156 protein-coding genes, 1 tRNA gene, 1 rRNA gene and 1 pseudogene are annotated in these 165,414 nt (G+C 60.9%); 80 read left to right on the top strand and 79 right to left on the bottom strand.

The genetic code is table 11. The features are described from left to right. Nucleotides 1-271 precede the first annotated feature (271 nt). The 5 genes from rrf to CO660_RS23590 all read left to right on the top strand — a co-directional run bounded on the left by rrf (nucleotide 272) and on the right by CO660_RS23590 (nucleotide 3,304). Nucleotides 272-386, top strand: a 5S ribosomal RNA gene (gene rrf, locus CO660_RS23610). 225 nt (nucleotides 387-611) lie between these two features. After that, a tRNA-Met gene (locus CO660_RS23605) sits at nucleotides 612-688 on the top strand. 553 nt (nucleotides 689-1,241) lie between these two features. After that, complete coding sequence (gene nuoH / locus CO660_RS23600) at nucleotides 1,242-2,243, top strand: NADH-quinone oxidoreductase subunit NuoH (protein ID WP_097600740.1); 1,002 nt, start codon at nucleotides 1,242-1,244, stop codon at nucleotides 2,241-2,243. Between the two features lie 10 nt (nucleotides 2,244-2,253). After that, on the top strand, nucleotides 2,254-2,820 hold the full coding sequence (locus CO660_RS23595) for an NADH-quinone oxidoreductase subunit I (RefSeq protein ID WP_097600739.1): 567 nt from the start codon (nucleotides 2,254-2,256) through the stop codon (nucleotides 2,818-2,820). Between the two features lie 43 nt (nucleotides 2,821-2,863). Next, nucleotides 2,864-3,304: a CBS domain-containing protein gene (locus CO660_RS23590; protein WP_085779269.1), complete on the top strand. Its 441-nt coding sequence runs from the start codon at nucleotides 2,864-2,866 to the stop codon at nucleotides 3,302-3,304. A 76-nt stretch (nucleotides 3,305-3,380) separates the two neighbouring features. On the opposite strand, the gene nuoG is transcribed toward CO660_RS23590, so the two are convergent. The 16 genes from nuoG to CO660_RS23510 all read right to left on the bottom strand — a co-directional run bounded on the left by nuoG (nucleotide 3,381) and on the right by CO660_RS23510 (nucleotide 21,266). Next, on the bottom strand, nucleotides 3,381-5,960 hold the full coding sequence (nuoG, locus tag CO660_RS23585) for an NADH-quinone oxidoreductase subunit NuoG (protein ID WP_097600738.1): 2,580 nt from the start codon (nucleotides 5,958-5,960) through the stop codon (nucleotides 3,381-3,383). 32 nt (nucleotides 5,961-5,992) lie between these two features. Then, entirely contained in the window at nucleotides 5,993-7,258 is a 1,266-nt protein-coding gene (nuoF, locus tag CO660_RS23580) for an NADH-quinone oxidoreductase subunit NuoF (protein ID WP_097600737.1), read from the bottom strand. Nucleotides 7,259-7,262: 4 nt separating this feature from the next. Continuing rightward, nucleotides 7,263-7,772, bottom strand: coding sequence for an NADH-quinone oxidoreductase subunit NuoE (gene nuoE / locus CO660_RS23575; RefSeq protein ID WP_097600736.1), 510 nt, complete (start codon nucleotides 7,770-7,772; stop codon nucleotides 7,263-7,265). A 16-nt stretch (nucleotides 7,773-7,788) separates the two neighbouring features. Next, complete coding sequence (gene nuoD, locus CO660_RS23570) at nucleotides 7,789-9,003, bottom strand: NADH dehydrogenase (quinone) subunit D (RefSeq protein WP_097600735.1); 1,215 nt, start codon at nucleotides 9,001-9,003, stop codon at nucleotides 7,789-7,791. A gap of 28 nt (nucleotides 9,004-9,031) precedes the next feature. Further along, a complete protein-coding gene (locus CO660_RS23565; RefSeq protein ID WP_097600734.1) occupies nucleotides 9,032-9,568 on the bottom strand; it encodes an NADH-quinone oxidoreductase subunit C in 537 nt (178 codons plus the stop codon). Next, the gene (locus CO660_RS23560) at nucleotides 9,565-10,068 is read right to left on the bottom strand and encodes an NADH-quinone oxidoreductase subunit B (RefSeq protein ID WP_097600733.1); all 504 of its coding nucleotides are present in this window, start codon (nucleotides 10,066-10,068) and stop codon (nucleotides 9,565-9,567) included. Before CO660_RS23560 ends, CO660_RS23565 begins: the two co-directional genes overlap by 4 nt. Then, a complete protein-coding gene (locus CO660_RS23555; protein ID WP_097600732.1) occupies nucleotides 10,056-10,421 on the bottom strand; it encodes an NADH-quinone oxidoreductase subunit A in 366 nt (121 codons plus the stop codon). Before CO660_RS23555 ends, CO660_RS23560 begins: the two co-directional genes overlap by 13 nt. Before the next feature lie 128 nt (nucleotides 10,422-10,549). Beyond that, the gene (locus CO660_RS23550; protein ID WP_097600731.1) at nucleotides 10,550-11,989 is read right to left on the bottom strand and encodes an NADH-quinone oxidoreductase subunit N; all 1,440 of its coding nucleotides are present in this window, start codon (nucleotides 11,987-11,989) and stop codon (nucleotides 10,550-10,552) included. Beyond that, entirely contained in the window at nucleotides 11,986-13,461 is a 1,476-nt protein-coding gene (locus CO660_RS23545; protein WP_097600730.1) for an NADH-quinone oxidoreductase subunit M, read from the bottom strand. The genes CO660_RS23550 and CO660_RS23545 overlap by 4 nt, the downstream gene beginning before the upstream one ends. Before the next feature lie 8 nt (nucleotides 13,462-13,469). Then, a complete protein-coding gene (locus CO660_RS23540; RefSeq protein WP_097600729.1) occupies nucleotides 13,470-15,245 on the bottom strand; it encodes a Na(+)/H(+) antiporter subunit D in 1,776 nt (591 codons plus the stop codon). Then, complete coding sequence (locus CO660_RS23535) at nucleotides 15,238-15,492, bottom strand: hypothetical protein (protein WP_097600728.1); 255 nt, start codon at nucleotides 15,490-15,492, stop codon at nucleotides 15,238-15,240. The genes CO660_RS23540 and CO660_RS23535 overlap by 8 nt, the downstream gene beginning before the upstream one ends. Further along, nucleotides 15,489-16,952 (bottom strand): monovalent cation/H+ antiporter subunit D family protein, encoded by a 1,464-nt coding sequence (locus CO660_RS23530; RefSeq protein WP_097600727.1) that lies wholly within the window; start codon nucleotides 16,950-16,952, stop codon nucleotides 15,489-15,491. The genes CO660_RS23535 and CO660_RS23530 overlap by 4 nt, the downstream gene beginning before the upstream one ends. Before the next feature lie 5 nt (nucleotides 16,953-16,957). Beyond that, nucleotides 16,958-17,260 carry an NADH-quinone oxidoreductase subunit NuoK gene (nuoK, locus tag CO660_RS23525; protein WP_097600726.1) on the bottom strand — a complete coding sequence of 101 codons (303 nt, stop codon included), beginning with the start codon at nucleotides 17,258-17,260 and terminating at the stop codon, nucleotides 16,958-16,960. Then, nucleotides 17,260-17,760, bottom strand: a complete 501-nt coding sequence (locus CO660_RS23520; RefSeq protein WP_085779254.1) for an NADH-quinone oxidoreductase subunit J — start codon at nucleotides 17,758-17,760, stop codon at nucleotides 17,260-17,262. Before CO660_RS23520 ends, nuoK begins: the two co-directional genes overlap by 1 nt. Nucleotides 17,761-18,161: 401 nt before the next feature. After that, entirely contained in the window at nucleotides 18,162-18,656 is a 495-nt protein-coding gene (locus CO660_RS23515; RefSeq protein ID WP_097600725.1) for a DUF305 domain-containing protein, read from the bottom strand. 291 nt (nucleotides 18,657-18,947) lie between these two features. Beyond that, nucleotides 18,948-21,266 (bottom strand): membrane-bound PQQ-dependent dehydrogenase, glucose/quinate/shikimate family, encoded by a 2,319-nt coding sequence (locus CO660_RS23510; protein WP_097600748.1) that lies wholly within the window; start codon nucleotides 21,264-21,266, stop codon nucleotides 18,948-18,950. 218 nt (nucleotides 21,267-21,484) lie between these two features. On the opposite strand from CO660_RS23510, the gene CO660_RS23505 reads away from it, so the two are divergent. Further along, complete coding sequence (locus CO660_RS23505) at nucleotides 21,485-22,594, top strand: acyltransferase (protein WP_097600747.1); 1,110 nt, start codon at nucleotides 21,485-21,487, stop codon at nucleotides 22,592-22,594. A gap of 243 nt (nucleotides 22,595-22,837) precedes the next feature. Here the strand turns inward: CO660_RS23505 and CO660_RS23500 are convergent, their stop codons facing one another. Continuing rightward, nucleotides 22,838-23,956 carry a glycosyltransferase family 2 protein gene (locus tag CO660_RS23500; protein ID WP_097600724.1) on the bottom strand — a complete coding sequence of 373 codons (1,119 nt, stop codon included), beginning with the start codon at nucleotides 23,954-23,956 and terminating at the stop codon, nucleotides 22,838-22,840. Between the two features lie 59 nt (nucleotides 23,957-24,015). Then, a complete protein-coding gene (locus CO660_RS23495; protein ID WP_097600723.1) occupies nucleotides 24,016-24,927 on the bottom strand; it encodes a glycosyltransferase in 912 nt (303 codons plus the stop codon). A gap of 302 nt (nucleotides 24,928-25,229) precedes the next feature. Between CO660_RS23495 and CO660_RS23485 the strand changes: the two genes are divergently transcribed. After that, nucleotides 25,230-25,529, top strand: a complete 300-nt coding sequence (locus tag CO660_RS23485) for a hypothetical protein (protein WP_085779249.1) — start codon at nucleotides 25,230-25,232, stop codon at nucleotides 25,527-25,529. A gap of 134 nt (nucleotides 25,530-25,663) precedes the next feature. Here CO660_RS23485 and CO660_RS23480 read toward each other — a convergent pair whose 3' ends face one another. The 5 genes from CO660_RS23480 to CO660_RS23460 form a co-directional block, all read right to left on the bottom strand. Next, entirely contained in the window at nucleotides 25,664-27,130 is a 1,467-nt protein-coding gene (locus tag CO660_RS23480) for a hypothetical protein (RefSeq protein WP_097600722.1), read from the bottom strand. 61 nt (nucleotides 27,131-27,191) lie between these two features. Continuing rightward, on the bottom strand, nucleotides 27,192-28,568 hold the full coding sequence (locus CO660_RS23475) for a polysaccharide biosynthesis/export family protein (protein WP_097600721.1): 1,377 nt from the start codon (nucleotides 28,566-28,568) through the stop codon (nucleotides 27,192-27,194). A 4-nt stretch (nucleotides 28,569-28,572) separates the two neighbouring features. Then, nucleotides 28,573-29,595 carry a glycosyltransferase gene (locus CO660_RS23470; protein WP_097600720.1) on the bottom strand — a complete coding sequence of 341 codons (1,023 nt, stop codon included), beginning with the start codon at nucleotides 29,593-29,595 and terminating at the stop codon, nucleotides 28,573-28,575. Then, nucleotides 29,592-31,349 carry a tyrosine-protein kinase domain-containing protein gene (locus tag CO660_RS23465; protein ID WP_097600719.1) on the bottom strand — a complete coding sequence of 586 codons (1,758 nt, stop codon included), beginning with the start codon at nucleotides 31,347-31,349 and terminating at the stop codon, nucleotides 29,592-29,594. The genes CO660_RS23470 and CO660_RS23465 overlap by 4 nt, the downstream gene beginning before the upstream one ends. Nucleotides 31,350-31,461: 112 nt before the next feature. Continuing rightward, entirely contained in the window at nucleotides 31,462-32,163 is a 702-nt protein-coding gene (locus CO660_RS23460; RefSeq protein WP_097600718.1) for a sugar transferase, read from the bottom strand. A gap of 455 nt (nucleotides 32,164-32,618) precedes the next feature. Between CO660_RS23460 and CO660_RS23455 the strand changes: the two genes are divergently transcribed. The 5 genes from CO660_RS23455 (at nucleotide 32,619) to CO660_RS23435 (ending at nucleotide 38,385) form a co-directional block, all read left to right on the top strand. Beyond that, nucleotides 32,619-33,356, top strand: coding sequence for a Crp/Fnr family transcriptional regulator (locus CO660_RS23455; protein ID WP_085779244.1), 738 nt, complete (start codon nucleotides 32,619-32,621; stop codon nucleotides 33,354-33,356). Then, complete coding sequence (locus CO660_RS23450; protein WP_176536355.1) at nucleotides 33,353-34,702, top strand: glycosyltransferase; 1,350 nt, start codon at nucleotides 33,353-33,355, stop codon at nucleotides 34,700-34,702. Before CO660_RS23455 ends, CO660_RS23450 begins: the two co-directional genes overlap by 4 nt. Beyond that, nucleotides 34,699-35,943 (top strand): glycosyltransferase family 4 protein, encoded by a 1,245-nt coding sequence (locus CO660_RS23445; protein WP_097600716.1) that lies wholly within the window; start codon nucleotides 34,699-34,701, stop codon nucleotides 35,941-35,943. Before CO660_RS23450 ends, CO660_RS23445 begins: the two co-directional genes overlap by 4 nt. Before the next feature lie 80 nt (nucleotides 35,944-36,023). After that, entirely contained in the window at nucleotides 36,024-37,505 is a 1,482-nt protein-coding gene (locus tag CO660_RS23440) for a lipopolysaccharide biosynthesis protein (protein WP_097600715.1), read from the top strand. Between the two features lie 52 nt (nucleotides 37,506-37,557). Beyond that, nucleotides 37,558-38,385, top strand: a complete 828-nt coding sequence (locus CO660_RS23435; protein ID WP_097600714.1) for a glycoside hydrolase family 16 protein — start codon at nucleotides 37,558-37,560, stop codon at nucleotides 38,383-38,385. Nucleotides 38,386-38,404: 19 nt separating this feature from the next. On the opposite strand, the gene ugpC is transcribed toward CO660_RS23435, so the two are convergent. The 6 genes from ugpC to CO660_RS23405 form a co-directional block, all read right to left on the bottom strand. Next, the gene (gene ugpC / locus CO660_RS23430; RefSeq protein ID WP_097600713.1) at nucleotides 38,405-39,484 is read right to left on the bottom strand and encodes a sn-glycerol-3-phosphate ABC transporter ATP-binding protein UgpC; all 1,080 of its coding nucleotides are present in this window, start codon (nucleotides 39,482-39,484) and stop codon (nucleotides 38,405-38,407) included. Further along, complete coding sequence (locus CO660_RS23425) at nucleotides 39,481-40,410, bottom strand: PfkB family carbohydrate kinase (protein WP_097600712.1); 930 nt, start codon at nucleotides 40,408-40,410, stop codon at nucleotides 39,481-39,483. Before CO660_RS23425 ends, ugpC begins: the two co-directional genes overlap by 4 nt. Next, a complete protein-coding gene (locus tag CO660_RS23420) occupies nucleotides 40,411-41,433 on the bottom strand; it encodes an SIS domain-containing protein (protein WP_097600711.1) in 1,023 nt (340 codons plus the stop codon). Next, complete coding sequence (locus CO660_RS23415; protein ID WP_097600710.1) at nucleotides 41,430-42,275, bottom strand: carbohydrate ABC transporter permease; 846 nt, start codon at nucleotides 42,273-42,275, stop codon at nucleotides 41,430-41,432. The genes CO660_RS23420 and CO660_RS23415 overlap by 4 nt, the downstream gene beginning before the upstream one ends. Then, a complete protein-coding gene (locus tag CO660_RS23410; RefSeq protein WP_097600709.1) occupies nucleotides 42,275-43,159 on the bottom strand; it encodes a sugar ABC transporter permease in 885 nt (294 codons plus the stop codon). The genes CO660_RS23415 and CO660_RS23410 overlap by 1 nt, the downstream gene beginning before the upstream one ends. Before the next feature lie 74 nt (nucleotides 43,160-43,233). Next, complete coding sequence (locus tag CO660_RS23405) at nucleotides 43,234-44,472, bottom strand: extracellular solute-binding protein (protein WP_097600745.1); 1,239 nt, start codon at nucleotides 44,470-44,472, stop codon at nucleotides 43,234-43,236. Between the two features lie 226 nt (nucleotides 44,473-44,698). On the opposite strand from CO660_RS23405, the gene CO660_RS23395 reads away from it, so the two are divergent. The 5 genes from CO660_RS23395 (at nucleotide 44,699) to CO660_RS23375 (ending at nucleotide 50,682) form a co-directional block, all read left to right on the top strand. Beyond that, nucleotides 44,699-45,904 (top strand): ROK family transcriptional regulator, encoded by a 1,206-nt coding sequence (locus tag CO660_RS23395; RefSeq protein WP_097600707.1) that lies wholly within the window; start codon nucleotides 44,699-44,701, stop codon nucleotides 45,902-45,904. A gap of 364 nt (nucleotides 45,905-46,268) precedes the next feature. After that, the gene (locus CO660_RS23390) at nucleotides 46,269-47,624 is read left to right on the top strand and encodes an extracellular solute-binding protein (protein ID WP_097600706.1); all 1,356 of its coding nucleotides are present in this window, start codon (nucleotides 46,269-46,271) and stop codon (nucleotides 47,622-47,624) included. Nucleotides 47,625-47,750: 126 nt separating this feature from the next. Further along, complete coding sequence (locus CO660_RS23385) at nucleotides 47,751-48,635, top strand: sugar ABC transporter permease (protein WP_097600705.1); 885 nt, start codon at nucleotides 47,751-47,753, stop codon at nucleotides 48,633-48,635. 10 nt (nucleotides 48,636-48,645) lie between these two features. Then, on the top strand, nucleotides 48,646-49,560 hold the full coding sequence (locus tag CO660_RS23380) for an ABC transporter permease subunit (protein ID WP_097600704.1): 915 nt from the start codon (nucleotides 48,646-48,648) through the stop codon (nucleotides 49,558-49,560). Between the two features lie 12 nt (nucleotides 49,561-49,572). Then, the gene (locus tag CO660_RS23375) at nucleotides 49,573-50,682 is read left to right on the top strand and encodes a sn-glycerol-3-phosphate import ATP-binding protein UgpC (RefSeq protein ID WP_097600703.1); all 1,110 of its coding nucleotides are present in this window, start codon (nucleotides 49,573-49,575) and stop codon (nucleotides 50,680-50,682) included. A 6-nt stretch (nucleotides 50,683-50,688) separates the two neighbouring features. On the opposite strand, the gene CO660_RS23370 is transcribed toward CO660_RS23375, so the two are convergent. Continuing rightward, nucleotides 50,689-51,162 carry a cupin domain-containing protein gene (locus CO660_RS23370; protein WP_085779228.1) on the bottom strand — a complete coding sequence of 158 codons (474 nt, stop codon included), beginning with the start codon at nucleotides 51,160-51,162 and terminating at the stop codon, nucleotides 50,689-50,691. A gap of 91 nt (nucleotides 51,163-51,253) precedes the next feature. Between CO660_RS23370 and CO660_RS23365 the strand changes: the two genes are divergently transcribed. After that, complete coding sequence (locus tag CO660_RS23365; protein ID WP_097600702.1) at nucleotides 51,254-51,787, top strand: hypothetical protein; 534 nt, start codon at nucleotides 51,254-51,256, stop codon at nucleotides 51,785-51,787. Here CO660_RS23365 and CO660_RS23360 read toward each other — a convergent pair. Then, nucleotides 51,784-52,554, bottom strand: coding sequence for a TIM barrel protein (locus tag CO660_RS23360; RefSeq protein WP_097600701.1), 771 nt, complete (start codon nucleotides 52,552-52,554; stop codon nucleotides 51,784-51,786). The genes CO660_RS23365 and CO660_RS23360 overlap by 4 nt on opposite strands. A gap of 145 nt (nucleotides 52,555-52,699) precedes the next feature. Here CO660_RS23360 and CO660_RS23355 point away from each other — a divergent pair, with 145 nt between their 5' ends. Continuing rightward, a complete protein-coding gene (locus tag CO660_RS23355; RefSeq protein ID WP_097600700.1) occupies nucleotides 52,700-53,488 on the top strand; it encodes an SDR family oxidoreductase in 789 nt (262 codons plus the stop codon). A gap of 142 nt (nucleotides 53,489-53,630) precedes the next feature. Then, entirely contained in the window at nucleotides 53,631-54,095 is a 465-nt protein-coding gene (locus CO660_RS23350) for an Rrf2 family transcriptional regulator (protein WP_085780172.1), read from the top strand. 60 nt (nucleotides 54,096-54,155) lie between these two features. Here the strand turns inward: CO660_RS23350 and CO660_RS23345 are convergent, their stop codons facing one another. Beyond that, on the bottom strand, nucleotides 54,156-55,268 hold the full coding sequence (locus CO660_RS23345; protein WP_097600699.1) for a monooxygenase: 1,113 nt from the start codon (nucleotides 55,266-55,268) through the stop codon (nucleotides 54,156-54,158). Between the two features lie 163 nt (nucleotides 55,269-55,431). On the opposite strand from CO660_RS23345, the gene CO660_RS23340 reads away from it, so the two are divergent. Continuing rightward, entirely contained in the window at nucleotides 55,432-56,208 is a 777-nt protein-coding gene (locus CO660_RS23340; RefSeq protein ID WP_176536354.1) for a metallophosphoesterase family protein, read from the top strand. 126 nt (nucleotides 56,209-56,334) lie between these two features. Here the strand turns inward: CO660_RS23340 and CO660_RS23335 are convergent, their stop codons facing one another. The 3 genes from CO660_RS23335 to CO660_RS23325 all read right to left on the bottom strand — a co-directional run bounded on the left by CO660_RS23335 (nucleotide 56,335) and on the right by CO660_RS23325 (nucleotide 62,496). Further along, nucleotides 56,335-59,520: a multidrug efflux RND transporter permease subunit gene (locus CO660_RS23335; RefSeq protein ID WP_097600697.1), complete on the bottom strand. Its 3,186-nt coding sequence runs from the start codon at nucleotides 59,518-59,520 to the stop codon at nucleotides 56,335-56,337. Further along, nucleotides 59,517-60,695, bottom strand: coding sequence for an efflux RND transporter periplasmic adaptor subunit (locus tag CO660_RS23330; RefSeq protein WP_097600696.1), 1,179 nt, complete (start codon nucleotides 60,693-60,695; stop codon nucleotides 59,517-59,519). Before CO660_RS23330 ends, CO660_RS23335 begins: the two co-directional genes overlap by 4 nt. A 259-nt stretch (nucleotides 60,696-60,954) precedes the next feature. Beyond that, nucleotides 60,955-62,496, bottom strand: a complete 1,542-nt coding sequence (locus CO660_RS23325; protein ID WP_097600695.1) for a cation:proton antiporter — start codon at nucleotides 62,494-62,496, stop codon at nucleotides 60,955-60,957. 230 nt (nucleotides 62,497-62,726) lie between these two features. Here CO660_RS23325 and CO660_RS23320 point away from each other — a divergent pair, with 230 nt between their 5' ends. From CO660_RS23320 to CO660_RS23310, 3 genes are read left to right on the top strand one after another with little or no spacing between them, the layout of a single operon-like run. Continuing rightward, nucleotides 62,727-63,191 carry a MarR family transcriptional regulator gene (locus tag CO660_RS23320; RefSeq protein WP_020922126.1) on the top strand — a complete coding sequence of 155 codons (465 nt, stop codon included), beginning with the start codon at nucleotides 62,727-62,729 and terminating at the stop codon, nucleotides 63,189-63,191. Then, nucleotides 63,184-64,407, top strand: coding sequence for an HlyD family secretion protein (locus CO660_RS23315; RefSeq protein ID WP_097600694.1), 1,224 nt, complete (start codon nucleotides 63,184-63,186; stop codon nucleotides 64,405-64,407). Before CO660_RS23320 ends, CO660_RS23315 begins: the two co-directional genes overlap by 8 nt. Continuing rightward, nucleotides 64,400-65,941 carry a DHA2 family efflux MFS transporter permease subunit gene (locus tag CO660_RS23310; protein WP_097600693.1) on the top strand — a complete coding sequence of 514 codons (1,542 nt, stop codon included), beginning with the start codon at nucleotides 64,400-64,402 and terminating at the stop codon, nucleotides 65,939-65,941. Before CO660_RS23315 ends, CO660_RS23310 begins: the two co-directional genes overlap by 8 nt. On the opposite strand, the gene CO660_RS23305 is transcribed toward CO660_RS23310, so the two are convergent. Genes CO660_RS23305 through CO660_RS23295 form a run of 3 tightly spaced genes read right to left on the bottom strand, consistent with a single transcriptional unit; the run spans nucleotide 65,942 to nucleotide 67,853 of the window. Beyond that, nucleotides 65,942-66,559 carry a DNA-3-methyladenine glycosylase gene (locus CO660_RS23305; RefSeq protein ID WP_097600692.1) on the bottom strand — a complete coding sequence of 206 codons (618 nt, stop codon included), beginning with the start codon at nucleotides 66,557-66,559 and terminating at the stop codon, nucleotides 65,942-65,944. It lies immediately after the preceding gene. Between the two features lie 47 nt (nucleotides 66,560-66,606). Continuing rightward, nucleotides 66,607-66,921 carry a hypothetical protein gene (locus tag CO660_RS23300; protein WP_097600691.1) on the bottom strand — a complete coding sequence of 105 codons (315 nt, stop codon included), beginning with the start codon at nucleotides 66,919-66,921 and terminating at the stop codon, nucleotides 66,607-66,609. Between the two features lie 23 nt (nucleotides 66,922-66,944). After that, a complete protein-coding gene (locus CO660_RS23295) occupies nucleotides 66,945-67,853 on the bottom strand; it encodes a LysR family transcriptional regulator (protein WP_097600690.1) in 909 nt (302 codons plus the stop codon). A 116-nt stretch (nucleotides 67,854-67,969) separates the two neighbouring features. Here CO660_RS23295 and CO660_RS23290 point away from each other — a divergent pair, with 116 nt between their 5' ends. Beyond that, nucleotides 67,970-68,713, top strand: coding sequence for an SDR family oxidoreductase (locus CO660_RS23290; RefSeq protein WP_097600689.1), 744 nt, complete (start codon nucleotides 67,970-67,972; stop codon nucleotides 68,711-68,713). Between the two features lie 243 nt (nucleotides 68,714-68,956). Here the strand turns inward: CO660_RS23290 and CO660_RS23285 are convergent, their stop codons facing one another. Then, on the bottom strand, nucleotides 68,957-69,868 hold the full coding sequence (locus CO660_RS23285) for a LysR family transcriptional regulator (protein ID WP_097600688.1): 912 nt from the start codon (nucleotides 69,866-69,868) through the stop codon (nucleotides 68,957-68,959). 165 nt (nucleotides 69,869-70,033) lie between these two features. Here CO660_RS23285 and CO660_RS23280 point away from each other — a divergent pair, with 165 nt between their 5' ends. The 5 genes from CO660_RS23280 to CO660_RS23260 all read left to right on the top strand — a co-directional run bounded on the left by CO660_RS23280 (nucleotide 70,034) and on the right by CO660_RS23260 (nucleotide 78,651). Next, entirely contained in the window at nucleotides 70,034-70,849 is an 816-nt protein-coding gene (locus CO660_RS23280; RefSeq protein ID WP_097600687.1) for an alpha/beta hydrolase fold domain-containing protein, read from the top strand. Between the two features lie 46 nt (nucleotides 70,850-70,895). Continuing rightward, a complete protein-coding gene (locus CO660_RS23275; RefSeq protein WP_097600686.1) occupies nucleotides 70,896-72,086 on the top strand; it encodes an efflux RND transporter periplasmic adaptor subunit in 1,191 nt (396 codons plus the stop codon). A gap of 118 nt (nucleotides 72,087-72,204) precedes the next feature. Further along, complete coding sequence (locus tag CO660_RS23270) at nucleotides 72,205-75,405, top strand: multidrug efflux RND transporter permease subunit (protein WP_097600685.1); 3,201 nt, start codon at nucleotides 72,205-72,207, stop codon at nucleotides 75,403-75,405. 285 nt (nucleotides 75,406-75,690) lie between these two features. Next, nucleotides 75,691-77,475, top strand: coding sequence for an IlvD/Edd family dehydratase (locus CO660_RS23265; RefSeq protein ID WP_097600684.1), 1,785 nt, complete (start codon nucleotides 75,691-75,693; stop codon nucleotides 77,473-77,475). 327 nt (nucleotides 77,476-77,802) lie between these two features. Further along, complete coding sequence (locus tag CO660_RS23260; protein ID WP_097600683.1) at nucleotides 77,803-78,651, top strand: GNAT family N-acetyltransferase; 849 nt, start codon at nucleotides 77,803-77,805, stop codon at nucleotides 78,649-78,651. Between the two features lie 2 nt (nucleotides 78,652-78,653). Here the strand turns inward: CO660_RS23260 and CO660_RS23255 are convergent, their stop codons facing one another. Further along, the gene (locus CO660_RS23255; RefSeq protein WP_097600682.1) at nucleotides 78,654-79,571 is read right to left on the bottom strand and encodes a DMT family transporter; all 918 of its coding nucleotides are present in this window, start codon (nucleotides 79,569-79,571) and stop codon (nucleotides 78,654-78,656) included. 192 nt (nucleotides 79,572-79,763) lie between these two features. Here CO660_RS23255 and CO660_RS23250 point away from each other — a divergent pair, with 192 nt between their 5' ends. Together CO660_RS23250 and CO660_RS23245 are read left to right on the top strand one after the other, a co-directional pair. Continuing rightward, entirely contained in the window at nucleotides 79,764-81,062 is a 1,299-nt protein-coding gene (locus tag CO660_RS23250) for an adenylosuccinate synthase (protein WP_085779207.1), read from the top strand. A 60-nt stretch (nucleotides 81,063-81,122) separates the two neighbouring features. Next, the gene (locus CO660_RS23245; protein ID WP_097600681.1) at nucleotides 81,123-83,609 is read left to right on the top strand and encodes a hypothetical protein; all 2,487 of its coding nucleotides are present in this window, start codon (nucleotides 81,123-81,125) and stop codon (nucleotides 83,607-83,609) included. Between the two features lie 297 nt (nucleotides 83,610-83,906). Here the strand turns inward: CO660_RS23245 and rpoH are convergent, their stop codons facing one another. After that, nucleotides 83,907-84,815, bottom strand: coding sequence for an RNA polymerase sigma factor RpoH (gene rpoH / locus CO660_RS23240; RefSeq protein WP_085779205.1), 909 nt, complete (start codon nucleotides 84,813-84,815; stop codon nucleotides 83,907-83,909). Nucleotides 84,816-85,004: 189 nt separating this feature from the next. Then, the gene (locus CO660_RS23235) at nucleotides 85,005-86,030 is read right to left on the bottom strand and encodes an RluA family pseudouridine synthase (protein ID WP_097600680.1); all 1,026 of its coding nucleotides are present in this window, start codon (nucleotides 86,028-86,030) and stop codon (nucleotides 85,005-85,007) included. A gap of 41 nt (nucleotides 86,031-86,071) precedes the next feature. Between CO660_RS23235 and CO660_RS23230 the strand changes: the two genes are divergently transcribed. Both CO660_RS23230 and CO660_RS23225 read left to right on the top strand, forming a co-directional pair. Beyond that, nucleotides 86,072-86,455 carry a hypothetical protein gene (locus CO660_RS23230; RefSeq protein WP_085779203.1) on the top strand — a complete coding sequence of 128 codons (384 nt, stop codon included), beginning with the start codon at nucleotides 86,072-86,074 and terminating at the stop codon, nucleotides 86,453-86,455. A gap of 6 nt (nucleotides 86,456-86,461) precedes the next feature. Next, nucleotides 86,462-87,283, top strand: coding sequence for an RNA methyltransferase (locus CO660_RS23225; RefSeq protein ID WP_097600679.1), 822 nt, complete (start codon nucleotides 86,462-86,464; stop codon nucleotides 87,281-87,283). Nucleotides 87,284-87,286: 3 nt separating this feature from the next. On the opposite strand, the gene CO660_RS23220 is transcribed toward CO660_RS23225, so the two are convergent. Then, the gene (locus tag CO660_RS23220; RefSeq protein WP_097600678.1) at nucleotides 87,287-88,447 is read right to left on the bottom strand and encodes a hypothetical protein; all 1,161 of its coding nucleotides are present in this window, start codon (nucleotides 88,445-88,447) and stop codon (nucleotides 87,287-87,289) included. 116 nt (nucleotides 88,448-88,563) lie between these two features. Beyond that, nucleotides 88,564-89,151 (bottom strand): EipA family protein, encoded by a 588-nt coding sequence (locus tag CO660_RS23215; protein ID WP_085779200.1) that lies wholly within the window; start codon nucleotides 89,149-89,151, stop codon nucleotides 88,564-88,566. Nucleotides 89,152-89,345: 194 nt separating this feature from the next. Between CO660_RS23215 and CO660_RS23210 the strand changes: the two genes are divergently transcribed. Together CO660_RS23210 and CO660_RS23205 are read left to right on the top strand one after the other, a co-directional pair. Next, nucleotides 89,346-89,993: a histidine phosphotransferase family protein gene (locus CO660_RS23210; RefSeq protein ID WP_085780171.1), complete on the top strand. Its 648-nt coding sequence runs from the start codon at nucleotides 89,346-89,348 to the stop codon at nucleotides 89,991-89,993. A gap of 119 nt (nucleotides 89,994-90,112) precedes the next feature. Then, a complete protein-coding gene (locus tag CO660_RS23205) occupies nucleotides 90,113-90,475 on the top strand; it encodes a response regulator (RefSeq protein WP_011426567.1) in 363 nt (120 codons plus the stop codon). A 217-nt stretch (nucleotides 90,476-90,692) separates the two neighbouring features. Here CO660_RS23205 and ctrA read toward each other — a convergent pair whose 3' ends face one another. Then, the gene (ctrA, locus tag CO660_RS23200) at nucleotides 90,693-91,394 is read right to left on the bottom strand and encodes a cell cycle two-component system response regulator CtrA (RefSeq protein WP_007533606.1); all 702 of its coding nucleotides are present in this window, start codon (nucleotides 91,392-91,394) and stop codon (nucleotides 90,693-90,695) included. Nucleotides 91,395-91,832: 438 nt separating this feature from the next. On the opposite strand from ctrA, the gene CO660_RS23195 reads away from it, so the two are divergent. Next, entirely contained in the window at nucleotides 91,833-92,186 is a 354-nt protein-coding gene (locus tag CO660_RS23195; protein WP_085779199.1) for a flagellar export protein FliJ, read from the top strand. Between the two features lie 156 nt (nucleotides 92,187-92,342). On the opposite strand, the gene CO660_RS23190 is transcribed toward CO660_RS23195, so the two are convergent. Further along, entirely contained in the window at nucleotides 92,343-92,621 is a 279-nt protein-coding gene (locus CO660_RS23190) for a GNAT family N-acetyltransferase (protein ID WP_097600677.1), read from the bottom strand. A gap of 135 nt (nucleotides 92,622-92,756) precedes the next feature. Between CO660_RS23190 and CO660_RS23185 the strand changes: the two genes are divergently transcribed. Then, complete coding sequence (locus tag CO660_RS23185) at nucleotides 92,757-93,224, top strand: paraquat-inducible protein A (protein ID WP_097600676.1); 468 nt, start codon at nucleotides 92,757-92,759, stop codon at nucleotides 93,222-93,224. Between the two features lie 21 nt (nucleotides 93,225-93,245). Here the strand turns inward: CO660_RS23185 and CO660_RS23180 are convergent, their stop codons facing one another. The 3 genes from CO660_RS23180 to cysQ form a co-directional block, all read right to left on the bottom strand. After that, entirely contained in the window at nucleotides 93,246-93,521 is a 276-nt protein-coding gene (locus CO660_RS23180; protein ID WP_007533628.1) for a DUF1153 domain-containing protein, read from the bottom strand. 666 nt (nucleotides 93,522-94,187) lie between these two features. Then, nucleotides 94,188-94,913, bottom strand: a complete 726-nt coding sequence (locus tag CO660_RS23170) for a sugar transferase (RefSeq protein ID WP_085779195.1) — start codon at nucleotides 94,911-94,913, stop codon at nucleotides 94,188-94,190. Nucleotides 94,914-95,500: 587 nt separating this feature from the next. Then, nucleotides 95,501-96,298 (bottom strand): 3'(2'),5'-bisphosphate nucleotidase CysQ, encoded by a 798-nt coding sequence (gene cysQ, locus CO660_RS23165; RefSeq protein WP_097600674.1) that lies wholly within the window; start codon nucleotides 96,296-96,298, stop codon nucleotides 95,501-95,503. 534 nt (nucleotides 96,299-96,832) lie between these two features. On the opposite strand from cysQ, the gene CO660_RS23155 reads away from it, so the two are divergent. The 6 genes from CO660_RS23155 to CO660_RS23130 all read left to right on the top strand — a co-directional run bounded on the left by CO660_RS23155 (nucleotide 96,833) and on the right by CO660_RS23130 (nucleotide 102,366). Then, nucleotides 96,833-97,735, top strand: a complete 903-nt coding sequence (locus CO660_RS23155; RefSeq protein WP_064811172.1) for a branched-chain amino acid ABC transporter permease LivH — start codon at nucleotides 96,833-96,835, stop codon at nucleotides 97,733-97,735. A 4-nt stretch (nucleotides 97,736-97,739) separates the two neighbouring features. Further along, entirely contained in the window at nucleotides 97,740-99,131 is a 1,392-nt protein-coding gene (gene livM / locus CO660_RS23150; protein ID WP_085779193.1) for a high-affinity branched-chain amino acid ABC transporter permease LivM, read from the top strand. Then, nucleotides 99,131-100,006, top strand: coding sequence for an ABC transporter ATP-binding protein (locus CO660_RS23145; RefSeq protein ID WP_097600673.1), 876 nt, complete (start codon nucleotides 99,131-99,133; stop codon nucleotides 100,004-100,006). Before livM ends, CO660_RS23145 begins: the two co-directional genes overlap by 1 nt. Beyond that, nucleotides 100,006-100,749 (top strand): ABC transporter ATP-binding protein, encoded by a 744-nt coding sequence (locus CO660_RS23140; RefSeq protein ID WP_176536353.1) that lies wholly within the window; start codon nucleotides 100,006-100,008, stop codon nucleotides 100,747-100,749. The genes CO660_RS23145 and CO660_RS23140 overlap by 1 nt, the downstream gene beginning before the upstream one ends. Before the next feature lie 18 nt (nucleotides 100,750-100,767). After that, on the top strand, nucleotides 100,768-101,121 hold the full coding sequence (locus CO660_RS23135) for a DUF6867 family protein (RefSeq protein ID WP_085779192.1): 354 nt from the start codon (nucleotides 100,768-100,770) through the stop codon (nucleotides 101,119-101,121). A 120-nt stretch (nucleotides 101,122-101,241) separates the two neighbouring features. Then, nucleotides 101,242-102,366, top strand: coding sequence for a branched-chain amino acid ABC transporter substrate-binding protein (locus CO660_RS23130; protein WP_085779191.1), 1,125 nt, complete (start codon nucleotides 101,242-101,244; stop codon nucleotides 102,364-102,366). Between the two features lie 193 nt (nucleotides 102,367-102,559). Here the strand turns inward: CO660_RS23130 and CO660_RS23125 are convergent, their stop codons facing one another. After that, nucleotides 102,560-103,477, bottom strand: a complete 918-nt coding sequence (locus tag CO660_RS23125) for a response regulator transcription factor (RefSeq protein ID WP_097600672.1) — start codon at nucleotides 103,475-103,477, stop codon at nucleotides 102,560-102,562. After that, on the bottom strand, nucleotides 103,470-106,853 hold the full coding sequence (locus CO660_RS23120) for an ATP-binding protein (RefSeq protein WP_097600671.1): 3,384 nt from the start codon (nucleotides 106,851-106,853) through the stop codon (nucleotides 103,470-103,472). Before CO660_RS23120 ends, CO660_RS23125 begins: the two co-directional genes overlap by 8 nt. Nucleotides 106,854-107,031: 178 nt before the next feature. Between CO660_RS23120 and CO660_RS23115 the strand changes: the two genes are divergently transcribed. From CO660_RS23115 to ureG, 19 genes and pseudogenes are all read left to right on the top strand, one after another. Beyond that, complete coding sequence (locus CO660_RS23115) at nucleotides 107,032-108,936, top strand: phosphatase PAP2 family protein (RefSeq protein ID WP_097600670.1); 1,905 nt, start codon at nucleotides 107,032-107,034, stop codon at nucleotides 108,934-108,936. Nucleotides 108,937-109,115: 179 nt separating this feature from the next. Continuing rightward, nucleotides 109,116-110,408: an urea ABC transporter substrate-binding protein gene (gene urtA / locus CO660_RS23110; protein WP_097600669.1), complete on the top strand. Its 1,293-nt coding sequence runs from the start codon at nucleotides 109,116-109,118 to the stop codon at nucleotides 110,406-110,408. A gap of 111 nt (nucleotides 110,409-110,519) precedes the next feature. Further along, nucleotides 110,520-112,145 (top strand): urea ABC transporter permease subunit UrtB, encoded by a 1,626-nt coding sequence (urtB, locus tag CO660_RS23105; protein WP_097600744.1) that lies wholly within the window; start codon nucleotides 110,520-110,522, stop codon nucleotides 112,143-112,145. Further along, the gene (gene urtC / locus CO660_RS23100; protein WP_097600668.1) at nucleotides 112,142-113,305 is read left to right on the top strand and encodes an urea ABC transporter permease subunit UrtC; all 1,164 of its coding nucleotides are present in this window, start codon (nucleotides 112,142-112,144) and stop codon (nucleotides 113,303-113,305) included. Before urtB ends, urtC begins: the two co-directional genes overlap by 4 nt. 6 nt (nucleotides 113,306-113,311) lie before the next feature. Further along, complete coding sequence (urtD, locus tag CO660_RS23095; protein ID WP_085779184.1) at nucleotides 113,312-114,067, top strand: urea ABC transporter ATP-binding protein UrtD; 756 nt, start codon at nucleotides 113,312-113,314, stop codon at nucleotides 114,065-114,067. A gap of 76 nt (nucleotides 114,068-114,143) precedes the next feature. After that, entirely contained in the window at nucleotides 114,144-114,662 is a 519-nt protein-coding gene (locus CO660_RS23090) for a hypothetical protein (protein WP_097600667.1), read from the top strand. Nucleotides 114,663-114,680: 18 nt separating this feature from the next. After that, nucleotides 114,681-115,376 carry an urea ABC transporter ATP-binding subunit UrtE gene (gene urtE, locus CO660_RS23085; RefSeq protein ID WP_097600743.1) on the top strand — a complete coding sequence of 232 codons (696 nt, stop codon included), beginning with the start codon at nucleotides 114,681-114,683 and terminating at the stop codon, nucleotides 115,374-115,376. A 151-nt stretch (nucleotides 115,377-115,527) separates the two neighbouring features. Continuing rightward, complete coding sequence (locus tag CO660_RS23080; protein ID WP_097600666.1) at nucleotides 115,528-116,349, top strand: urease accessory protein UreD; 822 nt, start codon at nucleotides 115,528-115,530, stop codon at nucleotides 116,347-116,349. Between the two features lie 28 nt (nucleotides 116,350-116,377). Further along, nucleotides 116,378-116,680, top strand: coding sequence for an urease subunit gamma (locus CO660_RS23075; RefSeq protein ID WP_064695492.1), 303 nt, complete (start codon nucleotides 116,378-116,380; stop codon nucleotides 116,678-116,680). A 9-nt stretch (nucleotides 116,681-116,689) separates the two neighbouring features. Further along, complete coding sequence (locus CO660_RS23070) at nucleotides 116,690-116,941, top strand: DUF1272 domain-containing protein (protein WP_097600665.1); 252 nt, start codon at nucleotides 116,690-116,692, stop codon at nucleotides 116,939-116,941. A gap of 10 nt (nucleotides 116,942-116,951) precedes the next feature. Beyond that, entirely contained in the window at nucleotides 116,952-117,257 is a 306-nt protein-coding gene (locus tag CO660_RS23065; RefSeq protein ID WP_064828288.1) for an urease subunit beta, read from the top strand. A 17-nt stretch (nucleotides 117,258-117,274) separates the two neighbouring features. Beyond that, nucleotides 117,275-117,682, top strand: coding sequence for a lysozyme inhibitor LprI family protein (locus CO660_RS23060; protein WP_097600664.1), 408 nt, complete (start codon nucleotides 117,275-117,277; stop codon nucleotides 117,680-117,682). A gap of 1 nt (nucleotide 117,683) precedes the next feature. Continuing rightward, nucleotides 117,684-118,322: a Urease operon accessory protein gene (locus tag CO660_RS23055; RefSeq protein WP_097600663.1), complete on the top strand. Its 639-nt coding sequence runs from the start codon at nucleotides 117,684-117,686 to the stop codon at nucleotides 118,320-118,322. 3 nt (nucleotides 118,323-118,325) lie between these two features. Next, nucleotides 118,326-120,038, top strand: coding sequence for an urease subunit alpha (gene ureC, locus CO660_RS23050; protein ID WP_097600662.1), 1,713 nt, complete (start codon nucleotides 118,326-118,328; stop codon nucleotides 120,036-120,038). Nucleotides 120,039-120,050: 12 nt separating this feature from the next. Then, nucleotides 120,051-120,720 (top strand): annotated as a pseudogene (locus tag CO660_RS23045) (TIGR02117 family protein). A gap of 330 nt (nucleotides 120,721-121,050) precedes the next feature. Then, nucleotides 121,051-121,914 (top strand): GGDEF domain-containing protein, encoded by an 864-nt coding sequence (locus CO660_RS23040; RefSeq protein WP_097600661.1) that lies wholly within the window; start codon nucleotides 121,051-121,053, stop codon nucleotides 121,912-121,914. A gap of 76 nt (nucleotides 121,915-121,990) precedes the next feature. Continuing rightward, nucleotides 121,991-122,593 carry an urease accessory protein UreE gene (gene ureE, locus CO660_RS23035; RefSeq protein WP_097600660.1) on the top strand — a complete coding sequence of 201 codons (603 nt, stop codon included), beginning with the start codon at nucleotides 121,991-121,993 and terminating at the stop codon, nucleotides 122,591-122,593. 6 nt (nucleotides 122,594-122,599) lie between these two features. Further along, a complete protein-coding gene (locus tag CO660_RS23030; protein ID WP_097600659.1) occupies nucleotides 122,600-123,271 on the top strand; it encodes an urease accessory protein UreF in 672 nt (223 codons plus the stop codon). An 87-nt stretch (nucleotides 123,272-123,358) separates the two neighbouring features. Further along, on the top strand, nucleotides 123,359-123,970 hold the full coding sequence (gene ureG / locus CO660_RS23025; protein WP_097600658.1) for an urease accessory protein UreG: 612 nt from the start codon (nucleotides 123,359-123,361) through the stop codon (nucleotides 123,968-123,970). A 299-nt stretch (nucleotides 123,971-124,269) separates the two neighbouring features. Here the strand turns inward: ureG and CO660_RS23020 are convergent, their stop codons facing one another. The 6 genes from CO660_RS23020 to CO660_RS22990 all read right to left on the bottom strand — a co-directional run bounded on the left by CO660_RS23020 (nucleotide 124,270) and on the right by CO660_RS22990 (nucleotide 133,295). Beyond that, nucleotides 124,270-127,590, bottom strand: a complete 3,321-nt coding sequence (locus tag CO660_RS23020) for an efflux RND transporter permease subunit (protein WP_097600657.1) — start codon at nucleotides 127,588-127,590, stop codon at nucleotides 124,270-124,272. A 12-nt stretch (nucleotides 127,591-127,602) separates the two neighbouring features. After that, complete coding sequence (locus tag CO660_RS23015) at nucleotides 127,603-128,793, bottom strand: efflux RND transporter periplasmic adaptor subunit (protein ID WP_097600656.1); 1,191 nt, start codon at nucleotides 128,791-128,793, stop codon at nucleotides 127,603-127,605. Between the two features lie 397 nt (nucleotides 128,794-129,190). Beyond that, nucleotides 129,191-130,162, bottom strand: a complete 972-nt coding sequence (locus tag CO660_RS23010) for an ABC transporter substrate-binding protein (protein WP_085779170.1) — start codon at nucleotides 130,160-130,162, stop codon at nucleotides 129,191-129,193. A 59-nt stretch (nucleotides 130,163-130,221) separates the two neighbouring features. After that, nucleotides 130,222-131,349 (bottom strand): ABC transporter permease, encoded by a 1,128-nt coding sequence (locus CO660_RS23005; RefSeq protein ID WP_097600655.1) that lies wholly within the window; start codon nucleotides 131,347-131,349, stop codon nucleotides 130,222-130,224. Next, complete coding sequence (locus tag CO660_RS23000) at nucleotides 131,346-132,275, bottom strand: ABC transporter permease (RefSeq protein ID WP_097600742.1); 930 nt, start codon at nucleotides 132,273-132,275, stop codon at nucleotides 131,346-131,348. Before CO660_RS23000 ends, CO660_RS23005 begins: the two co-directional genes overlap by 4 nt. A 234-nt stretch (nucleotides 132,276-132,509) precedes the next feature. Further along, nucleotides 132,510-133,295, bottom strand: a complete 786-nt coding sequence (locus tag CO660_RS22990) for an ABC transporter ATP-binding protein (protein WP_085779168.1) — start codon at nucleotides 133,293-133,295, stop codon at nucleotides 132,510-132,512. Between the two features lie 94 nt (nucleotides 133,296-133,389). Here CO660_RS22990 and CO660_RS22985 point away from each other — a divergent pair, with 94 nt between their 5' ends. After that, nucleotides 133,390-133,803, top strand: coding sequence for a cupin domain-containing protein (locus CO660_RS22985; RefSeq protein ID WP_011426527.1), 414 nt, complete (start codon nucleotides 133,390-133,392; stop codon nucleotides 133,801-133,803). A 58-nt stretch (nucleotides 133,804-133,861) separates the two neighbouring features. Here CO660_RS22985 and hydA read toward each other — a convergent pair whose 3' ends face one another. Genes hydA through CO660_RS22970 form a run of 3 tightly spaced genes read right to left on the bottom strand, consistent with a single transcriptional unit; the run spans nucleotide 133,862 to nucleotide 137,156 of the window. Further along, entirely contained in the window at nucleotides 133,862-135,316 is a 1,455-nt protein-coding gene (gene hydA, locus CO660_RS22980) for a dihydropyrimidinase (RefSeq protein WP_097600654.1), read from the bottom strand. After that, entirely contained in the window at nucleotides 135,313-135,903 is a 591-nt protein-coding gene (locus tag CO660_RS22975; protein ID WP_097600653.1) for an endonuclease domain-containing protein, read from the bottom strand. Before CO660_RS22975 ends, hydA begins: the two co-directional genes overlap by 4 nt. Continuing rightward, complete coding sequence (locus CO660_RS22970) at nucleotides 135,903-137,156, bottom strand: Zn-dependent hydrolase (protein WP_097600652.1); 1,254 nt, start codon at nucleotides 137,154-137,156, stop codon at nucleotides 135,903-135,905. The genes CO660_RS22975 and CO660_RS22970 overlap by 1 nt, the downstream gene beginning before the upstream one ends. A 299-nt stretch (nucleotides 137,157-137,455) precedes the next feature. Between CO660_RS22970 and CO660_RS22965 the strand changes: the two genes are divergently transcribed. Beyond that, on the top strand, nucleotides 137,456-138,100 hold the full coding sequence (locus CO660_RS22965; protein WP_085779165.1) for a TetR family transcriptional regulator C-terminal domain-containing protein: 645 nt from the start codon (nucleotides 137,456-137,458) through the stop codon (nucleotides 138,098-138,100). Nucleotides 138,101-138,129: 29 nt separating this feature from the next. Here CO660_RS22965 and CO660_RS22960 read toward each other — a convergent pair whose 3' ends face one another. Then, nucleotides 138,130-139,029, bottom strand: a complete 900-nt coding sequence (locus tag CO660_RS22960) for a LysR family transcriptional regulator (protein ID WP_097600651.1) — start codon at nucleotides 139,027-139,029, stop codon at nucleotides 138,130-138,132. 102 nt (nucleotides 139,030-139,131) lie between these two features. Between CO660_RS22960 and CO660_RS22955 the strand changes: the two genes are divergently transcribed. Next, nucleotides 139,132-140,154 (top strand): NAD(P)-dependent alcohol dehydrogenase, encoded by a 1,023-nt coding sequence (locus tag CO660_RS22955; RefSeq protein ID WP_097600650.1) that lies wholly within the window; start codon nucleotides 139,132-139,134, stop codon nucleotides 140,152-140,154. Nucleotides 140,155-140,194: 40 nt separating this feature from the next. Here CO660_RS22955 and CO660_RS22950 read toward each other — a convergent pair whose 3' ends face one another. Further along, nucleotides 140,195-140,605, bottom strand: a complete 411-nt coding sequence (locus tag CO660_RS22950; protein ID WP_097600649.1) for a rhodanese-like domain-containing protein — start codon at nucleotides 140,603-140,605, stop codon at nucleotides 140,195-140,197. A gap of 69 nt (nucleotides 140,606-140,674) precedes the next feature. On the opposite strand from CO660_RS22950, the gene ftrA reads away from it, so the two are divergent. After that, nucleotides 140,675-141,673, top strand: a complete 999-nt coding sequence (gene ftrA, locus CO660_RS22945; RefSeq protein WP_097600648.1) for a transcriptional regulator FtrA — start codon at nucleotides 140,675-140,677, stop codon at nucleotides 141,671-141,673. A 99-nt stretch (nucleotides 141,674-141,772) separates the two neighbouring features. On the opposite strand, the gene CO660_RS34520 is transcribed toward ftrA, so the two are convergent. Genes CO660_RS34520 through CO660_RS34510 form a run of 3 tightly spaced genes read right to left on the bottom strand, consistent with a single transcriptional unit; the run spans nucleotide 141,773 to nucleotide 142,921 of the window. After that, complete coding sequence (locus CO660_RS34520; protein ID WP_348627653.1) at nucleotides 141,773-142,330, bottom strand: alpha-glucosidase C-terminal domain-containing protein; 558 nt, start codon at nucleotides 142,328-142,330, stop codon at nucleotides 141,773-141,775. A 38-nt stretch (nucleotides 142,331-142,368) separates the two neighbouring features. Next, nucleotides 142,369-142,617 carry an alpha-amylase family glycosyl hydrolase gene (locus tag CO660_RS34515; protein WP_348627652.1) on the bottom strand — a complete coding sequence of 83 codons (249 nt, stop codon included), beginning with the start codon at nucleotides 142,615-142,617 and terminating at the stop codon, nucleotides 142,369-142,371. Between the two features lie 16 nt (nucleotides 142,618-142,633). Then, entirely contained in the window at nucleotides 142,634-142,921 is a 288-nt protein-coding gene (locus tag CO660_RS34510) for an alpha-amylase family glycosyl hydrolase (RefSeq protein WP_348627651.1), read from the bottom strand. A 507-nt stretch (nucleotides 142,922-143,428) separates the two neighbouring features. On the opposite strand from CO660_RS34510, the gene CO660_RS22930 reads away from it, so the two are divergent. The 3 genes from CO660_RS22930 to CO660_RS22920 all read left to right on the top strand — a co-directional run bounded on the left by CO660_RS22930 (nucleotide 143,429) and on the right by CO660_RS22920 (nucleotide 145,946). Then, nucleotides 143,429-144,466, top strand: a complete 1,038-nt coding sequence (locus CO660_RS22930; protein WP_097600647.1) for a TIGR03885 family FMN-dependent LLM class oxidoreductase — start codon at nucleotides 143,429-143,431, stop codon at nucleotides 144,464-144,466. A 69-nt stretch (nucleotides 144,467-144,535) separates the two neighbouring features. Next, the gene (locus tag CO660_RS22925) at nucleotides 144,536-144,970 is read left to right on the top strand and encodes a DUF6766 family protein (protein WP_097600646.1); all 435 of its coding nucleotides are present in this window, start codon (nucleotides 144,536-144,538) and stop codon (nucleotides 144,968-144,970) included. 160 nt (nucleotides 144,971-145,130) lie between these two features. Next, nucleotides 145,131-145,946 (top strand): SIR2 family protein, encoded by an 816-nt coding sequence (locus CO660_RS22920; RefSeq protein ID WP_176536357.1) that lies wholly within the window; start codon nucleotides 145,131-145,133, stop codon nucleotides 145,944-145,946. Here CO660_RS22920 and treZ read toward each other — a convergent pair whose 3' ends face one another. The 5 genes from treZ to CO660_RS22895 form a co-directional block, all read right to left on the bottom strand. Continuing rightward, a complete protein-coding gene (treZ, locus tag CO660_RS22915; protein ID WP_097600645.1) occupies nucleotides 145,947-147,941 on the bottom strand; it encodes a malto-oligosyltrehalose trehalohydrolase in 1,995 nt (664 codons plus the stop codon). 141 nt (nucleotides 147,942-148,082) lie between these two features. Further along, nucleotides 148,083-149,396, bottom strand: coding sequence for an NAD-dependent dihydropyrimidine dehydrogenase subunit PreA (gene preA, locus CO660_RS22910; protein ID WP_097600644.1), 1,314 nt, complete (start codon nucleotides 149,394-149,396; stop codon nucleotides 148,083-148,085). A 15-nt stretch (nucleotides 149,397-149,411) separates the two neighbouring features. Further along, the gene (locus tag CO660_RS22905; RefSeq protein WP_097600643.1) at nucleotides 149,412-150,773 is read right to left on the bottom strand and encodes an NAD(P)-dependent oxidoreductase; all 1,362 of its coding nucleotides are present in this window, start codon (nucleotides 150,771-150,773) and stop codon (nucleotides 149,412-149,414) included. 394 nt (nucleotides 150,774-151,167) lie between these two features. Beyond that, on the bottom strand, nucleotides 151,168-152,163 hold the full coding sequence (locus tag CO660_RS22900; protein WP_176536356.1) for a sensor histidine kinase: 996 nt from the start codon (nucleotides 152,161-152,163) through the stop codon (nucleotides 151,168-151,170). Nucleotides 152,164-152,356: 193 nt separating this feature from the next. Continuing rightward, a complete protein-coding gene (locus CO660_RS22895) occupies nucleotides 152,357-153,151 on the bottom strand; it encodes a response regulator (protein WP_020922074.1) in 795 nt (264 codons plus the stop codon). A 250-nt stretch (nucleotides 153,152-153,401) separates the two neighbouring features. On the opposite strand from CO660_RS22895, the gene CO660_RS22890 reads away from it, so the two are divergent. Both CO660_RS22890 and CO660_RS22885 read left to right on the top strand, forming a co-directional pair. Beyond that, the gene (locus CO660_RS22890; protein ID WP_011426508.1) at nucleotides 153,402-153,608 is read left to right on the top strand and encodes a NepR family anti-sigma factor; all 207 of its coding nucleotides are present in this window, start codon (nucleotides 153,402-153,404) and stop codon (nucleotides 153,606-153,608) included. Nucleotides 153,609-153,617: 9 nt separating this feature from the next. After that, nucleotides 153,618-154,175, top strand: coding sequence for an RNA polymerase sigma factor (locus CO660_RS22885; protein ID WP_011426507.1), 558 nt, complete (start codon nucleotides 153,618-153,620; stop codon nucleotides 154,173-154,175). A gap of 319 nt (nucleotides 154,176-154,494) precedes the next feature. On the opposite strand, the gene CO660_RS22880 is transcribed toward CO660_RS22885, so the two are convergent. From CO660_RS22880 to CO660_RS22850, 7 genes are all read right to left on the bottom strand, one after another. Beyond that, complete coding sequence (locus CO660_RS22880; RefSeq protein WP_097600642.1) at nucleotides 154,495-154,893, bottom strand: hypothetical protein; 399 nt, start codon at nucleotides 154,891-154,893, stop codon at nucleotides 154,495-154,497. 9 nt (nucleotides 154,894-154,902) lie between these two features. Further along, nucleotides 154,903-155,247 carry a DUF883 family protein gene (locus CO660_RS22875; protein ID WP_085779156.1) on the bottom strand — a complete coding sequence of 115 codons (345 nt, stop codon included), beginning with the start codon at nucleotides 155,245-155,247 and terminating at the stop codon, nucleotides 154,903-154,905. 99 nt (nucleotides 155,248-155,346) lie between these two features. Beyond that, nucleotides 155,347-156,186, bottom strand: coding sequence for a heme ABC transporter ATP-binding protein (locus CO660_RS22870; protein ID WP_097600641.1), 840 nt, complete (start codon nucleotides 156,184-156,186; stop codon nucleotides 155,347-155,349). A 23-nt stretch (nucleotides 156,187-156,209) separates the two neighbouring features. Continuing rightward, nucleotides 156,210-157,322, bottom strand: coding sequence for an iron ABC transporter permease (locus CO660_RS22865; protein WP_097600640.1), 1,113 nt, complete (start codon nucleotides 157,320-157,322; stop codon nucleotides 156,210-156,212). A gap of 2 nt (nucleotides 157,323-157,324) precedes the next feature. Then, on the bottom strand, nucleotides 157,325-158,254 hold the full coding sequence (locus CO660_RS22860) for an ABC transporter substrate-binding protein (RefSeq protein ID WP_097600639.1): 930 nt from the start codon (nucleotides 158,252-158,254) through the stop codon (nucleotides 157,325-157,327). Nucleotides 158,255-158,266: 12 nt separating this feature from the next. Further along, nucleotides 158,267-159,316 carry a ChuX/HutX family heme-like substrate-binding protein gene (locus tag CO660_RS22855; protein ID WP_097600638.1) on the bottom strand — a complete coding sequence of 350 codons (1,050 nt, stop codon included), beginning with the start codon at nucleotides 159,314-159,316 and terminating at the stop codon, nucleotides 158,267-158,269. 20 nt (nucleotides 159,317-159,336) lie between these two features. Beyond that, on the bottom strand, nucleotides 159,337-159,510 hold the full coding sequence (locus CO660_RS22850; RefSeq protein ID WP_097600637.1) for a hemin uptake protein HemP: 174 nt from the start codon (nucleotides 159,508-159,510) through the stop codon (nucleotides 159,337-159,339). 178 nt (nucleotides 159,511-159,688) lie between these two features. On the opposite strand from CO660_RS22850, the gene CO660_RS22845 reads away from it, so the two are divergent. The 5 genes from CO660_RS22845 (at nucleotide 159,689) to CO660_RS22825 (ending at nucleotide 162,685) form a co-directional block, all read left to right on the top strand. Then, complete coding sequence (locus CO660_RS22845) at nucleotides 159,689-160,114, top strand: hypothetical protein (protein ID WP_097600636.1); 426 nt, start codon at nucleotides 159,689-159,691, stop codon at nucleotides 160,112-160,114. Nucleotides 160,115-160,254: 140 nt separating this feature from the next. Further along, nucleotides 160,255-161,580, top strand: a complete 1,326-nt coding sequence (locus CO660_RS22840; protein ID WP_097600635.1) for a TonB family protein — start codon at nucleotides 160,255-160,257, stop codon at nucleotides 161,578-161,580. A gap of 107 nt (nucleotides 161,581-161,687) precedes the next feature. Further along, nucleotides 161,688-162,095: a DUF2325 domain-containing protein gene (locus tag CO660_RS22835; protein WP_085779150.1), complete on the top strand. Its 408-nt coding sequence runs from the start codon at nucleotides 161,688-161,690 to the stop codon at nucleotides 162,093-162,095. Further along, nucleotides 162,092-162,361 (top strand): hypothetical protein, encoded by a 270-nt coding sequence (locus CO660_RS22830; RefSeq protein ID WP_097600634.1) that lies wholly within the window; start codon nucleotides 162,092-162,094, stop codon nucleotides 162,359-162,361. The genes CO660_RS22835 and CO660_RS22830 overlap by 4 nt, the downstream gene beginning before the upstream one ends. A gap of 9 nt (nucleotides 162,362-162,370) precedes the next feature. Continuing rightward, nucleotides 162,371-162,685 carry an antibiotic biosynthesis monooxygenase gene (locus CO660_RS22825; RefSeq protein ID WP_097600633.1) on the top strand — a complete coding sequence of 105 codons (315 nt, stop codon included), beginning with the start codon at nucleotides 162,371-162,373 and terminating at the stop codon, nucleotides 162,683-162,685. Between the two features lie 264 nt (nucleotides 162,686-162,949). Here CO660_RS22825 and CO660_RS22820 read toward each other — a convergent pair whose 3' ends face one another. Together CO660_RS22820 and CO660_RS22815 are read right to left on the bottom strand one after the other, a co-directional pair. Beyond that, the gene (locus tag CO660_RS22820) at nucleotides 162,950-163,321 is read right to left on the bottom strand and encodes a DUF423 domain-containing protein (protein ID WP_097600632.1); all 372 of its coding nucleotides are present in this window, start codon (nucleotides 163,319-163,321) and stop codon (nucleotides 162,950-162,952) included. 2 nt (nucleotides 163,322-163,323) lie between these two features. Further along, nucleotides 163,324-163,713 carry a group II truncated hemoglobin gene (locus CO660_RS22815; protein WP_097600631.1) on the bottom strand — a complete coding sequence of 130 codons (390 nt, stop codon included), beginning with the start codon at nucleotides 163,711-163,713 and terminating at the stop codon, nucleotides 163,324-163,326. A 163-nt stretch (nucleotides 163,714-163,876) separates the two neighbouring features. Between CO660_RS22815 and CO660_RS22810 the strand changes: the two genes are divergently transcribed. The 3 genes from CO660_RS22810 to CO660_RS22800 form a co-directional block, all read left to right on the top strand. Next, a complete protein-coding gene (locus tag CO660_RS22810) occupies nucleotides 163,877-164,440 on the top strand; it encodes a TetR/AcrR family transcriptional regulator (protein ID WP_097600630.1) in 564 nt (187 codons plus the stop codon). An 18-nt stretch (nucleotides 164,441-164,458) separates the two neighbouring features. After that, a complete protein-coding gene (locus CO660_RS22805; protein ID WP_064804454.1) occupies nucleotides 164,459-164,800 on the top strand; it encodes an SMR family transporter in 342 nt (113 codons plus the stop codon). Between the two features lie 195 nt (nucleotides 164,801-164,995). Continuing rightward, on the top strand, nucleotides 164,996-165,414 hold a 419-nt coding region (locus CO660_RS22800; RefSeq protein WP_176536352.1), incomplete at its 3' end, for a ThuA domain-containing protein.

Here is a 165,414-nt window from a genome sequence, read left to right as displayed (position 1 = left end):
GGAAGTGCGGCAACGCATGAAGCTTACCGGTACTAATAGCTCGATCGGCTTGATCGTTCTCATTGTTCATGCTCATCAGCCAAAGGCTGATGATGCCTGACCTTGTCCTGACGCGCCAAGGGCGCTGCGGACGGCCCGCGCCACAAAGCGCGACGGCCTCTGGCCTGTATGGGTGCCACAAGCTCCCGCAGCCGGAAAGATCAAAGACGTGTTCAAAACAAAACAGGCTTACGCCTGCCAGCTTCTCAAACAACAAGTTGCGCTTTGCCGACCTGGTGGTTATGGCGGGGTGGCTGCACCCGTTCCCTTTCCGAACACGGCCGTGAAACGCCCCTGCGCCCATGGTACTTCGTCTTAAGACGCGGGAGAGTAGGTCGCTGCCAGGTCTGCAAATCGCAACTCAGTTGATAAAATCTTCTCAATCACAAGCCAACGGCCCAAAGCCGAAACAAAGGGCCGCTCAACGCGGCCTTTCGTGTTATAATCAGTCCGCGGGGTGGAGCAGCCCGTTCGGCCTAAGATCGATCCACCGGATCGATCTCTTAACGGCCTCACCTCGTCAGGCTACGCCTGACATCGCTCCCGGGCTCAGACAGTCCGGAATAAAATAACGCGGGGTGGAGCAGCCCGGTAGCTCGTCAGGCTCATAACCTGAAGGCCGCAGGTTCAAATCCTGCCCCCGCAACCAAACCTTCCATAAACACAACACGCAAAAAGCCCGCCTCATGGCGGGGTTTTGCGTTTCTGGCAGCGGGTCGAGGAGTTAACGCCTAGTCAGCGGTCTGCAAGCAGGCGAAGCCGACGCCGCGAGACTGAAAACCCAGATCCTTCGCCCGCAACCAATTCAACTTGCAAGTCGCTTGACAGAAAGCGCCTCGACATACCCTCGAGGAGCTTTGGCGTTTATGCTGGGCGCCCGGCTCCCAGGACGCCGGCTGACCTGCTAGGGAACTTTCATTCGGCAGCGATGAGAGCCTCGGCGGTTTCTGATACCCAGGACCGCGCGGTGCAACAGGCGGAAATGGGAAGCCTTCATCTCGCACAGCGAACTACTCTTCTTAAAACGTCCTGAGCCCGAAGGCATCATAGCCAGCGACGGCAAACGGCATAACGGCGACGGCATTGTGTGAGGTGCGTCGCCGTTGTACCATGTAGTCTGACAAGTGTGCGCAGTGCTCATTGTCGAGCCGGAGCCAAAGCGCGGTCGCGCGCTTCAACCCGATGAATAAGTAGTCCGGATCATGGAACTTATCGTCGCCCTTGGCCTAATCGTCTTGAAGGTCGCGTTCCTGATTGCGATCCTGCTGTTGCTACCATTGCCGCTCACCTGGCTGGAACGCAAGGTCGCCGGGCACATCCAGCAGCGGATGGGGCCGATGCGCGTGGGATGGCACGGGCTGTTGCAGCCGGTGGCGGACGGAATCAAGCTCCTGACGAAAGAGGATCACATCCCGGCCGAGGCCGACCGGTTCCTGTTCAAACTGGCACCAATCCTGGCGCTCGCTCCGCCCTTTGTGGTGTTCGTCGCGATCCCCTTCGGCGAAACTGTCTCGGTCCTCGGCCACGGGATCACGCTCTACGTCTCCAACCTGAATGTGGCGCTCCTTTTCGTTTTCTCGGTGATCGGGATCGAGGTCTATGGCGTCATCTTTGGCGGCTGGGCCTCCAACAGCAAATACGCTGTCCTGGGCAGCCTCAGAACCTGCGCCCAGATGATCAGCTACGAAATCCCGATGGGGTTCGCGGTCATCGGCGTGGTCATGCTGGCGCAGTCCATGAGCCTTCTCGAAATCGTGCGGGCGCAGGCCGATGTCTGGAACATCGTCTACCAACCGGTCGGGTTCTTGGTGTTCTTCGTCGCCGGATTGGCCGAAGCGCAGCGCATTCCCTTCGACCTGGCGGAAGCGGAAGGGGATCTAGGGGCCGGGTTCCATACCGAATACAGCGGTATCCGCTTTGCCTTCTTTATGGTCAGCGAATATGTCATCGTATTGCTTGTGTCGGTCTTGGTGGTGATCCTGTTCTTCGGCGGTTGGAACGGTGTTCTGATTCCCTTGCCACCGCTCCTGTGGTTTGCTCTCAAGGTCGCGTTCTTCGTCTATGTGTTTATTTGGTTCCGCTTCACTTTCCCCCGCTACCGCTACGATCAGTTGATGGCGATCGGATGGAAGGTCTTGCTTCCTCTGTCGATGGCGAACATAATTATAACCGGTGTACTTTTAGGGGTCGTAACGACCCCGTAGCGAGGCGGCGATGTCGCGCGCGCAGGACAGAGTTGGAACATGGGTTGGCTGGGCGTTCTTCGCCGATCTGGCGAATGCCTTGGCTCTGACCTTCGGATATCTGTTCTCCAAATCCGTGACCATGCAATATCCGGACAACGAAAAATGGCTACCCTACTCGCGTTACCGCGGACATCATTTTCTGAAGCGTGATGAAGAGGGCGAGATCAAGTGCGTAGCCTGCGAACTCTGCGCGCGGATCTGTCCCTGCGACTGTATCGAAGTCGTCCCGTACGAGGACGAGAAGGGCAGCCGGCACCCGGCGAAATTTGAAATCGACACAGCCCGCTGCCTGTTCTGCGGGTTGTGCGAGGACGCCTGCCCGGCGGATGCAATCGCGCTTGGGCAACAATACGAATTTTCCAGTTTTTCCTCTGCTGACCTGGTGATCGGGCGCGACGATCTGCTCGCCAAGCCGGGTAAGGCGGCAACCGGCGGTGGCGTGGTCGCCGCGCGCCTGAATACGAAGAAGGACGTACTCGTCGAGACGAAAGAGACGCACGGCTACAACTGGTGGCGGAATATCCGGCGAACATGAAAGCGCCAGCCATCAAACCGAAGCGCTCGAACAGGAGGCTCAGATGTTTGTCGGTGAAATCATGAAGAACAAGGGTGTCGGTGTCATCGCAGTCGCCCCCGATCAGACGATGGTGGAGGTACTGAGGTTGTTTCGAGACAACAATATCGGCTTCGTCGTCGTGAGCCGATCAAACAGCAAATACCTCGGTACAGTGTCGGAGCGGGATTGCTGCAATGCGGTGGCGGAATACGGGGCCGCGGCAGCGGCGATGCGGGTCGCGGACATCATGAACCGCAATGTCGCGACGTGTTCGACACAAGATCTGCTACCCGTCGCGATGGGGATCATGACCCAGCGGCGTACGCGCCATGTGTTGGTCACGGATGGAGGCAACGTTGTCGGCGTGGTCAGCATCGGAGATGTGGTTAAGCACAGGCTCGACGAAGCGCAGCGTACAGAGCAGGAGCTGCAGGATTACATATGCGGGACCAGGTATCACTGACGCCGCCCACTCGATGTAATGACGCTGGGGCGGGCAGCTTGCCACGGAGTCTTGCGGTGCCCCCGATCCCAAATCCTCAAACCCCGCGCCAGATCCGGCCTGGGGGGGCGACCTCAGGAGTGGCATGCGCCTTCTGGACTTCCACCACGCATGGATATTCGCCCCGCCGCAGCAGGCTGTTGAGACGCAAGGCTCTATAGTTTTCCGGAACGAAGACGAGGCCCTTGGGAAACCGCCTGTCGACCTTGAGCTGCGCCGACAGTTCGCCCTGGCCGGAACGCACGATTACCTGATCGCCATCCGAAAGGCCAAGCTCCGCAGTATCCTGCGCGCTCATCGCGACATAGGGATCGTTCGCGACTGTGTTCAGCGTGTCCGACCGTTCGGAAAGATATCCGTTGTGGAACAGGCAGTCGCCGGTGATCAGCATGAGCCGGTCGGCTGCTGTTGGAGCGGACGGCGGCGCAAGGAACACGCCAGCCGATAGTGTTGGCACCGCCTTGGTGAATGCGCCGTCGCCGCCAAGTCCGTCCTGCGTCAACCCCTGATAGGCCGGAATCAGCCGGGCAATCTCGTCGAAAATTTCGCCTCGCGTCGATGGCGGCAACGCCTGGCTGCGTAGCGCGGCGACGAAGTCGATAATCGCCAGATTGCCCCGCGCGTCGAAGACGGGCTCACGGAATTTGCGAACATTCTGGATCCGGCCCTCGTTGTTGGTGAACGTTCCGGATTCCTCGCCGTATCCCGCCGCGGGCAAGACGACCTCGGCCATGCCCGCCGTATCCGTGAGGAACGCGTCCTGCACGATCAGGAGATCAACTGCGCCAAGCGCCGACGTCACAAAGTTCCGGTCGGGATAGGCGATCAGGGGGTCGGTTCCGACGATGTAGAGCGCGCCCATCCGGCCACCGACGCAGAGCTCCAGCATGGCATCGAGATTCGCGCCGGGTTCAGACGGGATTTGGGCGCCCCAGTTTCGTGCAAGAGCTGCGCGCGCCGCGTCATCGGCGACTGCCCGCAGCCCCGGCAGAGCCGCCGGCAAGGCCCCCATGTCCCAGGCGCCCAGCTGGTTGGCACGGTCGAAGAGAAATTGCATCGCCGGGCCTTTGCCTAGCAGGCGGAGAACCTGCAGCAGGTTGTAGAGCTGCAGCAGCGTCGCGCGCGCTTCGGGTGATCTCAGGAGGTCGACGCTGACAAGCACGGTGACGCTACGGGCTTCCTTGAGCGCGGTGGCCAGACGATCCGGCCCGTCGCTGCCGGTGCCCGCTGCCGGCCTGCCGACCATCGCCCCGATGTCCGCAAATGCGTCGCCCGGCAAGGTCTGACGGGCCACCGCCATGAGCGCGGCTACCACCGCCGCAAGGCTTGCCTCTTCTCCGCCCGGCGGCACGCGTACCACCACCCTGGCATCGGCGTCCAGGCGCGAGGGCCGCGCCGAAAGCATCAGCAATCCGGCCTGGCGCCGCCGCGCGGCGTCTCGCAGCAGGTATTCGGTGACGGGATTCTCCTCGGTCACGTTGCCGCCGACGACGAGCACGCAGTCGTTGCCGATTACGTCGGCCAGCGGTGTGCGGCTGTAGAAAGTTCCCAATAGCGGGCCGAGCGTATCGAAGGGCGCGGCCCAGCGTGACGAACAATCAATGTTGTTGGTCCGGAATACTGTTCGCATCAGCTTCTGGAACTGATAAAGCACCTCGTTGGGCAGGCGAGGCGAGACCAGCCCGCCGGCCTCCTTGCTCTCGACAGCCAACAGTCGCCGGCGCAGATAATCCCCCGCTTCGTCCCAGGAAACCGGGACCAGGGCGCCATCCTGACGGATCATTGGCTGCTTGATCCGGTCCCGGCTTGCAACGAAATCGAGGCCGAAGCGTCCTCGCACGCAGAGAGTTTCGTGGTTGACACCTTCGTCCCACTTCGAGCGCACCCGCATGAACTCGCCCTTGCGCGTGCCCACTGTCAGCTGGCAACCGGTGCCACAATGCGGGCAGATCGTGTCCGTCTCTACGAGATCCCAGGGGCGCGCCTTGTAGCGGTAGGGGAAGCTCATCAGCGCGCCGACCGGGCAGACCTCGACGCAATTGCCGCACTGGTCGCAACTCGCCAGACTGCCCTCGAAGCCGGTGACGGCGGTATCCATGCCTTTCTCGACGGTGCCCAGCGCCACCGCGCCGACGACCTCCTCGCACATCCGGACGCAGCGCTGGCACTGGATGCAGCGGTTGACGTTCATGATGATAACCGGGCTGAGGCGAATGTCCTCGGAGTGGAACACACGTTTGTCATCGCGGAACTGGCTTTCGCGGGGCCCATAGGCCATTACCATGTTCTGAAGCTCGCATTCGCCGCCCTTGTCGCAGATCGGGCAGTCGAGGGGGTGATTGGCGAGCAGCATGTCGAGCATGGAAGAGCGCGTTTCCTCGATCAGAGGCGTATTCGTCCGCACGACCATGCCATCGGTGACCGCAGTAGCGCAGGACGGCTGCAGCCGCCGCAGGCCCTCGATCTCCACCAGACACATGCGGCAGGAGGCCAGCGGCGGCAGACGCTTCAGATAGCAGAAGGTCGGAATATCGATGCCCAAATGCCGGGCGGCCTGCAGCACCGTCGAGCCAGCCTCAACTTCCAGCGTTTGTCCATCGATCGTGACATTAAGCATGGTTCCTCACAATCCTGATCCAGCACACTCCTTCAGTGAAACGGGCACCTGCGCTCCTCGACATGGGCGACGAATTCATCTCGGAAGTGCGCGAGTGCTGCCCGCAATCCCATCGCTGCACCGTCACCCAAGGCACAAAACGTATTGCCGAAAATGCCCTTGCAGAGCTTCTCCAGCTGCTCCAGATCGCCGGCAGCACCTTCGCCGGCCTCGATCCGGCGCAGGACCTTCGCGACCCAGTTCAATCCTTCCCGGCAGGGCGTGCACTTGCCGCAGGACTCATGGTGGAAGAACTCGACGATCCGGGTGGCGACCTTGACCATGCAGGTGCTATCGTCGATCACGATAACGCCAGCCGAACCGAGCATCGAGCCGGCGGCAGCCAGCGAGTCAAAATCCATCCTCACCTCCAGCCCGTGTTCAGGGATGACCGGCGCTGAGACCCCGCCCGGGATCACTGCCTTGATCTTGCGTCCCCGCAAGGCCCCGCCGGCATGTTCCTCGACCAGCTCGCGCAGCGGTATGCCCATCGGCAACTCGTAGAGACCGGGTTTGCGCACCTGTCCGCTGAGGCAGTAGAGCTTCGGGCCGGGGCTCTTGTCCGGGCCGATGCCGCGGAACCAGTCCGCGCCCCGCGCCACGATATGCGGCACGCAGGCCAGCGTCTCGACATTGTTGATTACAGTCGGGCTGGCATAGAGCCCGGCCACGGCCGGAAACGGCGGCTTCAATCGCGGCTGCGCCCGCTTGCCCTCGAGCGACTCGAGCATCGCAGTCTCCTCGCCGCAGATATAGGCGCCGGCGCCGCAGTGTATGTGTACCGCGAAATTGAAGTCCGAGCCCAGAATGCGCTTTCCGAGATAGCCCTTTGCGTGGGCCTCGGCGATCGCTTGCTCCAGACGACGGATCGCCGTCACATATTCTCCGCGAACGTAGACATAGGCGGTTTCGGCCCCGATCGCGTATGCACTGACCGCCAGCCCCTCGATCAGTTGATGCGGGTCGCGCTCCATGATGATCCGGTCCTTGAACGTGCCCGGCTCGCCCTCATCGGCGTTGCAGCACAGGTAAGTCGGCTTGCCGGTGCGCTTCGGCACGAAACCCCATTTCATGCCCGTTGGGAATCCGGCACCACCGCGACCGCGCAGGTTGGACCGTTTGACGAGGTCGATAACCTCGTCAGGCGTGTACTCGCGCAACGCCTTCGCCAGCGCCTGATAGCCGCCGCCAGCCTCGTAAGTCGACACCAAATGACCGTCCGCCACATCGACATTTTTCAGAAGAACCGGCTCGAACATGGCGCTACTCCCCCGGCAGCCGCGCAGAGATGTGCTCGACGCTCGCGGCTCCCGCTATCGCCCGCAGTCTGTCCAGCAGTGCGTTTACCCGCGCCACATCAAGGTGCGCATGGTAATCGTCGCCGACCTGCATCACCGGAGCCATCTCGCAGGCGCCGAGGCATTCGACCGTCGAAAGCGTGAACAGCCCGTCCGGGGTGGTGCCGCCTTTCCTGATCCCCAGCACTGTTTCCAGATGGTCTAGCAGGCCCTCCGATCCGCACAGCATGCAGGAAACATTGTTACAGAGCTGCAGGTGGAACATCCCCACCGGTTCGGTATGGAAGAGGGTGTAGAAGGTCGCCAACTCGTAGACCCAGATTCGCTCGACTCCGAGAATGTCGGCGACCTCTTCCAACACTGGCCCAGGCAGATGGCCATGTTCTTCCTGCGCGATCAGGAGCGCGGGCATGATCGCAGAGCGCTGGTCGGGATAGCGCGCCGCCGCCTCTTCGATCTTTTCCCGCATGGTCATCGCATTCAAATCCTTGCTACTTGTCCACCTCCGCCATCACAGGGTCGAGGCTGCCGAGCACGGCGATCATGTCCGCCAGATAGCGGGCGTTGGTGACCCCGAAGAGGGCCTGAAGGTTGACGAACGAGGGTGCCCGCACCTTCATGCGGAACGGTTTTGGCGACCCGTCGCTGATGATGTAAAAGCCAAGCTCGCCCTTTGGCGCCTCGATCGCCGAATAGACCTCGCCCTTCGGCACCTTGAAGCCGTAGGCCGACAGGTCGAAATGCTGGATCAGCGCCTCCATCGAGCAGTGCACCCGATCCTTGTCCAGCGGGAAGGCGATTGTCGGCATGTCGATCTGGAACGGCCCCTCGGGCATCTGGTCGATGCATTGTTCGATGATCCTTATGCTCTCGCGCATCTCATCGACGCGGCATCGCCAGCGTGCATAGCAATCGCCCTCGTCACGGGTGATGACGTTGAACGCCAGCCTATCATAGATCTCGTAGGGCTCGTCGCGGCGGATGTCCCAGTCGACACCGGAAGCACGCAGGTTCGGGCCGCTGAGGCCGAGATCGATGCCATCCTCTGCGGAGATCACGCCGATCCCCTTCGTGCGATTGAGAAACACCCGGTTATCTTCGAGCAGTCGCTCATAGTCGCGGATACGGTTCGGGAAAATGTCGCAAAACTCCCGGATCTTGGGGAAGAACCCGTCAGGCAGGTCCTCGCGCACCCCGCCGACCCGGCAGAAGGACGTGTGCATGCGCGCACCGGTGATCATTTCCAGGAGGTCCATGATCATTTCGCGCTCGCGCATGACGTAAAGCAGCGCGGTCATGGCGCCGAGATCCATCGGCAGCGCGCCCGTGATCAGGAGGTGACCGGAGATTCGTGCCAGCTCGGCCATCATCACGCGGATATATTGCGCTCGGATCGGCGCTTCTATGCCGAGGAGTTTCTCCACCGCCAGCGCGAAGGCGAGGTTGTTCGAAGGCGGACAGAGATAATCGAGCCGGTCTGTCAGTGGGAAAATCTGGGTATAGGTGAAGCTCTCCGCCAGTTTTTCGGTGCCCCGATGGAGATAGCCGATATGCGGATCGACGCGCTCGACGAACTCGCCGTCCAGTTCGAGAACGAGCCGAAGAACCCCATGGGTGCTGGGGTGCTGCGGACCGAGGTTGAGAAGCACCTCCCTGGTATTGAGCGCTTCACCCTCAGGCCTGCTGAGCTCGGTGACTTCAGTCATCTCAATGTTCCGGCGTAGAACGGCCCCCTTACGGAATGTCCCTGGTGGCAAGGTCGGGCTGCGTTGGCGGCGGACCCTCGGCACCGAAGGGGTTCAATTTGTCCTTATAGCCCCTGAGGGGGAAATCCTTACGCTGTGGGAAGCCCTCGAAGCCTTCCCACATGTAGATCCGGCGCAGATCGGGATGTCCCTCGAACCGGATACCGTACATGTCCCAGGCCTCACGCTCATGCCAATTGGCGGTACGCCAGACTCCCGTGACCGACGGCACGTCAGGAGGATCGCCAAGTCGGCACTTGATGCGGACCCGCCACCTGTTGGGCAGCGAATAAAGATGGTAGACCGCCTCGAACCGCGGCGCTTCGGGGTAATGATCGACGCCGCAAATGTCCGAGAGGAAATTGAACTGCAGCGCCGGATGCTCTTTCAGGAGCCGGCAGAGCTCAACGATCCTCTCGGGCGGAACGGCAAAGGCGTCGATACCGTGCGCAGTGCCGAGGTCGTCGATTGTTTCTCCGAAGCGCTCCATGATCGGAGCGCGATTGAGGGACGGCTTCGCACTCATGACGCTATAACCCGATCCAGAGGTGTGCCGGCGAGCGCCCGGGACTTCTTGATCTTTTCTTGAAGCAGGAGGAAGCCGTGCATCAGCGCCTCGGGCCGGGGCGGACAGCCGGGCACATGCACATCGACTGGCACGAAGGTTTCCGATCCCTGCACCACGGCATAGGTGTTGTAGACGCCGCCCGAAATAGCGCAGGTGCCCATGGCGATCACCCAGCGCGGTTCCGGCATTTGGTCATAGAGCCGCCGCACGACGGGCGCGAATTTCCGGGTCACGGTGCCGGCGATAATCATGACGTCGGATTGTCTCGGTGAAGGGCGGAACACCACGCCGAACCGGTCGAGATCGTAGCGGGCGCAACCGGCCGAGATCATTTCGATGGCACAGCAGGCAATGCCGAAGGTTTCCGGCCACAGCGCCGATCGCCGGCTCCAACTGATGATGCTGTCGGCCGTGGTGAACAGCACGCTGTCGCGGATCGCGTTGTTTACGCCTCCCATTCCAGCGCTCCTTTCAGCCAGGCGTAGGCGAAGCCCACGAGAAGCAGCAATATGAAAATGAACATCTCGATATAGCCGACCAGTCCGATCTCTTTCAGGACGACGGCCCAGGGAAAGAGGAACATCGCTTCGACATCGAAAACGACCAGCAGGATCGCGAGGATAAAGAACGGCACCCTGAAGCGGCCCGCCGCCGCCTCGCCCGCTGCGTCCATGCCGCATTCATAGGGCATGTTCTTGGCGGGATAGGGATTGGATGGGCGCAGCAGCGAGGAAACGAACAACGTCACCCCCGCCACCAGAACGACTCCGGCGATCATGAAAAGAACCGGCAAGAATTCCATTGCAGCCATATCACTGCACCGGTTGCCCACTGACCTCATCGCGAACCGGTAGATCGGTCACGCCACGGGGCGACTTGGGCAATCCTTCCTCCGTCTTAAGTCTATTCCCTCGGTGTGATCATTGCAAATCCAATCGCTCACCCGCCAAGGACCGAATCTTGGGCAAGCTTCAGGAACCACGACGGAAATAGCCCGATGCCGATGGTGCCGGCGGCGGTGACGGCGAGTGTCGCGCCCACCAGAGGCGTCAGCGCCGGGGCGAACGTCCTCTTCGGCTCGCGCATATAGATCACCATGACGATGCGGATGTAGAAATAGGCGGCGACGGCGCTGAGCAGCACTGCGATTACCGCCAGGATGACGAAACCATGCTGGATGAGGGCGACAAGCACGTAAAACTTGGCGAAGAACCCGGCGGTCGGCGGAATGCCGGCCAGCGAGAAGAGATAGAGTAGCATCAGGAGCGCCAGCCCCGGATGTGACTTGGCGAAACCTGCATAGTCTTCGATAACCTCGCCCGAGAAATCGCCGTTCCGCATCATGATGACGGCGCCGAAAATGCCGAGATTCATGATGGCGTAGATCAGCAGATAGAGCATCACGCTGGCGATCCCATCGGCGCCACCAGCGGCCACGCCGAAAATGGCGAAGCCGGCATGGGCGATGCTGGAATAGGCCAGGAGACGCTTGAAATTGTCCTGCACCAGCGCCACGAAGCTTCCGAGCGCCATCGTCATCACCGCAATGACGGCAACGATGATCCAGACGTCCGAGGCTGCGACCAGAGGGTTGAGGAATACCCGCAGGATCACCGCGAACCCCGCCGCCTTGGGGCCCACCGACATGAAGGCGGTGATCGTTGTCGGCGCGCCTTCATAGACGTCCGGCAGCCACATGTGGAAGGGAACCGCGCCGACCTTGAAGACCAGCCCGGCGACGATGAAGACCACCGCCAGCAACAAACCTGGATCGAGCGGATCGCCAGTCACGGCCGCAGCCATCCCGTCCAATTGCGTCGTGCCGGTGAGCCCATAGACCAGCGAAACGCCGTAAAGGAAAATCCCGGTCGAGACCGCGCCAAGGATCACGTATTTCAGTGCGGCTTCGTTCGACCGCCGCTCATGCCGCAGGAAGCCGGTCAGCACATAGGTGCAAATCACCATCAGTTCGAGGCCCACATAAATCGACAGGAGATCGGTCGCCGAGGCCATGATCATCATGCCCGAAAGCGCTAGGAGCAGCAGGACATAGTATTCGCTGCTCCCGATCCCTTCGATATCGGCATATTTTCGCGAAAGGAGGAATGTCAGAACGGTGGCTAAGTAGAAAACCAACTTGAAGAAGACCGCGAAGCGGTCGGCGATGAACATGCTCGTGTAGGCCGGCCGCACCTCGCTCGCCAGCATGAGTGTCGCCAAGGCGGCAATCAACACGACCGCGATCGACGCCCAGACAAGGAAATGTTCCTGTCCCTTTCGCACGAACTGTCCCAGGATCAGCAGGATGCAGGCGCCGGTGATCACCACGATCTCGGGCAGGCTCGCCAGGGCCGACTGGAAAAGCAGGGTAGCGGTCATGGGCCGTTCCCCCTGCTGTGCACGTCCGTCAGCAGATGCTTCACCGAGGCATCGATGATGTTGAGAAAGGGTTTCGGATAGAACCCAACCCAGACCACGAAGACGGCCAGCGGCAGGATCGCAGCCATCTCACGGGCGTTCACGTCGCGGATCTTCAACCGGGCGCCGACGCTCGCCGGGCCGAGCGCGACTTTCCCATACATGCCAAGCAGATAGGCGGCCCCCAGCAATGCGCCTAAAACGGCAGCCGAGCCGGCGATGAAGCTGGCCGCGAACCCGCCGGACAGCACCAGCAACTCGCCCACGAACGAATTCGTTCCCGGCAGCGCCATCGACGACAGGGTAAACAGTGCCAGAAACGTGGTGTAAACAGGCGCCACCTTCATCAATCCGCCATAGTCGGCGATGCTGCGGGTATGGGTTCGCTCGTAAATCAGCCCGACGAACAGGAACAGGGCGCCTGTCGTCACGCCATGATTGAACATCTGCAGGATACCGCCCTCGAGCCCGCGGAGGTTCAGTGCAAAAATCCCAAGCGTCACAAAGCCCATGTGGCTGATGCTGGAATAAGCCACAAGCTTCTTCAGATCGTCCTGCGCAAGCGCGAGCAACCCGCCATAGACGATCGCAAGCCCCGAAAGCGCCAGCATCAGCGGCGAATAATACATCGATGCTTCCGGCAGCATCGGCAGCGAGAACCGCAGGAATCCGTAGGCGCCCATCTTCAGGAGCACTCCGGCGAGGATAATGCTGCCCGCCGTCGGCGCCTGCACATGGGCGTCCGGCAGCCAGGTATGGACCGGCACCATCGGAACCTTGACCGCAAAAGCGACCAGGAAGGCGAAGAACAGCCAGGACTGGATCCGGAATGGCAAATCCTGTTCCGTCAAAGCGAGGATATCGAAGGTCCTGCCACCGTAGAAATAGAGCACGATGACGCCGATCAGGAACAGGAGGCTGCCCGCCAGCGTGTAGAGGAAAAACTTGATCGCCGCATAGACCCGACCCTCGCCGCCCCAGACGCCGATGATGAGATACATCGGGATCAGCATCGCCTCCCAAAAGACGTAGAAAAGGAAGAGATCGAGCGCGCAGAAGACGCCGAGCATCAGCGCTTGCATGAAGAGCAGGCAGATCATGAATTCCTTCGCCTTGCGGTCGATCGCGACCCAGGAGGCGAGCACGCAGATCAACCCCAACAGTGCGGTCAGGAACACGAAGAGCGCGCTGATTCCGTCGATGCCAAGGGCATAATTGATCCCGAGCGCGGGCACCCACGGGTGCGTCTCGGTGAACTGCATGGCATGGATCTTGGTGTCGAATCCGACCAGCATGGCGATGCAAAGAGCAAGGTCGAGGACGGTGAAAGAGAGCGCGCTCCACCGCACTACATCGTCATCGCGCAGGAACATGAGAACCGCGGCCCCGACAACGGGTGTGAATATGATGAGGCTGAGCAGCGGGAAGCCCATGGCACCCCCTACCGCCACGCCACGACGAAGACGGCGGTGGCTGCGATCAAACCGACGATCATCGCCAGCACGTAATGGGTCACGACGCCCGTCTGGAGCCGCCTGAGCCGCCCGCCGCCGTGCAGGATCGAGTGGGCGACGCCATTCACGACGGCATCGACGCCGGTCAGATCGAGCCGGAGTCCTGCCCGCGCCGCGCCGTGCAGCAAGGGCAGCGCCGCGGTCTCGGAGACATTGCTCACCGCCTGCTCATAGCGCGCCAGCGGCCTTTCGGCGAGCCACATGAAGGCCCGCGCACCCTTGCGGTAAAACCAGTCGGTGTCGAGGCTGATCGTGTTCTCGGGATCGAGTGCCCAGAGGAACAGCACGAACCCCAGGGCGGTGAACATCAGCAGCCCGAGGCTCTCCGTGACATGCGAACCCGTATAAGGTTCGAAATCCACCGGATAGGGCAGAAGCGCATAAAGCGGCTGGGGGAACACCCCGATCGCAATGCAGAGCACCGCCGCAATGCCCATGGCAATCAGCATGTTGCGCGGCGGCTCGCACGCCTCCAGGTTCCGGTCCGTCCCGAAGAACATGTAATAGGGAAGCTTGAGGCCAGTGTGCAGGAACGTCCCGGACGATGCCATGGTCAGCGCCAGCACCACCAGTGCGCGGTGATCCGCTCCTGCGGCCGCTATCACCATCGATTTGGTGACGAACCCCGAGAAGAACGGGAAGGCCGAGATCGCGAAGGCGCCGACCATGTAAAGCGCCACGGTCAGCGGCATTGTCTTGTAAAGCCCGCCGAGCTCGGTGAGCTTGCGTCGGCCGGTGACGTAGATGACTGCACCGGCACCCATGAACAGCAGCGCCTTGTAGAGGATATGCGCGAAGGCGTGGCTGGCGGCTCCGTTCAGCGCCATCTCGGTGCCGATGCCGATACCCGCAATCATATAGCCCACCTGGCTGACGATGTGATAGGCGAGAAGCCGTCGGCAATCGTTCTCCAGCACCGCGTAGATGACGCCGTAGAGCGCCATGATGGTGCCGAGCCAGACAAGGAGCTCGGTCCCCGGAAAGGCTCGCGCCAGCACATAGACGGCGGTCTTGGTGGTAAACGCGCTCATGAACACCGCCCCGGTGACGGTCGCCTCCGGATAGGCATCGGTCAGCCAAGCATTGAGCGGCGGCACGGCGGCGTTGAGGATGAAGCCGGCGAGGATCAGGTAGTCGCCGACCTCCATTCCTCCGTTGGTGAGGGCCCCCGCGATCGGGCCGAAAAGCAGTGAACCGGTGGCGAGCCCGTGGGAAATGATGCCGCCGAGCAGGACGACGCCGCCGGTGATATGGACCATGAGGTAACGGAACCCGGCCCGGATTGCCGGTCCACCACGCTGCGCGAAGACCAGATAGGCGGAGGCGAATGCCATGCCCTCCCAGAACAGATAGAGGGTCAGGTAGTCACCCGCAAACACTACGCCAAGCGCGCTGCCGACATAAACGAATGCCGCCACGTGCTGGCCGGTATCCGTCAGGTGCAGCGCGTAGACCATGCCGATCAACGCCATGATGGTGAAAACGGTGGCGAAGACGATGCTGAGCTTGTCCACCTTCGCGATCAGGATCTCCTGCCCGATGAATCGCGCTTCGCCATAGCTGCCCGGTTCCATGGCAAGTACGGCAAGGATCGCCAGCGCAGGGATCAGCAGCAGATAGGCCTTGCGGACCGACCCGCTGAGGAAAGGGATCGGCACGGCGCCAAGAATAAAGAGCAGAGCTGGATGGATGAAGTCAGTCATAATAGTCCTCGCGCCGCATCAGCCCGACCCGATGGCCGAGAAACTTGGAAACGAAGATAAGCAGGACGCAGGAGACGAAGCCGTAGACGGCGGACCAGCCCGGCAGCCTGTCCCACAGATATTCGGCATGTTCGCGAGAGACCAGAAAGTCGGCGACGACGATCAGGACCAGCACGAGGTAGAACAGTCGGCGGCGCGGCCTCGCATACTGCTCGGCACCAAAGAAGTCGACGACACGCTTGATCATCGGATCACTCCATCTGCCAGAGTAAGAAAATAGCCCGGAAAAATGCCCATCAGCACCGACAGGATCGCCGTCGTGACCAGCGGAATCGTGACCAGCGGAATTTCACGGACCGTCGTCCGGCTTTCCTGCTTCTCCGCCTGGAAGAAGGCGGCATAGCTGACCGGCAGGAAATAGGCGGCGTTCAGGACCGAGCTCACCAGGAGCACGACCAGGAACGCCGTCTCTCCAGCCGCCGCGGCGCCCTCCGCCAGATACCACTTGCTGACGAAGCCCGCGGTCGGCGGTATCCCGATCATGCTGAGTGAAGCGATGAAAAATGCCCCCATCGTCCAGGGGAGCCTGCGGCCGATACCGGCCATGTCGCTGATGTTGCGCTTGCCGGACGCGCAATAGATCGAGCCGGCGCAGAAAAAGAGCGTGATCTTGGAGAATGCGTGCGCCGCGATGTGGATGATCCCGCCGACCATCGCGACCGGCGACAACAGAACCGCGCCCAGCACGATGTAGGAGAGCTGGCTGACCGTCGAATAGGCGAGCCTGGCCTTCAGGTCGTCCCGCGTGAGGGCGTAAACCGACGCCATCAGGATCGTGAACGAAGCCAGATAGGCCGTGGCGATGCCGAGGCTCAGCCCACCCACCAGCCCCGTGCCGAAGACATGGAACACCACCCGCAGCACGCAGAACACGCCCATCTTGACCACTGCCACTGCATGCAAAAGCGCGCTGACCGGTGTCGGCGCGACCATCGCGGCGGGCAGCCAGGCATGCATGGGCATCACAGCGGCCTTGGCGAAGCCGAAAAGATAGCAGAAATAGACGACCGTCAGCAGCGCCGCCGAGGCATCGCTCGCCGCCAGCAGCCCTCCCGCGACAAAGTCGAGCGACCCCGCAATATGGTAGGTCAGCGCCAGTGCGGCGAGCAGCGCGCTTTTCGAGGCGCCCATCAGATAGACGAGGTACTTGCGGCCGCCCCTCCATCCCTCCTCGTCCTCGTGGTGATAGACGAGCGGATAGGTAACGAGACTGAGCGCTTCGTAGAAGATCACCAGCGTAAACAGATTGGCGGCGAAGGCGCCTCCCGCGGCGGCCGCAAGACTGCTGGCGAAGCAGGCGAAGAACCGGGTCTGCGCATGCTCCTTCAAATGCCGCATATAGCCGACGGAATAGATCGCCGCCACGATCCACAGAAGCGACGAGACGGTGGCAAACACCATGCCGAGCGCATCGACCCGGAAAGCAAAGTCGATCCCCGGCAGAACCTCGAACAGGCGCAATTCGACCGTCCCGCCCGCCAGCACCGTGGGCGCCATCGACACGACAATCGCGAACATTGCGATCGCGGCCAATGGCGAGACCAGATCGCGAAGTCTCTCGCGGTTATGCAAAAGGAGAACTGCAAGGGCCGCCAGACCGGCGACGGCGATGGCAAGCAACGGCCGGATCGATACAACCGGGTCCAAAGCCGCTATCCTTTCATCACCGTCACGTCGTCGATCTTGAGGGTGGATTTGTTCCTCACGAGGGCAACCAGGATACCGAGGGCGACGGCAACTTCCGCCGCGGTGATTGCGATGACGAAGATCGCGAAGATCTGCCCGCGGAAATCGGCGTGGTAACGGCCGAAAGCGATGAAATTGATGTTGACCGAGTTGAGCAGCAGCTCCAGCGACATCAGTACGATGAGAATATTGCGCCTGAGCAGCACGCCCGCCGCTCCGATCACGAACAGGACCACTCCGAGCACAATATACCACCAGAGCGGAACCATCACCCCTGCTCCTTCCGCGCCAGCATGATGGCGCCGACCAAGGCCGCCAGCAGGATTACGGAGGCGGTTTCAAACGGCAGGAGATAGTCGGCGAAAAGGGCTGTGCCAAGCTGCCTGACGTCATCGCCGCTTCGCATCGCGACGGGCTCCATGACCGAAAAGCGGTTGCTCCAGAGCACCAGCACGAGCATCTCAACCCCGAGCAGGGCGAGCAGGACCAGCGCTGGGAGGTTGCCGCCTGGGAGGAACCGCTGCAACACCGCTTCGCGCACATCGATCATCATGATCACGAACAGGAACAGGACCATGATCGCGCCGACATAGACGAAGATCTGGATAACCGCGAGCAACGGTGCCTGGAGCAAGACGAAGATTGCCGAGACCTGCAGGAAACACGCCATCAGCGCCAACGCGCTGTGAACCGGATTGCGTGCCAGGACCACCGTCAGGGCCGTGATCACGGATACCGCAGCGAACAGAAGAAAGAACCCCTGATCCATCGACGTCGACCCTCCGACGCGAACTGCCACTCGGCGCGAGACGGCCGGATTCGAGACTGCGCCGCAACTTCAGATGCCTTCGCAAATTGTGCCCTAGTATCGGATTTTTCACAAGATTATTGTCATCGGGGGAGCAAGATCGAGCCGGTCCGGACGTGGCCGACGGGTCGCTTGCCAAGCACGCGCTTTCGATCGGATCGCACCTATTTTATTATTCCATAGGCAAATGGGATTACCCCGTAGGTACCTAGGTTTTGTTTACGGCGTAGTGGGAAATTTCTTGCAACTAACACCGGCTGTTCCGCCGAAGTTGCAAGTTTCTCTGCCATCAGGCCTCGGCATCCAAATAACAATGCCCGCCTAGGCGCGGGCTTGTTTGTTTGACAACGGGTCGAGGAGTCTTACCGCGTATCCTGATCCAGGCGCGTGCGGATCGCGTTCATCTGCTCGATCTCCGCACGCTGGCCGCGCGAGATGTTGGCGCAGAGAGCAACCAGTTCAGGATCGTTGAGGGCTGCTTCCCGGCACATGAGGATTGCACCTGAATGATGCGGCACCATAGAGGCGATGAATTGGCGGTCGTCTATGAGAGCCTGTGTGCGAGTGCCTGCAAAGGCCGCGACGAACAGGATCACCAGGCCGGCATGAATGGCGGCGTTTAGCTTCCTGTTCCGGTACATGCCGCCCATGGTGGCGAGCATGATGATGCCCATCGGGGCCACCATCGTTAACGCCATGTAGAGCATGTTGAGATTATTCCGGAAATCGCTCCAGCCGTCGATCATTGAAAACATCACGAAGTACATGGCGATCAGGCTGAGGATCATGTTGACCGCGAACATGGAATAGGGATGCCTGCTCATCCCCTCATGTCGGGAATTGTGGTGGTTGCGCATTGCTAGCTTCCTTCCGGCCTCCGGACCGAGTCGGAAGGCGGTTAGAGCAATTCCAGGAAAGTGCGAAGCCGTTTCCCTCCGGAATCGCGTAAATCCAAAAGGTCGGAGCGGTTCTGCGCTTCCGTGAAAAGCTGAACCGCTCCAGATGTTTCCGAGGCAACAACTCGGAGGCATATCGCCTTAACCTTGCATAAGCGGGTTGGTTCCCGGATCGGCAGCAAGAGGATCAGACATGGCCAGCGCGCACGACTTCGATGCCATTATCTAGTGTCAGCCCAATCTTTCGGCCGGCTAATCCCCCTCTTTCAGGGAGAAGGCCAGCACATAGTCGCCGAGATCAGTCGAATTTGCCGCTCCGCCAACCGAGACCAGCACATATTGTTTGCCTGTCCTCGGTGAGACGTAGGTCATCGGCGTCGCACTCGAGCCGACCGGCAGAGGATGTTTCCAAAGCTCATTGCCGTTCTCGGCGTCATAGGCGCGAATGTAATAGTCCTGGAAACCGGCAAAGAAGACGACGCCGCCGGCAGTCGCAGATGTGCCAGCATAGGTCGGCAGGCCCATCGACATGGGTAAATTCATCTTGATCTTGAACGGTCCGAGCTGTTCAGCAGTCCCGGCCGGCACCTGCCACGCGATTTTGCGTGTGTTCAGATCCACTGCTGTCACCATGCCCCATGGTGGCTGCGTGCAGGGAATGCGCAGTCTCGACGTCCACTTCTCGGTCGTCATACCATAAGGTGTGCCGCGCTGTGGAGCGGAAGGGCCGTGCGCCGTCGTGACGAGGGCGAAATCGACGTAATCGGCCCGCGGAACGAGGGCGAAGATGCTGGGTACGCGGATGTCGTTCATGAAGACGCGGTTGTTGGGTAGGTCGACCGAGACGCTTCCCCAGTTGAGGCCGCCCAGATTTCCCGGCTGCTGAAGTGCAGGATGCGTGCCGATCGGGGTGAAGTCCCCGTCGTAGCGCATCTTGCGAAAGGCGATGCGGCAGGCCAGCTGATCGAACATTGTCAGGCCCCAGGCCCGCTGCTCGGTGACGCGTTCCGCGCCGATCGTCGGCATGCCGACCGAATAAGGCTGCGTCGGCGACAGTTTCTCCTCCGGCGCGCCTCCCCTTTGCGGCACCGGCTTTTCCTGAACTTCGGCGAGGGGAAGGCCGGTCTGGCGATTGAGCAGGAAAAGCTGCCCACGTTTGGTGGACTGCAAGATGGCGGGCACAATGGCGCCATTGCCATCGGGCAGGTCGATCAGCGCTGGTTGGGCCGGCAGATCATAGTCCCAGATATCGTGATGCACGGTCTGGAATTTCCACCTCTCCCTACCCGTCGTCACATCGAGCGCCACCAACGTCGCGTTATACTGATCGGCGAAAGCCGGGCGATTGGCGCCGTAATAATCCGGCGTGGTATTGCCGAGCGGGGCATAGATGAGGCCGAGCTTGTCGTCGAAGGCCGCTGTCGTCCACATATTGGGCGTGGCGCGCGTATAGGTCTCGCCTGCCGGCGGAAGTTTGGTGATCGCAGGATTGCCGAGATCCCAGGCCCATTCGAGCTCGCCGGTCACCACATTGAATGCGCGGATGACGCCTGAGGGCTCGCCGACCTCCTGATTGTCGGTGACCCAGCCTCCGATGACAATCAGGTTGCGGGCAATCAATGGAGCCGATGTCTGGAAATAGTAGCCGGTCTTGACTTCACCCATGCCCTGGGAGAGCTGCACAGTACCGTTGTCGCCGAAGGCCGTGCACGGCGCGCCGGTCTTGCTGTCAATCGCGAGGAGGCGGGCATCGATGGTCGTCTGTATCAGACGCTCGTCGCAAAGGCCATCGGGCGATCGGTGTTCCTCCGGCATCTTGTAATAGCCGAGGCCCCGGCAGCGCTGCCAATAGGGCGCCGACGCTTTGGGGTCGAACGTCCAGCGGGGTTTTCCCGTATCGGCATCAAGAGCTGTGATCACATTCGTCGGTGTGCATGTGTAGACCGTATCCCCGATCTGCAGAGGTGTATTCTGATCGACGCCGTCGCCCCTTCCGGTTCGATATGTCCAGGCAAGGTCAAGCTGGGCAACGTTGCTGCGGTTGATCTGGTCGAACGGGGAAAAGCGATCTCCCGCAGTGCTGCGGCCATAGGATGTCCAGTCGGAAGGCGAGTTGTCGCCCTTGGCGGTCTTGTAAGCCGGGGTGTCTGCAGAAGGGCGGATCACCTCATGCGGGATGAAGGCAAGACCGAATCCTGCAGCAAACAGAATGGCGGCAAGCAGGGCGCCGCCGTGGAAGAGCTTTCGGTCGACGGTGGGCAAGCGCGCTGGTGCAAAGAGCAACGCAAATCCCGCCAGTGCGATGGGGGACATCAAGCGTGCGAAGAGTGCCCAGAAATTGGTGCCCGATTCCCATAACGCCCAGGGAAGAGTGAAAACGGCGACAAGCAGGACAATCAATGCGCCGAGAGGCTTCCGGCGCCACAGCAGAACTGCCGCAACGAGGTAGGCAAGTCCTGTGATTGCGTAATAGGGCGAGCCGCCGAGGCTGAGCAGCAAGGCGCCGCCTCCCATCAGGCCCAATCCGATAAAGGCGAGAACGATACAGAACAGAGCGGTCAGTAATTTCATCGTCTCCTCATCCAATTCGCTGCGCAATAGCCCGCATTCGTCTCCGACCATCGAACGGCGCCTCCGGCAGCACAGAGCGTTGGACCGATGGTCAGGTGTTCGTCCCGAAGACAGGCAGTCCCTTCAAATTTTTCATGATGTAGCTGCGGTCACTGACACGTGTCCCCGAGCCGGCAATGATGCTTGCGATTGCGTCAAAACTGCTGAAAGGGGCACTGATGGTTCTCGGTGAAAAGCTTGACCTGGCGAAGGGGCGGCCGACAGGATTTGACTACATGCGATTGCTGTTGGCCTTTTCGGTGCTTTGGATACATACGGCTCGTGTCACCTATGGCGATGATCTGTTTTTGTGGGAAACGCCCCTGCGTCCCTTTATCAAGTCGGTACTGCCCATGTTCTTTGCCCTGAGCGGGTTCCTGGTTGCCGGCAGTCTGGCGCGATCGAAGACGTTGATCTCCTTTCTTGGCAATCGGTTTATCCGGATTTACCCCGCTCTCGCAGTGGAAGTGTTGCTGGCTGCTTTTATACTTGGAGCGATCTACACCGAGTATGACCTCAGTAACTACTTCACCGACGCCCAGTTTTTTGCATATCTGCTGAATGTCACCGGACACATTCACTTCAATCTTCCGGGAGTGTTCCTGAACAATCCTGACGCCGCCATGGTAAATGGCCAGCTCTGGACCGTGCCTTTCGAACTTGAATGTTACGTCGCGATCGCCGTGCTTTTCCTGCTCGGCGTGGTCAAGCGGCGTGCAATCGCGCTGGTGGCAACGACGGCGTTGATCGTAGGTTTTGGGCTTGCGAGATATTGGAAGCATGAAAGCAACTGGGCATCCATGCCGACGACCGCGTCGGGGAATTTGCTGATCGGCGCCTTCCTCGTGGGCGTGACGATTTATCTCTACAAGGACAAGATTCTGTGGGATGTCCGCATCTTCATCGGTTCCGTTGCCGTCATATTGTGGGCTTACTGGTTCAGCTCTTTTGGGGACTTCGTTGCCATTCCGGCTATTGGATATGTAACGGTCTTTCTCGGCCTCACCTCGCCCCGCAAGCTCGGAGTGCTTCAGGGGGCCGACTATTCCTATGGCGTATTCCTCTATGGCTATCCCATCCAGCAGGCCTTCGTCGCGCTCGGACCCTGGGCGCATAACTGGTGGCTGAACGGGATCGTCTGCAGCCTGATTGTCACTTGTTTTGCCGCCTTCTCGTGGCACTTTATCGAAAGGCCTGCGTTGGGGTTGAGGAAACAGGTGACCTGGCTTGAGAACCTGTACCTGCAGCGCGGTTCAAGACGGGAGTTGGCCGGCGCGGTTTTGAAATAGGCTTCCGGTCGCCATCGGAGAGCCCGCAAACCGAAGCCGACCAGCGAAGAGTTCATCGCGATTTGCCGTCACAGCGGCTCTGACTGCTTAATGCTGATGCTGGGCTTATGCCATCGCATGATGCCTCAAGCAGTCATACCGTGTGACGCTTCAGTCGAGCCGTTCGATTTAGATTTGCCCCCTAAGCTTCGAGCGGAACGGCGGAAAGTCCGATAGAGCCGTATTGGCGGCTACCAGGTTCGGTCACGATGCCGATCCAAGGGAGGCGGGGTCGTAGCGATTTTCATGCCTTCTCTGCGGATGTCGCTGCGCTGAGCCAGGCATGTTCTGCTGGACTGTTTCGATTTCGTCCCCGGAGACATTCTTCCAATATTTCCAGCCTTCGCCTTGAATGAGCCCATGATCGGACAAGTCCCTCCAGCTTGCGTAAGTGCCTGTATCGTCACAAACGAAGCCGCCCATCCCCTTGTCAGCGGAGTAAACAGTGTATTCTTCCGTATGCTGAGAAAGATGGTCGGCATCGGCAACCTTGTGCACGAAGGTCGATAGGAATTTGAAGTGGAGAAGGGCGCCGGATACGCAAATCGCGCCACGCATGTCTCCCAGATTCAGGGAGAGCGGCCAGACCTGGTGTGATGATTTGAGAAACAGCCGTTCACCTGTCACATATACGAGAGGGATCTTGTTGAGCGCCGGCCCGTCCCAGAGCCGATCGCGAAAATAGATGCGTCCGCGGACGCCCCCTTTGATCCACGTTGTCCTGTTGCGGTCGTCGAAATGTGCGACGTAGCCGGACCGGTCGAATAGATTGCAGACTTCGAGCGGGTTGCGGCCGGGTTCACATATGTTTTCGAGAACGGGACGCTCGCTGTACATGTCGATCATGACCGAGCGGAGGGAATGACCGCCGGTGGATTCGATATAGGCGGTCAGCTGATCGATTGGCCGAGTGTCGCAATGCGGGTAGACCAGGAACTCGTCTGCATCGACATAAAGAACCCATTTCTCCTGACAGTGCCGGTTGATGACCTCATTGATCCAGTCGTTTCCGAACCTTGCCGCCTTGTAGGAGCCATGAGCCGAGAGAAGCGAGACGTCGTCGAAACCTGACAGCAATTCTGCCGTTCCATCCGCCGAGCCGTTGTCGATGCAGATGAAGTGCTCGAAACCGAGATCGCGATAATATTGGAGGAAGAATGCCAGCCGATGGCCCTCGTCACGGATGACGCAGATGACGACGTGGCGGGCCTGTCTGAGCCCACTGCGCAGCACGTCATAGCGAACTTGCCGAGCCTTGAGTGACCGGCGCAGGCGGGCTTTTGCGTAATGCGAGATACTGGCGACGGAAGCCCGATAACTCATTTTCAATCCTGAGCTCTATATGCGGATCTTTATTTGTTGGGTCGGACCAGTATGCGTCATCATACTGCGTAGTCGCCAACCAGCAGGTTCTGAACCCGCGGGTGGGCGCCGTTCCTTTCGATTGCGTGTTCGAGGCGTGCCCGTATCGACCGATATTTATAGAGTATCTTCCGATCGAGGCTTATTCCGCGATAGAGCGCGTTATAAATCGGATGGGCTTTGCGCAGATCCACATAGACTTGGCTTTCACGATCTGTCCATGGAAAGAAGGTCCCATGCCATGGCTTTGGATGCGCCATATAGTGGACGATCGCCAGTGACGACATGTTCACCAGATGCAGAAACTGCTTGGGAAAGTTCCAGCGGTTGGACACGAGGATGAGCGACGAACCGCAAACATAATTTAATGCGCCCTGATCATGTTTGCCCTCGCAAGCCTCGGGATTTCTGGCAAAAAGCTCAAGCGCCTCCTGTCCGATCCAGCCGTTGCGATGGAATTTCAGGACCCCTGCATTGAAGTAGTGGTTGTCCTTCCCAGTGTTGAGGAAGTCCTGGATTGCCGTGTAATCGCGGGCCGCGAAAAACCGGCCTTCAGGCACGTTGGCGTTTTCGAGTTTGCCGAGATCGCTGACGATCTGGGTATCGCCATCGAGATAGATGATCTGGCTGTAATGGGTGGGCAGGATCTCGCAAAGGACTAGTTTGGCCATCGTGCTGACGCTGATGCGCCCCTGAAAATGCGAACTGTCAAGCTTGCCGAGCGAATCCTGCAGTGCGTCGGTCGCATCTGCCAATTCGACGCCGCTCGCGGCGAGCAGGGCCTTCAACTCATTGAAATTATCGAGACGTTCAGACATAAGCACGCAAACGTCGGTTGCGGAACTTGCGAATTTGCGGGCCTGAAGCGCTGAAAGAATGGTTGGAAATGAATATTCGACATCCGTGACGTACACAACGCACTGATTGTTCATGTCATCACCCTTGCGGTTGTCTTCAAAGCGAGTGAACGACTGCTCTCTTCAGAGTTGAGGGAACAGTTGTTGCTTGACCCGGCAGACCTGTCGTATGACAGTCCGGTCCTGTATACATAGCGGATCGCAGGACCGCTCGTTTGCTGAAACAGCGTCCCGCCTCCGGTTGTGTGTTCCATTGTTGAGACGCTCGTCATGGAGAAAGCCGTGCCTATCACAGGACTGTGCTTCGATATCTTGAACCGTGGCAGGACGATTGGTGCCAGGGTCCTTGTCGAAATGCAGAGGGAAGGAAGATGGCCATGCTGATCACCACCCTGGTGGCGGCCGTGATTTCGATAGCCGCCGGCGCTTCGATCCGCGCTTGGGCCTTCGCGATTTTCGCAATTCTTGTGGCTATCGGCTTCGGCAGCCTGGCATTCGCCGACGGCTCCTCGCTGATCGCAGCGATCGCTTCCGGCCTCGCTCTCCTCGTGCTCATGGAGATCGGCTATCTCGCCGGCGTCTTCCTGTCGGGTTTTGCGCGGCGTAGCGCCAGGCTGCGGCAAAGCAATTCCGCCGCCGATAGCATAGCACCCACCAGCGAGCGCCAGCAGGGCTGATGTTGAAACACGACCGGCCACGCGTCCTTCCGAGGACCGTGGTGCGGAACCGCGTTCCTCCCGCGTTTCAACGCCGGTATTTCCTGACGGATGCAGGGGCTTTTGGCCTTGAACGAAATTCGCGGCTGGGGTCATCACGCTGCAAACACCGGCGCTCTCCTCAGAGATGCCGATGCCTCCGGTCGATGCCGATTTGCGACAGATCGGGTCACTCGATGCTGCGAGACATAGGGAGCGGCCAGGCAACCGGCAGCCAAACCCGCCGTGGTGCTGAACAGCAGGCCAAGATCGGTGCCGCTTCCTGAAATCGCCGCAGAGACGATCTGTGAGATCGTTGCCATAATGGCGGCGTTTCCGATCGCATGTGTCTCCCGATCGCCCGAGACCTGCCGGCTGGGGGCTCTGACGAGGCTGTACAGGAAGGCGGCGAAGAGAAGCGTGCCGGTCAATCCGACGTTGGACAGCAATGCGGCGATGAAACTTGACGCTCGAACCGTTCCGAGCCCGGCGCCGAAGGTTGCAGTATCGACGAATGCGATCAAAGCCAGCGTGTTCCAAGCGGTACGCTCCTCGCCGGATTGCGATTGGAGTTTGTCCGATAGGGTGGTGTTGACGAGGCTCGTGATCGAATCCCACGCATCGGGGACAAGGCTGAGGGCTACGATGGCGCAAGGGATCAGGAAGAGGGTTATCGCCAGGAAAGTCATATGCGAGCTCTTAGCCGACCCGGCAATCAGACGTTTGAAGCAGAAAAGCACGAGCATGCAGACAACGAAGAGCCCGGCGATATAGGCGGTTGTCGACGTGCAGAGCAGGATCGTGGGGCCGATGAAAAGCGTTGCCATGCCGGCCATGCGGCTTCGGACACGCTCCAGCCAGAGCAGAAGAGTGAATGAAAAGTAGGCCAGTGCAACCGTCCCGTATATGCTCGCTTCGGGAAAGGCGCCGACGATGCGTTTGAAACCGCTGATCGTCTCGGCCGTGTGCATGGTATAATTCGCGTTTCTAATGACATCGAGCAGGTAGGACTGTCCGGTCAAAAACGTTCCGATGTCGAGCAAGGCAAAAGCAAAACATGCGATTGACGCGACGATCAACTGTTGTGCGATGAAGCGTGCATATCCGAGCCTCGCAAGCCCCGAGACCATGGCAAAGCAGGCGAGATCGCCGAGCAGATAGACAGATTGGCTAAGGTTGGATGAGCCTGGCGACAAGGGGGCGGCCACCGTCGACATCATGCCGGTCGCATCTCTCGCAGAGGAGTAGACGAGGGTCGCGCCCGCAAAAATGCGCGGCAGGAAGAAAGACGACAGGACGGAAAACAGGATATAGGCGGCAAACCAGAAGCCAGGCCCCGGATAAGCGATGCTCGCCAGCGCCGCTTGGGTCTGGACTGGACGCAACAAGGTGGCGGCGACGATAAACAGGAGCAGAAGATGGCTTGGCTGGATACTGCTGCCGCCGAGCGCCGGCAATTGCAGAGCCGCCGCGGCTCCCAGCAGCGTCAACAGGCAGAGTGTCGTCACTGCAAAACGAGCGCCATTGACGATGGCGAGGAGGCCAAGCAGGAGAACGATGAAACCGAGTGGCTCTATCGACATGCGTCAAATCCCGTGCGAGGCGATAGCCGCCAGCTGTCGTCGCTGATCATCATCGCGCCTCCTAATTCGAGCCCCTCTGGGATATCCAACCGTGACCCGCTCGATCATCACCCGCCACATCAGACGACGGGAGTGTCGAGCTCTGGGCCTGGGGTAGGGGCCGTATAGGCGAAGTCGGCGCCTGAAGATTGGTGTCCAAACCGATCTCGACAAGATCATGCGGCAGCAATGCGGTTTGCTCGTCGGCAACGATGTTGCTGAAGGTTCCATCGCTATTGCGACGCACAATCCTGTAGTTCTTCTGCGCTCTGCCAATACCCGGCGCCTCCGTGTTCATCTGAGCAAGTTGAGCGTCGTAGCCGGCCTGCTCGCCAAGAAGCTGCGCCACCTGGATATCGATCGCCGCTCTGCCGATCGCGAGGTTGACCTGATTCAGCAACTCCTGGTTTTCGCTGTTCTGCCTATTGACGATATTGATCTTGGAACGGTCGGCCTCACTGAGGCCCTGCCGAGCCGTGGTCAGCGCAACTTCGAGATCGATCAGGGTACCTTGGGCATCCGCAACCCAGCGGTCGACAGACACCTGGCGGGAATTGCTGACCAACCCCTTGCTCACCAGGCTGTTGACGTTGTCCAGTTCCTTTTGGGCAAGGTCAATCTGCCGCTTTTGCGAACTGATCTTGGCCTCGAGCGACTCGACCTGCTGACCATAGAGGCGGGCGAGGTCATTCGCCGCTTCGATCTGGCTATCGATATCGACGCGACGCAGCCGCATCAGGTTCAATTCCTGTGCCTTCAGCTTGTCGACGTCGGGCGTTCCCACGAGTTCGGCAGGAATCTCGAAACTCTGCGCACCGGCGATTTCCGCCCGCAGCCGCGCCTGCCGCATCAGGAGATCGCGCCGGTTGAGGACGGCGGTCCGAAAGGCCCCGGCTGCCTGAATCCGGTCGCGCTCGAAATAGGTATTGTCCTCGCGTTCCCGCAGAAAGCCGCCAGCGATGCTGATGGCCTTCATGACCGTCATCCGCGGTTCAAAAGGGTAGCGTCCCGGAGTTTGAACGGTGCCAGTCACAAAGATCGGAGCATGCTCGGCAACCTCCACGGCGATGTATGGCTTGCCAGGAAGTTCCGCCTTTTCGGCGAGCGCGCTGGCGATGGCATCGGCGAGTTCTTCGGATGTTTTTCCGGACGCCTGTACATGGCCAGCGATCGGGATGGACAAGTCGCCAGTATCGTCGATGGTATAGACGCCATCGAGAGCTTCCCAGCTGGCATAGCGGGAATCCGCTGAACGCCATTCGACGACACGAAGTCTGACCTTGTCTTCCGCCACGAGGGTGAATGTTTGCGCGCGGGCGACGCTCCAGCCGGTCAAGCAGCAGAAAACCAGCAAGGCGAGTGCGGAGACGACGCGATCGGGCAAGAATGTGGACTGCATTGATCTATCTCCGTTTCGTTGCGATAGGCGGCGACGCCATTGCTCGGGACGGCGGATTGCCGAATTCGAGAATGCGGGACGGTGCGGAGCGCGCGGCAAGAAGATCGGCGATCGCCAGAAAATTGCCGTTCAGACGACCCCATCGGTCGACCAAGCGATCGTTGAACACTATGCCCAATGCGTTCGCCAGGATGTTGCGGCCGATCTGCGCTGTCGCGCGGGTCTTCGACATCGTGCCCTTGCGGATCAGGTAGATAGGATTGGCAACCTGCGAATAGCCGAGTCTCCGGCCAGGCTGCCGCCCGGATCTAACGCCGAGATGCACTCCGCGGGCGCCTTCAACGCGCACGGACCTGCCGTAGCGGGCAATGGACCTGCTGAAATCGACGTCCTCAAGCCAGCCATAGAGCGGCAGTTGCTCGTCAAACGCCAGTGCGTGTTCGAGGACGGGGGCCAAGCGAACCGCCATATTGCACCCGTATGCATTATAGACATCCGTAACCCGATCGGACCCTTCGCCGGCAATGTGAAGAACCTGCAGGGCCTTCGACATGTCGAGCCCCCCATCAAGGACGCCGTCCGCCAGGACTTCGCCGGTGGCGATCGCGACGTCAGGTTTTGTTGCAAAGACGGCCATCATTCGTGACAGGAAGGTTGCCGCGGGAATGAAATCGTCGTCCAGGAAGATCAAGACATCCGTATCGACCGCGGCTGCCCGGATGATGCTGTTGCGCTGGGAGGTCAGGCCACGAGTGCCGACAACGACTTCCACGTCGAGGCGGCCGGCGAGCCCGGCGGCGTCGTCGATCCCCGGCACGCAGACGATTAACCGCTGCGGCTGATCCGGCAGGCCGGCGAGATATTCGATCGTTTCCAGCAGGATCGCAGGGCGCCCCGCCGAAGCAATTCCGATGGCAATCCGCAACGGTTGGCTCGGAAGCGGCGCTATTGCTTCCGTGTCGTGGGAAACAGTCGTTGGTGCGATCCGGTCGCCCTGCCTGGACGTTTCTACCGAACGGGCGGTCATGACTGCATGCTCTTCGGGGCGTGATTGATGATTGCGCCGAGGATCTCCGCGCCGACGTTCCGCATCGTGTCGATGACGCGCATGGCGTCGTCGATCGATGTGCGTCCGTACGAGGCGACAACCAAGACGCCGTCCAGCTCTGGCGCAATGGCGTTGGCATCCGGTGACGCGGAGAAGGCGGAAATGTCGACGAATATGGCGTCGAACTGCTTTTTCAGCTCGCCAAAGCTCAATTGCGTGCGGCGGGAACTCAGGCGAATGGCCGGTGTTACGGTATCCACCTTGCCGAGCGGCAGGAACTTCAGCGTCGGGGTGAGCGGCAAGGCGGCCGTCTGAATGAGGTCGCCATTGTCGAGGACATCGACGAGACCGCTGGAACTATGGGGCGCGAGCGCGTTGCTGAGCGATGATTTATGCGCGGCCGCATCAATCAAAAGTGTTTTCGCTCCAGATACCGATGACAGCACAGCAAGATCACTTGCGATGGTCGATGTTCCGCTGCCTGGATTGACGGCGACCACTCCGATGACGATCCGGCGTTTGCGCCGAAGTCCGACGACCGTTGCGCTCAGCTCCGCCATGCCAGGAATAGGGGGGGAGGCGGCTCTGCTGCTGTCCGTCCCGGCGGGGAAACGAGCCGGGTCGCCGTTCCCTATCCTTTTCGATGTCGCCAGCACTGTGACGAAGGGCAGACCGCAGGTTTCCGTGATCTGATGCGGGCGGACGAGCCGGCGGTCGCTGGCGTGCCTTATCATCGCGAGTGCGAGACCTGCACCGAGGCCGACAGCCGCCGCAAAGGCTGCGATGAGCGTGCTGCGTGGTCTCGCCTTCGAAAGAGGCAGCGTGGCCTGCGAGACGATCGTCGCATCGGAGATCGGATAGGTGATGCGCTGCCTGGCTTCGGTCAGCTGGTTCAAGGTGCTTTCATAAAGGGTTCGGCGGGCATCCGTCGCGCTCTGTAGCTCCGCAAGCTTGGCCTGGTCGCGTGGATTGCTCGTGAAACTGGCGAGGGCGCTGGCGGTATCCGCCAGCCCTCGCTGTTGCTCGGCTATGAATTTCGCCAGCCAGTCGCTGTATTGGCGGGCGGCGTTGGCTTTCATCGCGATATTCTTCTGGATATACTGTCTGGCAAGCGTGTCGGCGATGTCGACAGCCTTCTGAGGGTTGGATGCCGCAGCTGATATCTCGATGATCATCGAGTTTCCGATCCGTCGGATGTCCATCATGTTCAGCAGTTTGGCGGTTCCCCAGTCCTGGAGCCGTTCCTCCTCTGTCCGCGGTTGCGCTTCGCTCGCTCCCTTGCCCGCCGTATCCTGCGATGGAATATCCGCTTGCGATGAAAGCCCCATCAACCAATTCTTCGCTCTGTCCTGCAGGGAAGGCGTCTGATCGACAAACTCGGGGTCGTGAACAAGACCAAGTGCTGCGACCGTTCCGCCGACGACATCGCTCGATCTTGCGATCTCCAGCTGTCCTTCGATGAATGCATCTTCCGCGAACGCCCTCTGTGCTTCAGAGCCGCTCACCTGGGGGAAGATCACCAGCTGCGTGCTGGCGACGAAAGTCGGTTCGGCGGTCAGCAGGTAGATTCCGGCGATCGCCAGGAAAGCGATGGTGGTCACGACGATCCAATGCCAGCGCATTTTCAAAAAGAAAAGCATATCCCGCAGCGTCAGCGGCGAATTCCCGCCGCCTGTGGCTGCTGCAGGCAGGGATATGGGAGAGACACCGCTGAAGATCGTGCTGGAGGTCATGTCGTCCTAATCCGGAATGGGAAATCAAGGAATAACCAGGTAATGGCAGCTAGGAGGAGACGGGGAGAAGCGCATCGTCCATCTCGGGCACGGTCGGCGGCCCCCTGAACGCTCAGTACGATCCGCGCTGGGAAAACAGCGCAGGAATGGTCTTGGCGATGATGACGAAGTCTCGAGCGAGCGACCAATTGTTGAGATAGTGGACGTCGAGAGAAACCCTGTAGTCGTAACTGACGTCGTTGCGCCCGCTGGTTTGCCATTGACCGGTCAGTCCCGGACGGACTGCCATATAGGCCCACATATGTTCACCGTAGCGCGGCAATTCCTCGGCTGTGACCGGGCGGGGTCCGACGAGGCTCATTTCGCCGCGCACGATATTGATCAGCTGGGGAAGCTCGTCGATGCTCGAGCGCCTGAGGATATCGCCGACTGCGGTAATCCTCGGATCGTTCTTCAGCTTGCGCGTTGCTTCCCATTCGCTGCGGGCCGCCGGGTTGTTCTGCAGCAGTTCGGCAAGCTGAGCGCTCGCATCGGTCTTCATCGTCCGGAACTTCATGCATCCGAAGGGCGCGCCGCCGAAGCCAATGCGTGTATGGGAATACAAGACGGGGCCGCGGTCGGACAGTTTCACGATCAATGCCACGATCAGCAGAATCGGGGAGAGCAAGACCAGCGCGGTGATCGCGACAACAAGGTCGATAGCTCGCTTCGCCGACCTGCCCACTGAGCGAGGCTGGGACTCCCGTAACTCGCCGCCCTTTGCCGTCCGTTCGACGCGCGACCAGGTCTCAAAACTGTGTGCTTCCCATGTCATCGCGGCCTCCAAAAAATTGCCGTCAAGAACTATTCAAAGTTTGCTGCGGCGCACCCTGATTGTCTGTTACCAAGGTCATAATTCTTAATTAATTCTTTATGCTACCACGATGAATAAGAGATTTCCGATCGCTTAGCTGTGTCATGAATTCTTTTAAGTGGTTCTGTAATCTCTACTAAGATGAATATTCTCTAATATTCGATATGGTAGTTCCGATGTTGCTTTTAACGCGTTGATTGTTTTTGATCAAAATAGTCTCTTTATGTGCATGTATACTAGTTAGAACGATGAATTTTTGACCTTTGCGCCGCAAATTTTTGAGGGATTGAGACTTTAATTAGATTAGACTTGAAATTTTGTCACGCTTTGCTGATGTTATTTGACTAACGTACTAATCCAAGATAATTGGTGCAGTGCAGCATTTATAGAGTCATTCTCGTACTGGAGTGGAGTGCATGGACGGGATCACGCATGCATCAGATCGCAGACTCGGCATCGGCAAGGCCGCGATTTCGACCAATGGCGGCATTCGTCTCAACAGTGGTATCGTTATCGAAGATGAATTTCTTTCATGCCGCTCGAGCGTACGGCGTTTCCGTCGTGGCGAGGTCATTGCCGGCGCCGGCGTCCTTGTCGATATGTTCGCTCGCGTGCATTCGGGATTGGTCAGTGCAAGCACGATGCTGCCTGACGGCAGGGAATTCATCGTCGAAATCATTCCGAAAACAGGTCTGATCGGCGAGCTTGAAGTCTTGCGCCGGCAGACGTTGAACCTCGAATACCGAGCCGGTTCCAATTGCGAGCTGCATTTCTTCGAAGGCCGGCTGCTGCGCGACATGTATGCCAGCGATCCTTACTTCCGCGAAAAAGTTTTCTCCAGGGCCTTGGCGCGTATCTCGGAGCTTGAAGATAGGATCATCGCCAATGCGGCGTCGACGCTGCAGGCAAGATTGGCGAGCACGCTGCTGCGGCTCTCGGCTGTTTACGGAAAAGATGCCGCAAACAGCGGCGACGAAGTGATTATCTCGCAAAATGATCTGGCTGCAACGCTGCCGGCGTCCCGCGAGAAGGTCAATCAGTGCCTGCGGCGCCTGCGCGAATGCAAGATCATCGACGGAGGGCAGGGCAAGATCAGAATTCTCAATCGCAAGGCGCTTGAGGCCTGTGTAAATGGCGCGTTTTCGGTGAAGTGATGCACCCGTCGCTTTCCGATGTCCACGGATTCGCCGCAAATGCCAGCCGCTTTCCCGGCGGCGGCACGCCAAGGATCGATCGCGTGGTCGTCATCGACGACTACTCGGTGGCCAGGGGCGGGGCAACAGGGTTGGCGGTCCTGTCAGCCAAGCTTTTTCGAGGCCTGGATATCCCCGTCACTTATATTTGTGGCGATGACGCGGCCAACGCGGAGCTTGCTGCGCTTGGTGTCTCCATGGTTGGCTTGAACAGCCGCGATCTGCTGAGCGCCGACCGCGCGAAGGCTTTCGTGACCGGCATTCATAATGGGGCGGCAACCCGAATGGTTGCCAACTGGATTGCCGCAGAAGATACGGCAAAAACCGTTTATCACGTACATGGCTGGCATCAGATACTGTCACCGGCGCTTTTCCGAGCACTGGCTCCGGTCGCGGGACGGTGTTTGGTTCACGCCCATGACTTCTTCACCGCCTGTCCCAATGGCGCCTTCTTCGATTACCAGGCGCAAGAGATCTGCCTTCGGCGTCCGCTGGGTGCGGGCTGCATTGCGACGTCGTGCGACAAGCGAAGTTATTCGCACAAATTGTGGCGGGTCGCCCGCGGCTCGAATATCCTCAGGCTTTTGAAGGCGCAGGCCGATTTCGGCCGGATCATCCTGCTTCATGAGAAAATGGCGAGCTTTCTCGTCGGCGCCGGCTACCGGCCCGACCGGCTGACGACGATCCGCAATCCCGTCGCTCCCCTGTCGAAACAGCGCATCGAGGCGGAGGCGAACGACGAGTTCGTCTTCATCGGACGGCTCGATGAGGAAAAGGGTGTGGAGGACGCCGTGGCCGCGACGCGAAGAGCGGGTGCCAGGCTCTGCGTGATCGGTGACGGGCCGCTGAGGGGTTTGGTTGAGGCTTCCGGCGATCACGTCAGGACCGTCGGCTGGCAATCGCATACGGAGATCGGCACCACGATCCGCAAAGCGCGGGCCTTGTTGATGCCCTCGCGTTATCCCGAACCGTTCGGCCTCGTGGCGATCGAAGCGGCGAGGAGCGGCCTCCCCGTGATCATGTCGCGCAATGCATTCCTTGCCGAAGAAATGGAGCAGGCCGGTATGGCATTCGCCTGCGACACGGGTGATGAGATCGTCTTTGCCGATGCCTTGATGCGCTTTAGCCAAATGCCGAGGCATGAAATCCGCGCCATGAGCGAGAGGGCTTTCCTGATGTCTCCGGATCTAGCCTCGACGCATGAGCAATGGCGCGACGCGCTCCTTGCCGAATATTGCAGCCTGCTTTCGATGAATGCGGTTCCCGAGCTGACAGACGGTGTGGCGACACAAGGAGTATTCCTTTGACCTTCAAAGCAACAACCTCTCTTTCCGACGCAAGGGCATTTCTCGGCGATGCACCGGTGATGTCGAAAAAGCGTGCGGCCGAGGCAGCAAGCGTCAAGGAAACCAGGCAACTGCGCGTCGCTATCGTCCATTACTGGCTCGTCTCGATGCGCGGCGGCGAGAAGGTCGTTGAAGAATTGTGCCGCATGTTTCCACAGGCCGACATCTTCACACTGGTCTGCAACCGGGATCGCATCAGCGATTTTCTAAAGACCCGGAACATCCGCACCTCCTTTCTGCAGAAAATTCCCGGCGCGCAGCGGCATTACACCAAGATGCTGCCGCTGATGCCCTTCGCGCTCGAGCAGTTCGATCTGCAGGACTACGACCTCGTGTTGTCGAGCGAATCCGGGCCGGCGAAAGGCATTATCACGCGCGCCGATGCATTGCATGTCTGCTACTGCCATTCGCCGATGCGCTATATCTGGGACCAGTTCCATGTCTATCGTCATGGCCTGCCCTGGATCGGCCGCGCTCTGATGTCGATCACCGCGCCGATGCTGCGCGCCTGGGATGTGACGACAGCTTCGCGCGTCGATACCTTCATCGCCAATTCCGACTATGTCGCAAGCCGCATCCGGCGCTTCTATGACCGGGAATCCGTCGTCATCCACCCGCCCGTTGCGACCGATGACTTTGCGGTGGGGAAGGGTAAAGGCGAATTTTATCTCTATGCCGGGCAGCTGACGACCTATAAGCGGCCTGATATTGCGGTCCGCGCCTGCACCGAGGCCGGCCGGAAGCTCGTCGTGATCGGCGAGGGAGAACAGCTGTCCTATCTGAAGTCGATCGCCGGGCCGACCGTTCAGTTCCTTGGTCATCAGCCTTTCAACGTGCTGCGCGACCACCTGTCGCGATGCCGCGCGTTGCTGTTTCCGGGCACCGAGGATTTCGGCATCCTGCCAGTGGAAGCCATGGCATCGGGCCGTCCGGTTCTCGCCTTCGACGCCGGCGGCGCCAGGGAAACCGTTTCGTCGCCGCAGGTCGGCTTCCGCTTTGCCGAACAGACGACGGAAGCGCTGCTTGAGACGATGGCAGCATTCGAAGAAATCGAGGACGATATCGATCCGCAAGCGATCCGCGCGCACTCGCTGAAATTCTCCTCCGCCGTGTTCCGCGATCGTCTGGCCGATCTCATTGAGCAACAGCTGTCCGCCCGAGGCGACCGATCCGCAGAGGGCCTGAGAAGACGGCCGGGCTGAGAACAGGGGCCGGAGCTGCCTCATCTTGCGGCCGCGACTGAATCCGTCTCAATCCGCCAACGAGGAATAGATAGCAGATCATGTCAAGCGTATCTCAGAGGACGGCGACGGCAAGCATCTGGACGATCAGCGGAAAGTTCCTCGCGCGGCTGCTCGATTTTGTAAGCCTGCTTATCCTGGCGAGGCTTTTGAGTCCCGCGGACTTCGGTCTGGTCGCCATTGCAACCTCGGTTCTCGTCATCGTCGAAACGATTCTGGATCTGCCATTGACGCAGGCTCTGCTGCGACAGCCGTCGCCTTCCAAAGAGATGTTTGCCACGGCTTTCACTCTCAGCCTGCTTCGAGGGGCGGCTATCAGCCTGCTGATGATCGTCCTCTCCTGGCCGATGGCCCTGATCTACGGCGACCCCCGGCTTTTTGCCCTCGTCGCCGTTCTCTCGATCGCGCCTGCCATGCGCAGCATGATCAGCCCGCGGATGGTGCTCTTCATGCAGCGGTTCGATTTCAAGCGCGAATTCGTGCTCGATCTGATTACCAAGGGATCGACATTGCTGTTCGGTGTCGGCGTGGCGGTGGCGACGGGCAGCTATTGGGGGCTCGCGGTCGGCGCGGTCTCAGGCCCGACCGCGGCGATGATCACCTCCTATGTCTTTGCCCCGATGCGGCCGGCATTCAGTCTGTCGGAATGGAAGCATTTTCAGGACATGATCAGTTGGAACACCGTGTCGCAGCTGCTGAATTCGATCAACTGGCAGCTGGACCGGCTGCTCTTGCCGCGTTTTACCGGCCTGTCGACATTCGGGGCCTTCAGCGTCGCCGACAACATTGCCGGAATTCCGTATCAAACCTTCGTCGGGCCGCTGCTGCGCCCGCTGATGGCCGGATTCTCCACCGTCGAAGACCGTCGCAATCTGGTCGCTGCCTACCTGAAGGCGACAAACGCAATCACCTTCGTTGCAGCACCCGTTCTGATCGCACTCGCCATGCTCGCCGAGCCGACCGTGCGCGTCCTCGTCGGCGAGAAATGGGCATCCGCCGCGCCGATCCTGCAATGGCTCTGCGTTGTCAGCCTGCTCGGTCTTCCCACGAATATCGTGCCGGCGTTGGCGATGGTGCTGGATAACACCCGTTCCCTCGCTCTCAGAATGTTTGCCGAATTCGCCGTCAGGGTGCCGGTGACTATTCTTGGCATCGCCTATTTCCAGGTGGCCGGCGCGCTCGGCGCTCGGATCATCGCCGTGCTCGTCGCCTATGCCGCGTCGCTCATCATCACCCGGCGGTTGATCGGAGCGAGTTTTGCCGCGCAGCTGAACGCCTTTTGCCGGCCGCTGGCCGCGAGCGTGCCGATGATCGCTTTCCTGCTCTGGGTGCAGCCGATGCTCGCCGCCATGCCTGTCGGCTTCAACCTGATCGCCAGCCTGGCGGTTTGCGGCGCCGCGGCCGCGGCGACTTTCTGGGCCTTGGCGCTGCTGCTGTGGCAGATCGTCGGACGGCCCGACGGTATCGAGACTATCGTCGTGCAAAGGCTGGCACCGCGGCGAAACGGAGTTCTCACCTCATGATGGCTAGAGGTGAAGTCCAGCGATCGGATTTGGCGTTTTTCGGAGAATCGGAATGCGTTACAGGATATCTTCTAAGACTTTGGGTCTGCTCGTCGTTCTTGGTCTGGGAGCTTTGCCCGGCAAGCCTAGCGTCGCCCAGGAACCGATCAACATGAATGCCTATCAGCTGACATTCGAGGAGAATTTCGACAGCCTCGACGTCTCGGCGTGGGGAGAGAGAAGTTCCCGCTGGATCGCTCATACGCCCTGGAACGGCGATTTCGGCGACGCCCGCTTCACGGATCCGGCGCCCGGCTTTCCGTTTACCACCGATCAAGGAATCCTGAAGATCGAAGCGCGCAAGGGAGAGGATGGAACCTGGCGATCAGGCCTCCTCTCGGCTGTCAATCCGAAAGGCGAGGGCTTTTCGCAGCAATTCGGCTATTTCGAAGCGCGGATGAAGCTGCCGCCGGGCAAGGGGGTGTGGCCGGCCTTCTGGCTCATCGGGCTCGACCGCTCGAAATACACCGCGGAGATCGATGTCCTGGAATATTATGGACGCGCGCCCTACGAGTTCAGCATGGGCTTTCATATCTGGCGCCAGGCTCATGGCGGCCAGAATTCCAACGGCGGCTATTGGAAGACCGTCCAGGATGGTATTTTGAACAGCGAATATCATACCTACGGCGTCGATATCCAGGCCGACAAGACGACCTTCTACCTGGATCGCCAGTACCTGTGGAGCTTCGATACACCGACGGAGTTCCACATGCCTTTCTATCCGCTGGTGAATCTGGCGCTCGGCTCGGGTTGGCCGATCGACGAAACGCCGAACCCGTCCATCCTGCTCGTCGACTATATCCACGTCTACAAGCGCAAACCCGCTGATGTGGCGAACTGAACAAGCAGCGCCGTCCGTTCTATCGCGTGCTCCGGCAACTGAGACCGGTTTGCGGATCGAAGAGGTGCATCGCCTCCTCGTCGAAGAAGAGGGTGAGTTTGTCACCCTCACGGACCGGCGTGCGCGGCGGCAGGCAGGCCATCAGGCGCTGGTTTCCGGCCAAGGCGGTGACGACGAGCTCCGGGCCGGTCAACTCCGCAACCTCTGAAGTTGCCTCGAGCGAAGCCCCGGATCCGGCCGTTCGAAGGGACTCCGGGCGGATGCCGAGGATGAGGTCTCGGCCATCGGCCGCCGCCTTGCCGAAACGGACGGGCAAAGGCAGGCTGGCATTGGAACCAGAGAGCACCAGTCGATTATGCCGGACGGTTGCCGTCAGCAGGTTCATCGGCGGCGCGCCGACGAAGGTGGCGACATAGAGCGTCGCCGGACTGTTGTAGATCTCTTCCGGCGTGCCCAGCTGCTCGATGCGGCCGTCGCGCATGACGGCGATGCGGCTCGCAAGCGTCATCGCCTCGATCTGGTCATGGGTGACATAGACGACCGTGGTCTTCAGCATCTGGTGCAGCCGCTTGATCTCGGTGCGCATTTCCATGCGCAGCTTGGCGTCGAGATTGGAAAGCGGCTCGTCGAAGAGAAACACCTCCGGCTTGCGCACCAGCGCACGGCCGATCGCAACGCGCTGCCGCTGGCCGCCCGAGAGCTGGCTCGGCTTGCGATCGAGCAGATTTTCAATCTGCAGGAGCTTTGCCGCATCGCGCACGGCCCTGTCGCGCTCCGGCGCCGGAACTTTGCGCATTTCCAGGCCGAAGCCGATATTCCGGTGCACCGTCAGATTGGGATACAGCGCATAGGATTGAAAGACCATTGCGATGTCGCGGTCCTTTGGATGCACGCGGAGCACCGAGCGGCCGCCGATCCTGACATCACCGCTCGTCGCCTCGGCAAGGCCGGCGATGATGTTCAAGAGCGTTGACTTGCCGCAGCCGGAAGAACCGAGCAGGACGAGGAATTCGCCGCTTTCCAAAGAGATATCGATGCCTTTCAGCGTCTCGACGTCGCCATAGGTCTTGCGGATATTTTCGATGTCGAGCGCGCTCATGATTGTGGCTCCTGAGGAGAGGCCGGGTCGCCGTAGCTGCGGGGAAGGGTCGAGATGGCGCGCGAGGCGACCTCGGTTCCCGCTCTCAGGCAAGACGTCAAAGGCTCGTCCTTTGCCAGCGCTCCGAGGAAGGCGGCATTGAAGACATCGCCGGCGCCGATCGTGTCGACGACCGCGACAACGGGCGCGGCCACCGACACCAGCTGGCCGTCAGGTGCGATCGCGATGGCGCCATCGGGGCCGCGTTTGACGACGACGATTGCACCTTGCGGCATATGCGAGCTGATGTGCCGGGCGGCTTCGATCGGATCGGCGATGCCGGCAAGCGTCGTCGTTTCGACCTCGTTGAGCAGCGCGATGCGGCTGCGAGAAAGCCAGGCCCGTGTCGCAGCGCAATTCTGCTCGGTCCAGCCGTCGAGCGGCCAGCCGGTGTCGAGGGCGACGGCGATGTCATGGCTCTCGGCCCAGTCGAAGAAGGCGTCATATTGGCTGGTCAGATCGTCGGTGAGAAAGCCGCCGCAGAGAAGCGCGTAGCCGCCGCGCAGACTTTTACCGTCGATAACGGCGAAGACATCGGCCAGGCTGAAGCGCGGCAGGTGGCCCCGCGTCGTGAAGAAGGTGCGTTCGCCGTCGGGGTGGGTGATGCCGACGGAGAGGGTCGTTTGTTCAGGACGCATCGGCCACTTCTCGGAACGGTGGCCGAAGGCTTCGGCCAGCCAGCGACCGAACTGGTCGCTGCCGATATTGGCGGCGATCTCGAATTCGACTCCGAGCGCCTGCCAGGCGAGCGCACTGTTGCCGGCTGATCCACCGACGCGCAACTCGTCATGATCGACAATGATTTCCGTGCCGGCCTTGGGCCAGGGGGCGGCCGGTCCGAGGATCAGGTCGACGTTGACGTTGCCGATGACTGCAAGCGGCCGCATTCATTCGCTCCGGGTAATCTTGGTGGATCGAACCGGCGTTCCGGCATTCTCGACGTGGGCGTCGGCAAAGGCGATCATCAGCCGCTGGGCGACCGGCAGCATGGCGAAGATCGCGGCAAGGCCGGTTGCCGGGGCGAAGCGGATTGTCACCGCGCCGGCCACTGAAGCTTCGCTCGATGAGTCAAAGAGGATGACGGGAGCGCCGCTCTCGACAGCAGACATCGCCATTGCCGTTACCAGGCCGGCCGTCTCGTCCAGACCGCGGAACAGCACGACGCCAATCTCCGGCCCCAGCATTTCCATCGGTCCATGGCGGAGCTGCCCGCCTTCGAGGGAAAAGCAGGGGCGGCGCGAAAGCTCCGTCAATCCGAGCGCCAGCGCTTCGGCGACACCTTGCAGGCGGCGGCCTGACGTGACGACGGTCGCGACGTTTTCGAGTGCTGCAAGCGCGGCTGCGACGTCATGCTCTTTCGGCGACCTGAGGACGGCAAGCGCCGGGGCCGGATCTTCGCCAAGGTCGGCGATGATTGCCAGATGCAAAGCAAAGGTCACCGTCAGGCTGCGGGTGGCTGCAAAGGCGAGCTCGGTGCCGCCGCTGCCGATCAGCGAGGGGGCGGTCCTGGCCAGGAAGGAACTGCCTTCAAGCGTCAGGCCGAAAGTTTCTGGCGTCCCGCCGGTCTCGTTGAACCAGCGCACGACCTCGGCGCTTTCGCCCGATTGCGAGGTAACGAAGATCGTCCTGCCGCCGATCGGCAGCGGCTGGCCGAGCTGCTCGGAGAGCGGCAGCGCGACGGCATCGATGCCAAGACCACGGTAGAGTGGTTCGACGGCGCGGTTTACCGCATGCGAGCCGCCCATGCCGATCAGGAGCAGGCGGCCGGTCTTTTTCAGCGAGGCGGCGGCTCTTGCCGCCATCGGTCCGGCCGTTTCATAGGAGGCGATTGCATCGGCGTGCTGGCGGGCCATTTCGCGATCGATCGCAGCAAGCCCGGCAGGCCGGTTTCTTTCTGTTGTCATGTTCATCCCTTGACGCCGCCGCTGGTAAGCCCGGAAATCAGGGCGCGTTGCATGACGAGACCGATCAACACCGGGGGCAGGGCGGCGAGCACGCCTGCCGTGGCGATCAGTCCGTAATCGGAGACGCGGCCGCCGGCGAGATCTGCGATAGCGACGGTCAGCGTTTTGGCGCGCTGGTCCGAGGTGAAGAGCAGCGCATAGAAGAATTCATCCCAGGCAAGCAGGAATGCGAAGAGGCTCGAGGTCGCCACCACCGGGGCGGCGAGCGGCAATGTGATGATCCGGAGCGTCTGGAACAGGCCGGCGCCGTCGATCATCGCGGCAGATTCGATCTCGCGCGGGATGGAATCGAAGCCGGATTTCATCAGCCAAGTGGTGAAGGGCGCCAGGATCGTCAAATAGACGAGGGCGAGGCCGAAGACGTTGTTCAGCATGCCGAGATGGGAGAGGCCCATATAGAGCGGTACGGCGAGCGCCACCGGCGGCAGCATATAGGTTGCGATCACCATCGACAGCGACCAGCCGACGGAAGGTGTGCGCGACACGGCCCAGCCGGCGGGAATGGCAAGCGCGATGGCGGCGATCGTCGCCGTGCCCGCCACCTCGATGCTGTTGCGCAGCGACGAGGTGAAGGCGGCGCCGGCGCTGTTTTCGAGTGTCGACAGCAGCACTTGGTATCGCGAAAAATCCACCGCCTGCGGCCACCAGCGCAGCGGCTTCGCGGCGAGATCGGCAGCCGGCGCGATGCTCATGATGAAAAGCCACAGGATCGGAGACAGGATGACAGCGGCAAGCAGCAGGGCGCAGAGGTGAATGAATGCTGAGAAGAGCGGGCTCCGGCGTTCCATCAGGCGGCGCTCCCGGCGGTCTTACGCACGAGCGCCGCGTATCCTGCGGCAAGCAGCGTTACCAGCAGCGTGACGATCAGGGCGAGCGATGCGCCCGAGCCCGCGCGCTGGAAGGAGAAGGCTTCCTGATAGACGAGGATCGAGAGCGTGCGTGTGCTATTGGCCGGGCCGCCGCGGGTCATGACCCAGATGATGTCGAACACCTTGAAGGCTTCGATCGTGCGCAGCACGAGCGCCACCATCAGCGGGCCGGCGAGATAGGGCAGGATGACGAAGCGGAAACGCGCGAAGGGGCCGGCGCCGTCGACGAGCGAGGCGGCGGTGATGTCGCGCGGCACGGCCTGGAGTGCGGCGAGCGCGATTAGCGCCACCAGCGGGAAATTCTTCCAGCAGTCGGCGACGATGAGGGCGGCGAGCGCCGTGCCCGGTTCGCCAAGCCATGAGCGGTAGGCGTCGAGCAGGCCGAGTTGCGTCAGCGCGGCGTTCAGCGCGCCATATTCCGGATTGTAGATCAGCCGCCACAGCGTGGCGTTGACGACGGTCGGCAGCGCCCAGGGCAGGATCATCAGGGCACGAAGCGCGGTGCGGCCGCGGAATTGCTGGTTCAGCAGGAGGGCGGCCAGCACGCCGATCACCATTTCGGCGGCGACCGAGACGATCGCGAACCATGCTGTGGTGACGAGCGTGCGCTGGAAATTCGAGCCGGAGAGCATCTTCACGTAATTGTCGAGGCCGACGAAGCGTCCTTCGGTGCCTACAAGCTTGGCATCGGTGAAGGAGAGGCCGACGGTATCAATCAGAGGCCAGCCGATCACCGAGATCATCACCACGAGAAGCGGCAGCATCAGAAGCCACGCGCGGGTTGTCAGCCAAGTGCCCGACATCGAGGCGACCCTTTTCATTCATAGGTTATGGAGGCCGGGCGGCGGCAGGCGCCGCCCGGATGTTCATGCCGGCCTCAGAGGCCGCTGTTTTCGGCGGCCGATTTCAGCGCGTCCTCGGGGGTGGACTGGCCGAGCAGCGATTCCTGGATCGCCTGCTGCAGCGCGGTCGACAGCTCCTGATATTTCGGCGTCGTCGGGCGCGGATACATGGCGGCGAGGCCGATCTTGGCGGCGGCGATCAGCTCTTCCTGCCCCTTGGTGACGGCAGGGTCCTCATAGGAGGATGCCCAGATCGGCAGGCTGAGCTTGGCATAGGCATTCTGCGTGGCCTGCGAGGTCATGAAGGTAATGTACTTCCAGGCCTCATCGGGATGCTGGCTGGCGGAGGTGATGCCGAGGCCCATCGAGCCGTTGACGGCCGAAGCTTCGCTTTTGCCGGCAACGCCTGGCGCCGGCACGACGCCGACCTTACCAGCGACCTTGCTGTCCTTCGGGTCGTTGGCCATGTTGTACATGTAGGTCCAGTTCAGCGCGAAGGCGGCATCGCCGTTCTGGAAAACCTTGCGGACGTCCTCTTCTAGGAATTCCTTGGAGTTCGGATTGGTCAGGCCTGAGGTATAGCTCGCGACCATGTATTTTAGCGCATCGAGACCGCCCCCGGTCTGGAAGGCCGGCTTGCCGTCCTTCAGGAAATCGCCGCCATAGGCGCTGACGAGCGTGGTGTAGTCGCAGATGGCGGCTTCGGCCTGCGACCAGCTCCAGGCGATCGGCGTGGAGAGCAGACCCTTGTCCTTGATGGTCTTTGCCTGTTCGGCCAGTTCGTCCCAGGTCTTTGGTGGCGCCTTGATGCCGGCCTTCTCCAGGATCTCCTTGTTGTAGAACAGATATTTGGTATCGAGGATCCACGGCATGCCGTAATATTTGCCGTTATACTGCACGGTGGTCCAGGCGCCCGGCAGCACGCCTTTCTTCATCTCGTCGGTGATGCGAGAGGAGACGTCGACCAGCACCTTGTTGGTGGCGTATTCGGCCGGCCAGATGACGTCGAAGAGGACGACGTCGTAACCGCCGCCGGAACCTTGGGCCAGCACCGTCTTATCGTGCAGGCCTTCATAGGGGACGAATTCGAGATTGACCTTGATATCCGGGTTCGCCTTGACGAAGGCATCGGTCATGGCGCGCACGTCGGCCTCGCTGTAAGCGGCCTGCGCCATGAAAAGTGCATTCAGCGCCGTTTCGGCGAAAGCATGCGGAGCAAAGGATGCGCCGATCAAGGCCGCACCAAGAAGCGTCTTATTGAGAGATTTCAGCATTGCAGCCTCCAGTTTTTGAAATTTACGCATGACCGAGGGCGGTTTCGCCGCCATCGATTTTCGAGAAGGCACGCGTGAAAAAGCGTGCCGGGTCATCATCTCGGAGCGTCTTTGGATGCCCTTCGCGGCCTCCTGCGTTCCCTGGAACTCTCCGGTCCCTATTAAGTCAAATGTCTTGACTTATTACTTCGCCAACATTCTACTGGAGTCAAGAGGCAATTGACACATGAGCGACATCAGGCCGATCCGAGCCAAGAGCGGCACCAATCACGAAGGCACCAGCGCGCATAACAGGCGCGTGATGATCGATGCGTTGAGGATCAATGGTGCGCTCTCACGCGCCGATCTGGCGCGGGCGACGCGGCTGACCAAGCAGACGGTGTCGAATATCATCGAGGAGCTCGAGCGCGATGGTCTCGTCGGTTCGCAGGAGGCTGTGCGCAAGGGCAGGGGCCAGCCCTCGACGCCCTACGGCCTGGTGCCCGAAGGCGCTTTCGCGATCGGCCTGCAGATCGACCGGCACGTGACGCGGGCGGTCGCCGTCGATCTCGTCGGCAGCGTTCTCGTACGCGCAGAAGCCGGACTGCCGCCCGGAGGTCCGGCGACGGGAACGAAGGTCATTCTCGATCTCGTCGCCGGTGTGCGTTCCAGGCTTGCCGGTATCGTCCAGCAGTCGGAAAAACGGCTGGTCGGCCTCGGCGCCGCAATGCCTGGCCCGTTCGGCATGGAAGGCAGCGGCGACGATCCCTGGATGATGGAGACTTGGCAGAAGTTTCCGCTCCTGGAAACGCTGAGCGACGGCACCGGCCTCGATGTCAGTCTTCAGAACGATGCGGCAGCGGCTGCGACCGCCGAGCGCATGGTGGGAGCCGCCCACGGCATCGACCATGCCGTCTGTCTGTTCGTCGGCTACGGCATCGGCGCCGGCCTGATCCTGAATGGCGAGCTCTATCGCGGCGCCAACGGCAATGCCGGCGAGATCGGCATGGCGCTGCTGTTTGCCGACAGCAAAACGACGCCGCTCGAACATCGCGCCTCGCTAGCCTCGCTCTACCAGCACCTATCGGCCGATCCGGCCGATCCCGATCTCCATGCGCGCATCAACGAGCTTGCCTCCAGCGGGGCTCCAAGCATCGAGGCCTGGATCGAGGCGGCGGCGGCGGACCTGCGCTGGAGCATCCATCTCATTGAGACTGTCTTCGATCCGCAGACGGTGATCCTCTGCGGCAGCGCACCGGAAGCGCTGGTGAACAGGCTGATTGCAGCGATCGGCCCGCTGCTGCCTTCGATCGCCGAGAGGCGCGGCCGGATGCTACCACGGCTGCAGCCCGGCATGGCCGATCCCTGGTCGGTGGCGCTCGGGGCGGCCGCCGGCCCGATCAGCCGTGCATTCGATCCGCGCTTTGCTGCAATTTTGAAGGATTCTCTTTGATTTTCGGGCTGCAACCGGGCGTTGCACAGCAGTGCAACGATAAAAACGCGAATGTTTTTCGCAAGTTTCGTTGTCTTCGGCCGCGCGAATAGGGATGCCTTGCAGCAATATAAGTAAAATATTGCAGACTCTTAAAAATGACGGTTATTCGAATATATATGCATAAATCTGACAATATGTTTAAGAATGGCTCAAATATTCTCTAAATACTTCTCCTGGTGTTTCGAATAACGATTGCATGTCATTTTTATGACAACTAGAATTCGAACACTTCATGTCATGTAATATTCATTGGCAGCGGCAATTTGAACCAGCTAAATGGGCGTGCGCTTAAAGCGCCCCCTTTTCTACGTTGGAGGTTCTCATGCAAGCCAAGCTTCTCGGCGCCGTTGGCGCCCTTCTCGCCGCAGCGTTTCTTGCTGGGCCCGCTGCCGCCGCCGAAAAGACCAAGATCGACTTCTGGTTCGGCAATTCCGGTGACATCGCAAAGCGTGTCCAGGAACAGTGCGATCGCTTCAACCAGTCGCAGGCCGATTATGAAGTCGTCTGCACCAGCCAGGGCAGCTATGACGCTTCCCTGCAGAACACGATTGCCGCCTTCCGCGCCGGCAAGCAGCCGACCATTGCCCAGGTTTCCGACGCCGGCACGCTCGACATCATGCTTTCCGGCGCCTTCTACCCGGCAAACCAGCTGATGACCGACATGGGCTATACGGTCGACTGGAAAGACTACTTCTCCGGTATCGCAAACTACTATGCGACGTCGAAGGGCGAGATGTATTCCTTCCCCTTCAACTCGTCGACCGCTCTGCTCTATTGGAACAAGGACGCCTTCGCCAAGATCGGCAAGGACCATGCTCCAGCCACTTGGCAGGAAGCCGGTGAAGATTTCAAGGCCCTGAAGGAGGCCGGCTACGCCTGCCCGCTCGGCTTCGATATCTCCAACAACGAAGTCTGGCAGTACATCGAGCAGTTCGAAGCCGTCAACGGTGAAGCGATCGCCACGAAGAAGAACGGTTTCGAAGGTCTCGATGCCGAGCTGGTGTTCAACAAGAACCCGCTTCTCGTCAGCTACATCAAGGATCTCAAGTCCTGGTACGACAACAAGCTCGCCATCATCAAGAACAAGGCCGTCGGCCAGACCTTCGTCGAAGCCTTTGCTGCCGGCGACTGCCAGGTCATCCTGACCTCCGTCGGTGACCATGGCAATATAGGCCGTACCGCCAAGCAGGGCATGAACTGGGGCGTGGCAATGCTCCCGACCTATGGCAATGCAACCCGTCACAGTTCCTTCGTCGGCGGCGCTTCGCTCTGGGTCTTGAAGGGGCATACCGATGCCGAATACAAGGCTGCCGCTGCCTTCTTCAACTTCATCGCCAAGCCGGAAGAAGCGCTGACCTGGTCGACCGTCACCGGCTATATCCCGGTTCGTAACTCCGGCTTCGAATATCTGAAGAAGCAGGGTTTCTATGACAAGGCTCCTTATGCCGGCCGCGAGCTCGCCATTCAGAGCCTGACCGCATCGCCGGCTGACGATACGGCTCCGCACGGCATTCGCCTCGGCGGCCTGCTGCAGGTCCGCACCGAGATCGCCAACGGCCTGCAGGCAATCTTCGTCAACAATGCCGACGTCCAGGCTTCGCTCGACGGCGCTGCCGATCGCGGCAACCAGCTGCTGCGCCGCTTCCAGCAGACCTACAAGAACGTTCAGCTTCCCTGATCGTCCGATATGCGCCGCCCCCGGCCTGCCTTGCGGACCGGGGGCATCCTTGTACATTCATACCGGGGCTGCGGAGGCGATCTCGCCGCCCGTGCCTAAACCAGACCAGGCCGAAAACGATCACCCATGGAAAAGCGCGTCACTTTCTCCTCGACGACTATCGGATTGCTCTTCGCGATTCCGATGCTGCTGCTGATCTTCGTCTTCTTCTATTGGCCGAGCGCGCAGGCGCTTTATTGGGCGTTCACGCTCGAGCAGCCATGGGGCGGCGGCAATGCCTGGGTCGGCTTTGACAATTTCAAGCAATTGCTCAGCGACCCGATCTATTGGGATTCGATCAGCCGCAGCATGGTTTTCGCCTTTAGCTCGACGATCATTGCCATGGGGTTTGCGCTCGTCCTGGCGCTTTTGACGGATCGTGAACTGCGCGGCCATAAAATCTATCGGTCGGTCTTTATCTGGCCCTATGCGATCGCTGCTCCCGCTCTCGGTCTCGCCTTCCGCTTCATCCTGGCGCCGGAGGCCGGCCTTCTCTCCGTTATCAATCACGTCTGGCCCGGCCTCTGGAACCCGGCGCTCGACGGCAAGGACGCGATGATCGCCGTCATCATCGCTTTTTCGTGGAAATATATCGGCTATAATTTCATCTTCTTCCTTTCAGCGCTTCAGGGCATCCCGCGTTCGCTGATCGAAGCGGCCGCCATGGACGGCTCCGGGCCGCTGCGCCGCATGTGGGACCTCCAGCTGCCGCTGCTGACGCCGACCTTATTTTTCCTGCTCGTGATCAACATCACCGAAAGCTTCCAGGATTCCTTCGGTATCGTCGACGTCATGACGCAGGGCGGTCCGGCCCGGGCGACGGAACTGATGGTCTACAAGATCTATTTCGACGGATTCAGGGGGCTCGATTATTCTGGCGCCGCCGCCCAGTCGATCATCCTCATGGCGCTCGTCGTCCTTCTCACCGTCTTCCAGTTCCGCTTCATCGAGCGGCGCGTGCACTACAAGTGAGGCCGCTGACATGATCGAACGCACGCCGATATTCAATTTCGTCTGTTATACGCTTCTGGCGCTCGGCATGGTGATTGCACTTCTGCCTTTCGTCATCGTCATCATCGCATCGACGCTCGATCTGGAGACGGTCAACCGGGTGCCGCTGCCGCTCACTCCGAGTTCGCATTTCTGGGAAAATGCACAAGCTGCTTGGGTCCGCGCCGATCTCGGCAACAAGCTGGTTCACAGCATCATCTTTGCGACCGCGGTCGCCGCCGGTAAGGTGATCCTGTCCGCCATGGCCGCCTTCTCGATCGTCTACTTCCGCTTCCGCGGCCGGCATCTGATCTTCTGGATCATCTTCATCACGCTGATGCTGCCGCTCGAAGTCCGCATCGTGCCGACCTATTCGATTGCGGCCAACGCGCTGCAGCCGTTCCAGGCAATCCTCGACGTCACCGGGATTACCGCGCTCGTCGCCTGGGTGTCGGGCATTCAGATCAAGCTCGAATGGGGGCTGTTGAATTCCTATACCGGTCTCGTGGCGCCGCTTGTGGCCACCGCCACCGGTACCTTCCTCTATCGCCAGTTCTATCTGACCGTCCCCGACGAGCTCGCTGAGGCAACAAAGATGGACGGCGCCGGCGCCGTCCGTTTTTTCGTCGATATACTGCTGCCGTTGTCGCGGTCGAATATGATCGCGCTTTTCACCATCATGTTCGTCTGGGCCTGGAACCAGTATCTCTGGCCGCTGCTCGTCACCACCGATCCGAATTTCGGCATTGCGGTGACGCAGCTGAAGACCCTTATCCCGTCCGAATTCGGCCTGCCTGACTGGAACGTCGCCATGGCCGGTACACTTATCATCATGTCGCCGCCGTTGCTGCTCGTCATCCTGATGCAGCGCTGGTTCGTGCGCGGCCTCATCTCCACCGAGAAGTGAAGGAACAGTCCTGTGGCACCGATCTCAATCCGTGATGTGAAGAAGAGCTACGGCAAACATCCTGTCGTTTATGGCGTCAATCTGGAGATCCAGTCCGGCGAATTCATCGTCATCCTCGGTCCGTCCGGCTGCGGCAAGTCCACGCTGCTGCGCATGATCGCCGGACTGGAGGAAATCAGCGGCGGTGAAATCGCCATCGACGGCCGCGTCGTCAACCAGCTCGAGCCGCGCGAGCGCGGCTGCGCCATGGTGTTCCAGAACTACGCGCTCTATCCGCATATGACCGTCGCCGAGAATATCGGCTATGCCTTGAAGGTTGCGGGCATTGCGAAGGCGGAGCGCAATCGGCGCATCGCCGAGGTCGCCAAGGCGCTCAGCCTCGAACCTTTCCTCGACCGCCGCCCGGCCGCGCTTTCCGGCGGCCAGCGCCAGCGCGTCGCCATGGGGCGCGCGATGATCCGCGAACCGAAGGTGTTCCTCTTCGATGAGCCGCTGTCGAACCTCGACGCCAAGCTGCGCATCGCCATGCGCGCCGAGATCCGCCGCCTTCACCGCCGTCTCGGCGCCACCTCTATCTTCGTCACCCATGACCAGACCGAGGCGATGACGCTGGCCGACCGGCTGGTGGTGATGAACGGCGGCAGGGTGGAGCAGGTCGGCACGCCGGAAGAGGTCTATCATCATCCGGTTTCGCGCTTCGTCGCCGGTTTTGTCGGCACGCCGGCGATGAACCTGCTCGAAGGCACGATCAACGACGAGGGCGTCTTCGTCTACGACCAGAGCCGCAAGATCGCGCTGCCCCGCGAACGCGCCGCGCCGCTGAAGGGCAAACGCGTCGTGCTCGGCATGCGCGCCGAGGCGGCCCGGTTGGTGGCTCCGGATGCGCCCGGCGCATTGGTGGCAACGGCCGATTTCATCGAAGAGCTCGGCGCAAGCCGCGTCGTTCATGCTGATTTCGACGGGCTGCCCTTTGCCGTGGCGCTGACCGAGGCCGTGACCGTGAAATCGGGGGATCCGATCGGTATCGCGATCGATCACAATGCGATCCACCTCTATGCCGCCGATACCGGCCGGATCATCGAAAACCCGGCGGTGAACAGCGCCGGCGCCGTTCGCGCCTGAGCGGCGTCAGCGGTGGATGGGATCGATCCAGGCGACGTCTTCCGGTTTCTCGACCGGTTCGATATCTAAGTTGACGACGACCGGTTCCTGGCCTGAGCGAACGAGCACGCATTCCAGCGTCTCGTCGCGGCTGGCATTGATCTCCTGGTGCGGCACATAGGGCGGAACATAGATGAAGTCGCCGGGGCCGGCTTCGGCGGTATATTCCAGATGCTCGCCCCAGCGCATGCGGGCCTTGCCCTTGACGACGTAGATGATGCTTTCGAGATCGCCGTGATGGTGGGCGCCGGTTTTCGCATTGGCATGGATCGTCACCGTGCCCGCCCAGATTTTCTCTGCGCCGGCACGGGCATGGTTGATCGCGGTCGCGCGGTTCATGCCCGGGGTCTGCGCGGTGTTCGGGTCGAGGGAATTGCCGGGAATGACCTTGACGCCGTGTTCGCGCCAGTCGATGTGAGAATGCTGGTGGTCGCCGCTCATGCCTAGCCTCCGCCTTGATTGAATCAGTCTAGGCGGGACTACCGCGACGGCCAAGCGGATTTACCTTGAAGCAGCAGAAAGAGCGGAGCCGATGAGCCACCTCCCGCAGATCGATTACGACACCGCTTCGCCTGAGGTTCGCGCGGCGCATGATGAAGAAATCAGACTGCGCGGACGCATGACCAACATGAAGCGGACGCTCCTCCATTCGCCGGTCGCCCATCGCATCTATGCCGAATGGTTTACGATGCGGGCCGAGCTCGATCCTGTCATCAGCGACCGCGAGATCTGGATCTTCTCGCATGCGATCTCGAAGGCGGCGAAATCGAAGATTGCCATCACCTTCTTTCGCAGGGCGCTGATCAACAAGGGGTTTGATCCCGATGCTATGGAATTTTCCGAAGCGGAGGCGCTGCTCGATGCCTTCGGCAGGGCTGTTGTCGCCGATTCAAACGCCGTTCCGGCCGAGCTCTGGGAAAGGCTGAAAGAACGCTACGAAACCAAGGCGCTCGTCGATCTCGTCGCCTTCGCCGGCATCATGCTGGCGACCGCTGTCTTCAACAATGTCGTCGAGGTCGAATTCGACCCGGAGCTTGAGGCTTTCGCAGAAGGCACCGGCTCCTAGCCGTTTAGCGAGGCGATCGCGGCTTTGACCGCGTCCGCGCCGGCCCTCGTTGGCCGGTATTCAAGGCCGACGGCGCCGTCATAGCCGTTGGCGAAGATCCAGTTGAGGCGATGGGCGAGGTCGATGCCGCCGGAGCCCGGTTCGTTGCGGCCGGGATGATCGGCGACATGGACGTGGAAAACACGGTCGAGGCGGCCGTCCAGCACGTCTTCGGTGCGTTCGTCCATCACGGCGGAATGGTAGATGTCGTAGACGATACCGATCTCGGGGCGGCCGACGTCATCGACGATGTCGAGGCCTTCGCGGGTCGAATCGAGGAAGTAGCCGATATGGTCGATACGGATGTTGAGAGGTTCTACGCCGAGCCGCACGCCGCTCCCTTCCAGGATATCGGCGCCTGATTTCAGGGTGTCGGTGAGGGCCACGCGCTGTTCATCACGGCTGAAGCCGGCGAGATCGTCGCCGGCCTGGGCGATCAGCACCGGCGCGCCGAGGCGTTTGGCGACTGCGACGGATTCCGCAAGGCCCGCCAGCCAGGCCTGCCGGTTGGCGGCATCGGTCAGTGCGATCATCGGCTCGGCGACGAGGCTGGTGACGGCAAGGCCGGTTTCCTTCAGCGCTGTCTCGATCGCATCCAGATCCTTGTCGGTCCAGCGCCAGAATTCGATCGCCGTCAGGCCGCCGGCATGGGCGCGACGGATGCGGTCGGCAAAGCTGTCGCCCTCTTCGGCAAACAGCCATTCTATGCAGGCTGAATAACGTCGCATGAAAATTCCTCCCGGTGCGGATGCAGGCTGCGACAGAACGGAGCCTGCCGCAAGAGACGTTTGGGTGCTTGACGCCCGGATTCATTGACGGAACACTCATCCCCTAATCTAGGGCCGGGATCGCTGGCCGCTTCGGGAGGAAGATATGGATCTGGGATTGAAGGGAAAGATCGCCGTCATAACAGGCGCGTCGGTCGGCATCGGGCTCGCGATCGCCGAAGGGCTGGCGGCTGAGGGCGCAGACCTCGTTCTGGCGGCGCGCGGCGGCGAACGGCTGGAGGCGGAAGCCGTCCGCATCGCCGAGAAATTCGGCGTCAGCGCCGTCGCTGTCGCCGCAGATGTGGCGACAGTTGAGGGAACCGAGGCGATCATTGCGGCGGCTGCCGAAAAGGGAGGCGCCGATATCCTCATCAACAATGCCGGCACCGGATCGAACGAGACCGTCATGGAGGCGCCTGATGAGAAATGGCAGGCCTATTGGGACCTGCATGTGATGGCCGCCGTCAGGCTTGCGCGCGGCATCGCACCGCAGATGAAGAAACGCGGCGGCGGGGTGATCCTGCACAATGCCTCGATCTGCGCCGTCCAGCCGCTCTGGTACGAGCCGATCTACAATGTCAGCAAATCGGCGCTGATGATGTTTTCGAAGACACTCTCGACCGAGCTCATCCAGGACAATATCCGCGTCAACTGCATCAACGCCGGCTTGATCCTGACGCCCGACTGGATCAAGACCGCCAAGCAGCTGACGGCCGAAAGCGGCGGAAACTGGGAAGGCTACCTGCAGAGCGTTGCCAATGAACATGCCGCCTCCAAACGCTTCGGCACACCGGAAGAACTGGCGAATGTCTTCATCTTTCTGAGTTCGGAGCGGGCGAGCTATTGTATCGGATCGACCTATTTCGTCGATGGCGGCATGCTGAAGACAATTTGATCGAAGCTGCCGCAAAGAGCCGGCCGGGGACGTTGCCGATACAAGCTATAAATATTAGCTATTTTGTTGTATCTTCACGATTTCGACGTTATTTGGCTGCTATTGACGGGCAAATATTGCGGTTTCCAAAAGGGCGACGACGATGCTGACGAAGAAGGGAAAATACGGCCTCAAGGCCCTGGTCGATCTGGCGCGTCTGGCGCCGGGCGAGACCGCCTTCATCAATGACGTCGCAGCGCGGAACAATATTCCGAAGAAGTTTCTCGACACGATCCTGCTCGAACTGCGCAATGTCGGTATCCTGCGTTCAAAGAAAGGCCCTGGCGGCGGGTATTCTCTCTCGCGGCCGGCATCCGAGATCCGTATCGGCCATGTCATCCGCACGCTCGATGGTCCCCTCGCGCCGATCCGTTGCGCCAGCCGCACGGCTTACGAGGCGTGCGACGACTGCGCCGACCCGGAAACCTGCCAAGTGCGGCGTTCGATGACCGATGTTCGGGACGCGATCGCCGCCATTCTGGACAATATGACCCTCGACCAATTCGTCGCCGCCGGCGGCCGCATTGAGGACACTGGGGATGAACTGCCGATCTCCGCCGCCAGCTGAGACGCTTCGTTTCATGTGGTCTGCTTGCTCCCAGGGCGCCATGCTGTGATCGTTCAGGGCTCACCTTGACATATGGTCGCCGGCGCGGTGAAGCAATCGATCGCGCGGCAGCGACAGCGCGTGGATACGTGCATTGCGCCAATGGCGGTCGAGATTGAGGCCGATGCCGGTTGACGCTTCGCCCGCAAGTTCGAACAGCGCATTTGCGGCGCTAAGGGCCGTTTCCCCGGCAGTTATTGCGGCGGCCGAGGCAGAAAAATAGGCGTCCGCCATCGCCGCCTCTACAGGATTGACCTGGGCAATATCGAGTTTGCGGCCCGCCCGCTCCAGAGCTGCCGCCGTGATTTCGATGCCGACAGCGTGTTCGCCGAGCCGGGAGGGCAAGACGGTGCGATCGCCAATGGCTGTCATCAGGTCGGCCCATGCGGCTCGCGCGATGCCGAGGCCCACGCCCGCCTTAAGCAACAGGCCGAGCGAAATGCCCGTCGAATATGCGGACGAGGGGGCCGGCGCGATTGTGCCGGCATCGACATGCACTGCGCCGGCGATCGTCGTTGCCGACCCATTGGTGCGCTGACCGAAACCGTCCCAATCATCGACCACCTGCACGTCCTCGGTGTTGCGGCTGAAGTAAAGCGTCACAGGGCGGCCGGGCGGAAGTGTGAGGTCAGCGGCAATCCAATCGGCGTAGAGAATACCGGGCGCCTGCCGCATCCGTCCGCTCAGACGGTACCCCGATCCTTCGGGCGCCAGCTCGCTGCCGTCGGCAACGGTTGCGCCGGCGAAGCGGTCGCCGAGCAGCACACGGGTAAACAGCGTTGCCTTCAGATCCTCGGGCGCCTGGGTGCGGAGGGTTTCCAGGACGGAAAAGTGATTTTCCAGGGTCTCGCCGATCGACGCGTCGGCCTCGGCAATGATCGCGATGATTTCGGCAAGCAGGGCGTTCGGCACGTCGAGCCCTTCATGTTCGGGCGGAACAGAGATTGCCGTCAAACCCGAGACCGACAGCGCGTCGAGCTCGGCAAAAGGCAGGATGCGGTTGATATCGCGCTCGCTTGCCTGGTGACGGAATGTGTCGGCGAGGTTGCGAGCCGTGGATATCGCCTCCTCTTCGTTTTCGATGCGGCGTGCCGGTGGGCGGATGCGGTCTTGAAACTGCGATACTGTTCCCATCGCTCACTCTTTCCTGGACGGGTGACAGGAGTGAGGGATTTTTCTCCGGATGATAAGAACGGTTTTTCCAGAAAAACCCAAAGCTTCGAATTTTCTCACCAACTTGATCGCCTCGCCTTGCACTCTACTTATGGTTAACCGGGCTATCCAATCGAGGAATATGATGGGTGAAGCACTTGCTCGCCATAGCGAGGTTTGGAAAATGGGGCGCCAGCCGAGACCGCGCCTGACGCTGGATATCGCCGAGATTCCGACTTATGCGATCGGCGACATTCACGGCCGCTACGACCTGCTTCTGAAAGCTGAGGAGGCGATTCTGCAAGATGGCGCGCGATTGCCCGGGCAAAAGCTGATCGTGACGCTGGGTGACTATATCGACCGGGGCCCGGAATCGGCACAGGTCATCACTCACCTCATGGAGCCGCCGCCTGATGGTTTCGACCGTATCTGTCTTATCGGTAATCACGAGATCGCCATGCTCGATTATGTCGACGGCTGGCTCCCTTATGACGACTGGATGCGGATGGGATCGGCGGAATCGCTTAAATCCTATGGGCTCGATCCGGAGCATCTGCCGCTCGTCTTCCCCTCCGGCGCGCAGCTCGACGCCTTTCTGCGGCAGTCGCTGCCGCATACGCATATCGATTTCATGCGGGCGCTGCCGATCATGCTGGACACACCGAGCGTGGTGTTCGTGCATGCCGGCATCGATCCGATGCTGCCGCTCTCCGCTCAGACGGAGGAGGACCTGGTCCTTATCCGCCACCGCTTTCTCGAAAGCAGGGTTCCTTTGCCGAAGCTCGTCGTGCATGGCCATACGCCCAGCGATGAGCCTGACATTCGCCCGAGGCGGCTCAATCTCGATACACGCGCCTTTCGCAGCGGCAAGCTGACCGTCGCACGGTTCTGGCAGGGCCGGGTGCATTTGTTTTCCACCTGACATCGTCCCAGCACGAGGCTGTGTCATAAGGCGCGTCGCAATCTTTCAGATTCTCCCCTGCGCTTGAGCCTTAGTTTTCAAACATGTCGTCGCCGCTGCACACTTTTGCGCGACAGGCTAGAGTGATCAGACTGTCTCCCTTTCGGCCGGAACGGCTTCGACAGGCCTTTCAACCAAGCGGCTGCGGCGTCGGCCGCGCAGCACGACGTAGAAGACCGGCGTCAGGAACAGGCCGAAGAGCGTCACGCCGAGCATGCCCGAGAAAACGGCTGTTCCGAGTGACTGACGCATTTCGGCGCCGGGGCCGGTGGCGATGGCAAGCGGCAGAACGCCGAAGATGAAGGCGAATGCCGTCATCAGAATCGGGCGCAGGCGAAGATGGCTGGCCTCGATCGCGGCCTCCACCGGCGATTTGCCTTCCTCTTCCGCCTGTCTTGCAAATTCGACGATCAGAATGGCGTTCTTCGCCGCCAGTCCGATCAGGACGATCAGGCCGATCTGGGTCAGGACGTTGTTGTCCATGCCTCTGAGCCACACTCCAATCAACGCCGCGAGTACAGCAAGCGGAACGATGAGAATGATCGCAAGGGGCAGAACCCAGCTTTCATATTGGGCGGCCAGCGCCAGGAAGACGAAAATGACGGACAGGGCGAAGATATAGACGGCGGTGTTGCCGGTATGAGTCTCCTGATAGGCGAGTTCCGTCCATTCGAAAGTCGTTCCCGGCGGCAGGATCTTGGCGGCCAGTTCCTCCATCTTTTTGATGGCATCGCCGGTCGAGGTGCCGGGCGTCGGATTGCCTTGGAGCGGCACCGAGACATACATGTTATAGCGCTGGACAAGCGCCGGTCCGCTGGAATCCTGAATGTCCATCAGCGTTCCCAAGGGCACGAGCGCACCGGTGGCCGAGCGCACCTTCAGGGCGAGGATGTCTTCCTTGTCCATCCGGTATTGTCGGTCGGCCTGGGCGCGGACCTGGTAGACACGGCCGAACGCGTTGAAATCATTGACGTAAGCGACGCCGAGATTGATCGAAAGCGCATTGAAGATATTGGGGATCGGCACGTTCAGGAAGCGCGCCTTGTCGCGGTCGATCGACAGGAAATATTGCGGACTGGCATCGGAGAACGTCGTGAAGACACCGGTGAGACCCTCGGTCGTAGCCGCCGCCCTCATCATCTGGCGGGCAAGGCCGAGCACGCGCGTCATATCAGGGTTTTCAAGATCGGAAATCTGCATCTTGAAGCCGCCGGAGTTGCCGACGCCGCGCACGGACGGCGGCGGGATGGCAATGATGAAGGCTTCCTGGATGCTCTGCAGCTTGCCGAAGAGTTCGCCGATGATCTTGTTGGCGTTCTCTCCGCCTTCCTCGCGTTCGGCAAAGGATTTGAACGGAACGAAGACAACGCCCGAATTCGAAGCATTGGTAAACGTCGCTCCGCTGAAGCCGGCAAACTGCACGGCGTTGCCGACGCCGGGCACGGTTCGGGCGATATCGCCCACCTTTTTGACGACTGCATCGGTACGCGCAAGCGAGGCACCGTCGGGAAGCTGCACGACGATGATCGCGTAACCCTGGTCCATAGTGGGGATGAAGCCAGAGGGAACCCTGGTGCTCATGTACCATGTTGCGCCCAGAAGGGCGGCAAAGGCGAGCATCGAGCAGGTCAGGCCTACCCAGCTTCTGACAAGGTGCCGGACAATCCATGAGTAGCCCGAACTCATCCGGTCGAAGCCGCGATTGAAGCCGCTTGCAAGACCTGTCCCCAGCCGTGAGGCGATGCTCTTGCGCTTCGTCTGGTGATCATGGGCTTTCAGCAATATGCCCGCGAGGGCCGGCGAAAGCGTCAGGGAGTTCAAGGCCGATATGGCAGTGGTGACGGAGATCGTCACGGCGAACTGCCTGTAGAACTGGCCCGATATGCCGGGGATGAAAGCCGTCGGCACGAATACCGCGATCAGGACCAGCGAGATCGCCACGACAGCGGTTCCGACTTCGTCCATCGTCACGTGCGACGCCTGCCTCGGCGTCATTCCGCGCGCCAGATTTCGCTCGACGTTTTCCACCACCACGATCGCATCGTCGACGACGATGCCGATCGCCAGCACGAGGCCGAAGAGCGTCAGCATGTTGAGCGAAAAGCCGAAGGCGAGCAGAACCGCGAAGGTGCCGATCAGCGAGACGGGAATGGCGACGATCGGTATGATCGCGGTCCGCCAGGATTGCAGGAAAACCAGAACGACGATAGCCACCAGGATGGCCGCTTCGGCGATGGTTCTATAGACCTCGTTGATCGAGTCCGAGATGAATTCGGTCGTGTCGTAAACGATGCGATATTCCAGGCCTTCCGGGAAATTCTGGGAGATATCCTTCATAAGCGTCTGGACCTGGTGGGCCGTGTCGAGTGCATTGGTTCCCGGCCGGGCGAAGATGCCGAGCGCGACCGCAGGGTCGTTGTTGAGATAGCTGTTGGTGACGTAGTCCTGGGCGCCAAGTTCGATGCGGGCTACATCCTGCAGCTGCACGAGCCGGCCTGCTCCCGTCGATTTGACGATGACATAGCGGAACTCGCGCACATCGGAAAAGCGCCCGTCCGTTCGCACCGTATATTCGAACGCGTTCCTGCCGGTCACCGGCGGTGCGCCGATCTTGCCGCCCGACACCTGGACGTTCTGGTCCCTCAAGGCCGAAACGACGTCGTCGGACGTCATGCCGTAGGCGGAGAGCTTTTCCGGATCGAGCCAGGTGCGCATCGAATACTGGCGTTCGCCGAAGATCTGCACGTCGCCGACGCCGTCGAGACGCACGAGCACGTCGCGGATGCGGTTGCGGGCGTAGTTGGAGACGTAGAGCTGGTCGTAGCGATGCGATGGCGACAGGAGGTGCACCACCATCATCAGGTCGGGCGAGCTCTTGTCCGTGGTCACGCCGAGGCGCTGGACTTCCTCGGGAAGGCGGGGAAGGGCGATGGAAACGCGGTTCTGGACTAGGACTTGCACCTTATCTAGATCGGTGCCGAGCTTGAAGGTGATCGTCAGCGACATGGCGCCGTCGGCGCTGGAATAGGAAGACATGTAAAGCATGTCTTCGACGCCGTTGATCTGCTGCTCGAGTGGGGTCGAAACGGTGTCGGCGATGGTCTGCGGGTCGGCGCCCGGATAGGAGGTACGCACGACGATGGTGGGCGGCGCGATCTCCGGATATTGAGAGACCGGCAGCTGCGTATAGGCGATGCCGCCGACGACCAGAAAGAGGATGGAAATGACGGCCGCGAAGATGGGCCGGTCCACGAAAAAGTGCGCAAATCTCATTGTCCGGTCTCCGCATTCGCGGATTCCGGCGCAGTGTCCTGCCGCTCCTGCGGCAGTTCGCTCATCTGCGGTGTGATGGTCGAGCCAGGCCGGGCGCGCATCAGCCCGTTGACGATGATCGTCTCGTTGCCGTCGAGGCCTTCACGGATGACGCGATAGCCGTAGAGCCGCGGTCCGGGCCTGACGGGCTTGGTCGAAACCTTGCCTTGCGCATCGACCACATAGACGACACGTTCATTCTGGTCGGAGCCGATAGCCTCGTCCGGGACGAGGATGGCCTTGTATGTATTGGAGGCTGCGACCTGCACACGGCCGAACAGGCCCGGCTGCAGGACGAGATCTGGATTTGCAAGGCGGGCGCGGATGCGGATGGTGCCGCTCTCGTTGTCCACCCGGTTCTCGGCAAAATCGAGCTTCCCCATAAAAGGTTTGGCGGTCGGATCGGAGATCGTGACGGATACGTCGACACCGCCGCCTCCGAGCTGCAGGTCCTTGCCCTGCTTGCGTGCGGTGTCGGCGAAATTCAGCAGGCGGCGCTCGTCGACATCGAAATAGAAGTCGATCGGATCGAGGGAGACGATCGTCGTGAGCACCGTCTGGTCGGCCTGCACGAGATTGCCGGTCGAGAGCAAGCGGCGGTCGATACGGCCGCTGAGTGGCGCCCGGATCTCGGTATATTCGAGATCGAGAGCCGCGCGGTCGGCCGCGGCCTGAGCACCGCGGACATTGGCCTCAGCGGAATCGAATTCGCGGCGGCGATCGTCCAGCGTCTGCGCGGATTGGCTGCCGCTCGAGGCGAGAGACTGGGCGCGCTTGTACTGAGCGTCGGCGAAGACAAGAGTGGACTGCGACGCTTCGAGCGTGGCCTTTGCCTGGTTGAGCGCGGTGACGAACGGCCGCTGGTCGATGACGAAGAGCAGGTCGCCCTGTTTGACCAAGGCGCCGTCCTCGAAATGGACTTCCTGTAGGTAGCCCCCGACGCGCGAACGCACGGAGACTTCGTCGACCGGCTGGAAACGGCCGATGAATTCGTCATTGTCGATGACATCGCGCACCACCGGCTTTGCGACCGTGACAGGGGGAGGGGCGGACGGTGCGCCCTGCGCCATCGCGGCCAGAGGCATGAACGTGGCGATGCAGCCGAGCATCAATATCCGTCGAAGCGCGAAAGTCATAATCGGTCCCTCCAATCGCGGTGGCCGATCGACTGCCACCGAACTTAAGATGAAGTGATGCTATTCATGTGTTGCTGCTTTGAACGAAGGCCTTGCCTCCGTGATTTCCCCCGGCGTTCAATTCTGGAAAGGAAGGCCGGCATGCAATGCAAATCGGAAAAATCGTAACGCTATGAAACTGGATATAAACGGCAGCGGCGAAAAATAGCAAATGCCAATTGGCTGCCGTTCAGCAGTCCGTCAAAACCCACGGGCGGCGTCAGCTCTCGACGATTTCGTCGCGGCCGGGCGGCAGGACGGCGAGCTCTGCCCAGTCGAGCTCCTGTTCCAACGCATGGAAAACATCGTCATCAATCTCGTCGGCACGACGCATCTCCGCCAGTTTTCGGCGCTTCGCGGCGATGACGCTGCGGCGTTGCCTATCGAGCCTGCTGACTTCGCGCGGGTGTCTTCCGTCGGCAGCAATCTCACGCTCCGAGGTGTAAACGTCGCGCAGGATTCGGGTGGATTTGTCCTCGCCTTCAAGCTCGGCAAGAGCCGCGTCGATCAATGCCACGCGGGCTTTGGTGAGATCGCGGTTCAGGGATTTGTCCGGATCGAATTTCAGGAAGCGGATCAGCGGCCCGAGCGTCAGCCCCTGGACAATGAGCGTGCCGAGAACGACGGCCAGCGCGCTGAGCAGGATAATATCGCGATCATGGAAGTCGATCGGCAGGGCAAGCGCAGTTGCGAGCGTGACGAGACCGCGCATGCCGCACCAGCCGGCAAGCAGGCTCGCAGCAAATGAGGGAGCGGCTTGCGTCGTGAGACCGCGCTCGGCAAGAAAGGTGATGGCGCGGTTATAGACGAGCACCCAGGCTAGGCGCACGACGATGACGGTGACAAAGACCGCGGTTGCCAAGGTGATCGCAAAACTCAGCCGGCCGGGATCGAGATCGAGGACGATCTGGCGGACCTGCAAGCCCATCAGCAGGAAGGCGAGCACGTTAAGCAGGAAAACCGCGGCTTCCCAAACCGAATAGGAATGAATGCGGTGGCGGGCCGTCTGCCGCTCCGGCATGTAGCGGGCGATCACCATGGCATATGCGACGATCGCCAGGATCGCCGAAAGGTGCAGTCGCTCGGCGATGATCCACGTGCCGAAGGTGGCGACGAACTCGAGCAATGTGCCGCCGAGCGTGCCGGCGAGCTTCAGACCAACGATCATGTAGAGACGGCCGAGAAGATAACCGAGGATGAGACCACCCGGCGCTGCCAGCGTCAATTCTGCCAGAATGCCGGTGAGGAAGGCGGGGCTGGTGGCGGCCGCCACTGCGGCGCTGAAGATGAGGAGGGCGACGGCATCGTTGAGCAGACTCTCGCCCTTGAGGATTACATAGGTCTGGCGGGGCAGATTGAAGCGGTCGAGCATGACGGTCGCCGCGACCGCATCCGGCGGCGCCACGATGGCGCCGAGTGCGACGGCCACGGCAAGCGGCAGGCCGGCCATTGCGACGCCGACGGCGGCAACGGACGCGGCCGTCAAAATGACGGCGATTGCGGCAAGCGAAAAGAGCGGCAGCCAGTTGCGCCTCAACGTCCTCGGCGGCAAATCGTAGGCGGCGTCGAAAAGTACGGGTGCGATGAAGAGCGCCAGCGCAAGCCTGGGATCGATCGCCACCTCCGGAGCCCATGGGAAGGCAGCGACAATGATGCCGGCGATTGCCAGCATGGTCGGATAAGGCACACGGAACTTCCTGGAGAATTGCAGGAAGATGATCGCCACCAAGAGCAGCGTCAGCATGCTTTCGAAGAACGCCATAGGCCCTCCAGACCATTTCAGCGGATAGTTCTTGCCAGAAACTAGGGCCAGGCGATGCCGCGGCCACCGTTCGAGCCTAAAGCTGTGAGGGACGGCAAGCTGCCGGCTGCGGCCTGCGGCATTTTGGCCCCGGTTGCAGAATCTGCGGCTTACGCTCTTGTGCGAGCGTCTGTGCTCAATATATGTGAGCACATCATAAGGATGCTTATAAATATCCGGCACAGGTTTCCATGAACGCCACGCCCACACTCGGATTCCTTCTCCACGATGTCGCACGACTGCTGCGCAAGCGCTTCGAGCAACGCGCCAAGTGTCTTGGGCTGACACGTTCGCAATGGCAGACGCTCGCCTATCTCTCGAATAACGAGGGGATCCACCAGAGCGGCCTTGCCGAAATTCTCGAAGTCGAGCCGATCACGCTGGTGCGTATTCTCGACAAACTCGCTGAACGCGGGCTCATTGAGCGCCGCCAGCATCCGACCGACCGGCGGATCTGGCTGCTCTACATGCGCGACGAAGCGCATCCTCTGCTCGCCGAAATGCGCGAACTTGGCGATGTGACCCGCGCAGAGGCGCTGGAAGGTGTGTCAGTCGAGCAGCGTGAGCAGCTTTTCCACATCCTGTCCGTAATGAAGACCAACCTGGTCCAGGCATGCCGGACCCCGGTTGACGAGAATGAGATGAACGATGGCTGATCAATCTCCCCTCCGCGTCGTTGCCGACGCCAATGCAAAGTCACCTATTGAAGAAAATGAAGCGAAACAGCAGGAAACGGTAGCCGAAGCGCCTTCATCCAGTTCAGCGCCGGCTGTCGCCGTGGCTGCGCCTGGCGGCAACCAGGTCCGCCGCCGGCGCAGTCTCACGCGGCCCGTTCTCTTCGCCCTGCTGCCGGTCGCGCTCGTTGTCGGCGGTTATTATTACGTCAATGGCGGTCAGGTGATGTCGACCGACAACGCCTATATCCAGGCCGATATGGTCGGGGTCACCACGGATGTCTCGGGCATCGTCGACCGGATCGACGTGCATGAAAACGAGGCGGTCAAGGCGGGGCAGGTGCTCTTCAGCCTGAGGGCCGATTCCTTCAAGATCGCGCTCGACGGCGCCAAGGCGCAGCTCGGCGTGCAGCGCAATCAGATCATGAACCTCAAGGCCAGCTATCAGCAGTCGCTTGCCGAGATCACGCAGGCGCAAGCCGATCTGCCCTATTACCAGGATCAGTTCGACCGGCAGCAGGCCCTCGTTAACAACGGCAGCGCGACGCAATCCGCCTATGACGAGGCCAAGCACAATCTCGAGGCCGCTCAGCAGAAGGTTGCCGTCGCCAAGGCGGAAGCAGCAACGACGCTCGCCCAGCTCGGCGGCAGGGCCGACGAGCCGGTCGAGGAAAACCCGCTCTACCTGCAGGCCAAATCGCAGGTCGACAACGCCCAGCGCGAGTTCGACCACAGTGTCGTCAAGGCGCCCTTCGACGGCATCGTCACCAATGTCAACGCGCTGCAGGTCGGCTCCTACCTGCAGGCCTCGCAGCAGGCCTTCTCGCTCGTCGCTACCGACCATTTGTGGATCGCCGCCAGCCCTAAGGAAACCGAGCTGACTTACGTCAAGCCTTGGCAGTCGGCCGAGGTCCATGTCGACACTTATCCCGGCGTGACCTGGAAGGGCAAGGTCGAGAGCATCAGCCCGGCTTCGGGTTCCAGCTTCTCGCTGCTGCCGGCGCAGAACACCACCGGCAACTGGGTGAAGGTCGTGCAGCGCATTCCGATGCGCGTCAGCATCGAGGATGCCGCAGGCAAGCCGCCGTTGCGCGTCGGCATGAGCACGGTCGTCGATGTCGATACCGGCCATGCCCGCGGCCTGCCCGATTTCGTCAACACGCTTCTGGGCTGGCCTCAGGGCAAGGACCATGAGTAACGCTCCTGCATCTCCGGCGACCCGGGTCGCCAATCGCGGCGCGATCACGGCCTGCGTCATTCTCGCCGTCATCATGCAGGCGCTGGACACGACGATCGCCAACGTGGCGCTGCCCTATATCCAGGGCAGCGTGTCGGCCTCCGCCGACCAGATCAACTGGGTGCTCACCTCCTACATCGTTGCGGCGGCGATCATGACGCCGCCCTCCGGTTTCCTCGCCGCCAAATTCGGCCGCAAGCGAGTGCTGCTCGTCGCTATCGCTGGCTTCGTGGCCGCCTCCGTTCTCTGCGGCCTGGCGCAATCGCTGAACCAGATCGTTGCCTTCCGCCTGCTGCAGGGCCTGTTCGGCGCCTCGCTGGTGCCGCTTTCCCAGGGCATTCTCCTCGACATCTATACGGTGGAGGAACGCGGCTCGGCCATGGCGCTTTTCGGCGTCTCAGTCATGGTCGGGCCGGTGCTCGGCCCGGTCATCGGCGGCTGGCTGACCGACAATATCAGCTGGCGCTGGGTGTTCTATATCAACGTGCCGATCGGCGCGCTCGCCTTCATGGGCATCGTCGTCTTCGTTGCCGAGACCAAGCGGGATGCGCTCGCCAAACTCGACTGGTTCGGCTTCGGGATGATGAGCCTGTTCATCGCCGCGCTGCAGCTCTTCCTCGACCGCGGCGAGCAGCTCGACTGGTTCTCTTCGGGCGAGATCATGGTCGAAGCGATTGTCTGCGCCGCCGCCTTCTATCTGCTTCTGGTGCACACGCTGACCGCAGAGAAATCCTTCGTCAATCCGAAGCTGTTTCTCGACCAGAACTTCACGGTGAGCATGATTTTCATCTTCGTGGTTGGCGTCACCTACCTCGCCTCGCTGGCGCTGATGACCCCCTATCTGCAGACGCTGATGGGCTATCCCGTCATCACCGCCGGCATCGTCATGGGGCCGCGCGGGCTCGGCACCATGCTCTGTATGTTCATTGTCGGGCGGCTGATCGGCAAGGTCGATACGCGCTTGCTGCTGGTGCTCGGTCTCGGCCTGACTGCCTGGGCGATGTACGATATGACGGGATGGACGCCTGATGTTTCGCAATGGACGATCGTCTCGGTCGGCTTCATCCAGGGCGCCGGCCTCGGCTTTCTCTTCGTGCCGCTGACGACGATCGCCTTCGCGACGCTGCCCGCCCAAATGCGTGGCGACGGCACCGGCCTCTACAATCTGTCGCGAAACATCGGCTCGGCGGTCGGCATCTCGATCGTCTCGGCACTGATCGTCGAGAACACGCAGAGCAATCATGAATCGATCGCCGCCTATGTGACGCCTTTCAACCACGCCTTCAATGCTGTCGCGGCGCAGGGGTTGAGCCCGCTCACGGCCGCCGGCCGCGCTTCGCTCAACGAGATGATCACCCTGCAATCGACGATCATCGCCTATATGGACGATTTCAAGCTCTTGATGTTGATGTCGCTCGCGGTCATTCCGCTGGCGCTGTTGCTGCGCAAGCCGAAGGCCGCGCCTGCCGTCGACCACAGTGCGGTCATGGAGTGATCAGCGAAACGGCTTGCTGAGATATCGCGATCCCTGAATGCCGAAGCGCCACGGTGCTTCGGCATTTCTCGTGATGCCGATGCGTTTCCCCACAACAATCGGCACCGGCGTGGACGGCGTCAATGCATAGGGTGGGCGGTCGAGCAGTCTGTCATTGATTTCGATATCGATGCCGAGCGCCTGGCAGAGCTTGCCCGGGCCGCTGCAGAGCGCCGTCAGCATATCAGTGCCGCGCCGCTCCGTCATAGCGGCAATTCCCGTTTCCGGCTCGAGCGCCCGGATCAGCACGGCCGAGCCCGGATGACAGACGAAGTTCAGGCACCAGTACATGCCGTAGATGCGGTAGATGTAGACATTGCCGGGCCGGCCGAACATGGCGCCATTGCGCCTGGTGGGCCCGCGAAAACTGTGCGAGGCTTCGTCATCGGGGAAATAGGCTTCGGTCTCGGTGATGCGGCCGCCGGCGCCATCCACGGTCAGATGGCAGCCAAGCAGGTCGCGGGCTACAGTGATGGCGTCGCGCTCGAAAAACGCCTTGAGGCTTTCACCAGCAAGCGCGCCGGCGCCGATCGCGCCCTTTGTCATTCCTCCATCGGTCATGGCTGTGGCAGATACCATTCGTCGCCGCCGCCGTCATCCGAAAACCATTTGATGGGCCGGCCGCGTCAGCGGCCGGCATTCGGATTACGCATGGGGATCGAGGATGATGTAACCGAGACCGGATCGCTCGCGGGGAAGGAATCTTCCAGGCCTTCCTCCAGTTCCTCTTCGAGCAGGGCCGGATCCTTGCTGCGCGCGCCGTCACCATGGGCCGGTTCGATTGCTGCAGCAAGCAGGGCCTTTGCACGCCGGATCGCGTTTTCCAATGTCAGTTCGGGTGCGCTTCGCAGCGTTACGCCAATGCTGTCTTCACCCTCACCGCCGAATTCGACGACGAAGCCATCTTCCGTCTGGTAGACGGTGATATCGCTGAGTGCCATGGCTATTCCCCTAAACGCTTATGTTAGCAAAGCGTGTTTTTGGAATTTTGTCGAGCGAAGAGCTTCACCAGCCAATCGATGAAAACGCGCACGCGGGGCGAAAGCTGGCGGTTGCGGGGGTAGAGCAGGGAAGCCGGGGTCGGGGTCGGTGGAAAATCCCGGAGCACGTGGACCAGCGTGCCGTCGGACAGATCTTTTTCGGCGTGGTAGCGCGGGATCTGGATCAGACCGAGGCCCATCCTCGCTGCCGCAACATAGCTTTCGGCGGCGTTGACCGTGATCGTCGCTGGAATGGTTATGTTACGTGCCGCACCGCCGATGGTGAATTCAAGCGGGAGCAGACTGCCGGTGCTGCTGGAGTGGAAGCCGACCATGCGATGGCCGGCAAGCCGGTCAGGATGCTGCGGCGGGCCGCGGGCGGCGATATAAGCGGGAGAGGCGAGCGTGACCTCATCAAGCATGGCGACGCGCCTGATGACCATGTCGCTGTCGGCAGGCGTGCCGACGCGCAGCACGCAATCGATGCCCTCGCGCACCAGATCGACCAGCCGATCGCCTTCGCTCATATAGAACTCGATCTCGGGATAGGTCTCCAGAAAGGACGGCAGGCTCGGCAGCACGAAATGGCGCGCGAGCGTGCCGTGCAGATCGACGCGCAGCAGGCCTTTCGGTCTGGCGCCGGCAAAGGCTCCTTCCGCATCCTCGATGTCGGCGAGGATCGACAGGCAGCGCTGGTAGTAGGCCTCGCCGTCGAGCGTCGGGCTGACATGGCGTGTCGTGCGCTGGAGCAGGCGCACGCCGAGGCGGGCCTCGAGCTGCTTGACCGCGTCGGTAACGGTCGAGCGCGGCAGGCCCGTGTCTTCCGCTGCGAGGGTAAAGCTGCGGCGCTCCACAACACGGCAGAACACACGCATGGCATCGAACCTGTCCATCTTGTTTGTTCGTGTTCTCCGGATAGTGATGCCGGAGAATGCACGATTAACCGGCGCAAGAAAAGGCGCATCTTCTTCTCATCGAAAACGCGCTGCGGCGTAAAAGGAGAAGAACAATGGCTTCCAACAAAGACAGCAAGGTCGCACTCGTCACCGGCGCTTCCCGCGGTATCGGCGCGGCCGTAGCCAGACGCCTCGCCAGGGAGGGTTTCACCGTCGTCGTCAACTATGCCGGCAGTGCGGCAGCGGCCGAGGACCTCGCCCGGGAGATCGAACAGGCTGGCGGCAGGGCGCTGACGGCCAAGGCGGATGTCAGCAATGCTGAAGCCGTCCGGCGGATGTTCGACGCTGCGGAAGGCGCCTTTGGCGGCGTTGATGTGCTTGTCAACAATGCCGGCATCATGATGCTGTCGCCGCTCGCCGAGACTGACGACGAAAACTTCGATCGCCAGATCGGCGTCAATCTCAAGGGCACGTTCAATACACTCAGGGAAGCGGCCCGGCGTCTGCGCGATGGCGGCAGGGTCATCAACTTTTCGACTTCGGTCGTCGGCTTGAAGCTCGAAACCTACGGCGTTTACGCCGCCACCAAAGCCGCCGTCGAAACGCTGACGGCAATCATGGCCAAGGAGATGCGCGGCCGTAACATCACCGTCAACGCCATTGCGCCCGGGCCGGTGGCCACCGATCTTTTCCTCAATGGCAAGACGGAGGAACTCATTACCCGCATGGCGAAGATGAATCCGCTGGAACGGATCGGATCGCCCGAGGACATTGCCTCCGCAGTCGCCTTTCTCGCCGGCCCGGACGGCGGCTGGATCAATGGTCAGACACTGCGCGCCAACGGCGGCGTGATCTGATGAAGGCGCCCTCATCGCAATCATGTGATTGAAGATTGTAGGTCTCCCCCCTTACAATCGTGTGGAGAGTGCCTATAGTTGTTTTATCGCGAGCGAGTGGAGTTCCCTGACGCTCTCTCCCGAACCTCCAGAGCCTGCCGCGCCCAGTCTGCGGCGCGACAGGTCCGATGTTCAAATTTTACGGCCCGTCGAAGGTTTCTCTGCCTTCCGGGCCGTCTCTGTTTTGCAACCGCGTGGCATGCTCTAGAAATCGTTCAGCTTGGCCTCGACCAGGAGCTTGACCAGCCAATCGACGAAGACGCGGACTTTGTTGCTGAGGTGGCGGTTCGGCGGATAGACCACATAGAGCGGCACCGGGTCACGGCGCCAGTCCGGCAGCACGCGGACGAGTTCGCCCCGCCGCATCGGTTCACGCGCCATGAAGGTCGGCACCTGCGCGACGCCGAGCCCCGTCAGGGCCGCGGTCAGATAGGTGCGGCTGTCATTGACCGAGGCAATGCAGCGTGGGGTCGTCTCGACCATTTCGTTGCCCCTGCGAAATTCGAAAGGCAGCGTTCGGTTGTTCTGGGCGCGGAAATAATTGACGGAGTAGTGCGTGGTCTCCAAATCCTCCGGCCGTTCGGGCATGCCGAATTTCTGAATGTAGCTCGGCGAAGCGCAGGTGATCAGCTCCATCTCCGAAACCCGCCGGGCGATCAGTGACTGATCGGTGGGCGTACCGGCGCGCAGCGCGCAATCGACGTTTTCGACCAGATAGTCTACCGTGCGGTCGCCGACCCCTAGGTCCAGACGGATATCCGGATAGCGCTGGTAGAAGTCGCAAAGTGCCGGAACGATAATGGCGTCGGCAAAAGCGCCGCTCATTTCGATGCGCAACCGCCCGCTCGGCAGGCTTTGCGAATTGGAGAGGCTGCCATCGAGTTCCTCCAGCTCGGAGATGATCTGGGCGGCGCGTTCATAATAAAGTGCGCCGTCCGTGGTCACCATGACCCGGCGCGTGGTGCGGTTCAGGAGCTTGGTGCGCAGATGCGCTTCGAGACCCTGAATGAGGTTGGTCACCGTCGCCTTGGGCATGGCGAGCATGTCGGCGGCGCGGGTGAAATTGCCCGTCTCCACGACGCGGATGAAGACGCGCATTGCCGAAAGTTGATCCATCGGTTTCAAGTCCGCAGTTTGCGTTGCACCATTATTCGAGAATCGGAACAGTGTTATCGTGATATTGCTTCTTATTCCCTGTTCTGAATAACAATATCTTTTTTATACGAAATGCAAGCGGCAGGTGTTGTGTGCCTGCGGTTGCGTGCAAAAGAGACCGGATCGATGACGGTAGAATGGAAGGACATGATGCTGGATAAGGTGGCCGTCGGCCCCGTTTCCGCGCGTGTCTACCAGGGCGCCGATTACGGCAAGGGTCCGCCCATCGTGCTTTACCTGCATGGGGGCGCATTTCTCGACAGCGAAACGAATGTCGACCGGCCGGTTGCAGTCAGTCTCGCCAAAGCCGGCGCCATCGTCGCCGCCGTCGACTACAGCACACTGTCCGGCAACCTCTTTCCGAAGGCATTGGAAGTCTCCTTCTCCGTTTTCACCTATCTCGCCAACAAGCGCGCCGCCGGTCTCGGCGACCGGAAGTCGCTGCTGTTTGTCGCCGGCGAGGAGGCGGGCGGCAATGTCGCGGCCGGAGTGGCGCTCAAGGCGCGCGATCAGATGCCGGAGGCGCTCGACGGCCAGGTGCTGATTTCACCGCTGCTCGATCCCTTCATGGGCACGTCGTCGATCCGCAAGGCCGAAGCGATCGGCATGCGGCAGCGCTGGGCGGACGGCTGGAGCCATTATCTGAGCGGTGGCGGCTGCCACCCCTACGCGGCCCCCTGCCTCTGTTCGCGTCTTTCAGGCGTCGCGCCGGCGCTGATATTCACCGCGGAGGATGATCCTCTGCACGACGAAACACTTGGTTACGGTGCCCGCCTGAAAAAGGCCGGCGTCGGTGTGCGCCAGCATGTCCTTCCCGCCGGGACGGGCTGGCCCTCGATTTATGGTGGGAAATCTGGGGAGACACCCGACTGGCAGGAACACGTCAGCCGCCATTTCGGAAGTTTCCTTCAGGACGTAAGCGTCCAACCGCAATTGCATTGAAGAAGATCTGATATTTCGGCGGCCTGGGGCCGCAAGGAGAGTACTGATGACGTCCAGAAGCAAGCGCTGGGCCCTCGTGGGCGCCGGCATAGGACTTATTGCGTCCGTTTCAGGCGCTGCATTGTTTTTCGAGCTGCCGATGAGCACGACGGCTACGGCAGCTTCCGCTCCCGCGCAGCCTCCTGCCGTACCGGTGACGGTGGCCATGGTCGAAGCCCGCGACGTGACGGCCTGGGAGACCTTTTCCGGCCGTCTCGAAGCGGTCGATCGTGTCCAGGTCCGTCCCCGTGTCGAAGGCGCCATCCTTTCGGTGGCTTTCCGTGAGGGGGCGCTGGTGAAGCAGGGTGACCTGCTCTTCACCATCGATCCGGCTCCTTACCAGGCTAGCGTGGCGCAGGCTCAAGGCCAGGTCGCTTCGGCCGAAGCCAAGGTCAGCCTGGCGCAGACCGAGCTTGACCGCGGCCGCAGGCTGTCCGACAACCGCACCATCTCCCAGAGCGATCTCGATCAGCGCCAGAGCGCGCTGGCCGAGGCGCAGGCAGGACTGCGATCAGCGCAGGCTGCGTTGCAGTCGGCTCAGCTCAATCTCGATTACACTCAGGTGCGGGCGCCGGTTTCCGGCCGCATCGGCAAGATCGAGGTGACGACAGGCAACCTGGTTGCGGCCGGATCGGCTTCGCCTGCGCTGACGACACTCGTTTCGGTCGATCCGATCTACGCGAGCTTCAACGCCAGCGAAGAGATGGTGACCCGCGCTCTCGCCCAGTTGCCACAGACGGACGGCGCTCTGCCGCCCGTCGAAGAGATTCCGGTCGAGGTCGGCACGCTCGCCGACGAAGGCACGCCGATCAAGGGCAAGCTGCAGCTGATCGACAACGAGGTCGACGCATCTAGCGGCACCATCGGCGTGCGCGCCGTCTTCGATAATCCGGGCGGACGCCTTATCCCCGGCCAGTTCGTGCGCGTGCGCATGGGCCAGCCGAAGGCTGAGAACAAGATCGTCATCAGCGACCGCGCCGTCGGCACGGACCAGGACAAGAAGTTCGTCTTCGTCGTCGACGGCGACAACAAGGTTGCATACCGGCAGGTGCAACTCGGCGCCCTGGCTGAGGGGCAGCGGGTGGTTGAAAGCGGCCTCACCGCCGGCGAAAAGATCGTCGTCAACGGCTTGCAGCGCATCCGTCCGGGCGCCGTCGTCATTCCGCAGATGGAAGAGAAAGTCGCGACCGCGCAGTAAGACGCAGCCTTCCCCTCTCGGGGAAGGCCAATTTCCGAAATGACAGGACCCACCGGCGGCTCCCCAAACCGCCGGAAAGGGACGTTGCATCCATGTTCACCCCGGAGAGGGCTTTGATATGAATATCTCCAGATTCTTTGTCGACCGGCCGGTCTTTGCCGGCGTTCTTTCGGTCCTCATCGTGGTTGCCGGCCTGATCGGCCTGCGCGCGCTGCCGATTTCCGAATATCCAAACGTCGTGCCGCCGTCGGTCGTCGTGCGCGCCACCTATCCCGGCGCCAATCCGAGCGTCATTGCCGAAACGGTGGCGACACCGCTCGAAGAGCAGATCAACGGCGTCGAGGACATGCTCTACATGTCGAGCCAGGCGACGTCGGACGGTGTGCTCAACGTCACCGTCACCTTCAAGCTCGGCACCGACCCAGACAAGGCGCAGCAGCTCGTCCAGAACCGCGTCAGCCAGGCCGAGCCGCGCCTGCCGGCGGAAGTGCGCGCGCTCGGGATCACAACGGTCAAGAGCTCGCCCGACTTCATCATGGTCGTCAACCTTGTCTCCGACGGGAACAGCCACGACATCACCTATCTTCGCAACTACGCGACCTTGAACATCAAGGATCGGCTCGCCCGCATCCCCGGCGTCGGCCAGGTGCAGGTCTTCGGCGCCGGCGATTATTCGATGCGTGTCTGGATCGACCCGCAGAAGGCCGCCGAGCATGAACTTGCCGCCAGCGACATCAGCAACGCGATCAGCTCGCAGAACGTCCAGGCGGCCGCCGGCATTATCGGCGCGTCGCCGAGCCAGCCGGGCGTCGACCTGCAGCTCAACGTGAATGCACAGGGCCGCCTGCGCACGCCCGAGGAGTTCGGCAACATCATCGTCAAGACGGGCGTCAATGGGGAGATCACCCGCCTTCGCGACGTCGCCCGCATCGAGCTTGGCGCCGCCGACTATACGCTCAGGTCGCTGCTCGACGGCAAGCCGGCCGTCGCCGTTGCCGCCCTTCAGGCGCCCGGTTCGAATGCGATCGAAATCGCCGACAATGTGCGCGCAACCATGGATCAGCTGCAATTGGCCATGCCTGAGGGCGTCAAATACGAGATCGTCTACGATACGACGAAATTCGTGCGCTCCTCGATCGAGAAGGTCATCGACACGCTGCTCGAAGCCATCGCGCTCGTCGTCCTCGTCGTCATCGTCTTCCTGCAGACATGGCGCGCGTCGATCATTCCGCTGATCGCGGTTCCGGTCTCGATCATCGGCACCTTCGCGGTCATGTATGTCTTCGGCTTCTCGATCAACGCGCTCAGTCTGTTCGGGTTGGTGCTTGCGATCGGTATCGTGGTGGACGACGCCATCGTGGTGGTGGAAAACGTCGAGCGCAATATCGAGCATGGCCTGTCGCCGCGCGCGGCCACTTATAAGGCGATGAAGGAAGTGTCCGGTCCGATCATCGCGATCGCGTTGGTGCTCGTCGCGGTCTTCGTGCCGCTCGCCTTCATCTCTGGCCTGTCGGGTCAGTTCTATCGTCAGTTCGCGCTGACGATCGCGATCTCGACCGTCATCTCGGCCTTCAACTCGCTGACCCTGTCACCGGCGCTTGCCGCCCTTCTGCTGAAGGGCCACGACGCGCCCAAGGACTGGCTTACGCGCTTCATGGACGCGATCTTCGGTTGGTTCTTCCGTGGCTTCAACCGCGTCTTCGGCGCAGGCTCGAATGCCTATGGCAAAGGTGTTGGCGGCCTGGTGTCGCGCAAGAGCATCGTCATGGTGGTCTACCTGGCGCTGGTCGGCGCGACCTACAGCATGTTCACCACGGTTCCCGGCGGCTTCGTGCCGTCGCAGGACAAGCAATACCTGATCGGCTTCGCTCAGCTGCCGGATGCCGCAAGCCTCGATCGCACGGAAGACGTCATCAAGCGCATGACCGATATCGCGCTCGCGCAGCCCGGCGTCGCCAATGCCATCGCCTTCCCCGGCCTGTCGATCAACGGCTTCACCAACTCCTCGAATGCCGGCATCGTCTTCGTGACGCTGAAGGATTTCGAGGAGCGCAAGACGCCGGATCTTTCTGGCGGCGCCATCGCCATGGCGCTGAACCAGAAATTCGGCGCAATCCAGGATGCCTTCATCGCCATGTTCCCGCCGCCGCCGGTCAACGGTCTCGGCACGACGGGCGGTTTCAAGCTGCAGATCGAGGATCGCGCAGGCTTGGGCAACCAGGCGCTCGACGAGGCGACCAAGGCAGTGCTTGCCAAGGCCTACCAGACGCCTGAGCTCGCCGGGCTGTTCTCCAGCTTCCAGATCAACGTGCCGCAGCTCTATGCCGATCTCGACCGCGCCAAGGCCGAGCAGCTCGGAGTGTCCGTCACCGACGTGTTCCAGACGCTGCAGATCTATCTCGGCTCGCTCTATGTGAACGACTTCAACGCCTTTGGCCGCACCTACAGCGTCCGTGTGCAGGCCGACGCGAAATTCCGCGCTCAGCCGGAAGATATCGGTCAGCTGAAGGTTCGTTCGGCGTCGGGCCAGATGATCCCGCTTTCGGCACTTCTGAAGGTGGAGCCGAGCACGGGTCCGGAGCGGGCGAACCGCTATAACGGCTTCCTCGCCGCCGATATCAACGGCGGGCCGGCGCCGGGCTTCTCGTCCGGCCAGGCACAGGCGGCGATCGAGAAGATCCTACACGAGACGCTGCCTGCTGGCATCGACTTCGAATGGACGGACCTGACCTATCAGCAGATCCTTGCCGGCAATTCGAGCGTCGTCGTCTTCCCGCTCGCGCTGTTGCTGGTGTTCCTGGTGCTTGCCGCCCAGTATGAAAGCCTGACCCTGCCGCTGGCGATCATCATGATCGTACCTATGGGCGTCCTGGCCGCTCTGACAGGCGTCTGGCTCACCGGCGGAGATAACAACATCTTCACCCAGATCGGCCTGGTCGTCCTTGTCGGCCTGTCGGCGAAGAACGCGATCCTAATCGTGGAATTCGCTCGCGAACTGGAGTTCGAGGGCCGGACTCCGCGCGAAGCCGCGGTCGAAGCCAGCCGCCTGCGCCTTCGCCCGATCCTCATGACTTCCATGGCCTTCATCATGGGCGTCGTGCCGCTCGTCGTCTCGACCGGCGCCGGCGCGGAAATGCGCGCGGCGATGGGCGTTGCGGTGTTCTCGGGCATGATCGGCGTGACTTTCTTCGGCATCTTCATGACGCCGGTGTTCTACGTGCTGCTGCGGCGGCTGACGGGCAATCGCCCGCTCATCCAGCACAAGCGGGACGAACACAAGGAGGAAGAGGCCGAGGTCATTCGGCTCGCGGCGGAATAAGCGGAATTCAACCTTCCTTTGTCGAGTAAATCGGGCGGGAACTTCGGTTCTCGCCCGTATCGTTTTGTGACACCCGATGAAAATGCGTTACGTTCATCAAAACGGTTGCAACCGAGGAGGAGGGGACTATCAAAGGCGGATAGCAGCTGGGAGGATCGGCGCGGGCCCCGCTGTCCGGATAAGCAAGACCGGCAAAGCCGACGCGCTTGCGGAAGTTGGTGAGGCGGACTGCAGCGCTTCGCTTCTAAATTTCGAAGAGAAGAGTGGCCGATCGGGAGGATAATGATGACGGACCGCCAACCGAAGAAACGCCGCCTGCGTTCGCAGGATTGGTTCGACAATCCCGATCATATCGACATGGCGGCGCTCTATCTCGAGCGTTTCATGAATTACGGCATCACCCCGGAAGAGCTGCGCTCGGGCAAGCCGATCATCGGGATTGCCCAAAGCGGCAGCGATCTAACGCCCTGCAACAGAGTGCATATCGAGCTCGCCAAGCGCGTGCGCGACGGCATTCGCGACGCAGGCGGAATACCGATCGAGTTTCCGACACATCCGATCTTCGAGAACTGCAAGCGTCCGACCGCCGCCCTCGATCGCAATCTTGCCTATCTCGGCCTCGTCGAAATCCTCTACGGCTATCCACTCGACGGTGTCGTGTTGACTACCGGCTGCGACAAGACCACGCCTTCTGCGATCATGGCTGCTTCGACGGTCGATATTCCGGCTATCGTGCTTTCCGGCGGTCCGATGCTCGATGGCTGGCACGAAGGGGAACTGGCCGGTTCCGGCACCGTCATCTGGCGGATGCGGCGGAAATATGCGGCAGGCGAGATCGATCGGGAGGAGTTCCTGCAGGCAGCGCTCGACTCGGCTCCGTCCGTTGGCCATTGCAACACGATGGGCACAGCCTCAACGATGAATGCGCTGGCGGAAGCACTCGGCCTGTCGCTCACCGGCTGTGGCGCCATCCCGGCCGCCTACCGCGAGCGGGGGCAGATGGCCTACCGCACCGGACGGCGCGCCGTCGAGATCGTGTTCGAGGATTTGAAGCCATCGGATATCCTGACGCGGGCTGCTTTCCTCAATGCGATCCGCACCAATTCGGCGATCGGCGGCTCGACCAATGCGCAGCCGCATCTGGCTGCGATGGCTAAGCACGCCGGCGTCGAACTTTATCCCGATGATTGGCAGGTGTACGGCTTCGATATCCCGCTTTTGGCCAATGTCCAGCCAGCCGGCGCCTATCTCGGCGAGCGCTACCACCGCGCCGGCGGCACGCCGGCGATCATGTGGGAGCTGCTGCAGGCCGGAAAACTCGACGGCGATTGTCGCACGGTGACGGGGAGGACGATGGCCGAGAACCTCGACGGTCGGCAGGCCAGCGACCGCGAGGTCATTCGGCCATTCGACGAACCGCTGAAGGAGCGGGCGGGCTTCCTCGTTCTCAAGGGCAATCTCTTCGATTTCGCGATCATGAAGATGAGCGTCGTCTCGGAGGATTTCCGCCAGCGCTATCTTCTGGAACCCGGGCGGGAAGGTGTCTTCGAGGGCAAGGCGGTGGTTTTCGACGGTTCCGAGGATTATCACAAGCGCATCAACGACCCCGAACTCGGCATCGACGAGGATACCATCCTCGTCATCCGCGGCGCGGGGCCGCTCGGCTGGCCGGGATCGGCCGAGGTCGTCAATATGCAGCCGCCGGATCATCTGTTGAAGCGTGGCATTCGCAGCCTGCCGACAATCGGCGACGGACGTCAGTCGGGCACCGCCGACAGCCCGTCGATCCTCAATGCATCACCGGAAAGCGCTGCCGGGGGCGGCCTCGCCCGGCTTCGCACCGGCGATATCATCCGCATCGACTTCAACCAGGGGCGCTGCGACATGTTGGTCGACGACGCGGAGATCGAGCGGCGCAGGAGCGACGGTATTCCGCCGGTGCCGGCGGATGCCACGCCGTGGCAGCAGATCTACCGCCGCTCGGTGACGCAGCTGTCGGATGGCGCGGTTCTGGAAGGTGCGTCGGAGTTTCGCCAGATCGCGAAAAACCCGCCACGGCACAACCATTGATTCTGGCGCAGGGCAGCGATAGTGGCTAATTTCCGCTGAAATGCTTCCTGTCCTCCGGGTTGAGTACGCGAGAGATTTCGGCGCGACATTTATCCGCGCCGGAAGTTATTGGGCGCCAAGTAATTTTCTTGAGCTTGCAACGGCATTGTTTCATGGTAATGCGGAAACGAAGCTTACTGCATTGCATCGAAAACGATTATACGCGTGGTCAAGACCATCGGCGCGGCTTCTCCATCGTTCGTCCGGTGCGATCGGGTGGCGGTGATCTGAAAATTGCTTTGCCGTTGGCGGGATGGACTTGCGGGACATTCAATCTGGGAAGGTCGCATGAATTCGGAATTTGCCGTTCGTTCGATGCGGCCCGGCGAATTGGAACTCGTGCTCGAATGGGCGCGTCAGGAGGGGTGGAATCCGGGTCTCGACGATTCGCTTGCATTCCTCGAAGCCGATCCGTCGGGATTTTTCGTCGGCTCTATCGGTGAAGTCCCCGTCGGCTCGATCTCGGTCGTCAAATATGGGGACAGCTTCGCCTTTCTCGGCCTCTACATCGTCCACCCGGATTTCCGCGGCAAGGGTTACGGCAAGGCGATCTGGGAAGCGGGGATTGCCACGGCGGAAGGCCGGACGATCGGTCTCGACGGCGTTGCCGCGCAGCAGGGGAACTATCGCAAGGCCGGCTTCGAGCCAGCCTATTCCACCATTCGTTACGGCGGCGTTGCCTCCTCTTTGCCGGCCTCCACGCTTGTCGCGCAGCCGGTGCTGGATTCACGCCTGGAAGGATTGCAGCGTTATGATGCGGCGATCTTTCCGCAGCCGCGGGATGCCTTCCTCGCCGCCTGGTGCACCAGCCGCAAGGGGCGGCGTACGGCCGTAGTCCGCAAAAGCCACAAGATCCGCGGTTACGGCACGATTCGCCGCTGTTACGAGGGCTACAAGATCGGCCCGCTTTTCGCCAACGATGCAGACAGCGCCGCGGCACTGCTTGCCGGATTGATCCCCGAGGCAAAGGGCGCTCAGATCTTCATCGATATCCCCGCCGAGAATCGCGAGGCGATTGCACTTGCCGAAGGCATGGGTCTTCAGCCGGTGTTCGAGACCATGCGGATGTATCGAGGACCCGCCCCGGCGATCCCGCTGAAACACGTCTTCGGCGTGACGACGCTGGAGCTTGGTTAAGCCTAATCCACGGGGGAGGCGGGCACGGTGGGAGCGGACGCTTTCGGCCGGCCCTTTTCGGCGATTGCGATGCCGCCGAGCGTCAGCATCAGCGCTACCATATGGAAGGACTGAAGCCTTTCTCCGATCAGTACGACGGAAAGCAGTGTTCCGAATACCGGCACGAGATTGATGAAGAGACCGGCGCGGTTGGCGCCGATAGCCTCAACGCCTTTGATATAAAGGATCTGCGCCAGCAACGAGGGGAAGATCGCGGTATAGAAGGTGATGCTCCAGCCGGCCTGGTCAGGCCAATGCGCAGCGCCGCGGCCGATCTCCCAGAGAAGCAGCGGCAGCGAGGTCAGCATGGCGGCGAGGGCGGGGAAGGCCATTAGCGTGCGCCAGTCGACCGGCGGTTTCCAGCGCAGGAAAATCGTGTAGAGCGAATAGGCGGCAATAGCGATCAGCATCAGCCCGTCGCCGCGGTTGAGCTGCAACTGCAGCAGCGTGGCGAGGTCGCCATGGGCGGCGGTCAGCGCCACGCCCATCAGCGTCATGCCGAAGCCGAGACATTGCGCCAGCGAGATGCCAGTGCGGAAAAAGAAAAAATTCAACAGGAAGATCAGCATCGGAATGCCGGCTTGCTCGATGGCGACGTTGATCGCCGTTGTATATTGCACTGCCGAATAGAGCATGGCGTTGAAGAGCGTATAGCCAATGGCGCCGTAGCAAAGAAGCAGCGGCAGGTTTTTCCTTGCCACGGGCCAATCCTTCTTCAGTTGCGGCACAGATATGATGGCGATGAACGCGACGGCGAGGAACCAGCGCAGAAAGGTCAGCATCATTGGGCTGATATGGCCGACCGCGAGTTTGCCGGCGACGGAGTTGCCGCCCCAGCAGAGGGTGGCGATGACGAGGCAGATATAGGCTGTGGCTTGCAAGAGCGTTCTTCCTCGTCTTCTTGCGATCGAAGTTCGGATTTTTCCCAGGGGAAATAGACTGCCGGCTGCTGATTTGTCACGTAAAAAGCCCAATCGTCTGTGACAACAGGGTCGCTTTCCCAAAAACAAAGCTTTATAGATGCGCGGGTTTGAGCAGGTGCGCGGTTTTCCGCCGGTAACAGGAAGAGTTGGATGACGAACGTAGTCGTGGTCGGTTCGCAATGGGGTGACGAAGGCAAAGGCAAGATTGTCGATTGGCTTTCGGAACGTGCGGATATTGTCGTGCGCTATCAGGGCGGCCACAATGCCGGCCATACGCTCGTCATCGACGGCACGAGCTATAAGCTCTCGCTGTTGCCCTCCGGCGTCGTGCGTCCCGGCAAGATGGCGGTGATCGGCAACGGCGTCGTCGTCGATCCGCATGCGCTGATCGCTGAGATCGGCCGACTGGAGGCGCAGGGCGTGACGGTTACGCCTGACAATCTGCGCATCGCCGACAATGCGACGCTCATCCTGTCGCTGCATCGCGAGCTCGACGCGATGCGCGAGGATGCCGCGTCCAACAGCGGCACCAAGATTGGCACGACGCGCCGCGGCATCGGTCCGGCCTATGAGGACAAGGTCGGCCGCCGCGCCATCCGGGTCATGGATCTCGCCGATCTCGACAGTCTTTCCGGCAAGGTCGACCGTATCCTGACGCATCACAATGCGCTTCGCCGCGGCCTCGGCGTCGCCGAGATCAGCCACCAGGCGATCATGGACGAGCTCACCTCGATCGCCGATCGGGTGCTGCCGTTCCGCGACACGGTCTGGCTTTTGCTTGATAGGGAGCGCCGCAAGGGCGCCCGCATCCTGTTCGAAGGTGCGCAGGGCAGCCTGCTCGACATCGATCACGGCACCTATCCTTTCGTGACCTCCTCCAACACCGTGGCCGGCCAGGCGGCGGCCGGTTCCGGCATGGGGCCAGGCTCGCTCGGCTATATCCTCGGCATCACCAAGGCCTATACGACACGCGTCGGCGAAGGCCCGTTCCCGACGGAGCTGACCGACGAAATTGGCCAGTTCCTGGGTGAGAAGGGGCATGAGTTCGGTACCGTGACAGGGCGCAAGCGCCGCTGCGGCTGGTTCGACGCGGCACTGGTGCGTCAGTCGGTTGCGACCAACGGCATTACTGGCATCGCGCTTACGAAGCTCGATGTGCTCGACGGTCTCGAGGAACTGAAGATCTGCGTCGGTTATATGCTCGACGGCGAACAGATTGATCATCTTCCCGCAAGCCAGGGAGCGCAAGCTCGGGTCGAACCGATCTATGTCACGCTTGAGGGATGGAAGGAATCGACCGTCGGCGCCCGCAGCTGGGCGGATCTTCCGGCACAGGCGATCAAATATGTTCGCCAAGTCGAGGAACTGATCGGGGCACCGGTCGCGCTCCTTTCCACCAGCCCGGAGCGGGACGACACGATACTTGTGACCGATCCGTTTGAGGATTAAGGTCACGGCCCACTGTGGAGGACAGTTCGGCAGAAGGCCGGACTTCTTGAGAAAGTAAGAATGGCGGATTTTATTGCAGTTATTCGGCGGGCCGTCGACGGCTTGGCTGAAAACACCCCCGAGATGCGGGTGAAAGTCTACGAACGTGCTCGCGGCGCAGTGCAGCGGCAGCTCGAGAACATGAAGCCGCGTCCGCCGGAAGCCATGCTGCAACGCCAGCTCGAAAAGCTCGAGGCCGCCATCCGCGAAGTGGAGGCTGAACACTCTGAAGCGCTGCCCCTCGAGGAGACGGTCGGCGCCGGTGCTGCGCCGGAAACCTTGGAAGAACAAGCGGTTCCTGACGAAAGCACCTTGCCGCCTACGCCCCAGGCGGCTGTGGGCGAGCCGACCGGTGAAGTCGATGCGGTATCGCCGACGGCCGAGGCCGTCCACGAGCCCGATCACTTGGAAGCCGACACACGGCCGGAAACTGAGGAAGAGGCCGCGGCCGAGGAAGCTCCTTTCGCCGAACCTGAGCCCGAACAAACACCTGTTTCCGCTGAGACAGCTCCACCCGTCGAGACATATTGGCATCCCTCGCATGAGGAGGAGGCTCCGGCCGAGGAATGGCATGCCGGCGAGGCGCGTGACGTCGCCGCCGAAGAAATGCAGCCGGAGCATCACGGCTTCGAAACGCCACCTGCCGATCATGCCTACGAGGAAGCCGACGAGCATCGTGCCGATGAAGAGCATCCCGTGGAGGCCGAGGAGATCGCGGCCGAACCGGCGATGGCGGAAAGCCATGAGCCCAAGGCCGAGGCCGCTTACGAGCCCATCGAGTCGTTTCAGCCGATCACACGCGGCCTAGAGCATGCATCCAACCGGCTCGTGGAGCCGGTCGCTGATTTCAATCGTGCCCAGGAATTCGTCGAACATAGCCGCGAGCAGCCGCTGCAGGCGGATGCTGCGGGACATTTCGATCCTGTCTGGGCCGAGCCTGCCGTCGAGACGCCGGCTCCGGCGCCCAAGGATGCGGAGACCGAATGGGCCGAAGAGGAGCTCCGGCAATATTCGGAAACGGTGCCGGTTACCGCTGACGCTTCGGCGCGTGCCTTCGAAGACGTGATATCGAGCCTCGAAAAAATGGCGCCCGCCGCTGTCATGCCGGCCGCCAAGGAAGCTTTCTCCTGGGAGAAGGCTGCCTTCGACGACCTGCCGCCGCTCGAGGCGGGCACCGACAAGAAGACGCCGGTGTCCTCGCATTTCGACGACGTTGATATCTTTGCGGAGGTGCACGACGGCAAGCCTACACCTCCCGCCGGCGCGCCGAGCGAGGCATGGCGCGAAGCGAAGGCGCTGCGTGGCTATGACCGCCGCGGCCCGATCGCCACTGACGATGACGACGCCAACCCGGCGATGGATATCGATCAGATCGTCGCCTCGAAGCTGCAGGGCAAGAATTTCCGCATGGAACCGAAGCGCCGCCGCTTCGGCATCGGCACGATAATTACTCTTCTCTTCGCGCTTATCCTGATCGGTGGCGGCGCCTATGCCGGCTGGGTGAACAGAGAAGCGCTGGTGGCGATGGTCGATGGGCTTGTCAGTTCGGCACCGTCGCAGGCTACGAGGAACGAGGCGGCAATGACGCCGGCGGGCTCCGAAACGCCGGCCCAGCCCGCGCCGACGCCAGCCCAGCCAGCCGCACCAGAAGCACAGAATACGCCGCCGGCGCCGGCACAGCCTAACCAGCAAGTAGCGTCCTTGAACAATGACGGCGCGGCGGCCAATTCCAAATTCACGCAACGACTGCTTTCCGACGGGACCGAAGTCGACAGCGGCCCGGCGACGGTGCCGGGAACGCCGACGGCTGAAGGAAAATCGGTGGCCGAGCAGAACGTCGCGGCGGCCGATACACCGGCGGCCAGCGCGCAAGGCGATGCGGCCCCGCCCGAAACGCTGACGCCCAACGGTCCTGCGGCATCGCCGCAGCAGGCTGCGCCGGTTGGTTCGTCGGAAAAAATGTTCCTCTATGAGGAGCGTATCGGCCAGAGCTCGCCGACGGCGATCGAGGGAACGGTCGTCTGGACCGTCCAGCACGAGGCTGGCCAGGACGGCCGGCAGGAGGCGACGGTACAAGGCAATGTCACCGTTCCCGAGCGCAACCTCTCGGCTCTCGTCACCTTCAAGCGCAATTCCGATCCGTCGCTTCCGGCGAGCCATCTCGTCGAGATCGTCTTTTCGGTGCCGCCCAATTTTGAAGGCGGCAGCATCGAAAGCGTCCAGCGCATCTCGATGAAGCGCACCGAGCAGGATCGCGGCGACGCGCTGATCGCGGTTCCGGCCAAGATCACGGATGATTTTCACATGATCGCGCTCAACGACTATCCCGATGCGCGCAAGGCCAATCTCGATCTGCTGTCGACCCGCAATTGGATCGATATTCCGATCACCTACCGCAACGGCCGCCGTGCGCTGCTGACGATGGAGAAGGGTGGTACGGGAACGGATGCCTTCAATACAGCCGTCAAGGAATGGACTGCACTCGGGGATGTCTCGACGAGCCAGTGAGTGGGTTCTCGGTGCGTTGTGCCACCGGCCCCCTCATCCGCCTGCCGGCACCTCCCCGAGGGGGAGAAGGGAATCGTGGCAGCGTCCTGTCTTTCTTAAAGCATTCCTTTTGAAAACGAGGGCGAGCAGCTTGCTTCTCCTCTTCTCCCCAGAGGGAGAAGGTGGCCCAAAGGGTCGGATGAGGGGGCTGCACGGCACGCCCTTCAACGTCCTTCCTGCCGGCATCGCCCGCCACAAAACAAAAACGCCACCTCCCGCATCCGGAAGGTGGCGTTTCCAACTGTCAGTTCAGTTCTATCAGGCCGTGGCTTCGACGACGCGAATGGCCTTGGCGCGTTCCAGGGCTTCCTTGCGGACAGCATCCTGCACCTTTTCAAAGGCGCGGACCTCGATCTGGCGGACGCGTTCGCGGCTGATGTCGAACTCGGCCGAGAGATCCTCCAGCGTCACCGGATCCTCGGCAAGGCGGCGGGCTTCGAAGATGCGGCGCTCGCGTTCGTTCAGAACACTCATCGCTTTCGCCAGCATGCGCCGGCGGGTTTCGAGCTCATCCTGTTCGATCAGCACATCTTCCTGGCTGTCGTGGTCGTCCACAAGCCAATCCTGCCATTGACCACTGTCGCCTTCGGCCGCCTTGATCGGCGCGTTCAGCGAAGCGTCGCCGGAGAGACGGCGGTTCATCGAGATGACCTCCTCCTCCGAGACGTTCAGCTTGGTGGCGATTTCCGAGACGTGCTCCGGCTTCAGGTCGCCGTCGTCGATCGCCTGGATGCGGCCCTTCAGCCGGCGCAGGTTGAAGAACAGGCGCTTCTGGTTGGCCGTCGTGCCCATTTTCACCAGCGACCACGACCGCAGGATATATTCCTGGATCGAGGCCTTGATCCACCACATGGCGTAGGTGGCGAGGCGGAAGCCGCGTTCGGGATCGAATTTCTTGACGGCCTGCATCAGACCGACGTTGCCTTCGGAGACGACTTCGCCGATCGGCAGGCCGTAGCCGCGATAGCCCATCGCGATCTTCGCGACGAGGCGAAGATGGCTGGTGACGAGCTTATGGGCAGCGTCGCGGTCGCCATGCTCGGCATAACGCTTCGCCAGCATATATTCCTGCTGCGGCTCCAGCATGGGGAATTTGCGGATTTCGTCGAGATAACGGTTGAGACCGGCTTCGCCGGCGGTAATGGACGGCAAGGTATTTCGGGCCATATTGCACCCTCCTAAAGTGAATTCCGGTTCCCGATGGAAACGCGCCCCCGCGTTAAAAGGCGAACCGGGACGTGCGGCTTTTGTTCCAAGCCCGCACTAACTCTATATACAGATAAGTATGGCGAAACGGCGGTTCAAGGTGCTGCTCACGCAGGTGTGAGGCGGCGAGAGCGGTATCCCGGATCGCCTTTATCGTCGCAAAGCTTCGACCAGTTTCATCATATCGTCCGGCAGCGGCACTTCGAAATGCATGAGTTCGCCGGTGCGGGGATGCTCGAATTGCAGCATGAAGGCATGCAGTGCCTGACGGCCGAAACCGTTGACGATCTTGCGGATTTCTTCGGGCAGAAGATTGGCCTTGGTCCTGAAGCCGGCGCCATAAACGGTGTCGCCAACGAGCGGATGACCGATATGGGCCATGTGCACGCGGATCTGATGGGTGCGACCGGTCTCCAAGTGGCACTCGACCAGCGAAGCGAGCGCGGTCGCGTCAGGGTTTTGCTGGAAGCGCTCGATTACTTCGTAGTGGGTGATCGCCGCGTCCGCATCCTGGCTGTCGGGCCGCTTGACTGCCCGGCGGGTGCGGTCGCCGGTGGCGCGGCCGAGAGGCGCATCGATTGTTCCCGACAGAGTGCGGGGACGGCCCCAGACGACTGCCCGATAGGCCCGCTCCAGCGGCATGGTGCGGCCGTGGTCGGCAAATTGAAGCGAGAGGTGGCGATGGGCGACGTCGTTCTTGGCGACGACCATGACGCCTGTCGTGTCCTTGTCGAGACGATGGACAATGCCGGGACGGCGCACGCCGCCGATGCCCGAGAGCGTATCGCCGCAATGATGGATCAGCGCGTTGACCAGCGTTCCTGTCCAGTTGCCAGAGCCGGGATGGACGACCAGCCCCGCCGGTTTCGATATGACGATAAGGTCATCGTCCTCATGCAGGATGTCGAGCGGGATATCTTCGCCCTTTGGGGTCGGGTCTTCCGGCTCGGGCAGGGTGATCTCGAAACTGTCGCCGACGCGCACCTTGCGCTGCGGATCGGTAACCTGCTCGCCTCGTAAAGAAACCAGCCCCTCCTTGATCAGCGCCTTGATGCGGCTACGGGAAAAATCCTCACCAACCTGCGCCGTCAGCCAGGCGTCGAGCCGGCCTTCGGCGGTTTCATCGGCGGTCAGGACTTTTCTAATGCCGGCTGCTTGTTTAAAGGGGTCGCTCAAGACGCTTCTTCTCCGACGTATTTTTAGAACGGAACGCACAGATGACAGCAATCGAGCCAGACGACCAGGAAGAGAAGCCCCTTGATCCGGCGATGGAAAGTGTCCGGCGCAAGATGGTCCGCCTGCAGATTGTTTCCGGCGCCATCATGTTCGTCAGCCTTATGGCGGTCTTCGGCGCCGTTGTCTACAAGACGATGCGCGAGCCCAAGGAGACCGCGTCCACTGCCGCAGCCTCCGGCGTGCCTGCGGATGCACCGCTTGCGGCGAGCCTCTCCCTGCCTCTCGGGTTCAAGGTGCAGTCCACCTCGTTTTCGGCGGGACAGATGCTGTTCTATGGAGAAACGGTTGAAGGCACGAGGAAGGCGCTGGTATTCGATCTGAGGACCGGCCGCACGGTCGCCGACGTCACCGTCGGGGGAAATTGAGGCGGGATGGTCGCCCCGATCGTCATCGACAGCGCCAACGATCCACGCATCGCCGAGTTTCGCGATATAAGAGAGCGTGACCTGACGGGCCGGGAAAGCCGCTTTATCGCCGAAGGCACTGTCGTGCTGCGCATGCTCGCCGAGGCGCATGCGACACGTCGCGGCTTCTCGGCCGAGAAAATCCTGCTGCTGCGCAATCGCGTCGACGGCCTGCAAGCCATCCTGGAACGGTTTCCGGCTAGTGTGCCGGTTTATGTCGCCGAGGCCGAAGTGCTCGATGGTGTCGTCGGCTTTCATCTGCATCGCGGCGTTCTCGCCCTTGGAAAGCGAGAGGACCGCGGCGAGGCGGCACTTCTCGACGCATTGCCGGAACGGGCGCTGGTGCTGGTCGGCTGCGGCATTTCCAACCACGACAATGCCGGCTCGATGTTTCGCAATGCTGCTGCCTTCCGGGCAGATGCCGTGTTGCTCGACGAAACCTGCTGCGATCCGCTCTATCGCAAGGCGTTACGTGTGTCGGTCGGCTCGGTGCTTAGCGTTCCGCACTGGCGCGGCGGCAAGGCGCTGGACCTGCTCCTGACGCTTGCCCAACGGGGCTTTGCCATCTGGACGCTTTCGCCGCACGGAAAGACCGACATCCGCGCCATTCCCGCTGCGGCACGCATGGCGCTCGTCATCGGCACCGAAGGGGAGGGCTTGCCGGAGGCGCTGCTGGCGCGTTTTCAGAGCGCGCGCATTCCCCAATCGGACGAGCTCGATAGTCTCAACGCGGCAACTGCGACAGGGATCGCATTGTTTTCCATGGCCTCCGCCATGGGGCGGCTATGAGCTTTAACGCAGCGGATTGGCGATGATGGCGGCCGCCCTGTCTGCAAGACTGACGCGATCGCTCGGATTTTTGTTGCCGGCATCCGGCAGTAGCGCGCGGATCGGCGACGAAGGGCCTTCGTTGAGTGCGGTCAGCGCCACCATGTTGGCGGCGATCGAGGCAATCTCCTCGCGGATCGCGCCATCGCGTCCGGTGACGGACTTTGCCTTCTGCAAGCGTTCGGCAAGGGCGGCGCTGCGCTTGCGGACATCCTCACCTATCTCAGCCGTCACAGCGGCCATGTCGAGCACGGATGCGGTCGTGTCTTCGACTGTCAGTTCCGTCGGTAGTTCTGCCGCTATCTTGGCCAGGCCGGCGTCGCGCAGGATCCGGTTGATCTTGCGGATCTCGGCATTGGCGGCTTTCAACTGCTCCTTCAACTTGGCGATCTCCTGCTGACGGCGGGCGAGCTGCGTTTCCTTCTCGGAGGCGGAAGCACTTTCGCGCGCAGCCTTGTCCTCCAGGCGGATCACCAAATGCTGCTGCTGCGTCAGTTTCTGCTCGACATCCCTAGCCCGCTTCTGCAGCAAGTTGACGTCCTGGCGCAAGGTGTCGCGTTCGTCGCGCAACGCGTTGGCGCGGAATTTCAGGCTTTCCGCTTCGGTCTCACGCGCGGCGAGATCGATTCTCAGCCCGTCGGCCTGTTCGCTGAGTTTGCTCAGCCGCGTCCGCATTGCCGTCAGTTCGGCCTCCTTGTTGGCGGCGGATTGTTCGGCAATATGCAGATTGGTCTTCAGTTGGCTGATATAGCTCTCATCCTTACGCAGGTGCGAGCGCTGCTCGGCCGCCTCGACGTGCATCTCGCCGATCTGGGCCTGCAATTCGCCAATCTCGGCGGCGAGCCTGCCGGCATCGACGGCGAGCGCATCGTGGCGCAGCTGGAGAGACAGGGATTTCTCGCGCTCACGCAGAAGGTCCTGGGTGGTGCGGGCATTTTCGGCGGCATGAAGCGCGCGCACCATATCCTTCTGGGCGCGAACCTCCTGCGGGCTCAGGGGCATTGTCGCCTTCAGGCGGTTCTCGGTATACCAGACAATGCGGCGGTGAACGGCCGGCGAAACCAGAAAGACGAGGAAGGCCGCGGTCAGGAAGCCCAATCCGAACAAGAGAGCGTATTCGATCACGGCGCGGCCATCGGTTCGACAGTTAATGCGGGGTCAGCCGCGATGATTAAAGAGGCATGGCACGCATGGCAAGGCCGCCGACGCCGGCGGCGGCCGATTCCTGCCGCTTTACGGCCTCAGAAGGGGTTCCAGGTCGGCGCTTGGGTGATCTTGAGATAACCCACATTGACCCCGAGGCGGGCGCCGACGCCGGTGCGGATCGGCACAACCAGCACGTCATTGTTTTTCAGCACCGTCATGCCGAAGCCGGCGATCACATAGGCCGAACCGCTGACGCCGCCGAAGCGGGCATAGATGCCGTCGATGGAGGGCAGGTCGTAGACCAGCATCATGACGCGCGAACCCTGGCCGCCGTAATCGATGCCGAGAGACGGGCCCTGCCAGTAGAGCGGATGCTCGCCGGCATTCTTGGTGTTGAGTTGGCCCTCGCCGTAGGTGAGACCGGCGATGAAGGCGCCGCCGCCTTCCTGCCCGAGAATATAACCGTTCGGCAGGCCGTATTTCTGGAAGGCGCTCTCGACCACCTTGGCAAGGCCGCCACTGGCTGAGCCGAAGAAGGAGTGGCCGGTATCGATGATTTCCTGCATCGTATACTGCCCGTTGTTCTGGGCGGCGGCCGGCGCGGCAATCATCAGCGAGGAGAAGACGAGGGCCGAAAGCAACCTGCAGAAGCCAATGAATCGGTGCGGAAATCGAGGGCGCATGATGTCATCCGTTCGTCGTTTGGCTGGAGCGGGCACCCGCTCGCGTCGATTGCTGCATTTTGCGCCGATGATCTTAACAATCGGTTTACCAAATATGGTGTCATTATGGCACCGAATACGATCGCAAACTTGGCGCAATTTTGATGAAGCACATTTGCGGGCGCGATGAGATTGCCGCCTTTCAGGAGACGATGATGTCCAAGAACCCGAACCTCACCTTGTCCGGCCCGGATCTGGCCGCGCTTCTCTGCAGCCGCGTTTGCCACGACGTCATCTCGCCCGTCGGCGCGATCAACAACGGCCTGGAACTCTTGGATGAAGGCGGAGCTGATTCCGATGCAATGGATCTGATCCGCACCAGTGCGCTCAACGCCTCGGTCCGTTTGAAATTCGCGCGCCTCGCCTTCGGCGCCTCCGGTTCCGTCGGCGCCTCGATCGATACCGGCGAGGCCGAGCGGGCCGCGAAGGATTTTGCACTCGCCGAGAAGAAGACCGAGGTGATCTGGAATGGACCGCGTGCCATCGTCGCCAAGAACCGCGTCAAGCTGCTGCTCAACCTCTTCCTCGTCGCCTACTCGGCGATTCCACGCGGCGGGGTGCTCGAGGTAACGCTCGAAAATCCCGAATTCGACGCCAAGTTCACGCTGACGGCGAAAGGCAAGCTGATGCGTCTGCCGCCGAAATTCGTCGAGATATCGACGGGCACGATCGAGGAAGCGATCGACGCCCATTCGATCCAGCCGTACTACGCCGTGCTTCTGGCCGAGGAGTGCGGAATGACGCTTGACCACAGCGCAAGCCCGGACGAACTGGTGTTTACGGCGACGGTTGCTGCGGTCTGATTTTCGGGTGCAGCAGCAATGCTCTCGCCCGTCTGGTAACGATTCCTTAGCCTGATGGACCTATTCTCTTAGGTTGTGGAAGACCCCTCGTTACGACGAATGCGGGGAAAGGAGTAGTCATGCAAAGGTTCATGATCACCGATAATTCGGATATTGTCCGTAAGGTCGGCAAGCGCATTCTCTCCGAACTCGACTTTCTCGTCAGCGAGGCCTCCAATGCCGCCGAGGCGCTGCAGCGCTGCCAGACAGAGTTGCCGGAATACCTGATCGTCGATTCCGGCATGGAAGGTGCGCTCGATCTCATCGCGGCCATCCGCGCCATGGACGGCGGCAAAGAGGTCAAGATCTATTACTGCGTTATCGAGGCGGATCTAAAGAAGCTGATGGCGGGTAAACGAGCCGGCGCCACCGATTTCCTGCTGAAGCCGTTCGATCGTAAGATCCTAACCGCGGTTTTCGGAAACCGCGCGATTGCTGCCTGACAGCAGCTTTCTTCCCGGCCGCATCGGCCGTCCCTGAGCATAGTGCCGAAAGCGCCGCCGGGCTCCGGCTGACGCTGCGCTTTTCCTTGACCGGGATATCAGCGTATTCGACCAGATCAAGCGGGCTCCCCCTAATGCGACGGCAGCGCCGGCGGTACAAACGAAAAATCCCGCCGAAAGGGCGGGATTTCATCATCCGATAAGGGGGATCGGAAGATCAAGCGGTTTCCGCATATTCCGTGCCATCCGGCTCGCGAAGAACGTAACCACGGCCCCAAACGGTTTCGATGTAGTTGGCGCCGCCGGCGGCGTTGGCGAGCTTCTTGCGCAGCTTGCAGATGAAGACGTCGATGATCTTCAGTTCCGGCTCGTCCATACCGCCGTAAAGGTGGTTCAGGAACATTTCCTTGGTGAGCGTGGTGCCCTTGCGAAGCGACAGCAGCTCCAGCATCTGATATTCCTTGCCCGTCAGGTGGACGCGCTGGCCTCCGACTTCGACGGTCTTGGCGTCAAGATTGACGATCAACTCGCCGGTCATGATGACCGACTGGGCGTGACCCTTGGAGCGGCGAACGATAGCGTGGATGCGGGCGACCAGTTCGTCCTTGTGGAACGGCTTGGTCATGTAGTCGTCGGCGCCGAAGCCGAGGCCGCGAACCTTGTCCTCGATGCCTGCCATGCCCGACAGAATGAGGATCGGTGTCTTGACCTTGGAAAGCCGGAGAGTGCGGAGCACTTCATATCCGGACATGTCGGGCAGGTTCAGATCGAGAAGGATGATGTCGTAATCATACAGCTTGCCCAGATCGACGCCTTCTTCACCGAGATCGGTGGTGTAAACATTAAAACTCTCTGATTTGAGCATCAATTCGATGCTCTGCGCCGTAGCGCTGTCATCCTCGATGAGAAGTACCCGCATAATTATCCCCTTTACCGCCGCCGAAAGGTGGTCTGGCCCCCAACACGCTACCCGAACAAGCTACGTGATTTGGAAGCTGCCACGAAATGGTTAACAAATTCTAATTCACTCTGGCAAGGAGTATCGAATTTATTAAATAATTTTTCCATTTCTCTGTTTTCCAATAGGAATCTCAAAAAGGCGTTCCTCAACTTTAACATTAGGAAACAGCGCTAAGTGATTCATCCGACTCGCCAATGAAAAGGTTCGAACTTCATGCCGTGGCATTTACCGACCCTTAAATCATCGGGCCTATCATTAACGATGCCCGTAAACGAAAGGTTACCAGCGGTAGGTTTTTGTTAATATCGCAGGAAATTTTTTAGCAAACCGTGTCAAAGCGGCGCGCAGGGCGGTTTTCAAGTTGAGCCGGGGTCTCGCATCACGGGAGTAATGCGTATGAAGTCGCGAGAAAGTCTCGTTCGCCTGAAAGAGTTTCAGGTGAACGAAAAACGACGTCAATTGCAGCAATTGCAGATGATGATGTCCGAATTCGAACGGATGACGAAGGATCTGGAGAGCCAGATCGTCGTCGAGGAAAAGAAGTCCGGTATATCCGACCCGAATCACTTTGCTTATCCGACCTTCGCCAAGGCCGCGCGTCAGCGGGCCGACAACCTGCAGGTTTCAATCAAGGAACTGAAGATGCAGGAAGAGGCGCTGGAATTGGCGCTTGAGGAGATGCAGGCGGAATTTGCAAGGGCGACGGCGCTGGAAGAACGTGACAGCGGCGCCCGCGCCGCCAGGGCCTAAGAGAAAATGCGGGCGCCGGCGTCGGCGCCCCGGGAATCGCCGGAGAGAAGCCATGTATGATGGGCGTGCCGTCCGTCATACATGGCTTTTGGTGTTTCCCTTGTTTTGCGTCCGCACGCCGCCGCTCCACGCGACGACCGCTTCAAGCGTCGCGAATCAGTTCACGACATCTTGCCATTCCGGATGACGTTGTGCCTGCGCCTTGAAGAACGGGCAGAGCGGAATGATCTTCCAACCGCCGGCGCGGGCCGCTTCCACCGCGTGAAGCGCCAATGCCTGGCCGACACCCTTGCCACGTAAAGCGTCGGGAACGGCCGTGTGATCGATGATGACGAGCTTGGGCGACGCACGTGAATAGGTTATCTCCGCCTCGTGCCCCTCGACATCCACGGCATAACGGCCGCCGGATGCGCCTTCCTCATTTCGGATATCCATCGTCTTTCCTCGTACACAGATATTTATCGCAGCCGACGGTGACACGGCGGCGCGGTCGTGCCAAGCGGGTGGAACAGTTCCTCAGGGAGACGCAGTGTTCATGAAAAATGTCGGACCGGCGCGAGGTCTTTGGCAATGAGCGCGCTTTCGATCGTCCGCCCTGCTCTTCTCGTAGCAGCGCCGTTCCTCCTGGCGCTCGGTCTGATCTTGCCGCTGGTCCGTTTCGAGACGCTGTACTTCTTCGATCAGACTCCGTCGCTCATCGAAGTCGTCGTCTCGCTCTGGCAAGGCGGAGATGGGCTGCTGGCGCTGATCGTCGCGCTGGTCTCGATCGTGCTTCCGTTTCTGAAGATGATCGGGATTGCGGCGGAAGCGACGGCTGCCGGCAGCGGGGCCGGGAGCCTCTTCTATCGTCGCGTCGTGCCGCATCTGTCCAAGTGGTCAATGATGGACGTGCTGCTGGTCGCGATCGTCATTGCTGCGGCGAAGACAACGGGGTTGGCGGATGCCTTCACGCAGCCCGGCCTCTGGTGCTACGCGGCCTCGTCAATGATTTCGGGCCTTCTTCATTCCCTGATGGGAGATGCGTCCGGCCCGAAATAAGTGGCGACGAATGGCGCGTGATCAGTGGCGATACTGCTGGATGCGGGTGGTGCGCAGCCCGGCGAGGCCGTGGCTGTTGATCGACGACTGCCAGGAAAGGAATTCTTCGACCGTGAGCGTGTAACGCTCGCAGGCCTCTTCCAAGCTCAACAGGCCACCGCGAACAGCCGCGACAACCTCTGCCTTGCGGCGGATTACCCAGCGCCGCGTATTGGGCGGCGGAAGGTCCGCGATGGTCAGGGGGCTGCCATCGGGGCCGATGACATATTTCACTCGGGGACGTATCATTTCGGTCATTGGACTCTCTACACAACGCAAGACCACGAGCGCCACTCTAGCCTGCCACATTTAAAAATTGCCTAAGCCCAACGTAAGACTTTGATAACAAATTTAGGTGCCGGAGTGGCCGGTGAACGAGCTAAAAAAAATCCTGCCGGCTCTCACGAGCACGTCGATCTCTTCCATGGCATCAGACCGGTGACGCCGATGAAGAGTACGGTTCCGCCGATCTTCTGCGAGGATGGATCGATTGCGGGCGGTGCTGCCGATCAGGAAAATTGCCGCCTCGACGCGCTGTTCCAGGTGTCCTGCCTGAACATCCCTTCGCATTGCACGACACTGACCGGAACGAATACATTTTCGCTACTCGGGCAGCGATGTCGGCACGGGAGTACTCTGTGGGAATGCGCTATGGCTGCGTGAGATTCTGGACCGCCTCTCACGCAACAGCAATCCGGAAGATGGCTTGCCGGAAACGTCTAGCCGGCGCCAGTCGAAGAGCTGCGTTGTCGGCGAAACGCACGAGCAGCGATGATATTGCGATCATTCTCGATCTCTCGTCGCACGCGGTCGATGGTTATCTGAAGAGCGCGATGTCCAAGCCATATACGGTCAACCGCACGCAGGAGATCGCCAGAACGGCACCGGCCGCCCTGAGGCAGCCGGCCCTTTCTCATAAAAAGCTTAGAAGCCTTTTCCGCCGGTCAGTTCGGATACGACGGTCCCGGCGATGATGCGCATATCCATCAAAATCGAGAAATTCCCGACATAATAAAGATCACAAGCGATGCGGGCGCGCGCCTTGGCGGGACGATCCGTCGGACCGCGCAGGCCACGCATCTGGGCAAGACCGGTCATGCCGGGGCGCATCGCATGGCGCTGATGATATTCGGGTACGAGCTCTTCATAGAGCATGCCGCCGGCGCGCATGCCGATTGCATGGCAGCGAGGACCGACGACCGACATGTCGCCCAACAGCACGTTCAACAACTGCGGCAACTCATCGATATTCGTGCGGCGCAGAATAGCGCCGATGCGGGTGATGCGCGGGTCGTTCTTCACCGTCTGGGCAACGCCCGAGACATCGCAAAGATCGGTGCGCATGGAACGGAACTTGTAGACCTTGATGGCCTTGCAGTTCTTACCCCAGCGGGTCTGCTTGAACAGCACCGGTCCTGGGCTGTCGAGCTTGATCAGCAGGGCTATGAGGAGAAGGAAAGGAGCGAGGACGAGGAGGGCGCTCAACGACGAAACTATGTCGAACGCCCGCTTCAGGGCGAGGTCCATCCACGGCGCCTGGGAGGCATCGCTGTGGATAACAGGGGTCTGAATCTTCAAGCTCGGCTGCTGGCGGCGGCTCGGCCGGAAGGAATCAGTTGAAATGGTGTTGTTTAATTCCGTGATGCTCAAGGATCGTACTCTGTTGTCTTCGAGGGGCGCGGCGGCAATAGGCGATCAATGGTTTGCCCTGTGACCAGGGCTGCACTCAGGTGTTGGTAACCCTACTAAAACGGAAAAATGCGACAATTGTGTAATGGTGTCCAGAGAAATATCGCATCGCAACAAATCTTTCGCACCTGCGTTAAGTTGAGGCAAGCTCATGATATTTCGTTAAGAATTACAATTTCGTCAAGGTTTCTAGGCCTTTGGCCATGGCTTCCATAGGGCTGTCCTCGTGTTGTTTCGACACGCGACCGACGGTTGGCTGACGGCATTTTTAACGAATTCCGACGTGAATTTTTTTGCCGGATATGTTCGGCCGTTCTCAAACTGTGTCAGAATATGACAAAATCAAGGCCGAATCGACGAGCTCCAAACTGTGAGCGATGGAGAGTTAAGCCGGCCCGGAATCACGCGACCGCCCCGGCCAAATCACTTCCCAGTTGGTGCGAGGGTGTGCTGTGCGACTCGAACGCGATAGGGAATGCCGCGGCAGGCTCAGAACATCATAATGGGCGGGATCGCGCTATCGCGGCATTTGCCGAATGCCTGGATGGTCACGCGGGTTCGAGGACGCGTTTCCTGCCGCCCCAGGAGATGAAGTTCGGGTTTGCAAAGTCGAAATCGGCCGCCGCCCCCGTCTTGCCATAGGTCAGCAGCGCCCCGTCGAGCGTCACCGTCGACCCTCCGGCGGCGCGCAGCACCGCGTCGCCGGCCGCAGTGTCCCATTCCATCGTGCGGGTGAAGCGTGGATAAACGTCGGCCTTGCCTTCCGCCAACAGGCAGAATTTCAGCGAAGAGCCGATATTGGTGCATTTGGAGATCGCATGATCGGCGAGGAAGGTTCCTGTCTCCGGGCTGTTGTGACGAAGGCTTGCAAGTGCCAGCCGATCGTCCGGCTGCTCGCGCACGGCAATTGCGGTGCGTGCCCCAATGGTGAAGTCCTTGGTGACATCAAGCCTTTCGGCACGGCCGCGTTCTCCTGAGAAGGCGAGCCCGAGCGCCGGCGCGTAGACGATCCCGGCGAGCGGGGCGCCGTTCTCGATATAGGCGATGTTGACGGTGAATTCCTGCCGTCCGTCGACGAATTCACGGGTGCCGTCGAGCGGGTCGACGAGGAAGAAGCCCCGGCCGCTGATGTCGGGCACGTTGCCAGCGGCAACCGACTCTTCCGCCACGACGGGTATGTCGGGATAATCCCTGGAGAGATGGGCAAGGATAATGCGTTCGGCCTCCTCGTCGGCAACCGTAACCGGACTTGCGTCCGCCTTCATGGCGATGGGAAAGCCTTCGCGCAAAACCGCGATGATGGCCTTACCAGCTTCGAGCGCCGCCTTTTCAAATGTGGTCAGCATTGTCCTTTGCCGTTCGCCGCGCCGCGAGCGCCCGCTGTCGCTCGTCGTCAACCATCCCTGTCGCACCAGATATCGATATGGTGGTTCTCGCCGCGCCCCGCACCCCCGATAACGCAGATAGTTGATGCTACCATAAGTTCATGCAGCTGTCAGGCGAGGATGGCGGCATTTACATGTGAAAAACCATTCGCAAAAACTGCGGGCTCAAGGGTTGAATTTGCGCTTTCTTCCAGCCTTGCGGAATAGCTTACGCGGGAAGCGACGCAGGAAATCGAAGGCGCGCTTGCCGGATGGTTAAGCCGGCAGAGGATTTTGGCTAAAAATGGGTCGGGCTTTGCCGATTTTCTGTGGATTCTGGTTCAAAATGCGCCATTTAGGCCTGTTCGAACAAGAATCTGCTGGAGTAGACCCTTTTTGTCTTCACATTTTCAACGAAACCGGTATGGATGCGGCCTATGAGGTTCCTTGAACGAGGAGCCGAATAACCAAAAAGAGATGCAGCATCTTCGGCTCGCATCCAGGGGAAAACGACATATGGAGTATTTCGTCCAGCAGCTCTTCAATGGGCTGACGCTCGGATCCATCTATGGCCTCGTGGCTATCGGCTATACGATGGTTTATGGCATTATCGGCATGATCAATTTCGCCCATGGCGACATCTTCATGCTCGGTGGTTTCGCCGCTCTTATCGTCTTTCTCGTCCTTACATCCATCTTCGCAGGTCTCCCGGTGGCAATTTTGCTGCTGGCCATGCTTGTCGTTGCGATGCTGATGACGAGCTTGTGGAATTGGACGATCGAGCGTGTTGCCTACCGTCCGCTGCGCGGATCCTTCCGCCTTGCACCGTTGATCACCGCAATCGGCATGTCGATCGTGCTGTCCAACTTCATCCAGGTGACGCAGGGACCGCGCAACAAGCCGATCCCGCCGATGGTGAGCTCGGTTTACCAGTTCGGCAACATCTCGGTGTCGCTGAAGCAGATCATCATCATTCTGATCACGGCGGTGCTGCTGACCGTCTTCTGGTATATCGTCAATCATACCGCGCTTGGCCGCGCCCAGCGCGCCACGGAGCAGGATCGCAAGATGGCGGCGCTGCTCGGGGTCAATGTCGACCAGACGATCTCGATCACTTTCGTCATGGGGGCGGCGCTGGCTGCCGTCGCCGGGACGATGTATCTGATGTATTATGGCGTCGCTTCGTTCGCCGATGGTTTCACGCCGGGTGTGAAGGCATTTACCGCAGCCGTTCTCGGCGGCATCGGCTCGTTGCCGGGCGCCGTTCTCGGCGGGTTGATGATCGGCCTGATCGAATCGCTGTGGTCGGCCTATTTCACCATCGCGTATAAGGATGTGGCGACCTTCGCCATCCTCGCTTTCGTGCTGATCTTCAAGCCGACGGGCATCCTCGGACGGCCGGAAGTCGAGAAGGTATAACGTCATGGCAAACATCGAGAATTCTGCAGGCAAGCCCGATGCCGGACTTGTCCGCAAAGGTCTTATCGAAGCCCTTTTCGCCGCCGTCCTGTCGCTCGGTATGTTTGTTCTTTATGTCGGTCTGAAGACCGACCAGAACATCAATAACGAGCTCATCATCATCCAGCGCTGGGGTCTGCTGGCGATTTTCGTCGCCATCGCGGCGATCGGCCGTTTCGCCATGGTCGTTTTCATCAAGCCGAATATCGACCGCCGCAAATTGCGGAAGGCGCGGGAGGGCGATCTCGACATTTCGACCGAGAAGAGCTTCTTCCATCGGCATTTCCTGAAGATCGCGCTGATTGCGCTGCTGCTCTATCCGATGGTGATCGTGGCGGCAGTCGGCGCTCAGGGCTCATTGAAGTGGGTCGACAATTTCGGCATCCAGATCCTGATCTACGTGATGCTCGCCTGGGGGCTGAACATCGTCGTCGGCCTCGCGGGCCTTCTCGATCTCGGCTATGTCGCCTTCTATGCGGTCGGCGCCTATTCCTATGCCCTTCTGTCGAGCTATTTCGGCCTATCCTTCTGGTTGCTCCTGCCGCTTTCCGGCATCCTGGCCGCGCTCTGGGGCGTCATTCTCGGCTTCCCGGTGCTGCGTCTGCGCGGCGACTATCTCGCCATCGTCACGCTCGCCTTCGGTGAAATCATCCGCCTCGTGCTGATCAACTGGACCGACGTGACCAAGGGAACCTTCGGTATCTCAAGCATTCCAAAGGCGACGCTCTTCGGCATTCCCTTCGATGCGACGGCCGGCGGCTTTGCCAAGCTCTTTCACCTGCCGATGTCTTCCGCCTACTACAAGATTTTCCTCTTTTACCTGATCCTGGCGCTGTGCATGTTGACGGCTTACGTCACCATCCGCCTGCGGCGCATGCCGATCGGGCGTGCCTGGGAAGCGCTGCGTGAAGACGAGATCGCTTGTCGTTCGCTCGGCATCAATACGGTGACGACCAAGCTGACGGCGTTCGCGACCGGAGCCATGTTCGGCGGCTTCGCGGGTTCGTTCTTCGCCGCTCGCCAGGGCTTCGTCTCGCCGGAATCCTTCATCTTCCTGGAATCGGCCGTCGTTCTCGCCATCGTCGTTCTCGGCGGCATGGGCTCGCTGACCGGCATTGCGATCGCCGCGATCGTCATGGTGGGCGGTACCGAAGCGTTGCGCGAAATGGATTTCCTGAAAGCAGTCTTCGGGCCCGACTTCACGCCGGAACTCTACCGCATGCTGCTCTTCGGTCTCGCAATGGTGGTCGTCATGCTGTTCAAACCGCGCGGCTTCGTCGGATCGCGTGAACCAACCGCCTTCCTCAAGACACGCAAGGCCGTATCCGGAAGCTTCACCAAGGAGGGCCACGGTTGATGAGCCCCGTCACCAATACGATGTCGAGCGACACGCTTCTCAAGGTCGAGCACCTGTCGATGAAGTTCGGCGGCCTGATGGCCATCAACGACTTCTCCTTCGAGGCCAAACGCGGCGACATCACCGCGTTGATCGGTCCGAACGGCGCCGGCAAGACCACCGTCTTCAACTGCATCACCGGCTTCTATAAGCCGACGATGGGGATGATCACGCTTAATCAGAGAAGCGGCAAGCAGTACCTGCTGGAGCGTCTCCCGGACTTTCGTATCACCAAGGAAGCCAAGGTGGCGCGCACCTTCCAGAACATCCGGCTGTTTTCCGGCCTGACGGTTCTGGAAAATCTGCTCGTCGCCCAGCACAACAAGCTGATGCAGGCGTCGGGTTATACCATTCTCGGCCTCATCGGCGTCGGCCCTTATCGGCGAGAAGCCGCCGCAGCCGTCGAGTTGGCGCGTCATTGGCTTGAAAAGGCCGATCTGATCGAGCGTGCAGACGATCCGGCAGGCGATCTGCCTTACGGCGCCCAGCGCCGTCTCGAGATCGCACGTGCAATGTGCACGGGCCCGGAATTGCTCTGCCTGGACGAACCGGCCGCAGGCCTCAACCCACGCGAATCCGCTAAGCTCAACGAGCTTCTGCAGGGCATTCGCGCCGATACCGGAACCTCCATTCTCCTTATCGAGCATGACATGTCTGTGGTTATGGAAATCTCCGATCACGTCGTCGTCCTCGAATATGGCCAGAAGATTTCCGACGGCACGCCGGACCATGTGAAGCACGATCCAAAGGTCATTGCGGCCTATCTCGGCGTCGAGGATGAAGAAGTGGAAGAGGTGATCGCAACCGTCGAGCAGCTCGAAGGAGGCGCAAACTGATGGGCGATGCAGTCATGACGGGTCAACCGCTTCTTCAGGTGAATGGCGTCGAAACTTATTACGGCAATATCCGCGCGCTGGCCGGCATCGATGTCGAGGTCAACAAGGGCGAGATCGTCAGTCTGATCGGCGCGAATGGCGCCGGAAAGTCGACACTGATGATGACGATCTGCGGCAGCCCCCAGGCCCGTAAGGGATCGGTCGTCTTCGAGGGTCGCGAGATCACCCGTATGCCGACCCATGAAATCGCACGCCTGCGCATCGCGCAGTCGCCGGAAGGGCGTCGCATCTTCCCGCGCATGACGGTCATGGAAAACCTTCAGATGGGCGCGGGTCTCGACAATCTCAAATATTTTGCTGAGGACGTCGAGAAGATCTTCACGCTCTTCCCGCGCCTCAAGGAACGCCATGCCCAGCGCGGCGGCACGCTTTCGGGCGGCGAGCAGCAGATGCTGTCGATCGGCCGCGCGCTGATGGCGCGTCCGAAGCTCTTGCTGCTCGACGAACCTTCGCTCGGCCTGGCGCCGCTGATCGTTAAGGGGATTTTCGAAGCGATCCGGAAGCTCAACGAGCAGGAAGGCCTCACCGTGTTCCTCGTCGAGCAGAACGCATTCGCGGCACTGAGGCTTTCGCACCGCGCTTATGTGATGGTGAACGGCAAGGTGACGATGAGCGGCTCCGGCAAGGAACTGCTCGCCAATCCGGAAGTCCGCGCCGCCTATCTCGAAGGCGGAAGACACTAGTCGAAGGGAGAGTTTAACATGCAGGGACTTTTCTTCGAAAGTGACGACGGCGTTCGCGTCGTCATTCGCGCCCTCGTGGTTCTGATCGGCTTCTGGACGGCCTGGCGAGCCGGCAAGGCGGTTGCTGACGGCTGGAACAATTATCCGCTGGCCGTCGTGTACACCTTCCTCCTTGCCTGGGCGATGCAGTTTCTACACCACGCCCTGTTCAATGGGCCGATGCTCAGCGCCCTCTACTATGGCATCGACTTCGTGACCTTGCTTGTCTTCTCGACGGCGGGCTTTCGCTTTCGCCGTACCAATCAGATGGTCAACAACTATTACTGGCTGTACGAAAAAACTTCCGCGTTTTCGTGGAAGGACAAACATTGACAGTCCGTTGAAACTAGGCATGAATTGCCTTCAGAGCGGAACAGCTTTCCTGGCGCAGTCTATGGTGGGTAATGCGTCGGGCCTTGGACCGGAACCCGCCCAAAAATTGGGAGTAACAATATGAAGAAGTCTCTTCTGTCGGCAGTGGCTCTGACGGCGATGGTCGCCTTCAGCGGCAACGCTTGGGCCGACGTCCTCATCGCTGTCGCTGGTCCGCTGACCGGCCCGAACGCCGCTTTCGGCGCTCAGCTTCAGAAGGGTGCCGAGCAGGCAGCCGCCGACATCAACGCTGCTGGCGGCATCAATGGCGAGCAGATCAAGATCGAGCTTGGCGACGACGTTTCCGACCCGAAGCAGGGCATTTCGGTCGCCAATAAATTCGTTGCCGACGGCGTCAAGTTCGTCATCGGCCACTTCAACTCGGGCGTTTCAATCCCGGCTTCGGAAGTCTATGCCGAAAACGGCATCCTCGAAATCACCCCGGCCGCTACGAACCCGAAGTTCACGGAACGGGGCCTCTGGAACACGTTCCGCACCTGCGGCCGTGACGACCAGCAGGGCGCCATCGCCGGCAAGTATCTCGCCGACCACTTCAAGGACGCCAAGATCGCCGTCATTCACGACAAGACCCCATACGGTCAGGGCCTTGCAGACGAAACCAAGAAGGCGATGAATGCCGCCGGCCTCACGGAAGTCATGTACGAAGGCATCAACGTCGGCGACAAGGACTTCTCGGCCCTCATCGCCAAGATGAAGGAAGCCGGCGTCTCGATCATCTATTGGGGCGGTCTGCACACCGAAGCCGGTCTCATCATCCGTCAGGCCGCAGACCAGGGCCTGAAGGCAACGCTGGTTTCCGGTGACGGCATCGTTTCGAACGAGCTGGCCTCTATCGCTGGTGACGCTGTCGCCGGTACCCTGAACACCTTCGGCCCCGATCCGACGCTGAACCCGGCGAACAAGGAGCTCGTCGAGAAGTTCAAGGCTGCTGGTTTCAACCCGGAAGCCTATACGCTCTACTCCTACGCTGCGATGCAGGCGATTGCCGGCGCTGCCAAGGCTGCCGGTTCGGTGGACCCTGAAGCCGTTGCCACGGCCATGAAGGAAAAGGGTCCGTTCCCGACGGTGCTCGGCGACATTTCGTTCGACGAAAAGGGCGACCCGAAGATTCCTGGCTACATCATGTACGAATGGAAGAAGGGCGCGGACGGCAAGTACACCTACGTCCCGCAGGAGACCAAGTAAGCTTAGCTTCCTCTCTAGGAATATGATCATTGAAGCCCGGTTCACCGGGCTTCTTTTTTGGCGGCGCTTCATCCACCGGGCGGTCAGCCGGTGAAGCGGCGCTGGCTTGGCCGGATGGAGAAGGTGGTACTGCTGCCGCTTGTCAGCGGTGCGGTGGAGGAGACGTGATCCACGGAACGCCTTCCGCTATCCATCACATCTCATGCAGCACATGCGTCGCCTTCACGGCGGCCGATGCGCGGTTCTCTACCCCGAGTTTCACGTAGATCTGTTCGAGGTGCTTATTCACGGTGCGCGCCGACAAACCCAGTATTTCGCCGATGTCACGGTTGGCCTTGCCCTTGGCGATCCAGAGCAGCACTTCGGATTCTCGTTGGGTGAGCGAAAAACGTTGGCGCAGCATCTCGTCGTCGCTACGGTGGCTGGCGGCGGTGAGGCGGAAGAGATATTCATCCGGGCCGATCGCGCCAAGGAAGGCAAGCTGCAGCGCTGCCTGGCCGGCATGGGTGATTGAGATGATGCCGTCTCGTCCCGCGCCTGCGCGGTCGCGCATCCAGCCGGCAATATGACGGACGACGATCTCAATGCCGTCGTCACTGCCCATGGCGGCATTGACGAGCCGCGTTGCCTGCGGCGTCGACCAGTGGATCGCACCATCGCCCTTGACCGCCAGCAGGTGACGGCCGGCAGCGTCCAGCGCAACGCGGGCGCTCTGGGCCGAGCGGGCATTGCGCAGATGGACGCGGATGCGGGCGCGCAGTTCGTCGATGTTGATCGGTTTGGTGAGGTAATCGACGCCGCCGGATTCCAACGCGTGCACGACATGCTCGGTCTCCGTCAGGCCGGTCATGAAAATCACCGGCACCTGGCCGACTGCGGCATTTGCCTTCAGCCTGCGGCAGGTCTCAAAGCCATCCATCACAGGCATCACAGCGTCGAGCAGGATCAGATCAGGCGTGATGCGCTCGACGATGCCAAGCGCTGCCGTGCCCGAGGTGGCGATGAGAACGGAGAAGCCGGACTGTTCGAGCGCATCCGTCAGGAAACCGAGTGCCTCCGGCGAGTCGTCGACCAGCAAAACGATGTCGCGGGGGAGGGCCGGCTCAGCCAATGGATTCCACCTTTTCGTCGAAGTCGTGCAGGAAGGACATGAAGCCGGCCAGATCGAAGGCGGCCACATAGGGTCGAAGAGCCTCCGTGAATGGCCGATTTGCCTCCACCTTGGCAAGGTCCGAAAGCTTGGCTTCGATGCCCTTGATGTAACCGATCTCGCCGAGCCGTAGCAATTCCTGCACATGGGCTGCACCCGGGCCTAGCAGCTGCGCCTCGATCTTTGCAGGAGCGGCGGGCGCATCATCGGCATAGACCCAATTCAGGCCGAGATGCAGGGCAAGCTTGTCACGCAGTTGGCGAATGTCGATCGGTTTGCCGATAGCGTCATTGTGGCTGTCGTCGCTGTCGCTCAGAACCGTCGCATCGCCAATATTGGCCGAAAGCATCAGCATCGGTGCCGTCTGGCCGGCCTCACGCAGACGCGAGACGAGCTGCCAGCCGCTCATGCCGGGCATCAGTATATCCACGAGGAACAGATCGGGCTGGATGCCGTCGATCAGTGTCAGGCACTCGGCGCCGCCTGCCGCCGTCAGCACGATGAAATCGAGCGGCGCCAGGATTTCACGCATCATCTCGCGGTGATCCTCATTATCGTCGACGACGACGATGGTGCGGCGCGGACCGTCGTAACCGACGATGCGTTTTTCCTGCGGCGGCGCGGCGGCGCGCATGACGGCGGACAGCATGAGCCGCACACGGAATGTCGAACCTTCGTCTTTGACGCTCGATACCGCAATCTCGCCGCCGAGCGTGTTGGTCAGAAGCCGGGTGATGGTGAGGCCGAGGCCGAGGCCAGGCATCGGCCGCACGCTGTCTGCCTCGCCCCGCTGGAAAGGTTCGTAGATGCGTGTCAGGTCTTTTTCGGCAATGCCGCGGCCGGTATCGGTGACGGTGAAGGTCGCGACCTGGCTGCGATAGGCGACATCGAAGGCGACGCTGCCTTCGTCGGTGAACTTGATGGCATTGGAGAGCAGGTTGACGAGGATCTGGCGCAGGCGCTTTTCGTCGGTGCGGACGAATTGCGGCAAAACAGGCGAACGGTCATGTAGAAAGACAAGCCCCTTGGCCTGCGCCTGCGGGCGGAACAGCTCGACGATCTGGTCGAGGAAGTCATGGATATTGATCTCGTTGGAATAGACCTGCAGGCGGCCGGCCTCGATCTTCGAAATATCGAGCAGGCCGTCGATCAGCCCCGAGAGATGTTCGGCGCTGCGGCGGATGACCTTGATCGAGGATTGGCGCGGCGCCGGGATCGTTTCGTCGCGTTCGAGGATCTGGGCATAGCCGAGCACGGCGTTCAAAGGTGTGCGCAGCTCGTGGCTGAGGCCGACGACATAGCGGCTCTTGGCGCGGTTGGCGGCCTCGGCCGTCTCCTTGGCGTTCTGAAGGGCCGCATCGGTTTTCTTGTGGGCGGCGATTTCTTTGAGCAGCAGCGTGTTCTGGCGCGAGGATTCCTCCTCGGCGACGACGCGACTATCATGGGCGAGCACATAGAACCAGCAGACGACGCCTGATATCACCGAGAAGACGAAGAAGACGATCAGAATAGTGCGATTGACCACCTCTGCCGTCTCCGGCGAGGCGGAGGCGACCTGATGGGCGATCATCGCCAGGATCGCGCCGATGGCGGTCAGCGCCAGCGCCACGGCGATGCCGTAGCGGCCAAGGCGTGTCGTCAGCTTGCCCAGAACGCTCTCCGGCAGCAGCGTCCTCGCGACCGTTCCGACCTGGGCGTTGAAACGCGCGGCCGGCTTGCACATGTCGTGGCAGCGGCTGTCGAGCGAACAGCAGAGCGAGCAGATCGGGGCTGCATAGGCCGGGCACCAGGCCATATCCTCCGGCTCGAAAGGATGCTCGCAGACAGAGCAGGTGATGCTGGTCAGATTCTTCCAGCTCTGGCGCGGCTTGCGGGCGAGATAGAACTTGCCCCTGGTCGCCCAGGCAATGGCAGGCGAGGCAGCCAGCGCGATGACGAGGGTGATATAGGGAGCAAGCGACGCGGCCATCTCGCCGAAAGCGCCGAAGTGGGCGATCAGCGATATCGTCGCCGACAGCGTCATGGCGCCGAGGCCGACCGGGTTGATGTCGTAGAGATGGGCGCGCTTGAACTCGATGCCGGCAGGCGCGAGCCCCAGCGGCTTGTTGATGAAGAGATCGGCGGAGATCGTGCAGAGCCAGGCCATCGCGATGATCGAGAAGATGCCGAGCGTCTCCTCCAGCAGCCGGTAGATGCCGAGTTCCATCAACAGCAGAGCGATCGCAACATTGAAGACAAGCCAAATAACGCGGCCGGGATGGCTGTGGGTCAGCCGGGAGAAGAAATTCGACCAGGCGAGCGAGCCGGCATAGGCGTTCATCACGTTGATCTTGAGCTGCGAGACGACAACGAAGGCGGCCATAAGCAGCAGCGCGGCATTGTGCCAGGGAACCATGTAGCCGAAGGCGGTGAGGTACATCTGCGCGGGATCGGCGGCGCGGTCGAGGGGAACGCCGGAAGTGAAGGTGAGCACGACCAGGAAGGAGCCGGCAAGCAGCTTCGGCGCGCCGATGATAACCCAGCCGGGTCCGGCAAGGAAGACGGCTAGGCGATGGCGCCATTTGCGCTGCAGCGCCGGCGGCAGGAAGCGGAGGAAATCGGCCTGCTCGCCGATCTGCGACATCAGGGCCAGAATGACGGCGGAGGCGGCGCCGAACTCCATCAGATCGAAGTCGGCGATGGTACCGGGCGGGCCGGAAGCGTGGCGGATGCCTGAAAAGGCGCGCCAGAGATCGAATTTCTCCCAGTCCATGAAGGCGATGAAGATGAAGGGCAGGATGTTCAGCACGATCCAGAAGGGCTGGGTGATCAGCTGGAACTTGCTGATCAGCCGCACGCCGTGCGTCACTAGCGGGATCACCATGACGGCGCTGATGATGTAGCCGATCCAGAGCGGAATGCCGAGGGTGAGCTCCAGGGCCCCGGACATGATCGAGGCCTCTATCGCAAACAGCATGAAGGTGAAGCTCGCATAGATCAGCGAGGTGATGGTCGAGCCGATGTAGCCGAAGCCGGCGCCGCGCGTCAGAAGATCGATGTCGACGCCGTGGCGGATGGCGTAGCGGCTGATCGGCAGGCCGATTGCCAGCATGACGATCGAGGCGACGATGATGGCGTAGAAGGCGTTGGTGGTGCCGTAGGAGAGGGTGATCGCCCCGCCGATCGCTTCGAGCGCCAGGAACGAGATCGCGCCGATTGCCGTCTGCGAGATGCGCTCAGACGAAAAATGGCGGGCGCTCTTTGCGGTGAAGCGCAGCGCATAGTCTTCAAGCGTCTGGTTGGCGACCCAGCGATTATATTCGCGTCTCACCGGAATGATGCGTTGGCGCGCTGTCATGCCCTCTTTCCGGCACTCTCGTTGGGCTCATCGTTTCCACGGCAGTTTTGGCGGGATGGACGGGAAAGGCAAGGGGTGAGCACTGGCGGATTTGCAGAACAGTCATATTTTTGAAACGGCTCTGTCACATATCCGCTCTAACCCTGCCGCCACTCGTTAAACCATTTCGGGTATACTCATGTCTGTTTCAAAACTTTGCCGCCTGAGCACCGCTCTCGTCAGCCTTCTTTCGGTCGTGCCCTCGCTTGCCGCCGCAGAGCAAGCCACAAGTGCGAAAGCGCCCTATGCCGAGACCGGAAACACCAACAAGCGCGGTGACGCTTGCTTCTCGACGGCCGACACCAACGCCGCCGTCCATCTTCTCTCCGGCTTCCTCGAAGTCTGGACCCCGCGCACGCCCTTCGTCGATGCCGGTGTGGAAGCCGCAGCCAAGGACAATTGCCCTGCAGTCGCCAAGACAGATTGGGACGGCATTCCCTTCAGCAAGACCGACGGCCAGATCGTCAACAGGCCAGTCCATGATGCTAATATCGGCTATGTCGTGAAGGCGACGCAGGCGCGAACGGCCGAGCAGGCGGTGGCCGCCTATCTTGACGATCGGCGCGGCAAGAATGCCAGCATCGTCGATGGTCTTGGTCCGCTGACGGATGCCTGGAAGGCCGGTTCCAAGCAGATCACCACGATCACTGAGGTGGCGGCCGACGCGACGACGGTCAAATATGACGACAAGGGCAACAATCGCGGCGCCGGCAGCAAAGCGGATACGGAAAACAAGACCGACGCCAACCCGGACATGGGCCTCGCCATCGACTTCATCAATGCCGCAAGCGGCGATGGCTCGACGGAGCCCGCCAAGCGCTATTTCAAATATGCCCGTCCCTATCGCTGGAGCCCGGACGTCTCGGTCGTCCCGACGCTCGAGCCCGCCAAAAGCAGCAAGCCGGTCGAGGACGGTGGCTTCCCCAGCGGACATACGGCGGAAGCCTGGCGGGATGCGCTCGCCATGGCCTATTTGGTGCCGCAGCGATTCCAGGAAATGATCGCCCGCGCCAGCGAAATGGGTGAAGACCGCATCCTTGCAGGCATGCACTCTCCGCTCGACGTGATGGGCGGCCGCATGCTCGGCACCGCCACTGTCGTCTATAACCTGAACAAGTCCGACAATTCAGCGCTGAAGAGCGCTGCCTACGCCCAGGCGCAGTCATGGCTGATCGCCAAGTCGGGTGTTGCGGATGCGGGCGCGCTCGAAGTCGCCGCCCATGCGGCGCCGCTTTCGGCGGACCGTTTCGCCGATCACGAAGCCAATCGTGCCTATGTGCTGCAGCGCCTGAGCTATGGGCTGCCGACGATCCATGCGACGGATCAGCCGGCCCGCGTGCCGGAGGGCGCCGAAGCGCTTCTGGAAACCCGTCTGCCCTATCTTGATGGTGAACAGCGCCGCGAGGTGCTTGGTACAACGGAAATCGCCTCGGGCTATCCGCTGCTCGACGACACGGAAGGCTACGGCCGCCTCAACCTGTTTGCCGGCGCCGACGGTTACGGCGCCTTCGAACACGACGTGACCGTGACGATGGATGCGGCAAAGGGCGGCTTCAATGCGATCGATACCTGGCGCAACGACATCGGCGGCAAGGGCAGACTGGTGAAGCGCGGCAGCGGCATTCTCGGTCTTTCCGGCGCCAACAGCTATGCCGGCGGCACCGTGCTGGAAGAGGGCGTGCTGGTTGCCGGCTCTCCCTCGGCCCTCGGCGCCGGCGGGTTGATGGTCAATGGCGGTTCGCTCATTGTGGCCGCCGACAGGCCCTTAGCCGTGGGCGGCGACTATCAGCAGCTCGCCAGTGCGACGGCGAAGCCGACGCTCGGCGCGAATGGCGCCGGCACGCTGGTCGTTGCAGGCAAGGCGACGCTTGCCGGCGATCTTGACGTGGCGCTCGCCCATGGCTTTGCGCCGGCGCCGGGAACGAAGATCGAAATCCTGAAGGCTGCCGCCATTACCGGCACCTTCGGCAAGTTCACCATCTCCGGCCACAGGGCGACCCTGTCTTACGGCCCGAGCTCGGTCACCTTGACGATCGACGGCTAATATCGAACCGACCGGGCACCCCTGCGGCGGGGATGCCCTCCTCGTCATGACTGCGCATTCGACCCCCGCGCCTACGTCATTTTGCGTATGTGTTTTTGCGCTGCAGCACCCGATAGTCCTCTCGGCAACAGTTAACTCCGTTTCCGGCCTGTTGCGGAACAAGAGAGGGGATCAACCATATGAATCTCAAATCCACGATTACGGGTGCCGCGCTCGGCGCCATCATGACAGCGTCGGCTGCCTTCAGCAGCGCGATTGCCGCCGACGATACGATCAAGGTCGGCGTGCTGCATTCGCTCTCGGGCACGATGGCAATTTCCGAAACCACGCTGAAAGACGCCATGCTGATGCTCATCGACGAGCAGAACAAGAAGGGCGGCCTTCTCGGCAAGAAGCTCGAAGCTGTCGTCGTCGATCCGGCGTCCGATTGGCCGCTCTTTGCCGAAAAGGCGCGTGAGCTGATCGAAAAGGACAAGGTCGCCGCGGTCTTCGGCTGCTGGACGTCGTCCTCGCGCAAGTCCGTCCTGCCGGTTTTCGAAGAGCTGAACTCGCTGCTCTTCTACCCTGTGCAGTATGAAGGCGAGGAATCCTCGCGCAACATCTTCTATACCGGTGCGGCTCCGAACCAGCAGGCGATCCCGGCTGTCGACTATCTGATGAAGACCGAAGGCGTGAAGCGCTTCGTGCTCGAAGGCACCGACTATGTCTATCCGCGCACGACCAACAAGATCCTGGCAGCCTATCTCGAATCCAAGGGCATTCCGAAGGAAGACATTCTCGTCAACTACACGCCGTTCGGCTTCTCCGACTGGCAGACCGAGGTCGCCAAGATCAAGGAATTCGGCTCGGCCGGCAAGAAGACCGCCGTGGTCTCCACGATCAATGGCGATGCCAACGTGCCGTTCTACAAGGAGCTCGGCAACCAGGGCATCAAGGCGACCGACATTCCGGTTGTCGCCTTCTCGGTCGGCGAAGAAGAGCTTGCTGGCCTCGACACCAAGCCGCTCGTCGGCCATCTCGCTGCCTGGAACTACTTCGAGTCGGTGGAAAGCCCCGCCAACAAGAAGTTCATCAAGGAATGGCACGCCTTCACAAAGAACGACAAGCGTGTGACGAACGATCCGATGGAGGCCGCCTATATCGGCTTCAACGCCTGGGTGAAGGCCGTCGAGGCCGCCGGCACCACCAATACCGATGCCGTTCTCGATAACATCATCGGCGTGACCGTTCCGAACCTCTCCGGCGGCTATGCCACCGTCATGCCCAACCACCACATCACCAAGCCGGTGCTGATTGGTGAAATCCAGGCCAACGGCCAGTTCGAAATCGTCCAGCAAACGCCCGCTGTCGTCGGCGACGAATGGTCGGACTATCTGCCGGACTCCAAGGACCTGATCTCTGATTGGCGCAAGCCGTTGAACTGCGGCAACTTCAACGTTGCCACCGGCAAGTGCGGCGGCAAGGGCTCCTGAGGAGACCCATCCGCTGATAGCCTGAAGACTTCCGTCCGGAGCCGATCCGGGCGGATGCTCCATCTTTACCGCTGCGCCGCAAGGCCGACGACACTCAAGGCGAGAGAGCCGATGTTTCGCGCCATCCAGATTCTCCTTCTGACATTTTGTCTGATGCTTTCGGGCCTGACGCTTTCTGGGACCGGCCTTCGCGCCGAGGACGACGTGCACGCTCTCGTCGATGCGCTCGGCGTCGGCGGCTTTCCCGAGCGCGACGCGGCCATCCGGGCGCTTGCCGCTTCCGGGGATACGCATGTCAGCCAGATCCTGCAGCAGCTGAGCGACGGCCAACTCTACGTCAATTCGGAAGGCGGCCCCGTCCTCGTGCAAGGCGGCACGGAGGACGAGCCTACCTATTCCGATCCGATCACCGGCGAGGCGGTTGGCGATGTCGACCCCGACTTGATGTCGAAGGTCAAGATCAACAATGCACTGCGCACCACGATCACGACGATGATGAGCCAGCTGACGCTTCTGAGCCCGGATCGCTCGGCGCGGCTCGCTGCGGCCGAGGGCATGCTTAGGGATGCCGATCCTGCCAATCTCGAACTCCTGAATTCGGCTCTTTCAGCCGAGAAGGATGGCGAGATCAAAAACACGATGGAAGCGGCGCGGGCCGTGATGGTGCTGAAGAGCGATGCCGGTCTCGAGGAGAAGCGGGCTGCCATCGATATGATCGCCGCCCGCGGCGGCCGCGATGCGCTGACGATCCTGACGACGGCGATCGCGAATGCGCCCGACGATCTGAAGCCCGCGATCCAGACGGAGATCAATTCGATCAACCGTGACCTGGCGCTCTGGGACGTCGTCCAGAACGTCTGGTACGGCCTGTCGCTCGGCTCGGTGCTGCTCTTGGCCGCTATCGGCCTTGCCATCACCTTCGGCGTCATGGGCGTCATCAACATGGCGCATGGCGAGATGGTGATGATCGGCGCCTATACGACCTATGTCGTGCAGGAAACGATTGCCTGGGCCTTCCCCTCGCTTGCCGATTATTCAATGGCCTTCGCGGTGCCGGCTGCCTTCCTCTTCACCGGTCTGGTCGGTCTCGTCATCGAACGTTCGGTGATCCGCTATCTCTACGGCCGCCCGCTGGAGACCCTGCTTGCCACCTGGGGCGTGTCGCTGATCTTGCAGCAGGCGATCCGCAGCTATTTCGGCCCGACCAACCGCGAGGTCCGCAATCCGAGCTGGATGTCCGGTGCCTTCGATTTCGGCGGGCTGGTCATCACCTGGAACCGGCTCTGGATCATCGCCTTCTCTGTGGTGGTATTCCTGACGCTCCTGATGCTGCTCAAGCGCTCCGCCTTCGGGCTGCAGATGCGGGCGGTGACACAGAACCGGCGCATGGCTTCCTCCATGGGCATCCGCACCGGCTGGGTCGACGCCTTCACCTTCGCGCTCGGCTCCGGCATCGCCGGCATGGCCGGTGTGGCGCTCTCGCAGATCGATAACGTCTCGCCGAACCTCGGCCAGAACTACATCATCGACAGCTTCATGGTCGTCGTATTCGGCGGGGTCGGCAATCTCTGGGGCACGCTGGTCGGCGCCCTGTCGCTCGGCGTCGTCAACAAGTTCCTTGAGCCCTTCGCCGGCGCCGTGCTCGGTAAAATCCTGGTGCTCGTCCTCATCATTCTGTTCATCCAGAAGCGTCCGCGCGGGCTCTTCGCACTCAAAGGAAGGGCGGTGGAAGCATGATAACGGCCTTCCTTCTCCGATCGCTCGATCGCAGGATCTCAATCGCCGTCGCCCTGCTGCTGGCGGTCGCCATTCTCGTGCCGGTGCTGAACCTCGCCACCGGGCCAACCCATCCGCTTCACGTCCCGACCTACATCATGGCGCTGTTTGGCAAGTATCTGACCTATGCGCTGCTGGCGCTGGCGCTCGATCTCGTCTGGGGCTTCTGCGGCATCCTTTCGCTCGGCCACGGCGCCTTCTTCGCGCTCGGCGGTTATGCAATGGGCATGTATCTGATGCGCCAGATCGGCTCGCGCGGCGTCTACGGCGATCCGATCCTTCCCGACTTCATGGTGTTCCTGAACTGGAAGGAGCTGCCCTGGTTCTGGTACGGCTTCGACCAGTTCTGGTTCGCGGCGCTGATGGTGCTCCTCGTGCCTGGTTTGCTCGCCTTCGTCTTCGGCTGGTTCGCCTTCCGCTCGCGCGTCAACGGCGTCTACCTCTCGATCATCACCCAGGCGATGACTTATGCGCTGCTGCTTGCCTTCTTCCGCAACGACATGGGTTTCGGCGGCAATAACGGCATGACCGATTTCAAGGACATCCTCGGTTTCAACATCCAGGCGGACGGCACGCGCGCCAGCCTCTTTGCCGCAACCGCAATCTTCCTAGCACTGTCGCTCACGATTGCCTCGGCGATCGTCCGCTCGAAGTTCGGCAAGGTGCTCGTCGGCGTACGCGACGCCGAAAGCCGCACACGCTTCCTCGGCTACCGCGTCGAGCATTTCAAGCTCTTCACCTTCGTCGTCTCGGCGATGATGGCGGGCATTGCCGGCGCGCTCTACGTGCCGCAGGTCGGCATCATCAATCCCGGCGAATTCGCGCCCGCAAACTCCATCGAAGTCGTCATCTGGACGGCGGTCGGCGGGCGGGGAACGCTGATCGGGCCGATCATCGGGGCGATCCTCGTCAATGGCGGTAAGACGATTTTCACCGGTCTCTTCCCCGAGTTCTGGCTGTTTGCGCTCGGCGGTCTCTTCGTCGCCGTTACGCTGTTCCTGCCGAAGGGCGTCGTCGGCACCATCGCGCACCAACTCGGCAAACGGAAGGCCGTCACCGACGCTGTACCCCCGGCGGCAGAGGAAGATGACATCGAAGCGAAAATCCAGGCAGCGGAGTGAGCGCCCATGATTCCCGACGTCAAACCCAACAGCGTGCTCTATCTCAGCGGCGTCTCCGTTTCCTTCGACGGCTTCAAGGCGCTGAATTCGCTCTCAATCGTCATCGAGCCCGGCGAGCTTCGCGCCATTATTGGCCCGAACGGCGCCGGCAAGACGACGATGATGGATATCATCACCGGCAAGACCAGGCCTGATGAGGGCGAGGTTTTCTTCAACGGGACCGTCGACCTCACCAAGAAGGATGAGGCCGACATCGCTCAGCTCGGCATCGGCCGCAAGTTCCAGAAGCCGACGGTCTTCGAAAGCCATACGGTCTGGGACAATCTGGAACTGGCGCTGAACCGCCGCCGCTCCGTCTTCTCGACGCTGTTCTATCGACTTTCGAGCGAAGACAGGACGCGCATCGATGAGATTCTCGAAACCGTGCGGCTGACCCACCGCCGCGACGAATTGGCTGCCAATCTATCGCACGGGCAGAAGCAATGGCTGGAGATCGGCATGTTGCTTGCCCAGGAGCCGAAGCTGCTGCTCGTCGACGAGCCGGTCGCCGGCATGACGGATGCGGAGACAGCGGAAACGGCGATTCTGCTCAAGAATATCGCCAAGACCCGGTCGGTCGTCGTCGTTGAGCACGACATGGGCTTCATCCGCGACCTCGGCGTCAAGGTGACCTGCCTTGCGGAAGGATCGGTGCTGGCGGAGGGATCGATCGATTTCGTCAGTTCGGATCCGAAGGTGATCGAGAATTATCTAGGAAGGTGAGGAATGCAACTTCCAGGCTTGAACCTGACAATGGAAGACGCTCTAAAACGAGCGGGGTTTACTGTGGGGTTTCATCATGGCTTTTCTCGGTATTCTGGTCGCGGCGCTCAGCGGCGCGGTCATCTGGTATTGGCGTTTTAAAATGGTGCGCGAGGCGGGAAACGAGATCATCGATTCCGTCGAGCGCATGCGGGGCGCTTATAAGCGCAGGAAGTTTCGCAAGCAGGCCGAGGTAGCGCCGCTGGCCTCGATTGCCGATCCGGCGATTGCGGCGGTGGCCTTTTTCTTCTGCCTTGCCAAGGAGAAGCCGATGTATGTCGACGCGGCGAAGGATGTTATCCGCAGCCGCATGAAAGGCATCATCCGGCCGGGCGACCTGGAAGAGGTGTTGGTTTTCGGCGAGTGGGCTTCCAAGAACGTCACCAGTCCGGAAGATCCGATCCGCCGGTTCCGGGATCTCTGGCTAAAGGCGCTCGACATGCAGGAGCGCCAGCAATTGATCGGCATTGCCGAGGACGTGGCCGAGACCGGCGGCGAGAGAACGAAAGAACAGGACTACGCCCTGCAGACGCTGAGGCGCAGTCTGATGAACTGATGGGGAATGGGTGAACGGATGCTGACAGTCGAGAACGCAAATCTGCATTATGGCGCGGCGCAGGCGCTGCGCGGCATCTCCATCAAGGCGGAGATGGGCAAGATCACCTGCGTGCTGGGGCGCAACGGCGTCGGCAAGAGTTCGCTGCTGCGCGCCGTCACCGGCCAGCATCCGCTGTCGGCTGGCACCGTCACCTTCAACGATACAAAACTGAACGGCCTGCCGCCCTTTGCCCGCGCCAAGCAGGGCATCGGCTATGTGCCGCAGGGGCGTGAAATCTTTCCGCTGCTTACCGTCAAGGAAAATCTCGAAACCGGCTTCGCTCCGCTTGGCCGCCGCGACCGCAACATTCCCGACGATATCTTCAGTCTCTTCCCGGTGCTGAAATCGATGTTGTCACGGCGCGGCGGCGATCTTTCCGGCGGGCAGCAGCAGCAGCTGGCAATCGGGCGCGCCATGGTGACGCGGCCGAAAATTCTCGTGCTCGACGAGCCGACCGAGGGCATTCAGCCGTCGATCATCAAAGATATCGGCCGGGCGATCCGCTATCTCCGCGATTCCACAGGCATGGCGATCCTGCTTGTCGAGCAATATCTGGATTTCTGCCGGGAGCTTGCCGACTATGTCTACATCATGGACCGCGGCGAGATCGTGCATGAAGGGCTTGCCGAAACGCTGGACACGCAGGAGGCTCGCCGCCATCTGACCGTCTGACTGGCAAATGCCGCAATTTGCGGCAGAGAGAACGACGGCTCGTTGATCTCTTCTGCGCGGACGGCAGCCCTTGTCGGGCGGCATGGGAATTGCTTGCTTTCCGTCATTCGCGCGCGTGAATGGAAAGCGGTGGCGCGATTGAAAGGACGACATGACGAGTGCGGCAGTGAGTACCAGACCGCAAAGAGCGGAGGGACGGGGCCATCTAGCGGCAAGGCTGCTCGATGGGCGCACTCGTATTCGCGAGCTCTATCAGGAGGGCGCGGCGAAGATCCGCTTGCCTGATACTTTCGACGCCTCGATGGAAGCCGTCATCATCAACACCGCGGGCGGGCTGACTGGCGGCGATCGGCTGGACTGGAGCGTTGTTGCCGGTGCCGGCACGAAGATCGACGTTACCACCCAGGCCTGCGAAAAGATCTACAAGGCGTCGGCCGGCGCCGCCGAGGTGACGACCCGCATCGAAGTCGGGGTTGGAGCGCGCGTCGACTGGCTTCCGCAGGAAACGATCCTCTTCGACAGGGCAGCGCTTTTCCGCCGCCTGGACGTCGATCTCGACGAAAGCGCCGAATTCCTGGCCGTCGAAGCGGTGCTGCTCGGCCGCAAGGCAATGGGCGAGGCGGTGGAGACTGGGCTCTTTCGTGACTGCTGGCGTATCCGCCGCTCGGGCCGGCTGATCCATGCCGAGGAGCTTAGGCTTTCCGAGGGTGTCGCGGCATTGACCGCGCGTCAGGCCGTGCTCGGCGGGCAGGTGGCCTTTGCGACGCTGCTTTATGCCGGTCCGCTGGCTGAAGCCTATCTCGGCAAGGTGCGGCCGCTCGTCGAAGGGATCATGGGCGGCGCGAGCGCCTGGAGCGACAAGCTCGTCGTTCGCCTTGCCGCAGCCGACGGTTTTACGCTGAGAAAAATCCTTATCCCGGTCATTTCCGTCTTGCGCAACGGTGCGCCTGTGCCGAAAGTCTGGAATCTATGAAGCGAAGCATGAGGCAGATGGGCAAGCAATGAACCTCACTCCGAGAGAAAAAGACAAGCTGCTGATTTCGATGGCGGCGATGGTGGCACGGCGGCGGCTGGAGCGCGGGGTCAAGCTCAACTATCCCGAAGCGATTGCGCTGATCAGCGACTTCGTCGTCGAAGGCGCCCGCGACGGCCGTCCCGTCGCCGAGCTGATGGAAGCCGGCGCCCATGTGATCGGCCGTGATCAGGTGATGGAGGGCGTTGCCGAGATGATCCACGACGTGCAGGTGGAAGCAACCTTTCCCGACGGAACCAAGCTCGTCACCGTACATGAACCGATCCGGTAGGGAGAGAAAATGCTGGAACTGAGGCCCAATTGCGAATGCTGCGACAAGGATCTGCGGCCGGAGAGCGCTGAGGCGCGGATCTGCACCTACGAATGCACCTTCTGCGCCGATTGCGTGGACGGCGTGCTGAAGGGCACTTGCCCCAATTGCGGCGGCAATCTCGTCGCCAGGCCCATCCGGCCGGCCGCCATGCTCGCCAAACATCCGGCGTCGACGAAACGCGTGCTGAAGGCCGAGGGCTGTGCGCCCAGAGCGGCTTAAGGAGAATGAGATGATTCCGGGCGAGATCATTGCCGCAAGCGGCGACATCGAACTCAATGCCGGCGTGCCGACGGTGACGCTGGAAGTTTCTAATACAGGCGACCGGCCGGTGCAGGTCGGCAGCCACTATCATTTTGCCGAGACCAATGCCGGGCTTTCCTTCGACCGCGCGGCGGCGCACGGGAAACGTCTTGATATTCCGGCCGGGACGGCCGTGCGCTTCGAGCCGGGGCAGACGCGTTCGGTGACGCTGATCCCGCTTTCCGGCAAGCGCGAGGTTTACGGCTTCCGCCAGCTCGTGATGGGCAAGCTTTAGAAGAACGGGAGAGGTGATTGCGTCTGAATATCTGCCTCATCGGGGCGGCGATGCTGTTTGTGGCCGGCCGTGTGTCCGCGCAGGATGTCGATTGCAAGAATCCGCAGACGCAATCGGACATGACCTCCTGCGAAGAAGCGCGCCATGAGGCTGCCGACAAGGCGCTGAACGAACAATATAAGAAGACACGCGCCGCCATGGCGGCGATCGACAAGGATCTCGACGGCGACATGAAGGGTGCCGAAAGGGCGCTGGTCAAGGCGCAGCGCGCCTGGATCGACTATCGCGACGCAGAATGCGATGCCTTCGGCTTTCAGGCCCGCGGCGGCACGATGGAGCCGATGCTGGTTGCCGGATGTCTGGCCGAAGAGACGGATAAACGCACGAAAGAGCTGAAACAGCTCGAAGACACGATGAGCAACTAGGGTGATTAAAAAGATCGTAATCGTCGGCAATGGCGAGATTGGGGAAGGACAGGCAGGCATCATCGATGCCGCCGATTTCGTCATCCGCTTCAACGATTGCCGTTCCTACGGCACTGGCGGCAGCCGCACGGATGCCGTCGCGGTCTGCAATACCGGCCGGCCGGCAAAGGCAATGCTCGGCTCACCCGAGTGGCGCGCTCATCCCGGTGTTGTTTCGGCGCGCGAAATCTGGAGCGTGCGCGACCCGGAAAAATTTGCCGCGATGCGGGCGCCGCTTGCCGTCTCGCATCCCGATCTCGATGATTTCTGCGACGACTATACGGATGCGTTCGCTGCCTTCTGCGCGGAAACCGGCAAGGCGCATATCGTCATCGGCAAGACGGTCCACGAGGCCGTCAACGACTCGCTTTCGGCCTTTGAGCCGGCGCCCTATGTGGTGCCGAGCAGCGGCATGATCGTCACCGCCGAGGTGCTGGACAAATATGCCGGGGCCGAGGTGATGCTGGCTGGCTTCGGTCACGTCGGCTGGGAATGGCACCCGTTTGCGGCCGAACGGCAGCTTGTCGATACTTATGTAGCCGCTGGCCGCCTCACACGACTCGGCGAAAAAACACTTGTCTCTTCCTTCCACGGAGCCTGATGAATGCCCTACAAGATCTCCCGCGCCGCCTATGCCGGCATGTTCGGACCGACCACCGGAGACAAGGTGCGCCTTGCCGATACGGAGCTCTTCATCGAGATCGAGAAGGATTTCACCACTTATGGCGAGGAGGTGAAGTTCGGCGGCGGCAAGGTGATCCGTGACGGCATGGGCCAGAGCCAGGTGACACGGGCGGACGGCGCGGTCGATACGGTCATCACCAATGCGGTGATCGTCGATCATTCCGGAATCTATAAAGCCGATATCGGGCTGAAGGGTGGGCGCATCGTTGCCATCGGCAAGGCCGGCAATCCCGATATGCAGCCGGACGTCAGCATCATCGTCGGCCCGGGCACGGAGGCTATCGCGGCCGAAGGCAAGATCGTCACCGCAGGCGGCATGGATAGCCATATCCATTTCATCGCGCCGCAGCAGATCGAGGAAGCGCTGATGTCTGGCATGACCTGCATGCTCGGCGGCGGCACGGGGCCGGCGCATGGTACGCTCGCCACCACCTGCACGCCAGGTCCTTGGCATCTGGCGCGTATGATCGAAGCGGCGGACGCCTTCCCGATGAACCTTGCCTTTGCCGGCAAGGGCAATGCCTCGCTGCCGGGAGCACTGACGGAAATGGTGCTGGCCGGCGCCACCTCGCTGAAATTGCATGAGGACTGGGGTACGACGCCTGGCGCCATCGATTGCTGCCTGTCGGTCGCCGACGAATATGACGTGCAGGTGATGATCCACACCGATACGCTGAACGAAAGCGGCTTCGTCGAGGATACGATCGGCGCCATCAAGGGCCGTACCATCCATGCGTTCCACACGGAAGGGGCGGGCGGCGGGCACGCGCCCGATATCATCAAGATCTGCGGCCAGCCGAACGTCATCCCGTCGTCCACCAATCCGACTCGGCCCTACACGGTCAACACCATCGCTGAGCATCTCGACATGCTGATGGTCTGCCATCACCTGTCGCCGTCGATTCCCGAGGATATCGCCTTTGCCGAAAGCCGTATCCGCAAGGAGACGATCGCGGCGGAAGATATTCTCCATGATATCGGCGCCTTCTCGATCATTTCATCCGACAGCCAGGCCATGGGCCGCGTCGGCGAAGTGGCGATCCGCACCTGGCAGACGGCCGATAAGATGAAGCGCCAGCGCGGCCGACTGAAGGAGGAAAAGGGCGACAACGACAATTTCCGCGTCCGCCGCTATATCGCCAAATATACGATCAACCCGGCGATCGCCCACGGTCTCAGCCATGAGATCGGCTCGGTCGAGATCGGTAAGCGCGCCGACCTCGTGCTCTGGAACCCAGCCTTCTTCGGCGTGAAGCCCGACATGGTGCTGCTCGGCGGCTCGATTGCCGCCGCCCCTATGGGCGATCCGAATGCCTCGATCCCGACGCCGCAGCCGGTGCACTATCGGCCGATGTTCGCCTCCTATGGCCGCAGCCTCACCAATTCCTCCGTCACCTTCGTCAGCCAGGCGTCGCTCGATGCCGGGCTGAAGGGCAGGCTCGGGGTCGCGAAGGAACTCGTGGCGGTGAAGAATACGCGCGGCGGCATCTCCAAGGCGTCGATGATCCACAATGACCTGACTCCGGAGATCGAAGTCGATCCGGAGACCTATGAAGTCAGGGCGAACGGCGAACTGCTGACCTGCGAGCCCGCGACGGTGCTGCCGATGGCGCAGCGCTATTTCCTGTTCTAGGCCAGTCATTCCGTGCTGAGGGGGATGCGCTGGCTGTTGCGGATCGTGCTCCTGCTCGCAACTCTGGCAGCGGGCGGAACCTTCATTCCCCGACCGCTGATTGCCCCGGTCAAGGCGTCGTCGGCGGAGGCAATCCACCGCATTCTCCTCCTATCGGGTTCGATTCATACCGATATTGCCATTCCGCTCGATGAGGAGACGCGGGCGGCATTTTCCTTCCTCGACGAGCCGGATTTTCCGCTCGGTCATCCGAATGCGGAATGGCTCGTGATCGGCTGGGGCGGCCGCGCCTTCTATCTCGATACCGACCTGGGCTGAGCTGAAGCCGCTGCCGGTGCTACGGGCGCTGACGATAGATCGTTCGGTGCTGCATGTGGATCTCGCTGGCCATATTGCCGAGCCGCAGTCTGATGTTACGGCCTTCGATATTGGTGATGATGAATTGGCGCGGCTGCGCGAATTCATCGCGGACAGCTTCGTCCGCAACGCGGGCGCGATCGCGCCGATCCCGGATGCGGGTTACGGGGAGATCGATCGGTTTTTCGAAGCCAAGGGATACTTCAATGCCCTCTTCGGCTGCAACACCTGGACTGCCGCTGCACTCCGCTCGGCAGGGCTTCGGACTGGCTTATGGAACCCTCTTCCACAATCATTGCGATTGTCTGTTGATGTCTACAATTGACGCACTCGCTGGCCCGTCCGCTCTCAAACGAAATTGTGAATGGATTTCTCCGTCCGGTTGTAAAAATCGCTAAAAAACCGCAGTTTTTCTTGAGCTAGGCCATTCTGAAACAGCTCGGCGCAAGATCGTGGCAAAGCTATTATATATCAACACATTAGCTGCTTGTGTACGTTGTTCGATTCAGGGATTGAGGACTTGCAGCCGTTGCTAGAAAAAATCTCACCACCGAATCGTCTGAAATCGTTCGAATTTTAGCGAATCGATTAAGACACCCGCAGCAATTGGGCTCTTATCAATGCCTTGAAACGCCGGGCAGGAAGGTCGATTCTCATGAGAAACTGGATGTCGCTGCAGGCCGATTTTGGCCATTTTCTATATCGCAGGCAGGTCTATGTCTTTGCGTTGAAGATGAGCTTTCTTGCCGTCATTTTCTCCGGCGTTATCATTGCGCTGACGATACCGCCACTCGGTTTTCTCGGGCTGTTGCCGGTGACCCTTTCGCACGCGATCGGCTTCGGCGCCATTTTTTCCTGGCTTGTCGGCGGCACGGTTTCCGGCATGATGTCGCTGGCGGCGGGTTTTGCAATGCATGAACTGACGCTGTCGCGGGCGGAGTTCGAAAAGCTCAGCCGCACGGATACCCTCTCCGGCCTGTTGAACCGGCGCGCCTTCACCGAGGCGCTGGATCGGATCGAAGGCGACGCCTCGCTCGTCATTTTCGACGTCGACGGTTTCAAGGCGATCAACGATCGTTTCGGCCATGCCTGCGGCGATGCGGTTATCACGGCGGTCTCGGCGGTGCTGCTTTCCGCCTTCGACGAATCGTCCGTCGTTGCGCGCCTCGGTGGCGAGGAATTCGGCGTCATCGTCTCCGGCGAACCGCTGGAGAAACGGTTGGAGCGGATCCAGGCCGTGCGGTCCGATATCGCCAACAGACCGCTCGTGGCAGATGGGAATCATATTGCCATCACCATTTCCGGCGGCGTGGCCGATCTCATTCCTGGGCGCAGCAAGCAGCAGGTCTATGCCTCGGCCGATCGGGCGCTTTATCTCGCCAAGGCGCTCGGACGCAATCGCGTCGTGCACGAGCGGGAGGGACTGCATCATGCCTGGCACGGGCTCGCCGAAACCAGCGCCAATACTGAGGGCAGGGGGCTGGGGAGCGACAACATGATGCAGGCCTACGGAATATAAAAGCCGGCCTCCCATTGGTGCTTGCATCGGGAAGGGCTATTTTGCATGGTCGTCGTCTCATCAAAACGGACATATCATGCAGCGCGTCACCTCCTATCTTCCCGCCGGAACCCCTTCCTCCCATCCGACCGCCCAGGTCAAGCTGCCGCATGATCTGCGGCATTTGCGCCGCAAGCTCCTGCATCTGGAGAATGGCGAGATGGTCATGCTCGACCTCAAGGATCCGGTGCTCTTCGCCAATGGCGACCTGCTTGTGCGCGAAGACGGCGAACTGATCGAGATCCTTGCCGCCGACGAGAAGCTCTTCGAGATTCGCGGACGCGACCGCACGCATCTGGTCGAGCTTGCCTGGCATCTCGGCAACCGTCATCTCGCCGCCCAGATCGAGGAAGACCGCATCGTCATCCTGCGCGATCATGTCATCCGAACCATGCTGCAGGGGCTCGGCGCCACCGTGCTCGATATCGAAGAGCCCTTCCAGCCTGCGCGCGGGGCCTATCATTCACATGGCGGACATTCGCATGACCAGGCGCATGCGCATCATGACCACGGGCACAATCACAACGCTGGTCATGACCATGATCACGCGCATGGCCATGACCACAAACATGATCACACCTGCGACCATGATCACCACCATGGTCATGGGCACGGGCATCACGGCCACAAACACGATTGAGGCTCGATGAGCGAAGATCGTGAATTGCAGGCATTGTTGCGCCTGATAGCATGGCTTTCACCGGCCTTTCCGATCGGCAGTTTCGCCTATTCAGGCGGGTTGGAGCGGGCGGTAGCCGATGGGCTCGTGGCCGACGCGGCCTCGCTTGCGGACTGGATCGGCACGCTGATCGGCCATGGCTCGGTCTGGAACGATGCGGTGCTTCTGGCGGAGAGCCACAGGCGCCAGGCCGAGGCTCCGGGCCTTGCCGAAATCGCTGCGCTTGCCGAAGCGCTTGCCGGATCGCGTGAGCGCCATAAGGAAACGATGCTGCTCGGCGAGGCGTTCCTCTTGACGGCGCGAGCCTGGCCGGACGAGGTCTTCGAAAGACTGCCTGGCAAGACCGCCTATCCCATCGCAGTCGGAGCGGTTGCGGGCGCCCATGCTATAAGGCCTGAGAAGGTGCTCGCGGTGTTCCTGCATGCCTATGCCTCACACACGGTTTCAGCAGGTATCCGTCTCGGCGTCGCCGGGCAAAAGGATGGCGTTGCCATACTTGCCGGGCTTGAAGAGCAGATTGCGGGGATCGCGCGGCGGGCGGCAGTCTCAACCCTCGACGATCTCGGTTCGGCGACGGTGCAGGCCGATATCGCCAGCCTGCGCCACGAAACCCAGACGATCAGGCTTTTCCGCTCGTAACTACCAAATTATCCCGCAACTGCGTCATTTGACGGTGGCGCATGCCGGCGGCGTCGCTATCATCGGAATCCTATTGGAGTACGCCATATGAAATCAAGAAACGGACCTCTGCGCGTCGGCATCGGCGGGCCGGTCGGGTCGGGCAAGACGGCGCTGACGGAAAAGCTCTGCAAGGCGATGCGGGACGACTATTCCGTCGCCGTCGTCACCAACGACATCTATACGACCGAGGATGCCGAGGCGCTAGTGCGCATGCAGGCATTGCCTTCCGATCGCATCGTCGGTGTCGAAACCGGCGGCTGCCCCCACACCGCCATTCGCGAGGATGCGACGATCAATCTTCAGGCGATCGCGAGCCTTAACGAGCGGATCCCCAATCTCGATGTCGTCTTCATCGAGTCAGGCGGCGACAATCTGGCGGCGACCTTTTCGCCGGACCTCGCCGATATCACCATCTATGTCATCTCAGTCTGCCAAGGGGAGGAAATCCCGCGCAAGGGCGGGCCCGGCATCACCCGCTCCGACCTGCTCGTCATCAACAAGAAGGATCTGGCACCCCATGTCGGCGCCGATCTTGAGGTGATGGAGCGGGATGCGACGCGCATGCGCGCCTCACGCCCCTTCGTCTTCTCCGATATGAAGCGTGGCGATGGCGTCAGCTCGATCGTTAGTTTCTTGAGAGAGCAGGGCGGGCTCTGAGGGACAAGCCCGCCGCATCTGGCGGATGGCGGCGAGGGTGGCGAAACAAAAACGGGCCGGGAGATCGCTCCCGGTCGGTAGTTTGTTGACAACGTCTCTTCCGTCATGCTCGGGCTCGTGCCGAGCATCTAACCCCCGCGATTATTTGACGGGTAAACCTTTATTTCCAGGTATTTAATTGGGCGTCATAGATCCTCGGCAGAAGGCCGAGGATGACGTCGGGGGTTTTGCATGCGGTTTGTCAGCAGCCCGACGAGCGGGAGGTCGCTCCCGGCCCGTCTCGTTTCCTGAGGCTTTGCTCACTCCGCCGCAAACGGCGGCAGGCGGAGCACATTGGTGTCGTTGGCGCCCTTGCGCTTGCTTTCCGGCTTTTCGATCGCGGTCAGGCGCTCGTCCAGCGCATCGATATCGCTGCGGTTCTCGCGGGTCACGCGGGTAAGATCCTCGCGCGAGAGCGGCAGGTCTTCCTCATCCTTCCTGCCGACCAGGCGTCCAAACATCCAGCCGAGCAGGCGGGACAGATCGTCCATGATGAGGAAGAAGGAGGGAACGACGACGAGCGACAGCACCGTCGAGACGATGATGCCGCCGATCACGGCGATTGCCATAGGCGCGCGGAACGAGCCGCCTTCGCCGACGCCGAGCGCCGACGGCAGCATGCCTGCCGACATGGCAATCGAAGTCATGATGATCGGCCGGGCGCGTTTGCGGCCGGCCTCGACCATGGCTTCAACACGGGACATGCCCTGATGGCGCATCTCGATTGCAAAATCGACGAGCAGGATGGCATTCTTGGTGACGATGCCCATCAGCATCAGAATGCCGATCATGACAGGCATGGACAGCGGATTGTTGGTGATGATCAGGCCCGCCGCGACGCCGCCGATCGCGAGCGGCAGCGAGAACAGGATGGTGAAGGGCTGGATTACATCCTTGAAGAGCAGGATCAGCACGGTCAGTACCAACATGAGGCCCATCAACATGGCGTTGACGAAGCTCTGCTGCATCTCGGTCTGCACCTTGGTGTCGCCGCTTTCCGCGAGGTGTACCGTGGCCGGAATGTTGGCCGCCTTGACGATCTCGCGGAAACGGGCCGAGGCGGTGTCGAGCGCTACACCCTGCGGCAGGTCGGAACCGATAGAGACGACCCGGTTACGGTTGTTGCGCTTGATCGAGCTTACGCCTTCCGAATAGTCGATATTCGCGACGCTCGAGAGCGGAACGGTGCCGCCGCTGGCGGTCTGGATCTTCAGCGCCCGGATGGCGGCAAGGTCGCGGCGCATGTCAAGGGCCGCCTGGACGCGGATCGGGATCTGGCGATCGTCGAGCGAGATCTTGGCGAGGGCCGCATCGACATCGCCGATGGTGGCGACGCGGATCGTCTCGGAGATCTGCTGCGGCGTGATGCCGAGACGCGCCGCCTCGTCCTTGCGGGGATAGACCTGCAGTTCCGGACGCGGCAGGGCGCCGTCGGCGCTGACATTGGCGAGCAGCGGGTCGGCACGCAACTTGGATTCCAGAATGCCGACGGCTTCGTTCAGGTCCTTCTCGTTTTTGGAGAGGAAGTTGAAGGAGAGGTCGCGTTCGCCGCGGTCGTTAAGCTTCAGGATATGGACATCGGGAATATCGCGCAGCTTGGCGAAGACTTCCTTTTCAATATCCCATTGCGGGCGCTCGCGGCCGTGGACTTCCACCTTCGGCAGCATCGGGCCGATGACCGGGATATGGCCGAGCACGTCGTTGACCACCTTCTTGACCAGCGACTGGTCGAGCTTGTGGAGCGCCAGCGTAATGGTCGCACGGCGCAGTTCGAGATCGCCCTTTGGCGATGCCCCGCCGAGGACGAAGACGCTTTCGACGCCGTTGAGGTCCTTGACCCTGTCATAGATCGCCTTCGTCGTCTTCTCGGTGTCGTCGAGCCGCGCATTGGGCGGCAGTTCAACAGAGAGAACGATGCGCGAGGCATCTTCGGGCGGCAGGAAACTGCCTGGAACCTTCATCAGCAGCATAACCGAGCCGACGAGGAAACCGATCGCCGCAAGCAGCGTCAGATATCGCGAATATTTGTGCCCGGTCGTGGCGCGGATCAGGCGCGTATAACCCTTCATCAGCAGACCGTCATTGTCGTGATGGTCGTCGACACCGTCTTCGGCGCGCATCAGATAGGCGGCCATCATCGGGGTGATGAGGCGTGCCACCAGCAGCGAGAAAAAGACGGAGAATGCGACGGTCAGGCCGAACTGGATGAAGTACTGGCCCGGAATGCCCGGCATGAAGGAAACTGGCACGAAGACCGCGATGATGGTGAAGGTGGTGGCGATGACGGCGAGACCGATTTCATCCGCCGCCTCGATCGCCGCCCGATAGGGCGTCTTGCCCATCTTGATATGGCGGGCAATGTTCTCGATTTCCACGATCGCGTCGTCGACCAGGATACCTGTCGCGAGCGTCAGCGCCAGGAAGCTGACGAGGTTCAGCGAGAAGCCCATCATGTCCATGACCCAGAAGGTCGGGATCGCAGAGAGCGGGAGCGCGATGGCCGAGATCAGCGTCGCGCGCCAGTTCCTGAGGAACAGCAGCACGACAATGACGGCGAGCAGGGCGCCTTCGAGCAGCGTGTGGATGGCGGCTTCATAGTTGCCGTAGGTGAAATAGACCGAATCGTCGATCATCTCGATCTTCACGTTCGGATTTTCGCTTCGCACCTTGTCGAGGCTCTGCGCGACCGTCTCGGCGACGCTGACCTCACTGGCGCCCTTCGAGCGGAAGACGCCGAAGGTAACGACGGGCGTATCGTTGAAGCGCGAAAAGGATTTTGGCTCCTCATAGGTGTCCTTGATGACGCCGAGATCGGACAGCTTGACGAAACGGCCGCTCGGCAGCGCAATCGTCGTGTCTGCAAGTTCGGCGACATTGCGGGCGTCGCCAAGAACGCGGATTGCCTGTTCGCTGCCCGCCACCTGGCCGCGACCGGAGCCGAGATCGACATTGGTGCCGCGCAGCTGATCGTTCACGCTTGCAGCTGTGATGCCGTAAGCATCGAGCTTGCCGGGCGCGAGTTCTATGCGCACTTCGCGTTCCGCGCCGCCATAACGGTCGACGCGGCCGATGCCAGCCTGGCCCTGCAGCGCTCGCTTGATCGTATCGTCGACGAACCAGGACAGTTCTTCCAGCGACAGGTCGGGTGATGACACGGCGAAGGTCTGGATCGCCTGGCCCTCGACGTCAACCTTTGTAACGATCGGTGCCTCGGCCGTCGCCGGCAGATCGCTGCGGATGCGGTCGATCGCGTCCTTGACGTCCTGCACGGCCTGTTCGGTCGGCACTTCCATCCGGAACATGACGTTGGTCTGCGAGCTGCCGTCGGTCACCGTCGACTGGATTTCGTCAATGCCGGTGATGGAGGCGATCGCGTCTTCGATCTCCTTCGTCACCTGCATTTCGAGCTCGGCCGGCGACGCGCCGCTTTGCGTAACGCTGATCGAGACCAGCGGTACGTCGATATTCGGGAAACGCGTGATCGGCAGCGTGTTGAAAGACTGAATGCCGATGAGGATCAGCAGGCAGAAGGCCAGCAGCGGTGCGATGGGATTTCGAATGGACCAGGCTGAAAAATTCATCGGATGGTCTCTTTAGTTGGAAGCCGAGGGCTGTTCACGCACCGGCGTGATGTGGTCGCCGTCGCGAACATAGGCGCCCGCCTTGGCGACAACCTCGTCGCCGCTCTTCAATCCATTGACGATCTCGACATAGGCGCCGTCCTGGATGCCGGTCTCGATCTTAGCGAATTTCACCACGCCGTCCTCGACCTTGCGGGCGGAGGAGCCGTCGTTGCCGGTGAGCACCGCAGTCAAGGGAAGCGATACACCCTCGGTTTCACGGACGATGATCTCGGCGCTGCCATACATGCCGGAACGCGCCTTGCTGTCATCGTCGATGGAGATATGGACGAGGCCGAGGCGGGTCACGGAATCGACGGTGGGTGAAACCAGGCGCACGGCACCGGAAAGCTTTTCGCGGCTGCCGGAAAGGGAAATGGTTGCCTTCTGGCCGGCCACAATCCTGACAATATCGCTTTCGGCGACTTCGGCGACGAGCTCGATATCGCCGTTGCGGATGATGGTGAATAGCGGATCGCCGTTGCCGGCGGCGATCGCGCCGACCTTGGCGTTCTTAGCCGAAACCACACCGGCAACCGGCGTCTTCACATCGGTGCGGGCGAGCTTCAGATCGGCGTCCGCGATCTGGCTGTCGAAGACCTTCAGATCGGCTTCGGCGACCTCGATCGCCTGCTCGGCGGAGACGACTCGGGCGTTGGCGGCAGCGGCGGTCGCATCGGCCTGCTCGACCTGGGCTGTAGAAACCGTGCCCTTCTTGCCCATTTCCTGGGCGCGGGCCTGCTGCTGCCTTGCCTGTTCGGCATTGGCCTGCGCTTCGATGAGCTGGGCGCGCAGTTGGGCAAGGCTTGCCTCGCCCTTGGCCTTCGTCGCCATCATCTGGCTTTTCTCCAGGACCAGGGCGTCGTCATTGAGCGTTGCCAGCGTGCTTTCCGCCTGGACCTTGTCGCCGACATCGGCTTTCAGCGTGCGGATCGAAAGGCCTTCGACCTGCGGCTGGATATAGACTTCCTCGACCGGCTTGACCGTTCCGGTGCCGATGACACGGTCGACAAGAGTGCGATTGACGGCGGTGGTGACGACGATCGCCGGCAGGTTCTGCTGCGGCTTTGCGACCGGCGCTTCCTGCGAAAAGGCTGCGGATGCAGCCAGCGCCGCTGCAAAAAGGGTGGATGCGCCTAAAATTCCAGTCGGCGTGCGTGCCATGCGTTTTCGTCCAATCTCGTCATAAGGTTAGCCGAATTCGCGCGTCTGCCATTGAGCTCGCGACCAGGCCACTGTCTTTCCTGCATTCTCAGGGGTATCCACACGTCATTTGCCGTCTTCATCCCTCGCCGGCAAATCGGCTTCTAGTTGGTATCGATTTGCTCGATATGCAAGCCCGGCAGAAAACAATTCCCCATGAGCCGATAATAATTACCATCATAACCTGAATCAATCATCGCAGAGTTATGCGAACATGACGATCATTGATCCCGCTTCTCCCCTAATGACGTTTGACGCCGGAAAAATGCGACATCAGCGACGCTTTTTTTCGTGTCATCCCAAAAATGAGAAACGCGCGGAAATTTTCTCCGCGCGTTCGCTTTACTTCCTGCCGTATTTACTTGGATGCGGCGTCTGTGATCTCGTGTGTCCAGGCCCCCGAGGGCTCCTTGTTGATGATCTTCTGGTCGAGCAGAGCCTTCGCCGTGCGGGCATAGAGCGCTTCGTCCAGCTTGCCGGAGCCGTCGCCGACCAGCTTGGCAACTTCGCCCATCATACGCTTCTGGTGGTTCTCGTCCTGGCCGCCGTTGTCCACGACGATCTCGGCGGCTTCATCGGGGTTCTCGGTCGCATATTTCCAGCCCTTCATCGAGGCGCGGACGAACTTGACCATCTTCTCCTTGAACGCCGGGTCCTTCAGCTTGTCTTCCATGGCGTAGAGGCCGTCCTCGAGAAGGTCATTGCCCATTTGCGTATAGTTGAAGACCGTCAGTTCCTCCGGCTTGAAGCCGGCATCGATCGCCTGCCAGTATTCGTTGTAGGTCATGACGGAGATGCAATCGGCCTGCTTCTGGACGAGCGGCTGTACGTCGAAGCTCTGCTTCAGCACGGTGACGCCGTTCGGGCCGCCTTCGGTGGAAAGACCCAGCTTGTTCATCCAAGCGAAGAAGGGGTATTCGTTGCCGAAGAACCAGACGCCGAGCGTATGGCCCTTGAAGTCGGCCTCGGTCTTGACCGGGCCGTCCTTACGGCAGATCATTTCCAGGCCGGACTTCTGATATGGCTGGGCGATGTTGACCAGCGGAACGCCCTTTTCGCGGGCAACCAACGCGCCGCCCATCCAGTCGACGATGACATCGGCGCCGCCACCGGCGATCACCTGCTCAGGCGCGATATCGGGACCACCCGGCTTGATGTCGACGTCGAGGCCCTCTTCCTTGTAGAAACCCTTCTCCTGGGCGACGTAATAACCGGCGAACTGGCTCTGTGTGACCCATTTCAGCTGCAGAACCACCTTGTCGGCGGCCATTGCATGGGCCGCTGCAAGCGACATGGCGCTCGCCATCATTGCAACCATCAATTTTTTCATTTTCTTGTCCTTACCCTCTGAAGTTATGCCCGGACCCAATTTGTGAGGCCCGCGCGCGCCTAGCCACCACGGATAGACGGATGCCAGAACGTCACCGCCCGTTCGGTCAGGGCGATGATGCCATAGAAGATCGAGCCGGCCAGCGCCGCGACGGCGATTTCCGCCCAGACCATGTCGACATTCATGCGGCCGATCTCGGTCGAGATGCGGAAGCCCATGCCGACGATCGGCGTCCCGAAGAATTCCGCAACGATGGCACCAATCAGAGCCAGCGTCGAGTTGATCTTCAGTGCGTTGAAAATGAAGGGCATCGCCGCCGGAAGCTTGAGCTTGAGCAACGTCTGCCGGTCGCTCGATGCGTAGGTGCGCATCAGGTCGCGCTCCATGCTGCCGGAGGCGGAAAGGCCTGCCACGGTGTTCACCAGCATTGGGAAGAAGGTCATGATGATGACGACGGCGGCTTTCGACGGCCAGTCGAAGCCGAACCACATGACCATAACCGGAGCGATGCCGATGATCGGCAGGGCCGACACCATGTTGCCGATCGGCAGGAGACCGCGGCGCAGGAAGGAGACGCGGTCGGCCAGCACCGCGACGACGAAGCCGCTGAGGCAGCCGACGATATAACCGATCAGCACCGCCTTGAAGATCGTCTGCCTGACGTCGTCGCCGAGGATGGGCAGAGAGGCCATGATGCGGGCGCCGATGGCGCTAGGCGGCGGCAACAGGATGAAGGGGACGCCGGCACCGCGCGTGATCGCCTCCCAGAGGATGAGAATCCAGGCGCCGAAAATCGCCGGAATCAGCAGTTCGAGCACCGATGCACCGAAGGCGGCGGCAGGCGGCACTTTCGAAAGCTCCGTGACGCATCGCCAGGCGAGCAGCCACGCGGCGAAGAGCAGCAGGAAGTAAGCCCGCGTTGCCGTGCCCTCGTTGCCGGAAATCGCTGCAAGCAGCAGCCAGGCGGCGCCATGGGCGCCGATGAACAGCACGGTGGCGCGATAGGCCGGCGGTTGCGGTGCAAAGGACAGGAGAGCGGCCGCGGCGATGACGATGAAGATCAGGCTTGCGGTGCCATCGGTTAAAGGACGGGCCGCGCCCTCGGCCAGAAGCGGTAAGGCAGCCAGCGCCGCGATGCAGAAAAGAAGAGCGGCCGCGCCTTGCCAGGAGAAGCTCAGACGTCTCATGCCGGCCTCCCGCCCATGGCGCGGTCGACGATCTTCGCCGCAAGGCCGACAATCGCTACCAGAACGCCTGCAAGCAGCGAGCCGGCGACCAGCGCTGCCCAGATATCGATCGTCTGGCTGTAATAGGAGCCGGCGAGCAGCTTCGAACCAATGCCGGCAACGGCGCCCGTCGGCAATTCGCCGACGATGGCGCCGACGAGGCTTGCGGCGATCGCGACCTTCATAGAAGTGAAGAGAAAGGGGATCGAGGCAGGGACGCGCAGTTTCCAAAAGGTCTGCATCGGACTGGCGTTATAGGTGCGCATGAGGTCGAGATAGAGGAGTTCGGGTGACCGCAGCCCCTTCACCATGCCGACGGCGACCGGAAAGAAGGAGAGGTAGGTGGAGATCAGCGCCTTGGAGACGAGGCGGGAGGCGTCGGAATCGAGATTCAGCAGATGCGCCAGCGCATTGTCGCCGGTCAGCACGTTGTAGGAGATGATGACGATCATCGGCGCGATAGCGAGGATCGGGATTGTCTGGCTGGCTACGAGCCAAGGCATCAGCGAGCGGTCCATGGCGCGGTTATGCACGATCAGCACGGCGAGAAGAATGCCGAGCAGCATGCCGAAACCGAAGCCGAGCAGGGTGGAGGAGAGCGTTACCCAGCTGTGATAGACGAGGCTGCGGCTGCTCGAAAGGCTGCGCAGGAAAGTGTTCTCATAGACATTCTCAGCCACCTGATGCGGTGCCGGCAGGATCGGCTTCGGCTGCGCCAGCGTCTTGCCGATGAATTCCATCGTAGTCGGCGTGACGCCGGCGCGGCTGTCCATGTCACGCTGGAACGGCGCGTTCATGAGAATGGCGGCGACATACCAGATGGCGACGAGGGCGAGCAGGATGGTGGTGACGGGGACGATCTTGTCCTTGAATGTGTCGGATTTCACAGGGATAGCCCCCATATATCGGCACCGCGTGGGCCGTTACCCCCCTCTGCCCTGCCGGGCATCTCCCCCACAAGGGAGGAGATCGGCAAGGAGATGGCGGGTCGTTCCCCAATGCTGCCATGCTGGGCTATGGGGCCTTCGTTGTTTGGGGAGGCCGGCTCGGCGTATCGATGTCCCCCTTTGTGGGGGAGATGCCCGGCAGGGCAGAGGGGGGTGGCCCAAGAACGCAACGGCCTAAACCTCATGGCTATGCCCCGTCCTCAGCCCCTCGCGGACGCGGTGGGCGATTTCCAGGAACTCCGGCGTGTCGCGGATGTCGAGCGGGCGTTCGGCCGGAAGCGTGGAGTCGATCACGTCGGTGACGCGGCCGGGGCGCGGCGACATCACCACGATCTTGGTCGAGAGGTAGACCGCCTCGGGGATGGAGTGGGTGACGAAGCAGATCGTCTTGTTGGTGCGGGCCCAGAGTTTCAGCAGCTCTTCGTTCAGATGGTCGCGGACGATCTCGTCAAGCGCGCCGAAGGGCTCGTCCATCAATAGCAGGTCGGCGTCGAAGGCGAGCGCGCGGGCGATTGAGGCGCGTTGCTGCATGCCGCCGGAAAGCTGCCAGGGGAATTTCTTCTCGAAGCCGGAAAGACCGACGAGGTCGAGCGCCTCGGCGATGCGCCTCGTCCGATCGGCGCCGCGGTAGCCCATGATCTCCAAGGGCAAGGCAATGTTGTTCTCGATGGTGCGCCAGGGATAGAGCGCCGGCGCCTGAAAGACGTAGCCGTAGGCGCGGGCTTTGCGCGCCTCCGCCGGCGTCATGCCGTTGATCGAGATTTCGCCCGAGGTGCTCCTTTCGAGATCGGCGATGACGCGGAGGAAAGTCGTCTTGCCGCAGCCGGACGGGCCGATGAAAGAGACGAAATCGCCCTTGCGGACATCGAGATTGACATCGCTCAGCGCCCGCACCGGGCCGTCATTCGCCTGGTAGGTGAGACAGAGGTCCTTGGCGGATACGACGGAGGGTGCTTGCATCAATGCGACCGATCTTGTTTTCCCCGCTTGACGGCGGTTTGCATGTTACCATCGCTGCCGGCTTTGCCGGCGGCGCAATTCTTGGAGGAAGAAAATGGACGCGACATCAAAACCCACCTGCCACATCGTTCGTCCCAAGCACGCCTATGACGGCAAGCAGGGGCTCAGCTATTTCGAAGGGATAGCGGCCGAGACTGTTGGCGCCACGGGCATCTGCATGCACCTCCTGACGATCCCGCCCGGCGTGCGTGCCAAGGCGCACCTGCACGAGGCGCATGAGACGGCGATCTACGTGCTCTCCGGCGAGGCTCATACCTGGTACGGCGACCGGCTGGAGCATCACGTCATCACCCATGCCGGCGAACTGTTCTACATCCCGGCCGGCGTGCCGCATATGCCTGCGAACCTCAGCAGCACGCCCTGCACGGCGGTCATTGCGCGCACCGATCCCCACGAGCAGGAAAGCGTCGTGCTTTTGCCGGAACTGGACGCGCTGGTGCCGGCGTGAAGTCATCCGCATGAAGGCGTCGTTCCCCGGTTGATGGCCGTATCGCTATGCTCCATCGTCATACGCCGGTTGCCGGGATGCCACTGCGTTCCACTTTGCGCGGAGAGGTGATCTCCTTCCAGGTGGACAGCGCCTTGCTGACTGCCGTCACCGGTTCGCGCCTGACGAACTCGCCGTGGCCCTCGCGGGTCTTGATCGTGCTTTCCTCGATCGCGACGACGCCGCGCGTCAGCGTGTAGCGCGGCAGGCCAGTCACTTCCTTGCCCTCGAAGACGTTGTAGTCGATCGCCGACTGCTGGGTCTTGGACGAGATGACCTTCGAACGGTTCGGGTCCCAGACGACGATATCGGCATCGGCGCCGACGAGGATCGCGCCCTTCTTCGGATAGATGTTGAGAATCTTGGCGATGTTCGTCGAGGTGACGGCGACGAACTCGTTCATCGTCAGTCGGCCGGTGTTGACACCGTGTGTCCAGAGCATCGGCATGCGGTCTTCCAGGCCGCCTGTGCCATTCGGGATCTTGGTGAAGTCGCCGACGCCGAAACGTTTCTGCGCCGTGGTGAAGGCGCAATGGTCGGTCGCGACCACCTGCAGCGAACCGGAGGCGAGCCCCGCCCAGAGGCTATCCTGATGCTGCTTGCTGCGGAAGGGCGGCGACATGACGCGACGAGCGGCGTGATCCCAGTCGGGATTGGAATATTCGCTCTCGTCGAGCGTCAGGTGCTGGATCAGCGGTTCGCCATAGACGCGCATGCCCTTGGCGCGGGCCCGGCGGATCGCTTCATGCGCCTGCTCGCAGGAGGTGTGGACGATGTAAACAGGGCAGCCGGCCATGTCGGCGATCATGATGGCGCGATTGGTGGCCTCACCCTCGACTTCAGCCGGCCGGGAATAGGCATGCGCCTCGGGGCCGTTATTGCCCTCGGCGAGCAGCTTTGCCGACATCGAGGCGACGACATCGCCGTTTTCGGCATGCACCAGCGGCAGCGCGCCGAGCTCGGCGCAGCGCTGGAACGAGGCGAACATCTCGTCGTCATCGACCATCAGCGCACCCTTATAGGCCATGAAGTGCTTGAAGGTGTTGATGCCCTTGTCGCGGACGATGGTCTCCATCTCCTTGAAGACCTGCTCGCTCCACCAGGTGACCGCCATGTGGAAGGAATAGTCGCAATTGGCGCGGGTCGATTTGTTATCCCACATGGTCAGCGCCTCCAGCAGCGACTGGCCGGGGGCGGGAAGGGCGAAATCGACCACCATGGTCGTGCCGCCGGAAAGCGCCGCGCGCGTGCCGCTCTCGAAATCATCGGAGGAATAGGTGCCCATGAAGGGCATTTCGAGATGAGTGTGCGGGTCGATGCCGCCCGGCATGACAAAACAGCCGGAGGCGTCGAGCGTTTCGTCGCCCGAGAGGTTCGGACCGATTTCGACGATCTTGCCGCCGTCTATCTTGACATCAGCCTTGTAGGTGAGGTCGGCCGTGACGATGGTGCCGTTCTTGATGACTGTGGTCATGATTGTTCCCTATTCTTTTCTTTGGATTCGCCTGGTGAATAGAAGCTGAGCGTTTCCTCGCTGGCTTCAAGCCGGCCTTCCAATGCTGCCAGGATTGTTTCGAGTACGGAGCGTCTTTCGCGAGAGACTTCCTGATTCCAGAAGCGCAGGACAGAATAGCCATTTGCATTAAGCCATTCGGTTCGGCGTTGATCGCTGACGTTTTCGGCATGCTGGAAGCCATCGACTTCGACGATCAATCGTTTTTCGCGACAGAGGAAATCGACAATGAATGGCCCAAGCGGGACTTGCCGTGCAAATTTATAACAGTTCAAGCGGCGGGCGCGCAGGTCGCTCCAGAGATGGTATTCTTCTTCGGTTTCGTTTTGACGAAGCTGTCGAGCTTGTGCTGTTTTGACTGGGCGATGTTTGCGGATATCCTGTTTGATAATTTTGGTCGCGCCCGGAGCCCCCTCATCCGCCCTTCGGGCACCTTCTCCCCGAGGGGAGAAGGGAGAAGCCGCGACGTTCGCCATTCCCTTCTCCCCAGCGGGGAGAAGGTGGCCCAAAGGGTCGGATGAGGGGGCTCCGGGTTCCGCAGCAGACATCACACCACGATCTCCGCCGTCTCGACCACCGCATGGAACAGCACGTCGGCTCCGGCTGTCGCCCATTCCTTGGAAATTTCTTCCGCCTCGTTATGGCTGAGCCCGCCGACGCAGGGGCACATGACCATCGTGGCAGGCGCGACCTTGGCGGCCCAGCAAGCGTCGTGGCCGGCGCCGGAGATAATGTTCATGTGGCTGTAACCGAGCCGTTCGGCGGCGGAGCGAACCGAGGTGACGAGCTTTTCGTCGAAGGTGACCGGTGCGAAATGGCCGATCGCCTCGATGGAACAGCCGACGCCGAGCGCGTCGCAGATGCCAGGCGCCTCACCCTCGATCTTTGCCCGCATGCGATCGAGCTTGGCCTTGTCGGGCGAGCGGATGTCGACAGTGAAGACCACTTTGCCCGGCAGCACGTTGCGGGAATTCGGCGAGAAGAAGACTTGGCCGACGCCGCCGACGGCGCCCGGCTGCTCGCTCATCGCAACGCCCTGTACCATTTCCAGGATGCGCGACATGGCGAGGCCGGCATTGACGCGCATGTTCATCGGCGTCGAGCCGGTATGGGCCTCCTTGCCGGTTAACGTGAATTCCAGCCACCACAGGCCCTGACAGTGGGTGACGACGCCGATCTGTTTGTCCTCTGCTTCAAGGATGGGGCCTTGCTCGATATGATATTCGAAATAGGCGTGCATCTTTCGGGCGCCGACCTCTTCGTCGCCGACCCAGCCGATGCGCTTCAACTCGTCGCCAAACAGATTGCCCTCTGGATCCCTGCGGTTATATGCGAAGTCCAGGCTGTGCACGCCGGCAAAGACGCCCGACGCCAGCATGGCAGGGGCGAAGCGTGCGCCTTCCTCGTTCGTCCAGTTGGTGACGACGATGGGGTGCTTCGTCTTGATGCCGAGGTCGTTCATCGTGCGCACGATTTCGAGGGCCGAGAGCACGCCAAGCACGCCATCATATTTGCCGCCGGTTGGTTGGGTGTCGAGATGAGAGCCGACATAGACCGGCAGGGCGTCGGGATCAGTGCCGGGGCGGGTGGCGAACATCGTGCCCATGCGGTCGACACCCATGGTCAGGCCCGCCTCGTCGCACCATGTCTTGAAAAGGCTGCGGCCCTCGGCATCCGAATCCGTCAGCGTCTGACGGTTGTTGCCGCCGGCGATTCCGGGGCCGATCTTCGCCATCTCCATGAGACTGTCCCAGAGACGGTCGCCATTGATGCGCATGTTCTCGCCTGGTGCTGCCACCATTCTTCAAGCCCTCACCTGTTTGCGGCAGTCATGCAAGGGGCATGCCCGCCTGTTCCCGTGGTCCTTTCCCGCGCCTGTTGTTGGTTTTGTCGAGCGCCGGAAAATCGCCAGTTGCCTTTGTTTTTCATCTGGCGGATATTTGACCGATTGGTAAACATTACAACTTCCACCGCGGGGCTCAAGACGAAAATCACGAAATTTGCCGATAAAAATGCGGGCAGTTGCTCAAGAAAGCGCCAGGGGTCGCCTCTGCCGAAACTTGAGGGAAGAAGTTGAATATCAAGGGGAAACAATAGCCGATGGCTATTCCGAGAGCAGCGAAGACCCAGAGGCGAACGCGAATCCAGGAGGAGAAGGAAGAGCAGATTCTGGAGGCGGCGCTCGACGTGTTTTCGGCACGCGGCTTTCGCGGTTCGACGATCGACCAGATCGCCGAAGTCGCGGGCATGTCGAAACCCAATCTGCTTTATTATTTCCGCACCAAGGAAGCGATGCACCGGGCGCTGATCGACCGGGTCCTCTATACCTGGCTGGAGCCGCTGCGGGCCTTCGACGCCGAGGGCAATCCGGAAGAAGAAATCCGCAGCTACATCAGGCGCAAGCTGGAGATGGCGCGCGATTTTCCGCGCGAGAGCCGGCTGTTCGCCAATGAGGTGCTGCAGGGCGCACCGCATATCGAGGACGAATTGAAGGGGCCGCTGAAGCAACTGGTAGACGAGAAGGCGGAGGTCATCCGCGCCTGGACGAAATCAGGCAAGATCGTTGAATGCGATCCCTACCACCTGATCTTCTCGATCTGGTCGACGACCCAGCACTATGCGGATTTCGACGTCCAGGTGCGCGCGGTGCTGGGGCAGGAACATTCCGGCGAAGGGCGCTTCGAGGATGCCGCGCGGTTTCTGGAGCAACTCTTTATTGGCGGGCTGCGGCCGGAGGGTGGCTAACAGCTCGATTTCCTGAGAAGATGCCTTTTTCAGCTCATGACCGCCGGCAATTCCGCGGCCAGCCTATCGATGGCAAGACGCACTTTCGGCAGCATCACCGGCGATCGCGGCCAGACGGCATAGGCTTCAAATATGGTGGATGGCGTTTCAGTCAGAACCCGCACGAGTTCACCTGAGAGGACCTTGTCCCGCACCAGCCAGCAGGTCAGCCAGGCAAGCCCGCGGCCTTCAACCGCGGCGTCTGCGATCGAGGCGAGATCATCGAGCCGCAACCGAGATTTCGGCAGAACTTCGCGTGCGGGGCCGGACGGAGCCGGGAAGGTCCAGGCCTTGTCATTATCACCCCTGCGATAGACGATACCATGATGGCGGGCGAGATCGTCGAGCGTTTGCGGCACGCCATAGTTTTCGAGATAAGCGGGCGAGGCGCAGACCGTCATGGACTGCCGGGCGATCGTTCGCGCCATCAGGTCGGGATTGTCCTTCAGCGGACCGTTGCGGACGGCAAGGTCGAAGCCGTCCTCCAGGAGATCGACGACCCGATCGCTGAAGGATAAGTCCAATTCGAGATCGGGGTGGTCGTCGAGCAGGCGGGTCAGGATCGGAGCGGCGCAATGACGTCCAAACAGCGCCGGCATCGATACCCTCAGCCTGCCGCGGACCTCGCGCCTGCCCGATTCAAGTTGGGCCTCGCCGATCCGGATTTCCTCGATGGCTTTCAGGCAGCGCTCATAGAAGAACCGGCCCTCGTCGGTCAGGCTCTGGGTCCGGGTCGTGCGGTTGAAGAGCCGGACGTCGAGTCGCTGTTCGAGCCTTGCGATCGTCTTGCTGACTGCCGAGCGGGTGAGGTGAAGCCGTTCGGCGGCGGCGGAGAAACCGCCGGCTTCGACCGTCTGGACGAAGATCGAAATCCCCTTCAATTGCTCCATCTTTGTTTCCTTTATGGCGCCAGTTCGACGACATAATATCGCAACAGGCGATGAATATTCAACGATATACCTGCTGCTCCTCCAATCGAGAAGGAGCAGGAGATGCAGACGACAAAGCAGTGGCAAACCGATGCCGTTGGGCCGGAGGCCAATCTGAAGATCGGTGAAGCGAGAATTCCCGACGTGTCTGGCAGGATGATCCGGGTGCGGTCGCAGGCGGTCTCCCTCAATTTCCGCGACAGGCTTGTGCTCGAAAGCGGCATGGGACTGCCGCTGCAGTTTCCCTTTGTCCCGGCCTCGGACATGGCAGGCGTGGTTGAGGCCGTCGGGCCGGATGTCACACGCTTCAAACCCGGAGATCGAGTTATCTCCACCTTTTCCCCGGATTGGATCGATGGACGCGGCCCGGGCAACGCGCGTAATCTACCCTACCAGACGCGCGGCGGCTTCCATCCGGGCGTGCTGACCGAACACACCGTGTTTTCAGAGGAATGGTTCACGCATGCGCCGAAAACTCTCGATGCCGCTGAAGCGAGCACGCTGCCCTGCGCCGGACTGACGGCATGGTTCGCGCTGATCGAATGCGGCAAGCTCAAGGCTGGCGACAAGGTGCTGGTGCAGGGAACCGGCGGCGTCGCGCTCTTCGGCCTGCAGATCGCCAAGGCGCATGGCGCCGAGGTCTTCATCACGTCAGGCAGTAGCGAAAAGCTCGACCGGGCGCTGGCGCTCGGCGCCGATCATCCGATCAACCGGCACGAGGGCGACTGGGTGGCGCAGTTCCATCAACTGACCGGCGATTACGGCGCCGACCACGTCCTCGAAATCGTCGGCGGACCACATCTCGGCCAAGCGCTGAAGGCTGTGGCGATTAACGGCCGCATTTCGGTGATCGGCGTCCTCGAGGGTTTTGAGATCTCGGCGCCGGTGGCGCCACTGCTTCTCAAGGCGCCCGTCCTGCAGGGAATTACGGTCGGTCACCGCAGGGCACTGGAGGATCTGGTGCGCGCCGTCGACCAGACCGGGCTGAAGCCTGTTATCGACAGGCGTTATGGCTTCGAAGAGCTGCCGCAGGCGCTCGATCATCTCTATCGAGGCCCCTTCGGCAAGATCGTCATTGAGTTTTGAGACATGAGGCTCCCTGCGCATCGTGGAGGGGAGCCTTCTGTTATTCGGCAGCGATGGTTTCGGTTTCGAAGGCAAAACCCTCATCGGCCCAGCCGGTCATGCCGCCGATCATCAGCTTGGCTCTGAGGCCGAGCTTGGCAAGGCGAAAGGCCGCCTTGTCGGCGCCGTTGCAATGAGGACCAGCGCAATAGAGGACGAAGAGCGTGTTTCTTGCCCATTCCGACATGCGATGTGCGGTCATCTTGCCGTGCGGCAGGTTAATCGCGCTCGGCACATGGGACTGCGCAAACAGTGCCGGCGAGCGCACGTCGAGAAGAACGAAATCGACCTTACCAGCTGCGAAAGCGGCGCGGACATCCGAACAATCGGTCTCGAAGGCGAGCTTAGCGGCATAATGGGCGGCGGCGAGGTCAGGCTCGGCGGCGGGGATTTCGGAGACGGCGCTTGGCATCGGTCTTTCCTTTCGTGCTGGATTGCCCCCTGATATCGCCGATGTTAAAGCTTGGCGAAATTGGCCATCATGACTGACAGCGTAAAGATCATGCCAAACATATCTCCGAAGACGAACGGACCGCTGGTCGCGGTGCTTGCCTATGACGGGCTCTGCACCTTTGAATTCGGGATAGCTTATGAGGTCTTCGGCCTGCCGCGTCCTGAGATGGGCGAGGGGTGGTATCGCTTCTCCGTCTGCGGCATCGAGCTGGGGCCGCTTCGCGCCGCCGGCGGATTGACGGTCGCGGTCGACAGGGGGCTGGAAGTACTCGACGCGGCGGACCTGATCGTCGTGCCCGGCTGGCGGTCGATCGATGCGCCGGTGCCGGAACCGCTTGCCGCCGCTCTCAAGGCAGCGCATCAGCGCGGCGCGCGCATCATGTCGCTCTGTTCCGGCGTTGCAGTCCTTGCCGGCGCCGGACTGCTTGCCAACCGCAGGGCGACAACACATTGGCGCTATGTCAACTCGATCGCGGCGCGCTATCCCGACATCACGCTCGACGCGGATGTACTCTACATAGATGAGGGCAGCCTGCTGACAGCGGCCGGCAGCGCCGCAGGCATCGATCTCTGCCTGCATGTGGTTCGCGGCGATTTCGGCTCAGAGGCGGCAAACAGCGTCGCCCGCCGCCTCGTGGTGCCGCCGCACCGCGAAGGCGGGCAGGCGCAGTTCATCGGCGCGCCGGTTCCGGAGGAACGCGAGGGCATACGCCTCAGCCCGCTGATCGACTGGATGCGCGCAAGCCTTGCCGAGGAGCAGCCGATCAGCCTGCTCGCCAAAAGGGCCGGCATGAGCATACGCACTTTCCAGCGCCGCTTCGAAGCGACGACGGGTCTCAGCGTCGGCGAATGGCTGCTGAAGGAGCGGCTGCGCCATGCGCGCGACCTTCTCGAAAGAGAACTTGCCGTATCGCTCGACGATATCGCGATATCAAGCGGCTTCGGCACGCTGGCGACGATGCGGCACCACTTCCGCAAGCGGCTGGGCACGAGCCCGCATGCCTATCGGAAGTCATTCGGCGGCTGATCGCGTGATGCCAACATAGGGTGCAACTTTTCAAAGAGTTCGAGATCGCCGAAAACCGTCACTCCGTCGGTTGGCAAAGCGCGCACTGGCTCGAGAGCTTCACTTACATTCTATCGCGAAGGTTTCGTATGGCTTGAGCTCAACAGTTTCGCCGATCATGTGCACTGGTTCATAATTGCAGATGAGGCATTCTCCGTTGATAGCGAGCTCCGTCGGCAAACTCAGCGTAATGTCCCTGGGTGTGAAGTTGGCGACCACTATGATCCAGCTCCTGTCGAGCGTGCGGGTATAAACGAAGACATCGGGGTGCTGGTCGAGCCAGGACCGGTACTCGCCATAAACGATAACAGGGTGGGTTTTCCGGAGAGCGATCAGCTTGCGATAATGATTCCAGATCGACTTCTCGTCCTTGATGGCCGCTTCGGCGTTGACCTTAGGATAATTGGGATTGACCTCGATCCAGGGGACGCCTGTGGAAAAACCGCCATAGGGGGCAGCACTCCATTGCATCGGCGTGCGGGCGTTATCGCGGCCGTTCTCGTTTGCTCCGCGGATGAATTCCTCCGGTGAAAGGCCGGCCTCCACGTGCAGCCTGTGCACGTTAATAGTTTCGATATCGCGATACTGTTCGATGGAGGTGAAGGGAACGTTCGTCATGCCGATCTCCTCGCCCTGATAGACGAAAGGCGTGCCCTTCAGGAGATGCAACGCGGTCGCAGCATCTTCGCCGACTCAACGTGATAGCCAGTGACATTGCCGTAGCGCGAGACTGCGCGCGGAAGATCATGATTGCCCCAGAAGAGCGAATTCCACCCATCTTCGGATAGAGCAAGCTGCCATTTGCTGAGGACGGTCTTGAGGTTTACAAGGTCGAACGGCTTCGGGCGCCATTTCCCATAAACCGCGTCCCATTGCTGGGTGACGTGCTCGAACTGGAAGATCATCGACAGTTCCCGGCGTTCACGCCCCGGAATAGAGGAGCGCTGCGCCGGGTGTGGCGCTCCAGGCTTCGCCGACCGTCAGGATATCGCGGCTGCCAAAGGTCTTGGCATTCATCTCCCGCAGATAATCGTGCAAATGTGGTCCGTCCTTGACGAGCTCCTGATCCACTTGCTTGCCGATATAGTCGATGACATCCATGCGGAAGCCTGCAATGCCGCGCTCGAGCCACCAGTTCATCATGTCATAGATTTCCGCCCGGACCTTCTCGTTGTCCCAATTGAGGTCCGGCTGGCGACGGGAAAACATGTGCAGTATTCGCCGGTGGGATCTTGGGAGAACACCGGTGGTGCGCGTGGGTTCCATCAGGCCGGACTTCATCCCAACTTCCCGTTCGTAGCCGTGGCGCGGCTCAAGGAACCCCCTCCCTCCGGAACCGTTAGAAGGTGTGGCAACAGAGATTATCGGGAGACCGTCGCGGTGCCGAACCGAAGCAGCAGCTGGTATGCATAGGCTATTCCATATTCGAAGGTACAGAACCCGTCGTAGGCAAGCACCGCGACCAGCAGTGCGGGTGCCGATGCAATGGTGGTCGGAGAGGAAGGCGGGGTTCTGCAGTGCGAATGTCGGAAAACTGTGTCAGCCGATCGTCGCCGACGGACCGTTTTCCTACAAGACGGAAATCGATTTTAGCGGCATGCAGCCCAGGAAGTTCAGAGATCTCATCGGCGATGTGGAGTTCGAAGGTATCCTCCAACCACGCCCGGAGCTCGAGCCCTATGCCGACCATTGGTTTGTTTCGGAAGGAAACGGATCATGACGCTCATCGGTTATCACGCATCCCATGAACAATTTTCGCCAAGTGAGCTCCTTGGATATGTGCAGGCGGCGGAAGCTGCAGGTTTCGGCGCCGTGATGTCGTCCGATCATCTGACGCCATGGAGCGAGAGGCAGGGTCAGTCAGGCTTTGCTTGGGCCTGGTTAGGGGCGGCCCTCCAGGCGACGCGGTCTATTCCCTTCGGTATCATAACCGTCCCTATGGGCTGGCGTTATCATCCGGCGATTACTGCACAGGCCGGCGCGACGATCGCAGAGATGTTTTCCGGACGGTTGCCGTGGATCGCGGTCGGCAGCGGGCAAGCCATGAATGAACACGTCATGGGTGAACGCTGGCCTTCCAAGGCAGAAAGAAATGAACGACTGCGAGCGGCGGTCGAGATCATACGGGACTTATGGTCGGGGAAGCTTGTCAGTCGGTCAGCGCCGATCAAAGTCGATCAGGCGCGGGTCCATACCCTGTCGAACAGGCTTCCCCGCATTGTCGCCGGTGCTCTTTCGCCCGAAACGGCCGGGTGGGCGGGAGAATGGGCGGATGCGCTTATCACCATCAACCAGCCGCCCGACAAGCTCGGCGAAGTCGTCGATGCCTTCCGCCGTGGCGGCGGGAAGGACAAGCCGCTCTATTTACAGGCGCATGTGTCCTATGCCGACTCCGAAGGCGAAGCCAGGGCAAACGCTTTCGACCAATGGCGGAGCAACGCGATTTCGGCCGCGATCTCGGAAACGCTTCGTTTGCCGGAGGAGTTCGACGAGGCGTGCCTGAAGGTGCGGCCCGAAGACATGGATGAGCATGTGCGCATCTCGGCCGATCCGCAACAGCACGTCGAGTGGCTGAAGGCCGATATCGCGATGGGATTTGAAGAGATTTATATCCACAATGTCGGGCGCAACCAGCGCGAGTTCATCAAAACCTTTGGACACGAGGTCGTGCCCGCTTTCAGCATCGGCGCGCCGATTGCTGCAGGCGATCTCTCGATCCGAGCGGACTTTGAGGGCAGGCCAGGTATCAGCTGATGAGGACTTCAAAAAGTGCGGCTGGTCATGCGCGCGCCGCCCACCGGTCGCCTGCCTAAAGGAGGTATCATGTTCAAGAAATACGCCTACGCCTGGATCACAGTCGGCTTCTTTCTATTTTCGCTCGCCGGCCATTGGTTATTTGGCTGGTTTGCCTTTGTCGGCGAGCAACAGAGCCACGGTCAAGCCCCTGATATCAATGCCTACCTGATGGAGATGAGCCGAGACACCTTTGAAAACTGGCAGTCCGAATTCTTGCAGTTGCTCTGGCAGGTCGTCGGTCTTGCCTACTTTCTCTATATCGGCTCTCCGTCTTCGAAGGAAAACGATGATCGCACCGAAGCGAAACTGGACGCTCTGATCAGATTAAATGCCGGAGAAAAAGCTGAAGCGATTATCGCCGAGATCGATAAGCACTTCATGAGAACCGGTGGACATGCGGGACCCTACGCCCACGAGTTGGAGACGCGCAGGGGCCCCCAGAGGACCGGCGACGCCACTTAGGCAGGCCCAGCTGGCCCACGGAGCTGCCGGTTCGGTTGCATCCTTGCAGCCGGCCGCTTGGGCACCTCACGGAGGTACGCTAGTGAACGGAAACAAGTCCCTCCAGACGACGTTCGATCTATGGCAGTCAGGAGGATTCGTGCCACACGATGAACAGATAATGGCGATCGCCGGTGCGCTTGAACGCCGGCAGGCCATCTTGTTCGTTGGGGCAGGCATATCGATGAATGTCGGCTTGCCGTCGTGGACCTGCCTCATCGACCACATGTTGGTGGATCTCGGCCTGCCGTCGTCGTTCGCCGCCGAGCACGGCACCACCTATCAGGAAATCGCCGAATATTACCGGCTGAAGCACGGGTCATTGTCTCAGTTGGTCGCATGGATGAAGCGCGAGTGGCAGATTTCGCCGGAGCAACTGAGGAGTTCCGAGTTGCATCGGCTCATCGTGGAACTGGACTTTCCTCTCGTTTACACCACAAATTATGATGCAAATCTCGAAATGTCCTATGAGACATTCGAGCGGCCGTTCACCCGGATCACAAGTGCGAAAGACATGGCGGCCGCGCCAGCCGGCAAAACGCAGATCGTCAAATACCACGGTGATTTCTCCGATCCCGACACGCTGGTGCTGACCGAGTCGGATTATTTCGACCGCCTGTCATTCGACGCTCCCTTGGATATTAAATTCAGGAGCGATGCCTTCGCCTCGACGTTGCTGTTCATCGGCTACAGCATGTCCGATCTGAATATTCGCTTTTTGCTGCATCACTTGTGGTCAACATGGCGGGGGACAGGACTGGACCGACACCGGCCACCACTTTTTCTCTTCATGCACGAGCCAACCGAAGTCCAGGTGCATGTTCTAAAGAGGTGGGGTGTTACCGTCCTCAGTGGCGAGGGCGAGAATTCAGGCCACTCCCTCGCTCAGTTCCTCGAACGTCTGCTGGAACGCCGAAGCCCGGGTGCCTGCCGTTAGCTACCAGGAGTCTCCGGCTCGCAAAATGCCGGCCTGCCATTCCTCCATCGGCACTGCCGAGGCGTTTTGCCGGTTGTCGACTTTTACGGGGGCGAGAACCAGGGCGATATCCCCGTTCAACACCCAACGCTTCTGAAAGTCATAGGGGCGGCGTCCGCTGCCACCGTAGGCGGCATCTTCACTCGACCACCAGAGATGCCATTGGTGACCTCTTGGTGAAGCAAAAAGCGGGTCCGGCAGACTGTCGATCACGAGATCATTGCCGAAGTTGATCAGCAATAGTCTCTCCTCAGACGGTTTTTCCGCGAAGAATCTGAGGAGGAAGGCGGTGCTGGAGGCGCTGGACAAGATACTGCCGTCCAATTGCCCGTCACGGGCGCAGGCTTGGCGGGAAAATGCCTTTTCTGTCTGACGCAGATTCAGCAGGTCGCGATGAAGCTGAACGACTGCCGCGTTCCTCTCCCATTCGGCCCAATCAAGCTTCACCTTGTCGAACGTCTCGCGAGCACATGGATCCGCCATGTGTCTGATGAGTTCTTCATCCCGAAGGTTCGGGAATTGACTGATAAAATCGCGCCGTCCCTGCCGTACGATGTCGGCGATTTCTCCTGTGTGATCAGCGAAATAATAGAACGGGGAAGAGGAACCAAACTCCTGCCCCTGAAAGAGCATGGGCGTCTGCGGCCCCAGCAGCTGGAGCGCCGTCAGGGCTCGAAGGCGAGCCGGCGATGTTATGTGGCCGATCCTCGCTCCTGTGCCGGAGTTAGCGACTTGATCGTGGTTTTGGAGAAAGTGTACGAAATTCCACGGCTTGAGGTCGAGCCCCGCAGTGCCCCGTGGTTTGTCCTGCCAATCATATCTTTGTCCCTGAAACAGGCAGCCATATTTGGCGGCGGAAACGAGCTCCTGAGCGGTACCACAATAATCATGAAAATAGGCTTCGTTGCGGCCCGTCAGCGCCACTGTCGCGGAGCGGTGGAAATCCTCATTCCACAAGGCGTCCAGCCCATGCCCTCCCACCTCAGCCGGCCGCACCATACTGGTTTGTTGCGGCTCATTTTCGCTGACGAGATAGATTTGACGCTGTCTCGCTGCTGCGCGAGCTTCCCTGGCGATAACCGTGACGATGTGTTCGCGGCTTGAGTCGAATAAGGCCTGTGTTGCATCGATGCGCAGTCCATCAAAATGAAATTCGTCGATCCAATAAGCCGCGTTCTTTGCGACATACTCGCGAACGCCACGGCTGTTCGGTCCATCGAAGTTGATCGACTTGCCCCACTCGTTCGAATAACGCTCCGTGAAATAGTCTGGTGTGAATTCGCAAAAACGCTCACCTTTACCGAAGTGATTGTAGACGACGTCGAGGATCACCCCAATGCCGATCCGGTGGGCTTCGTCGACAAAGGCGCGCACATCATCCGGTGGTCCATAGAGTCGGGTCGGAGCATAGAGCAACGTGCCGTCGTAACCCCAGCCGAACTCGCCTTCAAATTCGTTGATCGGCATGACTTCCAGGCAGTTGATGCCAATCGACCGGAGTCTTGCCAGCTTTTCCCTGGCCGCCGCAAAGGTCCCCTCCCTTGTGAAGGTGCCGACGTGCATCTCATAGAGAGCGGCTCCGAAGGGGGACATTCCTTGCCAATGGTGATCGCGCCACTGATACCGCGTCGGATCCACGACGACTGATGGCCCCGATGGACCCTCCGGCTGAAAACGCGAGGCAGGATCGGCAAGAAGATCACCTGCGTCCTCAAAGTGAAACCGGTATCGCGTCCCTGCAGCCAGACCGGGCAGATAGAGGCAGAAGTAGCCGCCTTCCTCCGCCGTCATCTCATATCCGGAATTTTCCTCGATGACGAGGAAACAGCGTTCCCTGGCAGGGGCCCATAGCCGGAACGAAACGCCGCCGGCATCAACCTCCGCTCCGATCGGGAGGCGTCGGCTCCAACGGGGGGGTGCCGGTCTCGATTTTTCGCTGCTTGAGTGGTCGTGCATGGCTCTCTCGCGGAGATCGCCTGCGCTAACTTCGGCAGCCTCATGATGTTCCCGCTTCAGGGTCGTCCATCAAGCCGGAAATCCGGATTTGCAATCTAGCGTTACGCCGCGGACGCGCTGGTCCGCGGCGTTGCGAAGCCGTCACTCCGCCGCCTGGCGGGCCATCGGATTATTCGGGTGGGTCGTCCAGTTGGCATAGTTCGGATCGACGACGCGGCCGGTGCGCTTGTCGATGGTGCCGGCGGCAAGCGGTTCCATGGTGATGCAGTTCTCGACCGGGCAGACGTTGACGCAGAGATTGCAGCCGACGCATTCCTCTTCGATCACCTCGAAATGGCGTAGCCCGTTAACGACGTTGGTGATTGCCTGGTGCGAGGTGTCTTCGCAGGCGATGTGGCAGCGGCCGCATTTGATGCAGGCATCCTGGTCGATCTTCGCCTTGGCGACGTAGTTGAGGTTCAGATACTGCCAGTCGGTGACGTTGGGCACTGCGCGGCCGGTGATGTCGTCGAGATTGCGATGGCCCTTTTCGTCCATCCAGTCGGAGAGACCCGTTATCATCTCCTGCACGATCTTGAAGCCATAGGTCATCGCCGCCGTGCAGACCTGAACGTTGCCGGCGCCGAGAACCAGGAATTCGGCCGCGTCCCGCCAGGTGGTGATGCCGCCGATGCCGGAGATGGGCATGCCGTAGGTTTCGGGATCGCGTGCGATCTCGGCGACCATGTTGAGAGCGATCGGCTTGACCGCCGGGCCGCAATAGCCGCCATGGCTGCCCTTGCCGCCGACCGTCGGGTTGGGAGCGAAGTTGTCGAGATCGACCGACACGATCGAATTGATCGTATTGATCAGCGAGACGGCATCGGTGCCGCCGGCTTTGGCGGCGCGGGCGGGGCGGCGGATGTCAGTGATGTTGGGCGTCAGCTTTGTGATGACGGGCATGCGGGTGTACTGCTTGCACCAGCGCACGACCATTTCGATATATTCCGGGACCTGGCCGACGGCGGAGCCCATGCCGCGCTCCGACATGCCGTGCGGACAGCCGAAATTGAGTTCGATGCCGTCGGCGCCGGTCTCCTCGACCAGAGGCAGGATCGACTTCCAGGCCTGTTCCTCGCAGGGCACCATGATCGAGGCGATCAGCGCCCGATCCGGCCAGTTCATCTTCACCTGCTTCATTTCACGCAGGTTTGTATAGAGGTCGCGATCGGTGATGAGCTCGATATTGTTGAGGCCTAGCAGGCGGCGGTCGGCGCCGAAAATCGCGCCGTAGCGCGGACCGTTGACGTTGACGACGGGCGGGCCTTCCTCGCCGAGCGTCTTCCAGACCACGCCGCCCCAGCCGGCCTTGAAGGCGCGCTCGACGTTATAGGCTTTGTCGGTCGGCGGCGCGGATGCCAGCCAGAACGGGTTCGGGGATTTGATGCCGACAAAATTGTTGCGAAGATCAGCCATTGTTCATTCTCCCCTTCAAGCAACCGCGACAGCCGGAGCGGCTGTTGCGGAGAGGGCGCGATGGATGGATTCAGCCGCGTCGCGGCCATGGGCGACGGCGGAAACCGTGAGGTCCTCGCCGCCGAGGACGCAGTCGCCGCCGGCCCAGACGCCGTCGAGCGAGGTGCGGCCTTCGACGTCGACCGCGATGCGGCCGGACTCCATGCGCGGCGAACCAAGGCCCCCGGCATCAAAGGTCTGGCCGATCGCTTTGAAGATCTGGTCGGCGGCAATCACGCCGGTCTCGCCGGTGCCGACGAGGCGGCCCTCGACGATCTTGGTGTATTCCACTTCGATCGCGGCAACTTTGCCGTCCTGCGACAGGATCGATTTCGGCGCCAACCAGTGGCGGATGATGACGCCCTTCGAGCTGGCAAGATCCTGCTCGTATTCGGAGGCGTTCATGTGCTCCTTGCCGCGGCGGTAACAGATGGTCACCTCTTCGGCGCCAAGCAGCTTTGCCTGTACGGCCGCGTCGATCGCCGTCATACCGCCGCCGAGCACGACGACCCGGCGGCCGATCGCGATTTTGCTTTTGTCTTCAGCCTGGCGGAGCGCTGCGATGAAATCCACGGCGTCCTCGACGCCGGCTAGGTTTTCGCCCTCGATCCGCAGCGCATTGACGCCGGCAAGGCCGATGCCGAGGAAGACGGCGTCATATTGCGCCTGCAGATCGGCAAGCGAAAAGTCGCGGCCGAGAAGGGCGCTATGGCGCACGTCGATGCCGCCGATCGAAAGGATGTAATCGACCTCCTGCTGGGCGAACTCGTCGACTGTCTTATAGGTGGCAATGCCATATTCGTTGAGGCCGCCGGATTTTTCCCTGGCGTCGTAAATCGTGACGGAATGACCCTTCACCGCCAGGCGATGGGCGGCGGCAAGGCCTGCCGGGCCGGCGCCGACGACAGCGATCCTCTTTCCCGACGCTTCGGCCCTGACATAGAACTGTTTGCCGACCTGCATGGCGGCATCGGTCGCATAACGCTGCAGGCGGCCGATCTCGACGGGCCGTTCCTCGGCCGTGTTACGCACGCAGGCCTGTTCGCAGAGCTCTTCGGTGGGACAGACGCGGGCGCACATGCCGCCGAGGATGTTCTGGTCGAAGATCGTCTTGGCCGAACCCAGCGGATTGCCGGTCGAAATCTGGCGGATGAAAAGCGGAATGTCGATCGAGGTGGGACAGGCCGTCACGCACGGCGCGTCATAACAGAAATAACAGCGGTCGGCGGCGACCAGCGCCTCGTGATTGTCAAGGCGCGGATGCAGGTCGGAAAAATTAGCCTCATACTCGGCGGGCGAAAGCCGGCCGGCATGAATCCCAGTTTCCAGTCGTTCCATTGAAGTTCCCTCATTATTGGTAAACGGCCTGTGAGGGAAAGGGTAACCCAGGTTTAAAAATTTATCAAACGGTAAAATTTTGACGGATCCTCCTGGAAGAGGTGCCGGTAAATAACTGTTTTTTAAAGACCAATTTCTTCAGTCTGGACTGATGATTTATCTGAGCGTGCGGCGAGGGAAGGGCATCGGAAAAAAGATTAAAAAAACCCGATTTTTTTCGAATGGCAGGGAACCAAACTTAAACTTCGCCGTTATTGCGGTATCCGGATGGTGATCGCATCGACCCAACATGCGCGCCCCCAACCCACTATCCGGACGTACTCACGGTCCCCTCCCGGTGAGTGAAGACAGCCGGTGCGCCGCCCTCGCACCGGCTGTTTTTCCGTGTCGCGCTTCACACTCGCTTGAAGATCTCGAATTCGGTTTCCGGAATAGTCAGCCGATATTCGATGCGGCCGGGCACGAGGTTCAATTCCGCCTTGCCGTTGACCGACGAGGGCACGACACGCTCCAGCACGGTGCGGCCGAAGCTGTTGTCGCTGAATTCGTGGACTTCAGACTGATCCTGCAGCACTTCGGCCCAGGCGATCTCGATCGCCTTCCTGTCGTTGATCATCGCTTCACGGCAGTTCAACGTGATTGAGGCGGCGCCGCCTGATATTGCCCCGTAGGAAGCGGAGTTGACAATGAGCTCGTGGAGGGCGAGGCCGAGATGCACGGCGGCATTCGGCGTCAGATGGGCATTGATGCCGTAGATCGGCATGGAGCCTGATGTCTCCGGCCAGTAGGGAGCGAACTGTTTTTCAGCGAGTTCGAAGAGATAGGCGCCCCGCCAGCTCGAATCCGTGACGAGGTCCTGGGAATTCGAAAGCGATTGCAGCCTGCCGCGGAACTTGAGGAGGAAGCTGTCGAGCGAGAGCGTGTTGCGCGCTGTTTGAGTCGCAATGCCCTGAATGATAGCGAGAAGGTTCTTCGAGCGGTGCGAGAGCTCACGCAGCAGCGATTTCAGCACTTTTTCGCGATGCCGGCTTTCAGTGACCTCCGTCATCACGGACAGAAGTCCAAGCGTGCCGCGGTCGCCAGTGCGTTGGATCTTCAATTCGTAGGTACGCAGTTCGCCGTCGACATCGATTTCGACCTCGGCATTGTTGGGAATGCCAGTCTCCAGCACCTTGCGCTTCAGCGCCGTCAGATATTGTCCATGGACATCACCGAAAAGGGCGGAATCACTGCCGCCGGGCATAAAAAGCGCTGCGAAATGCGGCGGCAGATTTTCGGCGTAGAAGATTGAAAGCCGCGCGTCCTGGCAGAGGATCGAAATCCCGGCGCTGCCGAGCGCCCGCTCCATCATTGCGGCTTTGCCTTCGAATGTGAAAGGCGTGCCCGACAATGGTTCAGTCGTATTCACTCGGCCGCCTTTCCCTGTGACATCTCGGCGCATCGCTGAACGGAACGCCCCGCCAGAAACCGCCTGCCAACTCTAGAATAAAGCGCTGCAAAAACCGTTAAAGCCATCGGGGCGCCCCGGTAGCACCGGAACGCCTGTCTCGGCGGTTTGGTTCCGAGAACCGGAAAATTGCGTCTCAGGCGGCTACCTTGGTCGATTCATTGAAGAAAAGCGCTTGACTGATCAGGGCTTTGACCATGTCGGGATTGAACGGTTTGGTGACGAGGAAAGTGGGTTCGGGGCGTTCGCCCGTCAAAAGCCGTTCCGGGAATGCGGTGATGAAGATCACCGGCACGCTCGACGTCTTGAGGATGTCGTTGACCGCGTCTATGCCGGAACTGCCGTCGGCAAGCTGGATGTCGGCGAGCACCATGCTCGGCTTCGTCTTGTTGTAGAGCGCGACGGCTTCGGCGTGCGTGCGGGCAATGCCGGTGACGCGATGGCCGAGGCTTTCGACCATCTGCTCTATATCCATGGCGATCAGCGGTTCATCCTCGATAATCATGATGTCGGTTGCGACCTGACGGGAGATTTCCTGCGAGGCCTTGTCGAGCAACTGCATGACATCCTGTTCATCGAGTTCGAGAATTTCCGCGATTTCTGCAACGCGGAAATTCTCCACCGATGCGAGCAGGAAAGCCTGGCGGGCGCCGGGGGAAACCTTGGACAGATTGAGTGTGGCGCGCTGTTCCCATGCATAAGGGGAAGTCGGCTCCGGAATCTGCACCGCAGTGGAACCAAACAGTTGCGTGAACAGTTTGTAAAGCGCGACCCGGTCATTGGCCGTATCCGGGAAAATCGACAAATCGGCTATAATGGCTTCAAGAACGGCAGCGACGTAAGCGTCGCCTGAAGTCTGGGTGCCGGTAAGGGCGCGGGAATAGCGACGCAGATAAGGAAGGTGCGGCGCAATTCGAGTAGAAAGTGTCATTAAAGGCTCCCGTATGCAGGCCGGTCGTAGGTTCAATGGCCAGTTAACGCTGCCTTGGTAAAAAAGTTCCGGAACGGTAGGAACTTTTTTTGTCGCGCCGCATTATTCCACCCGACAAGAAAGGGCGGGCGTAGCATTTTGATCCATGCCGCGGCAAATATCAGCGATATCGATAGTGGAACGGTCGGTGTCGGTGGTTGATCTCTTGATTGCACGCCTTTGCAACAGATAACGGTGAGAAGACGAGTTGATGACTACACGCAATAAAGAGGCGGCGGATCAGCGGAAGCTGGAGCTGCGGGCAAGCGATATTCTGGACCCGAACAACCAGATCGGCGTCAAGCTGCGGTCGCTCTATGCCGCGGCACAAGAAGAGGCGATCCCCGATCGTTTTCTCGATCTTCTCGAAAAGCTCGACCATGCTGAAATGATGGCTTCTGCCAAGATGGCCGAATAGGATCGTCGCATGGAAGAGAAACTGCAACCCAGCTTCAAGCGGGAATTGCTGGCGGCCCTCCCTAGCCTTCGCGCTTTTGCCATTTCGCTGATCGGACGGCACGATCGCGCCGACGATCTCGTCCAGGATACTATCATGAAGGCCTGGGCCAAGCAGGACCATTTCGAGATGGGCACCAATATGAAGGCCTGGCTCTTCACGATCCTGCGTAACGAACTCTACAGCCAGATGCGCAAGAGCGGTCGCGAGGTGCAGGACAGCGACGGGCTGTTCACGGAATCGATGGCCATGCATCCCTCGCAGTATGGCGCACTCGATCTGCAGGATTTCAAGAAGGCGCTCGATCAGCTGCCGCCGGACCAGCGCGAGGCGATCATCCTCGTCGGTGCTTCGGGATTTTCCTACGAGGAGGCGGCGGAAATCTGCGGCTGCGCCGTCGGCACCATCAAGAGCCGCGTCAACCGCGCGCGGCAGCGCCTGCAGGAACTGCTGCAGATTTCAGGCGAGGCCGATTTCGGCCCGGATGCGACCTCGGCGCCGCTGACATCGAAGGCTTTTGCGTTCTGAGAACAGTCATGTTCAGAGGAGGCTGGCGGCTGTTTTGGAGCGCCGGCTTCTTCGTTGTGCCCGTCCCTAAATTGCCTCAACGGGGCGACGGCAACTGGGAGCAGCAGATGACCTGCGACGGCGGAGCAGGGCGTTGCCACATCCCCCTTCTCCCCGGCGGGGAGAAGATGCCGGCAGGCAGATGAGGGGGTGAGCGGCAAAGCCGCGAATCCGGAGCGTAAGCGAAGGGCAACAATGATGCCGTGTGGGCACTCATCCGACCCTTGGGGCCACCTTCTCCCCGTCGGGGAGAAGGGCAGCACAATCGCCATCCTCCGACTCAATCCTCCCGCTTCGAGCCGATCAGATTGGCCGCGACGATGGCGGCCAGGACGCCGGCAGTGAGCAGCGGCTGGGCGCGGACGAGGCCGATGCCTACTGTCGCCAGAGATTCCAGCGCCGCTCGGCGATCGCGGGCTCGACGTGCCTCGCGGGCGTTGATGATCGACATCACCACCAGCATGATGATTGCGATCAGCAGCGCGCCGAAGGCCAGGAAGAGGACGGCGGCGAGCGGACCGTAGATGCCAGCGAGCCAAATGGCGCCGGCGGACACCGCCAGCGCATAGGCTGTAAGGAGGAACAGCGCGGCAAGCGCGACGAAGATGCTGTTGCGTTTGACGCGCGCAACGGTCCGATGCACGCTTGCGCCCGTGAGCAGACTGAGGATCGAGAGCATCGAGCTTCCTCAGCGACGGGCGAGGAAGGCGATGGCCAAGCCCAAAGCGGCAGCGGCGCCGATGGTTGCCAGCGGATGATTGCGCACCGTCTCGCGCATTTCGGTCGCGCCGCGCTCATAACCGTGCTGCAGCTCGCGCAGCAGTTCCTCGCTGCGGCCGAGCAGTTCCTCAAAGCCGGCGCTAGCCTGGCTGCGAATCTTCTCGCTCTGGTGGCGCGAGTTCTTGCCGACGAGGCGCGTCAGTTCGGCGAGCTCGTCGCGCAATGCCTCGATCTGTTCTTCGATGCCGGATTCAAGATGGTGGAAGGTGCCGTTGCGGCGGCTGCGGCCGGACTGGAAGATAGAATAGCTCATGGCTGTCTCCATTGGCTGGGGCGCGCGCGAGCCCGCCTGTTTCGCACGAGGGTCACCACCGTCCGTTGCATGAATGATGTCGCCCGGCATTGACCCAGATCATTGCCGACAACGTGTTGAAGGGGCAAAAGTTCCGCCCGCGCAGGCTCGGGCATGGGAGAGGGCGCTGTGGGCGAGCACGAAAGGCGCGCCATCAGCCGGGACCTGATTGATCCGCAGCGCGCAGCCAAATACCGAAAGCATCGTCTCGTCGGTCAGCACCTCTTTAACTCTACCGGCGGCGGCGAGCCGGCCGGATTTCATCAGTGCGATGCGATCGGCAAAAAGTGCTGTCAGGTTGAGGTCGTGCATGACGGCGATGACGCCGCCGCCGCGCTCGCAGAACGTGCGGGCGAGGGACATGATGGTCAGCTGATGGCTGATGTCGAGGCTTGAGACCGGCTCGTCAAGCAGCAGCCAACAGGGCTTGCCATCAATGATGGGTTCCGAGATCTGGCAGAGCACGCGGGCAAGCTGCACGCGCTGCTGCTCGCCGCCGGAGAGTTCCTGGTAGAAGCGGCCTTCGAAACCGGTCAGATCGACCGAGGCGAGGGCGGCGGCCGCCGTCTGATCTTTGTCGGGGTGCGGGTTCAGGCCCGCGGTCAGGCCCATGCGGACGATCTCGCGCACAGTGAAGGGAAAGGAGATGGCGCTTGCCTGCGGCAGCACGCCGCGAATGGCGGCAAGCTGCCAGGGCTTCAGCCCCTTCACCTCATCGCCGCCGATGCGCACGGAGCCGTCATAGGCAAGCTCGCCGGAGATTGCTTTCATCGTCGTCGTCTTGCCTGAGCCGTTCGGTCCGGCGATCGCCGTCAGTTCACCGGCCTTTGCGCTGAAAGCGACGTCGCTGACGATTGATTTGCCGGAAAGGCGCACGGAGAGGCCGGACACTTCGATCATCTGCACGTCACTCGCAAGGTTGATCAGAGGGCAAGGCGCGAACGCTGCTTCAGCAGGATCCACAGGAAGAACGGGCCGCCGACCGCTGCGGTGATGATGCCGATCGGCAGCTCGGCAGGATCGATCAGGGTGCGGGCGAGCACGTCGGCGAAGATCAGCAGCGAACCGCCGAGAAGGGCTGCGGCGGGCAGCAAGAAACGATGATCCGGCCCAATCGCCATGCGCAGGACATGCGGCACGACGATGCCGACGAAGCCGATTCCGCCGCTGACGGCGACGGAAGCGCCGGTCGCGGCCGCGACGCCGACGATCGCGACATTCTTCAGCCGCTGCACCGGCACGCCCATATGAAAGGCGGCTGCCTCGCCGAGCGTGATGGCATTGAGGCCGCGCGCCATGAAGGGCAGGACGGTGAAGGACAGGAGAATGATCGGGCCGGCGGTGGCGATCTTCGTCCAGGTGGCGCCGGCAAGCGAGCCCATGCTCCAGAAGGTCAGGTCGCGCAGCTGCTGGTCGTTCGCCATGTAGATCAAGAGGCCGGTGAGCGCCAGCGCAAGCGCGCCGAGCGCGATGCCGGCAAGCAGCATCGTCGCCACAGAGGTCTGGCCGTGCCGTGTCGCAATCCCGTAGAGCAGCAGCGTCGTCGCGAGGCCGCCGCCGAAGGCGGCCGTGGGCAGCGCATAGATGCCGAAAAACGCCTGGAGCGGGGCTGCGAGGCCGCCGCCGAGCACGATCATGACGACCGCGCCGAAGCTTGCGCCGGAGGAGACGCCGACTAGGCCGGGATCGGCCAAAGGATTGCGGAACAGGCCCTGCATCACCGTGCCGGAAACGGCAAGCGAGGCGCCGATCAGGAAGCCGAGGATCGCCCGGGGCAGGCGGATATCGAAGATGATGATCCGGTCACGGGCGCTGAGCGCCGTCTCGGAGCCGGCCATATTGGCGATGACATCGAGGATCGAAGCATTCGAAGCGCCCATTGTCACCGAAAACAGCATCGAGAAGGCAGAGCCGGCGACGAGCAAGGTGATTGCCAGCAGGGCGAGCCGCGTCCTGTCGCCTGCCTGCTGGCTTTCAAGCATCGCCGCCATCGCGATTAATCGCCTTCGTTCACTCATGGCTTGCGGCAGGGCCATGATCAGCCCCCGTAGATCGCCGCATTGAGGTCACGCACCGCGCTCGCCGTACGCGGGCCGAAGCCGAGCAGGTAGACGCCGTCCATCCGGATGATCGCCTTCTTCTCTCCGGCCGGCGTCAACGCAATTGCCGGCTGCGCCAGCAGGTCTTCGTTCTTAGTGCCGGCGCCGTCGCCGCGGTTCATCATCAGGATGATGTCGGGCTTGGCTTCGATGATCGCCTCGTCCGTCAGCGGCTTGTAGCCCGGAAATACGCCGACGGCATTGACGGCGCCGGCAAGCTTGATCATGCCGTCGGCCGCCGTGCCGCTGCCCGAGGCCATGATCCGGCCGTTCTGGGCGCTGAGTATGAAGAGAACGCGCTTGCGCTCGGCCTCCGGGCGCTTTTCGGCATCGGCGATCGCCGTGTCGAGATCGGCAGCGACCTTTTCTTCGAGCGTCTTTGCCTTGTCAGGCACGCCGAGCAGCGTGCCGACGCGGTCGATCTTGGCGATGATGCCGTCGCGGGTAAAGGCGTTCGGCACGGTCTCGAAGGGAACGCTGGCATTCTTCAGCACAACAAGCGCCTCCGGCGGACCGGAGCCTTCGACGGCGATGATCGCCGTCGGGTTCATCGCAAGGATGCCTTCCGGCGAGAGCGCCCGCATGTAACCGACATTCGGGAGCTTCAGCGCCGCCTCCGGATAGAGGCTCGTGGTATCGCGGGCGATCAGCCGGCTTTCCTCGCCGAGCGCATAGATGATCTCGGTGATGTCGCCGCCGACCGAAACCAGGCGCGAAGTGTCGAGCTTCTTCTCCTCGGCATGGGCGGCGCTAGCGAAGGCAAAGCTTTTGCCGGCCGGCGCGGTCGGGATCAGCGGCAGCGCCATGACGGCGGCCGTCAGGGCCAGTTCCCAAAGGCGGATCCGGCGCAGGTTGTTACGCATCGCCATCGCTGTGGTTCCTTATGCGGCGGCACTTGCTGCCCGCGGCAGGGTTTCCATGATATCGCGCCATTCGGCGCGTTCGCCGACACCTTCCTTCCGCTTGCCGAAGAACTGGATGATCATCTCGCCCTCGGCATTGTAAGCCTCCAGCGAGGTGACGTGGCCGTCCTTGGTCGGCTTGCGCACGGCCCAGGTCTCGGCGATGTGATCCTGGCGCAGATGCAGGTGGAAGGTCGGGTCCATGATGTTGATCCACGGACCCATCGTCTGCACGTTGAAGATCGGGCCGGAATGGATCTGGACGATGCCGCCATTGGCGACGAAGCACATGATCGGCAGGTCTGACTTCACCGAGGCATGCATCATCTCCGCCGTCGCGGCGTTGTCGAGCTTCCAGGCATAGTCGTCGCCGACGCTTCGGATGGCCGCCTGGCGGCCGATCTTCAGGCGCTTCAGCATGCCGAAGAATTCATGGGTGTCGGTGAGCTTGCTCCAGTTGTCACGCAGCTCGTCGCGGCTGACGTCGGCGGTCTCGTCGGATGCATTCGAGATCTCGGCCTCGACGAATTCCTGCGACTGTTCTTCGAGCTTCAGCTCGGCGACGATCGCGTGATAGGCCTCGATATTCGAATTCGGACGCAGATGCACCTTGTGCACGGCGTTGCCCGCCATATCGAAATATTGCAGGCTGAGACGCTCCTGTTCGCCATCCTTCTTGGAGACGGCAAAGCCATGCTTCCAGCGGCTCGGGAAGATGCGCAGGTCGATGTTCTCGCCAAGGACGATAGCGCTCTGCATGCCCATCTTGATGTTTTCGAAGACGCCGATCTTTTCGTGCACGGCGCTTTCGTTGCGCGACAGCGCCATCACCTCGCCGAGCCTTTCCACCCGCTCGAGAAGCCTTAGCGCGCTGCCGTCGATGCGGGTGACGCTGATGCCGGTTTCTGCGGCGACGAGGGCTGCCTCCGAGATCTTCAGCTGGGCGCCGATGTCGCGCTCGCGCATTTTCAGGTTTTCGGCGCGAAATGCACGGATATCGGCTGGCGCCGGTCTTTTCTGCTCAGTCATGTCTTACCTGTTTATTGGCCCTATTTATTGAGAATGAGCTTGCCCTGGCGGGTAATCTTCAGGCGGTAAACCAGCCCGTCGTGTCTGATCATGATCTCGTTCGTGCCGCGGAAAAGATCCGCGCTTTCGATGATCCGGTATTGCGCCGCAGGCTCGCTCTGCAGCGCCATGTCCTTAAAGTTATCAACCATCATTTCGGTTTGGCATTTCCGTGAGGCCGGGGATCTGAAGGTCTCCGGTCGTGTCTAATATTAACTTGACTTTCTTACTCGTAGTTTTTTAAAGACGCAATAGGAGACTAACGTAGTCAAGTTTTTGAGATTGCTGATACGAAGCCGTCCGCCGACGGCTCGCGACAATGCGGAGACGATTATGACTGGTAGGTTTGCGGCCGTTGCGGCCGGCTTGGTGATGATGGTTGCAATCGCAGCCCAGGCGCAGGAGGCGGCGCCCGCAGCCTCCCTCGATGTCGAACTCAATGCGCTGGCGCCCTCGCAGAAGGGCTGCATGATGACCTTCGTGGCGCTCAACAAGCTACCCGCCGCCATCGACAAGGTTTCCTTCGAGCTTGCCTTCTTCAACGACAAGAATGCCGTCGACCGGATCACCGTTCTCGACTTCCGCGATCTGCCGCAAGGCAAGAAGCGCGTGCGCCAGTTTGACATGCCGAATGTCAAATGCGAGAGCGTGACCCGCATCCTGATCAACGACACACCGGTGTGCGACGGGCCGGTCGCCGGTGGATGCATGAAGGGTCTCGTCACTCGCTCGCAGATCTCCGTTCCCTTCGAAGGTTAGAGCATTTCGGAAATGCTCTAACTCTTTGTTTTTAAGCAATTCCGGACGCAAAACCGCTGCGCACTTTTGCTGGAATTGCTCAAGAAGACGCCGGGCATGAACCCCGGCGGACATGTTTCCGGCTGTCCGAGGCGTAAAGAATGGCGATTTCAGCGAAATCCAAAGCGAGACACGTGCTCATCGGGGAGGCGGACGCCGACACCAGCCTGAATGACAACACGCCCGGCATGCACCCCGGCCACGAACTTCCCGAACTGCGAAACGCGCAGCGGCAGCCGGCGGGGGAGACGGTCATCCATTACACACGCTTTGCGCAGATCTCTTCCTTTCCCGACCATCCGGAAGCCGAACCGGCCGCTCCCGCTTCTGCGCCGCCGATGGATGCGGCGGTGGAGAAGCAGGAAGACGAGAAGACGCCGGTGCGGCGGCGGGTGGCGATGAGTTGTGCTGGCTCATTCTTTTTCCATGCTGCGTTGGCAGCCACGCTGCTTATTGTGGTGCCTGCGCCCTCGGATGAGACGCTGATGGAGGCGGGCGAGGCGATCAGCGTGGTCATGCTCGGCAGTTCCGACGCCGATCAGAGCGCAGCCGGCGACACCGAGGTGACCATACAGGAAGAAGTGGTCCCAGAGGCCGTTGAACCCGAGACGGTTAAGCCAGTCGAAACGGCGGAAGTACAGCCGGAGGTCGTTCAACCGGAAACCGTTGAGCCGGTTGACGCAGAGCCGGTCGAAGTCGTCCAGCCTCTACAGGACGTTACGCGTCAGTCAGCAGAGTCGGTTGCGCCTGCAGAACCGGAGGTTCTCGTTTCGGAAACGCCTGCCGAGACGTCCGTCGCGCAGCCGATGTCGACGGTGGTGCCGGAGCAGCCGGTGATTTCAAGCGAACCGCCAATGGCAGCCGCAATGCAATCCCAACCTGAAGAGATCAAGCCTGTGGAGGTGGCTCCTGTTTCTCCCGAACCGGAGCCGCCGACAGAAGTGGTTGCTCCGCAGCCGAAGCCGAAGCTGGAGAAGCCTGTAGAAAAGAAGGTGGTGGAAAGAAAACAGCCGCCGAAGAAAGCACAGGGTTCGGAGGGCGATGCCAAGCAGGAGGCGCGCAGGGGCGCTGCAGATGGACAGGCAGACGCCAATTCCACTGATAGTTCGCGCACATCCGGTGGCAGGAACGGGGCGGGAGGTGCGTCGGAAGCCAACTATAAAGGCAAACTTGTTGCGCGGTTGTTCCGTTGCGTCGACCGGATGGAGTCTCGCTATCGCACGGCTCCCGCCACCTTAACCGTTCGCATTACCGTCAATCGCAGCGGCGACATCACAGCATCGAGTGTTATCCGTGGCTCGAGGCTCCCTGAGGTTGATAGCGCAGTTCTTGCCAGGGTGACCTCCTGCAACCTGCCGGCCATGCCCCATACGATCGCCGCATCCTCGCGAACCTACACCTTCCCCGTCCAGGTCACTCCGCGATAATATGATTTTAAGCCTCAACTTTATACTTTACTCCGAAAATCAAGTTTAATAAGGTCCATCCGCACGCGCAGGAATCGTGTGACGATCAACGAGCGAACGGGTGGCATATGGCTCGCAAGGGCAAGAAGGGATCGAACCGGGAGGTCCGCGACAGCGCGGGGGAGGAGGCCGGCCAGGCATCCAACGGACGAACCAAACTGGATGGCCGCAGTTTCCTTTATGTCGGCGGGCGCGACTGCCAAGTGGCGCATCTGCGCCAGATCGCCAGCAATTTCGGCGCCGAACTCATTCATCACGATGGCGGCCTGCGCGAGGCGGTTTCGCGCATCGACACCTTGCTTCCCTCTGTTGATTGCGTGTTCTGCCCCATCGACTGTATCAGCCATGATGCCTGCCTGCGCGTGAAGACCGGCTGCAAGAAGTTCAGCAAGGCCTTCATCCCGCTTCGAAACGGCAGCAAGTCCAGCCTGGAACGTGCGCTGCAGACGATGAACGAACGAGACAATTCCCGATGAACGACAAGCGCCCCGACGGCTTCACCATGATCGGCCTGCACAAGCTCGCCGCGCAGAGCGGCGGTCTCGTGCCCCAGCTTTACGAGCTTTTTCAGCAGCATGCCGAACGCCGGCAGATCTACCAGAATGTGACGCTGTTCCCGACCTGGGAGGCGCGAATGCCTGGGGAAGCGGCGACAAGACCGCTTGGCGCGGCGGCGTCAAACGGCAATAATATTCTCGCCTTTCCCTCACCTGCTGTAAGGGCCGCCAGGAGGAAGGCGTAGGGAGATTTCATGTATATCGCAATGAATCGCTTCAAGGTGGTAACCGGAACCGAGGGCGATTTCGAGACGGTCTGGCGCAATCGCGATTCCAGCCTGGCTGAGGTGCCCGGTTTCGTCGAATTCCGCCTGCTGCGAGGCAAGGTCAATGAAGAAGAGGGGTATACGCTCTATTCCTCGCACACGGTCTGGAAGAGCGAAGAGGATTTTCAGAACTGGACGAAGTCCGAGAATTTTCGCGCGGCGCACCGCAATGCCGGAGACCGCAAGGCGATGTATAAGGGTCCGCCGGTTTTTGAGGGTTTTAATGTGGTCGACGGGATTTGATGGCATTTTTTACGAGTGGAAGGCGAGGCGTTCCCCACGCTCATTCCTGTGCCCGTCACAGGAATCCAGCCACGGCGCGTCCGTCCCGTGAATGACCCCTAGGGCCTGAAGAGAGTCTCCCGCGCCCAAGGACTTGGACGCGCTGGATCCCTGTGACGAGCACAGGGAAGAGAGGGCAGCGGACTCCTATCAGCCGCTCAGTTTGCGGATGGATACTCTGCTGCAACGTACCCTCATAGACAAGCGGCCGAGTTTTCCAAGCCCCTAAAACCGCACGCGAAAGACAGCACCTGCCGCCACAGCCAGCCAGCCGAGCATCATAGCCCAGCCGCCGGTCGGCGCGGCGTAGAGGAAGAGGCCGGAGCCGGAGAAGCGGAGCGTAACAAGATCGCCGGCAAAGAGCAGGGTTCCCACGATCATCAGAAAACCGGCGAGCCAGGCGGTTTTGAGCTTGGCGGTGCCGAGGGCCAAGGCGAGCAGGGTAGGGGCGTGTGCAAGGCACATGGCGGAGGCGGATGCCGCAAGGTTGGCCTCACCGGCGCCATGGGCGGCAAGCGCGGCGAGCGCCACGCCGGCCACGCCGAACAAGCCGGCGAAGAGATAGAGCACCGGCTCGATGCGCGCGTTCAGGCTCATGACTATTCCTTGTTCTGCATATGATGGGCAAGGCGCTCGACCGGCGCCCAGATGACATCGCGCAGCGCCTGACTTGCGATCGTCTCGTCGAGCGCGCGGCGGAAGCAGAGCAGCCATTCGTCCCGTTCGATAGGCCCGATTTCGGCAACGAAATGGCGGCTGCGCAGGCGCGGATGGCCGCGCTTGTCGGTATAGAGCGGCGGGCCGCCGAGATAGCCAGTCATATATTCGTAGAATTTCTCTTCGCTGCCTTCGAGGCTCGGCGGGTGTACGGCACGCACGTTTTTTGCCTCCGGCAGCGTATCCATCAGCGCATAGAAGCGGTGCGTCAGCGCCCGTACGGCGGCATTGCCGCCGATCGATTCGTATAGAGTGGTGACCTTCTCCGTCACGAAACCATCCCCGATATCATTTCATTCCCCGATCCTTCATGCACCTGATGGAAAACGACCGCAACTGTCATCAAGGTGCAGCGGCATTTCGCGCATAATGCCTGGGGCAGGGGTTCGCAGCGATCTACTTGACAAAACCGTCTGGACGGTATCTTTATAACGAATGTCAAACGCTCATCATCGCAAGAAACAACCGGCTCTCGTGCGCCAGGAATTGCTGGAGGTCGCAGCGCGCATTGCCGCCAGCGAAGGCATGGCGGCCGTGACACTCGATGCGGTCTCCGCCGCCTCCAGCGTAAGCAAGGGCGGATTGCTGCATCACTTCCCGACGAAGAATGCGCTGCTCGACGCGCTGTTCGAAAGCCTGCTCGAAAGGTTCGATGCGGATATCGAGGAACTGATGCGTGGCGATCCGGTGCCGCAGGGACGCTTCACCCGGGCCTATCTCAGGGCGGTGTCCGGTCTCAAGGATCGTCCCGACGATTCCATGAGCTGGACGCAGGTGACGATCGCGCTTCTCGCCGAACCCAGGTTGCGCCTTCGCTGGCGCCAATGGGTGCAGGCGCGGGCTGAGGAATATGTCGGCACCGACTCCTCGCTCGATGCTCAGATCGTGCGGTTCGCCGCCGATGGGCTGTGGTTTGCCGACACGTTGGAGAGCCATGACATCAGCGGTGCCCTGAGACGGAATCTCATCAGCCGTCTTGTCGAGCTCACGGGAAAGTAATCCGAAAAGGAATTCGTTATGAGCCAGGCCGCCATCTACGGGCTGCTCTTTGCAGCCATTGTGCTCGAAGTCATCGGCACTACGGCGCTGCAATTGTCGCAGCAGTTTACCCGCATCGGGCCGACGGCGCTTGTCGTCGCCTGTTATGCGGCGGCCTTCTATTGCCTGTCCTTGACGCTGAAGAGCATTCCCGTCGGCATCGCCTATGCGATTTGGAGCGCTTTGGGAATCGTGCTGATTTCGTCGGTCGGTCTGATCTTCTTCAAGCAGCGCCTCGACCTGCCGGCCATTGTCGGCCTCGGGCTGATCATATCGGGCGTCATCGTCGTCAATCTGTTCTCGAAATCCGTTTCTCATTGATTTCACTGTTATAACTGAGAAAGTCCTGCGCAGTCTAAGGAGAGAAATTTTCCCCTTTGTCAAATTCCTGACAAAGCGCTATGTGTCGCTCGGACGTTATGGAGATCGAGGCACACCCAGCTGCCTTTTTCCAAAGCGCTTTGAATTCTGCCTTTCCCGCCTAAACGATCCTTCCAGCTTCCAGAGGAGCACAGCATGGCCATACGCACCGTCGTCTGGGGTGAAAACATTCACGAGAATACCAATGCGATCGTCCGGGGCATCTATCCGGAAGGCATGCATATGACAATCGCCAATGCGCTGAATACCGATCCTGGCATCTCGGCGACGACGGCGACGCTGCAGGAGCCGGAACATGGCTTAAGCGAAGCCCGGCTTGCCGAAACCGATGTCTTGACCTGGTGGGGCCACAAGGATCACGGCGCGGTGTCCGACGTCGTCGTCGAACGCGTCGCCAAGCGCGTCTGGGAAGGCATGGGCCTTCTCGTGCTGCATTCCGGCCATTTCTCGAAAATCTTCAAGCGGCTGATGGGAACGCCCTGCGCGCTGAAATGGCGCGAGGCGGGTGAGCGCGAGCGGCTGTGGACGATCAACCCGCGCCATCCGATCGCCGC

It is taken from the genome of Rhizobium sp. L9 (assembly GCF_002531885.1).
Taxonomy (GTDB): domain Bacteria; phylum Pseudomonadota; class Alphaproteobacteria; order Rhizobiales; family Rhizobiaceae; genus Rhizobium.
Note: the sequence above shows the minus strand (reverse complement) of the source record. Positions and strands in the feature narration are given on the sequence as shown.

Bases quoted from the DNA above. Each gene is read 5' to 3' on its own strand.
- nuoH (WP_097600740.1), top strand. From the start codon at position 1,242: ATGGAACTTATCGTCGCCCTTGGCCTAATCGTCTTGAAGGTCGCGTTC.
- CO660_RS23595 (WP_097600739.1), top strand. From the start codon at position 2,254: ATGTCGCGCGCGCAGGACAGAGTTGGAACATGGGTTGGCTGGGCGTTC.
- CO660_RS23590 (WP_085779269.1), top strand. From the start codon at position 2,864: ATGTTTGTCGGTGAAATCATGAAGAACAAGGGTGTCGGTGTCATCGCA.
- nuoG (WP_097600738.1), bottom strand. From the start codon at position 5,960: ATGCTTAATGTCACGATCGATGGACAAACGCTGGAAGTTGAGGCTGGC.
- nuoF (WP_097600737.1), bottom strand. From the start codon at position 7,258: ATGTTCGAGCCGGTTCTTCTGAAAAATGTCGATGTGGCGGACGGTCAT.
- nuoE (WP_097600736.1), bottom strand. From the start codon at position 7,772: ATGACCATGCGGGAAAAGATCGAAGAGGCGGCGGCGCGCTATCCCGAC.
- nuoD (WP_097600735.1), bottom strand. From the start codon at position 9,003: ATGACTGAAGTCACCGAGCTCAGCAGGCCTGAGGGTGAAGCGCTCAAT.
- CO660_RS23565 (WP_097600734.1), bottom strand. From the start codon at position 9,568: ATGAGTGCGAAGCCGTCCCTCAATCGCGCTCCGATCATGGAGCGCTTC.
- CO660_RS23560 (WP_097600733.1), bottom strand. From the start codon at position 10,068: ATGGGAGGCGTAAACAACGCGATCCGCGACAGCGTGCTGTTCACCACG.
- CO660_RS23555 (WP_097600732.1), bottom strand. From the start codon at position 10,421: ATGGCTGCAATGGAATTCTTGCCGGTTCTTTTCATGATCGCCGGAGTC.
- CO660_RS23550 (WP_097600731.1), bottom strand. From the start codon at position 11,989: ATGACCGCTACCCTGCTTTTCCAGTCGGCCCTGGCGAGCCTGCCCGAG.
- CO660_RS23545 (WP_097600730.1), bottom strand. From the start codon at position 13,461: ATGGGCTTCCCGCTGCTCAGCCTCATCATATTCACACCCGTTGTCGGG.
- CO660_RS23540 (WP_097600729.1), bottom strand. From the start codon at position 15,245: ATGACTGACTTCATCCATCCAGCTCTGCTCTTTATTCTTGGCGCCGTG.
- CO660_RS23535 (WP_097600728.1), bottom strand. From the start codon at position 15,492: ATGATCAAGCGTGTCGTCGACTTCTTTGGTGCCGAGCAGTATGCGAGG.
- nuoK (WP_097600726.1), bottom strand. From the start codon at position 17,260: ATGGTTCCGCTCTGGTGGTATATTGTGCTCGGAGTGGTCCTGTTCGTG.
- CO660_RS23520 (WP_085779254.1), bottom strand. From the start codon at position 17,760: ATGGATCAGGGGTTCTTTCTTCTGTTCGCTGCGGTATCCGTGATCACG.
- CO660_RS23515 (WP_097600725.1), bottom strand. From the start codon at position 18,656: ATGCGCAACCACCACAATTCCCGACATGAGGGGATGAGCAGGCATCCC.
- CO660_RS23510 (WP_097600748.1), bottom strand. From the start codon at position 21,266: ATGAAATTACTGACCGCTCTGTTCTGTATCGTTCTCGCCTTTATCGGA.
- CO660_RS23505 (WP_097600747.1), top strand. From the start codon at position 21,485: ATGGTTCTCGGTGAAAAGCTTGACCTGGCGAAGGGGCGGCCGACAGGA.
- CO660_RS23500 (WP_097600724.1), bottom strand. From the start codon at position 23,956: ATGAGTTATCGGGCTTCCGTCGCCAGTATCTCGCATTACGCAAAAGCC.
- CO660_RS23495 (WP_097600723.1), bottom strand. From the start codon at position 24,927: ATGAACAATCAGTGCGTTGTGTACGTCACGGATGTCGAATATTCATTT.
- CO660_RS23485 (WP_085779249.1), top strand. From the start codon at position 25,230: ATGCTGATCACCACCCTGGTGGCGGCCGTGATTTCGATAGCCGCCGGC.
- CO660_RS23480 (WP_097600722.1), bottom strand. From the start codon at position 27,130: ATGTCGATAGAGCCACTCGGTTTCATCGTTCTCCTGCTTGGCCTCCTC.
- CO660_RS23475 (WP_097600721.1), bottom strand. From the start codon at position 28,568: ATGCAGTCCACATTCTTGCCCGATCGCGTCGTCTCCGCACTCGCCTTG.
- CO660_RS23470 (WP_097600720.1), bottom strand. From the start codon at position 29,595: ATGACCGCCCGTTCGGTAGAAACGTCCAGGCAGGGCGACCGGATCGCA.
- CO660_RS23465 (WP_097600719.1), bottom strand. From the start codon at position 31,349: ATGACCTCCAGCACGATCTTCAGCGGTGTCTCTCCCATATCCCTGCCT.
- CO660_RS23460 (WP_097600718.1), bottom strand. From the start codon at position 32,163: ATGACATGGGAAGCACACAGTTTTGAGACCTGGTCGCGCGTCGAACGG.
- CO660_RS23455 (WP_085779244.1), top strand. From the start codon at position 32,619: ATGGACGGGATCACGCATGCATCAGATCGCAGACTCGGCATCGGCAAG.
- CO660_RS23440 (WP_097600715.1), top strand. From the start codon at position 36,024: ATGTCAAGCGTATCTCAGAGGACGGCGACGGCAAGCATCTGGACGATC.
- CO660_RS23435 (WP_097600714.1), top strand. From the start codon at position 37,558: ATGCGTTACAGGATATCTTCTAAGACTTTGGGTCTGCTCGTCGTTCTT.
- ugpC (WP_097600713.1), bottom strand. From the start codon at position 39,484: ATGAGCGCGCTCGACATCGAAAATATCCGCAAGACCTATGGCGACGTC.
- CO660_RS23425 (WP_097600712.1), bottom strand. From the start codon at position 40,410: ATGCGGCCGCTTGCAGTCATCGGCAACGTCAACGTCGACCTGATCCTC.
- CO660_RS23420 (WP_097600711.1), bottom strand. From the start codon at position 41,433: ATGAACATGACAACAGAAAGAAACCGGCCTGCCGGGCTTGCTGCGATC.
- CO660_RS23415 (WP_097600710.1), bottom strand. From the start codon at position 42,275: ATGGAACGCCGGAGCCCGCTCTTCTCAGCATTCATTCACCTCTGCGCC.
- CO660_RS23410 (WP_097600709.1), bottom strand. From the start codon at position 43,159: ATGTCGGGCACTTGGCTGACAACCCGCGCGTGGCTTCTGATGCTGCCG.
- CO660_RS23405 (WP_097600745.1), bottom strand. From the start codon at position 44,472: ATGCTGAAATCTCTCAATAAGACGCTTCTTGGTGCGGCCTTGATCGGC.
- CO660_RS23395 (WP_097600707.1), top strand. From the start codon at position 44,699: ATGAGCGACATCAGGCCGATCCGAGCCAAGAGCGGCACCAATCACGAA.
- CO660_RS23390 (WP_097600706.1), top strand. From the start codon at position 46,269: ATGCAAGCCAAGCTTCTCGGCGCCGTTGGCGCCCTTCTCGCCGCAGCG.
- CO660_RS23385 (WP_097600705.1), top strand. From the start codon at position 47,751: ATGGAAAAGCGCGTCACTTTCTCCTCGACGACTATCGGATTGCTCTTC.
- CO660_RS23380 (WP_097600704.1), top strand. From the start codon at position 48,646: ATGATCGAACGCACGCCGATATTCAATTTCGTCTGTTATACGCTTCTG.
- CO660_RS23370 (WP_085779228.1), bottom strand. From the start codon at position 51,162: ATGAGCGGCGACCACCAGCATTCTCACATCGACTGGCGCGAACACGGC.
- CO660_RS23365 (WP_097600702.1), top strand. From the start codon at position 51,254: ATGAGCCACCTCCCGCAGATCGATTACGACACCGCTTCGCCTGAGGTT.
- CO660_RS23360 (WP_097600701.1), bottom strand. From the start codon at position 52,554: ATGCGACGTTATTCAGCCTGCATAGAATGGCTGTTTGCCGAAGAGGGC.
- CO660_RS23355 (WP_097600700.1), top strand. From the start codon at position 52,700: ATGGATCTGGGATTGAAGGGAAAGATCGCCGTCATAACAGGCGCGTCG.
- CO660_RS23350 (WP_085780172.1), top strand. From the start codon at position 53,631: ATGCTGACGAAGAAGGGAAAATACGGCCTCAAGGCCCTGGTCGATCTG.
- CO660_RS23345 (WP_097600699.1), bottom strand. From the start codon at position 55,268: ATGGGAACAGTATCGCAGTTTCAAGACCGCATCCGCCCACCGGCACGC.
- CO660_RS23340 (WP_176536354.1), top strand. From the start codon at position 55,432: ATGGGTGAAGCACTTGCTCGCCATAGCGAGGTTTGGAAAATGGGGCGC.
- CO660_RS23335 (WP_097600697.1), bottom strand. From the start codon at position 59,520: ATGAGATTTGCGCACTTTTTCGTGGACCGGCCCATCTTCGCGGCCGTC.
- CO660_RS23330 (WP_097600696.1), bottom strand. From the start codon at position 60,695: ATGACTTTCGCGCTTCGACGGATATTGATGCTCGGCTGCATCGCCACG.
- CO660_RS23325 (WP_097600695.1), bottom strand. From the start codon at position 62,496: ATGGCGTTCTTCGAAAGCATGCTGACGCTGCTCTTGGTGGCGATCATC.
- CO660_RS23320 (WP_020922126.1), top strand. From the start codon at position 62,727: ATGAACGCCACGCCCACACTCGGATTCCTTCTCCACGATGTCGCACGA.
- CO660_RS23315 (WP_097600694.1), top strand. From the start codon at position 63,184: ATGGCTGATCAATCTCCCCTCCGCGTCGTTGCCGACGCCAATGCAAAG.
- CO660_RS23310 (WP_097600693.1), top strand. From the start codon at position 64,400: ATGAGTAACGCTCCTGCATCTCCGGCGACCCGGGTCGCCAATCGCGGC.
- CO660_RS23305 (WP_097600692.1), bottom strand. From the start codon at position 66,559: ATGGTATCTGCCACAGCCATGACCGATGGAGGAATGACAAAGGGCGCG.
- CO660_RS23300 (WP_097600691.1), bottom strand. From the start codon at position 66,921: ATGGCACTCAGCGATATCACCGTCTACCAGACGGAAGATGGCTTCGTC.
- CO660_RS23295 (WP_097600690.1), bottom strand. From the start codon at position 67,853: ATGGACAGGTTCGATGCCATGCGTGTGTTCTGCCGTGTTGTGGAGCGC.
- CO660_RS23290 (WP_097600689.1), top strand. From the start codon at position 67,970: ATGGCTTCCAACAAAGACAGCAAGGTCGCACTCGTCACCGGCGCTTCC.
- CO660_RS23285 (WP_097600688.1), bottom strand. From the start codon at position 69,868: ATGGATCAACTTTCGGCAATGCGCGTCTTCATCCGCGTCGTGGAGACG.
- CO660_RS23280 (WP_097600687.1), top strand. From the start codon at position 70,034: ATGACGGTAGAATGGAAGGACATGATGCTGGATAAGGTGGCCGTCGGC.
- CO660_RS23275 (WP_097600686.1), top strand. From the start codon at position 70,896: ATGACGTCCAGAAGCAAGCGCTGGGCCCTCGTGGGCGCCGGCATAGGA.
- CO660_RS23270 (WP_097600685.1), top strand. From the start codon at position 72,205: ATGAATATCTCCAGATTCTTTGTCGACCGGCCGGTCTTTGCCGGCGTT.
- CO660_RS23265 (WP_097600684.1), top strand. From the start codon at position 75,691: ATGACGGACCGCCAACCGAAGAAACGCCGCCTGCGTTCGCAGGATTGG.
- CO660_RS23260 (WP_097600683.1), top strand. From the start codon at position 77,803: ATGAATTCGGAATTTGCCGTTCGTTCGATGCGGCCCGGCGAATTGGAA.
- CO660_RS23250 (WP_085779207.1), top strand. From the start codon at position 79,764: ATGACGAACGTAGTCGTGGTCGGTTCGCAATGGGGTGACGAAGGCAAA.
- CO660_RS23245 (WP_097600681.1), top strand. From the start codon at position 81,123: ATGGCGGATTTTATTGCAGTTATTCGGCGGGCCGTCGACGGCTTGGCT.
- rpoH (WP_085779205.1), bottom strand. From the start codon at position 84,815: ATGGCCCGAAATACCTTGCCGTCCATTACCGCCGGCGAAGCCGGTCTC.
- CO660_RS23230 (WP_085779203.1), top strand. From the start codon at position 86,072: ATGACAGCAATCGAGCCAGACGACCAGGAAGAGAAGCCCCTTGATCCG.
- CO660_RS23225 (WP_097600679.1), top strand. From the start codon at position 86,462: ATGGTCGCCCCGATCGTCATCGACAGCGCCAACGATCCACGCATCGCC.
- CO660_RS23215 (WP_085779200.1), bottom strand. From the start codon at position 89,151: ATGCGCCCTCGATTTCCGCACCGATTCATTGGCTTCTGCAGGTTGCTT.
- CO660_RS23210 (WP_085780171.1), top strand. From the start codon at position 89,346: ATGTCCAAGAACCCGAACCTCACCTTGTCCGGCCCGGATCTGGCCGCG.
- CO660_RS23205 (WP_011426567.1), top strand. From the start codon at position 90,113: ATGCAAAGGTTCATGATCACCGATAATTCGGATATTGTCCGTAAGGTC.
- ctrA (WP_007533606.1), bottom strand. From the start codon at position 91,394: ATGCGGGTACTTCTCATCGAGGATGACAGCGCTACGGCGCAGAGCATC.
- CO660_RS23195 (WP_085779199.1), top strand. From the start codon at position 91,833: ATGAAGTCGCGAGAAAGTCTCGTTCGCCTGAAAGAGTTTCAGGTGAAC.
- CO660_RS23190 (WP_097600677.1), bottom strand. From the start codon at position 92,621: ATGGATATCCGAAATGAGGAAGGCGCATCCGGCGGCCGTTATGCCGTG.
- CO660_RS23185 (WP_097600676.1), top strand. From the start codon at position 92,757: ATGAGCGCGCTTTCGATCGTCCGCCCTGCTCTTCTCGTAGCAGCGCCG.
- CO660_RS23180 (WP_007533628.1), bottom strand. From the start codon at position 93,521: ATGACCGAAATGATACGTCCCCGAGTGAAATATGTCATCGGCCCCGAT.
- cysQ (WP_097600674.1), bottom strand. From the start codon at position 96,298: ATGCTGACCACATTTGAAAAGGCGGCGCTCGAAGCTGGTAAGGCCATC.
- CO660_RS23155 (WP_064811172.1), top strand. From the start codon at position 96,833: ATGGAGTATTTCGTCCAGCAGCTCTTCAATGGGCTGACGCTCGGATCC.
- livM (WP_085779193.1), top strand. From the start codon at position 97,740: ATGGCAAACATCGAGAATTCTGCAGGCAAGCCCGATGCCGGACTTGTC.
- CO660_RS23145 (WP_097600673.1), top strand. From the start codon at position 99,131: ATGAGCCCCGTCACCAATACGATGTCGAGCGACACGCTTCTCAAGGTC.
- CO660_RS23140 (WP_176536353.1), top strand. From the start codon at position 100,006: ATGGGCGATGCAGTCATGACGGGTCAACCGCTTCTTCAGGTGAATGGC.
- CO660_RS23135 (WP_085779192.1), top strand. From the start codon at position 100,768: ATGCAGGGACTTTTCTTCGAAAGTGACGACGGCGTTCGCGTCGTCATT.
- CO660_RS23130 (WP_085779191.1), top strand. From the start codon at position 101,242: ATGAAGAAGTCTCTTCTGTCGGCAGTGGCTCTGACGGCGATGGTCGCC.
- CO660_RS23120 (WP_097600671.1), bottom strand. From the start codon at position 106,853: ATGACAGCGCGCCAACGCATCATTCCGGTGAGACGCGAATATAATCGC.
- CO660_RS23115 (WP_097600670.1), top strand. From the start codon at position 107,032: ATGTCTGTTTCAAAACTTTGCCGCCTGAGCACCGCTCTCGTCAGCCTT.
- urtA (WP_097600669.1), top strand. From the start codon at position 109,116: ATGAATCTCAAATCCACGATTACGGGTGCCGCGCTCGGCGCCATCATG.
- urtB (WP_097600744.1), top strand. From the start codon at position 110,520: ATGTTTCGCGCCATCCAGATTCTCCTTCTGACATTTTGTCTGATGCTT.
- urtC (WP_097600668.1), top strand. From the start codon at position 112,142: ATGATAACGGCCTTCCTTCTCCGATCGCTCGATCGCAGGATCTCAATC.
- urtD (WP_085779184.1), top strand. From the start codon at position 113,312: ATGATTCCCGACGTCAAACCCAACAGCGTGCTCTATCTCAGCGGCGTC.
- CO660_RS23090 (WP_097600667.1), top strand. From the start codon at position 114,144: ATGGCTTTTCTCGGTATTCTGGTCGCGGCGCTCAGCGGCGCGGTCATC.
- urtE (WP_097600743.1), top strand. From the start codon at position 114,681: ATGCTGACAGTCGAGAACGCAAATCTGCATTATGGCGCGGCGCAGGCG.
- CO660_RS23080 (WP_097600666.1), top strand. From the start codon at position 115,528: ATGACGAGTGCGGCAGTGAGTACCAGACCGCAAAGAGCGGAGGGACGG.
- CO660_RS23075 (WP_064695492.1), top strand. From the start codon at position 116,378: ATGAACCTCACTCCGAGAGAAAAAGACAAGCTGCTGATTTCGATGGCG.
- CO660_RS23070 (WP_097600665.1), top strand. From the start codon at position 116,690: ATGCTGGAACTGAGGCCCAATTGCGAATGCTGCGACAAGGATCTGCGG.
- CO660_RS23065 (WP_064828288.1), top strand. From the start codon at position 116,952: ATGATTCCGGGCGAGATCATTGCCGCAAGCGGCGACATCGAACTCAAT.
- ureC (WP_097600662.1), top strand. From the start codon at position 118,326: ATGCCCTACAAGATCTCCCGCGCCGCCTATGCCGGCATGTTCGGACCG.
- CO660_RS23040 (WP_097600661.1), top strand. From the start codon at position 121,051: ATGAGAAACTGGATGTCGCTGCAGGCCGATTTTGGCCATTTTCTATAT.
- ureE (WP_097600660.1), top strand. From the start codon at position 121,991: ATGCAGCGCGTCACCTCCTATCTTCCCGCCGGAACCCCTTCCTCCCAT.
- CO660_RS23030 (WP_097600659.1), top strand. From the start codon at position 122,600: ATGAGCGAAGATCGTGAATTGCAGGCATTGTTGCGCCTGATAGCATGG.
- ureG (WP_097600658.1), top strand. From the start codon at position 123,359: ATGAAATCAAGAAACGGACCTCTGCGCGTCGGCATCGGCGGGCCGGTC.
- CO660_RS23020 (WP_097600657.1), bottom strand. From the start codon at position 127,590: ATGAATTTTTCAGCCTGGTCCATTCGAAATCCCATCGCACCGCTGCTG.
- CO660_RS23015 (WP_097600656.1), bottom strand. From the start codon at position 128,793: ATGGCACGCACGCCGACTGGAATTTTAGGCGCATCCACCCTTTTTGCA.
- CO660_RS23010 (WP_085779170.1), bottom strand. From the start codon at position 130,162: ATGAAAAAATTGATGGTTGCAATGATGGCGAGCGCCATGTCGCTTGCA.
- CO660_RS23005 (WP_097600655.1), bottom strand. From the start codon at position 131,349: ATGAGACGTCTGAGCTTCTCCTGGCAAGGCGCGGCCGCTCTTCTTTTC.
- CO660_RS22990 (WP_085779168.1), bottom strand. From the start codon at position 133,295: ATGCAAGCACCCTCCGTCGTATCCGCCAAGGACCTCTGTCTCACCTAC.
- CO660_RS22985 (WP_011426527.1), top strand. From the start codon at position 133,390: ATGGACGCGACATCAAAACCCACCTGCCACATCGTTCGTCCCAAGCAC.
- hydA (WP_097600654.1), bottom strand. From the start codon at position 135,316: ATGACCACAGTCATCAAGAACGGCACCATCGTCACGGCCGACCTCACC.
- CO660_RS22975 (WP_097600653.1), bottom strand. From the start codon at position 135,903: ATGTCTGCTGCGGAACCCGGAGCCCCCTCATCCGACCCTTTGGGCCAC.
- CO660_RS22970 (WP_097600652.1), bottom strand. From the start codon at position 137,156: ATGGTGGCAGCACCAGGCGAGAACATGCGCATCAATGGCGACCGTCTC.
- CO660_RS22965 (WP_085779165.1), top strand. From the start codon at position 137,456: ATGGCTATTCCGAGAGCAGCGAAGACCCAGAGGCGAACGCGAATCCAG.
- CO660_RS22960 (WP_097600651.1), bottom strand. From the start codon at position 139,029: ATGGAGCAATTGAAGGGGATTTCGATCTTCGTCCAGACGGTCGAAGCC.
- CO660_RS22955 (WP_097600650.1), top strand. From the start codon at position 139,132: ATGCAGACGACAAAGCAGTGGCAAACCGATGCCGTTGGGCCGGAGGCC.
- CO660_RS22950 (WP_097600649.1), bottom strand. From the start codon at position 140,605: ATGCCAAGCGCCGTCTCCGAAATCCCCGCCGCCGAGCCTGACCTCGCC.
- ftrA (WP_097600648.1), top strand. From the start codon at position 140,675: ATGACTGACAGCGTAAAGATCATGCCAAACATATCTCCGAAGACGAAC.
- CO660_RS34520 (WP_348627653.1), bottom strand. From the start codon at position 142,330: ATGACGAACGTTCCCTTCACCTCCATCGAACAGTATCGCGATATCGAA.
- CO660_RS34515 (WP_348627652.1), bottom strand. From the start codon at position 142,617: ATGATCTTCCAGTTCGAGCACGTCACCCAGCAATGGGACGCGGTTTAT.
- CO660_RS34510 (WP_348627651.1), bottom strand. From the start codon at position 142,921: ATGTTTTCCCGTCGCCAGCCGGACCTCAATTGGGACAACGAGAAGGTC.
- CO660_RS22930 (WP_097600647.1), top strand. From the start codon at position 143,429: ATGACGCTCATCGGTTATCACGCATCCCATGAACAATTTTCGCCAAGT.
- CO660_RS22925 (WP_097600646.1), top strand. From the start codon at position 144,536: ATGTTCAAGAAATACGCCTACGCCTGGATCACAGTCGGCTTCTTTCTA.
- CO660_RS22920 (WP_176536357.1), top strand. From the start codon at position 145,131: ATGGCGATCGCCGGTGCGCTTGAACGCCGGCAGGCCATCTTGTTCGTT.
- treZ (WP_097600645.1), bottom strand. From the start codon at position 147,941: ATGCACGACCACTCAAGCAGCGAAAAATCGAGACCGGCACCCCCCCGT.
- preA (WP_097600644.1), bottom strand. From the start codon at position 149,396: ATGGCTGATCTTCGCAACAATTTTGTCGGCATCAAATCCCCGAACCCG.
- CO660_RS22905 (WP_097600643.1), bottom strand. From the start codon at position 150,773: ATGGAACGACTGGAAACTGGGATTCATGCCGGCCGGCTTTCGCCCGCC.
- CO660_RS22895 (WP_020922074.1), bottom strand. From the start codon at position 153,151: ATGACACTTTCTACTCGAATTGCGCCGCACCTTCCTTATCTGCGTCGC.
- CO660_RS22890 (WP_011426508.1), top strand. From the start codon at position 153,402: ATGACTACACGCAATAAAGAGGCGGCGGATCAGCGGAAGCTGGAGCTG.
- CO660_RS22885 (WP_011426507.1), top strand. From the start codon at position 153,618: ATGGAAGAGAAACTGCAACCCAGCTTCAAGCGGGAATTGCTGGCGGCC.
- CO660_RS22880 (WP_097600642.1), bottom strand. From the start codon at position 154,893: ATGCTCTCGATCCTCAGTCTGCTCACGGGCGCAAGCGTGCATCGGACC.
- CO660_RS22875 (WP_085779156.1), bottom strand. From the start codon at position 155,247: ATGAGCTATTCTATCTTCCAGTCCGGCCGCAGCCGCCGCAACGGCACC.
- CO660_RS22870 (WP_097600641.1), bottom strand. From the start codon at position 156,186: ATGATCGAAGTGTCCGGCCTCTCCGTGCGCCTTTCCGGCAAATCAATC.
- CO660_RS22865 (WP_097600640.1), bottom strand. From the start codon at position 157,322: ATGGCCCTGCCGCAAGCCATGAGTGAACGAAGGCGATTAATCGCGATG.
- CO660_RS22860 (WP_097600639.1), bottom strand. From the start codon at position 158,254: ATGGCGATGCGTAACAACCTGCGCCGGATCCGCCTTTGGGAACTGGCC.
- CO660_RS22855 (WP_097600638.1), bottom strand. From the start codon at position 159,316: ATGACTGAGCAGAAAAGACCGGCGCCAGCCGATATCCGTGCATTTCGC.
- CO660_RS22850 (WP_097600637.1), bottom strand. From the start codon at position 159,510: ATGATGGTTGATAACTTTAAGGACATGGCGCTGCAGAGCGAGCCTGCG.
- CO660_RS22845 (WP_097600636.1), top strand. From the start codon at position 159,689: ATGACTGGTAGGTTTGCGGCCGTTGCGGCCGGCTTGGTGATGATGGTT.
- CO660_RS22840 (WP_097600635.1), top strand. From the start codon at position 160,255: ATGGCGATTTCAGCGAAATCCAAAGCGAGACACGTGCTCATCGGGGAG.
- CO660_RS22835 (WP_085779150.1), top strand. From the start codon at position 161,688: ATGGCTCGCAAGGGCAAGAAGGGATCGAACCGGGAGGTCCGCGACAGC.
- CO660_RS22830 (WP_097600634.1), top strand. From the start codon at position 162,092: ATGAACGACAAGCGCCCCGACGGCTTCACCATGATCGGCCTGCACAAG.
- CO660_RS22825 (WP_097600633.1), top strand. From the start codon at position 162,371: ATGTATATCGCAATGAATCGCTTCAAGGTGGTAACCGGAACCGAGGGC.
- CO660_RS22820 (WP_097600632.1), bottom strand. From the start codon at position 163,321: ATGAGCCTGAACGCGCGCATCGAGCCGGTGCTCTATCTCTTCGCCGGC.
- CO660_RS22810 (WP_097600630.1), top strand. From the start codon at position 163,877: ATGTCAAACGCTCATCATCGCAAGAAACAACCGGCTCTCGTGCGCCAG.
- CO660_RS22805 (WP_064804454.1), top strand. From the start codon at position 164,459: ATGAGCCAGGCCGCCATCTACGGGCTGCTCTTTGCAGCCATTGTGCTC.